Source organism: Comamonas sp. GW821-FHT11H03 (genome assembly GCF_058807955.1).
In genome coordinates this window covers 56,486-275,148 of sequence record NZ_JBXARF010000004.1, presented here as the reverse complement: position 1 = coordinate 275,148, position 218,663 = coordinate 56,486, and the positions used below count along the sequence as shown (strand labels likewise).

Annotated in this window: 223 protein-coding genes, 3 tRNA genes and 5 pseudogenes (2 of these 231 running past the window's edge); 115 read left to right on the top strand and 116 right to left on the bottom strand. The window is 60.5% G+C overall.

Annotation, left to right across the window (positions count from 1 at the left end; all coding sequences use genetic code 11):
- The 3 genes in view from AC1RTQ_RS11770 to AC1RTQ_RS11760 are tightly spaced (at most 52 nt apart) and all read left to right on the top strand, a layout consistent with a single transcriptional unit that may run on beyond the window.
- On the top strand, positions 1-731 hold the 3' end of the coding sequence (locus AC1RTQ_RS11770) for a leucyl aminopeptidase (RefSeq protein WP_492875902.1). Its footprint begins 814 nt before the window's first position; only the last 731 of its 1,545 coding nucleotides appear in the window; its start codon lies beyond the left edge, outside the window; its stop codon occupies positions 729-731.
- Between the two features lie 52 nt (positions 732-783).
- On the top strand, positions 784-1,215 hold the full coding sequence (locus AC1RTQ_RS11765) for a DNA polymerase III subunit chi (protein ID WP_302090243.1): 432 nt from the start codon (positions 784-786) through the stop codon (positions 1,213-1,215).
- A gap of 3 nt (positions 1,216-1,218) precedes the next feature.
- Positions 1,219-2,025, top strand: a complete 807-nt coding sequence (locus AC1RTQ_RS11760) for a hypothetical protein (RefSeq protein WP_492875899.1) — start codon at positions 1,219-1,221, stop codon at positions 2,023-2,025.
- Positions 2,026-2,042: 17 nt separating this feature from the next.
- On the opposite strand, the gene AC1RTQ_RS11755 is transcribed toward AC1RTQ_RS11760, so the two are convergent.
- Positions 2,043-3,062: a D-2-hydroxyacid dehydrogenase family protein gene (locus AC1RTQ_RS11755; protein WP_302090245.1), complete on the bottom strand. Its 1,020-nt coding sequence runs from the start codon at positions 3,060-3,062 to the stop codon at positions 2,043-2,045.
- Between the two features lie 935 nt (positions 3,063-3,997).
- On the opposite strand from AC1RTQ_RS11755, the gene AC1RTQ_RS11750 reads away from it, so the two are divergent.
- Positions 3,998-5,164: a GGDEF domain-containing protein gene (locus AC1RTQ_RS11750; RefSeq protein WP_492875897.1), complete on the top strand. Its 1,167-nt coding sequence runs from the start codon at positions 3,998-4,000 to the stop codon at positions 5,162-5,164.
- Between the two features lie 14 nt (positions 5,165-5,178).
- Here AC1RTQ_RS11750 and AC1RTQ_RS11745 read toward each other — a convergent pair whose 3' ends face one another.
- Both AC1RTQ_RS11745 and AC1RTQ_RS11740 read right to left on the bottom strand, forming a co-directional pair.
- Positions 5,179-5,958, bottom strand: coding sequence for a YoaK family protein (locus AC1RTQ_RS11745; RefSeq protein WP_087082417.1), 780 nt, complete (start codon positions 5,956-5,958; stop codon positions 5,179-5,181).
- A gap of 162 nt (positions 5,959-6,120) precedes the next feature.
- Positions 6,121-7,338 carry a GGDEF domain-containing protein gene (locus AC1RTQ_RS11740; protein ID WP_492875894.1) on the bottom strand — a complete coding sequence of 406 codons (1,218 nt, stop codon included), beginning with the start codon at positions 7,336-7,338 and terminating at the stop codon, positions 6,121-6,123.
- A 320-nt stretch (positions 7,339-7,658) separates the two neighbouring features.
- On the opposite strand from AC1RTQ_RS11740, the gene AC1RTQ_RS11735 reads away from it, so the two are divergent.
- Positions 7,659-7,904 carry a putative hemolysin gene (locus tag AC1RTQ_RS11735; protein ID WP_304352195.1) on the top strand — a complete coding sequence of 82 codons (246 nt, stop codon included), beginning with the start codon at positions 7,659-7,661 and terminating at the stop codon, positions 7,902-7,904.
- Positions 7,905-8,474: 570 nt separating this feature from the next.
- Positions 8,475-8,855, top strand: a complete 381-nt coding sequence (locus AC1RTQ_RS11730) for a cupin domain-containing protein (protein WP_492875892.1) — start codon at positions 8,475-8,477, stop codon at positions 8,853-8,855.
- Positions 8,856-9,122: 267 nt separating this feature from the next.
- Here the strand turns inward: AC1RTQ_RS11730 and AC1RTQ_RS11725 are convergent, their stop codons facing one another.
- The 3 genes from AC1RTQ_RS11725 to AC1RTQ_RS11715 all read right to left on the bottom strand — a co-directional run bounded on the left by AC1RTQ_RS11725 (position 9,123) and on the right by AC1RTQ_RS11715 (position 10,685).
- A complete protein-coding gene (locus AC1RTQ_RS11725) occupies positions 9,123-9,317 on the bottom strand; it encodes a hypothetical protein (RefSeq protein ID WP_012838825.1) in 195 nt (64 codons plus the stop codon).
- A 249-nt stretch (positions 9,318-9,566) separates the two neighbouring features.
- Complete coding sequence (locus AC1RTQ_RS11720) at positions 9,567-9,815, bottom strand: hypothetical protein (RefSeq protein WP_492875890.1); 249 nt, start codon at positions 9,813-9,815, stop codon at positions 9,567-9,569.
- Positions 9,816-10,337: 522 nt separating this feature from the next.
- On the bottom strand, positions 10,338-10,685 hold the full coding sequence (locus AC1RTQ_RS11715) for a PRC-barrel domain-containing protein (RefSeq protein ID WP_492875888.1): 348 nt from the start codon (positions 10,683-10,685) through the stop codon (positions 10,338-10,340).
- Here AC1RTQ_RS11715 and AC1RTQ_RS11710 point away from each other — a divergent pair.
- Positions 10,670-11,089: a hypothetical protein gene (locus tag AC1RTQ_RS11710; RefSeq protein ID WP_492875886.1), complete on the top strand. Its 420-nt coding sequence runs from the start codon at positions 10,670-10,672 to the stop codon at positions 11,087-11,089. The genes AC1RTQ_RS11715 and AC1RTQ_RS11710 overlap by 16 nt on opposite strands.
- 376 nt (positions 11,090-11,465) lie before the next feature.
- Here the strand turns inward: AC1RTQ_RS11710 and AC1RTQ_RS11705 are convergent, their stop codons facing one another.
- From AC1RTQ_RS11705 to AC1RTQ_RS11675, 7 genes are all read right to left on the bottom strand, one after another.
- On the bottom strand, positions 11,466-12,326 hold the full coding sequence (locus AC1RTQ_RS11705) for a hypothetical protein (protein WP_492875884.1): 861 nt from the start codon (positions 12,324-12,326) through the stop codon (positions 11,466-11,468).
- A 358-nt stretch (positions 12,327-12,684) separates the two neighbouring features.
- Positions 12,685-13,446 carry a porin family protein gene (locus AC1RTQ_RS11700; RefSeq protein WP_492875883.1) on the bottom strand — a complete coding sequence of 254 codons (762 nt, stop codon included), beginning with the start codon at positions 13,444-13,446 and terminating at the stop codon, positions 12,685-12,687.
- 9 nt (positions 13,447-13,455) lie between these two features.
- Positions 13,456-14,934 (bottom strand): metal-dependent hydrolase family protein, encoded by a 1,479-nt coding sequence (locus AC1RTQ_RS11695; protein WP_492875881.1) that lies wholly within the window; start codon positions 14,932-14,934, stop codon positions 13,456-13,458.
- A gap of 195 nt (positions 14,935-15,129) precedes the next feature.
- On the bottom strand, positions 15,130-15,576 hold the full coding sequence (locus tag AC1RTQ_RS11690) for a universal stress protein (protein WP_492875879.1): 447 nt from the start codon (positions 15,574-15,576) through the stop codon (positions 15,130-15,132).
- Positions 15,577-16,217: 641 nt separating this feature from the next.
- The gene (locus AC1RTQ_RS11685; protein WP_003053984.1) at positions 16,218-16,859 is read right to left on the bottom strand and encodes an FABP family protein; all 642 of its coding nucleotides are present in this window, start codon (positions 16,857-16,859) and stop codon (positions 16,218-16,220) included.
- 84 nt (positions 16,860-16,943) lie between these two features.
- Positions 16,944-17,348 (bottom strand): DNA breaking-rejoining protein, encoded by a 405-nt coding sequence (locus tag AC1RTQ_RS11680; RefSeq protein WP_492875877.1) that lies wholly within the window; start codon positions 17,346-17,348, stop codon positions 16,944-16,946.
- Between the two features lie 94 nt (positions 17,349-17,442).
- Positions 17,443-17,751 (bottom strand): hypothetical protein, encoded by a 309-nt coding sequence (locus AC1RTQ_RS11675; RefSeq protein ID WP_003053988.1) that lies wholly within the window; start codon positions 17,749-17,751, stop codon positions 17,443-17,445.
- A 702-nt stretch (positions 17,752-18,453) separates the two neighbouring features.
- Between AC1RTQ_RS11675 and AC1RTQ_RS11670 the strand changes: the two genes are divergently transcribed.
- Positions 18,454-18,837, top strand: a complete 384-nt coding sequence (locus tag AC1RTQ_RS11670; protein ID WP_492875875.1) for a hypothetical protein — start codon at positions 18,454-18,456, stop codon at positions 18,835-18,837.
- A 306-nt stretch (positions 18,838-19,143) separates the two neighbouring features.
- Here the strand turns inward: AC1RTQ_RS11670 and AC1RTQ_RS11665 are convergent, their stop codons facing one another.
- The 4 genes from AC1RTQ_RS11665 to lexA form a co-directional block, all read right to left on the bottom strand.
- The gene (locus AC1RTQ_RS11665) at positions 19,144-19,605 is read right to left on the bottom strand and encodes a universal stress protein (RefSeq protein WP_492875873.1); all 462 of its coding nucleotides are present in this window, start codon (positions 19,603-19,605) and stop codon (positions 19,144-19,146) included.
- A gap of 144 nt (positions 19,606-19,749) precedes the next feature.
- Positions 19,750-19,995, bottom strand: coding sequence for a hypothetical protein (locus AC1RTQ_RS11660; protein WP_492875871.1), 246 nt, complete (start codon positions 19,993-19,995; stop codon positions 19,750-19,752).
- 430 nt (positions 19,996-20,425) lie between these two features.
- Positions 20,426-20,848 (bottom strand): hypothetical protein, encoded by a 423-nt coding sequence (locus AC1RTQ_RS11655; RefSeq protein ID WP_492875870.1) that lies wholly within the window; start codon positions 20,846-20,848, stop codon positions 20,426-20,428.
- 169 nt (positions 20,849-21,017) lie between these two features.
- The gene (gene lexA, locus AC1RTQ_RS11650; protein ID WP_492875869.1) at positions 21,018-21,689 is read right to left on the bottom strand and encodes a transcriptional repressor LexA; all 672 of its coding nucleotides are present in this window, start codon (positions 21,687-21,689) and stop codon (positions 21,018-21,020) included.
- Positions 21,690-21,771: 82 nt separating this feature from the next.
- On the opposite strand from lexA, the gene AC1RTQ_RS11645 reads away from it, so the two are divergent.
- Positions 21,772-22,755: an asparaginase gene (locus tag AC1RTQ_RS11645; RefSeq protein ID WP_492875867.1), complete on the top strand. Its 984-nt coding sequence runs from the start codon at positions 21,772-21,774 to the stop codon at positions 22,753-22,755.
- Positions 22,756-23,047: 292 nt separating this feature from the next.
- On the opposite strand, the gene adk is transcribed toward AC1RTQ_RS11645, so the two are convergent.
- The 6 genes from adk to AC1RTQ_RS11615 all read right to left on the bottom strand — a co-directional run bounded on the left by adk (position 23,048) and on the right by AC1RTQ_RS11615 (position 28,837).
- Positions 23,048-23,704, bottom strand: a complete 657-nt coding sequence (gene adk / locus AC1RTQ_RS11640) for an adenylate kinase (protein WP_003054002.1) — start codon at positions 23,702-23,704, stop codon at positions 23,048-23,050.
- 390 nt (positions 23,705-24,094) lie between these two features.
- On the bottom strand, positions 24,095-24,871 hold the full coding sequence (kdsB, locus tag AC1RTQ_RS11635; RefSeq protein ID WP_302090266.1) for a 3-deoxy-manno-octulosonate cytidylyltransferase: 777 nt from the start codon (positions 24,869-24,871) through the stop codon (positions 24,095-24,097).
- Positions 24,872-24,874: 3 nt separating this feature from the next.
- On the bottom strand, positions 24,875-25,066 hold the full coding sequence (locus AC1RTQ_RS11630; RefSeq protein ID WP_003054006.1) for a Trm112 family protein: 192 nt from the start codon (positions 25,064-25,066) through the stop codon (positions 24,875-24,877).
- Between the two features lie 96 nt (positions 25,067-25,162).
- A complete protein-coding gene (gene lpxK / locus AC1RTQ_RS11625) occupies positions 25,163-26,206 on the bottom strand; it encodes a tetraacyldisaccharide 4'-kinase (RefSeq protein WP_492875863.1) in 1,044 nt (347 codons plus the stop codon).
- Between the two features lie 95 nt (positions 26,207-26,301).
- On the bottom strand, positions 26,302-27,711 hold the full coding sequence (locus AC1RTQ_RS11620) for a GntP family permease (protein WP_492875861.1): 1,410 nt from the start codon (positions 27,709-27,711) through the stop codon (positions 26,302-26,304).
- Positions 27,712-27,934: 223 nt separating this feature from the next.
- Positions 27,935-28,837 (bottom strand): LysR substrate-binding domain-containing protein, encoded by a 903-nt coding sequence (locus tag AC1RTQ_RS11615; RefSeq protein WP_492875859.1) that lies wholly within the window; start codon positions 28,835-28,837, stop codon positions 27,935-27,937.
- A 391-nt stretch (positions 28,838-29,228) separates the two neighbouring features.
- Here AC1RTQ_RS11615 and dkgB point away from each other — a divergent pair, with 391 nt between their 5' ends.
- A complete protein-coding gene (dkgB, locus tag AC1RTQ_RS11610; RefSeq protein WP_492875857.1) occupies positions 29,229-30,035 on the top strand; it encodes a 2,5-didehydrogluconate reductase DkgB in 807 nt (268 codons plus the stop codon).
- A 21-nt stretch (positions 30,036-30,056) separates the two neighbouring features.
- Here dkgB and AC1RTQ_RS11605 read toward each other — a convergent pair whose 3' ends face one another.
- A complete protein-coding gene (locus AC1RTQ_RS11605) occupies positions 30,057-30,896 on the bottom strand; it encodes a CHAD domain-containing protein (RefSeq protein WP_492875855.1) in 840 nt (279 codons plus the stop codon).
- A 210-nt stretch (positions 30,897-31,106) separates the two neighbouring features.
- On the opposite strand from AC1RTQ_RS11605, the gene AC1RTQ_RS11600 reads away from it, so the two are divergent.
- Together AC1RTQ_RS11600 and AC1RTQ_RS11595 are read left to right on the top strand one after the other, a co-directional pair.
- On the top strand, positions 31,107-31,421 hold the full coding sequence (locus AC1RTQ_RS11600) for a hypothetical protein (RefSeq protein WP_492875853.1): 315 nt from the start codon (positions 31,107-31,109) through the stop codon (positions 31,419-31,421).
- Between the two features lie 52 nt (positions 31,422-31,473).
- Positions 31,474-31,923, top strand: coding sequence for an SRPBCC family protein (locus AC1RTQ_RS11595; RefSeq protein ID WP_492875851.1), 450 nt, complete (start codon positions 31,474-31,476; stop codon positions 31,921-31,923).
- 338 nt (positions 31,924-32,261) lie between these two features.
- Here the strand turns inward: AC1RTQ_RS11595 and AC1RTQ_RS11590 are convergent, their stop codons facing one another.
- The 4 genes from AC1RTQ_RS11590 to AC1RTQ_RS11575 are packed head-to-tail and all read right to left on the bottom strand — an operon-like array spanning position 32,262 to position 33,978.
- Positions 32,262-32,525 carry an FAD-binding protein gene (locus tag AC1RTQ_RS11590; RefSeq protein WP_492875849.1) on the bottom strand — a complete coding sequence of 88 codons (264 nt, stop codon included), beginning with the start codon at positions 32,523-32,525 and terminating at the stop codon, positions 32,262-32,264.
- A 44-nt stretch (positions 32,526-32,569) separates the two neighbouring features.
- Positions 32,570-33,382: an IS3 family transposase gene (locus AC1RTQ_RS11585; RefSeq protein WP_492875847.1), complete on the bottom strand. Its 813-nt coding sequence runs from the start codon at positions 33,380-33,382 to the stop codon at positions 32,570-32,572.
- Positions 33,383-33,387: 5 nt separating this feature from the next.
- Positions 33,388-33,702 carry a DUF1153 domain-containing protein gene (locus tag AC1RTQ_RS11580; RefSeq protein ID WP_043373207.1) on the bottom strand — a complete coding sequence of 105 codons (315 nt, stop codon included), beginning with the start codon at positions 33,700-33,702 and terminating at the stop codon, positions 33,388-33,390.
- A 45-nt stretch (positions 33,703-33,747) separates the two neighbouring features.
- Positions 33,748-33,978, bottom strand: a complete 231-nt coding sequence (locus AC1RTQ_RS11575) for a hypothetical protein (RefSeq protein ID WP_492875845.1) — start codon at positions 33,976-33,978, stop codon at positions 33,748-33,750.
- 297 nt (positions 33,979-34,275) lie between these two features.
- Between AC1RTQ_RS11575 and AC1RTQ_RS11570 the strand changes: the two genes are divergently transcribed.
- Positions 34,276-34,650 carry a hypothetical protein gene (locus AC1RTQ_RS11570; RefSeq protein ID WP_492875843.1) on the top strand — a complete coding sequence of 125 codons (375 nt, stop codon included), beginning with the start codon at positions 34,276-34,278 and terminating at the stop codon, positions 34,648-34,650.
- 123 nt (positions 34,651-34,773) lie between these two features.
- Here the strand turns inward: AC1RTQ_RS11570 and AC1RTQ_RS11565 are convergent, their stop codons facing one another.
- Positions 34,774-35,268, bottom strand: a complete 495-nt coding sequence (locus tag AC1RTQ_RS11565; protein WP_492875841.1) for a hypothetical protein — start codon at positions 35,266-35,268, stop codon at positions 34,774-34,776.
- Positions 35,269-35,521: 253 nt separating this feature from the next.
- Between AC1RTQ_RS11565 and AC1RTQ_RS11560 the strand changes: the two genes are divergently transcribed.
- The gene (locus AC1RTQ_RS11560) at positions 35,522-35,764 is read left to right on the top strand and encodes a hypothetical protein (protein ID WP_492875839.1); all 243 of its coding nucleotides are present in this window, start codon (positions 35,522-35,524) and stop codon (positions 35,762-35,764) included.
- A gap of 35 nt (positions 35,765-35,799) precedes the next feature.
- Here AC1RTQ_RS11560 and AC1RTQ_RS11555 read toward each other — a convergent pair whose 3' ends face one another.
- The 8 genes from AC1RTQ_RS11555 to AC1RTQ_RS11520 form a co-directional block, all read right to left on the bottom strand.
- Positions 35,800-36,687, bottom strand: a complete 888-nt coding sequence (locus tag AC1RTQ_RS11555; RefSeq protein ID WP_492875837.1) for a SphA family protein — start codon at positions 36,685-36,687, stop codon at positions 35,800-35,802.
- An 82-nt stretch (positions 36,688-36,769) separates the two neighbouring features.
- Complete coding sequence (dmpG, locus tag AC1RTQ_RS11550; RefSeq protein ID WP_492875835.1) at positions 36,770-37,801, bottom strand: 4-hydroxy-2-oxovalerate aldolase; 1,032 nt, start codon at positions 37,799-37,801, stop codon at positions 36,770-36,772.
- Between the two features lie 14 nt (positions 37,802-37,815).
- Complete coding sequence (locus tag AC1RTQ_RS11545; protein ID WP_492875833.1) at positions 37,816-38,766, bottom strand: acetaldehyde dehydrogenase (acetylating); 951 nt, start codon at positions 38,764-38,766, stop codon at positions 37,816-37,818.
- A 25-nt stretch (positions 38,767-38,791) separates the two neighbouring features.
- Positions 38,792-39,583, bottom strand: a complete 792-nt coding sequence (locus AC1RTQ_RS11540) for a 2-keto-4-pentenoate hydratase (protein WP_492875831.1) — start codon at positions 39,581-39,583, stop codon at positions 38,792-38,794.
- A gap of 115 nt (positions 39,584-39,698) precedes the next feature.
- On the bottom strand, positions 39,699-40,649 hold the full coding sequence (locus AC1RTQ_RS11535; protein ID WP_492875829.1) for an MBL fold metallo-hydrolase: 951 nt from the start codon (positions 40,647-40,649) through the stop codon (positions 39,699-39,701).
- 78 nt (positions 40,650-40,727) lie between these two features.
- Positions 40,728-41,573 (bottom strand): alpha/beta fold hydrolase, encoded by an 846-nt coding sequence (locus AC1RTQ_RS11530; protein ID WP_492875827.1) that lies wholly within the window; start codon positions 41,571-41,573, stop codon positions 40,728-40,730.
- Between the two features lie 45 nt (positions 41,574-41,618).
- On the bottom strand, positions 41,619-42,521 hold the full coding sequence (locus AC1RTQ_RS11525; RefSeq protein WP_492875825.1) for a VOC family protein: 903 nt from the start codon (positions 42,519-42,521) through the stop codon (positions 41,619-41,621).
- A gap of 30 nt (positions 42,522-42,551) precedes the next feature.
- A complete protein-coding gene (locus AC1RTQ_RS11520) occupies positions 42,552-44,099 on the bottom strand; it encodes a bifunctional 3-(3-hydroxy-phenyl)propionate/3-hydroxycinnamic acid hydroxylase (protein ID WP_492875823.1) in 1,548 nt (515 codons plus the stop codon).
- A 275-nt stretch (positions 44,100-44,374) separates the two neighbouring features.
- On the opposite strand from AC1RTQ_RS11520, the gene AC1RTQ_RS11515 reads away from it, so the two are divergent.
- Positions 44,375-45,019, top strand: coding sequence for a TetR/AcrR family transcriptional regulator (locus AC1RTQ_RS11515; protein WP_492875821.1), 645 nt, complete (start codon positions 44,375-44,377; stop codon positions 45,017-45,019).
- Positions 45,020-45,515: 496 nt separating this feature from the next.
- Here the strand turns inward: AC1RTQ_RS11515 and AC1RTQ_RS11510 are convergent.
- Positions 45,516-45,592, bottom strand: a tRNA-Val gene (locus AC1RTQ_RS11510).
- 176 nt (positions 45,593-45,768) lie between these two features.
- Here AC1RTQ_RS11510 and AC1RTQ_RS11505 point away from each other — a divergent pair.
- Positions 45,769-46,689, top strand: coding sequence for a Dyp-type peroxidase (locus tag AC1RTQ_RS11505; protein WP_492875819.1), 921 nt, complete (start codon positions 45,769-45,771; stop codon positions 46,687-46,689).
- 82 nt (positions 46,690-46,771) lie between these two features.
- Here AC1RTQ_RS11505 and AC1RTQ_RS11500 read toward each other — a convergent pair whose 3' ends face one another.
- A complete protein-coding gene (locus AC1RTQ_RS11500) occupies positions 46,772-47,203 on the bottom strand; it encodes an ExbD/TolR family protein (protein ID WP_302090276.1) in 432 nt (143 codons plus the stop codon).
- Between the two features lie 19 nt (positions 47,204-47,222).
- Positions 47,223-47,855 carry a MotA/TolQ/ExbB proton channel family protein gene (locus AC1RTQ_RS11495; protein ID WP_302090277.1) on the bottom strand — a complete coding sequence of 211 codons (633 nt, stop codon included), beginning with the start codon at positions 47,853-47,855 and terminating at the stop codon, positions 47,223-47,225.
- Between the two features lie 441 nt (positions 47,856-48,296).
- Between AC1RTQ_RS11495 and xseA the strand changes: the two genes are divergently transcribed.
- The 3 genes from xseA (at position 48,297) to AC1RTQ_RS11480 (ending at position 51,011) form a co-directional block, all read left to right on the top strand.
- Positions 48,297-49,643 (top strand): exodeoxyribonuclease VII large subunit, encoded by a 1,347-nt coding sequence (xseA, locus tag AC1RTQ_RS11490; RefSeq protein WP_492875816.1) that lies wholly within the window; start codon positions 48,297-48,299, stop codon positions 49,641-49,643.
- 323 nt (positions 49,644-49,966) lie between these two features.
- Complete coding sequence (locus tag AC1RTQ_RS11485) at positions 49,967-50,554, top strand: superoxide dismutase (protein WP_302090279.1); 588 nt, start codon at positions 49,967-49,969, stop codon at positions 50,552-50,554.
- 292 nt (positions 50,555-50,846) lie between these two features.
- On the top strand, positions 50,847-51,011 hold the full coding sequence (locus AC1RTQ_RS11480; protein ID WP_492875814.1) for a hypothetical protein: 165 nt from the start codon (positions 50,847-50,849) through the stop codon (positions 51,009-51,011).
- A gap of 199 nt (positions 51,012-51,210) precedes the next feature.
- Here AC1RTQ_RS11480 and AC1RTQ_RS11475 read toward each other — a convergent pair whose 3' ends face one another.
- The 4 genes and pseudogenes from AC1RTQ_RS11475 to AC1RTQ_RS11460 all read right to left on the bottom strand — a co-directional run bounded on the left by AC1RTQ_RS11475 (position 51,211) and on the right by AC1RTQ_RS11460 (position 58,147).
- Positions 51,211-51,780 (bottom strand): SMI1/KNR4 family protein, encoded by a 570-nt coding sequence (locus tag AC1RTQ_RS11475; RefSeq protein ID WP_492875812.1) that lies wholly within the window; start codon positions 51,778-51,780, stop codon positions 51,211-51,213.
- Between the two features lie 624 nt (positions 51,781-52,404).
- Positions 52,405-55,782 carry an EAL domain-containing protein gene (locus AC1RTQ_RS11470; protein WP_492875810.1) on the bottom strand — a complete coding sequence of 1,126 codons (3,378 nt, stop codon included), beginning with the start codon at positions 55,780-55,782 and terminating at the stop codon, positions 52,405-52,407.
- A 554-nt stretch (positions 55,783-56,336) separates the two neighbouring features.
- Positions 56,337-57,410: pseudogene (locus AC1RTQ_RS11465) on the bottom strand (IS3 family transposase).
- A 449-nt stretch (positions 57,411-57,859) separates the two neighbouring features.
- Positions 57,860-58,147, bottom strand: coding sequence for an H-NS histone family protein (locus AC1RTQ_RS11460; protein ID WP_492875808.1), 288 nt, complete (start codon positions 58,145-58,147; stop codon positions 57,860-57,862).
- A gap of 364 nt (positions 58,148-58,511) precedes the next feature.
- On the opposite strand from AC1RTQ_RS11460, the gene AC1RTQ_RS11455 reads away from it, so the two are divergent.
- From AC1RTQ_RS11455 to arsH, 9 genes and pseudogenes are all read left to right on the top strand, one after another.
- A complete protein-coding gene (locus AC1RTQ_RS11455; protein ID WP_492875806.1) occupies positions 58,512-58,994 on the top strand; it encodes a GNAT family N-acetyltransferase in 483 nt (160 codons plus the stop codon).
- Between the two features lie 488 nt (positions 58,995-59,482).
- Positions 59,483-59,944, top strand: a complete 462-nt coding sequence (locus AC1RTQ_RS11450) for a hypothetical protein (RefSeq protein WP_492875804.1) — start codon at positions 59,483-59,485, stop codon at positions 59,942-59,944.
- A gap of 221 nt (positions 59,945-60,165) precedes the next feature.
- Positions 60,166-60,392, top strand: a pseudogene (locus AC1RTQ_RS11445) (transposase); the annotation flags it as partial.
- A 511-nt stretch (positions 60,393-60,903) separates the two neighbouring features.
- On the top strand, positions 60,904-61,380 hold the full coding sequence (locus AC1RTQ_RS11440) for a RidA family protein (RefSeq protein ID WP_492875802.1): 477 nt from the start codon (positions 60,904-60,906) through the stop codon (positions 61,378-61,380).
- A gap of 720 nt (positions 61,381-62,100) precedes the next feature.
- Positions 62,101-62,424 carry an ArsR/SmtB family transcription factor gene (locus AC1RTQ_RS11435; RefSeq protein ID WP_492875800.1) on the top strand — a complete coding sequence of 108 codons (324 nt, stop codon included), beginning with the start codon at positions 62,101-62,103 and terminating at the stop codon, positions 62,422-62,424.
- Positions 62,425-62,470: 46 nt separating this feature from the next.
- Positions 62,471-62,977: an arsenate reductase ArsC gene (locus tag AC1RTQ_RS11430; RefSeq protein WP_492876129.1), complete on the top strand. Its 507-nt coding sequence runs from the start codon at positions 62,471-62,473 to the stop codon at positions 62,975-62,977.
- Between the two features lie 123 nt (positions 62,978-63,100).
- Positions 63,101-64,390: an arsenic transporter gene (locus tag AC1RTQ_RS11425; protein WP_492875799.1), complete on the top strand. Its 1,290-nt coding sequence runs from the start codon at positions 63,101-63,103 to the stop codon at positions 64,388-64,390.
- Between the two features lie 25 nt (positions 64,391-64,415).
- Positions 64,416-64,847 carry an arsenate reductase (glutaredoxin) gene (arsC, locus tag AC1RTQ_RS11420; RefSeq protein WP_492875797.1) on the top strand — a complete coding sequence of 144 codons (432 nt, stop codon included), beginning with the start codon at positions 64,416-64,418 and terminating at the stop codon, positions 64,845-64,847.
- Complete coding sequence (arsH, locus tag AC1RTQ_RS11415; protein WP_492875796.1) at positions 64,834-65,550, top strand: arsenical resistance protein ArsH; 717 nt, start codon at positions 64,834-64,836, stop codon at positions 65,548-65,550. The genes arsC and arsH overlap by 14 nt, the downstream gene beginning before the upstream one ends.
- A gap of 928 nt (positions 65,551-66,478) precedes the next feature.
- Here arsH and AC1RTQ_RS11410 read toward each other — a convergent pair.
- Positions 66,479-66,619, bottom strand: a pseudogene (locus AC1RTQ_RS11410) (IS5/IS1182 family transposase); the annotation flags it as partial.
- A gap of 322 nt (positions 66,620-66,941) precedes the next feature.
- Between AC1RTQ_RS11410 and AC1RTQ_RS11405 the strand changes: the two are divergent.
- Positions 66,942-68,105, top strand: a complete 1,164-nt coding sequence (locus tag AC1RTQ_RS11405) for a hypothetical protein (RefSeq protein WP_492875794.1) — start codon at positions 66,942-66,944, stop codon at positions 68,103-68,105.
- 10 nt (positions 68,106-68,115) lie between these two features.
- On the opposite strand, the pseudogene AC1RTQ_RS11400 reads toward AC1RTQ_RS11405, so the two are convergent.
- From AC1RTQ_RS11400 to AC1RTQ_RS11385, 4 genes and pseudogenes are all read right to left on the bottom strand, one after another.
- Positions 68,116-68,653 (bottom strand): annotated as a pseudogene (locus AC1RTQ_RS11400) (IS110 family RNA-guided transposase); the annotation flags it as partial.
- Positions 68,614-68,757, bottom strand: a complete 144-nt coding sequence (locus AC1RTQ_RS11395; RefSeq protein ID WP_492875793.1) for a hypothetical protein — start codon at positions 68,755-68,757, stop codon at positions 68,614-68,616. The pseudogene AC1RTQ_RS11400 and the gene AC1RTQ_RS11395, both read right to left, overlap by 40 nt.
- Before the next feature lie 86 nt (positions 68,758-68,843).
- Positions 68,844-69,062: pseudogene (locus AC1RTQ_RS11390) on the bottom strand (transposase); the annotation flags it as partial.
- Positions 69,063-69,347: 285 nt separating this feature from the next.
- On the bottom strand, positions 69,348-69,767 hold the full coding sequence (locus tag AC1RTQ_RS11385; protein WP_492875791.1) for a hypothetical protein: 420 nt from the start codon (positions 69,765-69,767) through the stop codon (positions 69,348-69,350).
- Positions 69,768-70,629: 862 nt separating this feature from the next.
- Between AC1RTQ_RS11385 and AC1RTQ_RS11380 the strand changes: the two genes are divergently transcribed.
- Entirely contained in the window at positions 70,630-71,967 is a 1,338-nt protein-coding gene (locus AC1RTQ_RS11380) for an ApeA N-terminal domain 1-containing protein (RefSeq protein ID WP_492875789.1), read from the top strand.
- A gap of 179 nt (positions 71,968-72,146) precedes the next feature.
- Here the strand turns inward: AC1RTQ_RS11380 and AC1RTQ_RS11375 are convergent, their stop codons facing one another.
- The 15 genes from AC1RTQ_RS11375 to AC1RTQ_RS11305 all read right to left on the bottom strand — a co-directional run bounded on the left by AC1RTQ_RS11375 (position 72,147) and on the right by AC1RTQ_RS11305 (position 80,747).
- Positions 72,147-72,563, bottom strand: a complete 417-nt coding sequence (locus tag AC1RTQ_RS11375) for a Mor transcription activator family protein (protein ID WP_492875787.1) — start codon at positions 72,561-72,563, stop codon at positions 72,147-72,149.
- Between the two features lies 1 nt (position 72,564).
- Positions 72,565-72,810: a hypothetical protein gene (locus tag AC1RTQ_RS11370; RefSeq protein WP_492875785.1), complete on the bottom strand. Its 246-nt coding sequence runs from the start codon at positions 72,808-72,810 to the stop codon at positions 72,565-72,567.
- Positions 72,811-72,830: 20 nt separating this feature from the next.
- Positions 72,831-73,298, bottom strand: coding sequence for a regulatory protein GemA (locus AC1RTQ_RS11365; RefSeq protein WP_492875783.1), 468 nt, complete (start codon positions 73,296-73,298; stop codon positions 72,831-72,833).
- Positions 73,295-73,669 (bottom strand): hypothetical protein, encoded by a 375-nt coding sequence (locus AC1RTQ_RS11360; protein WP_492875781.1) that lies wholly within the window; start codon positions 73,667-73,669, stop codon positions 73,295-73,297. The genes AC1RTQ_RS11365 and AC1RTQ_RS11360 overlap by 4 nt, the downstream gene beginning before the upstream one ends.
- Positions 73,670-73,826: 157 nt before the next feature.
- Complete coding sequence (locus AC1RTQ_RS11355) at positions 73,827-74,663, bottom strand: hypothetical protein (protein ID WP_492875779.1); 837 nt, start codon at positions 74,661-74,663, stop codon at positions 73,827-73,829.
- A gap of 9 nt (positions 74,664-74,672) precedes the next feature.
- Positions 74,673-74,894: a hypothetical protein gene (locus AC1RTQ_RS11350; protein ID WP_492875777.1), complete on the bottom strand. Its 222-nt coding sequence runs from the start codon at positions 74,892-74,894 to the stop codon at positions 74,673-74,675.
- A 2-nt stretch (positions 74,895-74,896) separates the two neighbouring features.
- Positions 74,897-75,418: a host-nuclease inhibitor Gam family protein gene (locus AC1RTQ_RS11345; protein ID WP_492875775.1), complete on the bottom strand. Its 522-nt coding sequence runs from the start codon at positions 75,416-75,418 to the stop codon at positions 74,897-74,899.
- A 66-nt stretch (positions 75,419-75,484) separates the two neighbouring features.
- Positions 75,485-75,760, bottom strand: a complete 276-nt coding sequence (locus tag AC1RTQ_RS11340) for a hypothetical protein (RefSeq protein WP_492875773.1) — start codon at positions 75,758-75,760, stop codon at positions 75,485-75,487.
- Positions 75,751-75,957 carry a hypothetical protein gene (locus tag AC1RTQ_RS11335; protein ID WP_492875771.1) on the bottom strand — a complete coding sequence of 69 codons (207 nt, stop codon included), beginning with the start codon at positions 75,955-75,957 and terminating at the stop codon, positions 75,751-75,753. The genes AC1RTQ_RS11340 and AC1RTQ_RS11335 overlap by 10 nt, the downstream gene beginning before the upstream one ends.
- Positions 75,950-76,195, bottom strand: coding sequence for a hypothetical protein (locus AC1RTQ_RS11330; RefSeq protein WP_492875770.1), 246 nt, complete (start codon positions 76,193-76,195; stop codon positions 75,950-75,952). Before AC1RTQ_RS11330 ends, AC1RTQ_RS11335 begins: the two co-directional genes overlap by 8 nt.
- On the bottom strand, positions 76,179-76,640 hold the full coding sequence (locus AC1RTQ_RS11325) for a hypothetical protein (protein WP_275052897.1): 462 nt from the start codon (positions 76,638-76,640) through the stop codon (positions 76,179-76,181). Before AC1RTQ_RS11325 ends, AC1RTQ_RS11330 begins: the two co-directional genes overlap by 17 nt.
- Entirely contained in the window at positions 76,637-77,230 is a 594-nt protein-coding gene (locus tag AC1RTQ_RS11320; RefSeq protein ID WP_492875768.1) for a hypothetical protein, read from the bottom strand. Before AC1RTQ_RS11320 ends, AC1RTQ_RS11325 begins: the two co-directional genes overlap by 4 nt.
- A complete protein-coding gene (locus AC1RTQ_RS11315; protein WP_492875766.1) occupies positions 77,227-77,925 on the bottom strand; it encodes an AAA family ATPase in 699 nt (232 codons plus the stop codon). Before AC1RTQ_RS11315 ends, AC1RTQ_RS11320 begins: the two co-directional genes overlap by 4 nt.
- Positions 77,926-78,028: 103 nt before the next feature.
- Positions 78,029-80,221, bottom strand: coding sequence for a transposase (locus tag AC1RTQ_RS11310; RefSeq protein ID WP_492875764.1), 2,193 nt, complete (start codon positions 80,219-80,221; stop codon positions 78,029-78,031).
- Between the two features lie 289 nt (positions 80,222-80,510).
- The gene (locus tag AC1RTQ_RS11305; RefSeq protein WP_492875762.1) at positions 80,511-80,747 is read right to left on the bottom strand and encodes a helix-turn-helix domain-containing protein; all 237 of its coding nucleotides are present in this window, start codon (positions 80,745-80,747) and stop codon (positions 80,511-80,513) included.
- A gap of 39 nt (positions 80,748-80,786) precedes the next feature.
- Between AC1RTQ_RS11305 and AC1RTQ_RS11300 the strand changes: the two genes are divergently transcribed.
- The 27 genes from AC1RTQ_RS11300 (at position 80,787) to AC1RTQ_RS11170 (ending at position 106,903) form a co-directional block, all read left to right on the top strand.
- Positions 80,787-81,509 (top strand): S24 family peptidase, encoded by a 723-nt coding sequence (locus tag AC1RTQ_RS11300; protein ID WP_492875760.1) that lies wholly within the window; start codon positions 80,787-80,789, stop codon positions 81,507-81,509.
- Positions 81,510-81,664: 155 nt separating this feature from the next.
- Complete coding sequence (locus AC1RTQ_RS11295) at positions 81,665-83,086, top strand: SIR2 family protein (RefSeq protein ID WP_492875758.1); 1,422 nt, start codon at positions 81,665-81,667, stop codon at positions 83,084-83,086.
- A gap of 133 nt (positions 83,087-83,219) precedes the next feature.
- Complete coding sequence (locus tag AC1RTQ_RS11290; RefSeq protein ID WP_492875756.1) at positions 83,220-83,864, top strand: lysozyme; 645 nt, start codon at positions 83,220-83,222, stop codon at positions 83,862-83,864.
- Complete coding sequence (locus AC1RTQ_RS11285) at positions 83,861-84,388, top strand: hypothetical protein (protein ID WP_492875754.1); 528 nt, start codon at positions 83,861-83,863, stop codon at positions 84,386-84,388. The genes AC1RTQ_RS11290 and AC1RTQ_RS11285 overlap by 4 nt, the downstream gene beginning before the upstream one ends.
- A 25-nt stretch (positions 84,389-84,413) precedes the next feature.
- Positions 84,414-84,686, top strand: a complete 273-nt coding sequence (locus tag AC1RTQ_RS11280; RefSeq protein ID WP_057092523.1) for a hypothetical protein — start codon at positions 84,414-84,416, stop codon at positions 84,684-84,686.
- On the top strand, positions 84,686-85,183 hold the full coding sequence (locus AC1RTQ_RS11275) for a DUF1804 family protein (RefSeq protein ID WP_148748004.1): 498 nt from the start codon (positions 84,686-84,688) through the stop codon (positions 85,181-85,183). The genes AC1RTQ_RS11280 and AC1RTQ_RS11275 overlap by 1 nt, the downstream gene beginning before the upstream one ends.
- A 2-nt stretch (positions 85,184-85,185) precedes the next feature.
- On the top strand, positions 85,186-86,856 hold the full coding sequence (terL, locus tag AC1RTQ_RS11270; RefSeq protein WP_492875751.1) for a phage terminase large subunit: 1,671 nt from the start codon (positions 85,186-85,188) through the stop codon (positions 86,854-86,856).
- Between the two features lie 3 nt (positions 86,857-86,859).
- Complete coding sequence (locus AC1RTQ_RS11265; RefSeq protein WP_492875749.1) at positions 86,860-87,039, top strand: hypothetical protein; 180 nt, start codon at positions 86,860-86,862, stop codon at positions 87,037-87,039.
- Between the two features lie 87 nt (positions 87,040-87,126).
- Positions 87,127-88,524: a phage portal protein gene (locus tag AC1RTQ_RS11260; protein WP_492875747.1), complete on the top strand. Its 1,398-nt coding sequence runs from the start codon at positions 87,127-87,129 to the stop codon at positions 88,522-88,524.
- A 2-nt stretch (positions 88,525-88,526) separates the two neighbouring features.
- Positions 88,527-89,483, top strand: coding sequence for a hypothetical protein (locus AC1RTQ_RS11255; protein ID WP_492875746.1), 957 nt, complete (start codon positions 88,527-88,529; stop codon positions 89,481-89,483).
- A gap of 167 nt (positions 89,484-89,650) precedes the next feature.
- On the top strand, positions 89,651-90,640 hold the full coding sequence (locus tag AC1RTQ_RS11250; RefSeq protein WP_492875744.1) for a hypothetical protein: 990 nt from the start codon (positions 89,651-89,653) through the stop codon (positions 90,638-90,640).
- 109 nt (positions 90,641-90,749) lie between these two features.
- The gene (locus AC1RTQ_RS11245; RefSeq protein ID WP_492875742.1) at positions 90,750-90,965 is read left to right on the top strand and encodes a hypothetical protein; all 216 of its coding nucleotides are present in this window, start codon (positions 90,750-90,752) and stop codon (positions 90,963-90,965) included.
- A gap of 3 nt (positions 90,966-90,968) precedes the next feature.
- Positions 90,969-93,302 (top strand): phage major capsid protein, encoded by a 2,334-nt coding sequence (locus AC1RTQ_RS11240; protein WP_492875740.1) that lies wholly within the window; start codon positions 90,969-90,971, stop codon positions 93,300-93,302.
- Between the two features lie 135 nt (positions 93,303-93,437).
- Positions 93,438-94,115 (top strand): hypothetical protein, encoded by a 678-nt coding sequence (locus AC1RTQ_RS11235; protein ID WP_492875738.1) that lies wholly within the window; start codon positions 93,438-93,440, stop codon positions 94,113-94,115.
- The gene (locus AC1RTQ_RS11230) at positions 94,112-94,615 is read left to right on the top strand and encodes a hypothetical protein (protein WP_492875736.1); all 504 of its coding nucleotides are present in this window, start codon (positions 94,112-94,114) and stop codon (positions 94,613-94,615) included. The genes AC1RTQ_RS11235 and AC1RTQ_RS11230 overlap by 4 nt, the downstream gene beginning before the upstream one ends.
- A complete protein-coding gene (locus tag AC1RTQ_RS11225) occupies positions 94,612-95,091 on the top strand; it encodes a hypothetical protein (RefSeq protein ID WP_492875734.1) in 480 nt (159 codons plus the stop codon). Before AC1RTQ_RS11230 ends, AC1RTQ_RS11225 begins: the two co-directional genes overlap by 4 nt.
- A complete protein-coding gene (locus AC1RTQ_RS11220) occupies positions 95,088-95,294 on the top strand; it encodes a hypothetical protein (RefSeq protein ID WP_492875732.1) in 207 nt (68 codons plus the stop codon). Before AC1RTQ_RS11225 ends, AC1RTQ_RS11220 begins: the two co-directional genes overlap by 4 nt.
- A gap of 29 nt (positions 95,295-95,323) precedes the next feature.
- Positions 95,324-96,256, top strand: coding sequence for a phage tail tube protein (locus tag AC1RTQ_RS11215; protein WP_492875730.1), 933 nt, complete (start codon positions 95,324-95,326; stop codon positions 96,254-96,256).
- A 35-nt stretch (positions 96,257-96,291) separates the two neighbouring features.
- Positions 96,292-96,714: a hypothetical protein gene (locus AC1RTQ_RS11210; protein ID WP_492875728.1), complete on the top strand. Its 423-nt coding sequence runs from the start codon at positions 96,292-96,294 to the stop codon at positions 96,712-96,714.
- Between the two features lie 8 nt (positions 96,715-96,722).
- On the top strand, positions 96,723-97,037 hold the full coding sequence (locus AC1RTQ_RS11205) for a DUF1799 domain-containing protein (RefSeq protein WP_492876127.1): 315 nt from the start codon (positions 96,723-96,725) through the stop codon (positions 97,035-97,037).
- Positions 97,038-97,206: 169 nt separating this feature from the next.
- Entirely contained in the window at positions 97,207-102,939 is a 5,733-nt protein-coding gene (locus AC1RTQ_RS11200) for a hypothetical protein (protein ID WP_492875726.1), read from the top strand.
- The gene (locus AC1RTQ_RS11195) at positions 102,936-103,838 is read left to right on the top strand and encodes a hypothetical protein (RefSeq protein ID WP_492875724.1); all 903 of its coding nucleotides are present in this window, start codon (positions 102,936-102,938) and stop codon (positions 103,836-103,838) included. The genes AC1RTQ_RS11200 and AC1RTQ_RS11195 overlap by 4 nt, the downstream gene beginning before the upstream one ends.
- The gene (locus AC1RTQ_RS11190) at positions 103,838-104,641 is read left to right on the top strand and encodes a hypothetical protein (protein ID WP_492875722.1); all 804 of its coding nucleotides are present in this window, start codon (positions 103,838-103,840) and stop codon (positions 104,639-104,641) included. Before AC1RTQ_RS11195 ends, AC1RTQ_RS11190 begins: the two co-directional genes overlap by 1 nt.
- Positions 104,638-105,414: a hypothetical protein gene (locus AC1RTQ_RS11185; protein WP_492875720.1), complete on the top strand. Its 777-nt coding sequence runs from the start codon at positions 104,638-104,640 to the stop codon at positions 105,412-105,414. Before AC1RTQ_RS11190 ends, AC1RTQ_RS11185 begins: the two co-directional genes overlap by 4 nt.
- 12 nt (positions 105,415-105,426) lie before the next feature.
- Positions 105,427-105,945: a hypothetical protein gene (locus AC1RTQ_RS11180; RefSeq protein WP_492875718.1), complete on the top strand. Its 519-nt coding sequence runs from the start codon at positions 105,427-105,429 to the stop codon at positions 105,943-105,945.
- A gap of 12 nt (positions 105,946-105,957) precedes the next feature.
- Positions 105,958-106,191: a Com family DNA-binding transcriptional regulator gene (locus AC1RTQ_RS11175; RefSeq protein ID WP_492875716.1), complete on the top strand. Its 234-nt coding sequence runs from the start codon at positions 105,958-105,960 to the stop codon at positions 106,189-106,191.
- Positions 106,112-106,903 carry a DNA adenine methylase gene (locus AC1RTQ_RS11170; RefSeq protein ID WP_492875714.1) on the top strand — a complete coding sequence of 264 codons (792 nt, stop codon included), beginning with the start codon at positions 106,112-106,114 and terminating at the stop codon, positions 106,901-106,903. The genes AC1RTQ_RS11175 and AC1RTQ_RS11170 overlap by 80 nt, the downstream gene beginning before the upstream one ends.
- A gap of 108 nt (positions 106,904-107,011) precedes the next feature.
- Here AC1RTQ_RS11170 and AC1RTQ_RS11165 read toward each other — a convergent pair whose 3' ends face one another.
- Positions 107,012-107,866 (bottom strand): DUF2971 domain-containing protein, encoded by an 855-nt coding sequence (locus AC1RTQ_RS11165; protein WP_492875712.1) that lies wholly within the window; start codon positions 107,864-107,866, stop codon positions 107,012-107,014.
- Between the two features lie 955 nt (positions 107,867-108,821).
- On the opposite strand from AC1RTQ_RS11165, the gene AC1RTQ_RS11160 reads away from it, so the two are divergent.
- Both AC1RTQ_RS11160 and AC1RTQ_RS11155 read left to right on the top strand, forming a co-directional pair.
- Positions 108,822-111,053: an NADP-dependent isocitrate dehydrogenase gene (locus AC1RTQ_RS11160; RefSeq protein ID WP_304351540.1), complete on the top strand. Its 2,232-nt coding sequence runs from the start codon at positions 108,822-108,824 to the stop codon at positions 111,051-111,053.
- A 191-nt stretch (positions 111,054-111,244) separates the two neighbouring features.
- Complete coding sequence (locus AC1RTQ_RS11155) at positions 111,245-111,535, top strand: CPCC family cysteine-rich protein (protein WP_302090307.1); 291 nt, start codon at positions 111,245-111,247, stop codon at positions 111,533-111,535.
- Here AC1RTQ_RS11155 and AC1RTQ_RS11150 read toward each other — a convergent pair.
- From AC1RTQ_RS11150 to AC1RTQ_RS11140, 3 genes are all read right to left on the bottom strand, one after another.
- Positions 111,515-112,075 carry a hypothetical protein gene (locus tag AC1RTQ_RS11150; RefSeq protein WP_492875710.1) on the bottom strand — a complete coding sequence of 187 codons (561 nt, stop codon included), beginning with the start codon at positions 112,073-112,075 and terminating at the stop codon, positions 111,515-111,517. The genes AC1RTQ_RS11155 and AC1RTQ_RS11150 overlap by 21 nt on opposite strands.
- Positions 112,076-112,099: 24 nt before the next feature.
- Entirely contained in the window at positions 112,100-112,609 is a 510-nt protein-coding gene (locus AC1RTQ_RS11145) for a DUF192 domain-containing protein (RefSeq protein WP_304351542.1), read from the bottom strand.
- A gap of 185 nt (positions 112,610-112,794) precedes the next feature.
- Positions 112,795-113,064, bottom strand: coding sequence for a hypothetical protein (locus AC1RTQ_RS11140; RefSeq protein WP_326999161.1), 270 nt, complete (start codon positions 113,062-113,064; stop codon positions 112,795-112,797).
- A gap of 229 nt (positions 113,065-113,293) precedes the next feature.
- Between AC1RTQ_RS11140 and icd the strand changes: the two genes are divergently transcribed.
- Together icd and AC1RTQ_RS11130 are read left to right on the top strand one after the other, a co-directional pair.
- Entirely contained in the window at positions 113,294-114,556 is a 1,263-nt protein-coding gene (gene icd / locus AC1RTQ_RS11135) for an NADP-dependent isocitrate dehydrogenase (protein WP_304351544.1), read from the top strand.
- Between the two features lie 203 nt (positions 114,557-114,759).
- Positions 114,760-117,147, top strand: a complete 2,388-nt coding sequence (locus tag AC1RTQ_RS11130) for a membrane-bound PQQ-dependent dehydrogenase, glucose/quinate/shikimate family (protein ID WP_492875707.1) — start codon at positions 114,760-114,762, stop codon at positions 117,145-117,147.
- Between the two features lie 174 nt (positions 117,148-117,321).
- Here AC1RTQ_RS11130 and AC1RTQ_RS11125 read toward each other — a convergent pair whose 3' ends face one another.
- Entirely contained in the window at positions 117,322-118,092 is a 771-nt protein-coding gene (locus AC1RTQ_RS11125; RefSeq protein WP_492875705.1) for a DsbA family protein, read from the bottom strand.
- Positions 118,093-118,237: 145 nt separating this feature from the next.
- On the opposite strand from AC1RTQ_RS11125, the gene AC1RTQ_RS11120 reads away from it, so the two are divergent.
- The 3 genes from AC1RTQ_RS11120 to mnmH all read left to right on the top strand — a co-directional run bounded on the left by AC1RTQ_RS11120 (position 118,238) and on the right by mnmH (position 121,838).
- The gene (locus AC1RTQ_RS11120) at positions 118,238-118,780 is read left to right on the top strand and encodes a retropepsin-like aspartic protease family protein (RefSeq protein ID WP_302090314.1); all 543 of its coding nucleotides are present in this window, start codon (positions 118,238-118,240) and stop codon (positions 118,778-118,780) included.
- Between the two features lie 253 nt (positions 118,781-119,033).
- Positions 119,034-120,389 carry an alanine/glycine:cation symporter family protein gene (locus tag AC1RTQ_RS11115; protein ID WP_302090315.1) on the top strand — a complete coding sequence of 452 codons (1,356 nt, stop codon included), beginning with the start codon at positions 119,034-119,036 and terminating at the stop codon, positions 120,387-120,389.
- 393 nt (positions 120,390-120,782) lie between these two features.
- The gene (gene mnmH, locus AC1RTQ_RS11110) at positions 120,783-121,838 is read left to right on the top strand and encodes a tRNA 2-selenouridine(34) synthase MnmH (protein WP_492875702.1); all 1,056 of its coding nucleotides are present in this window, start codon (positions 120,783-120,785) and stop codon (positions 121,836-121,838) included.
- A 39-nt stretch (positions 121,839-121,877) separates the two neighbouring features.
- Here the strand turns inward: mnmH and AC1RTQ_RS11105 are convergent, their stop codons facing one another.
- Both AC1RTQ_RS11105 and AC1RTQ_RS11100 read right to left on the bottom strand, forming a co-directional pair.
- Positions 121,878-122,405 (bottom strand): GNAT family N-acetyltransferase, encoded by a 528-nt coding sequence (locus tag AC1RTQ_RS11105; RefSeq protein WP_492875700.1) that lies wholly within the window; start codon positions 122,403-122,405, stop codon positions 121,878-121,880.
- 9 nt (positions 122,406-122,414) lie between these two features.
- Positions 122,415-123,032 (bottom strand): LysE family translocator, encoded by a 618-nt coding sequence (locus AC1RTQ_RS11100; protein WP_291604148.1) that lies wholly within the window; start codon positions 123,030-123,032, stop codon positions 122,415-122,417.
- A 134-nt stretch (positions 123,033-123,166) separates the two neighbouring features.
- Between AC1RTQ_RS11100 and AC1RTQ_RS11095 the strand changes: the two genes are divergently transcribed.
- Together AC1RTQ_RS11095 and AC1RTQ_RS11090 are read left to right on the top strand one after the other, a co-directional pair.
- The gene (locus AC1RTQ_RS11095; RefSeq protein WP_492875698.1) at positions 123,167-124,654 is read left to right on the top strand and encodes an aminotransferase-like domain-containing protein; all 1,488 of its coding nucleotides are present in this window, start codon (positions 123,167-123,169) and stop codon (positions 124,652-124,654) included.
- A gap of 101 nt (positions 124,655-124,755) precedes the next feature.
- Entirely contained in the window at positions 124,756-125,547 is a 792-nt protein-coding gene (locus AC1RTQ_RS11090) for a hypothetical protein (RefSeq protein WP_492875696.1), read from the top strand.
- A 7-nt stretch (positions 125,548-125,554) separates the two neighbouring features.
- On the opposite strand, the gene AC1RTQ_RS11085 is transcribed toward AC1RTQ_RS11090, so the two are convergent.
- A complete protein-coding gene (locus tag AC1RTQ_RS11085) occupies positions 125,555-125,890 on the bottom strand; it encodes a cupin domain-containing protein (RefSeq protein WP_291604154.1) in 336 nt (111 codons plus the stop codon).
- A 464-nt stretch (positions 125,891-126,354) separates the two neighbouring features.
- On the opposite strand from AC1RTQ_RS11085, the gene AC1RTQ_RS11080 reads away from it, so the two are divergent.
- The 5 genes from AC1RTQ_RS11080 (at position 126,355) to AC1RTQ_RS11060 (ending at position 132,105) form a co-directional block, all read left to right on the top strand.
- A complete protein-coding gene (locus AC1RTQ_RS11080; protein ID WP_492875694.1) occupies positions 126,355-127,341 on the top strand; it encodes a Bug family tripartite tricarboxylate transporter substrate binding protein in 987 nt (328 codons plus the stop codon).
- Between the two features lies 1 nt (position 127,342).
- Positions 127,343-128,665, top strand: a complete 1,323-nt coding sequence (locus tag AC1RTQ_RS11075) for a CaiB/BaiF CoA transferase family protein (protein ID WP_492875692.1) — start codon at positions 127,343-127,345, stop codon at positions 128,663-128,665.
- Positions 128,650-129,042 carry a cupin domain-containing protein gene (locus AC1RTQ_RS11070; protein ID WP_492875690.1) on the top strand — a complete coding sequence of 131 codons (393 nt, stop codon included), beginning with the start codon at positions 128,650-128,652 and terminating at the stop codon, positions 129,040-129,042. Before AC1RTQ_RS11075 ends, AC1RTQ_RS11070 begins: the two co-directional genes overlap by 16 nt.
- A gap of 83 nt (positions 129,043-129,125) precedes the next feature.
- Positions 129,126-130,289, top strand: coding sequence for an acyl-CoA dehydrogenase family protein (locus AC1RTQ_RS11065; RefSeq protein ID WP_492875688.1), 1,164 nt, complete (start codon positions 129,126-129,128; stop codon positions 130,287-130,289).
- An 898-nt stretch (positions 130,290-131,187) separates the two neighbouring features.
- The gene (locus tag AC1RTQ_RS11060; protein ID WP_492875686.1) at positions 131,188-132,105 is read left to right on the top strand and encodes a LysR family transcriptional regulator; all 918 of its coding nucleotides are present in this window, start codon (positions 131,188-131,190) and stop codon (positions 132,103-132,105) included.
- Here AC1RTQ_RS11060 and AC1RTQ_RS11055 read toward each other — a convergent pair.
- From AC1RTQ_RS11055 to AC1RTQ_RS10980, 16 genes are all read right to left on the bottom strand, one after another.
- Positions 132,088-132,597: a PH domain-containing protein gene (locus AC1RTQ_RS11055; protein WP_492875684.1), complete on the bottom strand. Its 510-nt coding sequence runs from the start codon at positions 132,595-132,597 to the stop codon at positions 132,088-132,090. The two genes, AC1RTQ_RS11060 and AC1RTQ_RS11055, sit on opposite strands and share 18 nt — an antisense overlap.
- 9 nt (positions 132,598-132,606) lie before the next feature.
- Positions 132,607-134,127, bottom strand: coding sequence for an L-piperidine-6-carboxylate dehydrogenase (gene amaB / locus AC1RTQ_RS11050; protein ID WP_492875682.1), 1,521 nt, complete (start codon positions 134,125-134,127; stop codon positions 132,607-132,609).
- 34 nt (positions 134,128-134,161) lie between these two features.
- Positions 134,162-135,250 (bottom strand): saccharopine dehydrogenase family protein, encoded by a 1,089-nt coding sequence (locus AC1RTQ_RS11045; protein WP_492875680.1) that lies wholly within the window; start codon positions 135,248-135,250, stop codon positions 134,162-134,164.
- Between the two features lie 207 nt (positions 135,251-135,457).
- Positions 135,458-135,790 carry a cupin domain-containing protein gene (locus tag AC1RTQ_RS11040; protein ID WP_492875678.1) on the bottom strand — a complete coding sequence of 111 codons (333 nt, stop codon included), beginning with the start codon at positions 135,788-135,790 and terminating at the stop codon, positions 135,458-135,460.
- A 4-nt stretch (positions 135,791-135,794) separates the two neighbouring features.
- Entirely contained in the window at positions 135,795-136,691 is an 897-nt protein-coding gene (gene mmsB, locus AC1RTQ_RS11035) for a 3-hydroxyisobutyrate dehydrogenase (protein ID WP_291604173.1), read from the bottom strand.
- Between the two features lie 71 nt (positions 136,692-136,762).
- On the bottom strand, positions 136,763-137,182 hold the full coding sequence (locus AC1RTQ_RS11030) for a DUF488 domain-containing protein (RefSeq protein ID WP_492875676.1): 420 nt from the start codon (positions 137,180-137,182) through the stop codon (positions 136,763-136,765).
- Between the two features lie 18 nt (positions 137,183-137,200).
- A complete protein-coding gene (locus AC1RTQ_RS11025; RefSeq protein ID WP_492875674.1) occupies positions 137,201-137,704 on the bottom strand; it encodes a TfoX/Sxy family protein in 504 nt (167 codons plus the stop codon).
- A gap of 31 nt (positions 137,705-137,735) precedes the next feature.
- Positions 137,736-138,902 (bottom strand): acyl-CoA dehydrogenase family protein, encoded by a 1,167-nt coding sequence (locus tag AC1RTQ_RS11020; RefSeq protein ID WP_492875672.1) that lies wholly within the window; start codon positions 138,900-138,902, stop codon positions 137,736-137,738.
- A gap of 54 nt (positions 138,903-138,956) precedes the next feature.
- Complete coding sequence (locus AC1RTQ_RS11015; RefSeq protein ID WP_492876125.1) at positions 138,957-139,424, bottom strand: lysozyme inhibitor LprI family protein; 468 nt, start codon at positions 139,422-139,424, stop codon at positions 138,957-138,959.
- Between the two features lie 20 nt (positions 139,425-139,444).
- Entirely contained in the window at positions 139,445-139,918 is a 474-nt protein-coding gene (locus AC1RTQ_RS11010; RefSeq protein ID WP_492875670.1) for a lysozyme inhibitor LprI family protein, read from the bottom strand.
- An 82-nt stretch (positions 139,919-140,000) separates the two neighbouring features.
- On the bottom strand, positions 140,001-141,524 hold the full coding sequence (locus AC1RTQ_RS11005; RefSeq protein ID WP_302090331.1) for a CoA-acylating methylmalonate-semialdehyde dehydrogenase: 1,524 nt from the start codon (positions 141,522-141,524) through the stop codon (positions 140,001-140,003).
- 213 nt (positions 141,525-141,737) lie between these two features.
- The gene (locus AC1RTQ_RS11000; RefSeq protein WP_492875668.1) at positions 141,738-142,406 is read right to left on the bottom strand and encodes a hypothetical protein; all 669 of its coding nucleotides are present in this window, start codon (positions 142,404-142,406) and stop codon (positions 141,738-141,740) included.
- 382 nt (positions 142,407-142,788) lie between these two features.
- The gene (locus AC1RTQ_RS10995; RefSeq protein ID WP_492876123.1) at positions 142,789-143,763 is read right to left on the bottom strand and encodes a Bug family tripartite tricarboxylate transporter substrate binding protein; all 975 of its coding nucleotides are present in this window, start codon (positions 143,761-143,763) and stop codon (positions 142,789-142,791) included.
- Between the two features lie 136 nt (positions 143,764-143,899).
- Positions 143,900-144,544 (bottom strand): maleylacetoacetate isomerase, encoded by a 645-nt coding sequence (gene maiA / locus AC1RTQ_RS10990; protein ID WP_492875666.1) that lies wholly within the window; start codon positions 144,542-144,544, stop codon positions 143,900-143,902.
- Between the two features lie 12 nt (positions 144,545-144,556).
- Complete coding sequence (locus tag AC1RTQ_RS10985; RefSeq protein WP_492875664.1) at positions 144,557-145,276, bottom strand: fumarylacetoacetate hydrolase family protein; 720 nt, start codon at positions 145,274-145,276, stop codon at positions 144,557-144,559.
- A gap of 179 nt (positions 145,277-145,455) precedes the next feature.
- On the bottom strand, positions 145,456-146,583 hold the full coding sequence (locus AC1RTQ_RS10980) for a cupin domain-containing protein (RefSeq protein ID WP_492875660.1): 1,128 nt from the start codon (positions 146,581-146,583) through the stop codon (positions 145,456-145,458).
- Between the two features lie 272 nt (positions 146,584-146,855).
- Here AC1RTQ_RS10980 and AC1RTQ_RS10975 point away from each other — a divergent pair, with 272 nt between their 5' ends.
- Positions 146,856-147,404, top strand: a complete 549-nt coding sequence (locus tag AC1RTQ_RS10975; protein ID WP_034368336.1) for a MarR family winged helix-turn-helix transcriptional regulator — start codon at positions 146,856-146,858, stop codon at positions 147,402-147,404.
- Between the two features lie 31 nt (positions 147,405-147,435).
- On the top strand, positions 147,436-148,338 hold the full coding sequence (locus AC1RTQ_RS10970) for a LysR family transcriptional regulator (protein ID WP_492875658.1): 903 nt from the start codon (positions 147,436-147,438) through the stop codon (positions 148,336-148,338).
- Here the strand turns inward: AC1RTQ_RS10970 and AC1RTQ_RS10965 are convergent.
- Entirely contained in the window at positions 148,333-148,581 is a 249-nt protein-coding gene (locus AC1RTQ_RS10965) for a hypothetical protein (protein WP_492875656.1), read from the bottom strand. The two genes, AC1RTQ_RS10970 and AC1RTQ_RS10965, sit on opposite strands and share 6 nt — an antisense overlap.
- A gap of 126 nt (positions 148,582-148,707) precedes the next feature.
- Between AC1RTQ_RS10965 and AC1RTQ_RS10960 the strand changes: the two genes are divergently transcribed.
- From AC1RTQ_RS10960 to AC1RTQ_RS10950, 3 genes are all read left to right on the top strand, one after another.
- Positions 148,708-149,028, top strand: a complete 321-nt coding sequence (locus tag AC1RTQ_RS10960) for a heavy metal-binding domain-containing protein (RefSeq protein WP_291604199.1) — start codon at positions 148,708-148,710, stop codon at positions 149,026-149,028.
- 125 nt (positions 149,029-149,153) lie between these two features.
- Positions 149,154-149,230, top strand: a tRNA-Gln gene (locus AC1RTQ_RS10955).
- Between the two features lie 767 nt (positions 149,231-149,997).
- On the top strand, positions 149,998-150,465 hold the full coding sequence (locus AC1RTQ_RS10950; RefSeq protein WP_003054128.1) for an Lrp/AsnC family transcriptional regulator: 468 nt from the start codon (positions 149,998-150,000) through the stop codon (positions 150,463-150,465).
- Positions 150,466-150,586: 121 nt separating this feature from the next.
- Here AC1RTQ_RS10950 and selD read toward each other — a convergent pair whose 3' ends face one another.
- Positions 150,587-151,663: a selenide, water dikinase SelD gene (gene selD / locus AC1RTQ_RS10945; protein ID WP_492875653.1), complete on the bottom strand. Its 1,077-nt coding sequence runs from the start codon at positions 151,661-151,663 to the stop codon at positions 150,587-150,589.
- 291 nt (positions 151,664-151,954) lie between these two features.
- Between selD and AC1RTQ_RS10940 the strand changes: the two genes are divergently transcribed.
- The 9 genes from AC1RTQ_RS10940 (at position 151,955) to AC1RTQ_RS10900 (ending at position 160,538) form a co-directional block, all read left to right on the top strand.
- Positions 151,955-152,455: a hypothetical protein gene (locus tag AC1RTQ_RS10940; RefSeq protein ID WP_302090347.1), complete on the top strand. Its 501-nt coding sequence runs from the start codon at positions 151,955-151,957 to the stop codon at positions 152,453-152,455.
- Between the two features lie 389 nt (positions 152,456-152,844).
- Positions 152,845-153,537, top strand: a complete 693-nt coding sequence (locus AC1RTQ_RS10935) for a substrate-binding domain-containing protein (protein ID WP_492875651.1) — start codon at positions 152,845-152,847, stop codon at positions 153,535-153,537.
- Positions 153,538-153,698: 161 nt separating this feature from the next.
- Positions 153,699-155,096 (top strand): MFS transporter, encoded by a 1,398-nt coding sequence (locus tag AC1RTQ_RS10930; protein ID WP_492875649.1) that lies wholly within the window; start codon positions 153,699-153,701, stop codon positions 155,094-155,096.
- 40 nt (positions 155,097-155,136) lie between these two features.
- A complete protein-coding gene (locus AC1RTQ_RS10925; RefSeq protein ID WP_291604242.1) occupies positions 155,137-156,165 on the top strand; it encodes an amidohydrolase family protein in 1,029 nt (342 codons plus the stop codon).
- A 132-nt stretch (positions 156,166-156,297) separates the two neighbouring features.
- Positions 156,298-156,981, top strand: coding sequence for a 4-carboxy-4-hydroxy-2-oxoadipate aldolase/oxaloacetate decarboxylase (gene ligK / locus AC1RTQ_RS10920; protein ID WP_003075867.1), 684 nt, complete (start codon positions 156,298-156,300; stop codon positions 156,979-156,981).
- Between the two features lie 178 nt (positions 156,982-157,159).
- On the top strand, positions 157,160-158,077 hold the full coding sequence (locus AC1RTQ_RS10915; RefSeq protein WP_492875647.1) for an amidohydrolase family protein: 918 nt from the start codon (positions 157,160-157,162) through the stop codon (positions 158,075-158,077).
- An 81-nt stretch (positions 158,078-158,158) separates the two neighbouring features.
- The gene (gene ligA / locus AC1RTQ_RS10910) at positions 158,159-158,617 is read left to right on the top strand and encodes a protocatechuate 4,5-dioxygenase subunit alpha (protein ID WP_492875646.1); all 459 of its coding nucleotides are present in this window, start codon (positions 158,159-158,161) and stop codon (positions 158,615-158,617) included.
- A 3-nt stretch (positions 158,618-158,620) separates the two neighbouring features.
- Positions 158,621-159,490 carry a class III extradiol dioxygenase subunit beta gene (locus tag AC1RTQ_RS10905; protein WP_003075873.1) on the top strand — a complete coding sequence of 290 codons (870 nt, stop codon included), beginning with the start codon at positions 158,621-158,623 and terminating at the stop codon, positions 159,488-159,490.
- Between the two features lie 88 nt (positions 159,491-159,578).
- Positions 159,579-160,538 (top strand): Gfo/Idh/MocA family oxidoreductase, encoded by a 960-nt coding sequence (locus AC1RTQ_RS10900; protein WP_291604248.1) that lies wholly within the window; start codon positions 159,579-159,581, stop codon positions 160,536-160,538.
- Between the two features lie 172 nt (positions 160,539-160,710).
- Here AC1RTQ_RS10900 and AC1RTQ_RS10895 read toward each other — a convergent pair whose 3' ends face one another.
- Positions 160,711-161,718 (bottom strand): AraC family transcriptional regulator, encoded by a 1,008-nt coding sequence (locus tag AC1RTQ_RS10895; RefSeq protein WP_492875643.1) that lies wholly within the window; start codon positions 161,716-161,718, stop codon positions 160,711-160,713.
- 230 nt (positions 161,719-161,948) lie between these two features.
- On the opposite strand from AC1RTQ_RS10895, the gene AC1RTQ_RS10890 reads away from it, so the two are divergent.
- From AC1RTQ_RS10890 to AC1RTQ_RS10880, 3 genes are all read left to right on the top strand, one after another.
- Positions 161,949-163,409 carry a flavin-containing monooxygenase gene (locus AC1RTQ_RS10890; RefSeq protein WP_492875641.1) on the top strand — a complete coding sequence of 487 codons (1,461 nt, stop codon included), beginning with the start codon at positions 161,949-161,951 and terminating at the stop codon, positions 163,407-163,409.
- A 53-nt stretch (positions 163,410-163,462) separates the two neighbouring features.
- Positions 163,463-164,410, top strand: coding sequence for an alpha/beta hydrolase (locus AC1RTQ_RS10885; protein ID WP_492875639.1), 948 nt, complete (start codon positions 163,463-163,465; stop codon positions 164,408-164,410).
- A gap of 443 nt (positions 164,411-164,853) precedes the next feature.
- The gene (locus AC1RTQ_RS10880) at positions 164,854-165,876 is read left to right on the top strand and encodes an aldo/keto reductase (protein WP_492875637.1); all 1,023 of its coding nucleotides are present in this window, start codon (positions 164,854-164,856) and stop codon (positions 165,874-165,876) included.
- A 188-nt stretch (positions 165,877-166,064) separates the two neighbouring features.
- Here AC1RTQ_RS10880 and AC1RTQ_RS10875 read toward each other — a convergent pair whose 3' ends face one another.
- Positions 166,065-166,958, bottom strand: a complete 894-nt coding sequence (locus AC1RTQ_RS10875) for a CoA transferase (RefSeq protein WP_492875635.1) — start codon at positions 166,956-166,958, stop codon at positions 166,065-166,067.
- 287 nt (positions 166,959-167,245) lie between these two features.
- On the opposite strand from AC1RTQ_RS10875, the gene ygiD reads away from it, so the two are divergent.
- On the top strand, positions 167,246-168,172 hold the full coding sequence (gene ygiD / locus AC1RTQ_RS10870; protein ID WP_492876121.1) for a 4,5-DOPA-extradiol-dioxygenase: 927 nt from the start codon (positions 167,246-167,248) through the stop codon (positions 168,170-168,172).
- 189 nt (positions 168,173-168,361) lie between these two features.
- Here ygiD and AC1RTQ_RS10865 read toward each other — a convergent pair whose 3' ends face one another.
- A complete protein-coding gene (locus AC1RTQ_RS10865) occupies positions 168,362-169,558 on the bottom strand; it encodes an amino acid aminotransferase (RefSeq protein ID WP_034368685.1) in 1,197 nt (398 codons plus the stop codon).
- 174 nt (positions 169,559-169,732) lie between these two features.
- Here AC1RTQ_RS10865 and uvrB point away from each other — a divergent pair, with 174 nt between their 5' ends.
- The 10 genes from uvrB (at position 169,733) to AC1RTQ_RS10815 (ending at position 178,673) form a co-directional block, all read left to right on the top strand.
- On the top strand, positions 169,733-171,799 hold the full coding sequence (uvrB, locus tag AC1RTQ_RS10860; RefSeq protein ID WP_492875633.1) for an excinuclease ABC subunit UvrB: 2,067 nt from the start codon (positions 169,733-169,735) through the stop codon (positions 171,797-171,799).
- 228 nt (positions 171,800-172,027) lie between these two features.
- Entirely contained in the window at positions 172,028-172,564 is a 537-nt protein-coding gene (iscR, locus tag AC1RTQ_RS10855; protein WP_003054211.1) for a Fe-S cluster assembly transcriptional regulator IscR, read from the top strand.
- A gap of 173 nt (positions 172,565-172,737) precedes the next feature.
- Positions 172,738-173,958 carry an IscS subfamily cysteine desulfurase gene (locus AC1RTQ_RS10850; protein WP_029158470.1) on the top strand — a complete coding sequence of 407 codons (1,221 nt, stop codon included), beginning with the start codon at positions 172,738-172,740 and terminating at the stop codon, positions 173,956-173,958.
- A gap of 34 nt (positions 173,959-173,992) precedes the next feature.
- Positions 173,993-174,388, top strand: a complete 396-nt coding sequence (gene iscU / locus AC1RTQ_RS10845) for a Fe-S cluster assembly scaffold IscU (RefSeq protein ID WP_003054213.1) — start codon at positions 173,993-173,995, stop codon at positions 174,386-174,388.
- Positions 174,389-174,392: 4 nt separating this feature from the next.
- On the top strand, positions 174,393-174,716 hold the full coding sequence (iscA, locus tag AC1RTQ_RS10840) for an iron-sulfur cluster assembly protein IscA (RefSeq protein ID WP_003054214.1): 324 nt from the start codon (positions 174,393-174,395) through the stop codon (positions 174,714-174,716).
- Between the two features lie 153 nt (positions 174,717-174,869).
- Positions 174,870-175,388, top strand: a complete 519-nt coding sequence (gene hscB, locus AC1RTQ_RS10835) for a Fe-S protein assembly co-chaperone HscB (protein WP_492875629.1) — start codon at positions 174,870-174,872, stop codon at positions 175,386-175,388.
- Positions 175,389-175,482: 94 nt separating this feature from the next.
- Entirely contained in the window at positions 175,483-177,342 is a 1,860-nt protein-coding gene (gene hscA / locus AC1RTQ_RS10830) for a Fe-S protein assembly chaperone HscA (protein WP_492875627.1), read from the top strand.
- A 15-nt stretch (positions 177,343-177,357) separates the two neighbouring features.
- Entirely contained in the window at positions 177,358-177,696 is a 339-nt protein-coding gene (gene fdx, locus AC1RTQ_RS10825; RefSeq protein ID WP_003054218.1) for an ISC system 2Fe-2S type ferredoxin, read from the top strand.
- Between the two features lie 154 nt (positions 177,697-177,850).
- A complete protein-coding gene (dnaQ, locus tag AC1RTQ_RS10820; RefSeq protein WP_302090358.1) occupies positions 177,851-178,582 on the top strand; it encodes a DNA polymerase III subunit epsilon in 732 nt (243 codons plus the stop codon).
- 16 nt (positions 178,583-178,598) lie between these two features.
- Positions 178,599-178,673 (top strand) — tRNA-Val (locus AC1RTQ_RS10815).
- A 223-nt stretch (positions 178,674-178,896) separates the two neighbouring features.
- On the opposite strand, the gene AC1RTQ_RS10810 is transcribed toward AC1RTQ_RS10815, so the two are convergent.
- The 7 genes from AC1RTQ_RS10810 to AC1RTQ_RS10780 are packed head-to-tail and all read right to left on the bottom strand — an operon-like array spanning position 178,897 to position 185,503.
- The gene (locus tag AC1RTQ_RS10810) at positions 178,897-179,688 is read right to left on the bottom strand and encodes an SDR family NAD(P)-dependent oxidoreductase (RefSeq protein WP_492875624.1); all 792 of its coding nucleotides are present in this window, start codon (positions 179,686-179,688) and stop codon (positions 178,897-178,899) included.
- A gap of 5 nt (positions 179,689-179,693) precedes the next feature.
- Entirely contained in the window at positions 179,694-180,254 is a 561-nt protein-coding gene (locus tag AC1RTQ_RS10805) for a DUF3833 domain-containing protein (RefSeq protein ID WP_492875622.1), read from the bottom strand.
- Positions 180,251-181,540, bottom strand: coding sequence for an MFS transporter (locus AC1RTQ_RS10800; protein WP_492875620.1), 1,290 nt, complete (start codon positions 181,538-181,540; stop codon positions 180,251-180,253). Before AC1RTQ_RS10800 ends, AC1RTQ_RS10805 begins: the two co-directional genes overlap by 4 nt.
- Positions 181,541-181,558: 18 nt before the next feature.
- The gene (locus AC1RTQ_RS10795) at positions 181,559-182,149 is read right to left on the bottom strand and encodes a hypothetical protein (protein ID WP_492875618.1); all 591 of its coding nucleotides are present in this window, start codon (positions 182,147-182,149) and stop codon (positions 181,559-181,561) included.
- Positions 182,146-183,420, bottom strand: coding sequence for a class I SAM-dependent methyltransferase (locus AC1RTQ_RS10790; protein ID WP_492875616.1), 1,275 nt, complete (start codon positions 183,418-183,420; stop codon positions 182,146-182,148). Before AC1RTQ_RS10790 ends, AC1RTQ_RS10795 begins: the two co-directional genes overlap by 4 nt.
- On the bottom strand, positions 183,417-184,169 hold the full coding sequence (locus AC1RTQ_RS10785; RefSeq protein ID WP_492875614.1) for a DUF1365 domain-containing protein: 753 nt from the start codon (positions 184,167-184,169) through the stop codon (positions 183,417-183,419). Before AC1RTQ_RS10785 ends, AC1RTQ_RS10790 begins: the two co-directional genes overlap by 4 nt.
- Positions 184,166-185,503 (bottom strand): NAD(P)/FAD-dependent oxidoreductase, encoded by a 1,338-nt coding sequence (locus AC1RTQ_RS10780; protein WP_492875612.1) that lies wholly within the window; start codon positions 185,501-185,503, stop codon positions 184,166-184,168. The genes AC1RTQ_RS10785 and AC1RTQ_RS10780 overlap by 4 nt, the downstream gene beginning before the upstream one ends.
- Before the next feature lie 140 nt (positions 185,504-185,643).
- On the opposite strand from AC1RTQ_RS10780, the gene AC1RTQ_RS10775 reads away from it, so the two are divergent.
- Positions 185,644-186,282 carry a TetR/AcrR family transcriptional regulator gene (locus AC1RTQ_RS10775; RefSeq protein WP_492875610.1) on the top strand — a complete coding sequence of 213 codons (639 nt, stop codon included), beginning with the start codon at positions 185,644-185,646 and terminating at the stop codon, positions 186,280-186,282.
- A gap of 82 nt (positions 186,283-186,364) precedes the next feature.
- Here AC1RTQ_RS10775 and AC1RTQ_RS10770 read toward each other — a convergent pair whose 3' ends face one another.
- The 5 genes from AC1RTQ_RS10770 to msrB form a co-directional block, all read right to left on the bottom strand.
- Positions 186,365-187,054 (bottom strand): glutathione S-transferase family protein, encoded by a 690-nt coding sequence (locus AC1RTQ_RS10770; RefSeq protein ID WP_492875608.1) that lies wholly within the window; start codon positions 187,052-187,054, stop codon positions 186,365-186,367.
- Entirely contained in the window at positions 187,032-187,526 is a 495-nt protein-coding gene (locus AC1RTQ_RS10765; protein ID WP_492875606.1) for a nuclear transport factor 2 family protein, read from the bottom strand. The genes AC1RTQ_RS10770 and AC1RTQ_RS10765 overlap by 23 nt, the downstream gene beginning before the upstream one ends.
- Positions 187,527-187,622: 96 nt before the next feature.
- Positions 187,623-188,372 (bottom strand): peptide-methionine (S)-S-oxide reductase MsrA, encoded by a 750-nt coding sequence (gene msrA, locus AC1RTQ_RS10760; RefSeq protein ID WP_492875604.1) that lies wholly within the window; start codon positions 188,370-188,372, stop codon positions 187,623-187,625.
- Positions 188,369-190,201 (bottom strand): cytochrome c biogenesis protein DipZ, encoded by a 1,833-nt coding sequence (locus tag AC1RTQ_RS10755; protein WP_492875602.1) that lies wholly within the window; start codon positions 190,199-190,201, stop codon positions 188,369-188,371. The genes msrA and AC1RTQ_RS10755 overlap by 4 nt, the downstream gene beginning before the upstream one ends.
- A 13-nt stretch (positions 190,202-190,214) precedes the next feature.
- Positions 190,215-190,706 carry a peptide-methionine (R)-S-oxide reductase MsrB gene (gene msrB / locus AC1RTQ_RS10750; RefSeq protein WP_492875600.1) on the bottom strand — a complete coding sequence of 164 codons (492 nt, stop codon included), beginning with the start codon at positions 190,704-190,706 and terminating at the stop codon, positions 190,215-190,217.
- Between the two features lie 173 nt (positions 190,707-190,879).
- Between msrB and AC1RTQ_RS10745 the strand changes: the two genes are divergently transcribed.
- From AC1RTQ_RS10745 to AC1RTQ_RS10735, 3 genes are all read left to right on the top strand, one after another.
- Positions 190,880-191,596: a response regulator transcription factor gene (locus tag AC1RTQ_RS10745; RefSeq protein ID WP_301445582.1), complete on the top strand. Its 717-nt coding sequence runs from the start codon at positions 190,880-190,882 to the stop codon at positions 191,594-191,596.
- Entirely contained in the window at positions 191,593-193,062 is a 1,470-nt protein-coding gene (locus tag AC1RTQ_RS10740; protein WP_492875598.1) for a sensor histidine kinase, read from the top strand. The genes AC1RTQ_RS10745 and AC1RTQ_RS10740 overlap by 4 nt, the downstream gene beginning before the upstream one ends.
- Before the next feature lie 611 nt (positions 193,063-193,673).
- Positions 193,674-194,129 carry an Lrp/AsnC family transcriptional regulator gene (locus AC1RTQ_RS10735; protein ID WP_003054244.1) on the top strand — a complete coding sequence of 152 codons (456 nt, stop codon included), beginning with the start codon at positions 193,674-193,676 and terminating at the stop codon, positions 194,127-194,129.
- Between the two features lie 195 nt (positions 194,130-194,324).
- Here the strand turns inward: AC1RTQ_RS10735 and phnE are convergent, their stop codons facing one another.
- The 4 genes from phnE to AC1RTQ_RS10715 form a co-directional block, all read right to left on the bottom strand.
- Positions 194,325-195,899 (bottom strand): phosphonate ABC transporter, permease protein PhnE, encoded by a 1,575-nt coding sequence (gene phnE / locus AC1RTQ_RS10730; RefSeq protein WP_492875595.1) that lies wholly within the window; start codon positions 195,897-195,899, stop codon positions 194,325-194,327.
- Positions 195,890-196,732, bottom strand: coding sequence for a phosphonate ABC transporter ATP-binding protein (locus AC1RTQ_RS10725; RefSeq protein WP_291604305.1), 843 nt, complete (start codon positions 196,730-196,732; stop codon positions 195,890-195,892). The genes phnE and AC1RTQ_RS10725 overlap by 10 nt, the downstream gene beginning before the upstream one ends.
- 74 nt (positions 196,733-196,806) lie before the next feature.
- On the bottom strand, positions 196,807-197,685 hold the full coding sequence (locus AC1RTQ_RS10720) for a putative selenate ABC transporter substrate-binding protein (RefSeq protein ID WP_492875593.1): 879 nt from the start codon (positions 197,683-197,685) through the stop codon (positions 196,807-196,809).
- Positions 197,686-197,909: 224 nt separating this feature from the next.
- A complete protein-coding gene (locus tag AC1RTQ_RS10715; protein WP_492875591.1) occupies positions 197,910-199,886 on the bottom strand; it encodes a choice-of-anchor I family protein in 1,977 nt (658 codons plus the stop codon).
- Between the two features lie 531 nt (positions 199,887-200,417).
- Between AC1RTQ_RS10715 and AC1RTQ_RS10710 the strand changes: the two genes are divergently transcribed.
- Positions 200,418-201,254 (top strand): RNA ligase family protein, encoded by an 837-nt coding sequence (locus AC1RTQ_RS10710; RefSeq protein ID WP_492875589.1) that lies wholly within the window; start codon positions 200,418-200,420, stop codon positions 201,252-201,254.
- Positions 201,255-201,327: 73 nt separating this feature from the next.
- The gene (locus AC1RTQ_RS10705; protein WP_409817441.1) at positions 201,328-202,473 is read left to right on the top strand and encodes an AAA family ATPase; all 1,146 of its coding nucleotides are present in this window, start codon (positions 201,328-201,330) and stop codon (positions 202,471-202,473) included.
- A gap of 63 nt (positions 202,474-202,536) precedes the next feature.
- Here the strand turns inward: AC1RTQ_RS10705 and AC1RTQ_RS10700 are convergent, their stop codons facing one another.
- The 5 genes from AC1RTQ_RS10700 to AC1RTQ_RS10680 form a co-directional block, all read right to left on the bottom strand.
- Complete coding sequence (locus tag AC1RTQ_RS10700) at positions 202,537-203,775, bottom strand: cyanate transporter (protein WP_492875587.1); 1,239 nt, start codon at positions 203,773-203,775, stop codon at positions 202,537-202,539.
- 66 nt (positions 203,776-203,841) lie between these two features.
- Positions 203,842-204,282 (bottom strand): nucleoside deaminase, encoded by a 441-nt coding sequence (locus AC1RTQ_RS10695; protein WP_492876119.1) that lies wholly within the window; start codon positions 204,280-204,282, stop codon positions 203,842-203,844.
- A gap of 175 nt (positions 204,283-204,457) precedes the next feature.
- A complete protein-coding gene (locus tag AC1RTQ_RS10690) occupies positions 204,458-205,459 on the bottom strand; it encodes an alpha/beta hydrolase fold domain-containing protein (protein ID WP_492875585.1) in 1,002 nt (333 codons plus the stop codon).
- Positions 205,456-206,412: a class I SAM-dependent methyltransferase gene (locus AC1RTQ_RS10685; RefSeq protein WP_492875583.1), complete on the bottom strand. Its 957-nt coding sequence runs from the start codon at positions 206,410-206,412 to the stop codon at positions 205,456-205,458. The genes AC1RTQ_RS10690 and AC1RTQ_RS10685 overlap by 4 nt, the downstream gene beginning before the upstream one ends.
- Before the next feature lie 104 nt (positions 206,413-206,516).
- Positions 206,517-207,335 carry a transcriptional regulator, PaaX family protein gene (locus AC1RTQ_RS10680; RefSeq protein ID WP_492875581.1) on the bottom strand — a complete coding sequence of 273 codons (819 nt, stop codon included), beginning with the start codon at positions 207,333-207,335 and terminating at the stop codon, positions 206,517-206,519.
- 106 nt (positions 207,336-207,441) lie between these two features.
- Here AC1RTQ_RS10680 and AC1RTQ_RS10675 point away from each other — a divergent pair, with 106 nt between their 5' ends.
- Complete coding sequence (locus AC1RTQ_RS10675; RefSeq protein ID WP_492875579.1) at positions 207,442-208,224, top strand: crotonase/enoyl-CoA hydratase family protein; 783 nt, start codon at positions 207,442-207,444, stop codon at positions 208,222-208,224.
- 33 nt (positions 208,225-208,257) lie between these two features.
- Complete coding sequence (locus tag AC1RTQ_RS10670; RefSeq protein ID WP_492875577.1) at positions 208,258-209,820, top strand: class I adenylate-forming enzyme family protein; 1,563 nt, start codon at positions 208,258-208,260, stop codon at positions 209,818-209,820.
- On the opposite strand, the gene AC1RTQ_RS10665 is transcribed toward AC1RTQ_RS10670, so the two are convergent.
- Positions 209,814-210,119, bottom strand: a complete 306-nt coding sequence (locus tag AC1RTQ_RS10665; RefSeq protein ID WP_034368605.1) for a hypothetical protein — start codon at positions 210,117-210,119, stop codon at positions 209,814-209,816. The genes AC1RTQ_RS10670 and AC1RTQ_RS10665 overlap by 7 nt on opposite strands.
- 115 nt (positions 210,120-210,234) lie before the next feature.
- On the opposite strand from AC1RTQ_RS10665, the gene AC1RTQ_RS10660 reads away from it, so the two are divergent.
- From AC1RTQ_RS10660 to AC1RTQ_RS10640, 5 genes are all read left to right on the top strand, one after another.
- Positions 210,235-210,951: a methylated-DNA--[protein]-cysteine S-methyltransferase gene (locus tag AC1RTQ_RS10660; protein ID WP_492875575.1), complete on the top strand. Its 717-nt coding sequence runs from the start codon at positions 210,235-210,237 to the stop codon at positions 210,949-210,951.
- A gap of 270 nt (positions 210,952-211,221) precedes the next feature.
- The gene (locus AC1RTQ_RS10655) at positions 211,222-212,013 is read left to right on the top strand and encodes an SDR family oxidoreductase (RefSeq protein WP_034368600.1); all 792 of its coding nucleotides are present in this window, start codon (positions 211,222-211,224) and stop codon (positions 212,011-212,013) included.
- Between the two features lie 126 nt (positions 212,014-212,139).
- Positions 212,140-212,562: a PaaI family thioesterase gene (locus AC1RTQ_RS10650; protein ID WP_053283987.1), complete on the top strand. Its 423-nt coding sequence runs from the start codon at positions 212,140-212,142 to the stop codon at positions 212,560-212,562.
- Between the two features lie 132 nt (positions 212,563-212,694).
- Positions 212,695-213,711 carry an NADP-dependent oxidoreductase gene (locus AC1RTQ_RS10645; RefSeq protein WP_291604947.1) on the top strand — a complete coding sequence of 339 codons (1,017 nt, stop codon included), beginning with the start codon at positions 212,695-212,697 and terminating at the stop codon, positions 213,709-213,711.
- Positions 213,712-213,898: 187 nt separating this feature from the next.
- Complete coding sequence (locus AC1RTQ_RS10640; protein ID WP_492875572.1) at positions 213,899-214,804, top strand: SDR family oxidoreductase; 906 nt, start codon at positions 213,899-213,901, stop codon at positions 214,802-214,804.
- A 46-nt stretch (positions 214,805-214,850) separates the two neighbouring features.
- Here the strand turns inward: AC1RTQ_RS10640 and AC1RTQ_RS10635 are convergent, their stop codons facing one another.
- Positions 214,851-215,408: an Lcl C-terminal domain-containing protein gene (locus AC1RTQ_RS10635; protein WP_302090388.1), complete on the bottom strand. Its 558-nt coding sequence runs from the start codon at positions 215,406-215,408 to the stop codon at positions 214,851-214,853.
- A 246-nt stretch (positions 215,409-215,654) separates the two neighbouring features.
- Here AC1RTQ_RS10635 and AC1RTQ_RS10630 point away from each other — a divergent pair, with 246 nt between their 5' ends.
- From AC1RTQ_RS10630 to AC1RTQ_RS10620, 3 genes are all read left to right on the top strand, one after another.
- The gene (locus tag AC1RTQ_RS10630) at positions 215,655-216,863 is read left to right on the top strand and encodes a multidrug effflux MFS transporter (protein ID WP_492875570.1); all 1,209 of its coding nucleotides are present in this window, start codon (positions 215,655-215,657) and stop codon (positions 216,861-216,863) included.
- Complete coding sequence (locus tag AC1RTQ_RS10625; RefSeq protein ID WP_492875568.1) at positions 216,856-218,301, top strand: MFS transporter; 1,446 nt, start codon at positions 216,856-216,858, stop codon at positions 218,299-218,301. Before AC1RTQ_RS10630 ends, AC1RTQ_RS10625 begins: the two co-directional genes overlap by 8 nt.
- 289 nt (positions 218,302-218,590) lie before the next feature.
- Positions 218,591-218,663, top strand: the 5' portion of a protein-coding gene (locus tag AC1RTQ_RS10620; protein ID WP_492875566.1) for an efflux RND transporter periplasmic adaptor subunit. The gene runs 1,226 nt beyond the window's last position; 73 of the gene's 1,299 nt are visible here — the first part of the coding sequence; the start codon lies at positions 218,591-218,593; the stop codon falls past the right edge of the window.

Here is a 218,663-nt window from a genome sequence, read left to right as displayed (position 1 = left end):
TGGACGAGATGAAGTTCGACATGGGCGGCGCTGCCAGCGTGCTGGGCGTGTTCCAGGCGCTGGCCAAGCTGCAGCCGGCCATCAATGTCGTAGGCCTGATCCCCGCATGCGAGAACATGCCCGACGGTGCAGCCGTCAAGCCCGGCGATGTGGTGACCAGCATGAGCGGCCAGACCATCGAGATCCTCAACACGGACGCAGAAGGCCGCCTGGTGCTGTGCGATGTGCTGCATTACGCAGCGCGCTTCAAGCCCTCTGCGCTGGTCGATATGGCCACGCTGACTGGCGCTTGCGTCATAGCTCTGGGCGGTTTGCGCAGCGGCCTGTTCTCGAGCAGCGACGAGCTGGCAGCCGCGTTGCAGACCGCTGGCGATATGGCGCTCGATCCTTGCTGGCGCATGCCTCTGGACGAGGAGTACGCCGATGGCCTCAAGAGCAATTTTGCGGACATGGGCAACGTGGCAGGGCGCGCCGCAGGTGCGGTGACGGCTGCCAAGTTCCTGCAGAAATTCGTGGGCGATATTCCCTGGGCGCATCTGGATATCGCCGGTACTGCCTGGAAGAGCGGTGCCGCCAAGGGTGCCACCGGTCGCCCCGTGGGTCTGCTGGTGCAATATCTGCTGGGCCAGCAAGGCAAGGCAGCCGCTGCACCCGCGACGGCCAAGACCTCTGCGTCGCGCAAGCCTGCGGCCTCGCGCCGCACGCGCGTGACAGCCAAGGCTTCGACTTAAGGAAAGCCGGCAGGAGCAGCCCGGTTTCGGACTGCTGCTGCCGCCAACAGCTGTGACAGAAATTGCCTTTCATTTCAACGCACCGGACAAGCTGGGCTATGTGTGTCGCTTCGCGCGCAAGGCTTTGCGTCATGGTGCGCGCATCGTGGTTCTGGGAGATGGCGCTGCGCTGAGCCGGCTTTCGCCCCGTTTGTGGAGCGTCTCGGCCACGGATTTTCTGGCCCATGCTTTCGAGTCGGATGGAGCACAGATGCTTGCTGCTTCTCCCGTCATCCTGGCCGAACACCTGCAGGACTTGCCCCATTGCGATGTGCTGGTCAATCTCACGCCGCAGGTGCCCTCGGGGTTTGAGCGCTTCGAGCGTGTGGTGGAAATCGTTTCTTCCGGCGATGAGATGGATCGCCAGGATGCGCGTGCCCGCTGGCGCGACTATGCAGCGCGTGGTTTTTCCATTGTCCGGCACGATCTGAATCTCAAGGGCTAGGTCATGAACTCCTCATCCAAAGTTCCGCCACGCTTCGTCCCTACGCTGACCGAGGTGGTCCAGTCCGAAGCTGCCGCGCCCGAAGATGCGGCAGACAGCGCTCAGTCGGCGCAGCCGGAGCAGTCTCAGGCAGTTGCACAGCAGGTGCTAGGCCCGCAGACGCTGGGAGACAGCGTTGTCCCTCTGGCGCGGCCGTCGTTTCATACCTCATGGCTGGCGGATGGTCTCTACGGCCGAGGCCGGCCTGCAGGTATTCCGCATCAGCTGCCCCCCTTGCCGGAATCCTTGCCGCCGCAGCAGTCATTTGCGCAAAGCATGGCTGCGGAGGCGGAGGAAGCAAGAGCGGCCGTGCAGGTGGAGCCTGAGCCTGAGTCGGCAACTGCCGAGCTCGTGGAAGCATTTGCGCTGGCAGACCAAGCGGAGCAGCCATCCATTACGGATGCCGGCCAAGCCCAGGATGAAGAGCTTCAGCCCGGGCCTGAGCCCTTCCATGAGGAAGCCGCCGAGCCGCTCGTCCAGGCACAGGATGTGGTGCAGGCCGTTGAACCCGACCCGGTCTTCGAGGCAGCCGGCCTGCAGCAGGCGCTGGATGCACACGGTGCCGTGGTGACCGAAGAATATCTGGTCCACCGGCTGATGCAGCGGGTCGATCTGGTTCTGGAGCACAAGCTCAAGGAAGCAATAGCTCAGGTTGTGGAAGCACAGACCCGATCCATGGTGCTTCGCCTGCGTGAAGAGGTGGAGACCGTGGTGCGCCAATCGGTCTACGAGGCCGTGGAGGCCGAGCTGGCGCTGCAAGCCCGGCAGTAGTTGCCGAGCTGTGGCGGTTAGCGGTTCAAACGCAGTGGGCCGCTGAAAACTTCAGGATTCAGGATGTTGCTTGGCTGGCCGTTGGCAAAGTTCACCACGTTCTCGAACGCCGCACGGAAATACAGCTCATAGCTGTCCTGCTCCACGTAGCCGATATGGGGCGTGCAGATGCAGTTCTCCAGACGGAGCAGGGCATGGCCTTGCAAGATCGGCTCGCTTTCGAATACATCGATCGCGGCCAGTCCCGGGCGGCCACGGTTCAGGGCACAGAGCAGTGCTTCGGGCTCCACCAGTTCGGCGCGCGAGGTATTGACGAACAGGGCGGTCGGTTTCATTCGTGCCAGCTCCTGTGCCGTCACAATGCCGCGCGTCGCGTCGTTCAGACGCAGATGCAGCGACAGCACATCGCATTGTTCAAAAAAAGCTTCTTTGGACGGGGCACTCAGATAGCCATCGGCCTCGGCCTTGTGACGCGAGGCCTCGCTGCCCCAAACACAGACCTGCATGCCAAAGGCCTTGCCATAGCCCGCCACCAGCTGCCCGATGCGGCCGTAGCCCCAGATACCCAGAATGCGTCCGCGCAGCACGCTGCCCAGTCCGAAGTTGGGCGGCATGGAGGCTGCCTTGAGTCCGGACTGCTGCCATGCACCATGCTTGAGATTGGAGATGTACTGCGGCAGACGGCGCATGGCCGACATGATCAGCGACCAGGTCAGTTCTGCCGGAGCAATGGGAGAGCCCACGCCCTCTGCAACCGCCACGCCACGTTCGGTGCAGGCCTGCACATCGATATGGGCGCCAGCCTTGCCCGTCTGGGCAATCAGCTTGAGCCTGGGCAGTTTATCGAGCAGCTGCCGCGAGATCTGGGTGCGTTCGCGAATCAGGACGATGACATCCGCGTCGCGCAGTCGAACCGAGAGCTGACCCACGCCCTTGATGGTGTTGGTATAGACCTTTGCGTTGAAGGCATCGAGCAGCTTGGCGCAATCGAGCTTGCGAACCGCGTCTTGGTAATCGTCCAGGATAACGATGTTCACCACTGGAATCCTTAAATAAGTGGCTGAGTTTATTGAATGAAATTCAATGCGATCAAAGGCTTAGGATTGCTTCTGTGAAAACTAACGCCAAATCGACGCCACCAGATTCTCTATGCGCACCCTACACACTCCAGAGCTTAGCGTAGGTTTGGCGCAGGTGTTGAAAGCTACGCAGGCCCAAGGAATTTGCAGGTGTCTTGATGCCCATGCCGCAAAAGCTCTGTTCGATGAGAATCCTATTGTGATTCATGGTTGTCCCGGGTTGCGACTGGAGGCTGTTGCGTCAGCTAAAAATTGGGGTTGTAGGTATAAGTACTAGGTAGGCGGGCGTATGCGACAGGCCAAGTTCGGCACTTGGCCGAGTACCTGTTTCACTGATGTATCCCAAACCCTCCAGAGCAGGTGGGGGAAGCAGATGCTGTGTGACTGCGCAGAGGCTTTTTGGGCGCCGGTGTTTTCTGGCGACTGCAATCGAGACAACGGGTGCTTGCTCACCCATGCGTCAAGATCGCCAGCCAGCGTTCCGCACTGATTTTCCGAGGCTGGGGCAGGTTGTCTGTTTTGCCGTTCAAGGCGCTCAAAGGTCTTCCAGAACAGGTCCATCAGTTGAGCAGCGACTTCTTTGGCGATGATTCTGGGAGGTATTGCCTGGGAGGTGCATCTTTGATTCAGTCATAAAAAAGCCCGCTCAAAGACGGGGCCGGGGGCGAGTGCTAAGGGTGAGGGCGGCTGCGAGTTGCTGCTTCTTGACGGACTCGTGACGATCCAGGGAAACCAATGTGTTTCGGAGGAGATTTGCAGGGTTCTCGGCACAATTGCTAACATTCAGGTGCTTATCAGTCCACTTAGCAAATGGACTCCACCTTCTGGGTCTCAGAGCATGGGTCACCACAATTGCGTTGCCGCGTGAACGAGCTTTTTTGATCCGCCAATTCATGCCTAGCAATTTGCAGCTCTACTTGTTGGTCGCGCCAGTATGCATAACTGCATTGGGCGCACTCATGGCTTTTTGCTGGCTTGCACAGCGTCGTTCCGTGTTTTTGCTATCGACAGCTTGTGGGTTGACGCTTACGGGGCTTGCCTTGGGGTGGCAATGCCTGACACCTCACGGACAGCTGGTTCGGTGGGCTGTTTACACCGGCCCCATCTATCTGTTTGGTGCTTGGCTCTGTACCTGGGGCGTCGCTCAGAAATTTGCCGTCTCCTCATATCCCAAGGTCTCGGCCCTGGTATCGATCATCGTGGTTGCTGCTCTTTACGAGTACAGCATCGTGCAGGACAACATTGCAGCGCGCGTGCTCTGGCTGAACACGGGGCTTGGCATCATTCATTTCATACCGTTTCCTGCCATCGCGCTGAAAAAAGTCAGACGTGACGGGCTGGAGAAGCTGCTCTACCGGTCATACGGGGCCTTTGCGATCTATACAGTGCTCAGGCCCATCATGGTGCTGGTCCTTGGATTCACTGAGCTCCAGGACATGCTCAGCTCCATTTACTGGCTGGTCACCATGCTGGGCTCGCTATTGTTCAGCCTGGTGTTCTCGGGCCTCATGCTCATCGTGTCGATGAGGGATGCAATGGCCACACTCAGAGACGAGCGCAATCACGACATGCTCACTGGCGTGTTGAATCGTCGTGGCTTCTGGGAGTTTGCAGACCCGCTGGTCAGGGATCGAAAAGCGCAGCCGATTTCCATCGTGGTGGCGGATCTGGATCACTTCAAGCGGGTCAACGACAGTTGGGGGCACGAGTATGGCGACGGAGTACTCAAGGCCGTCGCGGAGGTCGTACAGGCAAGTGTCCGTGGTAGCGACCTGGTGGCTCGCTTTGGAGGCGAAGAATTCGTGCTGCTGTTGACCCATGCCGACATTGAGACTGCACAACGTGTGGCGCAGCGTATTCGTGCAGGTGCGGTCGAGATCATTGCGCCATTGCCCGATGGCCAGCGTGTGACCTTGAGCATGGGTATCGTGGTCAACACATTCGGCAGTGATCTGCGCGAAGCCGTAATGCGCGCTGATCAGCAACTCTACAAGGCCAAGGAGCTCGGGCGCGATCAGGTCGTCGTGCATGGAGCCGGGGGCGTTGCGGCAGCGGCGTGAGATGCCGGATCCACTCAGCTCTTCTTGCTAAACAGTGACGGCCGCTCGGCGGACTGCGCTGCGTCGCGCATAAATGGCGGTACGGACAGTACAAGCAAAAGAGCGGCCAGTGGAACCACGCAGATGAAGCCAATATGCTTGAAGCCCAGTGCACCGGTAATGCCGCCCAGCACAAACATCAAGATCAGCCCTGCGGACACCTTCATACGGCGCCAGTCATGCCGAACCAGGGGCGATAGTTGCAGGCCGGCGTTGGCGTGGCGCTTCCAGAAAAACATCTTGCCCAGTTCCATGCCCAGATCCGTGAAATTGCCGGTCATGTGCGTGGTGCGAGTGCTGCCGCCGGACGTCTTGGAGCCCACGGCATTCTGCAAACCCATCATGAAGGACAGCAGCAGCACGGTCAGCGGCACTGCGAAGGGGGTGTTCCAGGTCAAGGTGACTGTGCCCATCAGGCCGAAGGCAATCAGCATGACGGCCTCCAGCATCAGCGGCAGGGCATAGACGCTGTACAGGTGGCGTTTGCGTCCCCAATTCACCAGCAACGCGCAGACGGCCGCGCCAGTTGTAAAGGCGATGATGGCACCAAGCGCATTCAGCAGCAGCTTGGCGTTCTCAAGCACCAGGCCGTCAGCCAGTTGAGAGGCGAAGCCCGTCATGTGCGAGGTATACATCCGCAGCACAAGAAAGCCGCCAGCGTTGACCGCGCCCGCGTTAAAGGCCAGCAGCAGACCCAGGGCGATATTGGTGGACGGCGTGCGATGCCGATTGGTGAGATGGCGAAGTCTGCGCATCAAAGATTCCACTGACAAAAGTGCACCCATGACGGGGTACATCAATGCTGACAAATTGGTTTGCCAGCGACCATGCAGGAACCATTGTGGGCCAACTTGGATACGTGAGCTGCCTGGTGCGTGATGGCATTGGTCAGCGCATTGGTCAGCGATTTCACCGGCTCACATCGACAAGGCCATGGGGTGGTCTGCCGGTACGGTGTGTTCAAAGCTGATGTCCGGGTAAGAGCGGCCTTCCACATGAACGCGGTCTCGGCCAGCATTTTTGGCGCTGTACAGCAACTGGTCGGCTTGTCTCAGTGCACCTTCAAGCTGCTCCGCATTGCTGATTGAAGTGATGCCAAAGCTCAGTGTCAGGGCTGGCCCGTTCGGCAATACCTCCTGGTCATTTCTCAACTCCAGTCCAATGCGCTTGGCGACTTGCTCGGCTCCTTGCAAATCGATCTTGGTCAGCAGAACCATAAACTCTTCACCGCCGAAGCGCGCAACCAGATCATTGCTGCGCACATTGTGCTGCATCGCTGCGGCGACAAGCTGCAAGACCTCGTCACCTTTGTCATGCCCCCAGTTGTCGTTGATGCGTTTGAAGTGATCAATATCGCTGGCCAGAAGCGCCATGGGATACAGGCGCTGGTCGGTCAGGCGATGCTGTGCGGCTTCCCTGAATGCGCGGCGATTCAGTATCTGGGTCAAAGCATCCAGGTCGCGTTCAGTGCGCAGTTGACGGACTGTGTCCCTGATGGTGACTGCACAGACTAAAACCGTGAAGAGCAAGGCAAAAAGCAAAATACTCATCAGCGTTGTCAGCCAATAGGTTGAGTTGGCATCCATGGCATCGCCGAGACCATTGTGCGCGAAAGTCGCGACCAGCGTTGGGCGCAGCATGGTAAAGACTGCATAAGACAGATAGGACCACAGCAAAGTCCTATCCAGCCAATCGTTGGTGAGGCCTCGTTTGAGAACTGCTGGCACTGGCAGCAAGAGCATCAGTGCTACGCCTAAACCGAATGTGTGCAGCCGACCCACCGGGTTCTGTGCCACGTTGGCGAAGTAGTAGAGCGAGGCCAGCGTTGCGGCACACAGGGCAAGGGCTGCAAGCGGATATGTGGGCACACGCCGACGCTCTGAAAAGCTCTTGGAAAAACACCAAGCTCCCGCCAGAAACAGTGCGTTGACGAGAACCACATAGTGATTGAGGACTTCAAACTTCAGCACGCTGCGAATGCTGATGGACATTGCTGTTAGCAGGAAAGCGGCGCACAGCCAGAGCAGAAAGCGTTGCTTGGGCTGGGTCACCCAGCACACTCCCAGCAGGCCGGCCAAGAAGAGCAGGGACAGAGATGGCATCAACACAAAGATGTGGTCGTTGCTCGTATGCATACACAGCCCTTCTGCTAGTGATCACCAACAGACAGGCCAGACTGGCCATATCTCTAGTCAAATCTAAATGCCAAGGCGGCCATTAATGTGTCAGCCGCTCATCTACCGGATCAGAAATTAACAACTTCTTGCGATTTCTGACAGTTCACTTTTCCTTTTTTTGGAGGTGAAATAACTAAAAGTGACATTGGCTGACAGAGTGCCGCCAGCATCGTCGGTGCCAACCCTTGGTCCCTATGGATGAAGGAAACGAGGGATTGATGCAAATCAGGAGTTTGGGCGGCTCAATTGAAAAAGGCGGCATTTGCTACATTGAGTCCATGAAAAAAGCACTTGGAACCACCAGCGCAGTACTTTCTGCGCTTGCCATCAGCGGTTGCGCCCAGCCTCAGCCCGCTGCGCCTGTGATCGGCATGGCCAACCCAGCATCGGTGTACTGCGCCAAGCTGGGCGGCAAGACCCGCATCGAGAAGACAACTGCCGCAGAGCGCGGCATATGCGTGCTGCCCAACGGCATGGAAATCGACGAGTGGGAGCTATTCCGCCGCGACCACCCTGCAAAGTAATCGAGCCGTAGTCTTCACATTGGGGGCTCAAGTGCCAGCAGGTGCCTGGTGCGCGGTGGATGACGCGGCATGTCCCTCCCTGAGGTCAAGGGGCGGCGTGACCCATCGCGTCTGCGTGAATAGAAAACAAACAAATCCACACTGCGCAGGCTGGGTGGGCGGGATCTGGACAGTTCAGCCCGCTTGACCAATTTGTAAGGCATTGGCTGTGCCCAAAACAGTCAGCACCGCGCCGTCTTGGGTCTGCGCAAAGAAGTCATGCCGTTCTTGGTGCAGCTGCATTCGATCTGCTTGCTGTATGCAAATCTGAAAAATGTGTGCGAACTTGTGGCGCTTTAGATGGGTCGCGTTGGCCCCCTGTATGTCAAAGCATGCTTTTTGCTGTCATCAGTGGATAGGGCGGCGCAGGCGGTGCCGTGCCGCATGCAGCAATTGGTAACTGATAAGCGCTCCTGGCAATGCCATGCGAATGACGTAGTGATAAGTTTTTTCATCTGTCCTTCGGCTCACCAGCTATACCTGAAGAATTCCTTGGGGGCTCGAGGTGCAGCTCTTATGAAGGAGAAAATCATGGCCACTCCAGTCAGCGTTGAGAAGCTAGAAGTCAAATCGCACAGCGAGCCCGATGAACTGCGCACACCTAGCAAAACTCGCGTGGAGCTCGTAAAGCTTCAGGGCTACACGATTGGGCGGTTCAACTTTGAGCCCGGATGGCGCTGGTCCGAATGCATCAAGCCCGTGGTGAAGACCGACTACTGCCAACTCTCGCATGTGGGGCACGTCGTTTCGGGAAAGCTCACCGTTCAAATGCAGGATGGCTCTCAGAAAACGCTCAGCGCAGGGCAGTCCTACGCCATCCCACCCGGTCATGACGCCTGGGTCGAGGGGAATGAACCCTTTGTCGGCCTTGAGGTGCTAAGTGCAGAGGTCTACGCAAAACCTTCCGAATAATGCTCGTGCAAGTGCTTGCGGGTGCTTGTCTGCTTGGAGGGCGCTTCCGAGCTTCTGAATTGGTGATCCCGTTGCGCTTGCCCTATCTGCATTTGAAAGTGTGCTGCTAGTGATGGCATCGTCTGGATTGAACTAGCTGTCTTGCTTTCAATAGCCGTCGGCAGTGTGCTGCGCTGACTGCGTCGGCTGTTGCGGTGCTGCAGCTATTGGCACACGGTGTCGATGGGACATGGGCTGTTCACGGGGAAATGGGGGCGTAGCGGCAGATCAGGGCTTTTCGCGCAGGCACTGGACGGTGTGGGCGTCCAGCCATTCGGCGTGCATGCCCGGGCAGGCGAATTCGTCGCGCACGGATTTGGTAAGTGCGGTGGGTTCATCCGCTTGGGCGTTGGGGGTGGCAAGCCACAGTACGCCCATGAAGATGGCGGCGACGAGGATCAGGGATTCGATGATCTTTTCCATGATATTTCTCCGGTCTGGCGCTTGTCAGGAAAACGCCTGTAGCTATCAAAATCGATGAGGTTGACCGTTTACAGCGGCCAGGCTTGTGGGGTGGAGGCAATGACGACGGCCACGCCGATGAGGCAAAAGATCCCCAGCAGGGTGAGGCCCCATTGCGCGGCGGTCAGTAGCCTTGTTCCAAGGCCGGGGCGATCAAAAGCAGGACTGTGAGGAGCAGCGCGAGCGCGACGGTGGGGATGTGTGGCCATTTCACAGGCCTCCCTTCTCGCGCAGGCGCTGCACGAGGTCTTCATCAACGGGTTGAGGAACGGTGCTATACAGCATGGAGTCTCCTTTTGGCGAGAAGCGGGCCCGCTGAATGGGCGGGGGCAGATAAAAAAGGCCAGCGCTCTTGAGAGCAGGCGAAATCAACAAAGGTATGGAGTGAATGCGCTTCGCGCTCTGGCGCAGCAAGCTGTTGCTTTGAATTTTACTGTTATTTTTATCAGTGCTGTTCATTTGTACAGTAGTTTAAATTTGCCCTGTATAACGCGTCAACAGACCTCGACCCCATGTGTTGCGTGGCTGCACTGAATGCCCGCTGGCAAAGAAAAAGCCCACCGGCGTTGGCGGGTGGGCTTGCGTGTAAAGGCCGATGCCTTGCGGCGTGCCTGGGGAAGCGGAGGGAGGGTAGAGATCCTCAGGCTCGGCAGAAAGCGATGGGTAACGTCACCATCTGGTGTGACCGCTCAGAGTGCAGCTCACAGCTTGTGCACTACGGTATTGGCAAAGCGTATTTCAGGCCTCGATTTTGAGCAATACCTTGTACCAGGAGCAATCACACCAGATGGCCCCGCTTGACCCTGCGGGGAGAGGTCGCGCTTAAGGCCCGCGGGGCCAGGAGGCTACATTTGAAAATCTCCGCGAAAAAAAAGCCGACCGTGAGGTGGGCTGAACTTCGACTGGTTGGCGGCCGGCATTGACCGGCCTGCGGTTCTTCTTGAGTATGGGCACTAGCGCATGTCTGGCTGCGTGCGGAGGTTAGACAAAGGGCACGCCGTAGTGGTCATAGACCCGGCGGCCGTAGTCGTTGGTGTACTCGGGCAAGGTGCCTCCCTTGTAGTGAGGGGCGTTTTCAAGCCGCTCCCTGGTAACAGAGACCACGTACCCACCTTGGCTGGGTTCGTATTTGAGGCTATCCCAGGGTAGTGGGTAGAGATCTGAGCCTATGCCCAGGAAACCGCCAAACTGCATCACTGCATATCGAATCTTGCCGGTGAGCTTGTCGATCATCAGTGAGTCGATAGCTCCCAGCTTGTCGCCGTTGGGGTTGTAGACGTTGGTGCCGTTGACACGATCTGATGAGATGACAGGTGAGCTTAATTGCATTCCTGCTCCTTTCTTTGCGTGGTACAGAACAACGCTGGCAAGGTGGGCCAGCGCTGAGGCGCTCTCTTTCACTGCTGAGGCGTTTTGTGCTGCTGCCCTGGCTGCTGTTGCTGAGCAGGGTTCTTCTGCTGTCCTGGGGTTTGCTGTTGCTGCTGGCCGGGCTGACTGGTGCTCTGGCCTGGTTGGCGTTGCCCAGGGTTTTGCTGCTGCTGTTGCTGCTTGTCCTGTTGGCTGGGGCGGTGCTGCTGGTTCGCTTGTTGCGTCATGTCCTTCACTCCTTCAGGTTGGTGACCAGCAAACCGGGTTGGCTTGCTGTGGGTGCATGGTCGCCGAGTCATGGAAAACCCTTCTGTAGGAGAACGTGGCGCAACGCTGAATTTTGTGAGTTCACGGCCATTACGTAGCATTTGGTTTACGTTTGAGGCGGAACTCTCGATATTCCTCACAGTATTCATCAGGACACGCAGCAGGATGTGGTGGGCTCCGGGCCCATTCAGGGTTGCGGTTTCTGCCGCCCTGATGCAAGTCGAGCCAACCGCAGCACCCTGAATCGGGTCCACCGGCTGGTCTCATGCTTTGGTGAAGGGCGCTGCCGTGATTGCAGTCAGCCTTGCCGCTTTGCCCTTGTCCGTATTCGACAGGCCCCATTGGCTTTTCCCAGCGCTAGCCGTTTTGATAGCCTGCGGCGTTTGATGGATAGGCGCTGCAGGCCTATTTGATCCAGATTCCTGGGTGCGGAGAAAAGCCCCCGCAGTTACTGGTTGGCTGGGGTTTTTCTGTTCAGGCCAGGCAGTTCAGGTCGTAACCCACCATGAAGAGTGAAGCTTCCATGGCGCGCATTTGATCGGGCTGGCCTGAAAACAGGCTGGGGGCCTTGCGCAGGGTCTCGGCCATTACCCAGGCCAGTCGCACCTTGGCGCTGGCCCAGCGCTGGGGTGTGCTTTGGCTGGTGTAGCGCAGGGTGCCCGGCGACGGTGGCAGGTCAAAGAGGCAAGCCAGTTTGTGCTGGGGCTTCTGGCTGCCGCCTGCCAGCGGGAAGCTCAGCGTATCGGGCAGGTGGGGCGTGCTGCTGCTACGGCGCCAGAACTCCACCAGAGCAGCCGCTGCGGCGCTGACCCGTGAGTCATAGATGGGCAAGCCTTCGGCCGAATAAAGGGCGTGCACCTTGGTGAGCATGGAGTTCATGAGCCGCACGGTCGGAAAGCCGGCGCGCAGGCTGGCCGAGCCCAGCGCCATTTCCTGGTGGGTCTGGGCAATGTAGTGGCTGATGTTCGTGCCAAGGCCCACAAGAAAGGGCCGCGCGCCTTCTTTGGGGTTGCGCTCGCCGCTCCAGTCCAGCACATCGCTACAGGCGGCCAGGGTGGCTGCCGCATCGTCGGCCTGCACGGCAGCGCGCAGTTTGGCAGAAAGAGCGCTTGTCTTGATGCACGACTCGGCCCAGTCGCCCGTTGCCAGGCCGGTCGCTCGCCAGCGGTAGTGGCGAGGTACCAGATCGGCAAAACGGGTGGTGGCTGTCAAACCCTTGGGTACGTAGCTGGAAGAGCGAATGTTCAACTGAATCTGTCGCTGGGGGAGTATGGCTGCAAGCCAGTCGGTAAAGCCAATGACTTCGGGCTGTTGCAGAAATTCGGTGCGATTCATTGACGCCTCGTGGCCTGTCGGATTTCTTGTTTTGCTCAGTTGGTGCGGCTTTGACGTTGTCGCCCGGCGCGGGCGCTTGACGGAGCAAAGAAAGGCAGACTGCAGCAATGAGTGCGCACGCCCCTGGCTGCTCTGTGGTGATGTTTCGAGCGCGTTTTCAGGTTCTGCTCCCTCGGTGGTTGAGGAGACTCCATGCGCCGAAACTGAGCGAGATCGTGCACTAGGTAATCCAGCGCTATCGAGGGCCTGGCGCAGCCCGGTTCGCCCGCAGCGATTGCCATCGCATATGCCGTCGCTGCATGTGGCATTACAGACCGCTGGTCTGACGGGCTGGGTATTGTCTATCCGCTGGTGGTGATCAGAACCTGAACGTCGCTCCGACGATCGGGCCGCTCTGGCTGAAGTCCAGTCGCTTGCCATTGTCACGGTAGTCCACGCTCAGGTGGCGGTAGCCTATGGACACAAAAATGTTTTCCTTGACCTGGTAGTTCACCGAACCGTGCACCTGCCAGGTGAACTTCGAACCCACATCCAGCCCGCCCATATCGGCATACAGCAAGCCGGACCAGCGCGGCGCAATGTCGTAGCGCCAGCGTGCGGCGACCACGGGGTCGACGAACGAGGTGTTGGACTGCGCCGAACCCACCCCTGGCACATTCACTTCGGCCTTGATCTGCCACAGGCGCAGGCCCGCCATCAGGTCGAAGCTCGACTGGGGGCTCAGCATCCAGTTGTGCCCGCCGGTCATCGTCAGCGAGGTCTGACGAATCTTGGCATTGGCACTCAGGCCCAGGGGCAGGGCGGCCTGGTCCGATGTAGCTGCGTAGCTGAAGTCGCCCTGCAGCACATATTGCCCCTTGCGCGCCGTGCCGTTCACAAAGGCTGCAGCGTCCAGATTCTCCAGAATGTCCGAGAACGACTTGTTCATGTTGACGGTGGGCGCGCCCCTGAATGGGCGGACGCTGCCGTCCAGCCCCGTCATCCATACATAGGGCGTGAGCTGATAGCGCCATGCATCGGCCGCCGCCTTGTCCTGCGCCCAGGCCTGCGTGCCTGCCAGCAGGCCCACGGTCAGCGCCGCCGCTGCCATGCCCGCAGTGGTGTTGATGTGCTGCGTCATTTGTCTTCCTTACAGCGTGTTCTTGTGTACCTTGCCGTCCTTCATGATCAGGCGCAGGTTCTGTTCCGGGTTGCTCAGGAAGTCCAGATTCACCGTCGGGTCGCCATCGGCCACCAGAAGATCGGCAAATGCGCCAGGGGCGATACGTCCCAGCGGCTGGGGGTAGGGGTTGCGCTCGCCCGACAGGGCCAGGAGCTCGCCGTTGGTGCCCGTGGCCTGCTTCAGCAGCGTCATTGGGTCATAAAAGCGCGTCAGCTTGGCCAGTTGCTTGCCTTGTGTGACAGTGCCCTTGGGGCTGAACAGAATGTCCGTGCCCCAGCCCGTCTTGATGCCGTACTTCTGCGCCATCTCATAGGCGCGCACTGTGCCCTGGGCCACGCGCAACTGGCTCTCGCGGCGCACTGCATCGGTGTAGGGGTTGGCGTCCTCGTCCTGCAGAAACGGCTGCAGACTCCACCACACGCCCTCGTCGCGCATCATGCGCACGCTTTCCTCGTCGGCCAACTGGCCGTGTTCAATGCTCTTCACGCCCGCCTTGATGGCCCGTTTGATGCCTTTGGGCGTGTAAACATGCGACATCACATAGGTGTTCCAGTCTGCGGCGGCTTCCACGCCGGCGCGCAGCTCCTTCTCGGTGAACTGGGTGCTGTCCAGCGGGTCGTACAGCGATGCCACGCCGCCGCCTGCCAGTATCTTGATTTGCGATGCCCCCAGCATCAACTGCTCGCGCACGCGGCGCAGCACCTCGGCCTCGCCGTCCGCAATCATGGCCACGCCGGTTTGCTCCACCATGCTCAGCGGCTCGTTCGCTGCACGCGGAATATCGCTGCGAAGGCGGAAGTCGCCATGGCCCGAGGTCTGAGAAATCATTGCCCCGCTCGGATAGATGCGCGGGCCCGGGACCATACCCTCGTCGATCGCGCGCTTGAGCGCAAAGGCGGGGCCGCCCGCATCGCGCACCGCAGTGAAGCCGCGCATCAGCGTGCGCTGCGCCTCTTGTGCGGCGCAGATGTACAGATAGCCCAGATCTGCCGTCATGGCCGTCATTTGCGGCACGGCCGCCAGCATGGTGTGCCAGTGCGTATCGATCATGCCCGGCATCACCAGCTTGCCCTGGCAGTCGATCACTTGCGCACCTTCTACCTTCTCGCCGGCAGAGGGTAGGGCGGCAATCAGCTTGCCCTGGATCAGCACCTGCACGCCTTGGCGCACCGACTTGCCCGTACCGTCAAACAGGCGCAGATTGGTCAGCAACACGGGGCGGTCGGCCTGCTTAGGCGTGCCGCCGGCACCGGGCTCGGCCGCATGCAGGCCCACAAACGGAGCCATCGTCGCTGCCACGCCACCCACAAACATGCGGCGCGACATATCGCTCATCACCCGCTCATGCAGCAACTGGCACACCACGCTGCCGCAGGTGCAGGCTCTGGGGCGAATCGGGCCGGTCTGCCACGTCAGGCCGGCATCGGTTGCGATTGCGTGACTCATCTGCTTTTCCCTTTTTTCAAAATGAACAAGAGACGCCGCTGCCGGCGTGACAAATGGAACCAAAGGCTCACAATTTGATGCACCGATGCTACACGACGATCGGCCATGAAAAAGCGCCCCACCGCACGAGGGCGATGGGGCGTTGTTTGCAGTATGAGAGCGGCCGGGAAGTGGCTGCGCTGCAGTCGATCAGGCTTAAACCGGGCGATGCACCAGAACCGGAATGCTGCTGTTGACCAGTACGCGCTGGGTCTCGCTGCCCAGCAAAATGCCGGCAATGCCCTTGCGGCCGTGTGATGCCATGCAGATCAGATCGCAGTTACCCTCCTGCGCCTGCTTGATGATGGCCTGATTGATGGAGATATTCGTTACCCGCACCGTCTGGCAGGCCACGCCCTCGGTTTTGGCAATGCCCAGGGCAGTTTGCAACACCTGATCTGCTTCCTTCTGGGCGCTCTTGTCGAACTCTGCAGAGTTGTAGGCGATCAGCGCCTCGGCTCCGTAAATCATGGCTGCGTAATCCGGCATCACATACAGCGCCGTCACCTGTGCGCCTTGTTCCTTGGCCAGTTGTATGCCCGCGCGCAGCGCGGCCTCAGAAAGTTTCGAGCCGTCCGTAGGAATCAAAATGTGCTTGAACATATCCAGCCTCCTTGCGCATAAGTGCGCGTCTTGTTGCCAAATCAATTCGACCGATCACTGAACTCATACTCACACTCCAGGGCTGCTAATGCAACATCTTGAAATGAGTATTCAGACGGTTTATTGATGGAAATCAAATTTATGAAGGCGCGGGTAAAAGCCGCCTCAAGCCCTTATCCATAAAGCGTTAGAAGCTATCAAAAGCAGACTATCCGAACGTCATGCGCAGCATGCCCTGCGGCTGTTGCCGGCTGGCAGGCTGTCGAAGGAGGCCGGTATCAGGTCGGTCTCAATCGACTGTGCATGGCGCGGGTGGGCGGCCGTAATCCAGGCTCAGTAGGTGGCCGCTGTGCTGTCATTTGTCGGCATCGCCCTGTATGAAAGTCTTGAACGCAGTGCGGTGCAGCCTTCGCGACCAGATTGAAGGCTAGCGCCATGTGCCGAATGCCGACAGCTTGCTGCGAATGGCCTCCATGCGTTGAAAGGCATCTACATAGGCCAGTTTGCAGGCCAGCGCCTTCTTGCCCCTAGGTCCATGACCAGCAGCGTAAGGCCATCGCGGACGATGCGGTAATCGGGGAGTGTGCGCCCTGTGGAGCCAGTGAATTCGGCCGTGGCGTCGAGTCCCTTGAGAGCGCCAATCAGATTTCAACTGCGGCCCTTGCCGTTGGGTTGGGCGTGGGCTCGCCAATCTTGTGCAAGGTGTTGCGGTCGGTATGGGCAAAAGGCTCGCTCTGACCGGGGATGGTCAACGTGGTTTCCTGCTCGTACGACCAGGTGCCGTCTGAGTGCTTGGTGACGGTGATGGTATAGGCGTCGGTTCTGAAGGCGTGCTCCAGAAACGGGTTGCTGGAGATGCCGTTGACGGTGGAGCCGCGCTCGGCCCTGAGGGTGAAGCTGGTGGCATCGGCCGTGGTCTTGCCCGTGGCCATGGCGGTCTGCCCGCGCGGGATGGTCAGGGTCTGGATGATGTTGCCGGTGGCAGGCTCCCACAGCCAGTAACCGACCTGGTCGTGAAAGGTTTCCACGTCGTCGGGCTTGACGATGCGCGTGTGGTAGCGCAGGCCATAGAAGAGCTGTGGGCCGTTGGTTTGCGCATCGATGGGCTGGCACTCCATGTGCTCGATAAAGGCCTGCTTTTCGGGCCCGTCAGCCTTGGGATTGATGTCCAGGCCGCGCTTGCCGGTCCAGACGCCGGCCATGCCGGTGAGGGGGCCGAGGTTGGCCAGGGTATTCACATCGGGCGTAGGCTCGGTGTAGATGTCTTTGGGAAAGTTTTCCATATCGTGTAACGGGCTTTCACGTTGAATCTGTTAGAGCCAGTTTACAAGCCACGGACTGAGGTGTTCTTGTTGGCAGTCAAGCCGTCAGGTGCTTTCTTCGGTGGTGAGCGTAAAGCGTGCGCTTTCGCCGCGCAGGGCTGCTTCACGCGTGAGGAAGATAAGCACGCGGTAGCTGGCACCACGCTCGATGCGGAAGGTGCAGATGTTGTTGTTGGCAGAGCCTTGGCATAGAGGCTGGGCAGTGCCGTCCTTGAAGACGGTCATCTGGCTGGACGGGTTGTTGGTATTGAGCGTGACGGTCATGCGCTGGAAGGGCCGCGTCTCGAGCCCGTATTGCACGATGCCGTTGCCCGTGATCTGGCCGCTGTAGGAGTTGGTGTAGCCGCCCGGGGTTGTAAAGGCGGCCTGTGCCATGGAGCTGCTGCTGAGATGTAGCGTTATGAGACTGAGCAGGGCAGCAGTTGCAAGCATCGGTTGGAAGCGGGTCATGCAACTCTCCTGAATGTGTTGACAGGATGGCGCTCCTGGCGCAGCGGCGGGTGTCTATGTCGACAGCCGGGCCTTCATCCCCCACCGCCGCGCCCTAGCGGCAGGAAACATTGCGCCAACTGAATTTGCCGTCGTTGAAGAACTCTGTCCATACCGACATGATGGGAGCCTGACGGTAAGAGAACGTAATCTGGTTGGGTATCTTTGGCCCTAGTGCGGCAGGCTGTCCATCCTTGTCGAAGACCTTGACGATGTAGAGCGTGACGCCTCCGTCCTCGTCTGTGTGCAGGACTACACGGTAGTCCTTGGTGAAGAGATCCCAGTCGAATTGCTTGGTCACATACGTGTGCAGACGAACAAAAGCGCGGTTCGCGTTCTTGGCGGCAGGATTAACTTTTCTCATGACGACACTCCCTGTTGCTCAACGGCTTGCCGCAGGACCTGCGAGCTGACATTTCATTGCATTTGACTGATGTTGTATCAAGCGGATGTAAGAAAGTATGTAGGCACTTACAGATCTCGCTAATGGATAGAACAGATCTGATGTGTGAGCTTCTTTGAAGCGCAGAGGAGGTGCTTTGCCGGTGCAGCTGTCATCTTTTCTTGATGAAGTGGCCGTGCTAAGTAACTGAGTGAAAAGATAGATTTTTTTAATGAAATCTATCTTGAGCTGGCATGGGTTTGAGCGTAAAAGTTGCCTGATGATGACAATTTTTAGAGGCAGAGCATTGAATGTCAGGATGTCGATGCTTGAGTCCTGAGTCATTGAAAGGATGGCTGAATTCCAGCAAGCAAGTCATCGGTAGGCACTCCCGAAATACTTGGCAAAGCGGTGGCTGAACAGCTGGAAAGCGTCCGAAAGCCGGCTTATCCAATCCTTGAGATATGTCACCGTGCAGGCTCAGGGTTCACCGTGGCTCTGGCCATTCTCACTTTGCCAGTTGTCTCTCAGGTCATCCATCAAACAGTGTTAAACCCTGAACCTGTTGGTGATGTAGATTTTGTTTCTGCTGCACTTTTCGGTAAATTGGGCGTAGGAAAATTCTGATTTTGATGTGCAAGTGGCTTTCTGGCCCGATGCCCTACTGAATTACAAAAAGAGCCCATGTCCCACCACCTGCAATACACTTTTGCCTCCCGTCTGGATGCCTGGATCAGACATATGAAGCTGGCCAAGCCTTGCCATACGCAGCAGATGGCTTATGAGTTGGTGATCGACAGCTGGGTGCAAACCAATGCAGAGCTTGGTGCCTCGCCGGAATTTTTGAAGGCCTTGCGTCGGCGTCGACTGTGCGAGGAGCATGGCTGGCGGGGGGTGAACACGAGCGTTGCACACTGGGATCTGGATGATGCACACACTGTGCGGATCTATCTGCACGAAGACGGCTCCATCGTAGTGCAGCAAATGGACTCGGAGAATCTCCAGATTCTGTTCACCTTGCCTGGGTACCGTGAGCGATTGGGAGAAGTATCGGAGCGATGTGCGTAGCAGCCAAAAAAATGCCCGCGCAAGGCGGGCAAGTTTTGGGGTCCTCTCGATCCGGTTCTGCAGCTCACACAGTCAATGCATTTGAATAGTTGGCAGAGGCGTTACTTTGGCCTCAATCGCCGTTTATCGCTCTTGCACTGTTGCTGACGCGTTTGAACGGTTGACAGGTTGCCCCATCGGGTGAGGCCAGCAACTCCTGACTGGCTGGCCTGCATTTTGTAGCCATGACCTGCACGTCGCTTGAGCCCATCTTGTATCGAGGCAAGCGTGCGACGTGCAGGACTGCTATTCGATATTTCTGGCTCCTTAATGTTTGCCGGTGGAGGCGGGCCGGTGTACCAGCACCGGGACATGGCTGTGCGTCAGAACGCGCTGGGTTTCGCTGCCCAGCAAAATTCCGCCGATACCTTTGCGACCGTGTGAAGCCATGCAAATCAGGTCACATTGCAATTCCTGCGCCTGTTGAACAATAGCTTGGTAAACAGAGGCGTGGGTGACTCGCACAAAGTTGCAGGGTACGCCTTCAGGCCTGGCAATCTGGTCAACGAACTGCAAAGCCGCATCTGCATCGCTGTTGGCACTTCGCTCGAACTCTGCGCTGTTGTAAGTCAACAGCGCGTCTGCGCCGTAGATGATGGCGCGGTAATCGGGCATGACATAAAGGCTAGTCACCTTGGCGCCTTGTTCACGTGCAAGTAGAACGCCAGCACGCACCGCAGCCTCTGACAGTTTGGTGCCATCGGTGGGAATGAGCAGGTGCTTGAACATGTTCAGCCTCCTGATGCCGGAAGATGTGCCTGAGAGTCAATCTATTCCAATATTTCGAGCCGCGCAATGCCTAGTTCTTGCAAGCAGCAGAGTTGTAGACAGGAGGTAAGACTCTGTAACGATGGGCGGTCGTGTCGAGTGGTCTCATTCCTCGGGCGAGGGAGGAATGCGATTGAGGATTTCGCCAGTGGCCTCTATCTCGAATTGCTGTGGATTGAGCCAGTTGACCTCTTGGTGATCGGCAGTTTCAAAGTAAATGGCAGATGGGCGTATGGAGATGCCATGCGGCATGTCGACCTCATCAAAACTCTGATAGACCAGAATCAGGCGCAGGCCTCCATTGGCGTCTTTGGCCTGTATGTGCTGCAAGAGCTTGCGGTAGGCACTCATAAGACGCCCTCGTTGACATGTGTATATGAATGTTTCCACTGTCGAAGAGGTGCCGCAATACCCTGATCCGGGTATCCGTTCTAACGGATATTCGCGCCTGACAAGGAGTTCTTAAGGCTGCGAGGCTTGTGCGAAATGCGTTCCACGGACAGGCCCAGGCAGAACGTCAGCAAAAAATTTACATGGCGATCCAGATCGTTCGGCGCAAATGCAGAGGGCCTGCTCTGACGATATCGAATTTTTCGCCTGTGCACTGTTGACAGAATTGTCTGGCGCCGTATCTGCCGGCCGATGGGTCAAGAGCGTTGAGATGGCTTTCTGCTGGATGCATATGGAAGCTATGTTGCATCGCCTGCAGGCCTATCGCAGTTCGGGCTCGGGCTGCATGCTTGAGCTGCATAAGTGCAGGCAGTCAAACCTCACTGTGCTTTCAGATTTGCGGGGCTGTTTGCTCATGGAGTGCCATACGCTCCAGCGCGGCGCAGACATCGGCCATGCGTCCGCAGATCAGCAGGCATTCGGGCTGCTTGCGCGGTTCTCGCTGCACGATTTTGAGAAGTCGCGGAGAAGCAGTTTGCGTCGACTCATCGGTTACCAGCGATTGCAGCTCTGGGGGCGCTGCAAAGGCCTGAGGATAAAGCGTATTGCTGCCTGGACGACTGCGGCCGCGGTTGGCGCGCATGACAGGAATGCTGATCTGCTTCGCCTTTGGACGATTGGTAGTGAACGATACGGGTTGTGCAGCGGCTTTGCTTGCGTCATCGGAGCTGAAGTTCGGGTTGAGCGACAGCGTGGCAGGCAGACTCTTCAGAGTCAGGCGTGTCAAAGTCTGCAGTGATGTGGCGAATCCCATTTGGCAACTCCTTTTGATGACCTTGCGGCATGGATAGGGGCAGGATTGCATTCTTGAGGCAAAGCTCCGCCCAGGGCGAAGCTCAACGGCTTCGCGCCTACCGCCTGGGCTTGAGAGGGAAAGAGGCTCAGTGCCTGCGCTGCATAGACGAAGGGACGCCGTCTGCCCGTTACATGAACATGCTGTTGCGGATAAGGCCTACGGCCAGGCCTTCGATGGCGAATGGCTCTTCAGGATCGACGTGAATGATCTTGTAGTCGGGGTTCTCGGGCAGCAGCTCGATGCCCTGAGGCGTGCGCTTGAAGCGCTTGACGGTGACGTCATCACCGAGGCGGGCCACCACAATCTGGCCGTTGCGCGCTTCATGCGTAGCCTGTACCGCCAGCAGGTCACCGTCCATGATGCCCGCGTCACGCATGGACATGCCACGCACTTTGAGCAGGTAATCGGGCTTGGCGGCAAACAGGCTGGGCTCGACTGAATAGCTCTGATCGATATGTTCCTGGGCCAGAATGGGCGAGCCGGCAGCGACGCGGCCGACCAGGGGAAGCACCAGCGGGGCCAGAGCCGCGAGCGGCAGCGCAAAGCTGGCACCGCGTGCCGCATTGATGGTGCGCACGGTATCGGCGCGCAGGCGAATGCCGCGCGATGTGCCGCTGACCAGATCGATGACGCCCTTGCGGGCCAGTGCCTGCAAATGCTCTTCTGCGGCATTGGCCGACTTGAAGCCAAAGGTACTGGCAATCTCGGCCCGGGTCGGGGGCGCACCCGTGCGAGCGATGGTGGACTGGATGAGGTCCAGAATCTGCTGCTGGCGGGGAGTGAGCTTGGGGTGGTCCATGGGCATTCCTTGATCGATCAATGATGAACACTGTGTGTTCATCCAGTACCTGTATTTTTAATCAGTTTGAAGAGGACTGCAAGTGGAACGTGACAAAAATATCTTCATCCTGGGCACCGGTGGCACGATTGCCGGTGTTGCAGAGCAGGCTGGCGCCAGTGTGGGCTACCGTGCGGCCGAACTGGGTGTGGTCCAACTGCTGCAGGCTGTGCCGGACCTGGAGCGCGTTGCTTCTGCATCTTTGCAGGCGGAGCAACTGGCGCAGCTGGACAGCAAGGATATGGATCACGCAACCTGGCATGCACTCGCGCTGCGCTGTGCAGAGCTGCTCGCGCGTGATGATGTGAGCGGCATTGTCATCACCCACGGCACGGACACCCTGGAGGAAACCGCCTGGTTTCTGCAATGTGTCCTGCGCCCGACTAAGCCCGTGGTGTTGACCTGCGCCATGCGCCCGGCCACAGCCATTTCGGCAGACGGCCCGGGCAATCTGCGTGATGCCGTGGCCTGTGCGGCCGATACGCAGGCTGCTGGCCGCGGTGTGCTTGCCGTGGTGGCGGGCCGGGTGTTCAGCGCGCGCCAGGTGCGCAAGGTGCATCCCTACCGTGTGGATGCCTTTGATGGCAGCGGCGCCGGTCCGCAGGGTTGGGTGGAAGAGGGGCGGCTGCGCTGGGCAACGGGCGGACTGCCCATGGCTGCTTCGGCTGGCTCGCCTGAGATCGCTTTACCGCCCGCAGCTCAATGGCCCCAGGTGGAGTTGTTGCACAGCCATGCCGGCTGCAACAGTGCCGTGGCGCTGGCGGTAATGCAGGCCTGGCATGCGCAAGGCGTGCGTGCCGTGGTGGTGGTGGGAACGGGCAATGGCACCGTCCATCAGGCATTGGGGCCAGCCCTGGACTGGGCGCAGGCGCAGGGCATGACTTTGCGTATCACAACCCGGTGCGAGGAGGGGCAGGTGGTGCAGGCTCAGGGTGCACGGGATAGCCGCGTGAGCAGTCTGCCTGCGGCCAAGACCAGAATCAGCCTGATGCTGGAGCTGATGGGCTGGCCCCACACATTGGTTTGATGCTATTATTTTAATAGCTTGCTTCCCTTGTGATACGGTGAATCTATGATGTTATTTGTCTAAGACCTAATGAGAATAAGCGCAGGTAGCTATGAATATTGATGGAGGCAACTCCACCTCGGTGCAGCTTGCCGCATCGGACGGATGCCGCATCGGACGGATGCCGGCCGAATGGCCAGGAGCTTGAGGTTCGAGAACAAAAAAGGCCGGTGAAGACACCGGCCTTTTTGCGCGCAGAAATGCCCTACCGCGAAAAGTCGGTAAGGCTCGCATGCGCGAGTGATCAGGGCGATCAGGAGGCCAGAGCGGCCAGAGCGCGTTCGGTGATCTCTTCCACGCTGCCTGTGCCGCTAATGGCGCGGTACTTGGGGGCCGCTGCCGCATCGGCCTTGGCCCAGTTGCTGTAGTAGTCCACCAGAGGACGGGTCTGGTTGCTGTAGACGTCCAGGCGCTTCTTGACGGTTTCTTCTTTGTCGTCTTCGCGCTGCACCAGGTCTTCACCGGTCACATCGTCCTTGCCTTCCACCTTGGGAGGATTGAACTTGACGTGGTAGGTGCGGCCCGAGGCGGGGTGGCTGCGGCGGCCGCTCATGCGTTCGATGATGGCGTCAAAGGGCACATCGATTTCCAGCACATAGTCCAGCTTCACGCCGGCAGCCTTCATGGCGTCGGCCTGGGGGATGGTGCGGGGGAAGCCGTCAAACAGGAAACCCTTGGCGCAGTCGGGCTGAGCAATGCGTTCCTTGACCAGGTTGATGATCAGATCGTCGCTGACCAACTGGCCGGCGTCCATCACGGCCTTGGCTTGCAGACCCAGAGGGGTGCCAGCCTTGACGGCGGCGCGCAGCATGTCGCCCGTGGAGATTTGAGGGATACCGTACTTTTGGCAAATAAAGGCCGCCTGAGTGCCTTTGCCTGCGCCGGGTGCACCCAACAAAATCAGTTTCATGGAAATCCTTGAGGAGAGTAGAAATTCTTGTTGGCCCAGGCGGACGGGTGGTCGTCCGTAGTCCCCGGGCAGTATTTTTTCGCGGGCAAGGATAGCATGCACAAGACCAACACAGGCTTACACAATTCAGTCAAGGCTGTCACAAGTGCGGCCAATCGAGGGCATGTATCCGCTGCAAACGCGATTGCTGTAGTTGTAATCCAGGTGCCCAAGCCGTTACATATGCTATTCGGACTATGCGGAAAGTATAGCGATCAGCGCTTTCCTGGACTGGCCTGGGGCCCTTTGGGATGGCTCTGGCCGACGGGGCTGCTGCCGGCTGGATGGGTGAGCAGCCCTGGATGAAGACGGCCTGCGCACCGGTGTCGCCAAAGTGCGCAGGTCTTTTTCTCAAACAGCAAAAACAGCGCGCACGCGCTCAAGGTCTTCGGGCGTGTCCACGCCGGCACCCGGTGCATCGGGCGTGATATGCACGGCAATGCGGTGGCCGTGCCAGAGGGCGCGCAACTGCTCCAGCTGCTCCATGGCTTCGGTCGGCGCGGGTGCCAGTTGTGGGAACTCGCGCAGAAAACCTGCCTTGTAGCTGTAGATGCCAATATGGCGCAGCGGTGTGAAACCTGTGTGACCGGCCTGGGGGGCCGCCGTCTGCCACCAGGCTTCATCGCCGTGGTCGCGCGAGAAAGGGATGGGCGCGCGGCTGAAATAGCTGGCCAGACCCTTTGCGTCACAGACCACCTTCACCACATTCGGGTTGCGGTAATCCGTCAGGCTGTCAATAGGATGGGCTGCCGTGCCCATGCTGGCTTCGGGGCGGGCCAGCAGCAGTTGTGCCACGGCCTCGATGAGCTTGGGGTCGATCAGCGGCTCGTCGCCCTGCACATTGACGACCACATCGTCGCCGGACAGGCCCAGTTGCTCACAGGCTTCGGCCAGGCGGTCGCTGCCGCTGGGATGATCCTTGCGCGTCAGGATGGCCTGGACGTCATGCCGGGCGCAGGCCGCGACAATGCTTTCGTCGTCGGCCGCCACCACGCAACGGGCTGCACCGGCCAGAGCCGCGCGCTGGGCCACACGCACCACCATCGGCAAGCCGGCAATATCGGCCAGCGGCTTGCCGGGCAGACGGGTCGAGGACAGGCGGGCCGGGATCAGTACCGTATAGCTCATGGGTTATTGCTTTTCTTCTTCCAGCTCGTCGTCGGACAGGGTGCGGGCTTCGTTTTCCAGCAGCACCGGGATGCCGTCGCGCACGGGATAGGCCAGACGCGCGCTGTGGCTGATCAGCTCCTGATGCTCGCGGTCAAAGCGCAGCGGGCCCTTGGTGACGGGGCAGACCAGCAGTTCGAGAAGTTTGGCGTCCATGGAGTATTCCTGCAAAACGGGATGAGGGCGCCGGCAGTGAGCTGGCGCTGCAAAAAGAGGTGATCAAACGCTGTTGATCCATAGGCCCAATGATAGTCAGCCTGGCTTGTCACCGCGGCGAATATTGGCGTTGGCCTTGGCCAGCTGCGCATCCAGCAGCTCCCAGAAGGCCTGTGGCAGCTGCAGCTCAAGGGGCACGGCCCAGGCCTCAGGATGGCTGCGCCAGAGCTTGACGGCATCTTTTTCGGTGCAAATCAAGGGTTTGTCGTTTTCCAGCTTGCGCGAGAAGCTCTCGAAATCATAGTGATCGGGCAGGGCCTGGGTTGCCGCCGCAGTGATGCCCTGCGCGGCCAGCATGGCAAAAAAGGACTCGGGGCGTGCCACGGCGGCCACGGCCTCCGGGCTCTGAGCGGCCAGGCTGCGCAGCGGGATGCTCTGACCATGGCCGTTGTAGGCGGTCTCGGCCAAGCTGCGCTGCAGCGCGAACGCCGGGGACGTGCCCAGCGGCCTGGGCGGCTGGCCGGCATGCAGTGTGGCCGTCACCGGGCGAGGCCAGGGCTCGCGCAGCGGGCCTGCGGGCAGCAAAAAGCCGTTGCCGACTCCTTCATCATTGAAGACGCACAACTCCACATCGCGTGCCAGGGCCAGATGTTGCAGGCCGTCGTCGCTCACGATCACATCGACCTGCGGGTAGCGCTGGCGCAGCGCTTGCGCCGCCTGCAGACGTCTGGAGGCAACAAAGACCGGCACGCCGGTGCTGCGCGCCAGCAGGGCGGGTTCGTCGCCGACTTCGCTGGCGGGGCTGTCGGGCAGGGCCTCGCGGCAATCCTGCCCGCTCTCTATCCTGCGGCCATAGCCGCGCGAGATGATGGCCGGCTGCCAGCCTCTGGCCTTGAGGTGGGCCACCACGGCCTGAGTCACGGGGGTCTTGCCCGCGCCGCCTGCAATCACATTGCCAACGACGATGACTGGCACACCGGTGCTTTGCTGGCGGCTGCGCATGCGCCGTGCATTCCAGGCCTGCAGCACTCCATAGACCAGCGATAGCGGCCACAGCAGCCAGGCGCCCGCTCCACGCTGGCGCCAGAGGGCGCGCAAGCCATGTTGCGAGGAGGATGCTTGGACGGTGTTTTGAGGCATAGGGGTTCGGATCATACGGGCGCGGCCGCAGTTCCCGCCGCCAACCGGCCTGCGCAATGCGCAAATACCTGGGCCCTGATCCCGGGAGCTTGGGATCAAAAGCTGCCAAACAGGCTGCCCAGCGCCACGATGACGGCAAGGGCAGCGACGGCGGGGGCTATGGCCACCATGGCAATGTCCAGATAGGACTGGCGATGCGTGAGCCCGCAGATGCCCAGCAGGGTGATGACGGCGCCGTTGTGCGGCAAAGTGTCCAGTCCGCCCGTGGCGACGGCCGTGACGCGGTGTAGCAGCTGAGGCGACAGGCCTGCAGCCTCGCCCATCTGCAGCCAGGTGCTGCCCAGGGTCTGCAGGGCGATACTCATGCCGCCCGAGGCCGAGCCGGTGATGCCTGCCAGAATATTGATGGCGATCGACATCGAGATCAGCGGGTTGTCCGGGTAGATGTTCAGCACCGCATCGCGTATCAGCGTGAAGCCTGCCAGCGAGGCGATGACCGCACCATAACCGACCTGGGAGGCTGTGTTCAGCAGCGGCAGGGCCGAGGCGCTGGCACCTTCGTCGAGCAGTTGCTTGAGCTGTGGCAGGCGGCTCCACCACATGGCGACCAGCAGGCAGATTGCCGCGGTCAGGGCCGCAATCACGGCCCAGATGCCGCGCAGTGCCTCGATGCTGGTGGCGCCGAAACGGGCTTCGGCCAGATAGCGCGTGTCCAGTCCCGGAAGCACATGCACCGATAAAAGATAGTTCAGAGCGATCACCACGGCAACAGGCAGCAAGGCCTTGCCCAGCTCCAGATGGCTGGGGGTGGCCTCTGCCGCTGGAGCAAGTTTGTCTGCCGGCTGCTGTGCTTCATCCCCGGCGGTAAAGCCTTCGCCTCTGGCGCGCGCTTGCGCGCTGCGCCAGTGCAGCCACCACAGCCCGAGCATCAGCATCACGGCTGCGGCGATCAGGCCCAGCCCCGGCGCGGCGAATGGCGTGGTGCCGAAATAGGGCATGGGAATCGCGTTCTGGATGGCCGGCGTGCCGGGCAGCGCCGTCATGGTGAAGGTGAAGGCTCCCAGCGCAATCGTGGCCGGCATGAGGCGGCGCGGGATGTCGGCACGCCTAAAAAGCGCCAGGGCGATGGGATATACCGCAAAGGCCACGACAAACAAGGAAACGCCGCCGTAGGTGAGAACGGCACAGGCCAGCACCACGGCGAGTATGGCGCGCCGCTCGCCCAGTGCTGCCGCAATGCCCTGGGCAATGATGTGAGCCGCACCCGAAGCTTCCATGAGCTTGCCGAAGACCGCGCCCAGCAAGAACAGCGGAAAGTAGGCGATGACAAAGCCGCCAAGGCTGACCATGAAGATCTGGGTGTAGCTGGCCAGCATCAGCCACGGTGCACTGACGGCTACGGCCAGCAGGGCTGTCAGTGGCGCCAGCAGCAGCACGCTGACGCCGCGATAGGCCAAAGTGATGAGTAGACCGAGTGAAAGAACGATGCCCAAAATGCTGATCACATGCACCTCCCTAAGCAAACCGTTTAGTTACGGCGTTCAAGTAAAAGCAGCGCAGTCTGTGCCGTGCCGGCAGGAGCCAGCCGCGGAAGCTCGATTCTGCCGTCCTGCCATGGCGTGCTCTGCTGCGGCGATATAGCTCTCGTCGAGAGCTGCTGCGCAGCAGGCCCATTGCGCAGCTTCATCGCGACACAGGTGTGACAGCCGCCGGGCCGGCTCGCGCCGCTCAGGTCTCGAAGGGGCGGCTGCCCAGCGTTTCCACCACATGGTCCACAAAGCAGGTGATGCGCGCCGCCAGCGCGGTGTTTCGATAGTAGACCGCATTGATGGGCTGACAGATATCCAGCGTCTGCTTGCCGAACAGCGGCACCAGACTACCTTGCTCGCGGTCTGCGCGCGTCATGAAGTCCGACAGGCAGACGATGCCCAGGCCGGCCAGCGCCATCTGTCTGAGCGTCTCGCCGCTGGAGGAGGCAATGTCCGGGCGAATGCGCACGGCGTTGCCGTCGGCGTCGCGCAGCGGCCAGTCGTTGAGCGACTCGGGCTGGGTAAAGCCCAGCAGGCTGTGCTGGGCGAGCTGGGTCGCATTGACCGGTGTGCCATGGCGCTTGAGATAGGCAGGGCTGGCCAGCACGCGTATGCGGCTGATGCCCACCGGGCGGGCATGCAGCGTGGAGTCCTTGAGCACGCCGATGCGAAATGCCACATCGGTGCGCCTCTCGAGCAGGTCGATGATGCCTTCGTTGGAGTTCAGCTCGAGCTCGACTTCGGGATAGCGCGAGCGAAATCCCGCGATCAGCGGCACCAGCACATGCAGCATGAAGGGGGTGGCCGCATCGACACGCAATCTTCCCGCCGGCCGCATGCGTCGCGCTGCCATCAGCTCCTCCGCTTCGTCGACCGATGCAAGAATGGCGCGGGCATGCTGCAAAAAAGTGGCGCCTTCCTCGGTGAGTTGCAGGCGCCTGGTGGTGCGGCGCAGCAGCGTGGTCTGCAGCTTTTCTTCCAGACGCCCCAGCGTACGGCTGGTGGCTGAAATCGTCAGGCCCAGCAGCTCCGAAGCGGCTGTGATGGTGCCCGTGTCCACGACGGCCACAAAGGCCTGCAATTCGTCGAGCGTCGTCTTCATTGTTGAATTCAGTTCAAGAAAATCGAGGGAATACCAAAGCCTGATCTGCAAATATCAACCGAGTGCTCGGCCCTGGGAACTCGTCTGTGGCGCTGTTCACCCTGGGCGCCGGCGCATTGCCGATGGCGTGCAAGCCCGCATTCCTGCGGCGGGCATGACAGGCATGTCTGGTGGGACGCGTGTTGCCATCAAAGGTGATGGAGATCAGTCACTGCTGGCGCAAGATTCGAGTTTTTATATTTGATTTTATTTCAAAAGAATTTATGAAATACAGGGCTTAATCTACAAATATGAGTTGGGCAAACTTCAGGCGTCGGGAAGGCTGCTTCGGAGTGCAGACATGCAAGCTGCGGACCGGCTGCCGCCTTCAATCTCATTCAGGAGTTAATTCATGAACCATATTCCTTCCTTCGGCGTCGGTACCTTCCGCCTCTCCGGTCAGACCGTGATCGATTCGGTGCGCAATGCACTCGATGTGGGCTACCGCGCAGTCGACACGGCGCAGATCTATGGCAACGAAGCCGAAGTCGGCCAGGCCATTGCCGACAGCGGTGTGGCGCGCAGCGATCTGTTTGTCACAACCAAGATCTGGACCGACAATTACAGCCGCGCCAAGCTGATCCCCAGCCTGCAGGACAGCCTCAGGAAACTGCGCAGCGACTATGTGGACCTGACCCTGATCCACTGGCCCGCACCCGGCAACGGCGTGGACCTGTCCGAGTACATGGACGCGCTGGCCCAGGCCAAGGCCAGGGGTCTGACCCGTCAGATCGGCATTTCCAACTTCAATGTCGAGCTGACCCGCCAGGCCATCGCCGCCGTGGGCCAGGGCGAGATTGCCACCAACCAGATCGAACTTAGCCCCTATCTGCAAGGCCGCAAGCTGACGGCCTTCCTCAAGGAGCAGGGCATTCAGGTCACTTCCTACATGACCCTGGCCTACGGCAAGGTGCTCAAGGACCCGGTGCTGGCGCAGATTGCGGGCAAGCACCAGGCCACGGTGGCGCAGGTGGCACTGGCCTGGGCGCTGCAGCTGGGTTATGCGGTGATCCCGTCATCCACCAAGCGCGAGAACCTGGCCAGCAATCTGCTGGCGCGCGACCTCAGGCTGGATGCCGAAGACATGGCGCTGATCGCGGCGCTGGAGCGCAACGGCCGCGAAGTCAGCCCCGAAGGTCTGGCTCCTGTGTGGGACTGAGAACGGCGCCGTCATGAGCGTTTAAGCCTGCTTGAGTGTCTGATCCTTGCGCAGCAAGCAGGAGAGGGCGTTCAAGCGGTGTTTGCGTTTTTTTCTGAGCCAGCGTCTTATTTCTTTCGCCTGATCTGGAGACGGGATCAGGCACGGGTTCTGCCTGAGCAGGCTTTCGCTGACAGCAAAGTCATTCAACTCGCCAAGCGGCTGCTGGATTTTCTGGAGTCGCTTGAGCAGGCTGCGATGGTCTGCGGGCAGCAGGGGCCCGAACAGTTCCAGCAGATAACGTGTTTTCTTGCCGGCTTTTCTGACATCGTGAAAGGCTTCAAGGTCTGGCTTGCCGGCGGTGATCGCCCGCTTGGTGCGTCGGCGTAGCTGTTTCGCTGCTTGTGCAACCCGGGCCTGTGCAAGAGCTCGCAGTCGCGGCTGGCCGGACCCAGGGCCCAAGCTTGCTGAAGCTTGCGCCAGAGCTTCCTGCAAGCATGTCTGTACGTGAGGGGGCGAAAGTATTTCCCGGCCAGCCTGCAGAGCGGATTCGCGGGCGGCCGATAGGGCCGCAATGTCGGCCGCGCTGCATTTGTCGTTTCGCCTTAGCAGCTCGATCAGAATGTCGTAATCGCGGGCCATGCCTGCAGCGCAGGCAATCGATTTCAGGCTGCTGCGCTGCAGTGCGTACTTTCTCGCCTCCATCAGAGGCCGGTAAAACCACCACAGCGTCAGCAGGCTACGCAATGTGACGCGCAACTGATGGATGCCCTCGACGGCGGGTGCCTGGGCTATCAGCCGTGCCTGTTCGACTGCCGAGTCGACAAGCGGGGATGCAATAGCTGAAAACGCCACTATGGCGTCTGGTTTGCCTTTGCCCATACGAACTCCCGGGGCCGTTGTCATGAGGCTGCGACAGGCGGCGGCGCGCAATGTGGTGCGGCATACGCCAGTGTTCGCCATAGTGTGCCATTTTCCGTGCTCCAGGCCGTATGGGCTCGTTCCTGAATTCTGGCAGTTGCGCGTCCAGATTGGTAGCGGCTCGGGTTGCGTAGAGTCTGAAGATCAGGCTGTGGCAGATGGGCGACGAACATGAGCCAAGCTCAAAGCCGGCTTTTCACAGAGCTCATCCGGCCCGGCCTGGCCCTACTCGGCATTGAACAAGTCCTTTTTGACAATATCTGCGGCAATGGATGCAAGCTTCGCCCCAGGGTCGACGGCGCAGGCGGCCATGCAGCATCGACGACGATCTCGTCATCGCACGCCATGGACAGCCATCTGTTTAAAGTCGGCGAATCATTCAAGGGGTTTGTTGGGTGCCGAGCCGCAGCGGCTTGTCCGTTGGATATCCGTGGCGGCGTTGCGCCGAAGAGGCGATTGATGAATGCGTCCATGAAAGCCTGGTAGCCAGCCGCAGCGATGAGGACTAAGCTAGATGCCCCTATCTCAGGAGTCTCGCATGCCACAGACCATTCGACTGCATCGTGTGATCAAGGCCCCGCCCGAGCGGGTCTACCGGGCCTTCACGACCCCCGAGGCCATGGTCAAGTGGCTGCCGCCTCATGGTTTCGCGGCGCAGGTGCATGAATTTGACGCCCGTGTGGGCGGTCGCTACCGCATGAGCTTCATCAATTTTTCCGCCAACAGTCGAAACAGCTTTGGCGGCGAGTTTCTCGAGCTGGTGCCGAACCAGCGCATACGCCATACCGACCGCTTCGAGGACCCGAATCTGCCGGGCGAGATGATCACCACCGTGGAACTGAAAGCCGTGTTTTGCGGCACCGAGCTGCATGTGGTGCAGGAGGGCGTTCCCGACATGATTCCCGAGGGAGCCTGCTATCTGGGCTGGCAGGAGTCGCTGCAGCTGCTTGCCCTCCTCGTGGAGCCGACCATCCCTGACGGAGCGTAAAGCCGCGCAGAGGGCGACCCGAGGTCAATGCATGGCGTGCTCCATGCTGCGGTGATGCAAGAGAGAAGCAGACACAAAAAAGCCCGCTTTGCAGCGGGCTGTCTTGCTTGCAAGCTCTGGTTTAGCTTGCGATGTTTGGTAGGCGCGATTGGACTCGAACCAACGACCCCCACCATGTCAAGGTCGAGAAACTCACATAAAACGGTAAAATTACGGAAATTTTTATTAATTTCTCATTATTTACTCTCCACCACGAATTCTCTTTGGTTTTCTCTGGTATAGATATGTTTTTCGTAATTATTCCGTATATACCCTTTCATTTCTATTAATTAACTTTCTCATTGAGAAATATGTTTTGCGGCCAAAAATGCAAATGTCATGGCCGGACCGAGAGTTGAACCTGGTCCAGGATAAGCAGGAAGTATTGCAGCAGCACAATTTCCCACCGCATATAGACCTTCAATTATTTCTCCATTTGTGTTTTTAATGCATGCATTTTCATCTATATCTAATCCGCCATTTGTACCAAACTCTCCAAAATATATTTTTATCGCATAATAAGGAGCTTTAGAAATTTTAGACAAACAGGGATTAGGTTTCACAGATGGGTCTGCATAGTGTATTGACCCAGCAGAACCTGCACAGGTCAGGCCGCTAATGCGAATGCCTCAGCGGGTGTTCTCATGTTCAGCGCCTGGTGCGGGCGCCGGTGGTTGTAAAAGTGGATCCAGTCCCCGATCAGCCGGCTGGCATGCTGCAGCGATTCGAAGCGATGCCGATGCACGCATTGCTCCTTGAGCGTACGGATCACCCTCTCGACCAAGCCGTTCTGCTCGGGGCTGTGTGGTGTGATGAATTCCTGACACAGGCCATAGCTTCTGACCAGGGCCGTGAAGCTGCGGCTGGTGAAGACCAGCCCATTGTCCGAGCGCAGTAGGAACGGAGCTGGCACGCGCCCGAGCGTCCCGAACCGTGCGATCAGCGCCTGCTCCAGTGCTGACTCCGCCGTCTTGGATCTCCCGCTGCGCGACAGGTGCCAGCCCAGCAGTTCCCGGCTATGGCAATCGATCACTAGGGCCATCGTGGTCCAGCCATCACGCCCGGCCCAGACCCGGCACATATCCGTGGCCCAGCGCTCGTTGGGCGCCTTGGCCACCGAGGGCAGCGACTGGATCCGGGGCCTGAAGCCCACCGGGCGCTTGCGCACCTGCCAGCCCTTGAGCTGGAAGATGCGCTGCACCGTGTTCTTGTTGAACCCCAGCAGGTGCGCCACGGTTCGGTACCCGAAGGACGGGTTCTCCTCGATCATGGCCTTGATCGGGGCCACGAAGTGCTCCTGCAGCGTGGGTGCAGCCTTCACCGGCCGGTAGTACACGCTGCGCCGCGGCACCTCGAACCACCGGCACAGCTTGCTGATCGAGGCGGTGATGCCGTCGGCCTGCAGTCCCTGGCGGATCATCTCGATCACTTCTCGTCCTCGCCCAGCAGGGACTGCAATTTTTTTCTTGCGCGCAACTCCAGCATCGCCTCGCCGTAGGCCTCCTGCAACTCCTTCAGTTGGCGCTCGTACTGCTCGCGCACATCCTGCGGGTTGGCCTTCAGCGCATTCTCCATGCCCTTGCGGCCATCTTCCACCCAGCCCTCGATCTCCGACGGCGGCAGGTCATAGGTTCGACTGGCCTCCGACACGCTGGTCTTGCCCTGGATGATCTCCAGGATCAGTGCCGTCTTGCGCTTTGCGGTCCAGCGTTTGATCTCTTCTTCCATCAATGTGCTCATGGTGTCTTCCTCTCGACGGTAACACCTGAGCAGGTTTTCAGTGGGTCAATACATGTATTCCAAGAAGACCAGCGCGCGCCGGTTAGCAACGCGGATCTCTTCGTCCAGACGCTCCAGGTATTCTTCGATCCGGTCGAGCTCGTAGAGGCGCTGCAGGTCGCGCTGGAATGCGGCTTGGCCCTTTCTGTCGTCCCCGCTGCAGAGACGGTTCACATACCAGTCCAACAAGCGGCTACGTTGCTCTGGCTGAGTGTCGATGTCTGTGACAGCGTCCATGCAAGCATTGACGCGGGAGACAGCCCAATGACGGGTTTCAGGTGTGCGGCGGACAACGACCATCAAGTGCAGGCAGATAGGTCGCTGGATCTCTGCTGTCACGTCGAGCGAACAGGAGCTTGCGACCCATAGCTGAAGTTGACCTGCAGCCAACAGAAGGGCCTTAGCCTGCTGGAGCCCTTCATAATCAAGACCTAACCATCACTGGGATCACAACGCTCACGATGGGAAAAGTTCTCCTTGGACTAACGTTCCGCACGGTGGCTTGTCGCCTGTCAAGAAATGAGTAGTAGCACCATGCATATTGGACTCGCAGACTTTGCAGAGCCTACTTTGCTGATACTTGGAGATTCAGTATCGCTGAACTGGCTTGCGGATTGCATTGAGGCGCGACAGTCAATCGATCTAGCGACATCGTCCTTCGTCAAACTGGTGAATGTGGGTTTGATGATTGTGTCCTCCGATGATGAGGGGAGTCTCAGTCGAAGTGATGTGCTGTTTGAGTGGAAGGTTTCGTCGTCGGAGGCGCAGCAATTCGCTGATCAATTGCGAGCGCTAGCAGCTGGTGACAAGCCGGGACATACGTACTTGGATTCCAAGGCAAATAGTGCGGGCGTGGAAGTCATTGCTTCAAAAGGCGAATACAGCGCAAATCCTGTCCTAACTTCCTGAGAAAAGCCATCTGACTTGACCGACTGCAACCACCCTGAAGCTATCGTTCGGAGATGCTCTGCGGCTGTCTGCTTCTGGCCGATCTGGGGCCGTCGCTTACCGATCCCCTGCAGCCATTGAAGCTCATCCTTTAGCAACTGTGCATCCACAACAGTCTTTTAGTTGTGCGCCGAACATCCTGTTTCCGAGAAAACCTCGATCAAGAAGCCCTAACTGACCAGCGATCTTTTGCCGGAGGCGCTCTGCGCTCTTGTTTTCCCCGTCTGTAGGGAAAGAGAAGAACGAAGGGGCAACATTTGCAGGCTCAAATAGAGCAAGCAGCAATGCCTCGCCCCCGGTCTTAGTGAGCAGTTCTACGCGGTTGACGGGACTCTTCCCTTGCAGGATGTATGACTGAACTGAGCCAAAAATCTCTAGAGGATAGGAGCACTGCTTTGGCTTAAAGAAGGCTGAGACTCTCGAAATGGTCACTTGACCACTAGATGCATCTAACGTGACTTGTCGCCGGCTTGCTATCAACTTATTCCAGAAAAGTAACAAGCCGGCTCCAGCAAAAACGACCGCCATGATGAGGTTTTCGGTATGCAAGAATCCCAGCAATAAGCCAAATACTGCCATACCCCAACACATATAGACGGTTAGGAAAGAGGGGTGACTCTTGACAGTAATGAGAGTTTGCAAGGGCATATTGCTGGACAAAATAAAGTTGTCTATTCTGAACAGTGTATGACTGCTTCTGGCTGGCAGCACCAGTTCGTGGACCTCACCGACCGCCGACCTGTCCAACTTGGCTCGCGTTCGGGGGTGTCTGCTTCCTGGCGCATACGTGTGGTCACACTATCGGCCAGAAGCAGCCGTTCGCGAAGGCTGCTTGGCCGACTGCTTAAAGCTAACAGCTGTCGGCCAGTTCCTTTACGCCAATGTCTCCAGCTGGGACGTCAATCAGATGGAAGCCGAATTTCTGTTTTTGGCCGATCTAAGACGGTCGCTGATCGACCAGATGAAGACGGTCAGCTTGCAGCTAAGTTCAGCGGTGCCATTGGGCGTCCGCTTGGATGATCTGTTCGGCCCCACTTTGGCGTCGAGTGTGCAAGTTTGCGTTGCGACGATGTGAGTGCAGGCCGAGAGTATCCTTGCTGGGGCGCTGGGTCAAATAGGCAATGCTGCCCTAAGCCATAGCGCATTGCCTTGAGCGCTATTTTTCATGTTCTTTTCGAACTGCCATTTGGCCGTTAGAAACCAACCGCGCCCACTGTCATATTTGATGCTCGGTCCGATGGCCATCCCACTGGTTTTGCTGTTGGGCAACTCAACTCCCATTTGCTTATCCAGTTGGGTCTGCTTTCGGTAATAGCCGCCCAAACCAAGTACCCAGCCATTTCCCAGCCCCCATCCAGCTGCATAGTCCAGGTGGAATTCTTGCCCTGACCGGTAATCAGTCGCCTTGTTCACGCGGTTGATGAGGTATCCCATGCGGAGGTCACCGTTGAAGCCTTGGTTGTTGAGATATGAAACAGCCAGAACTGGCTCCAAGGCAGAGTAGTTTCTGCCCAGGTTTGCAAGATCTCCATTCCGATAGCTTCCGGTGGGAAGCGTGACGTCCAGCCCAAGGATTGTGTGCAGGTTGGTCCCATGGTGATGACCCACGCCAAGGCCCATCGTGATATCACCGAGCCCGCTTTTCTTTTGAGACTGGCCGCCCATCTTGGCTTCAACCTCCACCAGCGGCGCAAGCATGTGCGCCACGAGATCACCGCCCAGTACCGAAACTCCTGGAACCCAGATGACACGAGGCGTGATCGCTGTGGCTCGAACCTTGAATCCAGGAATGTCTATCTGCTTTCCGGAGAAATCATTGAGCCGGTTGGCTTCGTAATGGTTCACGAAGGCGATCCCGTAGAGGCCTGGTGGGGGAAGCGCTCCCGCAACAAAGTTCTCCGCCCCGTTGGGGTAGACAGATCCTCCCCCTTCAGCAGCGTGCGCACTCGCTGCTGCAAAGACAGAAGCGCAGATCAGAAGGTGAATTGCTTTATCCATGATGTCTCCTTTTAGAACGTGATTCGTTCTTTCTTGTGTGGATAGGTGGTTAATGCGGTGGCCAGCAGGAAGGGCGCGGAAATCAGCTTGCTGTTGTTTGGCGTGTTCTGAGCAAGTCCAGGGCGACGTCGACAATCATGTCTTCCTGACCTCCGACCATGCGGCGCTTGCCCAGCTCGACCAGGATGTCCACGGCCTTGAGTCCGTATTTGGCGGCAGCCACTTCAGCGTGACGCAGGAACGAGCTGTAAACGCCTGCGTAGCCCAGTGCCAGCGTCTCGCGGTCCACGCGTACCGGACGGTCCTGCAGCGGGCGCACGATGTCGTCGGCCGCATCCATGAGCTTGTACAGATCGGTGCCGTGGTTCCAGCCCAGGCGCTCTGCGGCTGCGATGAACACTTCCAGCGGAGCATTGCCGGCGCCCGCGCCCATGCCGGCCAGGCTGGCATCCACGCGGTCGCAGCCTTCTTCCACGGCCACGATGGAGTTGGCCACGCCCAGGCTCAGGTTGTGGTGGGCGTGCATGCCGGTCTGGGTTTCGGGCTTCAGAATGTCCTTGAAGGCCCTGAAGCGCTCCCGCACATCATTCATGCCCAGGGCGCCGCCGGAGTCCACCACATAGCAGCAGGTGGCTCCATAACTTTCCATGAGTTTGGCCTGTTCGGCCAGGGCCTTGGGCGAGGTCATGTGGCTCATCATCAGAAAGCCCACGGCCTCCATGCCCAGCTGGCGGGCGTACTCGATGTGCTGGCGGGACACGTCGGCTTCGGTGCAGTGGGTGGCTACCCGTACCACGCGGACTCCGGCTTCGTAGGCAGCCTTGAGGTCGTGGACGGTGCCAATGCCCGGCAGCAGCAAGGTGGTGATCTTGGCGTGCTTGACCACGCTGGCCACGGCCTCAATCCATTCGAGATCGGTGTGGGCACCAAAGCCATAGTTGAAGCTGGAGCCTTGCAGGCCGTCGCCGTGGGCGACCTCGATCGAATCGACCCGGGCCTCATCCAGTGCCTGGGCAATCTGCCTGGCCTGCTCCACGCTGTACTGGTGACGAATGGCGTGGCTGCCGTCGCGCAGGGTCACGTCGGAGATGTAGATTTTCTTGGTTGGCGTCATGGTGTGTCGTCTCCTCAGGCGGCCACGGCAAGCGTCGCCAGCATGCGCTCGGCCATATGTTCTGCAGTGCGCAGTCCGGCGCTGGTCATGATGTCGAGGTTGCCGGCATAAGCGGGCAGATAGTGGGCCGCGCCCTCGACTTCCAGAAAGATCGCGGTTTTCAGGCCCGTGAGGGCATGGCCCACGCCGGGGATGCGGATCGGGGTGTCGATACGGTCGAACTGCACCTTCTGCTTCAGGCGGTAGCCCGGCACATAGGACTGCACGGCAGCGGCCATCTGCTCCACCGATGCGGCAATGGCGGCCTCGTCGGCCAGCTCGCTCAGGGTGTAGACCGTGTCGCGCATGATCAGGGGCGGCTCGGCCGGGTTCATGATGATGATGGCCTTGCCCTTGGTGGCACCGCCCACGACTTCGATCGCCTTGGACGTGGTCTCGGTGAACTCGTCGATATTGGCGCGGGTGCCGGGGCCGGCACTCTTGCTGGCGATCGAGGCAATGATTTCGCCGTAGTGCACCTTGGCCACACGAGAGACGGCGGCCACCATGGGGATGGTGGCCTGGCCGCCGCAGGTGACCATGTTCACATTCGGCGCGTCCAGATGCATGTCGCCGTTGACCACGGGAATGCAGTACGGGCCGATGGCCGCCGGCGTCAGGTCGATCATGCGGATGCCGGGCTTGAGGCTGCGCAAAAAGGCGTCGTTCTTCACATGTGCGCCGGCGCTGGTGGCATCGAACACAAAGTCGATCTCTGCGAACCCGGGCATGCGCGTGAGGCCTTCCACGCCCTCGTGGGTGGTGGCCACGCCCATGCGGGAGGCGCGGGCCAGGCCGTCGGAGTGGGGGTCGATGCCGACCATGGCGCCCATCTCGATGTTTTTGCCATGGCGCAGGATCTTGATCATCAGATCCGTGCCGATATTGCCGCTGCCGATGATGGCGGCCTTGAGTTTCTTGCTCATGGGGGTCCTTGTAGGAGAGGGATCGTCAGGCCAGGCGGCAGCCGACGCTGCCCAGGCTGCCCAGATGTGCCTGGACCAAGTCGCCGTTGCTGAGAGCTACCATGGGTCCCAAGGCACCGGACAGAATGAGTTGGCCAGCGCGCAGGGGATGGCCGCGCTCGGCCATGGTGCAGGCCAGCCAGTAGGCTGCGCGCAGAGGGTGGCCCAGGCAGGCGGCGCCTGTGCCGACCGAAACGGTCCTGCCGTTGATGCTCATCTGCATGCCAAGGGCCGAGGTGTCCAGTGCGCCGATGCTGACAGGCTGTTCGCCCAGCACATAGAGACCCGAAGATGCGTTATCAGCCACGGTATCCACCAGGGTGATCTTCCAGTCCTGAATCACGCTGTCCACGATCTCCAGCGCTGGCAAGGCATAAGCCAGGGCGTTGACGAACTCGGCCCAGGAGGTCGCATGGCTGCCTAAATCCTTGCCGACGACAAAGGCAACCTCGGCCTCCACCTTTGGCTGGATGAGTCGACTCATGGGAATGGTGTCTCCATTCAGGTATTCCATGTCGTCGAACAGAACACCGAAGTCGGGCTTATCCACCCCCAACTGCTGTTGTACTGCTTTGCTGGTGAGTCCAACCTTGAGGCCTACGATGCGACGGGCAGGATCTTCCAAGCGATCCAGTGTATTGAGTTGAGCTATCTGGTAGGCAGCGTTGAGCCCGGAGATGCCAAAGGTTTCCGATACCCTCGCGATCGGGCAGCGGGAGCTGCGAGCCTCTCGTATGGCCAAGGCAGCAGCATGAAGGTTTGTTGATGGGGCAGTCATAGGGGGGGCTGTGATTGGGGAAGAAACAAGGCTCTTTGCCTAAGGTCGCAGTCGGCCGACCACACCACAGACCTGGTGCAGCCGGTGGTGAAGTGCTGTTTGCTCTTGGGGACCTCTATTCGAAGACCATGAGATCGCGTGCCACTTCGACAGGTCCACTGAAGTGCTTGCGAACGCCGTCGGTGTATCGCGAATCAGGCTCATCGCCGCCGGGGACCAGATGTGTCAGGATGACTTTCTTGACGCCTGCGGCCTTGGCGAGCAAGCCGATGTCTTCCGGTACGGTGTGCTCCTCGGTCATGTGGCGCATCATGCCGTCAGCTACTGCATCGGGGACATGCTGTCGTCGCATCATTTCGCTTGTCAGTGGCAGGTCTATAACCTCATGCACCAGCAGGTCGGCATCCTTGGCGAAGGCAATCAGCGCTGGACATTGGCCTGTGTCGCCGCTGAATACGATGGTCTTGTCGGGCGTCTGGATGCGCAACGCATAGGAACGATCCTGGTCAGCGCGTTTGGCGTCGGCAGCTGGGTCTATCTTGTAGTGACAGTTCTCCTGGGCCGTAACGCTGATCAAGTCATCCTTGAAGACGAGGCCATTGCCCTGGATGTCATGTGCATGAAATGCTTTTTCAGGAGGGAGTTTTCCGCTCTTGGAGTCTGCCTGGCGGATGCGGGCATTGACTGAGAAATACTGAAGAAAGCCATTCATCGTGGACTTGGCACTCGGCGCGTAGACATCGACAGGCCATATTCCCAGGTCCCACTGCACGCCCAGCAGGGAGCCCCAGCCGGCATTGTGATCGTCATGGTCGTGGGTGATGAAGATCTGCCTGACCTTGCGCAGATCTATGCCTGCTGCATACAGTTGTCGCAGGACACCGTCACCCGCATCAATGACATATACCTTGTTGCCCACCATCAGTGCATTGGCAGGCTGCGACCGAGTGGTGGATGGCAGGGGGCCGCCCTGGGTGCCAAGGGTCACAAGTCGCGTCTGCGCAGATGTTTCGCCAGCCCAGGCGGCCACCAGCAAGCTCGCACACAGAAGAGTCTTCAGTTTCATGCTGTTCTCCATTTTTGGAATTTCTGCATGCAGCGGGCCTGTTCCGATTCACGCGGCGGAGCAGGCCTATGCAAGTGCTTAGTTGCTGGCGATGAAGTCTGCAACCAGGCGGTTGAATTCCTCGGCGTGTTCGATCATTGCCCAGTGGCCGCATCGGTTGAGCAGTACCAGTCGACTGTTGGGGATGCAGGCGAGCAGAAACAGAGAGCTCTCATAAGAGACCACACGGTCGTCGCGACCGTGAACCAGCAGCGTGGGGATCTGGATCTGCGGCAGTTTGGAGCGGTCCACCCACTTAGGCAGCGGTGCACCCTGGGGCAGTCCAGCGACGTAGTTCTTCAGATGTTCCGGGCGGGCCAGCGCCGCATCGGAGCGCGCTTTCGTCAATTCGGGGGTGGCAAAGCGCGCTTTGTCGAAAGTCATGATTTCAACCAGACGGCGCATGTTCTCTGGTGTCGCGTCCTGGTAAGCCTGGATCAGAACCTTCAGACCTTCGGAGGGGCCGTCGCCGGCTCCGAACAGCGAAGGCATCTTGCCCACGGGAGGGCCCATGGTGACGAGGTGGCTGATGCGCTCCGGATACTCGGTGGCCAGACGCAGAGAAGTCTGGCCACCCATGGAGTTGCCGACAAAGGCCGCCTTCTCGATACCGAGGGCATCCATGAACTGGATGACTGCATCCACATGATCGAGACGGTCCACCGTGCACGCATCGGACAGGCCCCAGCCAGGCATATCGACCGCGAGCACGCGGAACTGGCGTGCCAGCGCTTCAATGTTGCCGGAGAAGTTGCTCCAACCGGTGGCGCCCGGACCGCTGCCATGCAACAGGATGACGGGGTGACCTTCACCGGCTTCGTAATATTGCAGGTTCCAGTCGCGAGTTTTGACGGTTCGGCTGGTGCTGGCTTGCGTGATAGACATTGGTATCTCCTTGAGACGTTGGGGTAAACGAAATGAAGTCGAGGCTCAGGCTTGCAGCAACTCGGCTACAGCCTTGGGGTGGCGGTGTCCCCAGCTACTGAGGTGATCCAGGTGCTGGACCTGCCAGGTCTGCTCATCAATGACCAAGCCACCCCAGCCGAACTCCACGTTGAAGCCCGAAGGGGTACGGACATAGAAGCTGAACATCTGATCGTTGGGGTGCATGCCTAGCGTCATCTCGAACTGCCTTCGGTCGTCCATGCAGCGGTCATAGGCATGACCCACGTCATCCATTGAGGACACTTCGACCATGAAGTGGTGAATGCGCTTGGGAAACGGCATATTTGCCAGGGCCAAGGTGTGATGGCGACCATTGCAGTGCATGAAAGCCACGCTGGCAATGAAGTTGGGAGCCAACTTCTCATCGATCACGTCGGTCAGTTTGAAACCGAGTAGCCCATACCAGTCCATCAACTGCTGGCGATCCATGCCGCGCTCCATAAGTACCTGATGGCCCGCGCCGCCGAAGCCTGTCACAAAGCTGGATTTCAGCGCTTTGGAAACGAACGGTGTGCTTGCGGTTGCGAATCCCGTGACCAGCTCCACACGATTCCCGAGTGGGTCCGCCGTTACAAAGATGCGCTGAACCTGCCGCTGCTTCGCCAGTAGTTCGTCGCCTTGCCGTACTTGGTGGCCGGCGGCTTGTAGCCGCGAAACGATGGCATCGAGGTCTGCATCGCTGTCGCATTCAAAACCGGTGAGCGATAGATCGTCTGCGGGGCCCTTCTGTATCAACCATCGATAGACTTTGTCATCCATGCGCAATTGCAGGGAGTCAGAGCTCCTGGAGCCCAGCTGCATCCCCAGCAGGTCGACGCCGAAGCGCTCCCAGTCGGCGAGGTCACTGGCCTCAATGCCCACATAGGCAAGTTGATTCACGCTACTCATTTGAGTCTCCTTACAGAACTACGGGAGGTGTCAGGCGGGCACAGCGAGGCCACTGGTATCGGCTGCCGCTACGAACTTGTCGGGGCGTATTGCGATGGCTTTGACTCCGTAGCGCTGTAGCCAAGGCAGTAGCACGTTGTCGAGATCCACCAGCTCATCAGAACCGTGCGTGTAAGCGGTTTTGGGGCGCACCGTGAGGTAGCGAGCATTGAGCGCGTCCCAGCCTGCTTTTTCTTCTGGGGTCAGCAAGTCAGCTGGATTCGTATCGATGCCCAACAAGACAAAGCCGTCGCCCAGCAGAGCGTCGAGGCGAGCCATCTTTCCGAAGGTGTCTCCCGCGATGGGCTGAGGAATCATTCGGCCGACGATGCTGGCATCGCCCGTGACGCCACGTATCCATCCGGCCTCCAGTGCAGGCGGTGCGATCAGTGGTGGCTCGTAGGGCGTGACTGTCTCGGTGGGCACCGCATGGAGGGCTTCGATCTCCTCGGCACTAGCCTCCTGCTTGATTACCCGTCCCAGAGCTACGGCCAGATTGGTGTAGAAGACCGCATTGGGGCGGCGTTCCGTTTCATAGGTGTCGAGCCAACTCTCGGACAACTCACCCTTGATGACGCGAGCCATCTTCCAACCAAGATTAAAAGCATCACGCATGCCTGTCTGCATGCCAGCGCCTGCCCATGGGGGCATTAAGTGAGCGGCATCACCGGCCAGGAAGACACGATCCTTGCGCCACGTGTCGGCCATACGTACATGGTGTTTGTAGAACGCGTGCTGGTGAATCTCGACATCGTCTTCCGTAACGCCCAAGGCATTGAGCAGTGGCCAGACCTCTGCGCTGGATGGGTAGTCGGCCGGTGTCTCGCCTGGCGTGAGAGGAATTTCCCAGCGGTGATTGCCAGCCGAGAGCGCGATATCAACCACAGGGCGGTTTTTGTCAGACCAGAAAGTCAGAAAATCACGATCAGGCCACCAGCGCTTGACGCGGCAGTCGATGACCACCCACGTCACGTCATTGGTGTCACCCAACAGATCTATCCCGAGCATCCCACGGCAAGGGCTGGAGCCCCCGTCGGCGGCAATCGCGTAGCGTGCCCGCACGGAACTCAGCTTGCCAGTTGCTTTGTCATGGCTGGTCAGCGTCACGCCGTCAGCGTCTTGCTCGATAGCGATGACTTCAGCGCCGTACCGGACCTGTAGGCGCTCCCCGTAGGCATCACCGCAGCGGCGCAGTTCAGCCTCCATGGTGGGTTGGTAGATGTTGTAGAAGCGCGGCTTGCGACCCAAGGTGCTCGGTGGGTGCTCCACTCGCATGATTTCCGTGCCGTCATAAGTGATCCAGCGAAGCGCGCGCTGTGGATCTATGACTTTCTCGATGCGCTCATCAATTCCCAGGTCCTGGAAGATACGCATCGTCCAATCGTTGACCGTCACAGCACGGGCTCGTTGATAGATGTCTTGCTCACGCTCCAGCGCAATCACAGATACGCCTTTGTTGGCGAGGGTTAGCGCGCCGATCAGCCCTGTCGGGCCATAGCCGACGATGGCAACGTCTGCGTCGTAGGTCTTGGTGGTCATTTAGCTTGTCTCCTGAGTTCGCAACCGTTGGTGCCAGTCATGACGCTCAGATCAAGCATGCTTTGACATGGATTAGATTGGACCAATCGGTACAAAACAAGAATGTACCGATTGGTCCATAATCTGTGATCAGCAAGAACCCTTAAGGGTTTTGACGTATGCGTTTAATGTGCATACTTATTAATTGTTCGCACGTTCTGAGAGGGGGCAGGTGTATACATGGCAAATGCTTCTAGGTGATGCATGTGAAGCTGCCAGGCACATACACTGCACATATGGAAGAGAGCAAAAACAATGGAAATCGACGGGGGCAACGTTCGCGTCAGGAGATACTTGATGCAGCAGCCAAAGTGATGGCTACACGTGGCTATGCAGGCACATCCATGTCCGCACTAGTGCAGGAAAGCGGCATTCCCAAGAGCGCGATCTATCACCATTTCGAGTCAAAGGCAGGTCTGCTGTCCGAAGTGATGGCGCGTGGCGCGAGGGAGTTCTTCGCTGCGATGCGCGATGCTCATCAGCCACCCCCGGAAGGTGGAACGCCACGTGAGCGACTTGGTTGGTACTTGCACAAGACTGGTGAAGTCTTTGTGCATCGAGAGGACTTTCTTCGTCTGCTGCTGCTGCTGGTTATGAGCAGCGAGGCCACAGATGCTCCCGAAGCAATGCAAACGATCGCCGAGATCCGTAAAGAGGGTCTCGACTACATGCGACACATGATTCGGATGTCCTTTAACGACAAGGGCGAGAAGGTCGCTGATGAGTTGGCGAATGCATTGGCATTCTTCGGTGTCGCAGGCTTCGACGGTGCATTCGTGGGTATGCAATCGGGTGATGGCCGAGCGATGTCGCAATACATGGCCCAGCTCACTGATGCGATGGTGGCTCTCGGTGAAGCTCAGACTTGTGTTCGGTGTTGAGTCACAGGCTAACCGACATGCAAACTTGCGGCCAAACTTCGTCCAGATTGCCTAGTGTCGAGTGACCACTCCCGCCCAGAGCAGACACTGGCTAGTGTTCTTACGAACGACCGAATTGGGTCGGCAGCACCCGTTCGCAGTTGACGAAAGCTGCCGCTCAGGTTGTCTGGCGCACTGCGACACAGCCAGTTGCCGGTTTGAGGCGCATAGCGGACGTCTGGGCTGATAGCAGGTCAACGTCTGGTATCGGCAGCAGCAGTCACAGGCTTACCAAATCTCAGTGGCTGCAACCAGCCTATAGCTGTCCATCGATTGGGAAGTAGGTGTGAAAAACGATGGAGAAACGTTGCACAAAGAGCACATGTTTGTGCTTAAAAGTATCCGATTGCGTGCCGTTTTCCGTGAACGGTTTTCATATTTTTTTAACAGTACAAACAAAAATGCCCGCTTGTTAGCGGGCACTTCTGCTGCAAGCTCTGGTTTAGCTTGCGATGTTTGGTAGGCGCGATTGGACTCGAACCAACGACCCCCACCATGTCAAGGTGGTGCTCTAACCAGCTGAGCTACGCGCCTGTCGTCGATGGGATGAATTCTAGCAGTGGAAAAATGGTGGTTTGGGCAAAGTCGCGACTTTTTTGCGTTGGAGGCCCATTTTTTTCCGATCCGCCACCCGGGCCTGGGCTTGGCGGGGTGCCGCTGATTCGCTACTAAACTTTGATGTGTGTTCCATCAATTGAATCGGCAACCCCATGACAAAAGCACAAGCAGGCATTCTGGCGTCTCTTCCTGAGCAGGGGCGTTATGTTTTTTTCACCCTGGCCGGTACAGGTGCAGATCTGCAGAACAGTCTGAAGCAATTGCAGACCAGTGTTGACGGTCAGCAGGTCGTAGCGGGCCTGGGCATGCAGGTGCTGCAGCAACTGGACAAGAAACTGCCGTTGATGCGCGAGTTCCCGCACCTCAAGGGCCCACAGTTCAAAGCACCCAGCACACCTTATGCGCTGTGCCTGTGGCTGCGCGGCGATCAGCGCGGTGAGCTGATCGCCCTGACGACCAAGCTGACCAATTTGCTGGCACCGGGCTTCAAGCTCGATCACATCGTGGATGCCTTTGTGCACCAGCGCTCGGACAACGGCCATGGCCGCGACCTGACCGGCTATGAAGACGGCACCGAGAACCCCGATGACGATGAGGCCGTGGTCGCCGGCATTGCTGCAGAGCTGGGGGCAGGTCTGGACGGCTGCAGCTACTGGGCCTTGCAGCAGTGGGAACATGACTACTCGGCTTTTGGCTGCATGAGCACCACGGAGCAGGACCATGCCGTGGGTCGCCGTCGCAGCGACAACGAGGAGCTGGACGATGCCCCTGAGTCGGCCCATGTCAAGCGCACGGCGCAGGAGAGCTTTGAGCCGGAAGCCTTTGTGGTGCGACGCTCCATGCCCTGGTGGAGCGTCAGCCCGCAGGGCAGTGATCGCAGCGGTTTGATGTTCTCTGCCTTTGGTTGCAGCTTTGACGCTTTCGAGGCTCAAATGCGTCGCATGCTGGGCATGGATGACGGCATCAGCGATGGACTGTTCCACTTTTCCAAGCCGTTGACAGGATGCTATTTCTGGTGCCCGCCGGTTCGCGGCGGCAAGCTCGATCTGACGGTGCTGGGTCTCCAGGCCTGAGAAATGGCCGGGCAAAGAAAAACGGGCCGTCTGGCCCGTTTTTCATGTGGCGTCATCACCAAAAGGCAATGACGAGGGCCTCCTAGTTGGCCTTGCCTGCGCTGGCCGAGGTCTGGGTGGCAAACGTGATTTGCGACAGTCCCGCGTGGCGGGCCGCTTCCATGACGGTCACCACCGACTGGTGCGGGGAGTTGGCATCGGCACTGATGATGACCACGCTGTCATTGCCCGCTGTTGCCGCACCGGACAGGGCGGCTGCAACAGAGGAGACGCTGCGGTCATCCACGCCTTGCTTGTTGACGGAGTAACGACCGTCGGCAGAGACGCCGACGATGATTTCCTTGGGGCGGTCGCGTTGCTGCTCGGCGTCTGCCACGGGCAGGGTCAGCTGCAGCTCGGTGAACTTGCTGTAAGTGGTGGAGAGCATCAAAAAGATCAGCACCACCAGCAGCACGTCGATGAAGGCGATCAGATTGATCTCGGGCTCATCGCGGTGACGAGGACGGAAGTTCATGGTGGATGTGTTCCGCTTCTTACTTGGCAGGCTTGAGGCGGCCCAGATGGCGCACGAACTGCTCGGACGCCAGTTCCATGCCCAGCAGATAGCCGTCCACACGGGCGCGGAAATAGCGCCAGAAGATCAGCGACGGGATGGCCACCATCAGGCCGAACGCCGTGTTGTAGAGCGCAATCGAGATGCCATGGGCGAGCTGGGCGGGGTTACCGGCGCCGGAGCTGGCTCCGGGCTGGGAGCCGAAAATCTCGATCATGCCGATCACCGTGCCCAGAAGGCCCAGCAGCGGCGCCGCCGAGGCGATGGTGGCTAGGGCGCTCAGATACTTTTCCAGCTTGTGGGCGGCGGCGCGGCCCGCGCCTTCCATGGCCGAGCGCAGCTCTTCTTCGCTGCTTTCGGGATGTGCCTGGCGGGTGCGAAGACCAGTGGCCAGAACCTCCCCCAATACTGAGCTTTGGGCCAGTTGCTGGGTGGTTTCGGCACTGGGCAGGTTCTTGGTGGAGACCGAAATCGCTTCATTGAGCAGATTGGTCGGCGCGACCTTGCTGGCTTTCAGCGAGGCAAAGCGCTCAAAAATCAGGGCCAGGGCCAGAATCGAGCAGGCAATCAAAGGCCAGATAGGCCATCCTGCGGCTTGTATGATCGACAGCAACGTTGCTCTCCCTCGTCGTTCAGAAATTGCAACCGATGATTATGACCCACTGCCGTGCCGCCGCGACCCGTTTTTACAGGCCTCATGCAGCCGGCATGACTCAGCGCAGCACGATCGCGAGGCAGCGCTTGAAGCGAATGGAGCTTGGAGCGGCAGAGCAGGCCCAAAGAGCTTGCGTTTCTTTTCGAATGCTTTCGCGTATAGCACAGAAATCTGTGGATAACTTTGTGATCTAGTTGCTGTGCCGGGAAGTTATCTGCTTCGCTCTAAAGGCTTGTTACGAGTTTGACACCTGTGTGAAGCTTTATAAGTTGTTTTAAATCAATAAGATAGATGATGTTCTTCATGTGCTGTTTAGGATTTTTCTGGCTTTGTCGCCGACAAGGCTGGACGCCGACATCTGTGGAGAATCCGGCACGCGTAAGACCTCGCTGACACCGCATGAATTCACTGTTTGAACGTCCAAACCCAGCAGCCACGCCGCATGTGTGGGAAATTGGCGCGCTATGCCACGCCATTGGCGATGCCTTGCAGGCGCGCTTCAATCCGGTGGCGGTGCGGGGCGAGCTCAGCGGCTTTTCGCGCGCTGCCAGCGGGCATTGCTATTTCAACCTCAAGGACGCGAGCGGGCAGATTCGCTGCGCCATGTTCCGTCGTGCGGCCGAGCAGGTTGGTTTCTCGCCGCGTGATGGCGAGCTGGTCGAAGTCAGAGGGCGTCTAGGCGTCTACGAGCAGCGTGGCGATCTGCAACTGGTGGTGGAGAGCATGCAGCGAGCCGGGCAGGGGGCCTTGTTCGAGCAGTTTCTTCGCCTCAAGGCCCAGCTGGAGTCCGAGGGCCTGTTCGACTCTGCGCGCAAGCGATCGCTGCCACCCTTGCCACGCGGCATCGGCCTGGTCACGTCCTTGGGGGCGGCCGCCTTGCACGATGTGGTGACGGCGCTGCGCCGCCGCGTGCCGCATATTCCGGTGGTAATTGTTCCCGCCCTGGTACAGGGGCTCCAGGCGCCGCAATCGCTTGTGCAGGCGCTATTGAAACTGTATCGCCTGGCGCAAGAGGGGCAAGAGGAAAGTGGCGATTTGCGTGGTGATTCCGCACGGCAGCCGGTGATTGACACCATCTTGCTGGTGCGCGGTGGTGGCTCGCTGGAAGACCTGTGGGCCTTCAACGACGAACAGCTGGCGCGCACCATTGTCCAAAGCCCGGTGCCGCTGATCAGCGGCGTGGGTCACGAAACCGACTTCACCATTGCCGATTTTTGCGCCGACCTGCGTGCGCCTACGCCCACGGCTGCGGCCGAGCTGGTTGCCCAGCCGCGCGAGGTCTGGCTGGGGGCTCTGGGTCTGATGCAGGACCGTCTGGACAATGCCGTGCAGCGTGTGCTGGATCGCCAAGCCCAACGCCTGGATATCGCGGCCCAGCGCCTGGGCCGGCCCAGCGAGCAGCTGGCGCGCAACCAGCTGCAGCTCAGCCGTCAGGCGCAGCGCCTGCGTCATGCCATGCTCTTGAAACTACAGCGGCTTGCGCAGAACCAGCAAGCGCTACAGGTCAATCTTCCCAATATCTTCCAGCGCAATCTGGAGCAGCAAAAGCAAGCGCTTGATCGCATCGACCTGCGCTTGCAGTTGCTGGACCCGCGCCTGGTGCTGCAGCGCGGCTATGCCTTGCTGACGGATGAGCAGGGAAGGGCTGTGACCCAGGTCCGGCAGGCCGTGCCGGGAGCGGCGCTGAAGGCTCAGTTGTCGGATGGGGCGGTGGATGTGGTGGTCACTCAGCCGCGTTTGCTTTGATGCTCGCTAGCCACAAGCTGGCCGCAAAACACCCGCATGCTAACCGGGGTCTTCATCAGAACTCTTTTGCAATCAGCGCAGGCAATGCAGCGGGGGCAGTATCCATGCGCTGTAAGCCGTGAGCGAATGCTTTTGAGTGCATGCGCAATAGTCCTGATGAGTGGCGCGCAGCCCCTCAGTTCTTTCTACAATGGTCCGGTTAGTGCAATACTTGACGTCTGTAGTACAGCAATGTGCTAGCCGCCCCGGTCGGCACAGCGGCCACCGCTCAGACGCCTTGGCACTGGACGGCCCCAAAAATTTCAACCACGAGGAAAACCATCATGGAACGCACTCTGCCCCCCCTGCCATACGCTATCGACGCACTGGCTCCGTTCGGTTACAGCCAGGAAACCCTGGAATTCCACCATGGCAAGCACCATAACGCCTATGTGGTGAACCTGAACAACCTGCAAAAGGGCACCGAATTCGAAAACATGGATCTGGAGGAAGTCGTCAAGAAGTCTTCCGGCGGCATCTACAACAACGCTGCCCAGATCTGGAACCACACTTTCTTCTGGAACTGCATGACCCCCAACGGCGGAGCAGAACCCTCCGGCGCTCTGGCTGATGCCATCAACAAGAAGTGGGGCTCCTACGCCGAGTTCAAGAAGGCTTTCGTGGCTTCCGCTGCCGGCAACTTCGGTTCCGGCTGGACCTGGCTGGTGAAGAAGGCAGACGGTTCCGTGGACATCGTCAACATGGGTGCTGCCGGCACCCCCCTGACCACCGCTGACAAGGCGCTGCTGACCGTGGACGTGTGGGAACACGCTTACTACATCGACTACCGCAACCTGCGTCCCAAGTTTGTCGAAACCTTCCTGGAAAAGCTGGTGAACTGGAAGTTCGCCGAAGCCAACTTCGCTGCCTGATCACGGCAATACGGCATCAGGTCTGCAGCTGCACGGCTCGGACCTGATCGTTGGCAAAAAACCTCCGCAAGGAGGTTTTTTTATGCCTGTCTGCTAGGAATGAGGATTTTTTAGGTCTTTAGTTTTGATTGAGAAAGCGCAGGCGGCTATGTTTTTTGATGGCCTGTTGATGCATGGGAGGCATTGGCATGGAGGCGCGTGAGAGCCTGAACAGTCAGGCGGCTTCCGGGCGAGTGGAGGCAGGCGCTCGCATGCCCGTGTACTTTCTCTGTCATGGCGCCGGCCCAGGGCCGTGTTGCTGATCTCCGCCCATTGGGAAGAGGCGGTTTTCACCGCGCAGAGTGCCGCCCAACCTGGCATGCTGTATGACTACGGCGGCTTTCCGCCGCACACCTGTAACCTGGATTACCGTGCGCCCGGCTCGCCTGAGCTGGCAGGCCGGGTGAACGCTGCATAACACCTGGCCGTGGGCCGTGCGCTGGCTCTGTTGTGTGACGAGGGAGTTCTCATCAGAGGAGCATCTGCTGCCGTTGATGGGGATGGTTGGGGGGACGAGCAAGACCAGGCCCGCCGCGTTGACTTTGAAGAGACCGTTATGGGCTCGGCAACGCTGTCCAGCTACTGCCTTGAGGCCGGGGCGTAGCCAGGAGCTCCGCTTACTCCTGCTCGTCCAGCGGTCCATTCAAAAATTCTTCCCTGTCATCGTCAATCGAGTCAGCGGCCGCTTGAAGATAGGCTGAGAAGCTGGGGGCAATCCAGCAGATCTGGTCGGGGTCGTGCACATAGGCAATGATCTGGCCGCGCTGTCCTTCAGGACCGGGATGATGATCGGCCATTAGCACGATGTCGCCATAGAAGCTGGCAAACGGCTGCCAGCCGGTGTGCCACCAGCGTCCGCTCAGACGAGGGTCCTGGGATGCGGGGCCGGCCAGATCCCACATGCGCTGGGCCCGATTTTCCATGCGCAGTGCCAGGGCGATGGCCTGCGGTGGCGTGAGAAGGTCCAGTGCATCCACAAAGCCTGGCCGCTGAAACAGGGGCTGGGTGCTGTCGGCGCTGCTGCCAGCAGTCAGGCGCCAGAACGCGGCCAGATCGGTATCCAGAGGCCCCAGCGAGGCTGCCAAAGCGGCCAGACCCTGTTCGCTGGCCGGTGGCATGGGGTGAAAGCTTAGCTGGAATGCGGCATACACAGCCTGCAAATGCGCAAGATATTGGTCAGGTGTCATGGCGGCAGGCGCAGTACTCCGAGGTAAGTGAGTTGGACAGCGAAGTCGGGCTGGCAGCGGGTGTTGGGCAGGGACTGTTTGGATACACAGCGTGGCTCTTTGGATTCTCGGTGTAGTAAATCCGCAGTCTTTGCTTCATACCAGCACTCCTTGCGCCAGAGGCAGCCATGGTGTTGCTTTGGCCTGTTGAATCACAGACGATAGCGATCAGCATAGCGCTACTGGTGCACTCAATTTTTTGCGTGGTGCCAATTTGAAGCGCTTCTTGTGTGCTTGAACTTCAGTCAGAGGTCGGAAGCTATGAGGCCTAGTTCCGACCTTTGAATGTCAATTCAATCAAAGAGATGCCTGGCGCTTATAGATTCAAGAAATTTCAATCTCGTATGAAGTCGGATGTGAGAATGTATTCAGCTCTGAAGGTACGAAGTGCAGGGATAAACGAATAAGGCTGGCACCGTCGAATTATTTGACTCGCTGCAGGAATTAGTTGCCCGCTGTCGTCATTGGATTTTTCAGCATGAAGTTCCAGGCGTATCTATGCAATTCATGAGTTTATTTTTTTAAAAATAAATCAATGTTGAAGTATCTATTTTTTTTGCAAGGTGCGTGATTTCATGTAAATGGCTATCCCGAAAAGGATGATCTATCCCTTAATTGGCATTTTGTGAAATCTTCGGCCCATTGCTGGAAATCTCCGGAAGGCATAGGTTTGGCGATGTAGTAGCCTTGTGCAATATCACAGCCGAGATCTTTGAGTAGGTCCCAGTGCTCTTTGGTCTCCACGCCTTCGGCAACTGTCTTCCGTCCGAGATCATGCACGAGATCAATGGTGGAGCGCACAATCGTGGCCGAATCCCGGTCGCGATGCATTGCAGAAACGAATGACTGGTCTATCTTGATGTAATCTACTGGTAGTTTTTGTAGATAACTTAATGAGGAGTACCCTGTTCCGAAATCATCCACATAAAGAGGAATCCCTGCATCGCGCATCTCACTCAGTGCTCGTAGAGCATATTCAGCATGTTCCATTACGGTACTTTCCGTAATCTCAATCTCCAATAATCCGGTTGACACAGAGCGCTCCGAATGCCATTGGCGATACTTGGCGAAAAGCTGTTCATCTCTAAAGTTTCGCGCGGAGAGATTGATTGCAACAGGAACAGCACAACCTTTTGCCTGCCAGCTCTGCAGCAGATCAAGGGCTGCGACAATGACCCATTCCGTCAAAGGCTTGATCAAGCCTGTTTGCTCAGCCAAGTCGATAAACAATCCGGGAGGAATTAATCCTTTTAGCGGATGCATCCATCGTACCAAGGCCTCTGCTCCACAGATTTTCCCGGAGGAAAAATCAACTTTTGGCTGCAAAAATAGTCGCAGCTGGTTGCCTGCAATTGCTCGCCGCAGCTCCCCTGCCATGGTCAAGCGTCCTGCTTGATTTTTCTGACGCGACGGGTCGAATACGCACTGACTCAATCCGCGGGCCTTGGCTTGATGGGTGGCCTTTCCCATTTGACGCAATAGTTCATCGGCGGTTGTGCCGTGTTCGGGAAATAAAGCAATGCCAGCTCTTGCGCTGACATCCAATTCAATATCTGCGATCGGGAAAGGGCGGGAGATGTTTTTTTCCAACTCTTCGGCCAAGGCTACGGCAGACTCTCTATCCAGAGTGGGCGCCAATACTGCAAATTCATCTCCGCGTAAACGCGCGATATGTGCAGAATCAGGAATGCCTTGCCTTAGGCGCTCTCCGAAGTCTCTAAGAATCTGGTCCCCATTAGAGAAACCTAGCACCTCGTTGATTTCTCGAAGGCGTTCAATATTGAATTGCAAAGCCGCGATTGGTTCTGAAAGTGGAGAGCTTCCCTCAATTTTCGCAGTCAGAATTTCCCTGAATTCAATCGAATTGGGTAGTCCAGTCAAGGGATCATGGCGCAGCATATGATTCATCTCTGCTTGCACACGTTGTTGTTCTAAACGTGTACGCAGAATGGAAATCCCAAAAGCTAGATCGTCCGCTGACTCAGTCAGCAATGCGATTTCATCTTCGCCGAACGCGTTTGGTTCGGTGTCATAAATGGAGAGTGCGCCAATGACTTTGCCCTCAACCAATAAAGGGCAAGATACGCCTGATTTCAGGTCACCAAGCTTGTCGTGCCATCGAGCATGGTTGGAGTCCATGCGCATGTCGCGGACAAATTGAACCTTGCCGCTGCGAATTGCGCTAGATGTCAGACTTTGGCCTAGCTCCGTATCGGCTGCCATGAGTCCTAGGCTGCGAAGTGCTTCTATACCACCTGGATAATTGCACTCTGCCATCGGGTGTAGTTGTTGATTTGGCTCGTGGCCCGAATACCACACGGCAGCCATGCCATAGCCTCCTGCAGCCACGATGGCTCGGCACATGTTTTCAAGCAGACTCTGTTCTTCGCTGGCACGTAGCATGGTGCGATTGCCGGCGCTCAGAGTTCGCAGTCCGCGGCCAATGTGCTCTAACTCATGCACTCGTTGTTCAAGTTCACCATTGAGCGTCTGGATACGTTCTTCGTAGTGCTTGCGCTCGGTAATATCTGTGCCCAATACGTAATAGCCAGCAACCGTTCCATTGGCTTGGTGTTTGGGAACATACTGAATGGTTTGCCAAACTCCTGGAAAGGGCTGCCAATCATATGTTTGGGGCTCTCCTGCGAGAACCTTGCTGATCAAATCAATGGCAACAACATAGCGTTCCTCTCCAAGGATTTTTCTTACCGACTCACCTGTGATGTCTTCGCGGTCAGGTGCAAAGCACTGACGATACTGAGTGTTGACGTATTCGTAGTGCTGTTGCGCATTGACGTAGGCAATGAGCGCCGGAACGGCGCTGATGACGTTGTGCAGATGGCTTTGAATCTCATGCCATTGCAAAGTGCGTTGGTGCACGTCGGCTTCAAGTGACGCGTTTTGCTCACGGATGATCCGTTGTGCCTTTCGTTCCAGAGTCACGTCCCGAAAGACTAGTACAGCACCTCGTAGTTGGCCTTTGGAATCGCGGATGGGGGCGGCGCTATCAGAGATGGGGCGTTCGGTACCATCTCTGGCAATGATTGAGGTGTAATCGGCAAGTACCTGCACTTGCCCGGTGGCTAGCACCGATGCCACAGGAATGTGAGCAGGCTCGCGGGTCTGCTCATGGATGATATTGAATACTTCCCCGATAGAGCGGCCTTGAGCTTCGTTAATACTCCAGCCTGTGAGCTGTTCGGCCACTGAATTCATGCGGGTGATTCGCCCTTCAGTGTCTGTTGCGAGTACTGCATCGCCGATCGAGTGCAAGGTAGTCACAAGGCTTTCTTCATTGTCAGCCAGAGCACGCTGACTGGCTTGTGTTTCCCGCAATTGTCGTCTTATCAGAAGATAGGAGCAGCCCAACAGCAAGATAAGTGCTACAGCGACCAATGCTCCAGCCATCACCAGTTTATGACGCGCTTGTTTGTGCTCGGCCTCTTCCAGGGCGAGCCGCAGGCGCGCCTCGGTATCCATCTCGCTCAGCAATTCATAGGTGCGCAAACGCGTGGATGCAAGCGTAGTTGCGGCAGCAAATGCATTTGCTGCCTTCTGGCCTTGGGTATTGCGCAATTTTTCAATTTGGCGTGCAGCAGCCATGCGCTGGTCGATGACTTTGCGCAGCTCTGTCCAGCGACGTTGTTGATCTGGATTGTCGATCGTTAGCTGCCGTATTTTTTCCAGCGCAAGCTCTCGCTCGGCCATCGCTGCATTTCGCTCGGCAATATGCTCAGCATTACCTGTCAGACGGAAATTCTGACTGGTTAGTTCAGATTGGAAAGAGTAGCCTCTGACGCGATCTATATTGTTGAGCAACTGGTGTGCATGTGTCACCATTTGGGCGGCTTTGGCCGCATCACTTGCGACTTCCCACGTCGATAGTGCCATCGCGATCACTACCAGCGCGGCTGCTCCAAATGCAGTGACAACCTTGGATTCGAAACTAGACCTCCGCACCATAGAACGCGCTCCTACGCTAGATGCTGGCCGCTACAAGCCATTTTTCACTTGTCGCGGGCCTAGGCTGACATCACCATCCATGCAAGGGCTCCAGACACTCCATATGGGAGGAGTGTGCAGGGTCTCGTTAGCATGCAAACTGAGGGATACAAGCTCAAATATACAAACAATATGCGCTTTGTTTCATTTGTTGTCATTGGTTTACATTGCGGAGGGCTCGAAATTTGCGAGATTCTGTGTGTGTCGGCTGGTCTTGAAGCGTCCGTTTGCTAGTTCTGCATGGCAATGTGATTTCAGTCGCCAGCAGATAAATAGCGTTCTTTTTCAGCATCATTGATACGATCAAGACGCATTACACAATGCGCTGGGTTCAAGTCGCTGTGAGTCTTTGCAGCTGAGCCTCAACAAGAACTCGCTTTTTTCTTTTGAATTCTTGAGCGATATCAGCTTGGAGAACGTTATAAAAATGCCCAACTTTGAATGAAAACTGGGCATTTTTTAGGAGTGGTGCGACGTCCCTCGCTTCCAGTAGCACAAGGCGTTGGAGTCCGGGGTTAATTTAGGCGGTTTTGCATCAGCCTCTGGGCATAGGCAGCGGACGTCAGTCCGCCAAGTGATCTCTTGGGCCGCTCTTCGTTGTATTCCCGGCGCCAGGCCTCAACAATTACCCGGGCATGCGCCAGACTGGTGAACCAATGTTCGTTCAAGCATTCATCCCTAAAGCGTCCGTTGAATGATTCGATGTAGGCGTTCTGGTCGGGCTTGCCCAGTTCGATCAGAAACAGCTGAACACCTCGGTCATGAGCCCAGGTCAGCATGGCGCGCCCGCAGAGCTCCTTGTCGTTGTCGGTTCTGATCGCTTTGGGCAGTCCCCTGGTGTCGACAAGTTGCTCCAGAATGCGCACCAGTTGATTGCCACCCAAGGCCCGGTCCGGCACGATGAGGCGTCATCCATGACCGTCAGGTTTTTGATGCTGCGTCCTTCTGCTGTGCGCTCAAAGACAAAGTCCATGGACACACTTGGTTGGCCGCTGTGGGACGTACCAAGGGATGGCGCTCCGATAGCGGGATCTTCTTGCATCTGCGTTTTTTGACCTGAACACCGGCTTGGGCATACAAACGATCCACGCGCTTGTGATTCACGATCTCTCCGGCCTGGCGCAGCTTCAGGTAGATCATGCCGGCGCCGTAGCGGCGATGACGCTGCGCCAGAGCGATGATCTTTTCTGTCAAAGCACAGTTGTGGTCGCAGACGGGTTCGTAGCGCAGGGCGCTGGCGCTCATGCCGATGACACGCAGCGAACGACGCTCGCTCAGTCCCCGGCTGACCATGTGATGCACCAACTCGCGCCGTGCAGGTGCGCCCACCACTTGTTTCTCAAGGCTTCTTTCGTCACCTCGTTCTCCAGCATGGACTCGGCCAGTAGCCGTTTGAGTCATCCGTTTTCGGTTTCCAGCTCCTTCAGACGTTTGGCATCGGACGCACTCATGCCGCCAAACTTGCTGCGCCAAAGGTAATCGCTGGCTTCGGAGAAACCGTGCCGTCGGCACAGCTCAGCCACCGACAAGCCCGAGTCTGCTTCCCGAAGGAAGCCAATGATCTGTTCTTTCGTAAATCTCTTCTTCATGTCCAATCTCCTGCTGCATGGAATTGGACTCCAGCTCACCTGCTACTCAATTCCGGGGGGACATCGGCGGGAGTGAGATGGCTCACGGCATCGTACGCTCAACCTCTGTCAGCTGGGCTGCTCCCAAGCTGCGTCAGACGTAGGAGGTCGAAACCCATGCCTAACCTCTACAAGCAGTTCATGGATCTGCAGTCGCCCAAGCCTTTGTTGGTGGGCTCGGTGGCTTTTGTGATCAGCAGCGTAGCTTCGGTTGAGCTGCCAGGCGGTGGCCGCCTGCAGGCACGAGGCCCGACCCAAGTTGGACAGCGCGTGTTTGTGAGTGACGGAGCGATCGAGGGGGGAGGCTCCGAGCCTCACCTATTTAGAGGCGGAGGTGTAGAAGCAAATCCGAGAGAGGAGATGATTGCGAAAAATAAAAGTGGCCTTAGAGGCCACTTCTACTTGCCAGGTTAGATCTCAAACTTGGAACGGTCTTGATCCTTGATCCAGTTCGGAGGCTTCCCCCGGCCAGTCCATGTTTGGCCCGTCACAGGATCACGATATTTAGGGGCGACAGAGCCAGCCTCGCGCTTTTGCTTTGCAGAGCGGAAGATATCGTCTTGCGTAAGACCGAAGGCCTCGACCAAGTCTCTGATTTTTTGCACTGCGCCAGCGACTTCTGCCTTTCGAGCGGCAGCAATTTGCTGCTCAAGAGCTTCGCGTTGCGCCAACAAGTCCTTGTAAGAATGTGTACTCATCTAAAAGAGGTCCTATGTAAGTTTTGAACCAGCACCAAGGGGATGTACCCATACATGAGATACGTCGTTTATGCAGTTGGTTCACTTTCAATCGAAAGTGGCCGCGCACATTGTGTCTCAACTTGATGCGCGGCAATTCCGAAAAACATGAGGCGATGCAAAAAAGTAGGCTGAGCCCAAGTTTCAAGCTGTTTGGAAAGGGTGTCATCTGGCTCGAGCGCTGTCCTGCCAGAAAGGAAAGAGGGCAGCCGGTATGGGCTTATAGCTGGGTCTGAAGGGCGCACCTAAGGTGAGCGAACAGGCGGTGTTATCGCCTCCGATGTGTTTTCCTCTTCATCCATGGAAATCCAGATACAGTCAATGCATGACTCTGGAATTCAAGCGCCTTACCGAAGTTGGTTTGGCTGAAATCATTGCGCTCAACAACAATCCCGAAGTGCTACGCCAAATGCCCCTGGGCAGCGCAGATTTCGATGAAGTCAAAGCCAAGGATTGGGTTAGCCACAAAGATGCCCAGTGGGCGAAATATGGCTATGGGCCTTGGGCATTTCTTATAGATCAGGAGTTTGCAGGCTGGGGAGGGCTGCAGGACGAAGCAGGTGATGCTGACTTGGCCTTGGTGCTGCACCCCAAATATTGGGGAAGTGGCAAAACCATCTATCAGGAAATTATCAATCGTGCTTTCACCAGCATGGGCTTGAGTTCCATCACTATTCTGCTTCCGCCCTCAAGAAAAAGAATTAGAGGGATTTTCAGGCTGGGATTTAAGGAAGATGGCGAGTTTGATGTTGATGGCGTTCAATTTCTGCGCTTTCGCCTCTACGCCCCCGGTAGTTCCGAGGGCTAGGAAGTCGTGTCGGCCAGCAATCGACCCGTTGCTGTCGTCCGTACCTAGTCAACCGATGTCCGGTGTGCAGCGGTTACTGCGGCTATAGCCGCAGGGCAAACTACTGGTCACCGGCTCATTGCGGTCATTCAGAGCGCCAAGACAGTTGCTTCTCCAATGACTGTTTTCAGGTCAGTAGCGGTCCCCTCGATATCAGGCTGTTCTCGGGGATGTCGGAAGCATGCTATTTGGGGGGATTTCCATGCGGCCTATCAGAACTTCGAGGAAAAAGAGCGCGGCTCCATCGAAAAAGGCAAGTACGCGGACCTGGCCATTCTCTCGGACGGCTTGCTGAGCATGGACAAGCACGCCATCAAGAACATCTAGGTGCTGGAACCATTGTGGAGGGCCAAAGCGTCTTCAAGTGCTGAAGAACAAATCCGCGAACAGACCAGCAGGCTGCAGCACATGCGATAGGCTTCACTGCCTGCTGTTTTTACGGACTGTTCATGCTCTCACTGCGAAGCCCATACACGATTGCCAAGGAACTATTTGACGCCGCCGACCTTGCGCAGTTGCAGCCAGACCGCCGCTGGCCTGCGCGGGAGATCTCTGGCGACTGCGTGTTTCTCGATGCCCGGCAGGCCTTGAGCGAGCTGCGGGGCCGCGACGCGCCGCTGGCGAGACTGGGGCAGGACTGGCGGGTGTTCGCCGTTTCCGGCACGGGCGATGCTTGGCTGGTGTCGCTGGACGGGCAGCAGCGCATCGGCTTTCTCGATCACGATCAGGGGCCCGAAGCGGTCGCTCAACCCATGGCCTTGAACTTCGGCCAATGGCTGCAGCTGGCCGACCTGATGGGCCAGTGGGAAGCAATGGATGATGATCTTGATGACGAAGCAGTCGCGCAGCTGAGTCGCCTGATGGAGCAGATCAGCCACGGGCTGAGTCGGCGCTATCCTTACGCTTTTTGATTCATTTCCGGCCCCGGCGCTTGATTAACAAACGCATTAAGCTATCTATAGCAAATTATCGACATCCCATCATCGGACCTGGATGACGCAAACTCAGCCCGACCCGCACTAGCTGACCTTGCCCCTAGAAAATGGAGTTTTTGGCCTTGTTCAAAATATCGACAAGGAGCTAAGAAATGACAGCCAGGAAAGTGCGAGCATAGTACACGCAGGAATTCAAGCTGGAGGCGGTGCGCCAAGTCCGAGGCGGGCAATCACAGCAGAAGGTTGCGCAAGCTTTGGGCATTCCCAAGGCCAGTCTGGGTAGCTGGGTACGACAGGTCAATCAGGGCCAGTTGTTGGCTGGAGTTGCTGATGCAGAGTGACTCCTGAGCAGATGGAGATCAGTCGCTTGCGGGCCGAGGTCGTATGCCTAAAGATGGAGCGTGACATCGCAAAAAAGCGGCGGCGTACTCCGCACAGGATGGAGGCTGTCTCTCAAGGGGCGGCCTCGCCAGTTTGCAACTTGCATGAGTCGCCGTCCGGTCGTGGGGTGCCCAGCGGCTCATCTACTGGCCGGTTTGAGAGGTGCAGCGAACATCCGGTCAGATTAATGAGCAATGTCCGGTATCGGCATCAGCCGTCACTGAGATGTCAAAGTTGACCGATCGTAATCAGCCTGGACCGGCTGCTCGCAGCCATGCGCCGGACGACCGCTTCTGGACGACTAGCGACGGCCTGCACCCGTTGAATGCCTATCCTAAACCGGACGCTCAAGGCGCAGCTCCGAAGGTCAGCTTTGCGGTGCTGTACTCAACAATAGCTAGGCCCGGCTTCGGCCAACAGCGGTTGTAGTAGCAAGAGAGTGAAGCTCTGCCAAACAGGTAACTGCTTCGGGTGTATCTTGTTCGCTTGGGCAACCAAAGTACGGACGCTCATCTAAACTGCCACGACTTCACTCATTGAGGTTAAACCGTTTTATGACCGAATCCAGGGAAGCTAACTTTGCTTCAGTAGAAGCTGATCTCTCATACAGTTTTGGAGGCGAGATCAAAATTGGGGGGAATTACGTTTCTGTAATTCGACATGACAATCAGGTGTTTATCAGCGGCCAGATTCCACGCGTTGGGAATGAAGTGGTGGTCACAGGCAGGGTCGGTGCAGATGTATCGGTAGCGGATGCACAGCGTGCGGCTAAGGTTTGCGTCATGCGTGCATTGGCATTGCTGCGGCAAGAACTTGGATCACTTGATAGGGTTCGTCGCATTTTGCGAATCACCGTTTTTGTCCAATGTTCGCAAGACTTTAGCCTCCAAAGCGAAGTTGCAGATGGGGCGTCGGAAGTTCTTTATGCGGTACTTGGTAATGCTGGTGTTCACACACGCACATCTGTTGGGGTCTATCAACTCCCCAAAAATGCAGCTGTAGAAATTGACTTGATTGCTGCAGTTGAATAGCTTTCAAGTTCTCTGCCAATTACCTCAGTGAGGCCGGAACCCACTGGCTGCAATGGGTTGTGTATTCCTGCCGCTCCTGTAGCCTGAAAAGTCCACTGGTTGATACATCCATCGCCAGAGTTGGATCTGGCTGTTGGCGACAAAACAGCACATACGGGCCGCTGAACGCTTGCCAATTTGTCAGTCTTGGTGCCAAAGATCGCGCAATTTGTGCCAAAGGCCGCGCAACGCAACACTAAAGTGGGGGAGTGCTTGTTTTGGCATAGATGATGGCCGCTGAAAATTTTGGGTTCGCTAATGTTGACAAGGACTTACGAGCGATTTCTGGCGGCTGAGGTGGTGCGCCCACTTTGGCACCAAATGGTCTTCTTGGGCGTATCAAGCGGCCCAAATGGGCGATACGTGGGACGTGCCTGTACAAGCAGCTGTCAGGTCTTTTCTTTACTTCATGCAGGTTGCGACCGGTGGCCAGCTGTCTAAAGCATCTGTACCTCAGCGCTTTAAGTTGGGCGCTCGGAAGTTGGGCGGTGCTCAGGGCCCAAGTTCACATTTCTCTGTTTATTCAATAGGTTGGAGGTCCCCGATCAAACTCAGGGGAGCACGCCCAACTTGCATCAACTTGGGCGTGCATTCGGCGTTGCCTGATGACCTCGCAATGACACCTGAGACGTCCTCGTGGTCATTAAAGCAATAATTCAACAGTTGATGTATTATTAAATAATGCAAGAAGCAAACGTCATCCGCTCACTCTCCGCTTTAGCCCATGAGGCCCGATTGCGCGTATTTCGCGCCCTTGTGGTGGCCGGTCCCGAGGGCCTGACACCTAGTGCCTTGGCTGAGCAGCTCGGCATCGCGCCGAACGCGCTGTCGTTTCATTTGAAAGAGCTTTTTCATGCCGACCTGGTCAGCCAGGAGCGGCAGGGCCGAAATGTGCTCTATCGCGCGGCCTTCCCCGTGATGAACGATCTGTTGGCATATCTCACCGAGAACTGCTGCCAGGGCGCGGTTTGTATCGATGACGCTGCTGCGTCATGCCAGTGCTAAGCGTCGCTGCGACCTTTTTCTATCCCTAAGTCCGCTGCTCATAACCATGCCTGACAACAAAGCTCCCCTGAACGTCCTGTTCCTGTGCACTCACAACTCTGCACGCAGCATCTTGGCCGAGGCCTTGCTCAACGATATGGGTCAAGGCCGTTTTAAAGCCTATTCGGCGGGCAGCAGCCCCCGGGAGAATCAGCAACCCAATCCGCTTGGGCTGCAAGTGCTGCAAAAGGCCGGCGTCTCTGTGGATGGTTTGCGCAGCAAGAGCTGGGATGAATTTGCCGCGCTTGGCGCGCCTCACATGGATTTGATCATCACCGTGTGCGACAACGCCGCTGGTGAAGTTTGTCCGTTCTGGCCTGGTCATCCCGCCACAGCGCATTGGGGCTACGCTGACCCTTCGGAAGGCGAAGCCTCTGACGAAGCAAAGTTGGAAGCCTTCCGGCAGACGATGCACATGATTCATCGCCGCCTGGAGCTATTGGTGAACCTCCCGGCGCACAAGCTGGAGCAGGCTGTGTTGCAGTCCACGGCACGTGAACTCTCTTCGCACTGAAGACCGATAGTTCAATTGCGATCCAGATACCGAGTCTGGATTGCAGCCCCAGGCTTCTCTGACGTCCTCGCGCTGTGGGCGGCATTGATGCTGACTCATAGCTTTTTCTAGGACCTATACGTCATGTTGACGGCCATCCTGATTTTCATCTTCACTCTGACGCTGGTTATCTGGCAGCCGCGTGGCCTTGGCATTGGCTGGAGCGCCTCTATTGGGGCCGGTATCGCGCTGCTGCTGGGAGTCGTGCACTTAGCTGATATTCCAGTGGTCTGGCATATCGTCTGGAATGCCACGGCGACCTTTGTCGCCGTCATCATCATCAGCCTTTTGCTGGATGAGGCCGGTTTCTTCGAGTGGGCTGCATTGCACTTTGCCCGCTGGGGTGGCGGCAGCGGAGTCAAGCTGTTTGCTTTTATCGTGCTTCTAGGTGCCGCCGTTTCGGCCCTGTTTGCCAATGACGGAGCCGCGCTGATTCTCACGCCCATCGTGATGGCCATGCTGGTGGCGCTGGGCTTTTCTCCGGCAGCCACGCTGGCGTTTGTCATGGCTGCCGGTTTTATTGCCGACACTGCAAGCCTGCCGCTGATCGTCTCCAATCTGGTGAATATCGTCTCCGCTGACTTTTTCAAGATCGGCTTCAACGACTACGCATCGGTGATGGTGCCGGTCAACATCGCCTCGGTCCTGGCCAGCCTCGGTGTGCTGCTGCTGTTTTTCCGCCGCGATATTCCTGCCACCTACGACGTGGCCCAACTCAAACAGCCGTCGGCTGCGATCAAAGACCGGGCCACGTTCCGGGCCGGCTGGGTCGTGCTGGTCTTGCTTCTGATTGGCTTTTTTGTTCTCGAACCTCTGGGCGTGCCCGTCAGTGCCGTGGCGACCGTGGGTGCCGCAATCTTGCTGGCTGTAGCGGCTCGTGGCCATGTCATCAGCACCAGGAAGGTACTCCATGGTGCTCCTTGGCAGATCGTGGTGTTCTCGCTGGGAATGTACCTGGTGGTCTATGGGCTGCGCAACGCGGGCCTCACGGATTACATCGCCGTGTTGCTGAATCAGTTTGCAGCCGGTGGTGTGTGGACCGCATCGCTGGGCACAGGTGTGCTGTCTGCGGTCCTCTCTTCCATCATGAACAACATGCCCACGGTGTTGATTGGCGCTTTATCCATCGATGCATCGACAGCCAGCGGAGCGGTCAAAGAGGCCATGGTGTACGCCAATGTGATTGGCTGCGACCTGGGTCCCAAGATCACGCCTATTGGCAGTCTGGCCACGCTTCTCTGGCTGCATGTGCTCGGCAAGAAAGGTACAACGATTGGCTGGGGCTACTACTTCAGAGTCGGTGCGGTACTGACCATGCCCGTGCTGCTTGTCACCCTTACTGCCCTGGCCTTGCGGCTCAGCGCGGCGTTATGAATCTTTGCAACGGAAATCTTGCGCTATGAGCGACATCACGATTTACCACAACCCTGCTTGCGGTACCTCTCGCAATGTTCTGGCCCTGATCCGCAACAGCGGGGAAGAGCCCATGATCATTGAATACCTCAAGACGCCTCCTGATCGCGCCACCCTGGTGGGCCTGATCCAAGCCATGGGCATGCCAGTGCGCGATGTGTTGCGTCAAAAAGGTACGCCCTATGACGAGCTTGGCTTGGGCGAGCCCAAATGGACAGACGAGCAATTGATTGATTTCATGCTCCAGCATCCCATTTTGATCAACCGTCCCATTGTGGTCACCCCTCTGGGAACCCGCTTGTGTCGTCCCTCGGAAGCCGTGCTGGACATCCTCCCGCAGCCGCAACAGGCCGCCTTTTCCAAGGAGGACGGGGAAGCCGTTATTGACTCGAAAGGAAACCGAATTGGCAAGCTCTGATCTACCGAACCTCGACGAACAAGTCTTTGAAAAACCCAGCCTGGAAGGCCTTTTGCCCGCACAGCGTGCGACGCACGCGCTGCGCATTCTGCTGCTGTATGGCTCGGTTCGTGACCGCTCCTATAGCCGCCTGTTGACCGAAGAAGCCGCGCGCCTGCTGCGCAAGATGGGGGCCGAGACCAGGATCTTCGATCCGCGTGACCTGCCGCAGCCCGATGGTGCCCCTGACGATCACCCAAAGGTCAAGGAACTGCGTGAGCTGGCTGTGTGGGCCGAGGGTATGGTCTGGACGTCCCCTGAGCGTCATGGTGCGATGAGCAGCATCCTCAAAGCGCAGATAGACTGGATTCCTTTGTCCGCTGGTGCCGTGCGACCGACGCAAGGCAAGACACTGGCGGTGATGCAAGTCTCTGGCGGCTCGCAGTCGTTCAATGCGGTCAATCAGATGCGTGTGCTAGGTCGCTGGATGCGCATGATCACTATCCCGAATCAGTCGTCCGTTGCCAGGGCATTTGCCGAGTTCGATGAGGCTGGCCGGATGAAGCCCTCTTCGTATTACGAGAGGGTGGTGGACGTGATGGAAGAGCTGGTCAAGTTCACGCTGCTGACGCGAGACTGTTCGGACTACCTGGTGGATCGCTATAGCGAGCGCCATGAAAGTGCTGAAGAACTGTCCAAACGGGTCAACCAACGCAGCATTTAAGCGATTCACATTGCAAGTGGTGGAGTGATCGTTTTGGCACCGGAGGGAGGCATCGGAAAAAATTGGGTTCGCTAATGTTGGCGCGGGGTTACGGTCGATTTGAGCCTCTGTGACCATTGCGGCAGATTTGGCACCGAATGGGCAGACCATAGGCAGAAAATGGCCAGAGCGGGCTATTCATGAGCCAGGATGGGCAGATGACCGGAAGGGATGGTTTCCCTTTTGCCATAAGGATTTATGGAGGGTTGGTAGTCGCTATTGGGGGGGTAGAGCCTGCAGCTGAGGTTGGGCGCTGGAAGGTTGGGCGTAGCGTGACGTCCAACCTATGGAATACAGCAAAAAATCAAGCACTTAGCGAATTGCCAACCAGGTAAGCAAAACGCCCAACCTTATGCAAGGTCGGGCGTCTTTAAGGAGGGGGCGGGGCGGCTTTAAAACAGTACGCGCTGCCTCCGGTTGGGCGGTGTTGTAACCCCGCGCGCAGCCGTGATGCGGGCATTGCACGCCGCCTACAGAGTGCGCTCTACAGGCGGCAACTGGAAATGAGACAAGCCGTCTATTGCTCAGCTAGATTTAAAATTTGTGCCAAAGGCAGCGCAGCTTGACTGTCGCAACACGACCCATTGCAGTCGTTCAACTGAAAGAGAGATCACTGATTATGCGAGGCGGTACAAGGCCAGAGGGTGAGTGATACCGCCGTCGCCGTACGTACTGATCACTTGCGATTGGGGCCGACAGCCCATTTTTTTAAGGTGACTTCGTCTGAAGCGATTGGCAGTATCGCCGCCAATTTAGGCGGCACCATTTTGAAAAGAAATCACAGCATCCTGTAGCAAGAACAGCAACACCGCAGAGGATTTTCTGACCTCTGAAGCAAGCGCTGCAAAGTCGCTTCCAAATGCATACTCACTTGTAGCGACCGCCACAAGCGGTCAACGAAGCGAGCACAGATGATTGCTGCCGCCAATTTGAGTAAGGCGAGATGTAGGTCCAGGCGTCTCTCAAAGCGAGCGTGCAGCTTTCGAAAGCCTACAAACCCACCGTGGGCTTGCTCCACGACCCAGCGATGAGAGTTCGTTTGACGTGGCTTTCCATAAGAGTTAGAAACAGCAGAACTTTGAAATCTGAGCATTCCAGTCATGACAGATTTTTTAGAATTTTGGTCACACCTTTTCAGGTGTATTTCCATAAATTCAGTATGTGTAATATAGTTGTAAATAGCTTCGAGGAGGCCTTACATGGTTTTACTCCGTGCAGCGGAGTAAAAAATAGAATGTTTCTAACGATGCCGTAAGAAGTCGTGCAAGGTTTTTGAAAATCAACACCTAATTTCAATGAAGTGATGATTTTTATTGTTTGCATATTTATAGACATAAAATTAGAGGTAAATTATGTTTTCTAAAAATATAGATCGACGTACTGCCGGTTTGGGTATTTTAGGGTTGCTGGTTGGATGTGGTGGAGGTGGAGGATCTACTGAAGAGATCACGACTCCAGAAAATCCTGTTCCGGTGGAGCCGGTAGAGATAGTCAAAATCCCGAGGGTTGCACGTTACACGGAAGTGGAGATGCAAACAGAATTAACAGGCACCTCTTATTTAGGGAATTCATATATTAATTTCAATGAATTTTTTGAGATTCTTAAAGAAAATGGGAACGGAGGCTTTGAGTTTTTGAGGATGCTTGACGGTTACAGTTCATATTATTATGTTGAGGAAATGGCTATATTTTTCAGGAATGAAAAATTTCCAAAGAATAAATATGATTATGTCAGATCTCCCGCGAATAATTCAAAAGAAGATAAAATTTATCAATTGAATGAGTATGGTGCATCGGGTTATCGATCTATAGGGAGTTTTGTAACATATTTCACTAGTACTGAATCTGGGCGTGATCATGAAGAAGAGATGTTTTTTGTTAAGGATGTTCTATATCCGGAAATATATGACTATCAGTATAGGGTTATAGGAGATAACTCTCCTGCCATGGTTGCTAAAGATATTGTTTCCTACCTTGGACAGATGGGTGCTGATGGCTATCGCTTGGTATCTGGCGAGAATCTGGAGTTGTGTTGTCTCAAGGATGGATCCTCTGCAAAATATAGCTACGTAGCAATACCACGATATAGAAATGGCATAGATAATATGGAAAATATTGTGAGGGAGATGGCTAGAGAGAATTATCAATACGAATTCAAAATAGATGTAGGATTCGGTAAATTTTATAATCCTCAAGATTCAGTTATTTTTTTCTCGAAAACTTCTTTGCAAGAAGATGCTTTGGAAGTTGATTTTTTCCAAATTTTAAAAATGCGCGAAATGGAAAATTCAAATCCTTCGCTGGTAGAGGATTTAACGTATAAATTGAATTCGATGCTGGATAAAATGCGTTCTTTGGTTGATAATGGATATATTCCACATACGCGTTTTCTTTATCGTAATCCAGGGTTTTATTTGAATCAAGAAAATTGTATTGCATATAAAAATTCAAAGAATATTAGCCTGGATCAAGATCCATTCTCCACACGGAGACTTTTAACAAGAAAAAATAGGTAACTCAGCTTCTTCAGTGCGCGCCCTGCCAAGCTTGCGCATTCCACGCTTGCCCTTTGGCAAGCACGGCCCAGATGGTCCTGGCCAGCTTGTTGGCAACTGCCGCAACCACTACGTTGTAGGGCCTGCGTTTGAGCAACGCTTGCAGCCACGGCCATGCGGACGCCTCGTGGCTTTTAAGCACAACAGATCTCGCCGCGTGCATCAACAGCGTTCGCAGATATGCGTCCCCACGTTTGCTGATGCCCATTTGCCGCACTCGGCCACCTGTGCCGCTTTGGCGTGGCACCAATCCGACCCACGCTGAGAACTCTCTCGCGTCTTTGAACGCCTGGGCATTGCCCATGCTGGCAACAACTGCGGTCGCGGTGAGCAGGCCAATGCCCGGTATCTGAGCAACGCTCTGGCAGTGCGGGGACTCACGCAGTTGCTGGGCAAGCCTGTGTTCGAATCTGATTGATATCCTGGCTCAGTTGGGCAATGCGGCGCACTTGCTCGTTCAGACTCTCCATCAACATCGCTGGCAGGCGTTGGGCTGCATCGGCAAGCGCGCCCGCTTGAGTTGCAGCCGTTCTATGCTGCCCGTATCGTGCTCCACCCAGTGCAACTGGAACACCTTCTTGGCAGTGTCAACCGCAATAACGGTATGGTCCATGACAGTCTCCTGTGCAGTAAGACTTCACACCTTGGCCCTGATTGGTGCAGAGCACAAGCCTCTCGGGAGGGAGGCTTCCATACCATCTAACACAACCGGTCAACGAAGCATGCACAGATAATTGCTGCCGCCAATTTGAGTAAGGCGAGATGTATGTCCTGTCGCCTCTCAAAGCGAACGCGCAGCTTTCCCAAGCCTGAAAACCAACCATGGGCTCGCTCCACGACCCAGCGATACTTGCCCAGTTTCTCGCTGCTTTCAACACCACGTCTTGCGATGCGGCTGAGGATTCCTCGCTTAGTAATGATGAGTTAGATCATCGCAAGCTACAGCTTCTATATGCAAAGCCTGCTGTTCTTGGGTGTCTGCTCCTGGCCGATTCTGTTGAAAAACTCGAAAGCTGTTGAGCATCCTACGTCGGTCGGAAAATCGACCTCTCAGATCGCTCTAGGAGCGGCGATCTCACATGTGGGAAGGGGTAAGGCACCCCCAAAAACATGATTCAAGGAGGTGCTAGGGAGTTTTTCAACAGAATCGGCCGGTAGGCGACCTTCTCAGAACAACCCTTTGCAGTCACTCAAGGAGCTACGTCAGCGAGTTTTCAAGCTTCGGAAGCATTCAAAACAGAGAGATACAAGCAACGCTGATGCAGCACCTGCCGCAGTCATGCTTAAACCAACCTCGTCAAGCTCTCCAGTGCTTATTGGCACAAGGCTTGCAACTATGAGTCCTGTTAGGCCGGTTGTACCAACAATGATAAGAAAAGACCAATTTCGATGTCCCCCCACGAGGTAGCAGGCACTAGCTGCCGCCGCTGGCAAGAGTCCTAAAAAATAGCTGTTAATTACGTAAATACTTAACAATTTCTGGGCACCACGCCATGCTTGTGGGTCGAATGCTCCACTCATAAGCAAATCGATTCCCAAGGTTAAAAACCAAAAAACAATTGCACCCAGTGGCGGGCCTAAAACTAGAAATGTTGGAACAACGGCAAAGCCATTGGCGCGCATAAAAATGAAAATTTCAGAGTTGTTTCGTTGACATCCTATAGGATGTGACGTTCTATATAAAAAATAGCACATTGATGACTGCTTTTGGTTGTGGATTCAACCGATAGATGCAACACATTGCATGATTCATGCTGCAGCAGCTACTGCGTAGGTGTGACAGTGGGTGGCGCTGGCGAGCGCACTGTCACGGTGGTCTTTAAAAAAAAGCGAAAGCCCCTTGAGAGGGGCTTTTGTTTGGGCTAGTGTGTGCCAAAGGCAGCGCAAGTTTGAGTGGGGGAGTGATCGCTTTGGCACTGAGGGGGGGGCGATAGAAGTGTTGGGTTTCCCAATGTTGGCGCGGGGTTACGGCTGATTCTGGGCTCCAGAGGCTTTGCGACTCGTTTGGCACGAAATGGGCAATCTAAGGGGAGAAAACAGGCAGAACGGTCGATTCCTGGGCTTGTATAGTTCGCTGGGCATAAAGCCCGAATCCTTTGCTACGCAAGGCTCAACGCTTACTTTGCGCTCTGATGAACGCTTGGGAGCCCTGCTCTAAGGTTGGAAGTTTCGAGGTTGGAAGCTATGGCGGCTTCTAACCTTGGTGGTACTATAAAAATCAAGTAGATAGCGGCAATTTCCCTATGGGGCTCAGACATCCGACCTAGCGCAAGGTCGGAAGCACATAACCTCCGTGGAATGCATACTCATGTTTTTCATGACACGTTAGCCGGTGTTCACTGAAAAATTCAATTCTGCGTCATGATGGACTAAGACAGCTCTAAATGAGACGCTCGTCAAGCTGACGTAGGGACTAGACACGTAGAATTTGGTATTCAAATCCGCATAAATGCGCTGAACTGAATAATTAAAGAGGGATGATATTGTGGCAAAAATAGATTCAAATCTTCTGATTGATCAAGAATGGACTGGTACATTCTTTCCTCCAGGCTTCCCAGATAAATCATTCGCTGGTAAATTGAGTTACTCGCCAACTGACGGGCTCCATCTGGAATTTGCTTTTCCAATGGATTTGGATTATCAAGATTTATTTTGTGATTTTCTACTTGGTCATACATCTAAGGGGGAGCCATTGACACTGGTAGGGAGATTTAGTTGTGAAAGCCATGGGTTCACCATGAAAAATGGATTGGCTTACTGGCAATCTTCGGGGCATCCCTTCCGCTACGTTATTTTTGGCCATCATTTTGATGAAAAAGTCACGTTCGATAGCTTTGAATTCGATATTTCTGGAACTCAAGAGTTCTTTGTGTCCAAAGGTTCGAAAAATAGAATTCCATTCAAAAAATGTGATATTGTGAATGCAGAGTCAAGCGTTGGGAATTTTAAGGTTTCACATCTAGGAAGTTTTGAATTTGCGGGCGATGATATTAGAGCCCATTTTCACTCGGATGATAATGATGCCTTGAATAAATTGCAGGAGATTTATAAGGAATTTCGTGCAAATAATCCTGGTTTTAATCCGTATATAAAAAAATCGCTGGATTACATCTTGCGTTTTATTCCGCCGGAAGAGTTGAGCATTGCAGATGCCTATAGTGAGATTAAATCTGTTGCGGATTTATTCTCCATGCTGACATTTGAACCTGCGAGGGTTGCTAAATTTCTCGCTATTGCCAGGGATGAGAAAGAAAAACCAGTTTCTATGGTGATATTTCCTTTTTCTGTATGTAATAAAGATGTGCTAAAGCATGCTCAATTAGAAAGGAATCACTACAATCTTCCTCTAAATAATAATGATGTTAATCTGGAAGAAATCATACCGAATTGGATTGATCAAAAGGATCAATACTCAACAACTGCTTCATTTTTACAAAATAAGGTTGGTGTTTTTTCTGATAATTCTATCTATGGGAATATAGTGCTTTCAATTACTCAGCTCGAAGGCATTTCTGTAAAGGAGGAAGCTGAATACAAGAAGCGGTTTGAGTATGGTGTGCTAAAGTACTCCAGTGATAATCTGCTTCAGTTGCTGATTACTTTACTCCAGTGCACAAAATTAAATATTGGAGAGAATATTTCTGATTTAAGAAATGATATAGCACACGTTGGCCGTCCAAAAAAAATACTACATAAAATCGAAATGAGAAATTTGCTTCGAATTTTAATTTCGCTACAAGCAGTGGTGATTGGTTATGCTTTGGAAAATCTTGGGCTTGAGTCAAAGGCACGTGAGAAGTATCAAGATTCTGTGATTTTTTAGCTTTTCAATGAATACAGGGTGAACTGATTAATTTTAAAGAAATTGTGTGATGTAAATATTTTTGATACTAATTTAAAAATAATTTTGAATTATTGGATTTTACTGATTTTAAATATTTTACAGATAGAAAAAGCCCAATCTAGATAAAGGTCGGGCTTTTCAATTGGTACTAGGCAGTTTTAGAAGAGTGCTCGCTGTCTTCGATCGGGTGGTGCTGTCACTCCCAGCGTGGCCACAATTCGCACCACCTGTCCCTCTGTGAGGCCATATTCGGCAGCAATCTCACGAGCCGTTTTGTTTGTCGCATAGGCCGCTGCAATTCGTGCATTGCGCACTGCCTGAAGGGCTCTCTCGGCCTTGGGCAGCTGGAAGTGTGGAAGACGGCCATATTCACTTGCCAGTTTTAACAGTGCTTCTATGCCGATCACTTTGGCATAGGGGTGGTCGGGTGTGACCCTTTCCGGCGTCGGAAAATATACCCGTAGCCCACCCCAGCGTTGTACGAGTGCCATGGTGGCCCGCAGGCCGATCAGGCGCTCAAAGTCCCGCAGCAGCGGCGGCAGGAGATCTATGGGGACTGAAATTGTATCGGTCATTTCACCCCTGACTTTCGAGATCCTGGAGGCGCTTGGTGATTTGGACAAGCTCGGTGCGACCTTCCTGAACTTCTTCCCACAAACGGTCGAACACATATTTCACATGCGGCTGGCGTTGTGTCATGCGCTGAATGGTTGACTCCATCCGTGCAATCGCATGAATGACTTTGGCGCCTGTTAAAGGCGTAATCGGTGTAACGGATGCAGTAACAGTACCTGCGCCTACTGAATGATTGGCGGTATTCATAAGGAACTCTCTTAATTGTTTTATGGACGGTTTTGAGCAGTTTTCGCGCGATCCAGCATTGACTTCAGAGCTTCAATCACTTTGGATGCCTGCGCAGTGGGGAGAAACTTCACATCGGAAATCGCGGTGCTTGTGGTGCGGGCAATAAAAGCAAGCAGTGCAGCGTCGCTACCATCACGCAGACCTCCGGCTTCGCCGAGCTTTTTCCAGAGCCACTTGATTTTTTCTGGCTGGCCGAATGGTTTGAATGCCCTGGCTTTGGGCGTAAAACCGAGCTTGGCCATATGCGCGAGCACCTTGGCGCGGCCTGCGGCATCCAGATCCGCAGCGCTTGATTGGCCTGTCTGGTTATGAAGGTGAAAACGGTAGTCGTCCTCGCTCCAGCCCAAGGCAGTGCGGCCCTGGTGAATATGGCCCAGTTCGCGTCGCCGTTGAGCTGCATCGTTGACTGGGGATGTATAGGCGCGGAATCGGCGTTGGCTTGTCATGCTTTAACTGCCTTCCAAGTCCCCATGCCTCTCCAGGGATGGCCCGCATTCCCGTGCAGAACCTTGTCTGCGTCGCTGGTTTTTGAAGCCGACACCGTCTCTGCATCACCAGGCTGTGATGGATTTTTGGCGGGGATCGCCTTATAAGGTCGCTCCTGCACGCTTTCCTGGCCTTCGATAAAAGGCAGGGTGAGTGCACCCTTCAAGACCTTTGCATGCTCCACTTCCACCTTGGCGGTATTTACGATGAGTTGAGCCGTTTCATTGATCAGCTTGGAACGGTCCAGATCAACGTCTTGCTTAGGATTGGAAAGAGATTCCAGCTGATTAAAAAGAATCTCGCGGAGTTTTTCGATGTTGCGGACTGTCATGTCGAACCTCCTTTCGGCTTTAAAAATTGGTTCTCTTCTCGTGTGACGGCGCGATGTTCAATCTGTGACCTGATAGATTCCACGACCGTGCAGGTGCTTGCCAAAATGGCTTTCTTGCGCTCGTCACTCAGTTCATGCTTATTCGCGTGAACGGTGATCAGGAGTTGGCGCAGCCTTGCTTTGGCTTCGTCGATGCTGGCTTTAACGACTTCATCAGCTGACGCTGCAAGAGAAATAGCTCTTTGAGCTCCGGGCAGATTTCTTGTCCGGATATACGGGCTGTCAGTTGCTGCGCCGTGAGCGGCTGCATGTTGTCCGGTGTTCGCGGCATGTATGGATTGACCACCACGAGAATCATTCCCTTGGGCAGCGGGCCATTCTTCTGCTCCCACTCGATCACATCCACACGCTTGTAATCGCGGTGTTGATTGCCCGTGTTGGAGATCTTGCGAAGCAGCAACCCCTTGGAGTTCCGACGCTCCCCTCCAATAGGAATCGGCTTCGTTTCCTTGGAAATTTTCAGTCTGTACGCCCGCATGTGCAGCGCGTTCACCGATCTCTTTAGCTGCTGCGCCAGAACCCCGCTGGGCATCGTCTTGTAATGATCCCGAATCAGCTGGTCGTCTGTGGTGGTCCATTGCGTACACGATTGAATTCCTTGGCGGTTTCGTGGTGTTGTTGGATCGGGCTTTTTCAAACCAAGGCGTTTGATCCGGCCCTTGACGTTGAAAACGTGCAAGCCCAGTTGCGTAGCGATTTGCCGAGCGGTGTACTCCGCGTACAAGTTTTGAATGAGCTGGTCTGTATCGGGCGTCCAGTTGATATTTGCTTTACGCGTTGCGTTCATCCCCAGCGATGCCGCTTTTTGAGCGACAGCTGCGCAAGTTCGGCCAAGCTTCTGAGCGATGGAAGCTGTGCTTGACGTTCCATATAGAGCGCGCAGACTCGTAATCTCCACTGCACTCCATGTCACGCCCCGTCCTTTCTGATTCATGAGGGCTCCTTAAACGTCAGTGGGGCCAATGGGCCGCTTCACAGAACAGACCAAGCAGTGCCCGTTGTCCAGGTCGATGTGCAAAGTGCTGTCATCCAGGCAATTGAAGCCAATGACCTTGCGCAGAGTGAAGTCCACGATCTGCTGGATCTGTTCTTTATTGAGCGTTGCCGCGCCATCGCACGAGGCGACGGAGCGCGCAACGTCAGAAATCGTCGCGTTGCGCACCATGTTTAAACCTCCGCCTTGGCTTCAAACGGTTGCACGATGAAGTCCTCGACACCCGTGACGATCTTGATACCGGCAATGCCGCGCACGGCATCGGTTTCGTTGAGGATGGCTTCCTTGTTGATCTCGGGCTTGTTGCGCACAAAACGGGTCAGACCCATGCGTTCCAGCGTCTCCATCACCGCCTCCGCACCGCGGATAGAAACGCTGGGTGGGCGTTGACGCCAGGACACGGAGCCGGTGACAAAGTTGGCGGTTTTGCCCAGCTTGTCGTCTATGCCGCACAGCTCTACTCGATGGGCTTCGCACCAAGCCTGGACGCCTTCCTGCATAGCCTTGATGCGGGCGGCAGTGGCTTCGAGATGAGGCTGGTGCTCCTGGGTAATCTCCGCAATAGCGTCATTCATATCGCCTCGACGGCGTTCAAACTCGCGCTGAAGGTCGCCCAGCAGGCGGATCATGTCTGCGCAGTCGTTCTTGCTTTGGGGGACGTTGTTTTGCGCTTGGGCTTTGATTCTTGTTGCCATGGTTGTCTTTTGTTAGCAGTTAGTGACTGAATACGAGGACCGGGATGGATTTCTGTTCTTCTGCGTTCATGGTCGCGAGGCCTTTCTTCCTGTGATTTGTTGAATGCGTTGGCGGATTTCTTGGGGTGGTGGTGCAGCCTGTCGGGTGCGTTCCTCAAGGTCGATCAAGGCCGGGTCGACGTAGCCACGTCTGGCGCAGCGTTTGGTGATCTGGTTGCGCAGCAGGTCGAGTGCAGCGAGTACCAATCCAGAGGACAGCGTGCGCCCTTGCTGCACCGCGTATAGCTCTGCCGCCAGCGCTTGAGCCTGCGGGTTTGGCTGCGGTGCTTGACTCATGGCCATACCCCGCGCATCTCGACATATCCATGGATGGCGGCGATGAAGAAGCTCAAAGCCATCAGCAGCACAAAAATGAAGAACGTCAGAGCCAGCTTTTCTTGGAGGGGCAGGCCAAGCTGCTCCTGATGCGGCAAAGGCAAGCGCACGTAATTGAGAGATTCCTGAGCGACCACGCTGGCTTTATTGAGTGGTTTAGGCATGGTGTTGGCCTCCTTTGAGAAGTTGAGAGAGACGTTCGCGGTGCATATGGGTGAAGTCGGAGTAGTCGTCTGCCGCGCAGGCGATGGCATAGCGGCGGTCGATGCTGTAAGCGCGCATCAGCCTCCTGGCGCGGCGTTTGATCCAGCCCAGGGGAGGGCGGTGGTAGTCGGCCTCGGTCATGGGCAGCGCAAGGCCAATCACCAAGGGCAGGCAGCCGTCTTTAACGAGGTGATGCATGGCTGACCTCCTGGATAGGGGTGATGGGGATGACCTTGCGGCCACCTCTGATCTGCAGTGCGCGAGGCACGGGTGGAGCGCTGGCCTCCCGGTGGCTGCATTGGCGGCAGGCTTGCCAGTGCTGCATGTCGCGGGGGCTGGATGTGGGTGCATCACGGTGGGCAAAGGCGCGGCATTGCTCTGCGGTGATGACCTGGTCATCGCCACTAGCCTCCGCTGTGAGGTGTGGGCAGGTGTAGCGACCAAAGGTGTGGATCACCTTCTCAGCGATGCGATCCGTCTTGGCCGTGCCGTTTCCGTAGCAACCACTCGCATTGAGCACCTGGCTCAGGGCAGCTGCGCTGATGCCGAGCTGGCGAGCGATGCGTGCTCGCACGGACTCTGGGCGCTGCGCACGCTCGAGGAGAATTGCGAACCAAGGCTCTGTCATGTAGCCGGGCTTCATGCAATCACCTTCCTGGCCTTTGCCAGCACAGGTGCTTGAGGTCCGATGTCACGTTTGAGGACGTAGCGCAATGCACCATTGACCCGCTTCTTGCTGACCTCTACCGCATCGGGGCAGGCCTCGCTCCAAGCCCTGAGCAGGCGACCGATGACAGCCTGTAAATAGACCGTGTTGTCGCCGGCATTGGCCAGTACCGACACTGCGTCGACGCTGGTCAGAACATTGCGGATGCGCAAGAGATTCCACAGGCGAGCAGAGATCTGATCAGCGACCGTGAGCTTGTTGGGGCGCATCATCGCGGGCTTGCATTTGCCTTCCGCCAGCGACGCATACAGAGCTGCTTTACAGGTCTGGACGCCTGCAGGGGTCAGCTCCCAGGCAAATCGTTGGGTAGGGCAGGGAACAGCCAGCCTGCGCTGCTCCAGCAGCTTGCAGGCCCTGCGAGCGTCCTTACCCTCTGTCAGTTCGGGCACGATCTTCTGCAGCTCGGCCACTGTGAAGGGCTGCGCTGCATGGGCGGTATAGCGACCCAGAGCGATCAGGGTGGCAGGCATGAACCAGCCGTAAGGCTTCACCGAGGCGGTCGTCATGGCCTGACCCCTTTGCGGCCCAGCGGCTTGCCGTTGAACTCAGGGCACATGGGCAAGCCCTTGATTTGCTCCAGCGTGACCTTGGTCCAGCCGTTGGCATCTGCCCAGGCCTCAAGGTTGGCAATGGCGTTGAGCAGCAGCCGCATGCGGCCTTCCGCTTGGGCCAGCATCTCGGGCAGGACCTCGTCGGCAATCTCGACTTCAGCCTTGGCTGCGACCGTGGCCTTGACGTCTGCGAGCGATATCGGTTGCAGCTCCACCACCTTGGCCACCCGGCTGGCGATGTGGCCGAAGCGCGCCACCTTCATGGGGAAGTGCTCCATGCCGACCAGAAAGCACATGGTGCCGGTCAGATCGGTGATGTCGCGGATCAACTCCAGCAGGCTGGCAGTGGTGCCCACCAGGAAGTCGGCCTCGTCGATGATCACAGGGACCATCTCGACCGCCAGCTTGCCTATGATGCGCGACTGCACCTCGGTGTTGCGTCCGGTCTTGGCCAGGCCCATGCGCTCGGCCAGCTCATCGAGCATGGCGCGCTTGGTCCAGGTGCTCTTGGCGCGCACAAACACCCAGCCGCTATCGGCTGCCCAGCGCTCGGTCAGCTCGGACTTGCCAATGCCATAACGGCCCTGGACCAGCACCAGGCTTGCCTCGCGAGCACCGCGCTTTTCCACCAGCTTCTGGGCTTCGGACAAGCGCTTAAAGTTTTCAGTTTTGACAAAGCCTCGTTTCACAGTACATTTCTCCTGCTCGTATTTCTCAAAAAATCTCTGGCACGCTCTGTGACGGTTGCCGCCGTCACAGAGCACTCTTCAAACCGGGCTCATTGCCCGCGTCGTTCCATCCCAATCCCCGCCCCTCGTAGTAATCGCGTAGATCTGCATAGCTCTCCGATGCCGTGTAGTTGCGCAGCCATTTGCCGTCTGCTTCTGTCCATTGGTCTTGGTTGCGCATGAGCCACTCGTAGCGCTCGCTCGGTCCGTTGAAGAAAGGCCTGCTAGTAGCTGCTTGCGCAGCCACTTCCGTGGAGGGAGAGTTGATGGCGGAGACAGGTGTCTCCACGAAGGAGGGCACCGTGACAAACGGGGTGCTGGGCTCCGGCAGGGAAAGGGGTGTGGTGTCCAAGGCTGGACCCAGCTCGCGCAGGGCGGTGTCGATCTGCAGCTCGCGGCGCTTGACGGCCTGGGCGACGCGTTTTTCGCGAGCCATCTGAATGACGGGCTTGGGGAAGTAGTCGATGCGGTTGGCATCCCATTGGGCCTCGCAGACGAACTCACCGCCCAGCGTGTAAATCAACACATAGTTCGGGTTGTGAATGTCGTAGCGCACGCTGACTTCGCGGCCATCGATATCGCGGCGCATCAGGTCAGGTGCTTGGTAGAGCTGATTGAAGAACTGGACCTGACCGCGCTTGGCGGTGCGGATCACGCTGGGCATGAACAAGGTGCGCAGCTCCAGCTCCGAAGGCTTCTCCTGCAGAGCAGGGTCAAAGCAGGCGTCGAATGCTTCCATGGGCGTCGGGTGCTTGCCGTCTGTGCGCTTGGGCAGACCACGATGGCGGTGCTGCGTGTTGTATTCGTGGACCATCACTTCGATGCCGTCCACGAACTGCTTCCAGGTCGGAGCCTTGGGAGTGAGCGCGATGACCTCTCCGGTCTGCTCCGAGCGCTTGATGGCGCGCTGTTCCTTGGCCAGGACTGCTGCCACCTTGCGGAAGGTGCCTGCATCCACGTCGCTGCCCTGAAAGCTCCCGAACTTGCGCGCAGCGTTGATGGCGTGGGTCTGCCAGCTGCGCTCAATGATTCCGTGCCCTTGCGGCTTGCCCGGTAGGCCAAGGCGGTGATCGATGCCAAGGCGTGCACAGATGCCGTCGATCGGGCAATCCATAGCTTTGGCGGTTTCTCCCGCACCGTTGTCGCCATAGAGAATGGCAGGGATGCCGTACTGACCAACTGCGTGGCGCAGGGCATCGCCCACCGCAATCACGTTCTCGGAAAGATTGACAGACCAGCCCACGATCAGGCGAGTGGCGGCATCCAGCACCACCGTCAACTCTGGCGCGAATGGGGCACCATGGTCCGGGTGGCGAACCTTGGCTTTAAAGGTGTGTCCGTCGATCACAAACACATCGGCAAAAGCCAGCATGGATGTGTCGCGGCGCTTAAACGGCAGCCTGGTGTCGCGCTGTGCGCCGGTATGGCGAGACTTGATCAGGGCAACGCTGGCCTCGGCAGATTGGCCCAGCTTGTCCAGCACGCGCCGGGCACGGTGATACAGCTTGCGCCATTCATCGAAGTCGCGACCCAGCATGCGGGTGACTTCTTTGGCTGCGCCGCTCAGCTTGCGAAAGCGGTGATCCTTGCTATGGAATAGGCCAAGCACTGCAGCGACATCGTCATCAACTTGCGGTGCCGATTCAGACTGGGGAGCAGCGGGCAAGAGTCCAAACCAGCCGTTGCTGCGATGCATGCCCACCCAGCGCTCCAGCGAGCGGGCGCTGACCTCGCCACCGCGAGCGCGTTGGTTCGCTTGACGTGCAATGTTCTGAGCTTCGGCTCCAGCTTCGCCTGTGATGATGCGTGCGGCCAGCAACTGGCATGCTCGGCGCAGGCCATGCAGGGGCACCAACTCAAGCACCAGGTTGACCAAGCGCACGCGGGCGTCGGCCACATCTTTCTCTGCTTGGCTGGGCACACGGCTGATGGTGCTGGGGACTGAAGCGGTGGGGGTAGGCGGCAAAAAGCTGCGAACAGGAGGCGTGTCCGCCACTTCAAGCGCCCTCGCGCCAGCGGCCTGAATCGTTCGGGCAGTTATGGCAGCGCGGGTCTCTTCAGGAAGAGCAGAGCAGTCGTATTCCATGCCTCCACCACCCTGACGACCAGGACGTGGGCGATGTTGAATGCTCAAGCGGGTCAACTTGTCACGCGTTGCTCGCTCAGACATGACAAAGCAGGGCAGGCCCGCGATCTCTCGGGCTGTTAGCCAAGTCATTTGCGGTGCTCCTGCTTGCGGGCAACGCGCAGCGCTTGAGCTGTGGGTTGTGAAATGAGGCCTAGTACTGCACGAACCTCAGCAACTTTGCCGGCCATTCGTTCTGGCCGGTAGATTGGGCGCAACGCTGTGCAAACGGCGTTGTATGAAAGCTGATATCGGCTTGCGAAGCCCTGGAGCGAGCCGTAGTGCTCTTGAATGTATTTGCGAGCACTGATCTCTCCCCACGGATTCCGTCCACAGGCGAGTACGACCAGATGCCCGTCGCTAGTTAGCTTGAGGCGAGGTTTCATTTCTGCACCTCGCGTTTCAACTTGTTCATGCGATGTGGTTCGTATTGACCGGGCCAGATGTGGTTGACGGGCTGCTCAATCAGATGGGCAATGGCGTCTGCAACACGTCGCGAAGTTGAGCGACCATGAATGACATTGCTAACGGTCATGCGTGAAAGACTCAACTGATCGGCCATCGCAGCTGGTGTCGTTCCCCGCATACGGATCTCAGCTTTAATTTGTTCTGGATGCATTTGCTGCTACGCTATTGGTTCAAAAGGAAACGTTTCAAGTTGAACCGTATTCTTGGTTCAAAACGAAACGCAGTCAATAGCTATATGCAAAAAAATCCTCAAAGCACCCTGTTGCCATCGGTAGATGAAGTCGTTGCTCGCATTGCAGATGCGTTGGGGCCAGGGTGGATGGCCTTGATGGAGGTTCAACCTGAAACGGTCAGGACTTGGCGCAAGCGGGGTGAAGTACCTGTGAAGCAGCTACTTAGAGCTGCAAGGCACTCAGGTCGTACGGTTGAGCACTTCAGTGCACAGGCTGGTGCGGAAAGTCGAGCAGGGTCGATACAGGGCTATCAAGATGATGGTGAGTTCACTCAGATCGAAGTGCTGGACGCTTGCATGAGTGCTGGAAATGGAGCGACCAATGGCGATCAGGAAGTTCTGGGACGTCTAGCCTTCCGCACCTCTTGGCTCCGATCTAAAGGGCTGAATCGTAATAACGCAAAGATTGTCAGAGTGCGTGGCAACTCAATGTCCGATCGCATCAATGATGGCGATATTCTGCTGGTTGACACTTCGATCAATGCTTTGGCGCACGATGGCGTTTATGTGATTGAGCTCGAAGGCGAAGACTACGTAAAGTTGCTGCAGCGGGACTTCAGTACAGGTGGGGTAAGAGTGATCAGCTATAACCCGGACTACCCGGTTCAGACCCTTGAGGGAGAGTCAGCCAACCGGTTGCGCATCACTGGCCGTGTTGTTTGGCATGGTGGAGAAATATGAGCTTAAGCCGTCTGATAGCTGCTTCAATTCAATAGAACGTTAGCAGCAGTACTCAGTTCCTACACATTGCGGCACGGAGTGAAGTTGGGTGATGGATTCACCCATGGGCGGGCTGCTAGAGTTGCTATGTTCATCAAATAGAAAAAGGGGGGGGAATGACTAACTATGCTCAGTACCAAGAAGAGGTCAGGGCAGATGTCGTAGAGACATTGCAGGGACTACAGTGCCAGCCAATCTTGTTCATTGGCAGCGGTTTTGCTAGGCGGTATGCGAAGGGGCCTAATTGGGAAGCATTGTTAACCCTATTAGCTGATGCCTGCCCTCGAATTGATCGTGATTTTGCATATTTCAAGCAGAAATATGATAACGATTTAACAAAGGTGGGATCATTATTTGCAAATGAGTATTTTGAATGGGCTTGGAGCAAAGAGGGGAAGGAGAATTTCCCAGCAGAGCTTTTTGCAACAAATGTTCCGCGAGACGCTTATATAAAATATAAGGCTTCTGAATTACTCAATGGGTTAAATCTTGAAGGGATCGCCAAGCCTTTACAGGATGAAATTGATGTTTTAAAGAAACTTGGGCCCCATGCAATTATCACAACAAACTATGATGCGCTTATCGAGGGGCTTTTTCCTCATTATGAGGTTATAGTTGGGCAGAGTGTATTTCGCCAATCATCACTAGTCGCTGGTGAAATTTTTAAAATTCATGGTTCCGTCAGTGAGCCTAACTCGATTGTTCTCACTAGCGAAGACTATGACGTATTTAATCGCGATAAAAAATATCTTAGCGCTAAGCTGCTAACTTATTTTGCTGAGCACCCACTATTGTTTATAGGCTACAGCGCTACTGATCAAAATATAAAGAATATTCTCTATGACATGAGCAGGATGTTCACACCTACATCTGCTTTAATACCGAACATTTATATTCTTCAGTGGGATGATGCCGTTGATGCTACAACGCTACCAGCTAAGGAGCATGTCCTTGAGGTCGGCGATGGCATCAGTGTCCGTATTAAGAGTATTACTGCTAGTGACTTTGGGTGGGTCTATGAAGCATTCGGTGCGGGCGGCACAATGGAGAGAGTTAACCTCAAAGCATTGAGGGCGCTCGCCAACAGGATGCATCACCTAATTCGTACGGATATACCCACTAAAAATGTTCAAGTGAACTATGAAGCGCTAGAGCATGCCATTTCGAATGAGGAGACATTCGGTAGGCTATTTGGTGTTACGAATATTGGTGATCCCGGCGCGGCTAACGCTCAGCACCCATACACTGCAACCCAGCTTGCAGAGCAGCTTGGATTGAGCCATTGGTATCATGTTAACGAGCTGATAGAACAGGTAAAGTCTGATACAGGTTTCAATATGAAGTCATTTGATAATCTCTATCATGTCGAGATTAAGACTGGGAAAGCCGCTGCAAGTAGGACTCGAAAATACTCAGATGCTGCTGCAGCTTTGCTGAAGAAAGTGCTTGTTGGCCATGACTATGAGATTCCTAAAGCTATTCTTTCTGCGCAACCGAAGCCCAAGATTGCACCTTTATCTGCAGTAAAGATGGCATAGTGGTATGAAAGATTATGGGCTTCAGTCGTGAAAAATGCGTCTGGCGTGATAACGTAATAGCCCACTTCACCTCATTTCAGGCCAGCATTTGCGGGCCTTTTTTGTTTGAGCGTGCCCCACGAAAGTCGAGGGCATGGCAAACACACTCTCCCTCGGTAAAACAGTTTTGCGCTTTGGCATCCCACTCGTGCTGGGTGGTGGTGCTTATGTCACCTATATCTCGGGCTACGAGGACGGTCCTGCCAGGCGCGATGGCAGGCCGCAATTCAAGAATGTGGTCTATGCAGATGTGCTGGCTGCAGGCCTGCCCACGGCCTGCCTGGGGCTGACCAAGGCTGCTAGCCCGGTGCCCGTGGTTCTGGGCGATTACTGGTCCGATGAGCAATGCATGACCGTGGGTAGTCAGGTGCTGGCCAAGGGGCAGGCCAAGGTGCTGGACTGCATCAAGGTGCCGGTGACCCAGCCCGTTCTGGATGCCTTCTCTAGCCATGGTCATAACAACGGCGAGCCATCGACCTGTGCCAGCCGCGCCATGGGTTTGCTCAATACCCAGCGCTATGAAGAGGCCTGTGATGCCTTGGCCCATGCGTCGGGCGGCACGCCTGTCTGGAGCTACACCAAGACCGGCAGGCGCAATGCCAAGGGCGAATGGGAATACCGCTTTGTGCAGGGCCTCTACAACCGCCGTTTAAAAGAGCGCTCCGATTGTCTGCAGGGCGTGGCTTTGCTCCGCGCGAACTACGACTTTGCAACCGGCACCTGGAAGGCGCAGCCATGAAGCGCTTTCTGGAGTCCATCGCCCCAGGGCTGCTGGCGCTGGCTTTGCTGTTGTGCCTAGTGCTTGGCCTTGGCATGCAGCACTTCAGAACCAAGGCCCAAGTTGCTACTTCCGAGTTAAAGCAGCTGCAGGACGGCGTTGTCACCCAGAACCGTACCGCCGAGGCGGAGCTGGAGCGACTGACGGCCGAGCGCAATGCCGCCCAGGCCAGGCTGGATCAGCAATACCAACAGCAGGAAAAAACCGATGCCCTGGCAGTCCAAGAAATCGCTCGCCTTGCTGGTGAGCTTGAGCAGCACCCTGTACGGGTGCGCATCGTCTCCCAGCCCGCAGCCAGTGGGGCAGGTGGTTGTCGCTCCGCAGGTGAGCAAGCCGCCAGCACCGACTCTGGTGCTGCAGACGCAGCCTCGGCCTACGGGCTACTTCCAGCAGCAAATTCTGCGCGCCTTGCAGGAGTGATCCAGGAGATCGAAACCCTTAATGCGGCCTATGCGTCCTGTCGGTCGCAACTGCTGCACCCATAACTCGCCACAAAAACACAGAGGAACCATGTCACTCGAAAAAGACGAACTGATGCTGCTGGGAAAGATCGACGGCAAGCTCGACGGCATTACCGCGCATCTCAATCGCCAGGACCAACGCATTCAAGAGCTGGATGAACGCGTGGATCAGCGCCTCAACTCCATTGATACACGGCTGCGCGAAGTCGAGAAGAAGGCTGCGGTCGCGGGCGCGGTGTCAGGCGGTGCCGTGGCAGTCGGCACGGCTTTAATCGTCGAAGGTATCAAGACCTATTTTCGGGGCGGGGGCCTGGGGAACTAATGGCGCACGGCAAAGAAAAACGTACCCAGCTGCGTGGCCTGTATGTGTTTCAGCGCATGGCCATGGAAGCCGCTTGCAAGAAGCTCGGCGTGCCGCGCAGCACCGGCAACCGCTGGAAGCAGGAGGCGGCAGAGCAGGGCGATGACTGGGAGACCGCCCGAGCTGCCGTGGCCATGGGCGATGAGAACTTCAAGAACCTCTCGGCCAAGCTGCTGGAGGACTACCTCATTCAGCACCAGGCCACCATGGATCTGCTACGCGAGGCCAAGGACATGGGGCCGCGCGATCGCGCCGAGACCTTGGCCAGCATGAGCGACAGCTTCAACAAGACCATGTCCAGCTTCAAGCGCCTCAATCCTGAGCTGAACCGCCAGGCGGTGCAGCTGGACATCCTTCAACGCTTTGCCGCATTTGCCCAGCAGCGCTATCCGCAGCACTTGGCCGCTCTGGTCGAGATGTTGGAGCCGTTTGGCGAAGAGCTGGCCAAGGTGAAATAGCCATGGCCAAGAACAGCAAGGATTTTCTGGCGGGGCTGACGGCGCTGGCCGATGACCTGCGCAAACAGATCGACGCCAACCTGGATGGCTGGGACACCAATCCTGCCGCCATTGCCGAGCGCCGCCGCAAGGTCTGCGATCCGGTCAACGGCTATGAATATTGGGACCGCAACTATTTTCCTCACTATGGGCGGGCCGAGCCTAGCGAGCTGCATAAGTACCTCTACAAGCGCTTGCCTGAGATAGTGAACACTGCGGCGGGTCAGCGCGACGCCATTGCGGCCCCGCGTGGTGAAGCCAAGTCCACCAAGATCAGCATGAGCTTTGTGTCCTGGTGCCTGGTCACCGGGGCCAAGTGGTACGCCATCATCGTGATGGACGCCTTTGAGCAGGCTGCAGAAATGCTGGAGGCCATCAAGGCAGAGCTGGAGGCCAACCCGCGCATTGCCAACGACTTTCCTGAAGCCTGCGGGCAGGGCCGTGTCTGGCGGGCCGGTGTGATCGTGACGGCCAATGGTCGCAAGGTCGAAGCATTCGGCTCCAGCAAGAAGATCCGGGGCCGCCGCCACGGCGCGCACCGCCCGGATCTGGCGATTTGCGACGACATCGAGAACGACGAGAACGTCAACACCCCGGCCCAGCGCGACAAGCTGCAGGCTTTTGTGACCAAGAGCGTGCTGTCGCTGGGACCGCCCGACGACTCCATGGACGCCATCCTGGTCGGCACCGTGCTGCACTACGACAGCGTGCTGGCCCGCTTTCTCAAGAACCCGCTGTGGAATCGCAAGGTCTTTAAAGCCATCATCCAGTGGCCTGAGCGCATGGACCTGTGGGAGCAGTTTGAAGGCTTTTTGCTCAATGCCGAAACGCCCCAGGAGGGCGAGGCCGCAGCCATGGCTCTATATAGAGAGCACCAAGCGGAGATGGACAAGGGCAGCAAAGTCTCCTGGCCAGCGCTGCGCCCCTTGGTCAAGCTGATGATCCGCCGCGCCCGTGAAGGGCACTCGGCCTTTGACTCCGAACAGCAAAACGATCCGACCGCCGGGGAAGATGCGCCGTTTGCCAACTCCATCCGCTTCTGGGTCAACCGCCTGGCAGAGTGGGTGTTCTACGGCGCATGCGACCCCAGTCTGGGCAAGGCGGGCAATAGCCGCGACCCCAGCGCCATCGGCATCGGTGGCTACAACCGCGAGACCGGCATCATGGATGTGGTCGAGGCTGCCATCCGCAAGCGCGTGCCCGATCGCATCATCAGCGACGTCATCGAGATGCAGCGCGAGTACTGCTGCATTGTCTGGGGCTTCGAATCCGTGCAGTTCCAGGAATTCCTGCGCACCGAACTGGTCAAGCGCAGCGCCCAGCAGGGCATCCCGGTACCAGCTCGTCCGCTCTTGCCCATCAGCGACAAGCTGCTGCGCATCGAAAGCCTCCAGCCTCATATGCATAACGGCCTGATCCGTGTGCACAGCAGCCAGACCACGCTGATAGACCAGTTCAGGCATTTTCCTAAGGCCGACCACGACGACGGCCCCGACATGGTCCAGATGCTTTACATGCTGGCCGTCACGGGCGGCATCGCAGCAGCCACTCAGGGCGGCAACCACCATCAGGCCCAGACCGCCCGCGAGCGCTACGCACGCCAGGCCGCACGAATGTTTAGAAAGAGCAGGTGACCAATGACTGAAGATAAAGCAACGCTGCTATTGATCAAGGGCACGATTGCGGACCTGCCCGAGGCCGACCGCGAGGGGATCGAGCAGGCAGCGGCCAAGCTGCGCGAGATCGTCGCTTTGCATAACGAGCATGGCCTGATGGCCTGCGCTCTGGTCGGCGCAGAAATGCAGTTGGAGGGTTGAGGCATGTCGTGGACTCAACGATTTAAAAGTGCTTTGGGCATGGGCCAGACAGCTGCGACAGAAGCACCCGCGCCACCAGCTCAACCCATGCGTGAGGCTGCCAGTGTTCAGGGCGATAGCGATGAAGGCTGGCGCAGGCTCAGCGGCGGTCTGGAAGCCATGAACGACCGCGATCTGGCACCCATGGCCCAGGATCGCATGCAGAAGTTGGCCGAATATCTGTGGCAGAGCAATCTGCTGGCCAACCGCCTGACAGAGCTGCCACTTGCTTATTTGCTGGCCGAGGGCGTGTCTTTGCAGTGCAAGGATGAAGAGCACCAGGCGCAGCTCAACAAGTTCTGGTCCGATCCCATCAACAACTGGCCGCTCAAGCTGCAGGGCCGCGTGCGTGCCCTGGGCCTGCTGGGCGAGCAATGCTATATCGCCAATGTGCGCGATGGCGACGGCTTTGTGCGCCTGGGCTACCTGGACCCACGCCAGATCGCCACGGTGGTCAACGACCCCGGCAACCCCGAGCAGGCCATTGGCGTGATCACCAAGCGTGACAACCGGGGCAAGCAGCACAAGTACAAGGTCATCGTCCTGGGCGAGGATTCGGACCTGTTCAGCGAGAACACCTGCCGCATCCGTGCCGAAGAATTTACAGATGGTGAATGTCTGCTCTATCAGCTCAACAAGTTTCCCAATGGCAGCCGTGGCCGCTCGGACCTGCTGGGCCAGATGGACTGGCTAGATGCCTACGACGAGTTCCTTTTCAATGAGCTGGACCGCATTGGCTATCTGCGCTCCTTTGTCTGGGATGTGGAACTCAAGGGTGCAGACGACGCCAGGGTCAAGGAATATGAAAAAACCTTTACCCCACCTGGACCCAACAGCACCTTTGTCCATAACGACAGCGTATCCCTGACGGCCAAGAGCCCCACGCTACAAGCTGCGGATACCAGTGAAAGCGCCCGCCTGCTGCGCAATCATGTGCTGGGCGGCAGCACCACGCCTGAGCACTGGTTTGGCGGCGGCGGTGACGTGAACCGCGCTGCAGCCTCGGAAATGGGCGAGCCAACCTTCAAGATGTACAGCATGCGCCAGTCGTTCCTGAAAATCATGCTGGAGGAAATCGGACGCTTTGTGCTGCTTTGCAATGCACGCACCCATGGCGTCACACCAGAGTGGTCGGAGGATGAATGGCAGGTGACGGCGGTCTTCCCCGAGCTGCTCAATCGAGATATCACCAAGTTTGCCAGCGCGATGCAGACGCTGGTCTCGGCAGTTGTGCAAATGATTGAGGCCGGGTTGATGACGGAAGAGACGGCGCTCAAGATCGTCGCTGACGTGGCTCAGCGCTTTGGCCAGGACTTTGATGCCAAGACCGAGCTGGAGGCCGCCCGCAAGGAAGCGGGTGGACGCAAGGCTAAGAGAGATGCCGCAGACCTGTTCACCAATCTGCCTGCTGACCTGGCTGCGGCGCGGGCGGAGGTGGCAGTCTAGCCATGCTCAAGAGCAAGAAGGGTGCAGAACAGGCAGGCCAGAAGCCCGACAAGGCGTTTGAAGCTGAGTTGGCCTTGCGCTTGCGCGAACGCGCCAGGCTGCTGCTGGCCGGTGAAACCCAGGCGCTGCAGCTGCTCAGTGATGCCCGCAACCAGATCCTGGTCACGCTGGCAGGGCTGCCCGCCGACTGGCAGCAGTGGCAGCTCTCCCGGCTATTGGGGCAGATTGAGGATGTCCTTTCCGGGGCAACCAGTCACGCTGGGGCTTTGTTTGAGCTGCGCATGCAGGATGCCTGGAATATGGGCGAGGACTTCATCGACAAACCCCTGGCCACCATTGGTCACAACGTGGAGTTGCGCCTGGCCCAGCTTGATGTGGGCGTGCTTAAACAGATGAAGGCCTTTGGCTCGCTGCGGCTCAAGGATGTTGGCAGCGAAGCGGCCCGCAAGATCGGGCAGCAGCTGGGCCAGGTCACCATTGGAGCGCAGAAGCCGTTTCAGGCCATTCAGTCTGTGCAAAAGATTCTGGGTGCCGATTCGCCCAGGCGGGCCGCGACCATCGTGCGCACTGAAGTCAGCCGCGCCTTTGCGGTGGCATCGAATGAGCGCCTGGTGCAGGCCGAGCCGCTTGTGCCAGGTCTGGGCAAACAGTGGCGACGCAGCGGCAAGGTCCACAGCCGCTGGAACCACGACATCATCGACGGCCAAGTCGTGGAAGCCAGCAAGCCCTTCAAGGTGCCGAATCCTGGCGGTGGCATTGACCTGATGCGGTGCCCACATGATCCAAAGGCCCCCGTCGAGCAGATTATTCACTGCGGGTGTATTTCAATACCGTGGATGAAGGGTTGGAAGGTGATGACGCCAGGGGCCAAGCCATTCACAGAGCGCGAGCTGCAACTCGATGGGCGAAAGGCGGCGCTCGATCAGGATGCGAAGCGGGCGGGAAGGAGGACGGAGTGATTAGATGGGGGTAGGCGGCTTTAAAAACTGATCTGCTAGGCGCAGATACCCGAAATTAGAAAAAATGCGCTGTGCGCTTGTTTAAAGTTGGTTTAAACGTGTTGACATTGCAGATGGCTGCTGTCAAATCCGGAAATTTAACTTTTAACGTAACCACCTTAGGAAAAATGACCATCTACAACCAAGAAGCGCAGAAAAATCTCAAAGAGCAACTGGCATATGAGGTTGCTCTATTGGAGCAGGTGTATGGTCTCTTTCACCGACAAACGGCGATGGGTACTCCAGACGATGCCGTGGTTCACTATCGTGGAGCCGAGCCTAAGGTTTTTCGCTATGCCTCTTTCTCGGTGGATATGTGGGACTGGCGTCCTGGTTTCTTGAGACATGGAAGCCCATTGATATTTAATGTTGTTGTCAAGCTGGCGGACTGTTTAGTCGAATGGATTCTTAAAAAAAATACGCCTCCTCTAAAGAAAACGAATCAGTATCGCGAGAAGCTTGAACAGTTGAAACGGACTGATGTGGCTGTGAAGATGCCGCCGCTTTTCCAGGAACTTTCGTGGCTACACGATGTATTTTTCGCTCTGTATAAAAATCTGTATGAGTACAGAAACACGGTTACGCACCGCTGGCAGTTCTCCGTTGATGAGCAAGGAGGCTTGCAAATCGCCCATAGGGATGCAACTGAAAAAATGCTGGAGCTGAGTCCTGAGAAGCTTCTAAGTTTGGCAGACTTTATGGTGCGTGTAGTGCGCCTTCTTACTGCAGAGTGGACGTTGGACAAGCTGCATGAGCGGCATATCAGGCATCTTGCTGACAAATTATCCGATCTTCATGGGCTGCGGAAATTTGATCAAAAGCCTGCGGTACTAATGGATATCAGCTACGTAGTTCCATGGGAAGGGGAGGCTGACGTTGTCACCTTAGAAAATTGGTTGAAGAAAAACAGCACGGAGCATTACGACACGATCATCAGCATGCTTTTTATTGCGTCAGCTGGTCCTGATGGTGAGCGTGAGTGCTATAGCCTCACTGACACTCAATTTTTTGAGCTACCTGCAATTTTTACGATGTCGGATGTTGCAAAGATTGCCAACCATTGCGAGTTCCCCGCACGAGTTGAAGACTCTCTTTCAAAATTAGAGACATCCAACTAAATCTCTTAATAGGGCCAGCATTCGCGGGCCTTATTAATTTGTGCCCCTCTAGGCACAGTCACTCCATCGCAATGCCGCGCCCTGCGGCTTCTCTTCGATGGAGTGTTCAATGTCCGAATCCGAGACCCAACAAAACCAGCTGACGGCAGCCGAAGCCGCCAAGCGCGTGCAGCGCACTGTCTTTGAGCCCGCAGAAGGCAAGGGCAAGCCTCGCGAAAAGCGCGTTCCCGTGGCCGCTGAAGAAGTGCTGTCCTTCAAGGATTACGGCACCCATGTAGTGGTGGTCACCCGCGACGGCCAGAAGCTGACTGGCTCTGCCAAGTAAGCCATGCCAAAGCTCATCCCTTTGGGTACTGGCTTTGACCGCCTGACTGAGGCCGTCACTTCCGAGTACGGGCAACTGATTGAGCTGGTGCGCCAGGCTGTGCGCGACAAGCTGCGTCTGACGGCCAATGGCGATTACTACGTGGATGTGCGCGGCATCTGGGCCGACCGCGTGGTGGTGCAGTTCAAGGGCCGCATGTACAGCTACGGCTACACCATTGGTGCGGACAACACCGTGGGCTTGGCTGATGCAGTCGAGGTCGTGGCCGAGTTCCAGCCTGTGACGGCGGCCCAGACTGCTGCTGTACGCGAGTCTTTGGAAGATGCCGCCTTCCGCGAAGCCCAGGACGGCACGATTGAAGTCACGTTGATCCGCTCGGGCCGCAGCGGCAATCGCAACTATTACCCCGACCAGGCCCTGCGCGAAGCGGCCCCCATGTTCGAGGGCGTGCGCGTCTTCGCCAAATCCGACGCCGATCACAGCGCTGGCAAGGGCAAGGACGTGCGCAACCTCGTCGGCGGCATTTACAGCGTGCGCTTTGTCGAGGGCAAGACGCCTGATAGCGGCAGCCTGGTCGGAACCTTTAAAGCCATCGACCCTAGTGATGCGACGGTCACCAAGATGGTGGGCTCCGTCAAGCGTGGCATGCAGGGCCTGCTGGGCTTGTCCATTGACGCCGATGCCCGCACTCGCCAGCGCCGCAATGGCAGCGAAACCCTGCGCGAAGCTGTCAAGTTCACCAAGGTGCACTCGGTGGACCTGATTGTCGAGCCAGGCGCGGGCGGCGGCCTGGACCGCCTCACCGAAGCCGCAGCCGACCCCAGTACCTCTCCCCCTGAATCTCAACAAGGAAGTCAAACCATGCCTTTGTGGAAGCAACGCATGTTGGAGGCCATCAAGGCCAAGAACCCGGCCAAGCATGCCGCCATCAATCTGGACACGATCACCGACGACGAGGTGGTCAATCTGCACGAGGCCGTCTGTGGTCCCCTGGTGCCAGAGCCTGGCACGCAGCGCGTGACGGAGGCTCAGGGCGATGAGGCACCGCTGACCCGTGCCGACCTGCAGGTGTTTGAACTGCGTGGTGCCGCCCGCGAGCGCATCAATGCGGCAAGGCTGCCCCAGGCCGCAAAAGATCGTCTGCAGTCGCAGATTGCCTCGGCCTCTGCTGACCGACTCACCGAAGCGGCGGTGGGCGACCTGATCAAGGCCGAGGGCGACTACATCGCCCGTATGACCGAATCCGGCACCGTGCGCGTGCCTGCTTTTGGCGAAGGCTCCATCGTGATGGGCGACCGCAGCCTGACCATGCGCGACATGCTGGATGCCTTCTGGGACCCTGCGCACAAGGATCATGGCCGTGTGCAGTCCTTCAAGGAGTGCTATGTCGAGATGACGGGCGACCGCCTGGTTTCGGGTCGTCTGCGTGAATGCGACCAGTCCCGTCTGGTGGAGTCTCTGGGCAGCTCTTCCCTGGCCGAAGTCCTAGGCGACAGCGTCACCCGCCGCATGCTGGCCGAGTACCGTGCCGCCGTGGACTTTGACGGCTGGCGTCAGCTGGTCAATGTGGTGCCGGTCAATGACTTTCGTATGCAGCACCGCACCCGTTGGGGCGGCTATGGCGATCTGCCGGTGGTGGCCGAGGGAGCGGACTATCAGCCGCTGGCCAGCCCCACCGATGAGGAAGCCGCCTATGGTGTGACCAAGCGCGGCGGCACGGAAGACGTGACGCTGGAGATGATCAAGAACGACGATGTGGGCGTGATCCGCCGCATTCCGACCAAGCTGTCCCGCGCCGCCAAGCGCACGCTGGCCAAGTTCGTGTTTGACTTCCTGCGCAGCAATGCGGCGATTTACGACAGCAAGGCGCTGTTCCACGTCGATCACAACAACCTGTTTACAGCGGCCCTGGACAAGACATCGCTGTCGGCGCACCGCCTGGCCATGCTCAAGCAGACCGAGCTGAGCAGCAACGATCGCATCGGCATCACGCCCACGCGTCTGGTGGTGCCCGCCGATCTGCAGGAGGCCGCTGTGGATCTGTTCAAGCTATCCACCAATAACGAGAAGACGTTCATCCAGTCGCTGACCATGAACATCATCCCGGTCTGGTATTGGATGGACGCCAACGACTGGTGCACCGCCGCCGACCCCGCTGACATTCCCGGCATCGAAATGGGCTTCCTGGATGGCAAGCAGGAGCCCGAGCTGTTCGTGCAGGACTCGCCCACCGTGGGCTCCATGTTCTCCGCCGACAAGCTGACCTACAAGCTGCGCCACATCTACGGCGGCGCAGTCTGTGACTACCGCGCCTTCACCAAGGCGGTGGTTGCCTAACGCGGCTTGAGTCTGCCTGACCCGTCCCCACAAGGGGCGGGTTTGCAAAGCCCCCTGGTACGCCCCGGCCTGACCCGGAGTCTTTGCAAACCCCCGTCGATGTGTTCACCCCTTCTTTCAATATGAGGAGCCACCGTGGCGCTTGAAGATTTTCAGGAACTGGTCAAGGACCTGGTCCCCGATCAGGACGACGTGATCACCGCTGAAGTGCGCGACCGTGCCATTGAGCAGGCGCGCTTGCGCTACAGCGAAGACATGCCGCGCCTGGAACTGGAAGAAGTGACCTGGCCCGAGACGGGCGTCTTTGGTCCGGTGCCTGCGGGCTGGACGGGCGGCTCGGCGGTTCAAGCGGTGGAATTCCCCGTGGGCAGGCACCCCGCCGCCTTGGTGTTTGCGGACGCTTACCGCACGGCCACTGGCTGGGGCCTGGAGTGCGAGCAGGCATTGCCAGGCGGAGCCCTGGTGCGCGTGAGCTACCAGTTGCCCCATGCGCTGGACGCCAGCGCCGACAGCATTCCCATGCGCCATCGCCTGACGGTGGCGTCCTTTGCTGCCCATCTGCTGTGCCAGCAACTGGCCACACGCTTTGCGGGTGACCGCGAGACCTCGATGGGCTCCGACATCTCCCGCACCGAGAGCCGCTCGCGCAACTATGCGGCCCGTGCCAAGGACTATCGCGCTGCCTATTTTGCAGGCATCGGGCAATTGGATCCGGCCAATCAGCGCGCGGTCGCGGGCTCTGCCGTTTCTGCGGTCGTGAGTTGGCCCCGTCGCAACCCCCGTCACAGCCTGGTGCAGCGAGGTGGACTATGAGCCGCCTGCATTTGAGCTTTTCCGGGCTGGACGCGCTCACCCGAGGCCTGGCCCAAGCGCCCGATGTGACCCGCCGGGAGCTGCTGGCCACGATGACCCAGGGCACCTTGCTGATCGAGCGCGAAGCCAAGGAGCGTATGCCCAAACATACGGGCACCACCGCCGCCAGCATTGTCAGCGATGCGTTTTCCTCGGCGCTCGGCGTCATCGGCACGGTGGGCAGCTCCCAGCCATCGGCCACGTTTGTCGAGCTAGGCACCAAACCGCATAGGCCGCCCGTGGCCGCACTGGAGCCTTGGGTGAAGGCGGTGCTGGGCGTGCGTGATCCCAAGAAGATCAAGAGCGTGGCCTTTCTGGTCGCCCGAAAGATCGCTCGCAAGGGCACCAAGGCCCAGCGCCCCTTTGGCGAAGCTGTTGCCGCGACCGAGGGCCAGGTGATGCGCATGTTTGAAGACTGCGCGGGCCGGGTGGCAGGCCATCTGGCAGGAGGCGGGCAATGAGCACTTTGCAGCAGCACCGTGCCGCCATCGTCTCGGTCCTGGCATCGGTGCCCGAGATTGGGCATGTCCACGACCGCGAGCGCTTTGCCGAGGGCAACGACAAGTTCAAGCAGCTCTATCTCTACACGCCTGCGGCTGGGCCGCAGCAGATCCGGGGCTGGTGGCTTCGCCGCAGTGCCACGGCAGAACGCAGTCCGAATCTGCGCCGCACGATCAACGTCCATACCTGGGAGGTACGCGGCTATCTGTCGTTTCGGGATGCCGACGCCACCGAGCTGGAACTTGATGGCCTGGTCGAGCAGTTCCGCTCCCTGGTGCGGGCCGACCCCACCTTGGGCGGAGTCTGCCAGCCGGGGCCAGTCGGTGGGGAGTCCGAGGCCGATGGCGTCCAAGTTGTGGACGCGGGGCCGGTCCATTTTGCGGGAGTGCTGTGCCACTCCGTGGTTTTGCAACTGAAAACGTGGAGTTACCAATGACCAACCGAAAGGCAGCTGATGCCACGGAAAAAACCCAAACCGCCGCCGATGGCTCTGGCGCAGGAGATCAATCTGCCCTGGTTCCTGCCCAGGCGCCGGAGAAAGCCGACGCCCGGGACGAGCACCACGGCAAGGGCGGGCGCTACCAGCGCAATGCCGATGGCAGCCGCACGCTGATCGAGTGCACCCAGCGCAAGGCCTGAGCCCTCATCTTTAAATAGGAGTGACTGCAATGTCCGAAGCGATTTTTGTCAATCAGACCGTGATCCTGGCCAAGGTCGAGGCCACCAAGGGCATGGATGCGATGCCCACTAGTGCGGCCAATGCCATTCTGGTCAGCGATGTGACCTTCACGCCCCTGGAGGGCGATGAGGTCGAGCGCAACAATATCCGTCCGCATTTTGGCGATGGCGGCAGCACCATGGTCACCCAGTACGCCAAGCTGGCGTTCTCGGTCGAGGCAGCGGGTGTGGCAGCGGCAGGCGAACTGCCTGGCTACGAGCCGCTGCTGCGTGCTGCCGGTGCCAACGTGACGGTGGCTGCGGGCGTAGACGTGCGCTTTGCGCCTGTCACCGAAGGCCACGAGAGCGTGACCATCTATGTGTCGGTGGGGCGCAACCGCCAAAAAATGACGGCGGCCATGATGAACGTCAAGCTGAGCGGCGATGCCAAGACCATCCCCAAGTTCCAGTTTGAAGTGACGGGCACCTACCAGGCTGCAACCGATGAAGCCCTGCCTGCGGCAACGTATCCCCAGTTCCAGGACCCCTTCGGCGTCAACAAGGCCAACACCACTTTGACATTGCACGGCGTGCCGGTTGCGGCCAGCGCTTTCAGCTTCGACTTTGGCAACACGGTGATCAAGCGCGACCTGATCAATGTCGACTCCGTGGAAATCACGGGTCGCAAGAGCGTGGGCAGCGTGACCTTCGACAACACCAAAGTGTCGGAAAAGAACTGGGTGGAACTGGCCCGAACCTCGGCCCGTGGCCCGCTGGCCCTCAAGCACGGTCCTGGCCTGACCAATGTGATCGAGCTGAAGGCTCCCAACGTACAGCTGGGCAAACCCAGTTTCGGTGAATCGGACGGCGTCCAGCAAATCACCATTCCCCTGCGTTATGTGCCTCTCGCCGGAAACGACGAGTGGGAAATCATCGTCCGCTAATTGAGTTTGATTTTTTGCTTTAGGAGAAAAACAAAATGGCCGTAGTAATCGCCAATACCCAGATTAAGCCCATCGTTGAATGCCCGGCAACGCTGTTTATTCCCATCGATGGCGGCAAATTCGCCAAGCACGAATTTACGGTGCAGTTTCACCGCCTCAAGAAAGAGGAGCGCGACGAGCTGCAAAAGAATTATGTCAGCGGTGATGTCAAAACCCCGGAGCTGCTCGACAAGGTCGTGGCCGGTTGGGGCGGCATGCTGGATGAACAAGGCCAGCCCGTTCCCTATAGCCACGCGGAGCGCATAGCGACCGAAGCTGTGTGGTCAGGCGTGGAAGAGGCCATGGCGGTTTCCTGGTTTGACCACTTCTTTGTCCACCAGCGGGCTGCAGCAGAAAAAAACTCCAAGGCGCCGTCCGGCATTACTTCGGGCTCGACGGCGCCAGTCGCCACGTCGTAAATGACGAGCTGCGTGCGGACTGCGCTTTACTGAATGTCGATATTGATCGGCTGCTACCAAAAGCCAGACAAAAAGCAGCCCCCACCAATTACGAACTATGGCCCGAGCATGTGCGGGCCTGGGACGTATATCTGGGCTGCAGCACGCAGTGGGTCAAAACCTCGGTCGGCCTAGGAGGCGTTATCTGGGATGGGCTCAATTATCCCGGCGTGGAAGTCGTAATGCGGCGCTACCGGGTTCCGGCAGATCAGGAAGAGGAAGTGTTTCTCCAACTGCAGGTGCTGGAAAGCGAGACGCTCCGGATTCGCAATAAGGCGCGTTGATGCCGCGCCCCGTTTATCTGGCTACCAGGCAATACAGGAACCAGGCCGGAAGGCCAACAGCCCATAGCGCAACCCACCACCCCATCACGTATGGGGTGGATGCGGTAAAGGCCAGACCGGCCAAAAACAGAGCCAGAAATTTAAACATACGCCCAGGACTTTAAACGATATGAGCGCGGTGCGGCAAATCGGTATCAAGATGACGGTGGATGCCCAGTCGGTCACGACTGAGCTGCCGCGCATTGGCCGTGAGTTTGACAATATGGGCAGTCGCGCCGAGCAGGGCGCGGAGCGTGCAACGCGCAGCCTGGCTCGGGTCAATATGTCCGTGCGCGATATTGTGCAGGGTGCGGCTGGACTGCATATTGTCGGCTCTGCCATTAGCGCGATTACCGAAGCCATTACATCGTTGCCGCGCAATGCCTTCAATTTCTCCAAAGAATTAGAAGTCAGCCAGGTCGGCATGGCGGGCATCCTGGGCAGCATGACGGCCATCAATGGCCACCAGACCGATTACAACCAGGCGCTGAAGATCTCCAGCGAGTACATCCGCAAGCTCAATGACGATGCATTGCGTACGGCTGCCAGCAGCCAGGAGCTGACCAGCGTGTTCCAGGCGCTGCTAGCCCCTGGCCTGAGCGCCAAGATGACGCTGGAGGAAGTCCGCCAGCTCACGGTGGTGGGCACCAATGCCGTTAAATCCATTGGCCTGTCTGGTGCCCAGGTGGTTCAGGAGCTGCGCGACCTGGTCGCGGGCGGGATTACGACAGCGGGCTCGCAACTGGCGACAGCGCTGGGCCTCAAAGATTCGGACATCGCGGCGGCCAAGGCTTCCAGCGAGGGCCTGTTCAAGTTCCTGATGGATCGCCTGCAGGGCTTCAAGGCCTCCAGCGAGGCCTTTAACGACACGCTCAAGGGCAAGCTCGACAGCTTGAAAGAGGGCGCTATCCGTGTGGCATCGGAGGGCATGGACCCTCTGATTCAGGCCACCAAGACAGCTCTGGGCGATGTCTCCAAGCTGTTCGTGACGTTTGACGAAAACAAGAACGCCACGCTGAATCCGGCCCTGGTCAACGACCTCAAGAGCTTTTCTCAGGGGCTGGCAGATGCTGCCGCCATGGGCCGCGCCGGTATCTCCGTCATCTGGGAGCACCGCTCGGCTGTCACCGCCCTGGCCACGGCCTATGGCGCGGTGAAGCTGGCCGCTTTCGTGGGTGAGATGGGCAATGCCATCTCCGCCAAGCGGGAAGCGGCGCAGGCATCGCGCCTGCTGGCGGCACAGGAGGCTGCCGAGGCTTCGGGCAACGCGCAAGTGGTCACTTCGTCGCGGGCCAAAATTGCTGCCTACCTGGCAGAGCTGGACGCCAATGCCGCCCGCGCTCGGGCCGAGGTGGTCACGCAGGCCGCGCAGCTGGCGACTCTGCAGACCACACAAGAGGCCATCGTCGTGGCACGGGCCGAAGTGGTCGCCAAGATGAATGCGACACGCGCCACCATGGCCCAGGCCGAGGCGCAGATTGCTGCCGCTCGTGCCGCAGGCGCGCAGAGCATGGCGCTGGCCCTGGTGCGCGAGGGCACGCAGGCGCTGACGGCGGCGCAGGCCCAGAATGCGGCCCTGATGACCGAGCTGGCCACGCTGGGCAGGCAGCAGGCGAGCGTGCAAGCCTCCATTGCGGCGGCCACCACGGCGCAGACCGCTGCGCAAAATGCAGCCACGGCGGCGACGGGCAGGCTGACGGCTGCTCAGAATGCCGCATCCTTGTCCGGGCGGGCGTTCGGGGTCGTGATGGGGGCGCTGGGCGGCCCGGTGGGGATCGCTATTGCGGCGCTCACCGTGCTGATCGGCAAACTGGTGGAGGCGCGATGGGAGGCGGAAAAGACTGCCAAGGTCGGCCAGTCCAAGGAGCGTGTTGATGCGGCATTGGCCAAAGGTGGCCAGGCGGAAGAGCGTGATATTGCCCGTCTGCGGGGGCATCTCGACAGCCTGAAAGAAAAGCGCGACGAGCTGCTGCTGGACCAGAAAGGCGGCGGTCTGCTGGATTTCTTCTTTGGCAACGACTATCAGGTCGGCGTCGACTCCAAGCTGCGCGCCACGGATGCTGAAATCAAGGCCGTTACCGGCTCGCTGAATGCTGCAGAAAAAGCCACGGCGGCCGCGTCCGGCGCGACCGGCCAGCTCAGCCTCACGGTATCGGGCGCGGAGCAGGCCTGGCGCAAGTCCATCGACGGGGTCAAGACGGCCACGGCCATCCAGCAGGAATACAACGACAAGCTCTCCGCGTCGAAGAAGAATTTTGCGGAATTCGAGAAGCTCTCCAAGGCATCGCCCGACTTCGATTCCGCGAAGTTCAAGGCCAAGCAGGCCGAGCAGGCCCAGGCCGAAAAGGCTCTGGCCGACGAGCGCGACAAGCAGATCAAGGGATTGAGCGGCGGTGCCGCCGCCGCACGAACGCAGGGCATCAATGCGGAGATCGCCGCCACCAAGCACGGCTACAAGCTGCTTGCGGCCCAGATGGCGGACAGCCTGGCCGAGGTCGAATCCCTGCACAAACGCGGCGTGATCGGCGATGCCGATGCGCTGGAGCGCCGCACGACACTGCAACTGGCCGACATCGACGCCCAGCGGGCATCGCTGGAAAGCGAATTGGCGCTGCTCAAGGGCCGCAAGGACTCTGCCAAGAAGCAGGCCGATGTGGTGGGCGAGCTGGCCGAGCTGGCGCAAAAGCGCGTCAACATCGAAGCTGCGGCCGTGCGCCAGCAGCAGGAGATGGACGACCAGGCGGCCGACTCCCTGCAAAAGCGTATCGACGGCTACCAGGAAGCCGCTCGCCAGGCGCAGCAAAACCTGTATACCGCGCAGCTGGACCAAAAAGAGATCGGCAAGACGGGGGCAGCGCTGGGCGCGCTGCGTCAGGCCCGTGTCGAAGAGATGGCCGCCGCCCTGGAGCGCCAGGCCGTCACCATGGACAGCATCGACCTGTCCGGCCAAGCCAGCGCCGCGCTGCGTGCCCAGGCTCAGGCCCAGCGCGACCTGGCCAAGACCCAGGGCTATAACGAGTCAGCCAGGATGGTGGCCGACTACACGCGCAGCATCAAGGAAGCCAATGCGGCCGTACAGTTTGAGCAGTCGCTCGCGGTCATGTCGCAGCGCGACCGCGAGATTGCGCTGGAGCAGTACCGCATCGCCATCGACCTCAAGCACAGGCTCGAAGAGATCGACGCTAAGAACCCTGGCGACGCCGCAGCCGCTGCGCGCCTGAAAGCCGATGCGGAGGCTGCAGCCGCCGAGGCATCAGCAGGTGCGGCCGCACGTGTGCGCGTCCGGGAGATGACGCGCTCGGTGGAGCAGATGGACGACATCTTCCGCAAGGGCTTTGCGGACATGCTCAACCAGGGGGAGGGCGCATGGAACGCCTTCAATAAGAGCCTGCTCACGTCCTTTAAAACCTCCGTCGCTGACGAACTTTATAAAGCGTTCGCGCAGCCCTTCATCGTCCCCGTCATCGCCAGCGTGCAGAGCCTGATTGGTTCTATCAGCGGCTCTATCGGCGGCAATGTCGGCGGCTTGCTCGGTTCCAGCTCCAATCTGCTGGGGATGGCCAGCAATGCGTCCAGTCTTTACTCCCTGGCCACGGGCAATAGCTTGCTCAACACGGCGGCAGGCTGGCTGGGCCTGGGCGGTGGCACAGCTGCTGCAACGGGCCTGGCTGCCAGCCTGGGCTCTGGCATCGCACTGGCGGGCACTTCGGCGGGTTTGGGCATGACGGCAGGTGTTGGCACTGGCCTGGGCCTGGTCGGCGGAGGTGGACTGGGCTTAACGGCTGGCAGTGCTGGAGCCAGTGCCATCGGCGCGGGCCTGGGCACCAGCGCGGCAGCGGGCGGCGCTGCGGCGGGTGGCTTGTCCGGTGCACTGGCCGCTGTTCCAGGCTGGGGGTGGGCGGCGATGGGAGCGCTGGCGTTGCTCGGCGGAGGCGGCCTTTTCGGCCACAAGAGCACGCAAGAATATGGTGGAGCCGCCATGTACAGTGCCGCTGCTGGAGCTCAAACAAGCACGGCGCACGGCGCATTCGGTACCGGCTTCGGCGGTGTTGCTTCGAACGATCAGATTCTTGCGAATGTCGGCGGAATCGCTAAGTCCATCGTTGGCGCTCTGGACGCCACGGCCAAATCATTTGGCAAGACCGTTGGCTACGAAGCCGCAGCCGGCTTTGCCTCCGACTTTGGCGACGATGCGACCTGGGGCGGCCTGCGCATTGCTCTAGGCGGCAAGGACATTGTCAACTGGGACGAGACGCGCACCTCCAAGTGGGCGCCCAAGGAGTTTGCCAGCGGCGAGGAAGGTTACAAGCAGTACCTGAATGCTGTGGCCGCCGATGTGAAAGTCGCCATGCAGAGCATGGACCTGCCGGCGTGGGCCAACCAGATCCTGGATGCAGCCAACGATCTCGACAGCATCAGCGCAGCGCTGCAGCGCATCGGTGCGCAAAAGGCCTTGTTTGATTCCTGGGGCCAGTCCATGGAGATGTTCAAGGACATCTCTGGCGAACTGCAGACCCGGCTGCTGACCGCTTCTGGCAGTATCGAAGCGCTGTCCACCAATGTGGGCGCGTTCTATCAGGGCTTCTATTCTGAGCCCGAGCGCATGGCCGCTGTGCAGCGGCAGATGAGAGAGTCGCTGTCGGGCCTTGGCATCGGCATCGACCCGGCCATGGGCGAGCTGGCCAAGCAACAGTTCAAGGCCACGGTCGAAGCGGCCATGCAGGGCGGCCAGGCGGAGCTGGCGGCGCAACTGATGGCCATGAGCCAGACCTTCCTGACCGCTGCCGACTATGCGCAGAAAGCGGCCGACGACTCCGTCAAGCGGCTCAACGAGATCATGGGTCAGCAGCATATGCTGTACGCGGATCTCGCCGAGGCCGAGGGCGACTACGCCACGGCCGCACAGCGCCGCTACTGGATTGAGACGGCCGGGATGAATCAGGCCGAGCAGGCCGCATACGACTACATTGCGGCGATTCGCCAGCAGGTGTCTGCGGCCAAGACCATGAAGCAGCTCTCTGACAGCCAGTGGTCGCTGGAAAACGAGCTGTTGACCGCTCAGGGCAACAATTCCGAAGTGGCCAGGCGCCAGCGCGAGCGAGATCTCGCGGAAATGACCAAGGGACTGGACGCGGAGCAGACCGCCAAGATCGCAGCGGCCTACGACTACAACGTCGCGCTGCGTGCCCAGGTCGAGGCGCAGCGGGCGGCCAACGAAGCCGCCGCCGCTCAGGCGCAGGCCGCACAGCAGTCTGCCGAGGCAGCGCGCACCGCTTTAAAGGAGTGGCAGTCCACGACAGACGGCATTTTTAACGAAGTGCGCCGCATCCGTGGGCTGGATGCTGGCAATGCCGCCCAGTCGCTGACTGCGGCGCAGACCGAGTTCGCCATTGCCCAGGCCCAGGCCCGAGCGGGCGACCAGGACGCCGCCAAGCGCCTGCCCGAGCTGAGCCGGGCGATGCTGGCCCTGGCCGAAGGCTCTGCAACCTCTCTGATCGAGCTGCGCCGCATCCAGGGGCAGGCGGCCGCCTCGCTGTCCAACACAGGGGTTCTGCTGGCCAGCCAGCATGGCCTGCAACTGCCCGATGGCTATGTGCCCAACAACATGCTCGCAGTGCCTGGCGGCGGGGTTGCAACGCCTGCAGCGCCGAGCATGAACCAGGTACTGGTGTCCGTAGCGCCTGCCACTACCGATCCGCGCATGGTGGATCTGCTCACGCGCATGCTCGACACGCTTGACGACATCGAGCACGGGACTCGTTCGTCGGCCGTGGACCTGGCGGGCATTGGCAAGTACTGGCAGCGGGTGCTCAACCCCTCCCGCAGCGCGCTTCGCACCGACCCCTTGACGTCCACCCCATGAAAATCCTGATCCCAATCCCCATCACGGATGAAACCCTGGTCTCCACCACGGTGCCAGCGGATACGCGCCCAGCGTTTCAGCCTGGCCATGTCTACGTAAAGGCGGACGTTTGCATCTATGGCCACAGGGTCTACGAGCGCTATGACGCGGGATCTGGCACCAAGGTGCCCCCCGAAGACGGCAACAACTGGCTGGACCTGGGGCCGACCAAAGACCGGGCCGCGTTTGACGATGTCATCGGCACCGTCAGCAGCGGCGCATCTCCCATGACCTTTGTGTTCCAGCCTGGCGGCGTCGGCGGCGTGGGCCTGATCGGGGCGGAAGGCCGGGACGTGCATGTCACCCTGACCGACCGCGAAGGCCCAGGAGCGCTCACCGTGTTTGACGAGACCGTCAGCCTGGACGCCACGCCGATCTTCACGGTCTACGACTGGTTTTTTGCCGACTATGAGCCCCTGCAGGACCTGGTCGTGACCGGCATTCCGGAGCACTACCGCTCGGGGCTACTGACCGTCACCATCACCGCAACCGCAGGCGAGGCCTCCGTGGGCGTGTGCAAGCCCTGCCGCGTCCTTGAGGTGGGGGACACCCAGTGGGGCGGCAAGGTCGGGATTCTGGATTTTGGCCAGAAGAAGCGCGACCGCTGGGGCAACTACTCCTATGAGGAAGGCGAGTTCGCAAAGATCGGATCGCTGGAGACCGTGCTGCCCAAAGAGCGCTTTGCGGCGGTCTACCGCGCCCTGGCCAGGGTGCGTGGCAAGCCCGTTTTTATCGTCGGCGGCGACGAGGTGCCGGGGTACGAACCCCTCACTGCCTACGCTGTTTACAAGGATTTCAGCATCGCGGTGCCCTACCGCAAGGAAGTGGTGTGCTCGCTTGAATATGAAGGAATGACCTAATGCCTATCGGACCTCTGCCTTTTCTTGACCGAACGGCCCCCACCTTCCGCACGGATGTGGACCGCTTCTTTCTGACCGACCTGCCGGCCTGGAGCGCCCAGCTCGCGGGTGTCGAGGCGAACATCAACGCCAAAGAGCACAGCTCCATGCAGTACGCGCAGTCGGCCGGTGAGGCTGCTGGCATGGCGTGGGATAGCGAGCATGCTGCCGATCAGCATCGCGCGTCTGCAGCGCTCCACGACGCATCGGCCCAGGCTGCGGCCGTGGCCGCCCAGAACGGCGCGGGTCTGCCCGAGGTCGTGGAAGGGGCAGTGCTCAAGGGCCAGGCCGGCGGCGGGGTCAAGTTTGAAAAGCTCTCGCCTGCGGATATGGGCCTGGACAAGGTCGACAACACGTCCGACGCCCAGAAGCCCGTCAGCGCACCCCAGGCCGCTGCGCTGCTGCCCAAGGACGGCGGGGTCGCCACGCGCCTGGGCGCGCCGTTCAAGGACCTGGGCGATGCAGCAGCTGGAGCGAACGTCATCATCGACGCAGCAGTGGCCACGGTGTTCCGCGTGAAGGCACTGGGCAATCTCTCGCTCAGTTTTACCAACGTGCCCCTCAATGTCTCCTTCAGCATGGAGCTGCTCTGCGTGAATTTTGGTGGGCGAACCATGTCCTGGCCCCCCGGCAAATGGGTCAAGACTGACGGCAGCCAGGTTCCTGCCGTGGGGAATTCCGGCGTGACCTGGCAGACGGCTGGAGAGGACCGGGTGATGGTCATGTTCGATGGCGGGCAGATCACCTACAAGGTGATGCGATGAGGTTGCGTCACCGCGCTTATTTTGGCTCGGCCGCTTGGCCGTTTGTCGTGACGATCAGCAGCCTGGTCACCTACGTTGATATCCGGGCCCGTGCGGTCACAGCCGGCTGGGATCAGGTCACTCCGCTGGCAGCGGAGGTCATTGTGACGGGCACGGGCACTCTGGCGGCCGGATCGAGCAGCTATGGGTACTACGCCGGCTCCAATTTTCCGCAAGGCTCGACGCTCAAGCTGACCGTGCAGCCAGGCGGCCGTGTCCTGGGGGCGGGCGGCATCGGCGGCATGGGCTCCGGTGCCGGTCTCGCCATTGCAGGCGGTACGGGCGGCACCGCCATCTATACCCGCTGGCCGCTGACCATCGACAACCTCGGCACGACGGCCGGTGGTGGCGGTGGGGGCGGCGGCGGTGGTGGAACGTACTCCGGCAACTCGCGTGCTGGTGGCGGCGGCGGTGGTGGTGGTGCAGGCAGCAATGTCGGTAGCGGCAACTCTGGCGGAACACCTACGGGCGGCTTTACCAACGTTCCTGGTTACGCCGGCAGCAGCGGTACAGAGACCGCTGGAGGTAATGGCGGTGGGCGTCTGGTGATCGGCGACGGCGCCATCGGCTTCGAGGGCGGCCAAGGCGGCGCGTTGGGCCTGGCTGGCGGGGCCGGTGCCAGTGGCGGCAACGTCAGCGGCGCATCCGGTGGTCTGGCCGGGGCCTACATCGACGGCGCGTCCTACGCAACGTGGACCAATACGGGCACGCGACTCGGGCGAGCCATCAACTAATCAGAGGAAACAATGCAAATCCAACTGACCCAAACGGGCGAGGTGATCTCGCTGACCGAGTTTTACGAGCGCCATCCTCACGTGCAGCTACCGCAGCCACCGACCAGCGAAGCCTTGGCCGAGTTCGATGCGGAGCTGGTGCCGGAAGAGCCCGGCCGACCCGAATACCCCCAGTTCGAAGGCAATGCCAAGCTGGACCTGTTCACCCAGGCCGAGCAGCTCGCGGTGGTCACCGACACGATGACCGATCCGGTCGTCAAACTGCTCTATGACCGGCTCCTGGGGGCCAAGTACTGGTCCTATGAGGACCCGGAAACCGAGTACGGGCTGTCGGTGCTGCTGAGCAAGGGCCTGATTACCCCGGAGCGCAAGGCCGAGATCGTCGCTGCGATGCAGCCTCGGAAAGACGGGCGACTTGGCCAGGTGCGTCAACACTTGGCCAAGCCCCCAACCTGCAGAGTGTGCCTGCAAGCCAGGCGAAGACCCGCCACTCTCGAGAGCCCGGCAAGTCTATCGCCTTTCAACCCTTGAAACAGGCTTGCAATGAATGAAATTCGATGCGGCAACTGCCGTCGCAAACTGGCCGAAGGCGAATACATCCGACTGGTCATTAAGTGCCCCCGCTGCGGGGCCTTCAATCAGCTGAGCGCCCAGAGCGCCCCCAGAGAGCCCCAGCGAGGGCCTGAAGCTGAAACCCATGACAAACCCCATCATCCCCTGGATCGGCGGCAAGCGCCGTCTGGTCGATCTACTCCTGAAGCGGTTCCCAGCCCATAGCTGCTACGTGGAGGTCTTTGCCGGTGGCGCGGCCGTCTACTTTGCCCGCCACCCGGCCGACGTCGAAGTGCTCAACGATGTCAATGGCGACCTGGTGAATCTCTACAGGGTGGTGACCCACCACCTGGAGGAGTTTGTGCGCCAGTTCAAATGGGCGCTGACCAGTCGCCAGGTCTTTAAATGGCTCCAGGACACCCGGCCCGAGACATTGACCGACATCCAGCGCGCGGCCCGGTTCTTTTATCTGCAGCAGCAGAGCTTCGGCGGCAAGGTCTCCGGCCAGACCTTTGGCACGGCGACCACGGCCCCGGCCATCAATCTGCTGCGCATCGAGGAGAACCTCTCGGCCGCGCATCTGCGCCTGGCATCAGGAACCTATGTGGAGCAGCTGGATTGGGCCGCTTGCATCGACCGCTACGACCGCGCCCATACGCTCTTCTATATGGACCCGCCGTATTGGGAAACCGAGGGCTATGGCGTGCCATTCCCTTGGGAGCAATACGAACGGATGGCCCAGAAACTCAAGACGATCAAGGGCAAGGCCGTCATCAGCATTAACGACCATCCAGCCATTCGGGAGTGCTTTAAAGACTTTGAAATGGAGGCGCTCAAGCTGGACTACACCGTCGGCGGTGGCGCGAACCGGGTAGAGCGGGGCGAGCTGGTGATTTACAGCTGGGCCAGAAGTGAGGAGCCAGCGGGGCTCTTTTAGATTGGAAATGGCCGACTGGTGTCGGCCATTAATGATCATCGGTAAGGAAGGTGCACAAACCGCACGCTTGTACTTCGACTAGATAGACTTCACCGAATCTAGCGTGATTTACGCCGGAACCATCTGAAAGCTCATTGGCTTAACGTTAACGAATGGCTCCTTATGCTCAAAGCTAATCTGCGCAAGCTCCACTTTGGGGTAGAGCTTGTGTAGCAGCATCATGATCTGGCCCCATTCTGGAAAGTCTGTACGTACGAAAAAGACTCGTTTAAGGATGTCTTGCATGATTGGAATGGGACCGTGCTTCGGGGACAGCATTCGTATTTCTGCTTCATGCTCCCAATCAGCATGCTTCATGGATACAGCTCGACTTATGCTTCGAATTCCCAAAAATCTTCGAAATGGTTCACTTAGAGAAAATTCTTGGAGTTGTGGAATATCCCAATCAGGATGATCTTGCGCAAGTTCAAACAGCGATTGACGCAGATCTTCGGCGCGATTGTGGACTCTTGACTCTCGCGTGTACTGAACGCTGCTATGGTAGAGCTGAAATTTCCCTAGGATTTCATCCGGCCATTCCAACTCAAAGCACACTCCTTTTGAGTTGTCGCAATAGTAGGCCCACATAGGCTGATTATCGGGGCGCGTTGCTGTTGAGAAGATACCAACACGTTGAGCCGCCTCGTAAAAGCGTTGGTTTTCACGAGCAACAACGTGGTCTAACTCTTTTGACGCAGTAGTGTCGAATTGGTGGTTGCCTTGCAGACCTTTTGTCAACGCTAGTTCATTGAGCGAGCTGCTCACGGTTTTCATGAAGTCCAAGGGCTCTGCTAGGTCAAACTTCGCTTCTAGAGAGTCATTTAGCTCCGCAGGTGAAGCGAAATATACAGTACCTTCAGATAAGCATCGAAGAGCGGCGGCACCTGACCTGTACTTGTAGTTGGTATTAAGCGTTGTGAGCATGTAGTTCCTCAAAGTGATTGAGATGGATAACATAATTTATCCTGCAGAACTTACAGGATACCCTGGGCACGGCTTTCTTTTAGGAGCGTAAGGAGTGGCTTATCGTCTAAGTTCTTATTCGACGTACAGTGCAGATATTTGTGAATAAAAATTCTGTGAGATTCAGCAGGCGTGCCCTAACTGTCGGGTCCCGGATGATTGGCTGCTTAAAAACAAGCGATCGTTGCTCCATTGCCGTGAGGTGCTGCAGGTAGTTCTGGCAACATGGCAAGCGTCTGCAAAGGAGCGGCCATGTTGATTGCCTTGCACAAGAACGCCACGACCACACCTGCCACATGCCTGGCATTGCAGCAGGCCAGTGGCACTCACCGGGAGCTTGCCCAGCAAATATGGCATCGGCGTGGAGATCGTGCGCAAATGGCGCCACCGCAGCACTTTCATGCAGCAGAAGCTACTGCATAGGTGCGATACCGCACGGCGCTGGCGAGAGCTCTGTCGCGGTGGTCTGTAAAAAAAAGTGAAAGTCCCTTGAGAGGGGCTTTTGTTTGGGCTAGTGTGTGCCAAAGGCAGCGCAAATTTGCGCCAAAGCTCGCGCAAATTTGCGCCAAAGGCGGCGCAACGCAACTTTTGCGCCAAAGGCGGCGCAACGCAACTCAAAGGCGGCGCAACGCAACTGATGCGTCGCTAAGTGAATGCCTCAGTGCGACATTTTTACATGGCAGAAAACCAGGGAAAAAAGCCTGTTTCCCTATGAAAACACCTTGCGAAAGTTGAGCTAAATCCTTGAGTCTTGTACAAGACTTGAAAAAATCGGCCCGGTTGCGCGTAGAATTTTGTATTGTGGGAACGCATTGCATCAAGAAAGTGTCGTCCCGCTGTGTCAGGCCCCATTGCGCAAGCCCGGGATGCAGGCCCAAGGCACCTTTCCCCCTTTTTTCACAACCTGAGACAAGAGATGAGTACGCAGCAACCCACCATCATCTACACCTTGACTGACGAGGCTCCCCGCCTGGCCACCAGCGCATTCCTGCCCGTGATCCGTGCTTTCGCAGCACCGGCCGGCATCAATGTGGAGACCAGCGATATCTCGCTGGCAGGCCGTATCTTGGGCGAGTTCCCCGACTTTTTGACCGAAGCCCAACGCGCTCCGAACAATCTGGCTGAACTGGGCAAGCTGACGCTGACGCCTGAAGCCAACATCATCAAGCTGCCCAATATCTCCGCATCCGTGGGCCAGCTGCAAGACGCGATCAAGGAATTGCAGGGCAAGGGCTATGCCATCCCCGACTATCCTGAAACCGCCACGACCGATGCCGAAAAGGACATCAAGGCACGCTACAACAGGTGCATCGGCTCTGCCGTGAACCCTGTGCTGCGCGAAGGCAACTCGGATCGCCGCGCGCCTGCTGCGGTCAAGAACTACGCCAAGAAGCACCCCCATTCCATGGGTGAGTGGAAGCAGTGGTCGCAAACCCATGTGTCGCACATGGAAGAGGGCGACTTCTACCACGGCGAAAAGTCCATGACGCTGGACAAGGCCCGCGAAGTGAAGATGGTGCTGGAGGCCAAGTCCGGCAACAGCATCGTTCTGAAGGACAAGGTCAAGCTGCAGGCTGCAGAAGTGATCGATTCCATGTTCATGAGCAAGAAGGCCTTGTGCGCTTTCTATGAAAAGGAAATCGAAGACTGCCGCGAGTCGGGCATCTTGTTCTCGCTGCACGTGAAGGCCACCATGATGAAGGTGTCCCACCCCATCGTGTTCGGTCACTGCGTGAAGATTTTCTACAAGGAAGCCTTCGAAAAGCACGGCAAGCTGTTTGATCAGCTGGGCGTGAACGTGAACAACGGCATGGCCAATCTGTACGAGAAGATTGAGACCCTGCCTGCTTCGCAGCGCGAAGAAATCATCCGTGACCTGCACAAGTGCCAGGAGCACCGTCCGCGTCTGGCCATGGTCGATTCCGCCAAGGGCATCACCAACTTCCACTCGCCCAATGACGTGATCGTGGATGCTTCCATGCCCGCCATGATCCGCGTGGGCGGCAAGATGTGGGCCGCTGACGGCAAGCCTTACGACTGCAAGGCCGTGATGCCTGAGTCCACCTTTGCCCGTATCTATCAGGAAGTGATCAACTTCTGCAAATGGCACGGCAACTTCGACCCCAAGACCATGGGCACCGTGCCCAACGTGGGTCTGATGGCGCAAAAGGCCGAAGAGTACGGCTCGCACGACAAGACGTTCGAGATCGCCGAAGACGGCGTGGCCAACATCGTGGACATCGCCACCGGCGAAGTGCTGCTGAGCCAGAACGTGGAAGCTGGCGACATCTGGCGCATGTGCCAGGTCAAGGATGCTCCTATCCGCGACTGGGTGAAGCTGGCTGTGACCCGTGCCCGCAACTCCGGCATGCCTGCCGTGTTCTGGCTGGACCCCTATCGTCCCCACGAAGCCGAGCTGATCAAGAAGGTGCAGACCTACTTGAAGGAATACGACACCAACGGCCTGGAAATCCACATCCTCTCGCAAGTGCGCGCCATGCGCTACACGCTGGAGCGCGTGGCCCGCGGTCTGGACACGATCTCGGTGACCGGCAACATTCTGCGTGACTACCTGACCGACCTGTTCCCGATTCTGGAACTGGGTACCTCGGCCAAGATGCTGTCCATCGTGCCTCTGATGGCGGGTGGCGGCATGTACGAAACCGGTGCTGGTGGCTCCGCTCCCAAGCATGTGCAGCAGCTGGTGGAAGAAAACCACCTGCGCTGGGACTCGCTGGGTGAATTCCTGGCCCTGGCCGTCTCGTTCGAAGACTTGGGGCTAAAGGAAAACAATGCCCGCGCCAAGCTGCTGGCCAAGACTCTGGACGAAGCCACCGGCAAGCTGCTGGACGAAGACAAGTCGCCTTCGCGCCGCACCGGCGAGCTGGATAACCGTGGCTCACAGTTCTACATCGCTCTGTACTGGGCCCAGGCGCTGGCTGCTCAGACCGAAGATGCAGAACTGGCGGCCAAGTTCGCCACTCTGGCTAAAACTCTGGCCGAGAACGAAGCCAAGATCGTGGCCGAGATGAAGGAAGTGCAAGGCAAGGCTGCCGATATCGGCGGCTACTACATGCCCGACGTGGCCAAGCTGGACGCCGTGATGCGCCCCAGCGCCACCTTCAACGCCGCCATCGCGTCGGTGTAAGCCAGCTTGCCTCGCAGAGCGGGTTGCCCCGCCTGCGTGCAGGCAGTGCCCCCTAAAAAGCCGGAGGACCCGAAATGGTCTCCGGCTTTTTTTGTGCTGGGCCTCAGTAGTTGCTATATGAATAGAAGCTGCCTGTGCATGATGTATAAGCACTGCAGCTTGATTTGATTCGAATTTATGAAAGGCGCTCCATGCCGCTGTACCAGTGCCCGTGCTGCGACTACTTCTCGCTCGATGACCGTGGCGAGTACAGCATCTGCAGCGTCTGCTTCTGGGAAGACAGTGGCTGGGATGTGGACTGCCCGGATGAATACTCCGGCCCCAACCATATGACGCTGCGCGAAGGCCGGCGCAACTTTCAGCGCTTTGGCGCCTGCGATTACCGAATGCGCAAGAGCGTGCTCCCACCGGCAGCGCGCAACCGCTATCGGCATGGACCGCGCGTTCTGAGTCAAGTGGCATCAATCCGCGTGGGGCGGTGATTGCCGAGCCTCGTCAACCCAGCGCAGAAATCGTACGCCTGGATGCTGGTGCAGCAGCGGATAGCGTTGGCGGTGGTAGCAGTCCCAGTAACTGGTGGCCTGCTGCTTGCAGATGATCACAAAGCCAGGGTTCTCGGCCGCAAAACGACCGTAGCTGCGTGGCGATAGCCTATGGGTCTGGGCGGTCAGATGCTCGGCAATTTCCAGCACATACTCGCCAGCGGCGCGCACCACAAACGGCAGCACCCAGTCGCAGTCATGCGCCAGCAACTGGCGCAGACAGGCTTCGCGCACATGGCCGTTGGCGTGGCGACTGCCCAGGCACAGGGCCAGTTGCTGTGTGGGGCCGCTGCTTTGTTCAATGCATTGCTGCAGCGCGCGTTCGTCGTAGTACACGCGGTAGGGCGCATGCAGCAATTCGCCATTGATGCTGATCGTGAAGCCGGGGCAGGGCTCGAATGCCTGCGACTTGCCCAGTTTCTGCAGCAGCGCAGCGGCGGTATCGCTCAGCGCTTGCGGAAACTGGGGCCGGTAGAGCATGAAGGGGGCTGATTCTGGCGGCGCTTAGCGATTGAAGGGCGCGCCGCCCAGCTTGGTGCCTGCCTTGATGCCGCGCTTGGCAAACCAGCCCTGGTTCATCTCCAGCACATAGCGCACGGGCTTGGCCGAGCAGTGAGAGTCTTCGCTCATGGGCTTCATGTCTGCCAGATTGACGATGGTGCCGTCATCGGCCACGAAGGCCGCTGTCAGGGGCAGGATGGTGTTGCGCATCCAGAAGCACTGCACGCCGGGTACTTCGAAGACAAAGAGCATGCCTTCTTGCTGCGGCATCTCCTTGCGGAACATGAGACCGATCTCGCGCTGCTGCGGCGTGACGGCCAGTTGGGTGTCGATGCGGTACATGCCGGCCGTCAGGTCGATGCGGCGCAGATTCATCTGGGGCTGACCTTGATCGCCGGCCATTGCCGGTGCGGTGCCCAGCAGTCCGAACAGGGCCGCTGCGGCCAGCAACATGGTGCGCGCACGCCAGCCGCATTGGCGTGAGTCAGAGGTCTGGCTGGAGAAGTTCTTCATAAGCCTTGCATGCCAAAAAAGAGTCGAAAGCCGACAGCCTAAGGCATTGGGGCTGAATGTCGGCTGAAACCCGCATGCCACAAACCACAAAGCCCGCAGAAATCTGAATTCTGCGGGCTTTTCGAGCTTGTCGGCAGCGGGTGCGACACCTCAGGGTCCCGTGCCGGTGCGGCCTTTAGCGCTCGTCAGGCAGCGGGCTTGGCAGCTTTCTTGGTGCTGTGCTTGGCGTGCGACTTGGCAGGCTTGTGCATGGACTTGGCATGCTTGGCTGCGGGGGCCGGTGCTGCAGCGGGCGCCGCAGCGGGGGCGGCAGGTGCTGCTGCGGCCGGCATGGCCGCAGGTGCGGTGGCTGCGGCTGGGGCAGCAGGGGTGGCAGGTTTCGCAGGCGCAGCGGCTTGAGCGAATGCGCCAGCGGCGAACGTACCGGCAATCAGGACAGCGAGTAGTTTTTTCATGTGTGCCAATTTCCTCAAGATGCGGCAATGCCTGGTTTCAGGGCTTGTTCAGCGCAGGCCATCTGCGCCTCACAGTCTTTCAACGGCCTTGCTGTGCCGGCGTTGACAGGTATTTACAGGTAGTTTCTTAGAATTTGTGCGGTGTAGTGATGTCAGAATTCGGTCATATGCAAAATGCACCAGCAAGGTGCGCCGCCGCACACCATCAAGGACTAGGAGATTCCAGAGCATGAGCGCTTCCCAGCACATCCAGGTACCGTCGCAGGGCGAGAAAATCACCGTCAATGCGGACAAGACGCTGAACGTTCCCGATCAGCCCATCATTCCGTTCATTGAGGGCGATGGTGTCGGTGTTGATGTGACGCCGGTGATGCGCAAGGTGGCTGACGCTGCCGTTGCCAAGGTCTACGGCGGGCAGCGCAAGATTGCCTGGATGGAGGTGTATGCGGGTGAGAAAGCCACGCGCATCTACGGCCCCGATGTCTGGCTGCCCGAGGAAACCGTGGCTGCCGTGCGCGACTATGCCGTGTCCATCAAGGGCCCGCTGACCACGCCCGTGGGCGGCGGCATCCGCTCGCTGAACGTGGCACTGCGCCAGGAGCTGGACCTGTATGTCTGCCTGCGTCCCGTGCAGTACTTCAAGGGCGTGCCTTCGCCGCTCAAGGAGCCCGAGAAGACAAATATGGTGATCTTCCGCGAGAACTCGGAGGACATCTACGCGGGCATCGAATACGCGGCCGGCAGCGAGAAGGCGAAAAAGCTCATCGACTTCCTGGCCAAGGAATTGGGCGCCAACAAGATCCGCTTTCCCGAAACCTCGGGCATCGGCATCAAGCCCGTCTCGCGCGAGGGCACTGAGCGCCTGGTGCGCAAGGCCATCCAGTACGCCATCGACAACAACAAGCCCAGCGTGACCCTGGTTCATAAGGGCAACATCATGAAGTACACGGAAGGTGCCTTCCGTGACTGGGGCTACGCGCTGGCGCAGCGCGAGTTCGCCGCCGAGCTGATCGACGGCGGCCCCTGGTGCCGCATCAAGCACCCGAAGACGGGCAAGGACATCATCATCAAGGACTCGATCACCGACGCCTTCTTGCAGCAGATTCTGATGCGCCCGGCCGAGTATTCGGTGGTGGCCACCCTCAACCTCAATGGCGACTACATCTCGGATGCGCTGGCCGCGCAGGTGGGCGGCATCGGCATTGCTCCCGGTGCCAATCTGTCGGAGAGCATTGCCTGCTTCGAAGCCACCCACGGCACGGCGCCGCGCTATGCGGGCAAGGATTATGTGAACCCCGGCTCCATGATTCTCTGCGCCGAGATGATGCTGCGTCATATGGGCTGGCGCGAGGCAGCGGATCTGATCGTCGAGTCGCTGGAAAAAGCCATCCAGAGCAAGCATGTGACCTACGACTTCGCCCGCCTGATGGACGGAGCGACCCAGGTGTCCTGCTCGGGCTTCGGGGATGTGGTGATCTCGATGATGGACTGAGCTGTGCGGTCTGCCCGGCAGCTTGCAGCAGCTGCCGGCACTGTGATCTCAGCGGCCGCACCGTCTCCACGGTGCGGTTTTTTTATGCCTGCGGCCTGGCGCTTGTAGTCCTGGGGCTGGCGTGCAAAGCCTCGAAAGTATGTCGATGTGTATCGGCTTTAAAGCGTGCAATACACAAATGGCAATTAATTTCAGGTGAGGCTATGGCTCCTTCCTCCAATGACGGGCGCTGGTACTGGCTTGCAGTGGCGTTTCTGATGCTGCTGATGGGTTTGTTCATGACCATCGGCGGCGGTGTGCTGCTGGGCAAGGGGGGCAGTTGGTACTTTGTGCTGATGGGGCTGGCGCTGCTGACATCGGCAGCACTCCTGTTGGCGCGGCGCAGGGCCGGAGCCCATGTCTATGCGCTGGCCTTTGTGCTGACCCTGGTATGGGCCTGGTGGGATGCGGGCTGGGAGTTCTGGCCGCTGGTCTCGCGCCTGATGGTGTTTGCCGTGCTGGGCCTGCTGGTGGCCCTGGGCTATGCACAGCTTGAGGCGGGCAAGCTGGTCATGAACGACTACGGACGTCTGGGGGCCGCAGCGTCGGTGGTGGTGCTGGGCCTGGGCATCGTCGCGACGGCCGTCAGTGCCTTCTCGCCCAAGGGCGTGATGGCCCCCGAGGTCACCGAGGTGCCCTCGGTCAGCTCCATGGAGCTCAAGCCTTCGGACTGGACGGATTGGGGGCAAGGTCCCGCAGGTCAGCGTTTTGCGGCCCTTGAGCAGATCAGCCGCAACAATATCGACAAGCTGGCCGTGGCCTGGACGGCCCGCACCGGCGATGTGCCGCAGAGCACGGGCTCGGGTGCCGAGGACCAGAACACGCCGCAGCAGATCGGGGACCGCCTGTATGTCTGCACGGCCTACGGCAAGGTGCTGGCGCTGGATGTGGACACGGGCGAGGAGAAATGGAAATTCGACCCCGAAGCCAAGTCGCCCAACTGGCAGCGCTGCAGAGGTCTGGGTTACTTTGATGGCAACGAGGCCGCAATCAAGGCCTCGGGCGCACTCGGCAAGCCCGCAGAGGTTGCGCCCGGCTGCAGGCGCCGGTTGTTTGTGCCCACCATCGATGCGCGCCTGGTGGCGCTGGACCCCGACTCCGGCAAGCCATGCACCGACTTCGGCAAGGACGGTGTGCTGGATCTGACCCAGGGCATGGGCGAGGTCAAGGAGGGCTGGTATCAGCAGACCTCGGCGCCGCTGGTGGCCGAGAACCTGGTGATCGTGGGCGGCCGCGTGGCCGACAATTTCTCGACCGACGAGCCCTCGGGCGTGGTGCGTGCCTTTGATGTGCACAGCGGCAAGCTGGTCTGGGCCTGGGACCCGGGCAATCCTGACATCACCGGGCAGCCGCCGCAGGGCCAGACCTATACGCGCAACTCGCCCAATGTCTGGGGCGGCATGTCCTATGACGCCAGATTGGGGCTTGCCTATCTGGGTACGGGCAATGCGACGCCGGACTTCTATGCGGCCCAGCGCACTGCGCAGATGGAGAAGAACAGCTCCGCCATCGTGGCCATGGATATCAGGACCGGCAAGCCGCGCTGGCTCTACCAGACCGTGCACCACGATCTGTGGGACTTCGACATCCCGTCCCAGCCCGCTTTGGTCGATGTGCCCAATGCCCAGGGCGGGGTGGACCCCGCACTGCTGCAGGTGACCAAGCAGGGCATGATCTTCATGCTCAACCGCGAGAGTGGCGAGCCTCTGGCAGAGGTGCAGGAGCTGCCCGTGCCGCAAGGCCATGTGCCCGGCGAGCGCTATGCGCCCACCCAGCCGCATTCCACTGGCATGCCCAATATCGGCAACCAGACCCTCAAGGAGTCCGATATGTGGGGGGCCACGCCCTTCGATCAGCTGCTGTGCCGCATTGCCTTCAAGGACATGCAGCATCAAGGCGTGTTCACGCCGCCAGGCATGGGGCCGACGCTGCAGTTTCCGGGCTCGCTGGGCGGCATGAACTGGGGCAGCGTCTCCGTAGACCCGATCAGCCAGACCATGTTCGTCAACGATATGCGCCTGGGGCTGGCGAACTACATGATTGCGCGCGCCGATATGAAGCCCGGCGCCAGCGGCATCGAGATGGGGGCCGTGCCCCAGGAGGGCACGCCGTTCGGCGCCATGCGTCAGCGCTTTCTGTCGCCGCTGGGCATTCCCTGCCAGAAGCCGCCCTTCGGCACCATGACGGCGGTGGATCTGAAATCGCGCCAGATCAAATGGCAGGTGCCTGTGGGCACGGTGCGTGACACCGGTCCTCTGGGCATTCCCCTGTGGCTGCCAATTCCCATCGGCATGCCCACGCTGGGCCCCTCCATGGTCACCAAGTCGGGGCTGCTGTTCTTCGCAGGGACTCAGGACTTTTATCTGCGCGCCTTCGACAGCGCCAACGGCAAGGAGATCTGGCGCTCGCGCCTGCCCGTGGGCAGCCAGGGCGGGCCGATGAGCTATGTCTCGCCCAGAACCGGCAGGCAGTATGTGGTGATCACCGCCGGCGGTGCGCGCCAGTCGCCCAAGCGCGGCGACTATGTGATCGCCTATGCACTGCCGCAGTAGCGACAGGGTGTGCAGCCGCCGGCAACGGGGCAGCAATGCGGCAGCGAGATTCTAAAATGATAGCTGATTGCGCTTGATATATAAGGAACTTAGATTGAATAGTGTCTGAGTTCTTTTATTATCAAGCGCTGCAGGCTATGAATAAAATAGTGGCTGCCGCGCAGACCATGCCACTCAGCGCGGTGGCAGCTCGCAGCCGTCGGGGCCGCAGCTGGGGTCGCCACTGGTGTCAGTGTCGCCGGCCTGCTGCTGGTTGAGCTCGGCAATCTGCTCGGCCCAGGCGGCCAGCTGCTGCTTCCAGCCGTCGACATCGCCCAGCCATTCGCCGATCTCGACGCGCTGAACGGCGCGCTGGCCGGCCTGCTCGGGGTGGTCGAACTCCAGCGCCAGGGTGGGGAAGCCCTGGCCCTGCACCATGCCCAGCCATTGGCGGCTGTCGGCAATATGCTGCTCGGTGGCCGCACCGCTTTGCTCGGCGTAGGCCGCGTCATAGGCTGCGCTGTCCAGGCCGATGCCGGCCGCCAGCTCACGCAGCACGGCGGGCTCGCTGATGCGGCGGCCTTCCACGTAATGGGCTTTTTGCTCGGCAGCCAGCATCTCCAGGCCCTTGCCGGCCAGCGCTTGGGCGGCCAGCAGGGCCGTGGTCGGGGGCTCGGAGTCCAGCGGCGCGCCGATGTCATTGAGCAGACCGTTGAGATAGGCATCGCCAAAAGGCTGGCCCGTCATCTCGGCAATGCGCTGGTCGCTGGGCATGACTTTGTCACGCCAGTCCGCAGTGATGGTGCGCGTGTGGGCTCCGGTCAGCATGCCGCCGGCATGCCATTGAACCTCGATGCCGGGCACTTCGCGCGCAGCCTTGACCAGCGGGGCGGCGGCATAGCACCAGCCGCACAGGGGATCAAAAATATAGTGCAGCACCAGAGCGGGCAGCTGGGATGTGTTCATGGTTGGGCGACCAGCAAGGTCGGTGGATTTTGCAAACAAGCTTCAATGTAAGCGCTGCCGGGGGCGCCATGGCGCAACGCGGGCGAAGACCTTGGCGCCGGTCTTGGCAAAATGGCTGCATTGTCCTTCGCTACCTTGCCTGCCCATGCGCCTGAATGTCACGCCGCCGCCCCAGCCCTCGCCAGAGTCCGAGCCCTCCCCGCAATCCGTGGCACGGCGCAGCACAGTGCTGTTTCTGCTGTTCTGGCTGGTGGTCATGGCCGTGATGTATCTGGCCATGCAGCATTTTCTCAAGCCGGCCCAGGCCAAGGTCATGGCTGACGGCACGGTGCGCATAGAGCGGGGCCTGGATGGGCATTTCCGCGTCAAGGGCTATGTCAACGACCAGCCCGTCACCTTTTTGGTCGATACCGGGGCCACCTCGGTCAGCGTGACCGATGCGCTGGCCGAGCGTGCCGGCCTGGAGGGAGGCGAGAAAGTGCGTTTTCGCACGGCCAACGGCGAACGTGATGGCCGCATCGTCACCGCCGACGAGGTCCGCATCGCCAGCGTGCGTGTGCGCGATGTGCGCGTGGGCACGGGCTATACGGGCGACGATAGCGACGACGCCTTGCTGGGCCAGAACTTTCTGCGCTTCTTCGATGTGCAGATGAGCGGCGATGAAATGCTGCTGCGCCCGCGCAAGTGAGTGCAGCCAAGACACTGGCCGTGATTTTGCGCACTTGAGCGAGTCATCGGCCGCAGCAGCCCAAAAGCGATCGCAGACTGGATTAAAGTAGGGCGCTTTGCCAACCGGCAAACAGGAATAGTGCACTGTGCGTGGGCCTCACACGGGCCTCTTGCGGTTGCTGCACTTGCCGCTCATGGGTGAAAGACATGTTCCGGGACTGTTGCCATTCAATGGACCGCAGGCGAAAGCTGGCTGCGGCAGACGACACTCAATGGACTGGTTAACCCAACTCTTCAAAGCCCTCAACGACATTGTCTGGGGCGTTCCCATGATCGTGCTGATTCTCGGCACGGGCTTTTATCTGCAGATCCGCCTGGGCTTCATGCCGCTGCGCAACATCGTGCGCGGCTTTCGCATGATCTGGCGCAGCCGCCGTCCCGGCGACAAGGCCGATGGCGACATCACTCCCTATGCCGCGCTGATGACGGCACTGTCGGCCACCGTGGGCACGGGCAATATTGCCGGTGTGGCCACGGCCATTGCCGTGGGCGGCCCGGGTGCACTGTTCTGGATGTGGATGACGGCGTTGCTGGGCATGGCCACCAAGTATGGCGAGGTGGTGCTGGCGGTGAAGTACCGCGAGAAAAACGACCACGGCCAGTGGGTGGGCGGCCCGATGTACGCCATCAAGAACGGCCTGGGCAGCAAGTGGAAATGGCTGGGTACGCTGTTTGCCATCTTTGGCGGTCTGGCCGGTTTCGGCATCGGCTCCATGGTGCAGTCCAACGGTATTGCATCGGCCATGCACACGGCTTTCGGTCTGGAGAACTGGATCACGGGCCTGGGCCTGGCCGTGCTTACCGGCGCAGTGGTGCTGGGGGGCATCACCCGCATCGGCGCCGTGGCCGAAAAGCTGGTGCCTGCCATGTGCGTGACCTATGTGATCTGCGTGCTCTATGTGCTGGGTGTGTACTTCGACCGCATTCCGGCTGCGTTTGCACTGATCTTCGAGCAGGCCTTCAACCCCACGGCGGCCACGGGTGGCTTTTTGGGCTCCACGGTGCTGATGGCCATTCGCATGGGCGTGGCGCGCGGCATTTTTTCCAACGAAGCGGGCCTGGGCACGGCCGGCATCGCCCAGGCAGCTGGCGCCACGCGCGACCCCGTTTTTTCGGGGCTGGTGGGCATGATGGGTACTTTCATCGACACCATCATCGTCTGCACCATGACCGGGCTGGCCATCGTGGTCAGCGGCGTCTGGAACTCTGGCGCTACCGGGGCCGTGCTGTCCACCCAGAGCTTTGAGGCCGCCATGCCCGGCGTGGGCAAATATGTGCTGGCCGTTTCGCTGTCGGTATTTGCCTTCACCACGATTCTGGGCTGGGCCTATTACGGTGAAAAATGCTGGACCTATCTGGTGGGCACCGTCTGTGAAAAGCCCTTCCGCATCTTCTGGACCATCAGCGCCTTTGTGGGTGCGGTGGCCACGCTGGACTTTGCCTGGCTGGTCGCCGATACGCTGAATGCGCTGATGGCGATTCCCAATCTGATCTCGCTGCTGCTGCTCTCGCCCGTGATCGTGCAGCTCACGCGCGAATACTTTGCGCGCCAGGATAATCAGGCCTGATTATTTCGCCAGCTTCAGGCACTTGACGCATCAGTGCTTGAGCTTGAGCTGACCTCACCTCACCTCACACAGGGCGCAGTTGTGCAAGCAGCTGCGCCCTGTGCTGTTTTGGGGCGGTGGCTGAAGCAGTCCCGCATATCTGCGAAAATACGCCCCACACAGGGAATGACTGTTGCGGGCAATCTTGCTGCAGCCGTTGTGCGTATCGAGGCTCGATCCACGCCCTTGCTTCGTGGCCTGCCGGGCTTCATCTTGAGATGAGACTGCAGGTTTTTCATGTTGCCGAGCCTCAGGTCGAATCGCCGCGTTGTCGCGATTCCCGCTTTGCGCCCGACCACACGCCATTGCCCGGCAGCCATGCAGGCCGTCAGGCGCAGCCATGGATAGTCTGCCGTGTCCCACCGCCAGCCCGTTCGCGTTCCCGAACGTCACCAGTTTGATGCCTTGATCGATGCCCGCTCGCCCGCCGAGTTTGAGCTTGACCATATCCCCGGCTCCATCAACTGTCCTGTACTGAGCAATGCCGAGCGCGCCGAGATCGGCACCATCTACAAGCAGGTCAGCCCTTTTGAGGCCAAGCGTCTGGGGGCGGCCTATGTGTCGGCCAATCTGGCACGCCATCTGCGCGAAACCTTTGCCGACAAGCCTGCCAACTGGAAGCCTCTGGTCTATTGCTGGCGCGGCGGCCTGCGCAGCGGCTCCATGGTGACCTGGCTGCGTCTGGTCGGCTGGGATGCACAGCAGCTGGCCGGCGGCTACAAGGCGTTTCGCGGTCATGTGATTGCGCAGCTTGAAAGCCTGGTGCCGCAGCTGCAGATGCGCGTGCTGTGCGGCGCCACCGGCTCTGCCAAGACCCGCGTGCTGCATGCGCTGGCCCAAAGCGGCGAGCAGGTGCTGGACCTGGAGGGCTATGCCAGCCACAAGGGCTCCTTGCTGGGCGGCCTGCCCGGCATCGAGCAACCCAGCCAGAAACGTTTCGAGACCCTGATTGCCGAGCAGCTGGAGAGTTTCGATCTCTCGCGTCCCGTCTATCTGGAAGGCGAGAGCGCCAAGATCGGCCGCGTCGGCCTGCCGCTGGTACTGGTGCAGCATCTGCACAAGGCTCCGGTCATCGAGGTGCGTGCAACGGCGGCCGCACGCCTTTCCTATCTGCTGCGCGACTATGCCTACCTGGGCGACGATCCCGAAGTGCTGGCCACCAAGCTGGGCTGGCTCAAGGAGCTGCAGGGCAAGGAGACCGTGAGCCGCTGGCAGCAATGGGCACGGGAAGGGGAGCTGCCTGCGCTGTTCGAAGAGCTGATGCTCAGGCACTACGACCCGCACTACGAGCGCTCCCAGTCGAATCACTTCGAGCAATGGCCCCGGCGCCAGGTTCTGGAGACAGACCAGCTATCGGATGAGGCCATCGCCGCTCTGGCGCAGCAGATCATTGCGATGCAGGCGCGCTGAGTTAGGCCGCCTATTCACTGCGAGCGGCTTGAGCAAGCCTCAGGGGCTGGCCAGAGGCCGGCCCAGCTCCTGCACCATCAGCACTTCGTCAAAGTACTCGCCGCCCACATAGAGGGCCGCCGGCTCCAGCCCGTAGGCGCGAAAGCCCGCTTGTTCGTACAGGCGCAGCGCCTTGTCGTTCCCGGCATTGCAGCCCAGCATCAGCTGGCGCAGCTTCAGCACTCTGCCGTGGGCCACCGCTGTCTCCAGCAGAGCGCAGGCCAGGCCATGGCCTCGGGCCGGTGCAGCCACGTACATGGCAAAGAGATGGCCTTTGTGCGCGGTCTTCTCACCCTGCTCGCGATACAGGCCCAGGCTGGCGCAGAGTCTGTCGTCTGCGTCAAAGCCTCCCCACATGGCCTGACCCTGGGTGCCGCTGAAGCGGCTCAGCAGTTGCGTATCGCCGAGTGCCTGCTCGGTTGCGGGCGTGGCACCGAAGGCGGCGGGGCATTCTGTCAGGGCCTGCAGGCGCAGGGCGCGATAACTGCAAAGGTCGGACTCGGTCAGCTGGCGTATGTCATATTGCATGGGCCGAGTTTAGACATGCTCGGCAAAAATGGGCACCAGCGACAGCAGCAGCAAACCGGCCATCACGCCGTTGAACATGCGCAGGGCCTGTGGAGTGCGCAGTGCGCGCCCCACGGTGCTGCCGAACAGGGTCCAGACGCTGATGCTGGGGTAGTTGACCAGGCCCAGCACCAGGGCCGACAGCATCAGGTTGACGAAAAAACCTTCGCGCGGCGTGTAGGTCGCGACCACGCCCACGGCCATGATCCAGGCCTTGGGGTTGACCCACTGGAAGGCAGCTGCCTGCCAGAAGCTGAACGGACGGCTGCCCGACTGGCCCTGGTCCACGCCGCCGGCACGGGCGATCTTCCATGCCAGCCAGATCAGATAGGCTGCGCCCACATATTTGAGCAGGGTGTAGATGCGTGGCTCGGCCTCGAACAGTTGGCCCAGGCCCGCGCCGATCAGCAGCACCATGATGACCACGCCCAGACAGATGCCCAGCATATGCGGCACGCTGCGGCGGTAGCCGAAAGTGGCCCCCGAGGCCGTCAGCATCACATTGTTGGGGCCGGGCGTGACGGAGCTGACAAAGGCAAACATGGCCAGAGGCAGGATGAAGGCAGAGGATTCAGGCAGAAATGACATGGCAAACCTTGGGGCTGCATAAGCGTTGTGCCTCTATACTAAAAGCTTGAATCAGTACACTATCAGTACACTTTTGCAGGCCAGTTCATGAGCTGGCCTGCTCTAATTGACCTGACACTTTGAGAGAGCACTTCATGCTGGATGCACAGATCGACGGCGGGACAGCGACTGCGGCAGCCTTGCCTGTGGCCGCTACGGCATCCCTGGGCTGGCAGCCCATGCGCTCCAGCGCGGCAGGCCTGGTGGAGCAGTTGGTCGAGCATTTCGGCGGGCTGATCCGCAATCATGGCCTGCGTGTGGGCGTGCGCCTGCCTTCGGTGCGGGCGTTGGCGCAAAGCGCAGGTGTCAGCCGCGACACCGTGGTCCAGGCCTACGACAAGCTGGCTGCCCAGGGTCTGGTGCAATCGCGGCGCGGCAGCGGTTTTTATGTGGCGGCCCAGCGCCGCGTGATGGAGCCTGCCGCCGTGGCTGCCGCCTCGGCGCAGCCGGCGGACTTCGACACCGCTTATCTGCTGCGCGGCATTTTTCGCGATGACAGCGCGGGCACCGGGGGCGCAGGTTGCCTGCCTTCGAGCTGGATGGATCAAGGCCTGATCACAGGCGCCATGCGCGCCATTACCCGTAACAATGCGCGGGCCGAGCAGAGCTTTCTCAGCTATGGCCATCCACAGGGTTTTCTGCCATTGCGCCTGCAGATAGCCTCGAATCTGCAGGCCCAGGAGGTGCCGGCCCACCCCGAGGCCAACCTCATGACGGTGGGTGGCGTGACCCATGGCCTGGACCTGGTCGTGCGCTGTTTTCTCAAGCCCGGCGATACCGTGCTGGTCGAGGACCCGGCCTGGTTTCTGATCTTCGGGCGGCTCAAGTACATGGGCGTGAACGTCGTCGGCGTGCCGCGCCTGCCCGGCGGGCCCGATGTGGTGGCTCTGGCATCGCTGGCCCAGAGCCACAAGCCCAAGCTCTTCATCCTCAACACGGCGGTGCACAACCCCACGGGGCTGAGCCTGTCTGCCGGTGTGGCCCATGAGGTGCTGCGTATTGCCGAGCGCCATGATTTCCTGCTGGTCGAGGATGACACCTATGCCGAATTCCTGGGCGCGATGCCGCTGCGACTGGCGGCCATGGACAGATTGCAGCGCGTGATTCTGGTGGGGGGCTACTCCAAGACCTTGTCGGGCGGCCTGCGCGTGGGCTATATCGCGGCCAAACCCGAGTATGTGCACCGCCTGACCGACATGAAGCTGCTGGCGGGCCTGACCTCTTCGCTGCCGGCGGAGCAGATCGTGCACCATATTCTGGCCGACGGTTCCTTTCGCAAGCATGTGGACCGGCTGCGCGAGCGGGTGGACCGTGCGCGTGGGCGCTGTCTGCGCAAGCTCGAAGCGCTGGACTGCCATGCGGAGTACGAACCCGTGGCCGGCACTTTTGCCTGGGTCGACTGCGGCGTGGATACCGAGGTGCTGGCGCGTCAGGCGGCGCTGAGCAATCTGCTGCTGGCGCCGGGCCTGCTGTTTTCGCCGCAGCAGGCAACCAGCAGCAAGCTGCGCGTGCCCGTGGCGATGGCCGACCATACCGAGCCATGGAAGGTGCTGGAGCAGATCCTCAGGCAGCTGCGCCAGTAGCGTCCTGAGCAGTGTGCGGGCCCGGGCTTTGTTCACGATTGATAACAATCGCGCGCCTGTGGCGTGACTGACGCAGCAGCATCTGCTGTTATGTTTGTAGCATGACAGCAGCACGAGCTTTGCCCCATGCCGCCGCAGGCCACTGCACGCGCGATCCTCTGCGCGGTGGCTCGCGCACGGGGCGGTGGTTGCTGTCCGGGATGGTGCTGTGCGCTCTGGCCGCTTGTTCCAGCGCCCCCACGAATCATGGCGAAGTGAAGGGCGAGGACTTTCACTCGCGCGAGCTGCTTCAGTCCGACAGCAACCGCATGGCGACGCTGGCCATGAAGGAAAATCTGGAGAGCCTGTTTCTCATCATGGACAAGCTCTACCGCCGCAACCCCGTCGAATGGAAAAAAACCGCCTCCAGCCGCGAAGCGGCCATGACCTATGTGCGTATTGCTGTCATGGAGCGCCAGCCCTGGCGTGAGCTGCAGGACAAGCGTGACGTGGCGGCGTTGTCCCTGGCCTTGCAGCCGGAGTTCGCAGGGGATCGGGTCGCGGCGTTCGTCCATGCTGCAGCCGATATGCTGATCACCGCGCATGGCGGGCGAACCAGCTTCACGCTGATCGACGGACTGGACCCGCAGCATATCTTCAATGCAGCGCGTAATCTGGAAATTGCCAACTGGATTCTCAACTCCCGCAAAGCGCCCGATGGAAAGCCCTTGCTGCTATCGAATCAGATAGCGCAGGAGGGGCGCAATCTGAGCTTCGAGCGCGAGATGGGAAAGATCATCGGCCGGCTGGATCTGGTGGCGGATTACACCACCGAGCGCTACCGGCGCTCCGTCATCGGCTATGCGCAGGGACTGCTTGCCGGCCCATTCATGCAGTTTTTGCCCGTTCGGTAGAAACTCTTCAGGCGTCACAGAGCACGATGGTGGCAATCGCGGACGAATCTTCCATGGCACGCACGGCATGGGGCATATTGGCTGGCAGATGCATGAGTTGCTTGGGGCCCAGTTCATGCACGGTCTGGCCGATGAGAACTTCGAGTCGACCCTCTAGGCATTGCAGGCTGACGCTGCCAGGCACGCGATGCGGCGGCAGCGACTGTCCCGAGCGCAGCACGACGCGAATGACTTCCAGATCTTCCGCCTTGAAGAGCACGCTCGAGTGAGCGGCAGAAAGCCTGGCTCCGTAAGGAGCGACATCCAGAGCTTGGTGGGTGGGCGTGGAGTGGATATGGTCCATGACAGCACCTGAGCGAAAGCGGTAATAAGGCATTCTCCCCCGAGTGGAGCCCAAGTTCAATCACCGTTTTGTGACAGTGCTGTAGGGCATCAGGCCTTATCACCTTGTTTCGTTGCTCATCAGCGCTGTTTGGCGCGTATCGCCGAGGCCCGGGCTCGACTGGCAGCTGTCATGCCAAGAGCCATAGATTCTCGGCAGGCATGGGGCTGAAGCCCGCTGTCGCGAACTCTGCAGCCTAGCGTTTCAGCAGGATCGAATGACGCAGGTACAAATCCGGTTCATTTCGCTGTGCAGAGGGGGAGGCGAAGCGCCGTGCGCAGCGGCTGGGAATGTCTAGCTGGACTTAATGATTTGCAAATCGAATCATTCATGCGGTTTAAACAATTGGACTTGAATTATTGAACGCTTCAGCATGCAGTGCAGGCATCGGATACAGGTGCCGCAGCCTGAACAAGGAGACAAGCATGAACAAGCGATTTTTACTGCGCGCCTGTGCGAGCGCAGGCCTGGCAGCCACCATGAGCATGGGCCTTGCGGGGACGGTGCTGGCTCAGGAGAGCTATCCCGCTGCCCCCATCACGCTGGTGGTTCCGTTTGCTGCGGGCAGCGGCACCGATGCGGTGGCACGCGTGGTGGCCAACAAGCTGGGTGAGCGACTCAAGCAGCCCGTGGTGGTGGACAACCGGGCCGGGGCCAATGCCCAGATTGCGGCCGCGCACGTGGTCAAGGCCAAGCCGGATGGCTATACGCTTTTCATGACCACCAATACCTCGCATTCGGCCAATCCCTGGCTGGTCAAGGGGCTCAAGTACGACCCCGTCAAGGACTTCACGCCCGTGGCACGCGTGGGCGAGCTGCCGTTTGCGCTGGTGGTTCATCCCTCGGTGCCGGCCAAGACCGTGGCCGAGCTGATTGCCTATGCCAAGTCGCATCCGGACAAGCTCTCCTACGGCACGCCCAACAGCACCTCGCTGGTGGCCTCGGAAACCTTCAAATACATCACAGGTACGCAGATCACCGGTGTGCCCTACAAGTCAAGCCCGCAGGCGCTGACCGATGTGATGGGCAACCAGATCCAGATGTATGTGGCCGATCTGGGCTCGGCCTGGGGCACGCTCAAGACCGAGCGCGTGCGCACCCTGGCCGTGACTGCGGCCAAGGGCTCGCAGCTGCTGCCCCATGTGCCGGCCATCGGCAAGACGCTGCCGGGCTTCGACATCACCTCGTGGAACGGCATCTTCGGCCCGGCCGGCATGCCCAAGGCCATAGCCGAGCGCATCAACAGCGAGCTGCAGCTCATCCTCAAGGACAAGGCCGTGCAGGAGCAACTGGCCCAGGTCGGCTTCGAAGTCTGGCCCACGGCCACGCCCGACGAGTTCGCGATCTATGTGAAGGAGCAGCTCGCCAAATGGGGGCAACTGGTCAAGCAGGCCGGTATCGAGGCGCAGTGAGATGACGAGCATGCACAGCGATAGCCGCCAGGCGGCGGGTCATACAGCAGGCCACACAGCAGGCCCGTCAGCGGGTACTTCAGCCGGCCCCTTGGCCGGCGTCAGGATCGTGGACATGACCTCGGTGATCATGGGGCCGTTTGCCACGCAGATTCTGGCCGCCCTGGGCGCCGATGTGATCAAGGTGGAGTCGCCCGAGGGCGACAACATGCGCCATGTAGGCCCCATGCGCAACCCCGGCATGGGCCCCATTTTTCTGCAGGCCAACCAGGGCAAGCGCTCCGTGGTGCTGGATCTCAAGCAGGCGGCCGCGCGCCAGGCGCTGCTGCAGCTGCTGGCCGAGGCCGACGTCTTCATCAGCAATGTACGGCCCCAGGCCATGGCCAGACTGGGTCTGGACTGGCAGACACTGGAGCAGAGCCATCCGCGCCTGATCCATGTGAGCTGCTGCGGCTTCGATCAGGCCGGCCCCTATGCGGCCAAGCCGGCCTACGACGACCTGATCCAGGGGGCGACCGGCGTGCCCTGGCTGGCCCAGCAGTACGGCGGCGGCGAGCCCTCCTATGCGCCCATGACGCTGGGCGACCGGGTCACCGGCCTGCATGCGGTCTATGCGGTCACGGCTGCGCTGTATGCGCGCGAGAAGAGCGGCCTGGGCCAGGCGGTGGTCGTGCCCATGTTCGAGGCCATGACGCAGTTCATCCTGGGCGATCACATGGCCGGGCTGAGCTTTGAGCCTCCGCTGGGCGATGCCGGCTATGCGCGGCTGCTGACGCGCCATCGCAAGCCCTACCGCACCAGCGACGGCCATCTGTGCGTGCTGATCTACAACGACAAGCACTGGCACAGCTTCTTCCAGGCCATAGGCCAGGGCGAGCGCATGCGCGAGCCCATGTTCGCCACCCACGGCCAGCGCGCAGCGAATATCGATGCGGTCTATGCCGAGGTGGCAAGCCTGATGCGCGAGCGCAGCACGGCCGAGTGGCGTGCGCTGCTCGATGCGGCCGACGTGCCGAATATGCCCATGGCCTCGCCCGAGGACTTGCTGGCCGACCCCCACCATGCGGCCACGGGCTTTGTGCGCGAGATCGAGCATCCCAGCGAGGGGCGGCTGCGCACCACGGCCAATCCCACGCAGTGGAGCGCCACGCCCCCGGGCCGCGAGGCCAGCGCTGCGCCGCAACTGGGCCAGCACACGCTGCAGGTGCTGCGCGAAGCAGGCCTTGGCGAGGCGCAGATCGCCGCACTGCAGGCCAGCAGTGGCTGCATGCAGGCTTCATCATCCAACGACCAAAGAGAGACAGAGACATGCCCCGCTATCTGATCCGCGAGCAGGACGTACAGGGCTACAGCCCCGCCAACCACCATGGCACAGTGAACCGGCGCCTGGTCAGTCAGGCCAATGTCGGTGCCCAGCACATGGAGTTGGTGCTCGGAACGCTGGACAAAGGCGGCGGTGCGCTGCCGCACGCCCACCCGGGCATGGAGCAGGCCTGCTATCTGCTGGACGGCACGGCCGAGGTGGAGGTGCAAAGCCAGGGCCAGACCGAGCGCTTTGCCATGCAGGCGGGCGATACCTGCTTTTTCCCCGAGGACTGCATGCATGTGTTTCGCGTCACCAGCGACACCCCCGTGCGTCTGCTGGTCTTCTACAGCCCACCCTATGGCGAGAGTCCGGCGCGCGTGCGCCGACCTGAGTGATTAAAAACAATAGCTGATAGCGCTTGTCAGACGGGCGTTTGAGGCGGATTTCATTGAAATTCAACTGATAGAGAGAAGCCGCCATGGATTTTTTATGGAGCGCTGAGCAGGAACAGATCCGGGACGCCGTGCAGCGCGCCTGCGCGCCTTTCGACGATGACTACTGGTTGAACAAGGACAGGGATGGCGGCTTTCCGCACGACTTCCACCAGGCCCTGGCCGAAGCCGGCTGGCTGGGCATTGCCATGCCCGAGGAATTCGGCGGCGCGGGTCTTGGCATCACCGAAGCGGCGCTGATGATGCACACCATATCGGCCACGGGTGCGGGCCTGTCGGGCGCTTCGGCCGTGCACATGAATATCTTCGGCCTGCATCCGGCCGTGGTCTTCGGCACCGACGAGCAAAGACAGCGCTGGCTGCCGCCGCTGATCGCGGGTCGGGACAAGGCCTGCTTCGGCGTGACCGAGCCCAATGCCGGACTCAACACCCTCAAGCTGCAGACGCGTGCCATGCGCGACGGCGATGTCTATGTGGTGCATGGGCAGAAGGTCTTCATCTCCACGGCCCAGGTGGCCAACAAGATATTGCTGCTGGCTCGCACCAGGCCCGTGGAGGAGTGCCAGGGCACCGAGGGCCTGTCGCTGTTCTATACCGATCTGGACCGCAGCTGCATCGCCGTGACCGAGATCGAGAAGATGGGGCGCAAATGCGTGGACACCAACCAGCTCTTCATCGACGGTCTGCGCATCCCGGTGCAGGACCGCATCGGCGAGGAGGGCAAGGGCTTCACGTACATCTTGCACGGCCTCAACCCCGAGCGCATCCTGATCGCGGCCGAAGCCGTGGGCCTGGGCCGTGCGGCCCTGGCGCGCGCCACCCAGTATGCGAACGAGCGCGTGGTCTTCGATCGGCCCATTGGCCAGAACCAGGGCGTGCAGCACCCGCTGGCCCAGGCCTGGATGGGGCTGGAGGCTGCACACCTGATGGTGCAGAAGGCCGCCTTCCTCTATGACAAGGGCCTGCCCTGCGGCGCCGAGGCCAATGCCGCCAAGTACCTGGCCGCCGAAGCCTGCGCCAAGGCCTGCGAGACCGCCATCTTCACGCACGGCGGCATGGGCTATGCCAAGGAATTCCATGTGGAGCGCTATATGCGCGAGTCCTGGATTCCGCGCCTGGCACCCGTGAGCCCGCAGCTCATCATGTGCTTTATTGCCGAGAAGGTGCTGGGCCTGCCCAAGTCGTATTGACCTGTGAAGCGAGTGGATGGCTTGCTTGATCGGTTTGCAGAGGGCGGGCCGAGGCGAAATTTCGGCGTATCCGGCCAGGCTTCTGTCGCTTGCAGTGATCGGGTTAGAGGCTGATTTGGCTTGAATTTCTGCTTCAGCAACATGCCTGTTTTTTTAGACAGAGGGCGGGTCTCGGCCCGCCAGCCGACTTACTTTCTTCCGCCGGTGTGCCGGACCACCAGAAAGTAAGCAAAGAGCCGGCCCCTGCTGCCCCCGTCCCGCCGGCTGCGCCTGCGGGCAACGTGGGCACAAGGGGCAGCACCGGATGCGGATACCAGATAGCTTCTTTATGATTTTGATAGCTGCTATCGACTTCTGGATAAGCGTTTGAGGCTGATTTCGTCACAACTCTTGCAGGCCGCCCGCACCCACCCGTGTGTCTGCGCCTGCGGCACGCGGTTCGGGCGGCGGGCAACGCTGCCACAGGACAGCGTTGCATCGTGAACTGACTTGCCGCCGTCTGTCTGAGCGAAGCGGCGTGCCGCGCAGCGAGTTGGGCGGCAGAGCAGCCTGAATGGCGTGACGCAGGTTTGCCCGCAGCGAAGCGCAGGGACGCAGATGGTCGGGTTGCGCTCTTTGCTTACTTTCTGGCAACAGAAAGTGAGTCGCCCGCCGGGGCGAAATCCCGGCGTGGCCGTCAAGGCCTCTGTTGCAAGCGACAAAGCGATGCTGTTTTGATAGCTTCTTGCGCTTTCTGTGATTGGGCTAGATGCTTATTTGGCATGTGGTTTTTGTTGCAATGGCTTGACGGCGGAAGAGGGAGGTCGAAGCAAATGAACGGCTGGGTTTGCTGCCAGCCGGGCGCGAACTCCCGGTGTCTTGCGGCATGGGGTATGGTCTTGGCCAAACTTTGCGGAACATGATGAAAACCCATTTGCTGCGTTACTTTGTGGTTCTGGCCGAAGAGCTGCACTTCGGCCGGGCCGCACAGCGCTTGTGCATCACTCAGCCGCCGCTGAGCATGGCGCTCAAGACGCTGGAGCAGGATCTGGGCACGGTGCTCATGGAGCGCGACGCCAAGAACGTCAGGCTCACGCCTGCCGGTGAAGCCTTTTTGCATGAGGCGCGCAAGGTGCTGGCTCAGCTTCAGCATGCGGCGGAGGTGGTGCGCGGCGTGGCGCAGGGCCTGCAGGGGCGGCTGGACATAGGCATCACGGGGTCCATGGTCTACCGGCAGGTGCCTGGGTTCTGTCGGGCCTTTCGCGCCGAGCGCCCGCTGGTCGAGCTGTGCCTGCACGAGATGTCAACGCGCGATCAGCTGCAGGCCATTGCCAGGGGACAGATCGACTGCGGCTTTCTCAACATCGGAGTGCCGCAGGACGATATACGCACGCTGTCCATAGGTGAGGAGGCTTTTGTCTGCTGCCTGCCCAGCGATCATGCGCTGGCCGAGCGCGGCGAAATCGATCTGCGCGAACTGGCCCAGGACACTTTTGTCATGTTCGCTCGCGAGGTGGCCCCGGCCAATTACGACAACGTCATCGCCTGTCTGCAGCAGGCCGGCATCCATCCGCATACCCGCCATGCCGCGCGCCAGTGGCTGACCGTCATGGCACTGGTCTCGGCCGGTCAGGGCGTGGCCCTGGTGCCGGCCTGCATGCAGACCGTGGGCATGAACGGCGTGAGCTTTGCGGCGCTGCGCGGCAGCCGGGTGAGCACGCCGGCCGTGCTGGCCTGGCGGTCACAGGGCATGCCGGCCGTGCTCGAAGCCTTTGTGGCCAGCGTGCAGAGCCTGGTGCAGGCCGCACCGCCAGGGCTTTCAACCGATATCCACTGAGCGATGCATCTGCTGCACGTCGCTGGCAAAGTCCTGCGGCGAGGCCGGAGAGACCACAACGGTGCGGCCTGCAAAACGCAGCACCACGGTGTGGTGCTGGTCCGTGACAAAGGCCCTGTAGCTGCCCAGGGCCTTGCTGCGGAAAAGTCCGCTGAAGGAATACAGGCCGCCATTGCCCCAGAGGCGGATGCTGCCGCGCATGGCATCGGGCACGGGCTGTACGGATTGCAAAGGGGCTTTTGCGCCCCAGGGCAGGCGGGTGCACCACAGCAGGCGCCGCACCAGCAGCGCGTCGGCCGTGATCACATAGCCGCGCACCGTGAACAGCGCACAGATACCCAGTAGCACCGCTGGCAGCAAGGCTGGCCCATGCAGCCTGGGGTTGCCGCTCAGAGCGAAGCCCGTTGAGATGCCCAGGCACAGCAGGCTGCCCAGCGAGGAAATCCACATCAACGAACGGCTCCATGGGGCCCGGTGTTCTTTGGCAGTCATGTCCGTGCCTCAGCCGAATTGAATGCCCTGGGCCAGCGGCAGCTCGCGCGAGTAGTTGATGGTGTTGGTCGTGCGGCGCATGTATTGCTTCCAGGCGTCGGAGCCGCTTTCGCGGTCGCCGCCGGTTTCCTTCTCGCCGCCAAAGGCGCCGCCGATCTCGGCACCGCTGGGCCCGATATTGACATTGGCCATGCCGCAGTCCGAGCCGGCCGCGCTCAAGAACAGCTCCACCTCGCGCAGGTCGTTGGAGAAAATGCAGGAGGACAGGCCCTGGGGCACATCGTTGTTGAGCGCAATGGCCTGCTCCAGCTCGTCGTAGCTCAGCACATAGAGCAGCGGGGCAAAGGTCTCGTGGCGCACGATGCCGGTCTGGGCCGGCATGTCCACAATGGCCGGCGCCACGTAGAAGCCCTGCGGAAACTGCTGCTCCAGCTGGCGCTGGCCGCCCGTGAGCAAATGGCCGCCGTCCTTTTGAGCCTGACTCAGCGAGTGCTGCAGCGCCTCGAACGATGCCTCGTTGATCAGCGGGCCGACCAGGGTATCCGGCTGCAGCGGGTTGCCGATGCGCAGGCTGCGGTAAGCCGGCAGCAGCCTGTCCAGCAGCGGCTGCTTGACATCGCGGTGCACGATCAGGCGTCGCAGCGAGGTGCAGCGCTGGCCGGCCGTGCCCACGGCGCTGAAGACAATGGCGCGCACGGCCAGATCCAGATCGGCAGCGGGCGTGACCACCATGGCGTTGTTTCCGCCCAGCTCCAGAATGCGCTTGCCAAAGCGCGCCGCCACCTTGGGGCCCACGGTGCGGCCCATGCGGCTTGACCCCGTGGCCGATACCAGCGCAATTCGGGGGCTGTCCACCAGGGCCTCGGCGACAGCCGCGCCGCCCAGCACGATCTGCGCCAGACCTGCCGGTGCCCGGTCGCCAAACCGGGCAATGGCGCGCTCCAGCGCCTTGAAGGTGACCAGGCCCGATAGCGGTGCCTTGTCGGAGGGCTTGAAGATCACCGGGTTGCCGCAGACCAGGGCAATTGCCGCGTTCCAGGCAAACACGGCGCTGGGAAAGTTGAAGGCCGTGATGACGGCCACCGGCCCCAACGGGTGGAACTGCTCCATGATGCGGTGGCCGGGACGCTCGGAAACAATGGTCTTGCCATGCAGCTGGCGCGACAGGCCCAGCGCGAATTCGCAGATGTCCACGCCTTCCTGCACCTCTCCCAGGCCTTCCTGCACGATCTTGCCGACCTCGCAGGAAATCACATGGCCTATATCGCTCTTGGCGCGGCGCAGCTCCTCGCCCCATAGCCGGACCAGCTCGCCGCGCACCGGGGCAGGCACCAGGCGCCATTGCCTGAACGCCTCGACGGCATGGTCAATGACATGCGCCACCTGGGCGCCGGGCAGGGCGGCCAGGCTGGCCAGTTCCGTGCCGTCGATGGGCGAGCGCACGCTGATGTCCTTGCCCTCAAGGGCCTGCAGTGCAATGCCGCAGCGGCTCAGCACGGTGTGGAAGTCGGCAGCGGCGATGGCAGTCATGGCATTCTCTCCTGAGTGGTGTGAGATACAGGCCTCAGCCTAGCAGGCCTTCGAAGTAGGGGGCCACGTGGGTGCCCGAGAGTGCGGCCAGCGTGCACTGCTCCTGGCGCACAAAGCCCTTCTGCGGCAGCTGGCCCGAGGCGAACAGCTCCACGGCGGCCAGCATGCCGGCCGAGGTCGTCAGCTCTATGGCCGTGCGCTGCCTGCCGCGCAGCACCGCGCCGAAGATGCGGGCGCTGCGCGTCAGCTGCTCAAGCCGCCCGGCGCGCATGCCGCTGGCCATGGCGGCAATCACCACCATGTCTTCGCGGCTGTGGGGCACTGCGCCTTCGAGCACCTGGCGCAGCAGATCGCGCCGCTCGATCAGGCGCAGGCCATGCAGCAGCAAATGCATGGCATCGCGGTGGCCGGGGTGGCGTATGGTCTTGTAGTTGAGGTTGCGCACGCGGCCCTGCAGCGTCTCGCACAGCGTGCCCAGACCGCCCGAGGTGTTGAAGGCCTCGAAGTTCTCGCCGTCCAGAATCAGCTGCTCGACCCCCTCCAGCGGCGGCACCAGCATGGGCTGGCCGTTGACGATGGTGTTGCAGGGCTTGCAGTACTCGTTGATGACGCCGTCCACGCTCCAGGTGAAGTGATAGCGCAGCGCATTTGTCGCATGGCGTGTGAGCGCGCCCACGCGCAGCTGCAGATCGAGCAGCTCGTCGAACTGCTGGGCCAGATGCCCGCCCAGCATGCCGATCAGGCCCGGAGCCAGTCCGCATTGCGGCATCAGCACCGAGCGCGCCTGCGCCGCCATCTCCTGTATGGCGCGCATGGCCGCCACATCCTCGGTCAGATCGAAGTAGTGCACGCCCAGCCGCGCCGCAGCCCTGGCCACGCGCTCGGCACAGAAGAAAGGCAGGGCATTGATGACGACAGAGTGCTGCTGCAGCGCGCGGGTCAGTGCCGCATCGTCTTCTATGTCCAGCTGAAGGGGGCGGATCTGCGGGTCGCTGCCGGGCGGGGGCTGCATATCGGCCAGCGTGACGGTGGCTTCATGCAGCTCGGCAGCCATGTCGGCGATCGTTGAGCCGATCTTGCCGGCGCCGAGGATGAGAATGTTCTGTCCAGTCAGCTTCATCATGGAGAACTCCTTGAGAGCAACGCAGCGATCACTTCCTCTGGGGCCATCTTAAACACAGGGCGGCGATTTGCACCACCGTGGCAAGCGTCAGCAGGAGTCGATTTGCGTGGGCAGACAAGGAGTCTTCAGCGGGGGCAGTCCGCTTCAGAAAGAATAGCTGTCAGCGCTTGTGCAATAAGCAGCTGACAGCCTGACCGGATCTGCTGTTTAGTGGCTGTGCAGCACGATGGTGATCAGGGCCGAGGAGTCGAGTTCGGCCTCGACCTCATGCATGGTTTGGGCGGGCAGAAACAGCAACTGCCCCGCGCTCAATGTCTGGCGGCTTGCGCCCTGGATGACGGCGAGCTGCCCCTGCAGACATTGAATCGTCAGTTCGCCCTGCACCTGATGCGCAGGCAGGCGCTTGCCTGCCATCAACACCAGACGGATCACTTCCAGAGTGTCGGACTTGAATAGTGCCGCGGTCTTCTGGTTTCCCAGCGAAGTGCCGTAGGGCTGCACTTCGACGGGAACCCCGGGTTGGGCGTGGGGCAGGGCCATGGCCTCAGACCTTTTTCTGCAGCATCTTGATGATGCTGGAAAAGTCTTCGCCGCCATGGCCGGACAGGCTGTGCGCCGCATAGATGGAGCGCGCCATGCCGCCCAGCGGCGTGCTGGCGCGGTTGGCGGTGGCGTTGTCCTGTGCCAGGCCCAGATCCTTGAGCATGAGATCCGTGCCGAAGCCGCCTGCATAGCCCTTGCTGGCCGGTGCGTTCTCATGCACGCCGGGGAAGGGGTTGTATTTCTCCAGTGCCCAGTTGCCGCCGGAGCTGCGACGCATGATTTCGGACAGCACCTTGGGGTCCAGACCGTTGGCCACGCCCAGGGCGATTGCTTCGCTGGTGCCCACCATCAAAATGCCCAGCAGCATGTTGTTGCAGATCTTGGCCGTCTGGCCCGCGCCCACGCCGCCGGCGTGGAAGATATTGGCCCCCATTTTTTCGAGCAATGGCTGGGCGCGTGCCAGCTGCGCGTCGCTGCCGCCCACCATGAAGGTCAGCGTACCGGCAATGGCACCTCCGGTGCCGCCCGAAACCGGGGCGTCGATGAAGTCGATGCCCGCTGCCTGCGCTGCCTTGGCCACCTTCTGGCTGGTGGCCGCGGCGATGGTGGAGCTGTCGATGACCAGCGTGCCCTTGGCGATGTGCGCGAGCAGACCGGCCGCACCGTCGCGGCCCAGGAACAGGCTCTCGACGTGCTGGCTGGCGGGCAGCATGGTGATGACGACTTCGGCGCCTTGCACGGCTTCCTGGGCACTGGAGGCTGCCTGGGCCCCTGCGGAAGCGACCTTGGCGATGGCCTCCTGGCTCAGGTCAAAGGCTTTGACACTGTGGCCGGCCTTGGCCAGATTGACGGCCATGGGGGCACCCATATTGCCCAGACCGATAAAAGCGATTTGCATGTCTGTCTCCTTGCTGTTATTGAATCGATAGCGCCTGGCGCTTTATCCATAAGCGATTGGTTGGTTTTCGCTTAATTTTTGAGAATGGCACCCTTGTCAGCGAGCAGGCTGCGCAAGATGCTGCGGTGGCAATGCGCCTCGTCGTCGCAGTAGCAGCCCAGAGAAAAGGCGCAGCTGTGCGACAAGGCTGCGAGCAGTCCCAGGGTGCGATCGGCGGCGGGCTCGGCCAGTTGCTTGCGGAACTGCTTTTCAAACTGCTTCCAGAGCTTGTCGGCCTGTGCCTGCTGGCCGGCCGTGCGCAGCTTGATGGCCTCCAGGGCCTGCTGCATCAGCTCCACCTCGGGCGAAAGCTCGGGATACCAGCAGTCGTAGTAGTTGCGACTTGCGAACTCGGCCTTGGGCACGCCGCGCGGCGGTCTGCGCACCGTACCTATGCGCAGGCCCTCGTCGGGGACGCGTTCGCTGCCTAGCTGGACTATGCGTATGGCCATGAGGTCAGTCCTTTGTCCTTATTCGCTGTCAAAAATAGGGTGCTTTACGGGAGCGTCGGCATCAGCCGGTTTCGAGGCTGCCCTGGTGCGCCTGCGCCCGCTGCTGGTGCCTTGAGCTGCAGGGCTTTCTCCATCGGCGGGCTTCTTGCTGACGGTCTTGCTATCGGCCTTGCGTTTTGGCGTGGCTTTTGCCAGCGGGTTGAAGGCCAGGGCCTCGCTGATCCAGTACAGCCATTGATCGCGCCTGGCATAGGCCGTGGGGCCGACGAGAAAGTAGCCGTCCATCAGTCCGCGCGAAGACAGCGGGCGCACGCCCGGCATCTCCGCGATCAGCGCATGACTGGCCGGCGGCAGGCGCACCAGCAGCTCGTCGTTTTCCACGCCCAGGCACATCTTGCCGTTGACCATGAACACATGGCAGCCGAACATGGTTTTCTCTTCCACGGCTGTGCAACCCTGCAGTGCATCGCGCACGGCATCTATGAGCTGCAGGGTTTCAGGGGCGATGGGCTTGGCGGGCATGACAATCCTTGCGTTGGGTGATGGCAGCAGCTTAGCGAATGACCTCCGGTGCATCGCCCTCCAGCATGCGCCTGGCAATGATGACGCGCATAATTTCGTTCGTCCCTTCCAGAATCTGGTGCACGCGGGCGTCGCGCATCAGGCGCTCCAGCGGGTACTCGCGGATGTAGCCATAGCCGCCATGCAGCTGCAGGGCCTCGTTGCAGACCATGAAGCCGGCATCGGTGGCAAAGCGTTTGGCCATGGCGCAATAGGTCGAGGCATCACGCGCACCGGCGTCCAATTTGGAGGCTGCCAGGCGCACCATCTGGCGTGCCGCGACCAGCTCGGTCGCCATGTCGGCGAGCTTGAACTGCAGGGCCTGGAAGCTCGCGATGGCCTTGCCGAACTGCTTGCGCTCCTGCATGTACTGCTGGGCCTGGGTCAGCGCGCCCTGGGCAGCGCCCACCGAGCAGGTGGCGATATTGATGCGCCCGCCGTCCAGGCCCTTCATGGCGATCTTGAAGCCTTCGCCCTCTCGGCCCAGCAGGTTGTGTGCGGGAATGCGCACATTGTCGAAGCTGATGACGCGCGTGGGCTGGCTGTTCCAGCCCATCTTCTCTTCCTTTTTGCCATAGCTCACGCCAGCCGCGTCGGCCGGCACGACAAAGGCCGAAATGCCCGAAGCCCCGGAGCCGGCATCTCCGGTTCTTGCCATCAGCACCAGCACATCGGTGCTGCCCGCGCCGCTGATGAAGGCTTTGCTGCCGTTGACGATGTACTCGTTGCCCACCAGTTCGGCCCGGGTCTTGAGCGAGGCCGCGTCCGAACCCGCGCCGGGCTCCGTCAGGCAGTAGCTGGCCAGCTTGCTGCCGCTGGTGAGCTGCTCGCCCCATTCGGCGCGCACGGCATCGGTGGCCCAGGTGCCCAGCATCCAGGTCGCCATATTGTGGATGGTGATGAAGGCCGTGGTCGATGGATCGACGGCCGCCATTTCTTCGAAGACCAGCGTGGCATCGAGTCGCGGCAGGGCCAGGCCGCCGATGCTTTCCGGAGCATAGAGACCGCAGAAGCCCAGCTCGCCTGCCTTGGCAATGGCCTCGCGCGGGAAGATGTGCTCGCGGTCCCACTCGGCCGCATGCGGCGCCAGCTCGGCCTGCGCAAAAGCACGGGCGGTATCGGCAAAAGCGCGTTGATCTTCGCTGAGTTCAAAGTCCATTTCATGTCTCCTTTTTTGTTTTACTCGTCTTTTGGTCCCTGACGGCTTTGCCGTTCAGTCCGGCGGCCCTTGGTGCAGCCAGCGTTTGAGCACCGCATCGCGGGCCGTGATCTGCTGCACCAGACAGCCGTGGTAGCGGCTGGGCCAGTCGGGCTGCGCTTCAAAAGCCTTCGTGGCCTGCTTGCACTGGGTAATGCGCTGGCGGCTCCATTCGCCTTGCTCCTTGCGCAGGGCGGGTCGCTCATGGGCCGATAGCGCACGCATCACATCGCCGTAGAGAATCTGGTGGTCGGTGTCGGCTTGTTGGAAGTCCTTGATGGCGCAGGCATTGGTCTGGGCCGTGGTGCCGCCGGGCACGCAGTCGGCTCCGGCCTGGGCCAGGGCGGGCTGGCTCAAGCTTGCTGCAATAAGAAGAGCCGCAAGCGATTTGGTGTCAATGGTTGCAGGGCGCGGCTGCCTGATTTTCTGAATGCGGATCGTCATGCCCGCATCATCGCAGCCCGGGCTGGCCTGCTGGAGCAAGTGATATGGGTTTGCCCGATTCATGGCTGCTTTTCACCCTGTGCGTTTTTTGCCAGCGGATACCACTGGTTCTTGAAGACCTTGACCCGGCTCAAAGCCATGCCGATGCGGCAAGCAGCCATGTCTTCGGCTTCATGGACATAGCCATTGGGCTGGCAGCGCCGGTCGCGCTGCTGTGTCCAGTCGTCCTGCTCGGTCTGCAGGGCCTGGGCGCTGGCCTGCGGCAGCTGGCGCTGCAGGTACAGGTAGAGCACCTGCATGCCCCGTTCTATGACCTGGGCCTGTTGCTCAAGGCAGGCAAGAGACAGTGGCTGATCTGCGGGGCAGTGCAACGGGGCCGGTTCGCTTTCCTGGGCCGAGGCTACGGGCAGATGGGCAATCAGCAGGCTGGCGGCTGCCAGAGCGCACAGACGGGCCAGCCGCCGTGCGGGGCTGTGAGAGGTATTTGCGGCCGGGCGCAGGAGGGAGGAGCGTGACAATTCTTGAGCGTACATGCCTGCCATCATCGGCAACGCCGCACAGCGCAGCCCGGGCCTGGCAAGAGGCTGGGCTGCACTGTCGGGTTTCATGGCCGGCTTACTTGAGGCTGATGGTGGTGTTCACGCCGTGGCTGGTGGTGCTGTCGTCGAACCAGCGTGCCGTGATGGTCTTGGTCTGGGTGTAGAACATGACCACCTGCTTGCCGTAGGGGCCCAGGTCGCCCAGCTTGGAGGCACGGCTGCCCGTGAACGAGAACAGCGGCACGGGCACGGGGATAGGCACATTGATGCCGACCTGGCCCACATCGATCTCTTCCTGGAACTTGCGCGCGGCCGCACCCGATTGGGTGAAGATGGCCGTGCCGTTGCCATTGGGGTTGGCGTTGATGAACTCGATGGCCTGATCGATGTCCTCGGCAGCGACCAGACACAGCACGGGGCCGAAGACTTCCTGCTCGTAGATGCTCATGCCGGGCTTGACGCCGCTGAAGATGGTGGGGCCGACAAAATTGCCCTTGGCATAGCCGGCTACCTCGGGTTTGCGGCCGTCCAGCTCCAGCGTGGCGCCGTCGGCCAGACCGCGCTCGATCAGGCCTTCGACACGCGACAGGGCCGCGCAGCTCACCAGAGGGCCGACATCGGTGCCGGGCTCGGTGCCGCCACTGACCTTGAGTGTCTTGGACTTGGCCACCAGATCGGGAATCCAGTTACGGGCTTCTCCCACCAGAACGGCGACCGAGACCGCCATGCAACGCTGGCCGGCCGCACCGAAGGCGGCGCCCAGCAAGGCGTTGAGCGACTGCTCCTTGTTGGCGTCGGGCATGACGATGGCGTGGTTCTTGGCGCCCATCATGCATTGCACGCGCTTGCCGTTGAGGCTGGCGCGGTTGTAGACATGGGTGCCAACCTTGGTCGAGCCCACAAAGCTGATGGCCTTGATATCGGGGTGGTCGCAGATGGCGTTGACCACGTCTTCGCCGCCGTGGATGACGTTGAGCACGCCAGGGGGCACGCCGGCTTCCAGTGCCAGCTCGGCCAGACGCATGGTGACCATGGGGTCCTGCTCGGAAGGCTTGAGGATGAAGGTATTGCCCGTGGCGATCGCCATGGGGAACATCCACAGCGGGATCATGGCCGGGAAGTTGAAGGGCGTGATGCCTGCACACACGCCCAGCGGCTGGTTCAGCGTATAGGTATCGACACCGTTGGCCACATTGTTGGCCAGCTCGCCCAGTTGCAGATTGCCGATGCTGGCCGCATGTTCCACGACTTCCAGGCCGCGGAAGACATCGCCTTCGGCGTCGGGCAGGGTCTTGCCCTGTTCGGCCGTCAGCAGGGCGGCCAGCTCCTTCATGTTCTCGCGAATCAGCTGCTGCAGCTTCAGAAAGATGCGGGCGCGTGCGCCGATGGGCGTCTTTTTCCAGGTCTTGAACGCTTGCTTGGCATTGGCCACGGCGGCGTTGACCTCGTCGGGCGTGGCGAACGGAACGCGCGCCAGCACTTCCTGCGTGGCAGGGTTGACCACATCGCGCCACTGGGTGGTTTTGGATTCGACCATCTGCCCGTTGATAAGCAGCTTGACCGTGGGCGCCAGAACCTTGGCGGAAGTCGGTGCGTTCATGAGGTGTCTCCGTTGGTGAATTCGTTCCTCATGGTATGTGTGCGGATTTGCCGTAGCAATAGCAAACACTGCACATAGGGTGTGCAAATGTGCACAAGTGGATGCTATGTCTGTCAGCTCTTGCAGCTATTGGCTGCCGGGCATGGCTGCAGTACCTGCGGCGGCAAAATGCAAAAGGGCCCACTCGGGCCCTTTTGCAGTTCTCAGGTGCTCTTAGAGCTCGCTGAACATCTCGTCAAAGGCTTCGCTCGCGAAGTCGTTGCGCCAGGCCTTGTCCTTGTCCTTGGGCACCATGCCCAGAGACAGCGTACCTTCGTAGCTGTGGTTGGCGGGGGCCGAGTAGGCGGCTTGCAGCTTCTTGAGTTCGCCCTGCACCTGATCCAGGCTGAGCTTGTTGCGCACCATGCGTTGAATGCCCGCAGCCCAGGTCTCGGGGGTCTTGACCAGCTGGCAGGTGAACTTCACCTCGGTATTGAGCACGCCATTCTTTTCGAGCTTGGGCTTGGTGGCCGATACGGTCTTGCACTGCGATTGCTGACGCGCCTTTTGCACCGTGCTCATCAGGCTTTCCACGGGCGCACGCAGGGTGTCGCGCTGTGCCTCGGGGAACAGGGGCAGGGCCACGTTGGCGATTTCGCGAGGGAAGTCCTTGTCGGCTTGCTTGAGTTCGGCGGCATTGGCGTAGTCCGCGCTGCGGCCCGAGCGCAGGCGGTCCGGGCGCAGATAGTCATTGAGCTGGCTGATGGCCTGCTCGTCGTGATTGACCAGAGTGCGGATATACAGCTCGGCAGCAGCAATGGGCGAGGGCGGCTCGGCTGCCTGCGAAGCTGCGGCCAGGGGAAGCAGCAAAAAGGCGATGGCTGTCTTGAAGGAATTGTTCATCTTTTTATAACGATTTGGAGGGGCTGAATCGCGTGGAGTCACGCGAAATCAGCATGGAGCCCTGGCAGACAGACGGTGCTGCGGCTTGGGCGGGAAGCTGCCGCACAGCCCTGGCGCTTATCAGCAGGGGCTCATGGCATGCGGGCGTTCTGGAGGTGGGATGGAAATCCGGAGAAACGCCTCGCAATAAGTGTAACCCCGGGTTGAGGTCGTTTTTGCACGCCTTGGGAGCTCTGCCGTTTTTGTGCAGCGCCTCTTGATCCGGAGCGCAGACAGGGGCGTTGCATCAATGAAAAAACCCCGTGCAGGCTGTGCTGACGGGGCTTTGCCGGTTGCAGGCGCATGCCTGTGCCGTGATCTGTTTGACGGCCGAAGGCGGCTCTCAATCGAGGCTGATCTGGGCTTTTTCAATCAGCAGCTTGTATTGCTCGGACTTCTTCCTGGCAAATTGCTGCATCTCGGGCACGGTGAAGCTCATGGGCTGGAAGGCGAAGGTGGAGAACTTCTCCTTGACCTGTGGGTCCTGGAGCACGGCCACCACATCACTGCGGATCTTGTCGCGCACAGCCGCGTCCACTCCCTTGGGGCTGAGCAGGGAGACAAAGGAGTTCACATCCAGCTCGGCGGGGCCGCCCGCTTCGGCAACCGTGGGCACGTCAGGCATTTGCGCGATGCGCCTGGGTGCAGCCACGGCCAGATAGCGGATCTTGCCGCTTTTGTAGATGCCCTGGCTGGAGGGCAGGCTGGCAAAGCTCCAGGTCGGGTCGCCGTTGGCAACCGAGGTGAACAGCTGGCTGACCTCGCGATAAGGCACATGGGTCATCTTGCTGCCTGTCAGATAGTCCAGCCATTCGCCGCCCAGGTGGCCGGGACTGCCCACGCCCCAGGAGCCATAGCTGATCTTGCCGGGCTCGGCCTTGGCGGACTTGATCAGGTCACCCATGCTCTTCCAGGGCGAATTCGTGGGTACGGCCACAAAGAAGGGCGTCAGGAACAGCGGGGCCACGGGGTCGAAGTGGCTCAGCGTGTTGAAGTTCTTGTTCTTGTAGAGATAGGGCAGGGCGGAGATATGTTCGCTGTCCAGTTGCAGCAGGGTATAGCCGTCGGGCTTGGCGCGGCGCGCGTACTCGATGGCGACAAAGCCACCGCCGCCGGGGCGGTTGTCCACGGTCACGCCCTGTTTCCAGCGCTGGGCCAGCTTTTCGCCCACGATGCGCAGCACGGCATCGGGGCCGCTGCCCACGGCAAAGGCCGTGACCACGGTCACGGCTCGGTTGGGATAGCTGGCCGCATCGCCCTGGGCCAGCGCAGGCCCGGCTGCGGCCAGCAGAGCGGCTGCGGCAACTATGGTCTTGATAGCTGTTTGGGTATGTGTGGATTGGCTTTGGGGCTGATTTTGCTCGTATTTCACAGTTTGTCTCCGGTGGATATTTTTAGAGACTGCAGAGCGTTGGTGGGCAGCCGGGCCAGGGCGCGGCTGCAGGGGGAAAGATCTATTGCGGGGCGTCGGGCTGGGCCAGAGGTGCTGCCTGCGCAAAGGCGGGCAGGGCGCTGCAAGCCGCATCGACGGCGCTGATCAGCGGCCAGCGGGCGAGATCCACACCAAAGCGGCGTGCGCTCTCGACCTGCGGAATCAGATAGACATCGGCCAGGCCCGGGGCCTTGCCAAAGCAGAAGCTGCCGCGTGTGTTGTCCTTCGCCAGCAAGGCCTCGATGGCATCAAAGCCGGCGGTGATCCAGGTGGCGCACCAGGCGTTGATGGCGGCCTCGTCGGCTCCGAACTGCTGGCGCAGGGTTTGCAGGATGCGGCGGTTGTTGATGGGGTGCACATCACAGCCCACGATGGCCGCCATGGCGCGCACATGGGCGCGTGCCTCGGGGTCGGTCGGCAGCAGGGCAGGCGTGGGGTAGCGCTCTTCCAGCCATTCGATGATGGCCGGCGACTGGATCAGCGTCTCTCCGCTGTCCAGCGTCAGCGCGGGCACCAGGCCTTGCGGGTTGATGCGCTTGAACGGCGCTTCGGCCTGTTCGTCCACGCGCAGATCGACGGGGAGGTAGTCGGGCGTGAGTCCCTTGAGATTGAGGGCGATGCGCAGACGGTGCGAGGTGCCGCTGCGAAAGAAACTGTAGAGCTTCATGGTCTGCGCGCCTTACCCGGGTTGGCCCACGCTCAAGGCAATCTCGCCCACGCTTGCCACGCGGCCTGTGATCTGGTCGCCGGGCAGCACGGCGCCCACGCCCTCGGGCGTGCCCGTGTAGATCAGATCGCCGGGTTGCAGGTGATAGAACAGGGACAGGTCGGCAATGATTTCGCGGATGTTCCAGATCAGCTTGTTCACATCGGACTGCTGCTTGAGCTCGCCGTTGACGCTCAGCTCGATGAGGCCGGACTCGATCACCTTGCCGGCCATGGGCACGATTTCGCTGGCGACGGAGGACTGCTCCACATCCTTGCCCAGATCCCAGGGGCGGCCCTTGTCACGTGCCACCAGTTGCAGATCGCGGCGCGTCATGTCGAGGCCGCAGGCATAGCCGTAGATGTGCTCATGGGCCTGGTCTGCAGGAATGCGAAAGCCCGGTTTGCCGATGGCCACGACCAGCTCCATCTCGAAGTGGTAGTTGGCGGTTTCGGGCGGATACGCCACGCAGGCACCCGATTCGGTCAGCGTCTGCGGGGCCTTGGTGAAATAGAAGGGGCGTTCGACGCTTTTGTCCACGGGGCGGCCCATCTCCACCGCGTGGGCGTGGTAGTTGCGGCCCACAAAGAACAGGCGATTGACGGGCAGGCGCTGCTCGCTGCCGCGCACAGGCAGAGATTGGACAGGGGCGGGGGGCCAGAGGTAGTTGTCTTCGTGTTTGGCTTGGGGCATGTGTGATTCCTGATTGGTATCGGTGATTGATATCGCTGATTGGTATCGGTGACTAAGTGCTTGAAAAGACACGTTCTATCGGTGAGACAGCCAGCAAGGACCTGGCCGGCCGCGCCGCCCCGCAGCAAAGGCTGTCGTCCCCCAAGGGGGCGACGGGTACGGGGAAGACGCGAAGCGCCTCAGGGGGTTTCTGATCTGTACGCGTGGACGGCTTCGAAAATCGGCGTATCGGCAAAGCGAAACAGGTCCAGCTGCGGCTGCTCGGCATCGCATTGCGCGCTGAACAGCTGCCAGGAAGGCACGACAAACATGTCGCCGCGCCGCACCTGCCATTGGCGCTCGCCCACGGTCACCGTGCCCTGGCCGTCAAAGACCTGGAAGACGGCAGAGCCCACTTCGCGCTTGGGCCGGGTGCTGGCGCCGCAGGTCACGCGGTGCATTTCGCAGCGAATGGTGGGCAGTACATCGCGGCCATTGCAGGGATTGGTGTAGCGCACGGCGGCATGGCCGGGGCTGACCGTGGCGGCGCAGCCTTCGGCTTCCAGCGCCAGTTGCTCGGTCAGCGCGCGGTCGGTGTCCACCCAGCGATAGGCCAGCAAAGGCGTGACCGGGCTGTCCTGCAGATGGGCGACGGGGCGCAGCCCGGGGTGGCCCCAGAGGCGCTCGGAGCGCGAGAACTCGGGCGTGACGCGTTCGTGCGGCTCCAGATGCAGGCGGCCATGCTCGAAGAACTGGGATTCGGTGGTGTAGGCAAATGGAATATCCAGCCCGTCTATCCAGGCCATGGGCTGGCTGGCCGCATTGTGGTGCGCGTGCCAGTTCCAGCCGCCCTGGGGCAGAAAATCGCCGCGTGACATGCGGATCGAGTCGCCGTTGACCACGGTCCACACGCCTTCGCCTTCGACCACAAAGCGGAAGGCATGCTGGGTGTGACGGTGCTCGGGCGCATCTTCGCCGGGCATCAGGTACTGGATGGCAGCCCACAGCGTGGGCGTGGCAAAAGGGCGCCCGCCCAGCGACGGATTGGCCAGGGCAATCGCGCGGCGCTCGCCGCCCCGGCCCACGGGGACGATGCGACCGGCTTCATCTGCGAGTTTGAGCAGATTGTCCCAGCGCCACAGATGCGCGGCGGCCTGGCTTTTGGGGTGGGCAGGCATCAGGCCGCCGATCTCTGTCCACAGCGGCACCAGCATTTCCTGCTCGAAGCCTTGGTATAGCTGCTCCAGCGCAGCGGTGGGTTCGGGTTGGCCGGGGGCTTCGATGGCCGTGAGCTTGACCGGTGAGGGCTGGGCTTGCACAAGGCTCATGGTTTGTCTCTTTCTTTGGTATCTGCTGGGCAGTGCGTTGCTGCCTTGCGTCTGGTTCTGACGGCCTTGCGATGGGCCAGGAGAGGCTGTGAATCAAATAAACAGCACACTGATGATTAGCATAATGTTGATCTGTGTCAGCGTTGATTGGGTTAAACCCGGTGGCAGGCTTAGCGCGAATCGGGGCGGCACTCGTGCGAATATCGGGGTCTTTCAGTCATGGCCCTTCAACTGCCGCGCGGCAGGGCAGGCCTGGCGTCGGCTCTCAAGACATGCAATACCAACCCGCAGAACTAGAAAACTATCCCGGCTATCACATCCGCAGGCTGCAGCAGATCGCCGTGGCCGTGTTCATGGAAGAAACCGAGGAATTTGGCGTGACGCCCGTGCAGTACGCAGCCCTGTCGGCTGTGCTGCGTCAGCCGGGCATCGACCAGCGCACGCTGGCGCGCAATATCGGCTTTGACACCTCCACCATAGGCAGCGTGATCGACCGCCTGGAAGCACGCGGCCTGATGGCGCGCAACGCCAGCCCAGCGGACCGACGCGTGCGTTTGCTGAGCCTGACCGAAGAGGGGCGCGATCTGCTGGTCGCTGCCGAGCCTTCGGTGCTGCGTGCCCAGCGCCGCATGCTGGAGCCTCTTGCCGATGACAAGCGGGCGCAGTTCATGGAAATGCTGTCGCTGCTGATTCACGAGAACGACGAGTTCGCGCGTGCCCCGAGCGCCGTGGCCCAGCGCAGTGCCGAGCGCAAGCGCAGTGCGGCCGTCAAGGCGGTCAAGGGCCTCACGGGCAAGCTGCAGGGCAGCGAGAACGACTGATCCACTGAACCACGAACCGCAAGGAAAGACATTGGACTGGGACCATCTGCGTTTTTTTGGTGAGCTGGCGCGCAGCGGAAGCATGGCCGCTGCTGCGCGGCGCATGGGTGTCGAGCACACCACGGTATCGCGGCGCATCCAGGCGCTGGAAAAGCAGCTGGGCGCTGTACTGTTCGCGCGCGACGGCGGGCAGTGGCGGCTGACCGAGGCCGGGCGGCAGCTGCAGGAAGTGACCAACACCATGCAAAGCGCGGTGGACGGGCTGGAGCGAGGCCCGCTGGCGCATGCCGCCACCGCCGAGGGGCTGGCCGGGCTGGTGCGGGTGGGGGCGACCGAAGGCTTTGGCACGCAGATGCTGGCCTCCGAGCTCGCCAGGCTCACGCTGCGCTACCCGCTGCTCAGCGTCGACCTGCTGGCGCTGCCGCGCATGCTCCATCTGTCCAGCCGCGAGGCCGATATCGTCATCTCGCTGGAGCGGCCCAAGCGTGGCTCGGTTGTCGTCACCAAGCTGACCGACTACCGGCTCTATCTGTACGGTCAGCGTGAATATCTGGCGCGAAAGCCCTTGGTGGCCAGAACCGAGGATCTGCGCCATCACAGCTTTGTGCACTATGTGGATGATCTGCTGTTCACGCGCGAGCTGCAGTTGCTGGATACCTTGCACCGGCCTGAGCGTTTTGCGCTGCGCAGCACCAGCATCACCGCTCAATACGAGGCCGTGCGTGCCGGCGCCGGTCTGGCTGTGCTGCCGGCCTTTGTGGCCGACAAGGACCCGATACTGAGTCGCGTGCTGCCCGAGCAGGCGTGCTTTACGCGCACCTTCTGGATGAGTATGCCCGTGGAGTCGCGCCAGATTCCCCGCATAGCCACGACCTGGAGCTTTCTGCGCGATGCCGTGCAAGGCATGCACAAGCTGCTATTGCCGGATTCATGATTTTTGATGGCTCTCGATTGGATGCTGGAAATCAATGCGAGAGAGATGCAGGCCGGCATTGCCTGATTGACGCTTCGCTGGCGAAGCAGAGCTGCCTTGGGCGTTGACGGTTGCAGTCTGATTGCCTTTGCCTTTGCCTTTGCCTTGATCCCGGTTTGTGGCGTTGATTAAGCCTACCGCAAGCATTGGCTGGTATTGGCTGGCCTGGATCGTTGGCAGCCATGACGCGCTGTCTGCACGCATATACTGGGCCGAGCGGATTGCTCCGATTTTGCTGCTGGGCTCTCCTGCATCTGCGGCATGAGGAGCGCTCTGGACAGTGCATATGGGTGTCGATCCCGGTTTGCCGTTTTTTTTTGAAAGCCCAACATGATCGTCACAACCACTCCCTCCATCGAAGGCAAGCGCATCACCCGTTATTGCGGCGTGGTGGCGGGCGAGGCCATTCTGGGTGCCAATGTGTTCAAGGACTTCTTTGCCGGTATCCGTGACATCGTGGGCGGGCGCTCTGGAACCTACGAACGCGAGCTGCAAAGAGCGCGTGAAATTGCCCTCAAGGAACTGGAGCAGCGCGCTGCCGAGGCGGGAGCCAATGCAGTGGTCGGGGTGGACCTTGATTTTGAGGTGCTGGGCCAGGGCAATGGCATGCTCATGGTCTCGGCCAGCGGCACGGCAGTCGTCGTGCAATAAGGCAGCTCAGCGACGGAGCTGGCTTGACGCTAGGAAAGCGGTAAACCTATTCCATGTGCAATTGCACATTTTTGGGCTACTTCGAAATTTGTAGCGAAAAGTCGTTGTAGAATTCGTTCCATCGTAGGGGAGTCGCCAAGCTGGTTAAGGCACTGGATTTTGATTCCAGCATGCGAAGGTTCGAATCCTTCCTCCCCTGCCAAAAAATCAAAACCCTGCTCATTGCAATGAGCAGGGTTTTTTGTTTGCAGAGATTGGCACGCGTGCAAGCGCGCCCGAAGCTTTCAGTCATGCGCGATTGGGGCGCTCAGGTTGCGCTATCGCGCAGCCAGTCTTGCTCTACAGCACAAGGCGCAGTTGTCGGTGATTGGAGTCCGCTTGCAGTCTGGCGGGCTCAGGCATTGCCGAAAGCGGCGCACCGGGCCAAATGATCCCCTAGGGTAAGTACTTACATTTCACAGATATTTGCGTCAAACCAGCCAAACTTACCGAGTGTTTTCGCCGTATCGTCGGTGGCATCGATGAGCGCGGGAAAACAACCATTAGACTCCTCGCTCTTTTGTGTCGCTGTTCCTCGGCGAGCGCACTTGGGTCCTTGTGAACGAGCTTGACCGCCCGCCCACAACAGAGATCTGGCTTTGGCCGGAGTCACCCTGAAGTACCGCAGTGCGCCCTTGCCATGGTCACAAGCGCAGGCAAGTGCAGATATGTTGAATATCTTGCCGGGTTGAAACAAATGTGTGCAGATTAGCCATCTGAAAAGACAAGCCACTATCAGGCTGGGTTAGCTGACACAATAATTGGCTGTTGGGTGTAGCTGAGGTCCGCTCCACGCGCTCGTCTGAGGGCGAGCAGCAACAGAAGTCGCTCGGCGCAATGCATGGCTGCAGGTGATGGCAGAGAGTTCTTGGGGTTTGTGTTTAACGCAGCGTTTGCGTAAGTGCTCGGCAAGATTTGGATAGACAAGGTATGGAATATCGACTGGATGAAACGGACCGCCAGCTGCTGCGCCTGCTGCAGACCAATGCGCGAGCCTCGACCGCGCACTTGGCTCGGCAGATGAATCTGGCTCGGACCACGGTGGTCGCTCGCATCGCCAAGCTGGAGCATGAGGGCGTGATCGCCGGCTATGGCGTTCGCCTTGGCTCGCGCATGGAGCAGTCTGCCGTGCGCGCCTACTGCGGTATCCGTGTTCAGCCCAAGACGGCAACTTCGGTGATGCAGGCGCTCAACCGCTTCACCGAGGTGGAAGAGGTGTCGGCTGTCAGCGGACAGTACGACTACATGGTGTTTGTGCGCTGCGAGAGCAATGAGAAACTGGATGCGCTGCTCGACCGTATCGGCCTGATCGACGGCATCCAGCAGACCTATACCTCGGTGGTGCTGAGCCGCAAGATCGACCGCCGCACCACCGCCGAGGTCGTGGGCGAGGCTTAGACGCCCTGAGTCACGACATGGCGCTCACATGCAAAACGCCCGGTTTGCGCCGGGCGTTTTGCATTCTGTTTGAGAAGCAGGGCAGAGCAGGGCTGCGCTCCTTCTCGACTGCCTGACGTGCTCAGTCCACAAAGACCTTGGGCGTGCCCGTTTCCATGCGGCCAACCACTGCAGCATCGCCAAAGCCGCTGTCGGCAAAGACCTTGAGTACCTGCTGGACAGCATCTGCCGCGCAGGAAACCAGCAGGCCGCCAGAGGTCTGAGGGTCGGTCAGCAGCGCTTTCTGGGCGTCTGTCACGGTGGATGCCAACTGGACGTGCTCGCCATAGGAGGCCCAGTTGCGCCCCGATGCACCCGTGAAAATGCCTTGCTCTGCAAGCGCCTGAACACCGGGCAGCACGGGCAGCTTGGCGCTTTCAATGCGTGCACTGAGCTGGGCACCACGGGCCAGTTCCAGGCCGTGGCCCAGCAGGCCAAAACCGGTCACATCGGTCAGCGCGTGCACGCCGCCAAGCTTGGCAAGCTCGGCACCGGGGCGGTTGAGCTTGGTGGTGGCATCCACCATGGCACGGTAGCCTGCATCATCGAGCAGATTCTTCTTGAGCGCGGCCGAGAGAATGCCCACGCCCAGGGGCTTGCCCAGAATCAGCACATCGCCGTCCTTGGCATCGGCATTGCGTTTCATCTGCTTGGGGTTGACGATGCCGATGCCGACCAGACCGTAAATGGGCTCGACCGAATCAATCGAGTGGCCGCCCGCCAGTGGAATGCCTGCATCGCGGCAGACCGATTCGCCGCCTTCCAGAATCTTGGCAATCACATCGTGCGGCAGCACATTGATGGGCATGCCCACGATGGCCAGCGCCATCAGCGGCGTGCCGCCCATGGCGTAGATATCGGACAGCGCGTTGGTGGCGGCAATACGGCCAAAGTCATAGGGGTCGTCGACGATGGGCATGAAAAAGTCCGTCGTCGCCACAATGGCCTGCTCGTCATTGATCCTGTAGACGGCCGCGTCGTCTGCGGTCTCTGTGCCTACCAGCAGGTCGGGGAAAAACTGCTTGGGCAGATTGCTTTTGGCCAGCAGCTCCGACAGCACGCCGGGTGCGATCTTGCAGCCACAGCCGCCGCCGTGGGACAGAGAGGTCAGGCGCGGGGTTATGGGGGAGGAAGTACTAGTGGATGTGGTGGAGTTCATGGCTATAGGTTAACTTGCAGTCACCGCAGTGCTGCACTGCTCTTCCCGAGTTAGGGCTAGAGCGGAGGTGTTTTGAAATCCCTGCTAGGCAGGAATCCATTATCGGCCTCGATAAACAAGCACGGGCTGCTGTGTGTGTGCTGGCGATGGCTGGTCTGGATTTGGGTGATCCAGCTTTGCTGTCGATTCTGGTCAGCCGAAAGCAGCCCTGATGCGTTAAGGACTTAAGCGTTTCCGGGTTGAAGCGCGATCTCGCCGGCCCACGGTGATCTTTATCGAGCATGGAGACATATGTCCAATCGCACTTCACTCATCCGCAGCCTGGCAGCCTTGGCGCTGATTTGCGCAGCGGGTGCCGCCCAGGCACAGGCCTATATCAGCGGCTCCATCTCAGGGCAGCTGGCTCCTGGGGTTTACGGTCAGGTCAATATCGGTAATGCACCGCCGCAGCTGCTGTATGCCCAGCCGATGTGGGGCGGCCCGGTAGTGCCGCAGGTGCAGCCCATCTATATGTGGGTGCCGCCTGGTCATTCACGCAACTGGCGCCGCTACTGCGGCCGCTACCATGCCTGCGGCCAGCCGGTCTATTTCCTGCGCAACCCGCCCCCTCATTGGCGTGCCGCCCCGCCGCGCCAGCACTACGAGCGACGCGACTGGCATGAAGACCGCCGGGACCATGGGCGCTGGGATAGAGATGATCGCCGCGATCGACGTGACTGGGACAGGCATGATCGCGATGACCGGGGACGCGGTCATGGTCACGGGCGTGGGCATGGACGCCATGATGACTGAATTAGGGGTTAACCACTAAATCTACTGTTGCTTATGCACAGCAATGAAGGCTGGATGCTATTGAAAAAATAGCATTCAGCCTTTTCTCTTTATCGGCTTTGTGCTTTCTTTGTAGGTATTTATACGTGATATGAGCAAGCACTTTGCTATGCCTTTGTGGCATAGCTGCTAGCGGAGGGCTTGCCTAGTGGGACGGCGCAGGGCTGCCGACAATAGTTTCATTCGTTTTGACTAGATGGTTGCCCTGATGCAAGCCCTCTCGAGTGTCCCGTCCTGCCGGTGCAGCCTGCCCGCAGTGTGGCGGGAGTGGCTCGAAAGGCCTCAATGGCCGGGACGCGGCATTCGGGATTGCGGGGCAGCCATGGCATCTACTTCAGGAGTCTTTCGGCATGAGCGCAGCACTCAAAGGCATTTCTTCCATGGCAACCCGCCAGGTCCTCGCGGATTTGGCTGCAGCCTGGCAGGAGCAGGGCGGCGAGCCGGTGCAGGTCGAATCCGTGGGTGGTGTGGATGCCGCGCAGCGTGTGCAGTCCGGCGCAGAGGCCTTCGATGTGGTCTTCCTGGCCTCCAACGCCATCGACAAGCTGCAGGCCGCCGGCCGAGTGGTTGAGGGCAGCAAGGTGGATCTGGTGCTTTCCAGCACCGCCGTGGCCGTGCCTGCCGCCGCATCTCAGCCCGATATCGGCTCGGAAGAGGCCGTGCGCGCTGCCGTGCTGGCCGCGCCCAGTATTGGCTACTCCACCGGCCCCAGCGGCGTGGCGCTGCAAAAGCTGTTCGAGCGCTGGGGCATTGCCGACGAGATCCAGTCCCGCATCGTGCAGGCCCGGCCCGGCGTTCCCGTGGGCTCCATGATTGCTTCGGGGGAAGTGGCGCTGGGCTTTCAGCAGCTCAGCGAGCTGATCCATGTCGAAGGCATCCGCATCGTGGGCGGCCTGCCCGCCGCGATTGCCATCGACACCGTGTTTTCGGCCGGCGTTGTGACGGGCTCGGCCCATGCGGATGCCGTGCAGCGTTTGCTGGCCTTCATGGCTTCACCCGAGGCCGCCGCAGCCAAGCGCCGCCAGGGCATGGAGCCCGCTTGAATTGATTCGTGTCCAGGCGGGGGCCTGGCACTGACACCCCATCCAGCAAAAGGGCAGTCATAGCCCTTTCGTGACGGACGTACCAGATGCCTTTGAGGCTTTGGCGCCAGCCGCGAGACAGGAGATAGAGGCGACAAAGAGAGGCAACTGAGATTCCAAATATGACTTCGCAAACTAGCAAACAGAACACCGACCCGGCGGTCGTCAACGTGCAGACCGTCCTCAACGAGAGCCCGTTTTCAGGCTTTCAGTGGGGGATTTTCTTCCTCTGTTTTTTGATTGTTCTGCTCGATGGTTTTGATACCGCAGCCATCGGCTTCATCGCACCTTCGCTGCTTGGCGAATGGGGCATCGACAAGTCCCATCTGGGCCCGGTGCTGAGTGCGGCCCTGTTCGGCCTGGCGTTTGGCGCTCTGGGCGCGGGCCCGCTGGCGGACCGCGTGGGCCGCAAGACCGTGCTGATCATCGCTGCGGTGGTGATGGGCGGTGCATCGATTGCCTCCGGCCTGGTGCACGACCTGCAGGCCCTGACCATCTGGCGCTTCATCACCGGCCTGGGTCTTGGCGCCGCCATGCCCAATGCCATCACGCTGATGAACGAATACTGCCCCGACCGCAAGCGTTCCTTCATCACCAACTGCATGTTCTGCGGCTTCCCCATCGGCTCGGCCTTCGGCGGCTTTATCGCGGCCTGGATGATTCCGCATTTCGGCTGGCGCAGCCTGCTGATCCTGGGCGGCGTGGTGCCTTTGATCCTGGCCGTGCTGATGATCGTGATGCTGCCCGAGTCGGTGCGCTTCATGGTGCTCAAGAACTACTCGGCAGATCGCGTGCGCAAGGTGATGGTGCGCATCGCTGTCGGCACGCGCAATGCTGCGCGCTTCGTGCTGAACGACGGCGGCGAGGCAGCCTCCCAGGCACAGCAGGGCCCCCAGGGCCTGCGTCTGGTGTTCTCGCAGAAATATCTGGTCGGCACGCTGGCCCTGTGGGTGACGTATTTCATGGGCCTGGTGATCGTCTATGGCCTGGTCAACTGGATGCCTGTGCTGTTCAAGGAAGCGGGCGTGCCCGCCAGCCAGGCGGCCGTGATTGCCGCGCTGTTCCAGCTCGGCGGCGTGGGCGCGATCTTTGTCGGTTTGCTGATGGACCGCTGGAATGCCAATCTGATCATTGCGACGGGCTACTTCCTGACCAGCCTGGGCGTGGCCTTCATCGGCCAGGTGCTTGGCGGCGGCGTGGGCATGCTGGTGGCTTCGGTCTTCATTGCCGGTTTGCTGATGAATGCGGCACAGTCGTCCATGCAGGCGCTGGCTGCCGAGTACTACCCCACGGAATGCCGTGCCAGCGGCGTGTCCTGGATGCTGGGCATCGGCCGCTTTGGCGGCATTGCCGGCTCCTTCCTGGTGGCCGAGCTGTCGCGTCGTCACCTGGAGCTGCCGCAGGTCTTTATGGTGGTCGCCATTCCTGGCGTCATCGCCGCGCTGGCGCTGCTGGTCAAGAATCGCTATGCCGGCGGCGCACGGCGCACCTCCATGCTGGGCCTGGGCGGCGCGCACTGAACTTTTTTGATAGACGAATTATTTTGAACGGAGCTTGAAGATGATCATTGACGTACACGGTCACTACACCACGGCGCCAGCGGCCCTGGGCGCATGGCGCGATCTGCAGATCGCCGGCCTCAAGGACCCGAGCAAGACCCCGTCGGTGGCCGATCTGAAGATCAGCGACGATGAAATCCGCGAGACTATCGAAACCAACCAGCTGCGCCTGATGAAGGAGCGTGGGTCCGATCTGACCATCTTCAGCCCCCGTGCCTCGTTCATGGCGCACCACATCGGTGACTTCCAGACCTCCAGCACCTGGGCCGCCATCTGCAACGAGCTGTGCTTTCGCGTCAGCGAGCTGTTCCCCGATCACTTCATCCCTGCAGCCATGCTGCCCCAGTCGCCCGGCGTGGACCCTGCAACCTGCATTCCTGAGCTGGTCAAGTGCGTGGAGCAGTACGGCAATGTGGGCCTGAACCTGAACCCCGATCCCTCGGGCGGCCACTGGACTTCGCCCCCGCTGTCCGACAAGAGCTGGTACCCCATCTACGAAAAGATGGTGGAGTACGACATCCCGGCGATGATCCACGTCTCTACCAGCTGCAACAGCTGCTTCCACACCACGGGCAGCCACTATCTGAATGCCGACACTACGGCCTTCATGCAGTGCCTGACTTCGGATCTGTTCAAGGACTTCCCGACCCTGAAGTTCCTGATCCCCCATGGCGGCGGCGCCGTGCCTTACCACTGGGGCCGTTTCCGCGGTCTGGCGCAGGAGATGAAGAAGCCGCTGCTGGAAGAGCATTTGCTGGGCAACATCTACTTCGACACCTGTGTCTACCACCAGCCCGGCATCAATCTGCTGACGGAAGTGATTCCCACCAAGAACATTCTGTTCGCCAGCGAAATGATCGGCGCCGTGCGCGGCATCGATCCGCAGACCGGTCACTACTACGACGACACCAAGCGCTACATCGAAGCCACGCAGAACCTGACGGCCGATGAGAAGCACGCGGTCTACGAGGGCAATGCCCGCCGCGTGTTCACGCGCCTGGACAAGGCGCTCAAGGCCAAGGGTCTGTAACTTCTCAAAAAAGAGAGCTGCTACCGTAGGTAATGAAACGTTTTCAATATGAAAACTATTCAAATTTGATACATAGCATGCGATAGCAGCTCACTTTTTGATTCAATCACGTCAAAGCTAAGAGGTATTTCCATGTACGAACTGGGAGTTGTCTACCGCAATATCCAGCGCGCCGACCGCGCTGCTGCTGACGGCCTGGCCGCCCTGGGCTCTGCCACCGTGCACGAGGCCATGGGCCGCGTCGGTCTGCTCAAGCCCTATATGCGCCCCATCTATGCCGGCAAGCAGGTCTCGGGCACCGCCGTCACGGTGCTGCTGCAGCCCGGCGACAACTGGATGATGCATGTGGCTGCCGAGCAGATTCAGCCCGGCGACATCGTGGTTGCGGCCGTCACCGCCGAGTGCTCCGACGGCTACTTCGGCGACCTGCTGGCCACCAGCTTTCAGGCGCGCGGCGCACGCGCGCTGATCATCGATGCAGGCGTGCGCGACGTGAAGACGCTGCAGGAGATGGACTTCCCCGTGTGGAGCAAAGCCATCTCTTCCAAGGGCACGATCAAGGCCACCCTGGGCTCGGTCAACATCCCCATCGTCTGCGCCGGCATGCTGGTCACGCCCGGTGACGTGATCGTGGCCGACGACGACGGCGTGGTCTGCGTGCCCGCCGCGCGTGCCGTGGAAGTGCTGGCCGCTGCCCAGAAGCGCGAGAGCTTCGAAGGCGAAAAGCGCGCCAAGCTGGCCTCGGGCGTCCTGGGCCTGGATATGTACAAGATGCGCGAGCCCCTGGAAAAGGCTGGCCTGAAATATATTGATTAACACCCCCTGAGTCGCTTCGCCTAGGCGGCCCCGCGCCTTCCCCCTCTCTCGCTTTGCTTCGCAATGTGGAGGGGGACGATGCCCTTGCTGCGAGGCGGCTCTTGCTTGGCATCTGTGAGTGGTGCGGCGCCAGTATTGGCGGCTATGACCCACTCACAGACCATCGAGGAAAAGACAAATGAGCCAATTTGAAAAGACCCCCGGCTGGCTGGACTGGTATGCCAACCCCAGCAAGCCCCAGTTCAAGCTGCCCGCAGGCGCTGTGGATGCACATTGCCATGTGTTCGGCCCCGGCAACGAGTTCCCCTTCGCCCCCGAGCGCAAGTACACCCCTTGCGATGCGAGCAAGGCCCAGCTGTATGCGCTGCGCGACCACCTGGGTTTTGCGCGCAATGTGGTGGTGCAGGCCACCTGCCACGGTGCGGACAACCGCGCCATGGTCGATGCCTGCAAGTCCTCGGGCGGCAAGGCCCGTGGCGTGGCCACCGTCAAGCGCTCCATCAGCGATGCCGAGCTGCAGGAGTTGCATGACGCCGGCGTGCGCGGCGTGCGCTTCAACTTCGTCAAGCGTCTGGTGGACTTCACGCCCAAGGACGAGCTGATGGAGATCGCCGGCCGCATCGCCAAGCTGGGCTGGCATGTGGTGATCTATTTCGAAGCCGTGGATCTGCCCGAGCTGTGGGACTTCTTCACCGCGCTGCCCACCACCGTGGTGGTCGACCACATGGGCCGCCCCGACGTCAGCAAGGGCGTGGACAGCGAAGAGTTCGCCCTGTTCCTGAAGTTCATGCGCGAGCACCAGAACGTGTGGAGCAAGGTGTCCTGTCCCGAGCGCCTTTCCGTCACCGGCCCCAAGGCGCTTCATGGTGAGCAGAACGCCTACCGCGATGTGGTGCCGTTCGCGCGCCGCGTGGTCGAGGAGTTCCCCGATCGCGTGCTCTGGGGCACCGACTGGCCGCACCCCAACCTGAAGGACCACATGCCCGACGACGGCTTGCTGGTGGACTTCATTCCTCATATCGCTCCCACCGCGCAGCTGCAGCAAAAGCTGCTGGTAGACAACCCCATGCGTCTGTACTGGCCCGAAGAGGTCTGACGGAGTTCCGGCGACACATACACCCGGAAACAGGCCGCAGCCTTGTCGCATGGGCTGCGCCATCCGTAACGAGGAGAATTTATGGCTTTGGAAAAACCGTATCTGGACGTGCCCGGCACCATCATTTTCGATGCCGAGCAGTCCCGCAGGGGCTACTGGCTCAACCAGTTCTGCATGAGCCTGATGAAGGCCGAGAACCGTGAGCGCTTCCGCGCCAACGAGCGTGCCTATCTCGACGAGTGGGCGATGACCGAGGAGCAAAAGCAGGCCGTGCTGGCGCGCGACCTTAACTGGTGCATGCGCACCGGCGGCAATATCTACTTCCTGGCCAAGATCGGCGCCACCGACGGCAAGAGCTTCCAGCAGATGGCGGGCTCCATGACCGGCATGACCGAAGAAGAGTACCGCGCCATGATGATGGGCGGCGGCCGCTCTGCCGAAGGCAATCGCTACGTGGGCGAGGACGGTGATGCGCAGGCACACCATCAACCACAAGGAAGTGCTCGCAGTGCAGGCAACCAGAACAAGGAAGGCAACTAAGACATGGCACGCATCACCGCATCCGTTTTCACCTCGCATGTGCCTGCCATCGGCGCTGCCATGGACATGGGCAAGACCCAGGAAGCCTACTGGGCGCCTCTGTTCAAGGGCTATGACTTCTCGCGCCAGTGGATGAAGGACAACAAGCCCGACGTGGTCTTCCTGGTCTACAACGACCACGCCACGGCCTTCAGCCTGGACTGCATCCCGACCTTTGCCATCGGTACGGCTGCCGAGTTCCAGCCCGCCGACGAAGGCTGGGGCCCGCGTCCCGTGCCCAAGGTGGTCGGCCATCCCGATCTGGCCAGCCATATTGCCCAGTCCGTGATCCAGCAGGACTTCGACCTGACCATCGTCAACAAGATGGACGTGGACCACGGCCTCACGGTGCCGCTGTCGCTGATGTGCGGCGAGCAGGACCCCAAGACCGGCTCCTGGCCCTGCCCGGTGATCCCCTTCGCCGTGAACGTGGTGCAGTACCCAGTGCCCACCGGCCAGCGCTGCTTCAATCTGGGCCGCGCCATCCGCAAGGCCGTGGAGAGCTACGACCAGGACATCAACGTGCATATCTGGGGCACGGGCGGCATGAGCCACCAGTTGCAGGGCGCGCGCGCGGGCCTGATCAACAAGGAGTGGGACAACCAGTTCCTGGACCTGCTGATCGAGAACCCCCACGGTCTGGCGCAGATGCCGCACATCGACTATGTGCGCGAAGCCGGCTCGGAAGGCATCGAGCTGGTGATGTGGCTGATCGCGCGCGGCGCCATGTCCGATGTGGACGGCCCCGCACCGCTGCCCAAGGTGGCGCACCGCTTCTACCATGTGCCCGCATCGAACACCGCAGTGGGCCATCTGATCCTTGAGAATCAGTGAGCGTTTGACCACGTTCGCTGCTTCGCCTATTCACTGCCCCCTGCGGGGGGCTTCGCCTCCTTGAGGCGGCTCTACGGAGATCCCAATCATGAGCAAGACCATCAAAGTAGCGCTGGCTGGCGCGGGTGCCTTCGGCATCAAGCACCTGGACGGCATCAAGAATATCGACGGCGTGGAAGTCGTCTCCCTGGTCGGTCGCCGCTTTGACCAGACCAAGGAAGTGGCCGACAAATACGGCATCCAGCATGTGGCGACCGATCTGGCCGAAAGCCTGGCACTGCCCGAAGTCGATGCCGTGATCCTGTGCACGCCCACACAGATGCACGCCGAGCAGGCCATCGCCTGCATGAAGGCCGGCAAGCATGTGCAGGTCGAGATTCCGCTGGCCGACACACTGAAGGATGCGCAGGAAGTGGCCGAGCTGCAAAAGCAGACCGGCCTGGTGGCCATGGTGGGCCATACCCGCCGCTTCAACCCCAGCCACCAGTGGGTGCACAAGAAGATCGAAGCCGGTGAGTTCAACATCCAGCAGATGGATGTGCAAACCTACTTCTTCCGCCGCACCAATATGAATGCGCTGGGTCAGGCCCGCAGCTGGACCGACCACCTGCTGTGGCACCATGCCGCCCACACCGTGGACCTGTTCGCCTACCAGGCCGGCAGCCCCATCGTCAAGGCCAACGCCGTGCAAGGCCCCATCCACAAGGATCTGGGCATCGCCATGGACATGAGCATCCAGCTCAAGGCCGCCAACGGCGCGATCTGCACGCTGAGCCTGTCGTTCAACAACGATGGCCCTCTGGGCACTTTCTTCCGCTACATCGGCGACACCGGCACCTATCTGGCCCGCTACGACGACCTGTACACCGGCAAGGACGAGAAGATTGACGTGTCCCAGGTCGACGTGTCCATGAACGGCATCGAGCTGCAGGACCGCGAATTCTTCGCCGCCATCCGTGAAGGCCGCGAACCCAACTCCAGCGTGCAGCAGGTCTTCAACTGCTACAAGGTCCTGCACGACCTGGAGCAGCAACTGAACGCGGATTGATCAGCGCGGACTGATCAGCGCGGATTGATTGCCTGGCGCATCTCCGCACGCAAGCCCCCCAGCCTGTGGCTGCGGGGGCTTGTTTCATTGCGCAAAGTCTCTGTCGCTGCGCGTGGAGATCGTAGTCTCATTCTTGTGTGGCCGAATCCAGGCCCTATACCCTATACCGAGGCTATCCCTCCCAGGAACCATGGCGCAGTTGACGGGGAGATTGGCCGAACCAGCGCTGGCAGGCTCGGGTGAGCACGGCCTGGTCTGAATACCCCAGCAGTTGCGCGATATGGCCCAGACTCAGCTCGGGCTGCGCCAGCAATTGGGCCACCCAGGTCTTGCGCGCGCTATCGCGCAGTTCTTCGAAGGCTGCGCCTTCCGCTTGCAGGCGTCGCTGCAGGGTGCGCGGGTGCTGGCTCAGGGCGCGTGCCGCCGACGGCAGGTCGGCCATGCCCATGCGAACCAGATTGGCCAGCGCGCTGCGCACCTGGTCCGTCACGCTGGTATCCCTGCCAGGCGCGGCTCCCAACAAGAATCGTTCGACAAACTGCTGCAGCAGCCGGTTGTGGCGAGGCATGGGCTGACGCCAGGCCAGCGGGTCGATGGCAATGCCGTCAAAGCTGGAGCCAAAGCGCGGCAACTGGCCCAGATGCCGCCGGTATTGCGCGCTGCTGCCCACGGGGGCATGGCGCAGATGGATGGCCGCGGGGCGCAGGGTGCCTTCGGACAGCACATGGATCAGGCGGAACATGTAGGCCACGCAGATTTCCGTGCCCTGGGGCATGGGGGCGTGGGAGGACAGGCGTGACAGCACTTCCACGCATTCCAGCCTCTCGTCAGGCGCCATGAAGGTTCTGTAGCTCAGGGTGGGGTTGTGGAAGTGGACGTACTTTCCGCCCTGCATCATGCCCTCGCGCACGGTGGGCGCGGACTGTATGACCAGGCCCAGCAGGCCCAGGGTTTCGACACCTTGCTGCGCGCACAGGCGCAGCCCGAAATCGTGCACGCCCAGCACACGGGCGGCTTCCTCTATGACCAGGGCCACGGCGTGGCTGGGCAGATAGCGCTCGGGGTCGGGCAGATCGTGCGGCACCAGGCCGCAGGCGCGCAGGATGGCGGCGGGGTCACCACCGTGCGCGCGCACCAGGTCTTCAAAGCCCGCAAGCGAGGCGGCGCGGACACTGGTCATGACGGCGGAATCAGCGTGTTTGGCAGGCATCGGGGTATGTACTGCATGTCGTGCAACATCAAAATCCTGTCGCGCAAACACAAGTTTTGCCAGAGGGCTAGACCTAGCATGGCTGCGTGACAGACACGATTGACGCAAGTCGGGCCCAGGCGGGAGCTTCACCTCAAGGCCGCGATCCCTGCTCATTCCTGTCGGCTCACGCCCTCGCAGACCAGCAGGAGACACCCGGTATGGCACAGCATTTCGACTTTCTCATCATCGGCGCCGGTATTTCCGGCATTGGTGCGGCCCGTCATCTGCGCGAGCAGTTCGCGGACCGCAGCCTCGCCATCCTCGAAGCCATGGACGGCTTCGGCGGCACCTGGTGGACGCACCGCTACCCGGGTGCGCGCTCGGACAGCGACCTGTTCACCTATGGCTATGGCTTCAAGCCCTGGACGGGCAATGCCATCGCCACGGCAGACGAGATTCGCCACTACCTGGCCGAGACCATTGAGGAAAGCGATCTGGCCCCGCTGATCCGCTACGGCCACAAGGTGCAATCGGCCCGCTGGTCCTGCGAAGACAGGCGCTGGACGCTGGAAGTCACCCGCAGCGGCTCGGCCGAGGTGCAGACCTTCACCACGGGTTTCCTCTGGGTCTGCGCGGGCTATTACGACCACGGCCGGGGCTATACGCCCGAGTGGCCGACGCTCAAGGACTTCAAGGGGCAGGTCATTCACCCGCAGCACTGGCCGCAGGAGCTGGATTACACGGGCAAGCGCATCGTTGTCATAGGCTCGGGTGCCACGGCGGCCACGCTGATCCCCAGCCTGGCGCCGGATGCGGGCCATGTGACCATGCTGCAGCGCTCGCCCACCTTTTTCCTGCCCACATCCGAGCATCCGCTGGTGCCGCTGCTCAAGCCTTTGGACCTGCCCGAGGACTGGTACCACGAGATCATGCGCCGTGCCTTCATCGCGCGCACTGACGAGATCGTGCAAACCTCCAGGCAGCACCCCGAAGCGATGCGCGCCTTCCTGCTTGGCGAGATCCGTCCCCACCTGCCCGAGGGCTTGGACATCGACAAGCACTTCAACCCCGGCTACCGCCCCTGGCAGCAGCGCATTGCCGTGGTGCCCAACGGCGACTTCTTCCAGGCCATGCGCGAGGGCAAGGCCTCGGTGGTGACGGACACCATAGAGAACTTCGACGCCAGCGGCATCGAGCTGACCGGCGGCGGGCATCTGGACGCCGACATCATCGTTACTGCCACGGGCTTCAATCTCAAGCTGTTCGGCGGCATTGCGTTCAGCGTGGATGGCGCGCCGGTGGATTTTCGCGAGCGCATCTCCTACCGGGGCGTGATGATCGAGGGCATGCCCAATATGGCCTATACCCAGGGCTACTTCCGCTCCAGCTGGACGCTGCGCTGCGACCTGGTGTGCGACTGGGTGTGCCGCCTGCTTGCCCATATGCACGAGCAAGGCCATGCCGAGGTGCGGCCTATCGTGGCTGCAGCCGATGCCGGCATGCAGCGCCAGTCATGGATAGAGGCCGACAACTTCAACGCCGGCTATGTGCTGCGTGCGCAGGATGCCATGTTCGGCCAGGGCGACCGCCAGCCCTGGAGGCACGACTTGGAGTATGCCGAAGAGCGCGTGGTTCTGAGCGCCGCATCGCTGCAAGACGATGCCTTGGCCTATCGCTAGGTCCGCCCCCGTATCCGTTCCCTCAATCTTTATAACGACAGGAGACTTCCACCATGGCTCTCGATCCACATCTGGCCGGCGTCCTGCAGCAACTGGCCGCTGCCAACAGGAAAACCACCGCTGAAGGCACGCCCGAAGAAGGCCGTGCCGGCTATCTGGCGCTGACCCGTGGCTCGCTCACACCCGAGCAGATCGTGCCCGTGGCCAGCGTTCAGGACATCACCGTGCCCGGCGGTGCGGGCCCTGTGGCCGCGCGCATCTATCGGCCCGAAGGCGCTGGGCCTTTTCCCACCGTGGCCTATTTCCACGGCGGAGGCTATGTCATCGGCAACCTGGACACGCATGAGAATATGTGCCGCGAGATCTGCCGTGGCGCGCAGGCCGTGGTGGTGTCGGTGGACTACCGGCTTGCCCCCGAGCATCCCTTCCCCGCAGGCATAGAGGATGCCGTGGCTGCCGCCCAATGGGTGGTCGCCCATGCGCATGAGCTGGGGGGCAGCGCCACCGTGGCCGTGGCGGGCGACAGCGCGGGCGGCAATTTCTGCGCCGTGGTGACGCAGCAGCTGCGCGATGCGGGCATTGCCCTGGCTGCGCAATTCCTCATCTACCCCGCGGTAGACCACGCCGCCGCCGAGTACGCCAGCGCCGAGCAGAACGCCAAGGGCTATTTCCTGGAAGCCGAGACCATGGCCTGGTTCTACAACCATTACGCCGGCGGCTACGCCGATGCGCTGGACCCGCGCCTGGCACCGCTGCAGGCCCAAAGCCTGGCCAACCTGCCGCCTGCCGTGATCGTGAATGCCGAGTTCGATCCGCTGCGCGATCAGGGCGCGGCCTATGCCCAGGCGCTGCGTGCGGCGGGCGGCCAGGCCGAGCTGATTGAAGGCGCGGGCATGATCCACGGCTTCTTCGACATGGGCCGCTGGTCGCCGGGCGCGCAGGCCATCATCACGCACAGCATCGAGCGCTTTGCTGCGCTGCTCGAAACAAGAGCCCGCTGAGTAAATCAACAGGACATCGTGGGCATGAAGACTTGCTTGATGAGCAACGAGTCTCAGCCGGCCTGATCGGGGCGAGACCCGGCCTCTGTCTCTGGCGGCAAGGCAATGTTTTTTTTGATAGCTGCTTGCGATTTCTGCAATTGGGTTTGAGGTCAATTTCGTCATAACTCTTGCAGGCCACCCGCACCCCCGTGACGCAGGTTTGCCCATAGCGAAGCGCAGGGACGCGGACGGTCGGGGACGCCTGGTCTGAAAGCGTTCTTTGCTGACTTCCCGGTGGTCCGGCATATCGGCGTGTCAGAAAGCAAGTCGCCTGCCGGGGCGAAACCCGGGCTCTGTCGCTGGCGACAAGGCAGAGCTGGAATAATATTGCTCCAGCTTGTATAGCGGCCTGCGTCCGCGCTTGGTTCGGTTGAAGGCCTCTGGATGCATAAGGAAAGTTAATGGAAAACCGCAAAATCGGCCCATTCAGCGTCGCCAATGTCGCGCTGGGCTGCATGAACTTCTGCCATGCCTACGGCAACCCCGTCTCTGCCGAGCAGTCGCACGCCGTGCTGCATGCGGCTCTGGATGCGGGTGTGACGCTGTTCGACACCGCTGCTCTGTATGGCTTTGGCGCCAGCGAATCGCTGATCGGCCCCGTGCTCAAGCCCCATCGCAACCACATCACCCTGGCCAGCAAATGCGGCATGGCCGGCGTGCGCGGCGAAGACGGCGTGATGCGCCGCGTCATCGACGGTCGTCCCAGAACCCTGCGCCAGAACTGCGAAGACAGCCTCAAGCGCCTGGGCACCGATGTGATCGATCTCTACTATCTGCATCGCTGGGACAAGAACGTGCCCATCGAGGAGTCGGTGGGCGAGATGGCGCGCCTGAAGGAAGAGGGCAAGGTTCGCGCTCTGGGCCTGTCGGAAGTGGGGGCCGATGCGCTGCGCCGCGCGCACAAGGAGCACCCGATTGCTGCGCTGCAAAGCGAATATTCGCTGTGGTCGCGCAATGCAGAGCTGGGCACGCTCGCCGCCTGCAAGGAGCTGGGCATTGCCTATGTGGCCTTCAGCCCCATGGGACGCGCCTTCTTCAGCGGCAAGCTGCAGCAGGTGGACAACCTGGTCAAGGGCGATATCCGCGCCACCATGCCGCGCTTTGCCGGCGAGGCCTATGCGCAGAATCTGCGCCTGCTGGCGCCCATGCAGGCCGTGGCGGAAAAAGCCGGCTGCACGCTGGCCGAGCTGGCCATCGCCTGGGTGCTGCACCAGGGCGAGCATGTGATCGCCTTGCCCGGCACCACCAGCGTGGAGCATCTGCACGAAGACATTCGCGGTGGCCGCGTCCACCTGGGCGCCGAGCTGCTGGCCGAGCTCGATGACATCTTCAAGCCCGAAGCCATTGCCGGCGACCGCTATGCTCTGCAAGGCCAGGGCGAGGTCGATACCGAGAAATACGCGTTTGAAAAGCGCCCAGGCTAGTGCCTTTGCGGACGCCCGGTCAGGGACGCCCGGTCAGGGGCGGTCTGCGGCGTTGCCTCGCCGGCCGCGCGAATCCTCGCGATAGCACCACTATTGCTGCGGTATCGCGCGCGGGGGGCCGCCCCCTGGCATCCCTCCCGCGAAGGCCCTGGCGCGAAGGGGGGAGCGTAAACAGGTTCTGGTTTGCTTCAGGTTTGGGGCAGGGCGTGCAGTGGAATGTCCCTGTCCCGGGCCAGCTGCATCAGCTCAGCGCAGCTGCGGGCGGCCAGAAACCGGGCCACGCCCTGATGGATCTCGGGCTTGCGCATATCGGTGGGATGGCTGAGGGGCAGGTCTGCCGCTTCGCACAGGCGCTGGGCAAAGTGCGGCTCCAGCGCGGCCACGGCCACGATGCCGTCGGCACAGGGGTAGATGCGGTAGCCCGCATGGGCGCCGCCGACATCGCCCGTGGGCTGGGTCAGGCCCCAGTGCCAGGGCAGGGCCAGCCATTGCGCGGCCTGGGCCAGACCGACCTCGCGCACTATGCCGCGCCCGCTGCGGCTGCTCACCAGCACGGCCTGGAGCACGGCCTCGCTGGCCATCAGCGCCCCCGCCATATCGGCAAACAGGCTGGGGGGCAGGGCGGTGCTGTGCACGAGGCCCGCTTCGGCCTGATAGGTGAGGTCATGGCCGGGAACATCGGCCAGCTCGCCCGCACTGCCGACCACGCGCACCAGCGACAGACCGGGGTAGCGCTGCTGCAGGGCCTCCCAGCCCAGGCCCAGCTTGCTCAGGGCCGAGGGCCGGAACGAGGTCAGCAGCACATCGGTTTGCGCCAGTTGCGCGTGCAGGCTGGCCTGGCCTTCGGCGGTCTTGAGATCGGCCTGCAGGGTTTGCACCTTGTCATGCATCTGCGCGTAGGCGTCGGGGCAGTACAGGCCCATGGGGTCGGCGCTGCGGCCTGCGCCGGCGGGCACAGGCTCGAGCTTGCGGCAATCGGCTCCCATGCCGGCGCAGCGCCACAGGGCGGCGGGGCCGGGCAGGTTCAGAGCCAGGCTGAGTATGCGAATTCCTTGCAGGGGCTGAATGGCGGTGCTGGGCATGGGTGGGAGTATTCCTTGTCTGGACTTGTGCAAGCCAGGGTGGCATCAGGATGGCTTGCTTGAGGCGAAGCCCTTGCCTGAGCCTGTTTGGCGTGAGTCGTGCTTGTTCAACTGCTTGTGCAACTGATGTTGTAGTGCAAGCCGGCCCCTGACCCTGGCACTTTCAGGACAGTCTGTTGCGGTGGCGGTGCTTTCAGGCGCTGTTGCGCTGTGGCAAGCTTGCCCCATCTGTATAAAAGCGCCCATGGGGGCGCATTCGATTGACCGAGATGCGTAGACGTACGCTTTTGTCCCTGGGCGCAGCCTCCGTGTTGGCCGCCGCCGGGGGCTGGAAGGCTTTTTCCATGAACTCCACTTCTTCTTCCCTGTTGCCCGAGCAGTTGCTGCAGCAGCTCAAGCCTTCGCCGCGCATGCCGGTGATGTTTCTCGGCCACGGCAGCCCCATGAATGTGATCGAGGACACGCACTGGCGCCAGAGCTGGAAGGCCCTGGGCCAGGAGCTGACGGCCAAGGGCATTGCGCCGCAGCTGATTCTCTGCGTCTCGGCCCACTGGCTGACCGAGTCCGACTGGGCGCTGACCGGCATGGCCCAGCCGCGCACGATTCATGACTTCGGCGGCTTTCCGCAAGAGCTGTTCGATCAGCAATATCCGGCCCCCGGCGCGCCCGAGGTGGCCAGGCAGCTGGCGGCCGAGCTGCATTCGCCGCTGGACGGATCGGCCTTGCTGCTGGACCAGAAATGGGGCTTTGATCATGGCACCTGGTCGGTGCTGCTGCCCATGTTCCCCGAGGCCCGTATTCCCGTCATGCAGCTGAGCATGCCCTATGGTCTGGCGCCCGAAAAGCATTTCGAGATGGGCCGCCAGCTGCGCGCGCTGCGCGAGCGCGGCGTGCTGATCGTGGGCAGCGGCAATATCGTGCACAACCTGCGCGCCATGCAGCGCGGTGCCAGCGACAACCAGGCCTATGACTGGACGATCCAGTTCGACACCGAAGTGCAGCAGCGCCTGGACAGCGGCAATCTGGCCGATCTGAGCACCTTCCTGGACTGGGGTCCGCAGGCCCGTCTGGCCCATCCCACGCACGACCACTATCTGCCCCTGCTGTATGCGGCAGGGGCCGTGCAGGAGGGCGAAGCGCCGCGCGTGTTCAACACGGCCTACCAGTATGCGGCGCTGTCCATGCGCTCGGCCATCTGGGGATTGAATGCCTGATATGATTTTGATAGCTTGATGCGATTGTTTTAAAAGGTTTTCAGATACTTTTATATCTAAAAACGATATGGGTAAAGCGCTAGCAGCTATCAAATATTGATCGGGCACCGAAGCGGCCATAAAAAAAGAGCAAGGGACTAAAAGTCCGTTGCTCTTTTGCTTTCAGGGACCAGGCCCTGAATCGCGCGCTTAGATCACGGCAGCGATGGCCTTGCAGACATAGTCGATGTTCTTGCTGTTGAGCGCAGCCACGCACATGCGGCCGGTGTCGGTGCCGTAGACGCCGAACTCGGAGCGCAGGCGCACCATCTGGTCCTTGGACAGGCCGGAGTACGAGAACATGCCGATCTGGGTGGTGATGAAGGACATGTCTTGCTGCACGCCGGCAGCCTTCAGGCCGTCGACCAGCTTCTGGCGCATGGCCTTGATGCGCACGCGCATCTCGCCCAGCTCCTTCTCCCACAGAGCGTGCAGCTCGGGGTTGTTCAGCACCGCTGCCACCACGGCGCCGCCATGGGTGGGAGGGTTGGAGTAGTTGGTGCGGATGACGATCTTCAGCTGCGACAGCACGCGAGCAGCCTCGTCCTTGTCGGCAGCCACCACGGACAGGGCGCCCACGCGCTCGCCATACAGGCTGAAGCTCTTGGAGAAGGAGGTCGACACAAAGATGTCCAGGCCGGCGGCCACGAACTTGCCGATCACGGCGCCGTCTTCGGCGATGCCGTGGCCGAAGCCCTGGTAGGCCATGTCCAGGAAGGGGATCAGGCCCTTGGCCTTGACGACGGCAATCACTTCATCCCACTGAGCGGCAGTGATGTCGTAGCCGGTGGGGTTGTGGCAGCAGGCGTGCAGCACGACCACGGTGCCGGCGGCGGCAGCGTTCAGGTCGGCCAGCATGCCGGCGAAGTCGATGGAGCGGGTCGCTGCATCGTAGTAAGCGTAGGAGCCGACTTCAAAACCTGCGTTGGTGAAGATGGCCTTGTGGTTTTCCCAGCTGGGGTTGGAGATCAGGACCTTGGCGTTGGGGTTGAGCTTCTTGAGGAAGTCGGCTCCGATCTTCAGGCCGCCGGTGCCGCCGATGGCTTGCACGGTGGCCACGCGGCCGGACTTGACCACGTCGGACTCTGCGCCAAACACCAGGGCCTTGACGCCGTTGTCATAGGCGGCGATACCGTCGATGGGCAGATAGCCGCGGGCGGTGGGCTTTTCCATCATGGCCTTCTCGGCGGCCTGCACGCACTCCAGCAGGGGCAGCTTGCCGTTGTCGTCGAAGTACACGCCCACGCCCAGGTTCACTTTGTTGGGGTTGGAGTCAGCGTTGAATTGCTCGTTCAGACCCAGGATGGGGTCGCGGGGGGCCATTTCGACGGCGGTAAACAGAGACATGAAAAAATCCTTGAGGGATGGAAATAAGTCAGGTCACCCCCAGCTACTGCTCCGAGCGCGTTAGACGGGCAGGGCATTGCCTGGTGCTCGAAAAAACGCATCAGCCTAGGTTAGGCTTGAGGGTTGGGCTGCCATTCTACTCGCGCTTACCCTATGCGTCATGGACATGAGATCATGCAAGAACAAAATATGACTGCCGAGCCGCAAGGCCGTTTCGTGCAATACCCGGACTCGCCGTTCGAGCTGTTCCAGCCCTATCCACCGGCGGGCGATCAGCCTGTGGCCATCGAAAAACTGGTCGAAGGCGTCAATGACGGCGAGTCCTTCCAGACGCTGCTGGGCGTGACGGGCTCGGGCAAGACCTTCACCATGGCCAACGTGATCGCGCGTCTGGGCAAGCCGGCCATCGTGTTTGCGCCCAACAAGACGCTGGCGGCACAGCTGTACTCGGAGTTCAGGGAGTTTTTCCCGAAAAACGCGGTCGAATACTTCGTCAGCTACTACGACTACTACCAGCCCGAAGCCTATGTGCCCCAGCGTGACCTGTTCATCGAAAAGGACAGCGCCATCAACGAGCACATCGAGCAGATGCGGCTGTCCTGCACCAAAAGCATCATGGAGCGGCGCGATGTGGTGATCGTGGCCACCGTCTCGGCCATCTACGGCATTGGCGAGCCCGAGAGCTACCACCGCATGATCATGACGCTGCGCGCGGGCGACACGCTCAACCAGCGTGACGCGATTGCGCAGCTGATCCGCATGCAGTACCAGCGCAACGACCAGGACTTCTCGCGCGGCACCTTCCGCGTGCGAGGCGACACCATCGACGTGTTTCCGGCCGAGCACTCGGAGCTGGCCGTGCGCATCGAGCTGTTCGACGACGAGGTGGAGAGCCTGCAACTGTTCGATCCGCTCACGGGCCGGGTGCGCCAGAACATCCCGCGCTTCACCATCTATCCCAGCAGCCACTATGTGACGCCGCGCGACAAGGTGCTGGCGGCCGTGGAGACCATCAAGGAAGAGCTGGCCGAGCGCCTCAAGCAACTGGTGGGCATGGGCAAGCTGGTGGAGGCGCAGCGCCTTGAGCAGCGCACGCGTTTCGATCTGGAAATGCTCAGTGAAGTGGGGCACTGCAAGGGCATCGAGAACTACACCCGCCATCTCTCGGCCTCCAAGCCCGGCGATCCGCCCAGCACGCTGACCGACTATCTGCCGCGTGACTCCATCATGTTCCTGGACGAGAGCCATCAGATGATCGGCCAGCTCAACGCCATGTACAACGGCGACCGGGCGCGCAAGACCACGCTGGTGGAATATGGCTTTCGCCTGCCTTCGGCGCTGGACAACCGTCCGCTCAAGTTCGAGGAGTTCGAGCAGCGCATGCGCCAGGTGGTCTTCGTCTCGGCCACGCCCGCCGAATACGAAAAAACCCATGCCGGGCAGGTGGTCGAGCAGGTGGTGCGTCCCACGGGCCTGCTCGACCCCGAGATCGAAGTGCGGCCGGCCATTCACCAGGTCGACGATGTGCTGCAGGAAATCCGCCAGCGCGCGCAGCTGCAGGAGCGCGTGCTCATCACCACGCTGACCAAGCGCATGGCCGAGCAACTGACCGAATACCTGACCGACAACGGCGTGAAGGTGCGCTATCTGCACTCCGACGTGGATACGGTCGAGCGCGTGGAAATCATCCGCGACCTGCGTCTGGGCGCCTTCGATGTGCTGGTCGGCATCAACCTGCTGCGCGAAGGCCTGGATATTCCCGAGGTCTCGCTGGTGGCGATTCTGGATGCCGACAAGGAAGGCTTTCTGCGTGCCGAGCGCAGCCTGATCCAGACCATCGGTCGCGCGGCACGCAACGTCAACGGCAAGGCGATCCTGTACGCAGACCGCATTACCGAGTCCATGAAGAAAGCCATCGGCGAAACCGAAAGACGCCGCGAAAAACAGATGGCTTTCAACGAAGCCAACGGAATTGTGCCCAAACAGATTGTCAAGAGGGTGAAAGACCTGATTGATGGCGTCTACAGCGAAAAGAGCGGCAAAGAGGCCGAACGCCTGCAAGAGCAGGCCCTACAACAGGCACGTGTCGAGGATATGTCGGAGAAAGACATTGCCAGGGAGATCAAGCGTCTGGAGAAGCAAATGCTCGAGCACGCCAGGAACCTGGAATTCGAGCAGGCAGCGCGTGTGCGGGACCAGCTTTCGCTGCTCAAGCAGCAATTGTTCGGTGCGGCACCGTAGGCATATTTCTTCGCAACTCTCAGGGTTATTACGTGAGTGCACGCTGTTACCCGACAAAATTGATGGGGAATGTGATATACTCGCGTCAAACACTCAACAACAAACTTCCCTCACAGAAGGGCTCTGAACCTAATCACAGGACGGAGTAAGGGCGGAGACTGTGCTCGTCTAGGTACTGTGACCAGACGGGCGTTTCTGTAACGAACAATCCTGACTGAAGGAGCTCGTATGCGTCTTACGACCAAAGGCCGCTTTGCGGTCACCGCGATGATCGACCTGGCACTGCGCCAGAACAATGGCCCTGTAACGCTGGCTGCCATCAGCCAGCGTCAGCAGATTTCGCTGTCCTATCTGGAACAGTTGTTTGGCAAGCTGCGTCGCCACGAACTGGTGGAATCCACCCGTGGCCCCGGCGGCGGCTACACCCTGGCCCGAAAGGCGACAGACATCACCGTGGCCGACATCATCGTCTCGGTGGATGAACCCATCGATGCGACCCAGTGCGGTGGCAAGGAAAACTGTCTGGGCGAAGCCGGCCGCTGCATGACCCATGAACTGTGGGCCGCACTGAACCAGCGCATGGTGGAATTCCTGGACTCCGTCACTCTGCAAAAGCTGGTGGACGAGCAACTGGCCAAGGGCATCCAGATCGAGGACAAGCCCGTGGTCCGCCGCGCCATCTCCACAGCACCCGTGGTCAAGCCCATCCGTGTGAACGCACCGAACTCGGTGTTCGCCCTGGGTAACGCCTTCGCGAAATCCTGATCCGGGGCCGCTTGAGCAGTGCTCGGGCGGCAACCAGATCGGCATGAAGCCCGACTCCGATAGTCAGGGCCTGGATGCATGCATGGCTGTGCGGCATGTTTCTTCGCCCTGATGGCACCACAAGGTGCATCGATTCCTCACGATTTGTCAGCCAAAAACAAGACGAGCCAGTCATGGACATGACCCCGCACTTTCCCATTTATCTCGACTACGGTGCAACCACTCCGGTGGATCCCCGCGTGGCGGACGCCATGATTCCCTGGCTGCGTGAACATTTTGGCAATGCCGCATCGCGCAGCCATGCCTGGGGCTGGGAAGCCGAAGAAGCCGTCGAGAAGGCCCGCAAGCAGGTAGCTGATCTGATCGGCGCCGACCCGCGCGAAATCGTCTGGACCAGCGGTGCAACCGAGTCCGACAACCTGGCCATCAAGGGTGCAGCGCATTTCTACCAAGGCAAGGGCAAGCACCTGATCACCGTGAAGACCGAGCACAAGGCTGTGCTGGACACCATGCGTGAGCTGGAGCGCCAGGGCTTTGAAGTCAGCTATCTGGACGTGCAGGAAAATGGTCTGCTGGATATCGAGGTGTTCAAGGCGGCGATCCGCCCCGACACCATCCTCGCCAGCGTGATGGCCGTGAACAACGAGATCGGTGTGGTTCAGGACCTGAACACCATCGGCGCTCTGTGCCGCGAAAAGGGCATCATCTTCCACGTCGACGCGGCTCAGGCTTCGGGCAAGATGGATCTGGACATGCAGACCATGCCCATCGACCTGATGAGCCTGGCTTCGCACAAGACCTACGGCCCCAAGGGCATCGGTGCGCTGTACGTGCGCCGCAAGCCACGCGTGCGCCTGGAAGCTCAGATGCACGGCGGCGGTCATGAGCGCGGCATGCGTTCGGGCACGCTGGCAACCCACCAGATCGTGGGCATGGGCGAGGCCTTCCGCATCGCCAAGGAAGAGATGGCCAAGGATATGGCGCACGCCCGTGCACTGCGCCAGCGCCTGCTCGACGGTCTGAAGGATCTGGAGCAGGTGTTCGTGAACGGCGATATGGACAACGGTGTTCCCCATTACCTGAACATGAGCTTCAACTTCGTCGAAGGCGAGTCGCTGATCATGGGTATCAAGGGCCTGGCCGTGTCCTCGGGCTCCGCTTGCACATCCGCCAGCCTGGAGCCCAGCTATGTGCTGCGTGCCCTGGGCCGCAGCGACGAGCTGGCGCACAGCTCTTTGCGCATGACCTTTGGTCGCTTCACGACGGAAGAAGAAATTGACTACGCGATCAAGTCGATCCGCGAAAACGTGCTGAAGCTGCGCGAGCTGAGCCCGCTGTGGGAGATGTACAAAGACGGCATCGACCTCAGCACTATTCAATGGGCTGCACACTAAGCACAGATTACAAAGAGTTCAAGAGGTAGACACCATGGCTTACTCCGAAAAAGTGGTTGACCACTACGAAAACCCCCGCAACGTTGGCTCGTTCGACAAGAGCGATGACTCCGTGGGCACGGGTATGGTGGGCGCGCCCGCCTGTGGCGACGTGATGAAGCTGCAGATCAAGGTCAATCCCGCCACCGGCGTGATCGAAGATGCACGCTTCAAGACCTATGGCTGCGGCTCTGCCATCGCCTCGTCTTCGCTGGTGACCGAATGGGTCAAGGGCAAGACGCTGGACGAGGCTGCGGCCCTGAAGAACAGCCAGATTGCTGAAGAGCTGGCGCTGCCGCCGGTCAAGGTTCACTGCTCCATCCTGGCTGAAGACGCCATCAAGGCTGCTGTGAACGACTACCGCGCAAAGCGCACGGCAACGGAAGCCTGAGGCCATGGCCATCTCAATGACCGAGGCGGCTGCCCGTCATGTGAACCGCTATCTTTCACGTCGCGGCAAGGGCATTGGCGTGCGCCTCGGCGTGAAAACCACCGGCTGTTCCGGTCTGGCTTACAAGCTGGAGTATGTGGACGAGGTCCAGCCCGATGACGTGGTGTTTGAAGACCATGGCATCAAGGTGCTGATCGACCCCAAGAGCCTGGCCTATATCGACGGCACGGAACTGGACTTTGTCCGCGAAGGCCTGAACGAAGGCTTCAAGTTCCACAACCCCAACGAGCGTGATCGCTGCGGTTGTGGTGAGAGCTTTAGAATCTGACTCCCCCCTGAGCCGCTTTGCGGCTTCCCCCAGAAGGGGACGACACCTTCGCCGCAAGGCGGCTTTTGCTCGGTGTCTCTGGCCTCTGGTCAGCTCCCTGGTTTTGAGTGAAGGAAGCCGCCTCAGCTTTGCTGCAGGCGGTTTTTTAATGCCATGAATCTGCAATCTGACGACTTTGAATTGTTTGGCCTGCCGCGGCAGTTTGCGCAGGAGCGCAGCCAGATCGATGCACGCTGGAAAGAGCTGCAGCGCGAAGCGCACCCCGACCGTTTTGCCGCTCAGGGCGCTGCCGCGCAGCGCGTGGCCATGCAATGGTCGGTGCGCATCAACGAGGCCTATCAGCGCCTCAAGGATCCGCTCAAGCGCGCCGCCTATCTGTGCGAGCTGACAGGTGCACCGGTGCGCGCCGAAGACAATACGGCCATGCCTGCGGCATTCCTGATGCAGCAGATGGAGTGGCGCGAAGCGCTGGAGGATGCAGCCAGCGAGCAGGAACTCAATGCCCTGGAGGCCGAGATGCTGGCCGCCAAGAAGCAGATGCTTGGCGAATGCGCGCGTCTGCTTGACGAGGCTGGCGATGCCGCAGCTGCCGTGCAGCAGGTGAGAGCCCTCATGTTTGTTGCGCGATTTGCGCAAGATGTGGATCGCCGTCGCGATCAACTGGGACAATAAGACCCAGAGCAACGCTTTGCGCCCTTGGTGCTTGGCGTATCCATCTTGAGCGGGCCAGCCACGCTGGCCTCAGACGTTTCAAAAGAAGAATTTCATGGCGCTTTTGCAGATTTCCGAGCCCGGTCAATCCCCCGATCCCCATCAGCGACGCATTGCCGTGGGTATCGACCTGGGCACCACGCACTCTCTGGTCGCCGCCGTGCGCAATGGCGTGGCCGAATGCCTGCCTGACGATCAGGGGCGTGTGCTGCTGCCTTCGGTAGTGCGCTACATGGAAATGGGCCGCCGCCAGATTGGCTTCGATGCCAAGGCAGCGCAGGCTCAGGACGCCGTCAACACCATCAGCTCGGCCAAGCGCTTCATGGGGCGCAGCCTGGCCGATCTCGAGTCGCCCGAAAAGCTGCCTTATCGCTTCAGTGCCGGGGACAGCAGCGTGATCTCCATCGAGACCGTGGACGGTGCCAAGACGCCCGTGGAAATCAGCGCCGAAATTCTGGCGACCCTGCGTTTTCGCGCCGAAGACACGTTTGACGACGAGCTCTATGGCGCCGTCATTACCGTGCCCGCGTATTTTGACGATGCCCAGCGCCAGGCCACCAAGGATGCGGCCAAGCTGGCCGGTATCAATTTGCTTCGCCTGATCAACGAACCCACGGCGGCAGCCATTGCCTATGGCCTGGACAATGCGGCAGAGGGCGTCTACGCCGTCTACGATCTGGGCGGCGGCACCTTCGATATCTCGGTGCTGCGTCTTGCACAGGGCGTGTTCGAAGTGATCGCAACCGGCGGCGACTCGGCCCTGGGCGGCGACGACTACGATGACGCGCTGGCGGCCTGGGTGGCGGAAAAGACCGGCACGCAGCTGGAGTCGGCGGCAGACAAGACCGCCTGGCGTATTGCCGCGCGCAATTGCAAGCAGGCCCTGACTGAATCAGAAGTTGTAGCGTTTACCGCTGATGTTTCCTCGGGTTCAGTGTCTTTTGATGTCAAGCGTGAGGATTTCATTGCGCTGACTGCTCACTTAACCAGTAAGAGCCTTGCGGCCGTGCGCCACGCGCTCAAGGATGCAGACCTGAGCCGCGACGAGGTGCAGGGCGTGGTCATGGTTGGCGGCTCCACCCGCATGCCCCAGATTCGCCAGGCCGTGGCCGACTTCTTCGGCAGCGAGCCGCTGACCAATCTCAATCCCGACGAAGTGGTGGCGCTGGGCGCTGCCATTCAGGCCAATCAGCTGGCCGGCAACAATACTGCCGGCGATTTGCTGCTGCTGGATGTGATCCCGCTGTCGCTGGGTGTGGAAACCATGGGCGGCCTGTCTGAGCGCATCATCACGCGCAACGAGACCATTCCCACGGCCCGCGCACAGGACTTCACGACCTACAAGGATGGCCAGACTGCTTTGGCCATTCACGTGGTGCAAGGCGAGCGTGACCTGGTGGCGGACTGTCGCAGCCTGGCGCGTTTCGAGCTGCGCGGCATTCCGCCCATGGCCGCTGGTGCGGCGCGCATCCGCGTGACCTTCACGGTCGATGCCGACGGCCTGCTGTCCGTCAGTGCCAAGGAGCAGACCAGCGGCGTCGAAGCGCATATCAACGTCAAGCCTTCGTACGGCCTCTCCGACGACCAGATCGCCCAGATGCTGCAGGACGGCTTTGCCACGGCACAGGAAGACATGAAGGCCCGCGCCCTGGTCGAGGCCCGCGTGGATGCCGATCGCATGCTGCTGGCCACACAGAGCGCGCTGGACGTGGATGGCGATGTGCTCAGCGCCGAGCAGCGCGACAGCATCGACGGCCTGATGGAAGCGTTGCGCGCGGCCGTCGCCAGCGATGATCCTGCCGTCGTGGAAGGCGCGACGCAGGCCCTGGCCAAGGGAACCGAGTCGTTTGCGGCCGAACGCATGAATCGCAGCATCCAGCAGGCGCTGGCCGGCAAGAGTGTCAACACCATTTAATTCATAAACAGAACAATGCCCATCATCAAAATTCTTCCTCACGCCGAGTACTGCCCCAACGGAACAGAAATCGAAGCTCCCGTCGGCACTTCGATCTGCGAAGCCATGCTGGACAACGGCATCAATATCGAGCATGCCTGCGACATGAGCTGCGCCTGCACGACCTGTCATGTCATCGTCAAGGAGGGCTTCAACTCCCTGAACGAGGCCGAGGAAGAGGAAGAAGACCTGCTGGACAAGGCCTGGGGCCTGCAGCCTCAGTCGCGCCTGTCCTGCCAGGCCATTCTGGCGCGCGAGAATGTGACGGTGGAGATCCCCAAGTACTCCATCAATCACGCCAAGGAAAATCACTGACCCCCTGAGCGGCTTTGCCGCTTCCCCCTCTCTCTTCGGGAGGGGGGCGACAGCCTCGCTGCGCGGCGGCGCTTGCTTGCTGTCTCTGGTGTGGTCGACGCCAGTTTTTGAAAATAGGGCGATGTGAGCGCCACAGTTAACGGAGAGAAATTGAATGTCGCGCCAAATTGTTCTGGATACGGAAACCACCGGTCTGTCGGCCATTGATGGCGATCGTCTGATCGAGCTGGGCTGCGTGGAGCTGGTAAACCGAAAGCTCACCGGCAACAATCTGCATCTGTACTTCAATGCGGGTCGCGACAGCCACCCCGATGCCCTGCGCGTGCACGGCATCACGACCGAGTTCCTCAAGGACAAGCCGCGCTTTGAGGAAAAGATCGACGAGATCTGGGAGTATCTGCAAGGCGCAGAACTCATCATCCACAATGCACCGTTCGACCTGGGCTTTCTGAACAACGAGCTCAAGCTGGCCAAGCGTCCGCCGCTCAAGCAGTGCGTGGGGGGCGTCATTGACACTCTGGTCATGGCCAAGGAGATGTATCCGGGCAAGCGCAACTCGCTGGACTCGCTGTGTGATCGTCTGGGTGTCGACAACTCCAACCGTACGCTGCACGGCGCCTTGCTCGATGCGGAGTTGCTGGCGGATGTCTACATCAATCTGACGCGCGGGCAAGATGCCTTGCTCATGACAGAGGAGCCTGCAGATGCCCCGGCGGCCGGGACGATGATTGTTGCCTCGGTGGACCTGAGCAGCTTCAAGCTGCCGGTGCTGCGAGCCAACGAGCAGGAGCAGGCGGCCCACGACGAGGTGCTCAAGCAGATGGATAAATCCAGCGGTGGCAAGACCGCTTGGCGAAACTTTGAAAATGTGAGCGCCAATCCCTGATACAATAACGCTTATCGGGTGATTAGCTCAGCGGTAGAGCACTGCCTTCACACGGCAGGGGTCACATGTTCGATCCATGTATCACCCACCAGATATCAAACCCTCTTGAGTCAATGATTCAAGAGGGTTTTTTGCTTTTGGGAATGCGTATCGCATTCGTCCCGTTGATGCATGCCGAGCTGCTCCATACCTGCGGTGTTCGGGCTCGTGCGCGAGCCGTTGGGAACGGGCGGGCGCCGTGTGCTCAAGAGCATGGCTGCGTGGCAGAGCGTCTGCTCGGCATCGGCATCGGCAGCTTGCGCAGGGTCAGGCCGTCAGTTGCCGGTGATGCGGCGCACGGCCGCGAAATACCAGGCATCGGGCAGGCAGCGCAGCAGACGCATCCAGCGTGTGAAGCGGCGTGGAAAATTCATCTCGAAGCGTCCCTGGGCCCAGCCTTGCAGCATATGCTGGGCAGCCTCGTCGGCGTCGATCAGTGCCGGCATGCTGAAGCGGTTCTGCGCTGTCAGCGGCGTATCGACAAAGCCGGGGTTGATGATGGATACACCCAGGCCCCGGTCGTGCAGATCCAGATAGAGGTTTTCGGCGAGGTTGTTGAGTGCCGCCTTGGTCGGGCCGTAGGCCAGGGACATCGGCAGCCCGCGATAGCCGGCCACCGAACCGACCAGTGCCAGATGGCCTTGCCCAGCGGCCAGCAGCATCGGAAGCACGGCATCGAGCAAATGCAGGGCGCCGCCATAGTTCACGGCCAGGTGTTGCTGCATCTCGGACAGGTCGAACTCAGTGGCGCGCTGGGGCTTGTAGCGGCCTGCACAATAGAGAATCAGGTCGGGAGCCTTGCCGCAATGAACCTGCACCGCCCGGGCTGCTGCAGTCAGGGCTGCGGCGTCGGTCACGTCCAGCGGCAGGGCCAGGCAGCCGTCGTGGCTGTGCACGAAGTCCTGCAAGGCATCGCCTTGGCGCGCAGAAACGATTACTCGGGCTCCTTGTTTGTGCAGTGCGTCGGCCGTGGCGCGGCCTATGCCCGACGAGGCTCCCAGAATCCAGGCCGAGCGACCCTGCCAGTCGCGCAGTGGCGGGTTCAGCCGTGCACAGAGCAGCGACATGATCATCACTCCTTGACGATGGCAAGTGTCACATCGCCCAGGTGCAGGCCCAGCTTGCTCATGGCGGTGCGGTTGATCAGGGTGCGTCCGTCGATCAGGTACATCCAGTCATCCATGCTGACATTCCAGACTCTTCCATTCATGGGCAGAGCGAGCACATAGCTCCAGTGGATGGCATTGCCCGCGCTCTGGCCCTGGGCTTCTCCCACCACGTCGTCGGCGCGGCCGCTGTAGCGCCCGTCGCCCAGGTGGCGCAGATGCCAGATGCGCTGCTGCGTGCTGCCGTCGCTGTAGACGAAGTGCTCGTCCAGCGTGCCCTCGTCGCCCTTCCAGCTGCCTGTCATGCGCACTGTGAAGCGCTTGACCACCTTGCCCGAGCGGTCCGTGAACATGCCGTGCGCGGTCAGTGGTCCGTTGAAATACTGGCGCAGGTCCAGTTGCGGCTGCTCCCTGGCATAGTCCTGCACGGAAGGCCCGGCGCAGCCCGCAAGACTCAGTGCCAAGGCCGCGCCCAGGCAGGCGCGCCGCAGTGGCGAAAACAAGGTGGGTCGGATGATGTGGCTCATGTGTGCCTCCAGGAAGAATGCAGACGCTCGGCGCGCCAGAGCAGGGCCGCTGCTGCGAGCTTGAGCAGGCAAGGCAGGCCGCCATAGGCCCAAGCCAGCGCCTGCAGCCCAGCAGACTCGCTGGTACCGCTGCGGTAGCCGGCTGCCGACAGCAGGGGCAGGGCCAGACCCGCAGCCAGGGCCAGATTGAGCTTGGTGGCGCAGGTCCACCAGCCCAGGTAGCGGCCTTCGCTGCGGCCGCCTGCGCCGGATTCGTGTATCACGCCCGTCAGCAATGCGCCCGGCAGGGCCAGATCCGCGCCAAGGGCCAGCCCGCTGGCCAGGCAGATCACGGCAAAAGCCATGCCGTCGCCTTCGCCCAGCCAGGGTGTGAAGCCAAAGGCCAGCACGCTGGCCAGCATGCCGGCCCGCCAGCTGGGTGCCAGACCCCAGCGTGAAACGGCCTTCACCCATAGCGGCAGGCCCAGTGCCGCAGCACCGAAAAAGCACAGCAGCAGCACCGGCTGCAGTTCCGAGGCCTGTAGCCGGTCTGCCACGAAGAAAGGAAGCAGGGTGGCGGGAATGGAGGCAGCCACCCCGTTGACCATGAAGATCGCCAGCAGCCGCCTGAAGCCTGCATTGGCCCATGGTGAGGGCGCAGGCCCGGTCACGGACTGCGGCGGCTGCTGTGGTGGAGCCGGGGTCTTGAGCCGCAACAGGCCGCTCAGGCCCAGTGCCAGACCCAGGGCGAGAAAGCCTGTGGTCGCATCCAGTCCCAGCCAGGCCGGCAGCATGCTGGCCAGCAGCACACCCGTCAGGCTGGCCCCCTCGCGCCAGGCCGTGACACGCGCACGCCAGGCGGGCTCACCGCCCCAGCGCGTGCCCCATGCCTGGTGAAGAATGGCGAGCACGCTATAGGCCAGCGTGCACACCAGCAGGCTGCAGGCAAGCCAGCCCAGCAGGCCCGCCGTGTCCTGAGAATCGAAAGGCGGATGCCATAGGGCACCGAAGCCTAGCGCCATCAGCAGGCTGGCCAGGGCTGCCGCACCTGCGGTGCAAACCACGCCCCGGTGCAGAAGCCGGTCGACCCAGCGGCCTATGGCTGGGTCGATCAGGGCATCGAAGGCCCTTGTGGCCAGTAGCACGGCGCCCAGTCCCGCCAGCGGAGCGCCCGCCACGCTGGCGTAGTGGTAGGGCAGGTTCACATACAGCGGCAGGGAGGCGAAGGCCAGCGGCGCGGCCAGCGCGCCATACGCCAGCCCTGTGCGCCAAGGCAGGAGGGGGGTGGGGGCCGTATGCGAAGTCATGAGGTGCTCCGCTGGCGCTTAGCCCAGGCCCAGCAGTGAGCTGCGCATGGCAGGGGCTGAAGTCTGAGGCGACAGCCAGATGCCGAAAAACAGGCGTGCATACTCAGCATCGCGCAGCTGCGCAGTCTGGCGGCCGTTGTGGAAAAAGCGCACTTCGCCCCGGCCGTCGTTCAGGCCCAGCAGCCGGTCCTGGGCCTGAACGTCGGGGAAGGCCTGTTTCATCAGCTCCAGCCATTGCCGGGCCTGCTCCTCGGTGAAGCTGCCCACTCTGCGCATTTCGGCGATGGAGCGCTCGGCAATGGCTGTGCCTTCGAGCTTGCGGTCATAGACCAGCTCCAGCGCAAACAGGTGCCGGGCGTAGTCTTCGGGAGGGAAGCCGGGGGCGGCCCACAGCCGTGCCTCGTAGACGCGCAGGCCGAAGAAGCGCAGCACGCTTTTGCCCACCAGGCGTCCGGCAGGCAGCATGCTGCGCAGTTCGGTGGGCAGATCTGCTGTCGGGGTCATGGCGTGGATCAGGTTGGACATGGCGGTCAGTGAAGGGGCAAGAACGCAGGCTGCGCCCCAGGCCAAGGCCTGGCGGCGGTGCGCACGGGGTTGAGGGGCAGTCATGGCAGGGGCCTGCGCAGCGTGAACTGGACGACATCGGTGTTGCCGGTGTCGAAGGCCGCCTCGCAATAGGCAAGGTAGAAGCGCCAGATGCGTACAAAGCGCTCGTCAAAGCCCAGGGAGTGCACGGCGTCGAGTTGGTGCTCGAAGGACTGGCGCCAGCGGCGCAGCGTTTCCGCATAGTCGCGGCCGAAGGCCAGATGCTGCTCGACCACTAGACCGGCACGCTGTGCTTCCTGCTCGAAGGCGGAAATGCTGGGCAGCAGTCCGCCCGGGAAGATGTACTGCTGTATGAAGTCGGTGGACCGCAGATAGCGCGCGAACAGGTCTTCGCGCAGCGTGATGGTCTGTATGCAGGCCAGGCCCCCGGGCTTGAGACAGTCGCGCAGTGTCTGGAAGTAGCCGCGCCAGTATTCGCGGCCCACGGCCTCGAACATCTCGATGGAGACGATGGCATCGAAGGGCTGGCCGGCATGCAGAGCAGGCAGGTCACGGTAGTCCTGGTAGCGCAGCTCCACGGCATCGGCCAGACCGGACTGCCGCATGCGCTGCTGCCCCCAGTTCAGTTGCTCGCGCGACAGCGTCACGCCCGTGACCCGGGCGCCGAAGTCGCGCGCTGCCGTCTCGGCCAGGCCACCCCAGCCGCAGCCGATCTCCAGCAGGCGCTGGCCGGGCTGCAGCCGTACTTCGTCCAGCGTGCGCCTGAGCTTGGCCTGCTGGGCTGCTTGCAGGTCGGCTTGTTGCAGCGACTCGCCCGTGCGGCCCTCGAACCAGGCCGCGCTGTAGCTCATGCCCGGGTCCAGCCACAGCTGGTAGAAGTCATTGCCCAGATCGTAATGGGCATGGATGTTTCTGGCGCTGCCGGCCCGCGTATTGCGCTGCAGCAGGTGACGCAGGCGGTAGCCCAGGCGGCCCCACCAGCTGCCGTAGATCAGGCTTTGCACATGGTCGCGGTTGGCCATGCACAGCCGCAGCAGCGCAGCCAGGTCGGGGCTGTCCCATTCGCCGGCGATATAGCCCTCGGCCAGACCGATATCGCCCGACTTCAGGGTGCGTTCCAGTGCCTGCCAGTCGTGCAGCACGCAATGTGCGTCAGCGAGGCCGGATGCCGAGCGCATCTGAGGCAGGTGCAGCAGGCGGCCGTCGGGCTGCTCCAGGTCCAGCTGTCCACGAGGCAGACGTTCGAGCAGGTTCAGCACCTGGCGTGCCCGCGCAGGCGTGCGGCGCGGCACTGCGGCAGGGCGGCTCAGCAAAGGGGCGGCAGTGGTGTTCATCGTGTGACAAAGCGCTCGGGCGCTGTGGGTTTGCCATGGAAAGGCAGGCGCTTGGCCCATAGGCGCAGCGCCTGCCAGTGGATACGGGCGATCACGCCCAGCGTCATCAAAGGAGTGCCGAAGAAGGCGCGGCGCACGGTGGTCCGGTCCAGCGGATGCAGTGTGCCGCCCACGCTGGTCTGCAGCAGCGGGCCGTTTTCGTCATGCAGGTCCACGCGCACCAGGGTGCGCTTGTCACTGCGCTCGAAGCGGAAGCGGTACTCGCCGCGCACTTCGCAGAACGGCGAGACATGGAATTGCTTGCGTGCCATCTGCTCGCGGCCCCAGGCCAGGTCCGGGCCGGCCAGCAGATAAGCATGACGCTCGCCAAAAGTGTTGTTGACTTCAGCCAGCACGGCGGCCAGCGAGCCATCGCTGCGGTGGGCATACCAGAAGCTCACGGGCTTGAACACATGGCCCAGCACGCGCGGAAAGGTGTGCAGCCAGACTTCGCCGTCGGCATCGTCAATGCCTTCGCTGTGCAGCAGTTGCTCGAACCAGGCCAGGGCGTCGGCTCCGCCCTCGCCGTGGTCGCTGTCGTGAAAGCTGATCCAGCCACGCCGGTTGCGCCGCAGCACGGCTTCCGGCTGCGTGCGCAAGCTGCGCAGTGGCAGCATGAGGAAGTAACCAGAGTATCGGAACGCATGTTCGACGGGCCGCAGGCGGCGATGCCAGACATGGCCGAAGCCGATGAGGGGGCGGGCGTTCATGCTGCCCCCCTGATGACAGGATTGACAGGCAGGCTGGGCAAGGCTTCCAGCAGAGCATCGGCCGCGTCCAGCCCCGAGCGCAGGCCGTCTTCGTGAAATCCGTAGCCGCACCAGGCGCCGCAAAACCAGGTCCTGCGCAGACCCTGCAGAGCACCCACCTGAGCCTGTGCCCTGATGGCCGCCAGGTCGAACACCGGGTGGCTGTACTCTATGCGTGCGTGAACCTTGCTGTCGTCGATGGGACGCACCGGGTTCAACGAGACCATCACGGGCTGCTGCCATGGCAGAGGCTGCAGGCGGTTGATCAGATAGTGCAGGCATACACCTGTCTGATCGCGCCCCGCATCGGCCGCGCGCTCGTAGTTCCAGGCTGCCCAGGCCGCCTTGCGGCTCGGCAGCACGCTGGCATCGGTGTGCAGCACGGCTTGGTTGGGCTGATAGCGTATGGCTGCCAGCACGCTGCGCTCCTGCGGCGTGGCATCGAGGCCCAGCAGGCGCAGGGCCTGGTCGCTGTGGCAGGCCAGCACCACGGCATCGAAGTGTTCCGTGCCATGCTCCATCTGCAGCAGCACGCCATGCGCCACGCGGCGCAGGCCCAGCACGGGCGCGTTCAGACGGGCCTCGTGGCCGCCATCTTGTTGCAGCGCGCTCAGCATGCGCCGAACATACTGGCGCGAGCCGCCGCGCACCGTGTGCCATTGCGGCCGGTTCGAGACCTGGATCAGGCCATGGTTGTGGCAAAAGCGAATCAGCGTAGCCACAGGAAAGCGCAGCATCTGGTCCGTTGGGCAGGACCAGATGCAACCCATCATGGGCAGCAGGTAGTCCTGCCGGAAGGCGGTGCCAAAGCCGTGCTCATCCAGAAAGACTTCGATGGAGCTGTGCAGGCCGGCTTCGTCGCCTTCCCGGGCGATGTGTGTGGCCAGACGATTGAAGCGCAGGATCTCGGTCAGCATCTTCAGAAAGCGGGGGCGCAGCAGATTGCTGCGCTGAGCGAAGACAGATCCCAGTGAACTGCCACTCCATTCAAGGCCCTCACGTCCATCGGCCTGCGGTACCTGCACCGAGAACGACATTTCGGCTGCCGCTGTAGGCACTTGCAGCTCTTCGAACAGTTGCGTCAAAAGCGGATAGGTGCGGTGATTGAAGACCAGAAAGCCTGTGTCCACCCCCTGGCTCACACCATCCAGCGTCATATCCACGGTGTTGGCATGGCCTCCGAAATGGCCACCGGCCTCCAGCAGCGTCACGCGATGTCCACCCGGAGTTTCGGCCAGCCGCCGCGCCGCTGCCAGACCCGCAACCCCTGACCCTATGACTGCAATGCGATACATGGGAATGCCTTTCCTGCTTTTGTCGCTAGTTTAGACCATAAAGGTCAAACTGTGAACTGATGAGTTCAAACTATAAACCAAACATTTCTACTTTGTACTATCTAGTACGAGGTATGGCCTATCAGGTCTAAAATACGCACATGACAAGCCGCTCCTCCATCAAACAGCAGATACAACGCGTGCGTGAGCAGGCCATCGTGGTAGCCGTCAACCGGCTGCTGGCCACCAAGGGCTATGACGCCATGACGGTGGATGAGGTCGCGGCCGAAGCCGGCATGGCCAAGGCCAGCCTCTACAAGCTGTTCACCTCCAAGGAGGAACTGGCGGGAGCCGCCATGGTCGGCGTGCTGGACCGTGCTCTGGCCTTCGTGGAGGGGCTGCGCGACGAGGCAAGCCAGGCGGCCGAGGCCGGTGCGCCCACGCGCCCGCTGGATCAGCTCAAGGCCGTGACGCGCTGGGCCATGCAGACGCAGCTGGAAGGTGAAATGCCTTCACTGCCGGCGCAGAACTCGAATCTCAGCGCCTCGTTGCAATCCAACGATGCCTACATGGACCGGCTGATTGCCCTGAGCAATCGGCTCAGCATCTGGATCACGGAAGCCCAGACCAGCGGCCAAATGCAGCCCGCGCTCCCCCCCGAATTGGTGCTGTATACGTTGTTCGCACGTGCCTGCGATCCCGTCGTGGCCCTGCTCAAGGAATCGGGCCAGTACACGCAGGCGCAGATCATCGACTGGGTGACGAGCACCACGTTTGACGGGCTGGCGGTGGCGCGCTGAGGAGCCAGCGCGGGCAGATACGCCAGCTCCTGGTGCTGCCCTGGCAACGGCTCGATCCGCTTGGCGGGAGTCTGTCGCTGCCTCAGGATTGCATGATGACTGGTCCGCCCTTGCTCAAGGCTCGTTGGTATGCAGCACGCTCATGCATGCGCTGGCGATAGGCGATCAGATGAGGCCAGGCGTTCTCGTTTTCGCTGCGGACCAGAGCCGCTTCAACGGCAAAGCTCATCTGGAAGTCGGCCATGCTCAAATGCTCGCCGGCAAACCAGCGATGCTCTGCCAAGTGACGCTCCATGAAGGCCAACGCTGTCTGTACATTGGGCGCAATGAGTTTTTGCTGCACCCGCTTGCATAGAGCGCGGGCGATGGGGCGCACGAAAAACGGCATGGGCTGGCGCGCGATGGTGTCGAAGACCAGTTTCATCACCAGCCAGTTCATCAGCGAACCCTCGGCATAGTGCATCCAGAAGCGGCACTCACGGTATTCTTTGGTGCCTTGCAGGGGCTCAAGGTGCGAAAGCTCGGAAGGCGGCTGATGGCCGTAGCGCTCAACCAGATATTCGATGATCGCGCCTGATTCGGCGACGACGATGCCAGCATCGCTGATCACCGGCGATTTGCCCAGCGGATGCACGCGCTTGAGCTCTGGCGGTGCCAGGCGAGTTCCGGGATCGCGCTGGTAGCAACGCAATTCGTAAGGAACACCGAGCTCCTCAAGCAACCAGAGTATGCGCTGCGAGCGCGAAGTTTCAAGGTGATGAACGGTGAGCATGGGGCGTTTTCCTGGAGGCGGAACCTGCTTTGCGCAGCCAGCGCATCAAGATTCCAAGCAAAGGCAGCTTTTCATAAAGTTCTTCAGCCGCATCCCAGTAATCACGATGCTGGCAGACAAGACCTTGTGCATCAAAGCGCAGCAGGCTGGCACCGCGAATGCATTGCTCGGAACCGGGGCGCCAGCGCTGCAGGCGAAAGCGAAATTCCCAGGCCAGAAAGGCCTGCCTCTCCTGTACCAGCCGCTCGGTGACGACAAAACGCGGCTCTTGCAGCGTGTCGAACATATGGGCGAAGATGCCGGCGATTGCGGTCACGCCGCGCACCTCGTTGAACGGATCCTTGAAGTGCGCATCGCTCGCGTAATAGCTGTCGAGTTGCTGCAAATGGTCAGGAGCCAGCTGTTCGTAGAGCTGGACGAGCCGCTCCACTGCGGCACCTGTATTGGTTGAGGAGGAGGGGCTTTGCTGCATGCATCAAATTGTAGGCAAACTGCTCTGCATCTCCCGTGGCGGGTGCGCCACGGCTGTCCTTCAGGCTAGGCTTGTCAGGCTTCCAGTGTCGGACTGCTACGGATGCGCTTTTTTGGTCAACACCGGATCGCTCCGGTAGCGGTCGGGGAAGAGGCGCTTGAGGTTGTTCACCTTGGGCAGATCATTGAAGACGATATAGGGGTGACGCGGGTTTTCGGTCATGAAGTCCTGGTGGTAGAGCTCGGCCGGATAGAAGCTGGCCTTGCCTTCGAGGCGGGTGACGATGGGCTTCGGATACAGGTGTGCCGCGTCAAGCTGCGCGACATAGGCCTGTGCCGTCTTGAGTTGCTCGGGACTGGTCGCGAAAATGGCCGACCGGTACTGCGTGCCGGTGTCAGGCCCCTGCCGGTTGAGCTGGGTGGGGTCATGGACGACCGAGAAAAATATCTGCAGCAGCGCTCCGTAGCTGACCTGGGACGGATCGAAGGTGACTTCGACCGATTCGGCATGGCCGGTGTTACCCCGGCTGACCAGCTCATAGGACGCGTTGGAGGCCGCGCCTCCGCTATAGCCCGAGACAGCACGTTGCACGCCTTTGACATGCTGGAAAACGCCCTGTACTCCCCAGAAGCAGCCGCCGGCAAAGATGGCACGTTGTGGGGATTGCCCTGCGGCTGGAAGATCCGCGGCTGGTGCAGGAATGCGAACTGCATCCTCGGCCGAGAAGGCGGTTGGCTGCCATAGCAGTCCGCTGCCCAGCAAAACGATGCTGCTTGCCATTGTCTTGAGCAGGCTACGTCGGTTCGAGACAGTCGCTGAGGTGAGGCTGGTGTTCATGATGGTCATCCGAAGGTGAAGGCATAGGCGGAAACGCCGCTGTCAAGGAATTCGATGCTGAAGGTGTGCTCGGCAACGGCACCAGACTGGCGCACCAGCTGATACAGCCGCTGTCCGGTAACGGTTCCGCTACCGTTGCTCGCCACGTCCACGCCGTGGGCATCGCCGGGCGGTTTGCCGTCGATGCTGACCTTGAAGCGCACGGGTTTTCCGTCTGGGCCGGGGCTCAGCACCAGATGCAGGTCACGCGCCTTGAAGCGGTAGACGATGCGGCCCGAAGCGCCGGTCAGCAAGGCACTTTCCGCCCCCACCATCCATTGACCGGCCAGTCCCCAGGTGTTCAGCCTGGGCTCTTGTGGCTCCAGATACGTGGTCGTTCTGTTGTGCACGGCTTTGGGAATAGAGGTGAAGTTCTCGGCGCGCTCATAGCCCAGATAGGTTTCGGGCGAGGCGACCTCATCCATGCTGGCGGCCAGCTGCACACCCCCCGCATCCACCTGCGTCAGGCCCATGGCCGAACGGGTGCTGCCTGCTTCCTTGAGAAGCTGCTGTATCACCCGTTCAGACTCTGCATAGCCGCCCTCGCCGAAGTGGTGGTGGCGTATGCGTCCCGTGGCATCGATGAAGTAGTGAGCAGGCCAGTACTGGTTGCGGAAGGCGCGCCAGATCGCATACTGGTTGTCCACGGCCACCGGATAGCTGATGCCCAGATCTTTCATGGCCTTGCTCACGTTGCCGATGTCGCGTTCAAAGGCGAACTCGGGAGCATGCACGCCGATCACGACCAGGCCCTGGTCGCGGTATTTTTCGGCCCAGGCCTTCACATAGGGCAGAGTGCGCAGACAGTTGATGCAGGAGTAGGTCCAGAAATCCACCAACACCACCTTGCCTCTCAGGTCCTGCTCGCCCAGAGGCTTGGAGTTGAGCCATTGGGTCGCACCGTCAAGGGGCGGCGCGATGCCCTCGTCGGGCAGGGCCTGGGCTGTGCTGGACGGCCCGCTCATGCGCATGGCCGCTCCCGCAGCCATCATGGCAGCCCCGTCAGCAGGTGCAAGGGATGGTGCCTGCATCATCGTGCCCGGGTTGCCACGCATGGCCAACTGGTCGTCGCTCTGCGGCTGGTTCAGGTGCTCGAGCAGTTGCTGCTCCAGGCCGCCGGTGGATGCCGTTGACAGTCGGGCCAGCACGCCGGTGTCGATTCCCAGTGCGATGGCTGCAACGCCTGCGAGCATGGCAGCCCCAAGGCCGCGTCGCAGCCATTCACCGGCACCCAGCGAGCGCTTGAGCGCGGCAAATACCCGGCCCCCCAGCAGCAAAGCCGCAGCCATGGAGGTCGCTGCCCCGGCGGCATAGGCCAGCAGCAGCAAGCTTGAAGTCGTGTTGGCGCCCTGCAAGGCGGCACCGGTCAGTATCAGTCCCAGGATGGGACCGGCGCATGGAGCCCACAGCAGCCCCGTCGCGACTCCCAGCAATACGGAGGAGGCCATCTTTGGTGTACCGTCTTGCTGCACCGACTCGGACAGGCGCAATCCGGCAGTCACCAATGGACGGGTCAGCCGCTGCGACAGATGCGGCAGCAACAGGGTCAGCCCGAAAACGGCCACCAGTGCCAGAGCCAGCCAGCGGCCATATTGATTGGCAGCCACCACCCAGCCGCCGCCTACGGCCGCGAGAGAGGCAACGACCGCAAAGGTCAGCGCCATGCCTGCCAGCAATGGCAGGCCGCTGCGCACAAAGGGCTGATTCGCGCGAGAGAACACGAAGGGCAGCACGGGCAGGATGCAGGGACTGACGATGGTCAGCACGCCGCCCAGATAGGCAAGGACGATCAGCAGCATGACCTGTTTCTCCTCAAGCGGGCTTGGGCGTGAAAGTCAGCGCAAGACCGTTCATGCAGTAGCGCAGGCCTGTCGGAGGCGGCCCGTCCTCGAAGACGTGGCCAAGGTGACCGCCGCAGCGTCGGCAGTGGGCCTCGATGCGCACCATGCCGTAGCTTCGATCCTTGCGGGTGGCGACGGCATTGTCCAGGGGCTTCCAGAAGCTCGGCCAGCCGGTACCGCTTTCGAACTTGGTGGTGGAGGCAAACAAGGGCAAGGAGCAGCCGGCGCAGGAAAAGATACCCGGGCGGTGCTCCTTGTTGAGCGGGCTGCTGCCCGGAGGCTCCGTGGCCTCCTGACGAAGCACGGCATATTGCTGGGGACTGAGCCGGGCACGCCATTGGGCGTCGGTGTAGCTGATTTCGAAGGACTCGGTCGCCGCCGTGGCGCGGCGGTTGAGCGTTGCGGCGCAGAGCGCGGCGGCGGAGGCTGCGGCGCCCAGCAGCATGTGGCGTCGGGTGGTCATGGCATCGGCTTTCAGGGTTCGATGGCTTCGAGCTTAGGAAGTGCGGGTCTCGAAGTCCTCACGCAAAGTTAAAAAAAACGTGATAACTCCCCGCCTGCAGTTTGAGCACAATGTGAAATCAGGCGGCACTGCGCCGCCGTGCTGCATCAACTGTCCCGGAGACCTGATTACCCATGACCATTGCCCGTCGCATTTTGCTGGTCGAGGACGACGCCCATATCGCCGATCTGCTTTCGCTTCACCTGCGCGATGAGGGGCTGGAGGTCGTGCATTGCGCCCGCGGTGACGACGGGCTGGCGCATCTGGAGCGCGGCGGCTGGGATGCGCTGGTACTGGATCTGATGCTGCCTGGCGTGGACGGTCTGGAGATCTGCAGACGTGCGCGCGCCATGACACGCTACACGCCGATCATCATCATCAGTGCCCGCTCCAGCGAGGTGCATCGCATTCTGGGACTGGAGATCGGCGCGGACGACTATCTGGCCAAGCCGTTTTCCGTGCTGGAACTCGTGGCACGGGTCAAGGCTTTGCTGCGCCGCGTCGACGCGCTGGCCCAGAGCGCGCGCCTGGAGTCAGGCAGCCTGTCGGTCAACGGGCTGGTCATGGATCCGGTCGCCAGGGATGCCAGTCTGAACGGACGCCATCTCGACCTCACACCCCGGGAATTCGATCTTCTGTATTTCTTTGCTCGCCAGTCGGGCAAGGTGTTTTCGCGCATGGACCTGCTCAACGCGGTCTGGGGCTATCAGCACGAGGGCTACGAGCACACCGTCAACACCCATATCAACCGGCTGCGTGCCAAGGTGGAGCTCAACCCTGCGCAGCCCACGCGAATTCTCACGGTCTGGGGACGCGGCTACAAGTTTGCCGAAGCTGGGGAGCGCGAATGAACCTCACCCTGACTCAGCGGCTGGCGATCGTGTTTGCCCTGCTGCTGCTGGTCTGCAGCGGCACTTCCGCCTGGCTGCAGCTTCGCTCCAACCGTATGCATGAACTGGAGGTGGTGCAGGCCTTGTCCCGCGACGTTGCCGAGAGCATTGCCCGCGATGCCCAGTTGACGGACGCGAACGGCTTGATGCCGAACGCGGTGCGCAATCTGTTCAACCAGCTGATGATGGTGAACCCGAGTGTCGAGGTCTACTTGCTGGAGCCCGATGGGCGCATTGCGGGTCATGCGGCTCCCGAAGGGCGTTTGCGCCGCGACCGGGTTGACCTGGAGCCGGTTCATCGATTTATCGATGGTCATATGCTGCCCATCCTGGGCGACGATCCGCGCAGCCGAGATGGCCGCAAGGTCTTCAGCGCAGCCCCCTTGAGCGTGAACGGCAGGGAGGTCGGCTTCATCTATGTGGTGTTGCTGGGCGAGGCCCATGATCTGCTTGCCGCCAGAGGTTCCGCAGACGCGGTGCTGAAGACCGCATTGCTGTCGATCGGCATGGTGGGACTGCTATGCCTGGCAGCCGGTCTTTTCGCCTTCACTTTGATCACACGCCCCTTGCGGCGACTGACCGAATCGGTGCGGCAGTTCGACATGCATGGCGTTCCACCTGAGGTGCCGGCGCGATCTTCGGAGGGGGCCGAGCACAGCCGCGACGAGATCGCCGTGCTGGACTCGGCCTATAGGCAGATGGTGCTGCGCATCAGCGAGCAATGGCAGGCTCTGAGGCAACAGGATCAGGAGCGACGGGAGTTGATCGCGAATGTTTCCCATGATCTGCGCACGCCGCTGTCGTCCTTGCATGGGTATCTGGAGACCTTGCTGCTCAAGGATGCAAGCCTGGAGCCCGCAGAGCGCAGGCGCTATCTGGGCATTGCGCTCGACCAAAGCCAAAGAGTGGGTGCGTTGTCCCAAAGCCTGTTCGAGCTGGCGAGGCTGGAGTATGGCTTTGTGCAGCCCGAGTTCGAATCGTTCTCGCTGCGGGATCTGGTGCAGGACGTTTTTCAGAAGTTCGAGCTTGCCGCGGAGTCGCGCCACATCTCCCTGCAGGCGGATCTGGCCCCGCAGTTGCCGGCGGTTCGTGCAGACCTGGGGATGATGGAGCGAGTCCTGAGCAACCTGCTCGACAACGCCTTGCGCTATACCCCTGAAGGTGGGTCGATCAGGGTAGGCATCCGAGGTGTGGGCCAGGAACTGGAGTTGACGGTCAGCGACACCGGCCCTGGCATTCCACCAGAGTTGCGCGATGGCCTGTTCAGGCGTCCGTTCACGGTCGGCGGCGCCCGCCGCGACGGAGGGCTTGGCTTGAGAATCGTGCACCAGATGCTGGAGCTGCACGGGGTCAAAATCCATCTGGTCGAGGGTGACGGCGGGGGCGCTGCGTTCCGGTTTTCTCTGCCACGTGCTCCAGATGCCTGATGCACAGCAAAGCTGCAGGCAGGCGTTTCCTGAGCCACGCAGGCTATCCCCGGCTGTCGGTATCGCCTTGAGTTCGGCCCCGCTGCGGGCTGTGTTGGGCGACTTGGCAATCGCCTGCACGCACTGGCCCGCTTTCTGCGCAAGGGCTGGGGCAATCAGGCTTCGGACATGAGCGAAAGCCAGGTCAGCAAGGTGCGCAAGCATGTGCAAGCCGTAGCTGCTATGCAGCGAGCCCAGTAAATAGCATGAACATCCGCCAGGTGTCTTGCGCACCAGGCGGAAGCCCGAAAGCCCGGCCCGATGGAAATCCGGCTGGGTTTTTTCATGCAGCCGCTCATGGCCCAGGCGATGGAGCCGTCCAAAAATCAACAGGCCGCATCACTGTGCTTGAGTGATGCGGCCTGTTGCGTGTGCGTGCTGCGGATCAACCAACCGGATGCTGACGGTAAACGGCGCGGTATGTTGAATGGTTTTGCTGCGTCGGTAAACGTGCTTCCATGGACTCAAGTGTGCATGTTGCGCTGCAGAAAATGTTGCTTCAAATTCTGTGAATACAGTGCTGCTACAGAAAAATTTTCTGTTTTTGATTATTTGGCGGTAAATTCACGAATATGGACACCTTGGATAAAAAGATTCTTGCTGCCTTGCAGGCCAATGCGCGCGCCAGCCTGCAGGACATTGGCGCGGCCGTGGGCCTGAGCGCATCGCCATGCTGGGCGCGCATCAAGAAGATGGAAGAGGCCGGCGTGATCGAGGGCTATACCGTGCGGCTGAACCCCCAGGCTTTGGGGCTGGCCGATTCGGTTCTGGTGATGGTCACGCTGGACAGCCATTCGGACAACACGCTGGAAAAGTTCGGCGAGGTGCTGGCCACCATTCCCGAAGTCGTGGAAGCGCATCTGGTATCGGGCGAGTACGACTATCTGTTGCGTATCGTCGTCAAGGACACGCGCGACTACGAGCGCCTGCTGCGCGAGAAGCTCTACAAGATCAAGGGCATACGCCACAGCCAGTCCAGCTTTGTGCTGCGCACGTTGAAGAAAGCTGACCTGCCTCTTGGGGTGTGAAGCGGCATCGATCTTCGCGGTGCGATCAGTCGCGGCGCGGAGCCGGTGTGCTGAAGTCATTCAGACTTCAGCTCTCATCGAACCTGGATGCAGGCTGGGCCGCTGCCAGCGCTGGCCCATCGGAGGCGGCTGCGTAGCGGATTGGCGGGGGAGCTGATGAAGCTGACGCGGAGCCGGGGGCACCGCGCAGCCGTCTCAACGCATGGCGCGGCGCAGGCCGGCGCTGCTCCAGTCCACGGCAATGCTCAGCAAGAGCATGGCCATGATCACGGTGCTGGCCTGGGCATAGTGGAACAGCGACAGCTCGAAGTACAGCAACTGGCCCAGCCCGCCAGCTCCCACAAAGCCCAGAATCGCCGCCATGCGGATATTCATTTCCCAGCGGTACAGCGTGTATGCCAGCAATTGCGGCGCTGCGCCTGGCAGGGTGCCGTAGCAAAATGCCAGCAGGCGATTGCTGCCGCTTAGCTTGAGGGCATTCGCGGGAGCTGCCGGGGTGTTCTGCAAGGCCTCGGCAAACAGGCGGCCCAGCACACCCGTGGTATGCAGGGCCAGGGCCAGGGCACCGGCAAACGGGCCCAGGCCCACGGCTAGCGCGGTGATCGTGGCCCAGACCAGCTCGGGCACGGACCGCAGCACGTTGAGCACCACATTCCAAGGCGCACGCCAGCGCGGCAGGGCCAGCAGCAGGCCCCCGATCGCAGCCAGCAAGGTGCCGACGATGGAGATGGCCAGAGTCTCCCAGATGCCTTGTAGCACCTTGAGCAGCCAGGGCTGGCTCAGATCAGGCGGGAAAAAGCCGCGTACAAAGTCGCCCATGCTGGCGGCCGCATCTGCCGTGAACAGCGCCGAGAAATCAATATCCAGAAGCCGCAGGCTGGCCCATAGCGCCGCGCAGGCAGCCAGCAGAAATGTGCCGGTTCGCCAGCCGAAGGGCAAGGCGCGCGCGGCAGGCGCGGTGTCGAGCGCGCGACGCAGCCACCAGGAGAGCAGATCGGCAGCTGCCACCAGCAGCATGAAGGCCAGCAAAATGCTGGCGGCTTCGCCGCCGTTGAGCATCTTCATGGCCTGGTCCATGAGCTGGCCCAGGCCTCCCGCACCGACAAAGCCCATGACCACCGAGGCGCGGACTGCGCATTCCCAGCGGTAGACGGTGTAGGAGGTCAGCTCCTTGGCGGCCTGGGGCAGCAGGCCATAGAGCAGGGCCTGGATACGGCCGGCACCGCAGGCGCGCAGGGCGCGGGCCGGCGCTGGATCGGTGGATTCGAGAATTTCGGCATAGACCTTGGCCAGCATGCCCCCATAGGTCAGGCCCAGGGCCAGCACGCCGGCTGCGGGGCCCAGGCCGAAGACACGCACAAATACCAGAGCCCACACCAGCTCGGGAATGCCGCGCAAGACGGTGAGCATGCTTCGGGCGATGGGGTTGAGTGTGACCCTCTCGCGTGCCGCGCCCGTGGACAGATAGGCCATGGGCACGGCAATCACAAAGGCCAGCGCCATGCCGGCCGTGGCGATGGCCAGGGTCTCCAGCGTGGCCTGAGCCAGGTAGGCCAGGAACTCCCCACTGGTTTCGGGCGGCAGAAATTGCGCGAGAAAGCTGCCTATGACCTTGAGATTGTCGGCATCGAACAGCGGCTTGAGCGAGAAGCCCGAGGTCTGCAGCATGGGCCAGAGCACGACCAGGGCCAGGATCAGCCCGCTCAGGCGGCCGCGAGCGGAGGGATCGCGGCTCGATGGCCGGGCTGGCTCGGCCATGTCTACCGGCATGCGTTCACCTGGATGGGAGTGGGCGCGGCGCTGGCGAGATCGCGCTGAGCCAGGCGGTTGTGCAGCGTGGGCAGATCGGCCGGGCAGCCATCGGCATGGGCATAGAGGGCTTGCAGCTGGGCATCGCTGACCTGCGCGGCCGGCAGGTCAAAAGCCAGGCGGCCATCGCGCACGCCGACGATGCGGGTGAAGTTGGCCAGCGCCAGATCGACGGCATGCAGGCTGGCCACCAGCGTGGCCTGGCGCGCGGCGGCTTCCCGCACCAGCAACTGCACCGTGGCCTGCGAGAGCGCGGGGTCCAGGGCCGAGACCGGCTCGTCGGCCAGAATCAGCTCGGCCTGCTGGTAGAGCACGCGGGCAATGCCCACACGCTGCAGCTGACCGCCCGAGAGCTGGTCGCAGCGTGCAAACAGCTTGTCGTCAAGCTGCACGCGGGCCAGGGCTTCGCGCGCGCCCGCAATGTCCTGCGGATAGGCCAGCGATGCCAGCGCCTTCCACATCGGCCACTGGCCCAGCTTGCCGGCCAGCACGGCCGTGACCACGCGCTGGCGCAGCGGAATGGGGGCGGCCTGGTGCACGGTGCCGATGCGGCTGCGCAGGGCCTTGATCTCGCGGGCGGCGGATTGCGCAGACGCGGCCCGGCCCAGCACCTGCAGGCGGCCTGCCGTGGGCAGATAGGCCGTTCCGATGGTGCTCAGCAGAGAAGTCTTGCCGGCGCCCGAGGGCCCGATGAGCGCAATGCTCTCGCCCTGTATGGCGGACAAGGAGATATGGGACAGGGCGGTAAAGCCGTTGCTGTGGGTTAGGCCCACATCGTCCAGCATGAAGCTCATGAGACGAATACTCTGAAAACAATAGCTGCCAACGCTTTATGCATAGGCGTTGGCAGTCAAAAAAGCTGAATTTTTTACTTCAGCAAACCGGCGGACTTGGCGGCGGCTTCAATGCCGTCGTAGTTCTTGGAGTCGGTGGCGATGAACTTGGAGGCGCGCTGCAGGTCCATGATGGCCTTGTGCTCTGGCTTGCTGGGGTCCAGTGCCAGGAAGGCAGCGGTCAGCTTCTTGACGATGGCCGGGTCCAGGTCGCCGCGCACCGTCCAGTTGTAGTCAAAGTAGGTGGGCGTCGTGGCGAACACGCGTACCTTGCTGGTGTCCACCTTCTTGGATTCGACCAGCTTGTCCCACACCGAGGTATTGAGCACGCCGGCCTCGGCCTTGCCTGCGGCCACAAAGGCCACGGTGGCGTCATGCGCGCCCGAGTAGGCCACGGTCTTGAAGTCTTTTTCGGGATTCAGGCCGTCCTGCTGCAGGAAGAAGCGCGGCATCAGGCTGCCCGAAGTGGATGAAGGGGCGCCGAAGGCAAAGGTCTTGCCCTTGAGGTCGGCCAGCGACTTGATGGCAGGGTCGGCCGTGATGAACTTGCTGGTGAAGACTGCATCCTCGGCTCGCTGCACGATAGGGATGGCCGTGCCATTGGTGCGGATCTTGGCCTGCACATAGGTGAAGCCGCCCAGCCAGGCCAGATCCAGCTTGCGGGTGGCCAGAGACTCGACCACGGCCGCGTAGTCGGAGACGGGGGTGAAGACCACCTTCATGCCGGTGGCTTGCGAGAGGTATTCGCCCAGGGGCTTGAACTTGCGCTGCAGCTCGGTCGGTGCTTCGTCAGGAATGGCCGAGACGCGCAGCACGGCGGGGGTGTCTGCATGCGCTGCGGACAGCAAGGAGGAGGCGAGAGCTGCCACGGCCAAGCCGCGCAGCGCCTGGCGGCGAGCGAAAGAGTGCGTCATTAAGTGCTCCGTTCAAAAAGCCACCGCCGTCCGGATACACGGCGGTTTAGTAGGTCGCAAGCGTTTGGCTTGCGGCGAATGGGAACCCATAGGCGGTACACCGACCGCTGGCGCTTATTGTTACGTAATTGAGAAACCCTGGGCGCAGTCTTTGCTTGATTTGAATAGCAAAAAGCCCCGTGGGGACGGGGCTTGGCATGAAAGCGACTGCTTGTCTGCAGGTTTCAATATTGCACATTGAGCTGGTAGATGGCCGTGGTGCCGCTGACCTCGTTGCCCACCATCAGTAGCGGCTTGCCGTTGGGCGACTTGGCTGCGGAAATGAAGTGCAGGCCTTCGGGGCCCAGATCACCCACATCGCTCAGAGCAGTGCCTGTCACCGGAGACTTGCTGTCAAAGCTGGCCGTCCAGTTCTCGCGAGTGTTCAGATAGTCGATCTGCTTGGGTGCCTTGGGATCGGTGATGTCGAACACCAGAATGCCGCCCATGCGTTCCAGGCCCACAAAGACAAAGGTCTTGGTGCCGATCTGGCCCACGGTCAGGCCTTCGGGCTCGGGACCCTTGGCGCTGCTGCGCGCATCGAGCCTGGCCGTTTCGTCATGACCGGTGTTGAAGTAGGTGGCGCAGGCAATGTCACGTTTGGCGCCCAGCTTGCATTCGGGGCTGGCGATGAATTTTTCGATGGCCGCGCCAGAGTCCCAGACCTGCTTGCCCTTGGCATCCCAGATGGAGATGGAGCGACCTCCATAGGCATAGAGCCTGTCATAGGTCAGATATCCCTTGCCGTCCTTGACGGGGTTGCCGCTGCTGTCTGTCTGGTAGCCCATGGTCCAGGTGACCTTGAGGCGGCCCAGTTTGTCGTCGTCGCGGCAGGTCTTGGGATCTGCGCCAACAGCGCCGCACCAGGCAAAGTTGGCGCCATTCAGATAGGCGCCACTGGCCAGCCTGGCCAGATGGGCGGGCAGGTCGTCGCCCGCACGGCGCAGAAAGCCGTCCTTGTGCACCAGATGCTTGATGCGCCACTCTTCCACAAAACCCTTGGTCATATCGCCTGCCGAAGCTGGGGTGCCGTTCGTCTTGTCGGCGGCCGTGCCGAAATAGCTCTTGTTGCCTTCACCCCAGGCGCGTGCATCGCCTTCGTTGGCCGTGACCAGATAGGTTGCCCCGTCGGCAGCCTTGTAGGCGGCGATGGAGTCAGGCTGGAACATGCCGAAGACGTTGGGGGCCTGGGTGATGTCGATGACCGGGCTCTTGCCGTCACTGTCGGCGAAGTCCAGCTCGTTGCCAATGGCGCCATGATCCTTGTAGCCCAGTGCCACCACATCGGTCACGGTGGCGCTGGCAATGTCCACAATCGCCAGCGCATTGTTTTCCTGCAGTGTCACCCAGGCCGTCTTGCCGTCGGGGGCCACGGCAATGTATTCGGGCTCCAGGTCGTTGGCCACTGCGGCCGTTCCCAGGCCGTCTGCGGTCGGGCCGAAGATGCGCACGCCCTTGGCCAGCAACTGGGCCTTCTGGCTGTTGAAGGCCTTGAAGTCGGCAGTGCGAGCCACAGGCTTGGCGGGCGCGCTCACGTCGATCACACTGATCGAGCCTTCGGGGTCCATCTGGTAGTCATCGCTGGGCTCGCCCTCGTTGGCGACCAGGATGGTCTTGCCGTCGGGGGTGAAGGTCAGCATATCGGGCAGGGCGCCCACGGGCACTTCGGCGATCACGCCGAGCTTGTCGGCGTCATAGATGACGACCATGCCCTTGTCCGTCTTGACCGATGCCAGCACGGCTGCAGCCACCAGGCCGCCATGCACGGCCACGCTGTTGATGGTGGCCCCCGCACCCAGCGATAGCTTGGTGGCGTCCAGGCTGGCGAGCATGCGCGGTGCGGCAGGGTTGCTCATGTCCAGCACATCCAGCGCACCTTTCTGGGCGTTGACCACAAAGCCACGCTTGGTGACGGGATCGAAGGCCGTAATTTCAGCGGCGCTCTGCAAGAAGATGCCCGACTGATAGCTGCCGATCTTTTCAAGCAGGAGCGAGACAGGCGTCTTCTCGGGTTCGGGAGCCGGTGCCGGGACTTCGGGGGCCGGAGCAGGCGCTGGGGTGGTACTGTTCGTGTTGTTGTCGTCACCACCGCAGGCGGCCAGGGCGGCGGCTGCGATCAGGGAAATCAGAAGAGGTTGGCGCAAGGCAAGTGCAGATGTCATTGAGAGTTTGGCAGGTGCAGGAAGAAAACTACGATTTGTAACCAGCCTGTGTTTCATCGCTGTGAAACCGATTCGTGGTCTTTGCACCACAGGCCGTGCAAACCGCTTGGCAGTTGCTATACCAAGCCAATAAACTCGCCAGCCTTTACCCCACTTGCGTTATCCGCTCTCATTTTCGAGGTGCACCATGTCCTGCCAGATTCGTTTGCGCTAAACGACTTCGCCACACGCTGATCTTTCAGGTGTGCGCTGCGGTATGGACTTATCGGCTCCTGAGGCGCCTGGCCCGGGTAGCCTGCCGCCCCGAAGGGGCATTTCTTCACGATGGGCAAGCCCTTGCCCGGCGTTTGCGATCGGGCTCGAGCCCCGGTCCCGCGCTTTTCCACTCTCTGAATCCCGGCCTGCCCTTTGCTCGGCGGCCAGGTGTTTTTGTCTTCGCCCGATGGTGGCGGCGAGTGCCGCTTTCGTTGTCCCTGGTTTGTCTGCCACGTCTTTTGGCGCGTGGCTTATTCCCTTTTTGGAAAGCACAACATGACTACTTCCCATTTATTCAATCTGGAGATTCTCAAATATCCGCGCACGCCGCATCTGCGTGGCTCGCGGCTGCAGGTCGGTGATCAGGCCGATGCCGTGTCCTATGAAGCCCTGGCCGGCCGCCATATCGTGGTCGAGGAAAAGCTCGACGGCGCCAATGCGGCGCTGAGCTTTGGCGCCGACGGCAGTTTGCTGCTGCAGTCGCGCGGCCACTATCTGCAAGCCGATCAGATGGGCGGGCGCGAGCGTCAGTTCAACGCCTACAAGCAATGGGCCCGAGCCCATGAAAGCGCGCTGATGGCGCTGCTGGACGATCGCTATGTGATGTATGGCGAATGGCTGTATGCCAAGCACTCGCTGTACTACGACGCGTTGCCGCACTGGTTTTGCGAGTTCGACATCTGGGACCGCTCGGCGCAGCAGTTTCTGGATACGCCGCAGCGTCATGCGCTGCTGGATGGTGCGCCCGTGGTGTCTGTGCCTGTGCTCTACGCCGGTATCGCACCGAGACGCATGCAGGATTTGCTGGCATTGCTGGCACCGTCCCTGGGGCGAAGCGGTCGCTGGAAGGCGGCGTTCGAGGATCAGGTGCAAAGGCAGAAGCTGGATTTGCCGCTGGCTTGGCGCCAGACCGACAGATCCGAACTTGCCGAAGGTCTGTATATCAAGGTCGAGGAGAACGGCCAGACCGTGGAGCGTTACAAGTTCGTGCGCTCCGACTTTGTGCAGGTGATCCTGGAATCGGGCTCGCACCACAGCGAGCGGCCCATCGTCGCCAACGGTCTGCGTGCAGGCGTCGATATCTTTGCCAGCAAGATTCAAAAAAGCTGGTGAGGCTTGTCCAACAAGCGCTGATAGCTATCAAAGCCGTGGCTTTCATGAAGAGGCTGCGGTGAAAGGAGAACTTATATGGAGTTGGAAACAGATCGCGGCCCTGGTGCCGCATTCCGCTCACGATTCGGTGGACTGGGCGGCCTGCCTGGACGCCTTCCCGCAACTGGAGCTGGCCAAGACCACGCCGCAAGACCCTGTCTACCATGCCGAAGGCGATGTCTGGACGCATACGCAGATGGTGGTGAGCGAACTGCTGCAGGATGGCGACTATGCGCGGCTCACCAACGAGGAGCACGAGACGGTCTTTCTGGCCGCGCTGCTGCACGATGTCGCCAAGTGCTCGACCACGCAGATCGCCGACGATGGCCGCATCTCGCAACCTGGCCACTCACGTCGGGGGGCGCTTGATGCGCGGCTCATGCTCTGGGAGGCTGGCACGCCCGTGGCCCTTCGCGAGGCGGTCTGCCGCCTGATTGCAGTGCATCAGGTGCCGTTCTTTGCCTTTGCCGATTCGCGCCGAGGCGTCTCGCCCGAGTTCATGGTCAGAGAGCTGTCCTGGCAGGTCGATCTGCATTTGCTGGTGCTACTGGCCCGTGCCGATATTCGCGGCCGCATCTGCCCCGATGTGGGCAATGTGCTGGTGAATATCGAGCTGTTCAGGGAGCTGGCGCTGGAAGAGGGCTGTTTGCGCAAGCCGCGCAGCTTTGCTTCGGCCGAGACGGCAGTGCGCTATTTCCGCGGTGCCGAGCTGCACCCGGACTACGCCTTGCACGAAGAGCCGGGCTCGCGCGTCATCGTCATGTGCGGTCTGCCAGCATCGGGCAAGAACCACTGGGTGGCGCAGCATCATCCGGGCTTGCCCGTGGTGTCGTTTGACGATGCGCGCGCCGAGCTGGGCTTGCGCCATGGCGAGAACGAGGGCGCTGCTGCCCACCGAGCCGTGGACAAGGCCAAGAGCCTGCTGCGCGCCAAGGCTGCCTTCGTCTGGAACGCCACGCACCTGTCCAGGCAGATGCGTGGCAAGACGCTGGAGCTGTGCCTGGCCTATGGCGCACAGGTGGAGTTGGTGCACCTGGAGGCGAGCAGGCCCACTTTGCTGGCGCGCAACAGCAAGCGCGACACCACGCTCGGCAATGCCGCATTGCTGGGCATGTTGCACAGATGGGAGGTGCCCTTGCCGACCGAGGCGCATGGGCTGCAACTGCTGGTCAATGAGTAGTTCAAGCCAAAACAAAAAGGGCCTGGAAATTTCCAGGCCCTTTTTTGTCGCAAGATGGCGGATTCATGGCCGCTGCATGGCTTGCGGGTAGCCCTGGGGATTGAAGCGTGTCACCAGCAGGCAGACCAGCGCTGCCACACCGGCCTGATAGAGCCAGCCGGCCGTCCAGTTGCCGCTGATCTGGTGCAGTTGCGCCATGACCAGAGGGGCCAGCGCAGCAAGGATGAAGCCGCCGCCCTGCATCAGCGAGTTCAGCGCGCCGGCCTGTGTGGGTGAAGGCAGATGGTCCAGCGCCACCAGCATGAAGAGCGAAAAGCAGCCTCCCAGACCCAGGCCCAGTACGATGGCATTGAGTGTGGGCATGGCGTCGGGCCAGAGCCCGAGGCCCGCAAAGCCGATGATCTGCAGCAGCAAGGCCAGCATGAGCCAGCGGCGACGGTCCAGGCTGCGGCGCGCGAGAGCGGGCATGGCCAGTGCCGATGCTGCCTGCGCAATTGACAGAATGGCCAGCAGCGAGCCGCTTTGTGTGGCCGTCCAGCCATGGGTTTGATAGAACGGAGCGAGCCAGGCAACGGTGGAGCCATAACCGCCGTTCATCAGGCCAAAGCTGATCAGCAGCAGCCAGGTGCGGCCACGGCGCAGCAGCCAGCCGGTGTCGCTGTCGCTGTTGGCCTGTACCAGGGGCGCGGAGGGCATAGGGGCAATGGGCTCTTGCATCAGGGTCAGCGCATACCAGGCCAGCGGCAATGCCAGCAGCACCGGAATGGCCCAGGTGGCCAGCGAAGCCTGCCAGCTCAGACCCAGCTGCATGGCCACGGGCGAGAGCTGGGCGCTGAGCGCGCCGCCGCCCATGAGTGCAGCCGAATACAGGCCCATCATGGGCGCCACGTTGTGGGGAGACTGGCGCTTGATGAGTCCCGGCAGAATGCTTTGCGCCAGCGCCACGCCCGCGCCGCACAGGCCGGCCGTGACGATCAGCAGACTGCCGGTGGCGGCACCTGCAGGCGTCAGGCGCAGGGCGCAGCCCAGCGCAATCAGCAGCAGCGATGCGCAGATGGCGGCGCGCGCGCCCCATCGTCTCAGGGCCGTGGGCGCCAGCCAGCCGCCAATGCCCATCAGCGCCATGGGTAGCAGCGTGAGCCAGGAAAAGCTGCGCAAATCCATGCCCGTGGCCTGCTGTATGGTCGGGGCCAAGGGGCCTGGAGCCGTCAGAAAAGGACGCAGATTGATGGTGACCAGTATCACCACGGACAGCCACAACAATGGCGGCACGCGGTGCGTTCGGGAAGATGTCGATGTCATGAAGCTCGGTGGCTGGCTGCGCTGCGGCGCGCCGGTGTGTTGTTATGGTTTTGGCGGCAACGAGGATCAGGCGGCGGGCCAGGCCTCATCCCCATAGAGCTGGGCCGCGCGGATGCCGGTGTCGATGCGGGTGATGGGCAGCGGCGGCGGCGTCAGCGACAGGCGCAGGCGCTGGTACGTGCTCTTGCTGGACAGACCATAGGGCGCGGCGTCTTGGTTGTCGAAGGCGAAGAACACCTGCTCGACACCATTCATGACCAGGGCTGCCAGGCACATGGGGCAGGGGTGGCCGCTGGCATAGATGGACAGGCCCGCCAGGCTGGGGTTGGCGCGCTGCTGCGTGCCCGAGCGTATGGCCTGCATTTCGGCATGGGTGCTGGGGTCGTGGCTGGCCATGATTTCGTTGACGCCGGTGGCAACGACTTCATTTCCTTGGGCGAGCACGGCGCCGAATGGACGGCCGCCGTTGAGGCGGTTGGCATGGGCCAGGTCCACGGCCAGGCGCATCAGTTGTTGTGGGGTGGCGGAAGTTGGGCTCATGACTATGAAAGATATGGCGGCGAGCGCCGCATGCTTGATGCATCAGCGTCGAGGTATTGCATTTGAAAGGGGCGGGGCGGCGCCCGGCGCCGTGCAGCGTACACCCGCAGGGCCATGCCGCTACCCGTCTGGAGAGCAAAGCTTATTTGCTCTGAGGGCGTTGGCGGCCTATTAGTTCCGCCCAGGCCGAGCAGGCAAGCTCGACCTGCTGGCGTGCCGCTGGGCTGGCAGCCAGCATGCGCGCAAAGCCGTGGACCATCGCCCGGGCGCGCAAAAGCTGCAGCGGTGCGCCCAGTGCCTGGGCCGCATGGGCAAAGGCTTCGGCCTCGTCGCGCAGAATATCGTGGCTGGCTGTCATCAAAAGTGTAGGCGGCAGATGGGCAATGGCTGCGCTGCAGCGGCCCGGCGTCAGCCATTGCGCGGCCTGGCCGTCGGGCCGGCCCAGTTCCTGCCAGTAGCGCTGCATGGCGGCGGGGGTGAGCCCGAAGCCTGTGGCAAAGCGGCGCATGCTCTCGTTGTCCTGATCGGGCTGCAGCGGCGGGTAGAGCAGCAGCAGGCCTGCGATGCGGGAGGCATCGGTGGCTTGCTGAATCTGGCGCACGGCCGCTGCCAGTGCCAGATGGGCGCCAGCGCTATCGCCTCCGAGCAGGACCTGCTCAGCCGCAAAAGGCAGCAGCCCGCGCATATCGCTCAGCCATTGCAGCACGGCCATCACATCGTCCAGCGGCGCGGGAAAGCGGCTCTCCGGCGTGCGACGGTAATGCACGGACAGCACGGTATGGCCAGTGAACTGGGTCAGATGCTCACACAGATCGTCATGGGTGTTGAGATCGCCCACCATCCAGCCGCCACCATGCAGCCAGACCAGTGTCCGGCCGCTGCCCGCGCCTTGTCGGCGATAGCTGCGCACGCAGATCTCGCGGCCCTCGGCCGCTACAAAATGCTCGGCCCTGGAAATGCCGGGCAGGGACGAGCGAATCAGCCCGGCCTGCAGCTCGCTGAGCAGGCGCCGGCGTTGCACATAGTCGAGCTGTGGGGTCGGCGTGTCCGCATCGAGCCGGGCAAAGCGCTTAAGCGTGGCTGCCAGAGCCGGGTCCAGGGGTTGTAGAGGCAGGCTGCGGCCCTGATCTGAGCCCTCGCTCATGGCTGCAGGGCCTCTGTCAGCGCAGGTGCGCGATAGACCATGACCTTGAGGCTTCGCTCCTCGTCCACATCGGCAAATACGGCCGGGTTGGCCAGGCGTTCCACGAACTGCAGCTGGGGAGCGATTTCCGCCATCTGCTCGCGCAGAAAGTCGGTGCCGAGTTCGGGTGCGTTCAGGCACAGCAGGACCTGGCCGCCCGGCACCAGCAGATCGGGCAGGCGGCGCATCAGGCGCGCATAGTCCTTGGTGGCGATGAAGCTGCCTTTCTGGTAGCTGGGCGGGTCCACGACGATCAGGTCGTACGGCCCGCTGCGGTTGATCTTGCCCCAGCTGCTGAAAATATCGTGAGCGGCAAAGCTGGCGCCGGCCTTGACGCCGTTGAGCTGATGGTTGTGCTGACCCGTGGCCAGAGCGCTCTTGCTCATGTCCATATTGAGAATCTGACCGGCACCGGCCAGCTTGGCCACGACCGAGAACGCGCAGGTGTAGGCAAACAGATTGAGCACCTTCATGCGCGCGGGCCGCTCATGGGCCAGCACCTGTCGGCGCACCCAGTCGCGGCCGGCGGCCATGTCGAGGAACAGGCCGTGGTTCTGCCCGCGCGAGATATGGACCAGATATTTGGCGCCGTTCTCGGTCACCACATGCGGCTCGGGCAACTCGCCGGCCATGATGCGGGTTTCGACCTTGCCGCCGCTTTCGCGGCTCTGGAAGGCCCAGGTCAGAGGCAGCCCGGCCGGGGCGATCTGCTGCCAGCGCTGCTCAAGTGCCTGACCGATCTGGCTCAGCTGGGCTTCCTCCATGAGGGCAAAGCTGGTCAGCACGATGACGGGTGCAAAGGCATCCAGCGAGATCTGCTCGCAGCCCGGATACCGACCGCCGCGGCCATGAAAGATGCGCTGGGCATCGGTAGGAAAAGGCATCTGGGCAATGGCGTCGAGCAGGGCTTGCATGGGGGGGCGCAGAACTAGCCCTGCAACCGAGGCAGGGCATCGCGAATTGGTGATGAAAAGGGCGCCAGTGTATGCAGTTAGCAGCGTCTTTGCGCGGCTTGCCATCAATTCTGGCTGGATTGCAGGATGGCATTGTGCATGTCGGCCCTGGACAGGGTCTGTTCCCCTTTCTGATCGAGCCATGCGGTCCAGAGCTCAATGGCACGTTGCTGGTAGCTTCGCAGCTCTTGCTCCAGACTCAGTCTGGAGTTCGATGGCATGAGCTCTTCCGGCAGCAAGGGGTCCCGCAGCAGGTGGGCTATGGCCGAGCGACCCAGCAGCAGCGATTCACGCACGGCGCTTGGCAGCGGCATGCCGTCCAGTCTCCGGTGGCTGCTGAAAATCACGCTGATCCAATGCTTGTGGGCTGCCTCCAGTGCCTGGGTGTTCCAGAGCTTGCGTGCCTGGGCCTCGTGCAGTGTGTCAAACCGATGAATCTGCATCAGGCAACTGCCTGACGCGATGCCCAGTGATTCCAGCTCGGCCTGGAACTCGGTGAACGGAATGCGCAGATTGTCAGGGCGTATATGCAGCTGAGGACCAAGCGTTGCAAAGCCGCGCAACCCCAGCGCGCGCTGATGACGGCGCCATAGGGATTTGTCCGCTTTGGAGGTGGATGCGTCCTGTAGCGCAAGCCACTGCCCATGCCAGGGCTGACGCAACTGCTCACGTCGGTGCCAGTTGTCCACGATATGGGCGAGATGAGAGCGCTGGAGCCGGGCCAGATACATACCGCGCTCGGGTCTTTCCACTTTGCCGGCCGATATCAGGCGACTCAGGCAGACGCGGACCGCATTTTCCCCAATGCCGAACAAGGCTGCAGCCTGGGTGATGGCAATGGCGGAGAGCGGAATGGCGCGTGCCACCAGCAGGTCCAGTATCAAGTCCGTAGCAGAAGGGCGTCTTGGTAGAACATTACATGATTTGTCCATGATGGAGAAATATTGAAAGCTTTACTAGCATGAGCGTCAAGACAAAAGGAGACAGCGCATGCGGTTTGTGCAATTCGAAATCAATGGTCCGGTCTGCACCATCACCATGAATCGGCCCGACAAGCGAAACGCTGTTCACCGGCCTATGGCCGAGGAGCTGCGCGACGCCTTTTTGCGCTTTGAGTGCGATGAGGCACTGCGTGTTGCAGTGCTGACCGGCAGCGGGGGGCATTTCTGTGCCGGTGCTGATCTGGCGGCGGTGGCAGAGCCCGGGTTGCGTAACGAGCTGGATTTCGAAGGCGGCGGAAGCGGCCCCATGGGGCCGACACGGCTTGAATTGAGCAAGCCGGTGATTGCGGCCATCAGCGGCTACGCGGTAGCCGGAGGGCTGGAGCTGGCGCTGATGGCCGATCTCCGCGTGGCTGACGAGTCCTCCGTGTTCGGAGTCTTCTGCCGCCGCTGGGGGGTGCCGTTGATTGATGGGGGAACGGTGCGCCTGCCGCGGATGGTGGGAATGGGCAGGGCGCTGGACATGATCTTGACCGGCCGGCCCGTCAAGGCCGAGGAAGCTCTTTCCATGGGGCTGGCGAACCGGCTTGTGCCTGCCGGGCAGGCTTTGGAGGCGGCAAGGGCGCTGGCGCAGCAACTGGCCGCATTTCCTCAGCAGTGCATGCGCGCCGATCGCGCTTCGGCCTACGCGCAATGGGACATGACTCTGGCCGATGCCCTGCGTAGCGAGGGGCGAAAAGGGGCTCCGGTGGTGGCTGCGGAGGGAGCTGACGGCGCTGCGCACTTCACCCGGGGCGAGGGACGTCATGGGCAGTTTGGCGGTGATCGCTGACAAGGCTTGAAACTGAAACAGGAGGAGATCACGATGACGAGCTATCAGTACGGCGGCATGCATGCCGGGCAGCCCACCTATATCGAACTCATACGACGCGGAGCACGCCAGCATGCGGATCGCATAGCCCTTGTGTTTGGAGAGGAAAGCCTCAGCTTTTCCGAGGTCGACGGGCTGAGCAGCCAAATCGCCCATGCCCTGTACTCACAGGGAATCAAGCAAAACGATCGCGTGGCATTGCTGATGAACAATGGCTTGCTCAGCGTACCGCTGGACTTCGCTTGCGCCAAGGCCGGACTCAATCGTGTGCCTCTGAATGCGCGCCTGTCTTTGGCTGAGCATGTACAGATGCTGCAGGAGACTGGCTGCATCCACCTGATCTTTGGGCAAGGTCTGGAGCAGCGTGCTGCACAAATCAAGGCAGAGCTGCCGGCGCTTTGCTGCCTGGGGCTTGGTGCGGCCATGCCGGGTGTCGTGGATCTTGGTGCACTGGCTAGCCGTCATCCCGCGCAAGGGCCGGACATCGAGGTGCAGCCCGATGACATCGTGCTGACTCTGTTCACCTCCGGAACCACCGGGGCCTTGAAGGCTGCCCAGCATACCCAGGCATCTTTTGCCAGCATCTGCCGCAATGTGCTGCTCAATCTGTTGCCGGCCACAGCGGATGACGCCATGCTGCATGCCGCCTCCTTGATTCACGCCAGTGGTGTGTTTGTGCTGCCGTTCTGGCTTCGAGGTGGGCGCACCGTCATTCTCCCGAGCTTTGAGCCGGGCCGGTTTCTGGAGGTGCTGCAGGCGCAGCGCATCACCGCCATCAACCTGGTGCCGACCATGCTGCAGATGTTGCTGGAACATCCGGATTTCACCAAAGTCAATGTCTCGGCACTCAAGTATGTGATCTATGGCGCTTCACCCATGCCGCGCAGCGTGCTGCAAAAGGCCATGGAGCATTGGGGAGCCCACCGCTTCTGGCAGTACTACGGGCAGACCGAGGTGCCTTTGTGTCTGGCGGTTCTGAGGCCCGAAGACCATACGCCGCAGCTCATGGGATCGGCCTGCGGTCAGCCCTGCTTGGATGTTGAGCTGCGCTTGCTGGACGAACAGGGGCGGGATGTGACGCCGGGCGAGCCGGGGGAGATCACCGTCAGGGCACCGTCGGCGGTGCGCGGCTACTACAACGCCCGGCAACTCAATGAGGAGACTTTTACCCCCGACGGCTGGGTGCGCACGCGAGACATGGGTCTGCTTGATGCTCAAGGTTTTCTGCATCTCAAGGATCGCAAGTCCGACATGATCATCACGGGCGGCTACAACGTCTACCCGCTGGAAGTCGAAAATGCCTTGCTCACACATCCCGCAGTACGCGAATGCGTGGTGGTAGGGCTGCCGCACGACAAATGGGTCGAAGTCGTGACTGCGGCGGTGGCCCTCAGGGACGGGGCGCAGGCCAGTGAGCAGGAGCTGGTTGCCCATGTGGCGACGCAGCTGGCTTCGTACAAAAAGCCACAGCAGGTGATTTTTGTACAGGAGATTGCAAAGACGGCGGTGGGCAAGCTCAACCGCCGTGCCATGCGCGAGCGGCTCAAGCCTCAGTAGGCTACCCGCCGCACATCGAAGAAACAGCTTTCGGTGCCGCCAATGCCTTGCAAAGCGGCTTCAGCTGCGGCGCGGGCGGCTTTCATCCAGCGCTGGAATGTGAGCTTGGCGTCGTCGGTGATCTCTTCTGGCGGGGTGTCCTCCAGGCCCTGCACCAGAGACAGGGCTTCGCCGACCTGTTCTTCCCCGCCCAGCTGGCGGGCCAGCACGCGGGCATAACGGGCCTCGGCCTGCTGGCGCTTGTCCTCGGGCAGCTCGGGGTAGTCGCACAGAGAGACGGTGAAATGGGCTTCTTGCATGTCCATATATCCACAGTGTTTTGACTGTGTAAATATACAGTAATTAACTGTTTTTGTATCCAGTCTTTTGAAAATTTTTGCGTGGGTCCAAAGACGGCGTTTGTAGACTGTGTGCATGAATCACGCTGCTTCGCTGCCATTTCCCGGCCATGCCTTGTTTGTCACGCGCATCGGTGCATGCGGGCTGGCCTGGAATGCCAGTGCCATCTGTGCCGTGCAGCTGCCCGAGGCCAGCTGGGGCGAAACCCGGGAGCGCATGCTGCTGGGCCTGTCCAAGCGCCATGCGCTGCAGCGCCAGCGCGGGCCTGCGGCCTATGGCGCCGTGACCTCCATCTCCGCTGTTCCGGGCTTTGCCGTGCAGGCCATGGCCGGGGTGCAGTGTCTGCTGGCTGGCGTGAACTCGCAAAGCGAGCAGGGCTGGGCGCAGCTCGGCGCAGAGGCTGCGGTGGTCGGCGTGCTGGGCGATATGCGGCAGGCCTTTGAGCATAGGCCGGGCGGCGTTCTGCCTGACCTGCAGAAGATTGCACTCGATGAATTTGCCGTCCCTGCATTTCACAGCCGGGTCTATGCTTTCACGCGCGCCCTGGCGCCGGGACGGACCAGCACCTATGGAGAAGTTGCCTCAGCGCTGGGCGAGCCCGGTGCGGCGCGCGCCGTGGGTCAGGCGCTGGGGGCCAATCCGTTTGCGCCGATTGTTCCCTGTCACAGGGTACTGGCCGCAGGGCGGTCGCCGGGCGGGTTTTCGGGCGGACAGGGCGCTTTGACCAAGCTGCGCATGCTGGAGCTGGAAGGCGGGGCCTGGGGCGGCACACAGTCGCTGTTTGCCGATTGAAAGCGCTTGACACGATTTTCACTGCTTCGGCACAACGCCTGGTCACAGCCTTTGTGCTGTCGGCAACTGCGTGCCCGCTCCCAAAGCCGTGACCTGCGGGTTCTGAAAACGACTGCCGCGATGGGCCTGCCACCTGCGGGACAGCGTCGACACGCAGGTGACAACACGGGGCCTAAGGCGCCCGCACAATTCATGCAGCTTTTGACGGGCAGGCCTTGCAAGGCGCTGCGGACCCGGTTTGAACCTTGATAACAAACAGGAGACATGAGAATGACACGTACGGTGCAGCAACTTTTCGATCTCTCGGGCAAGACGGCCCTGGTGACCGGCGGCTCGCGTGGCCTGGGTCTGCAGATGGCGCATGCGCTGGGCGAGGCAGGCGCGAAGATTTTGCTGAGCTCGCGCAAGGCCAAGGATCTGGAGGAGGCCGCAGCCGAGCTCAAGGCCGCAGGCATAGAAGCCGACTGGATTGCGGCCGACTGCTCGGACGAGGCCGACATCGCCCGTCTGGCCAAGGAGGCCGTGCAGCGCCTCGGCCATGTGGACATTCTGATCAACAATGCCGGAGCCAGCTGGGGCGCCCCGGCAGAGGACCACCCGACGGCGGCCTGGGACAAGGTGATGAACCTGAATGTGCGCGGCTATTTTCTGTTGAGCCAGCAGATTGCCCGCCTGTCCATGCTGGAGCGCAAGAGCGGCCGCATCATCAATCTGGCATCGATCGCCGGCCTGGGCGGCAATCCCACGGGCATGAAGACCATTGCCTACAACACCTCCAAGGGCGCGGTCATCAATTTCACACGCGCGCTGGCCGGCGAGTGGGGCGAGCATGGCATCACCGTCAACGCCATCTGCCCGGGCTTTTTCAAGACCAAGATGGCGGCCGTGCTGATCGAGACGCTGGGTGAGGACGAAATGCGCTCTCATGCCCCGCTGCGCCGCCTGGGTGACGATGAGGATCTCAAGGGCCTGACGCTGCTTTATGCCAGCGACGCCGGCAAGCACATCACCGGTCAGTGGATGGCGGTGGATGGCGGCGTGAGCGCTCTGGTCGGTGGTTGATAGTGGCGCATGAAGGGTGAGTCATGTTTTTTGTGCGGCGCAGCATTTTGAGGTTGTCCGCCGCGCTTACATTCACGGTTCAGCTGCTGCGGTCTGCGGCGCATCACTCTTCTGAAAGGTCTCGCGGTGTTGTCATTTGGTCCTGAAATTCCCTTTGTGCATGAGCTGGGCTTCACCCTCCACAAGATGGAGGACGGTGAGTCCGAGCTGCACTTCACACCGCGTCCCGAACATCTGAATTCCTTTGGCGTCACCCATGGCGGAGCCTCGATGACGCTGATGGACGTGACCATGGCCGTGGCTGCGCGCAGCGTGGATTTCGATCTGGGCGTGGTCACCATCGAGATGAAAACCTCGTTCATGCAGGCGGCCAACGGCCCGCTGGTGGGCAAGGGCGTGCTGCTGCATCGCACAGGCACCATGGCTTTTACCGAAGGCCGCATCTACGATGCACAGGGCCGACTCTGCGTACATGCCACGGGCACTTTCAAGTACATGAAGCGCAAGCCCAAGGCGGACGGCGAACTGCAGGCTCTGGCCACAGATTGAGATAGACAGGCTGCTACTGTTTTATGAGCTAGTAGCGCCCGTTTAGTATGTGTTTTAGGTAGAAAATGCTGTCAAAGTCTTTAAGGTAAGGCGCTGATAGCTATCAAATTGAAGTTCTAACAGGAGACAGATATGACGGTCAATCAGCAGATCCTTTTGGACAACCGCCCCCAGGGTGAGGCGGTGGAGAGCAATTTCAAGCTGGTGCAGTCGCCGCTGCCCACGGTGGGCGAGGGCCAGGTGCTGGTGCGCCACCACTATCTGAGCCTGGACCCCTATATGCGCGGCCGCATGAACGACTCCAAGAGCTATGCCCAGCCGCAGCCGTTGGGCGAAGTCATGCAGGGCGGCACGGTGGGCGAGATTATCGAGAGCCGCCACCCCAAGTTCAAGGCCGGCGACAAGGTGGTCGGCATGGGCGGTTGGCAGGAGTACTCGCTGCTCGATCCCAGCGTGCCCGGAGCGCTGCGCAAGGTCGACACCACCCATGTGCCGCTGTCCTACTACCTGGGTGCGGTGGGCATGCCGGGCGTGACGGCCTGGTACGGCCTGGTCAAGATCATCAACCCCAAGGCCGGTGAAACCGTGGTCGTCAGCGCCGCGACCGGTGCCGTGGGCAGCGCCTTTGTGGCGCTGGCCAAGGCGCGCGGCTGCCGCGTGGTGGGGATTGCGGGCGGGGCTGAGAAATGCCGTTACGCCGTGCATGAGCTGGGCTTTGACGCCTGCATCGACTACCGCGAGCACCCCGATGTCAAGACCATGGCCAAGGCCTTGAAGGACGCTTGCCCCAACGGCATCGACGGCTATTTCGAGAACGTGGGCGGCTATATCTTCGATGCCGTGCTGCTGCGCACCAATGCCTTTGCGCGTGTGGCCCTGTGCGGAATGATTGCCGGCTATGACGGCCAGCCCCTGCCGCTGGCCAACCCGGCGCTGCTGCTGGTCAATCGCATCAAACTCGAAGGCTTTATCGTCAGCGAGCACATGGAAGTCTGGGGCGAGGCCCTGACTGAGCTGGGCGGCCTGGTGGCTGCCGGCAAGCTCAAGCCGCGCGAGACGATTTCCCAAGGTCTGGCCTCGGCGCCCGGCGCGTTTCTGGGCCTGCTCAAGGGCAAGAACTTCGGCAAGCAGCTGGTAAAACTGATTTAACCCCCTGAGGCGCTTTGCCTGGGCGGCCCCGCGCCTTCCCCTAGCCGGGCCGCGCTAGTGAAGGGGGACAACATCCTCGCTGTGGGGCGGCGCGGCCGGCATAGGCCCTTGCTTGACGTTTCTCGTTGGGGCTGCGTCCATCTTCCGCATCGCGGGTGTATTCGTAGAAAAATATCCGGAGACAAGAATGATCACGAATTTCAAGGGAAAGACGGCAGTTTTGACGGGTGCGGGCTCTGGCTTCGGGCTGGAATGCGCGCGCATTGGAGCTGCCAGGGGCATGAATCTGGTGCTGGTCGATGTGCAGCAGGAGGCGCTGGACAAGGCCGAGGCCGAGCTCAAGGCCGCCGGAGTCAAGGTGCTGGCGCGCAGGGTCGATGTGTCGGATGCGGCCCAGATGGAGCGACTGGCTGCCGAAGTCAAGGAGACCTTTGGTGCGCCGCACTTTGTCTTCAACAACGCGGGCGTTGGCGCGGGCGGCCTGGTCTGGGAAAACACGGTGGCCGACTGGCAATGGGTGCTGGGCGTCAATGTCTGGGGCGTGATCCATGGCGTGCGCCTGTTCACGCCCATGATGCTGGAGGCCGCCAAGGCCGATCCCGCCTATGAAGGCCATATTGTCAACACCGCCAGCATGGCAGGTCTGCTGGCGCCGCCGAACATGGGTATCTACAACGTCAGCAAGCACGCGGTGGTGTCGCTGACCGAGACGCTGTACCAGGACCTGGCCCTGGTCTCGGACCAGGTCAGCGCCAGTCTGCTGTGCCCCTTCTTTGTGCCCACGGGCATAGGTCACAGCGAGCGCAACCGTCCCCAGGGCCTGGAGGCGCAGCCTTTGACGGCCAGCCAGAAGATAGGCCAGGCCATGACCGACAAGGCGGTGGGCTCGGGCAAGGTCACGGCAGCCGAGGTGGCGCAGAAGGTGTTCGATGCCATTGCCTCGGGCCAGTTCTATATCTACAGCCACCCGCAGGCCCTGGGCTCGGTGCAGGTGCGTCTGGAGGATGTGGTGCAGGGCCGCAACCCGACGGATCCGTTTGCGCACAAGCCCGAACTGGGCGAAAGCCTCAAGGCGGCGCTGCGCGCCGGCTGAGTGTGCGGGACTTGAAAAGGCCTTGCCGTAGCGGCAAGGCCTTTTTTCATGGTGCGCTTGAAGTCTGGGGGCCGAGCTCGGCCTCGGTGGCCGGGCGCACCAGGCGAAGCAGCAAGGCGTTGCCCTTGCCCATATCGGGCACCGCCTGCAGAGTCTCGGTGTTGACCGCCCAGGCCTGCTGGGCCGAGAGGCCGGAGAGGCTGCTGGATTTGTCCACCTGGGCGTAGTTATAGCTGTTCAGACGCTGGGCATTCACGGCGGCCGTGCCCGTCCAGTGCCAGTCGCGTGGCGCGTTGGGAAAGAGTTCGGGGTTCAGGCCCTGGGGCTTGCTGCTGCGGTCCAGCAGGCGCTTGAGCTCATTGACGCGTGGCAGGCGCCAGCGCAGGTTTTCGGCCTTGCTGCGTTCTGCGGCATGGCTCATGGCCTGCTTGTAGCTGAAGACCTCGGCGCTGCCGGCACAGGCTTTGCCATTCCAGCTCATGCCCTCGACGCAGCGCGGCCAGGCCAGCTTGGCACGGGTGTCTATCACCATGCTGGCGTCTGGCGAGAGCTGAAAGGCGGGCAAGGGCGCTGCCGTCTGGGCGCTGGCGGTGTGAGTCAGCATGCAGAGCGCGGCCAGAGCGGGCAGCGAGAGGGAAAAGAGTCGGTTGGAGGAACTTGCAGCAATCACGGCAGGATCAGGGAAGGTTCGCAGTAGCTCGATTGTGCGAGCTGCTGGCGCAATCGTTGCGCCGATGACTGGGTGGAAAGCAGCGCTATTGCTGGCGCTGTACTCTGAGCCTGCGCTGCTATGCATGAAAACAGCGCTCGTCCAGCAAATAAATCAAGTTACCACGACAATCAGGCCCCTATGCAAGCTTCTGTTTCCCTGCGTCTGGTGCTGATTTTGGGCCTGTTGTCGGCCATCGGTCCCTTTGCCATTGATATGTATTTGCCCGCGCTGCCGCAAATTGGCGCCAGCCTGGGTGCCGAAGTCGGCGCTGTTCAAGCCAGCCTGACGGCGTTTTTTCTCTCGATCGGCGTTGGTCAACTTCTTTACGGCCCGGTCTCCGACATGGTGGGCCGCAAGCCGCCGTTGTATTTTGGTCTGGCGGTATTTGCAATTGCCAGCGTGGGTTGCGCGCTGGCCCCCAATATCGAGATCCTGGTGGCTTTTCGCTTTATGCAGGGCCTGGGCGCTGCCGCTGGCATGGCCGTGCCGCGTGCCGTGGTGCGTGACTTGCATACCGGCCATGCCGCTGCGCGCATGATGTCGCTGCTGATGCTGGTCTTCAGCGTCTCGCCCATTCTGGCGCCGCTGGCTGGCAGTGGCGTGATTGCGGCGGCAGGCTGGCGTGCCGTGTTCTGGGTGGTTGCAGCCGCCGCCTTGCTGGGTTTGATTGCCACCTGGCGCGGTGTGGAAGAGACCCGCACGGCCGAGGCGCGGCTGGACAGCAGCCTTGGCGGCGCGCTCAAGGCCTATCTGAGCCTGCTGCGCGACTGGCATTACCTGGGTCTGGTGTTTATCGGTGGTTGCGCCATGGCGGGCTTTTTTGTCTATCTGGCAGGCTCGCCCTTTGTGCTGATCAACTATTACGGCCTGTCGTCCACGCAGTACAGCATGGCGTTTGCTTTTAATGCCATTGCCTTTATCGGGGCATCGCAGCTGACGGGGCGGCTAGGTCAGCGCTTTGGCCTGGTCAATGTGGTCAAGGCAGCGGCGTCGGCTTCGGGCTTCACCATGGCGGCCTTGCTGGCCTACTACCTCATGGGTGGCGAGCAACTGGCAGTGCTGATCGTGCTGTACTTCATCGCCAGTGCCTTCATGGGACTGGTGATTCCCACCACCTCGGTGCTGGCGCTGGAAGAGCATGGTGAGATTGCCGGTACGGCCTCGGCCCTGCTGGGCACGCTGCAGATGCTCAGCGGCGCGGCGGCCATGCAGATCGTGGGGCATTTTTCCAACGGCGAGCCCCTGCCGATGGTGGTGGGCATGGCAGCCGGAGCGCTGGTAGGCGTGGCGCTGACCTGGATAACGCTGGGCAAGTTGGCCGGTGCAAAGCGAGCCGCCCATGACTGAGCCCGCGAATGAAGCTGGGCTCAAAGCTCCTGCGGCTTATGACGGCCTGCCCGATGGCGCGCGTGGCCGCGCCATGTTGGTCATTATTCTGGGTCTCACCCTGTCGGTGCTGGACAGCAGCATCGTCAACCTGGCCTTGCCCGCCATTGCGCGCGAGCTGCAGGCCAGCTCGGCCCTGACGCTGTGGGTGGTCAACGCCTATCAGCTCGCCGGTCTGGTGCTGCTGCTGCCGCTGGCAGCGCTGGGTGAGCGCCTGGGTTACCGGCGCATCTATCTGCTGGGCATGACGGTGTTTGTCATTGCATCGGTGGCGGCCACGCTGGCCAGCTCGCTGGCCACTCTGATTGCGGCGCGCGTGTTTCAAGGCATGGGTGCGGCCGGCATCATGAGCGTGAATGCGGCGCTGGTGCGATTGACCTATCCGCGCGCCATGCTGGGACGCGGCATGGCCATCAACTCGCTGGTGGTGGCGACCTCGTCCATGGCCGGGCCTTCGGTGGCCGCTGCCATCTTGTCGGTCGCCAGCTGGCCCTGGCTGTTTGCCATCAATGTGCCGCTGGGCTTGATGACCTTGTGGATGGGGCGCAAGGCACTGCCGTCCAATCCCGTGGTGCGCAAGGATGGCGAGCCGATAGCGGCGCTTGACGTATTGCTCAATATCCTGATGTTCACTCTGCTTTTTCTGGGCGGTGAGCAATTGGGCGTGCGCATGGGGCAGGATCAGGGCGCTGCGGGCAGCTCGCTGATGGCTTCGGGCTGGTGGTTGCTGGGCGCCGGGCTGGTGGTCGGATATGTCTATCTGCGCCGCCAGTGGCACAAGGCGGCTCCTTTGTTTCCGGTCGATCTGCTGCGCATTCCCGTGTTCCGGCTGTCGATGTGCGGCTCGGTCTCTGCCTTTTGCGCGCAGATGCTGTCCTATCTGGCCCTGCCATTTCTGCTGCTGGAGGCGCGCGGTCTGTCACCCATGGAGGCAGGCATGCTGATCACGGCCTGGCCGCTGGCCACCGTGCTGACGGCGCCAGTGGCCGGGCGCCTGATCGGCAAGTATCCCGACGGACTGCTGGGCGGCATCGGCATGGCGATGTTTGCCTGCGGACTGTGGCTGCTGGCGGCCATGCCGGTCGATGTGGCGCACTGGGACATGGTCTGGCGCATGCTGCTGGCGGGCAGCGGCTTCGCGCTCTACCAGTCGCCCAACAATCACACCATCGTGACCTCGGCCCCCATGTCGCGCAGCGGTGCAGCGGGCGGTATGCTGAGTTCGGCCCGCATGACCGGGCAGACGCTGGGTGCCGTGGTGCTGGCCACCATCTTTGCCATCTCGGGCGGGCATGGCGGCAATGCCGAACTGCTGGCGCTGGCTGTGGCCGGCTGTTTTGCGGCGCTGGCCGGAGTTTTCAGCATCTTGCGTGTACGCACGGGCAAGCCGCAGCATTGATTTGGCAGCAAAAGCGGCTTCTGTACTGAAATTGATGGCGCTGCCGGCCATTGATTGCGGAGTGCGGCGGGGACCGGCTCTAGTCCGTTATGAGGTGGAGCCTTGTAGTCAAGGCTTTCTACAGTGACGCCACCAAGCCGATGGCGCAGCGTGTCTTGCATGCCTGTGTGACAGAAGAATGGCAAGTGGGTGATTGCTGGCATGTCATCGCGCTCTCGGCTGCTTTACATTTTATTAATATTGTCGGCGCACAATGTTGACAAGTTCCTTAGTTCAGACCGTTCCACGTATGAAGATTGACCAGCCCGCTTCGCCGAGACCGCGCCGAGAGGCGCATTTTTCTTGCCTCCCCGGGGCAGGCC

What these genes read in the sequence shown, in the direction of transcription:
- AC1RTQ_RS11760 (WP_492875899.1), top strand. Translation starts at nt 1,219, where the DNA reads ATGAACTCCTCATCCAAAGTTCCGCCACGCTTCGTCCCTACGCTGACC.
- AC1RTQ_RS11750 (WP_492875897.1), top strand. Translation starts at nt 3,998, where the DNA reads ATGCCTAGCAATTTGCAGCTCTACTTGTTGGTCGCGCCAGTATGCATA.
- AC1RTQ_RS11745 (WP_087082417.1), bottom strand. Translation starts at nt 5,958, where the DNA reads ATGCGCAGACTTCGCCATCTCACCAATCGGCATCGCACGCCGTCCACC.
- AC1RTQ_RS11740 (WP_492875894.1), bottom strand. Translation starts at nt 7,338, where the DNA reads ATGCATACGAGCAACGACCACATCTTTGTGTTGATGCCATCTCTGTCC.
- AC1RTQ_RS11735 (WP_304352195.1), top strand. Translation starts at nt 7,659, where the DNA reads ATGAAAAAAGCACTTGGAACCACCAGCGCAGTACTTTCTGCGCTTGCC.
- AC1RTQ_RS11730 (WP_492875892.1), top strand. Translation starts at nt 8,475, where the DNA reads ATGGCCACTCCAGTCAGCGTTGAGAAGCTAGAAGTCAAATCGCACAGC.
- AC1RTQ_RS11725 (WP_012838825.1), bottom strand. Translation starts at nt 9,317, where the DNA reads ATGGAAAAGATCATCGAATCCCTGATCCTCGTCGCCGCCATCTTCATG.
- AC1RTQ_RS11720 (WP_492875890.1), bottom strand. Translation starts at nt 9,815, where the DNA reads ATGAACAGCACTGATAAAAATAACAGTAAAATTCAAAGCAACAGCTTG.
- AC1RTQ_RS11715 (WP_492875888.1), bottom strand. Translation starts at nt 10,685, where the DNA reads ATGCAATTAAGCTCACCTGTCATCTCATCAGATCGTGTCAACGGCACC.
- AC1RTQ_RS11705 (WP_492875884.1), bottom strand. Translation starts at nt 12,326, where the DNA reads ATGAATCGCACCGAATTTCTGCAACAGCCCGAAGTCATTGGCTTTACC.
- AC1RTQ_RS11700 (WP_492875883.1), bottom strand. Translation starts at nt 13,446, where the DNA reads ATGACGCAGCACATCAACACCACTGCGGGCATGGCAGCGGCGGCGCTG.
- AC1RTQ_RS11695 (WP_492875881.1), bottom strand. Translation starts at nt 14,934, where the DNA reads ATGAGTCACGCAATCGCAACCGATGCCGGCCTGACGTGGCAGACCGGC.
- AC1RTQ_RS11690 (WP_492875879.1), bottom strand. Translation starts at nt 15,576, where the DNA reads ATGTTCAAGCACATTTTGATTCCTACGGACGGCTCGAAACTTTCTGAG.
- AC1RTQ_RS11685 (WP_003053984.1), bottom strand. Translation starts at nt 16,859, where the DNA reads ATGGAAAACTTTCCCAAAGACATCTACACCGAGCCTACGCCCGATGTG.
- AC1RTQ_RS11680 (WP_492875877.1), bottom strand. Translation starts at nt 17,348, where the DNA reads ATGACCCGCTTCCAACCGATGCTTGCAACTGCTGCCCTGCTCAGTCTC.
- AC1RTQ_RS11675 (WP_003053988.1), bottom strand. Translation starts at nt 17,751, where the DNA reads ATGAGAAAAGTTAATCCTGCCGCCAAGAACGCGAACCGCGCTTTTGTT.
- AC1RTQ_RS11670 (WP_492875875.1), top strand. Translation starts at nt 18,454, where the DNA reads ATGTCCCACCACCTGCAATACACTTTTGCCTCCCGTCTGGATGCCTGG.
- AC1RTQ_RS11665 (WP_492875873.1), bottom strand. Translation starts at nt 19,605, where the DNA reads ATGTTCAAGCACCTGCTCATTCCCACCGATGGCACCAAACTGTCAGAG.
- AC1RTQ_RS11660 (WP_492875871.1), bottom strand. Translation starts at nt 19,995, where the DNA reads ATGAGTGCCTACCGCAAGCTCTTGCAGCACATACAGGCCAAAGACGCC.
- AC1RTQ_RS11655 (WP_492875870.1), bottom strand. Translation starts at nt 20,848, where the DNA reads ATGGGATTCGCCACATCACTGCAGACTTTGACACGCCTGACTCTGAAG.
- lexA (WP_492875869.1), bottom strand. Translation starts at nt 21,689, where the DNA reads ATGGACCACCCCAAGCTCACTCCCCGCCAGCAGCAGATTCTGGACCTC.
- adk (WP_003054002.1), bottom strand. Translation starts at nt 23,704, where the DNA reads ATGAAACTGATTTTGTTGGGTGCACCCGGCGCAGGCAAAGGCACTCAG.
- kdsB (WP_302090266.1), bottom strand. Translation starts at nt 24,871, where the DNA reads ATGAGCTATACGGTACTGATCCCGGCCCGCCTGTCCTCGACCCGTCTG.
- AC1RTQ_RS11630 (WP_003054006.1), bottom strand. Translation starts at nt 25,066, where the DNA reads ATGGACGCCAAACTTCTCGAACTGCTGGTCTGCCCCGTCACCAAGGGC.
- lpxK (WP_492875863.1), bottom strand. Translation starts at nt 26,206, where the DNA reads ATGCCTCAAAACACCGTCCAAGCATCCTCCTCGCAACATGGCTTGCGC.
- AC1RTQ_RS11615 (WP_492875859.1), bottom strand. Translation starts at nt 28,837, where the DNA reads ATGAAGACGACGCTCGACGAATTGCAGGCCTTTGTGGCCGTCGTGGAC.
- dkgB (WP_492875857.1), top strand. Translation starts at nt 29,229, where the DNA reads ATGAACCATATTCCTTCCTTCGGCGTCGGTACCTTCCGCCTCTCCGGT.
- AC1RTQ_RS11605 (WP_492875855.1), bottom strand. Translation starts at nt 30,896, where the DNA reads ATGGGCAAAGGCAAACCAGACGCCATAGTGGCGTTTTCAGCTATTGCA.
- AC1RTQ_RS11600 (WP_492875853.1), top strand. Translation starts at nt 31,107, where the DNA reads ATGAGCCAAGCTCAAAGCCGGCTTTTCACAGAGCTCATCCGGCCCGGC.
- AC1RTQ_RS11595 (WP_492875851.1), top strand. Translation starts at nt 31,474, where the DNA reads ATGCCACAGACCATTCGACTGCATCGTGTGATCAAGGCCCCGCCCGAG.
- AC1RTQ_RS11585 (WP_492875847.1), bottom strand. Translation starts at nt 33,382, where the DNA reads ATGATCCGCCAGGGACTGCAGGCCGACGGCATCACCGCCTCGATCAGC.
- AC1RTQ_RS11580 (WP_043373207.1), bottom strand. Translation starts at nt 33,702, where the DNA reads ATGAGCACATTGATGGAAGAAGAGATCAAACGCTGGACCGCAAAGCGC.
- AC1RTQ_RS11575 (WP_492875845.1), bottom strand. Translation starts at nt 33,978, where the DNA reads ATGGACGCTGTCACAGACATCGACACTCAGCCAGAGCAACGTAGCCGC.
- AC1RTQ_RS11570 (WP_492875843.1), top strand. Translation starts at nt 34,276, where the DNA reads ATGCATATTGGACTCGCAGACTTTGCAGAGCCTACTTTGCTGATACTT.
- AC1RTQ_RS11565 (WP_492875841.1), bottom strand. Translation starts at nt 35,268, where the DNA reads ATGGCAGTATTTGGCTTATTGCTGGGATTCTTGCATACCGAAAACCTC.
- AC1RTQ_RS11555 (WP_492875837.1), bottom strand. Translation starts at nt 36,687, where the DNA reads ATGGATAAAGCAATTCACCTTCTGATCTGCGCTTCTGTCTTTGCAGCA.
- dmpG (WP_492875835.1), bottom strand. Translation starts at nt 37,801, where the DNA reads ATGACGCCAACCAAGAAAATCTACATCTCCGACGTGACCCTGCGCGAC.
- AC1RTQ_RS11545 (WP_492875833.1), bottom strand. Translation starts at nt 38,766, where the DNA reads ATGAGCAAGAAACTCAAGGCCGCCATCATCGGCAGCGGCAATATCGGC.
- AC1RTQ_RS11540 (WP_492875831.1), bottom strand. Translation starts at nt 39,583, where the DNA reads ATGACTGCCCCATCAACAAACCTTCATGCTGCTGCCTTGGCCATACGA.
- AC1RTQ_RS11535 (WP_492875829.1), bottom strand. Translation starts at nt 40,649, where the DNA reads ATGAAACTGAAGACTCTTCTGTGTGCGAGCTTGCTGGTGGCCGCCTGG.
- AC1RTQ_RS11530 (WP_492875827.1), bottom strand. Translation starts at nt 41,573, where the DNA reads ATGTCTATCACGCAAGCCAGCACCAGCCGAACCGTCAAAACTCGCGAC.
- AC1RTQ_RS11525 (WP_492875825.1), bottom strand. Translation starts at nt 42,521, where the DNA reads ATGAGTAGCGTGAATCAACTTGCCTATGTGGGCATTGAGGCCAGTGAC.
- AC1RTQ_RS11520 (WP_492875823.1), bottom strand. Translation starts at nt 44,099, where the DNA reads ATGACCACCAAGACCTACGACGCAGACGTTGCCATCGTCGGCTATGGC.
- AC1RTQ_RS11515 (WP_492875821.1), top strand. Translation starts at nt 44,375, where the DNA reads ATGGAAGAGAGCAAAAACAATGGAAATCGACGGGGGCAACGTTCGCGT.
- AC1RTQ_RS11505 (WP_492875819.1), top strand. Translation starts at nt 45,769, where the DNA reads ATGACAAAAGCACAAGCAGGCATTCTGGCGTCTCTTCCTGAGCAGGGG.
- AC1RTQ_RS11500 (WP_302090276.1), bottom strand. Translation starts at nt 47,203, where the DNA reads ATGAACTTCCGTCCTCGTCACCGCGATGAGCCCGAGATCAATCTGATC.
- xseA (WP_492875816.1), top strand. Translation starts at nt 48,297, where the DNA reads ATGAATTCACTGTTTGAACGTCCAAACCCAGCAGCCACGCCGCATGTG.
- AC1RTQ_RS11485 (WP_302090279.1), top strand. Translation starts at nt 49,967, where the DNA reads ATGGAACGCACTCTGCCCCCCCTGCCATACGCTATCGACGCACTGGCT.
- AC1RTQ_RS11475 (WP_492875812.1), bottom strand. Translation starts at nt 51,780, where the DNA reads ATGACACCTGACCAATATCTTGCGCATTTGCAGGCTGTGTATGCCGCA.
- AC1RTQ_RS11470 (WP_492875810.1), bottom strand. Translation starts at nt 55,782, where the DNA reads ATGGTGCGGAGGTCTAGTTTCGAATCCAAGGTTGTCACTGCATTTGGA.
- AC1RTQ_RS11460 (WP_492875808.1), bottom strand. Translation starts at nt 58,147, where the DNA reads ATGAGTACACATTCTTACAAGGACTTGTTGGCGCAACGCGAAGCTCTT.
- AC1RTQ_RS11455 (WP_492875806.1), top strand. Translation starts at nt 58,512, where the DNA reads ATGACTCTGGAATTCAAGCGCCTTACCGAAGTTGGTTTGGCTGAAATC.
- AC1RTQ_RS11450 (WP_492875804.1), top strand. Translation starts at nt 59,483, where the DNA reads ATGCTCTCACTGCGAAGCCCATACACGATTGCCAAGGAACTATTTGAC.
- AC1RTQ_RS11440 (WP_492875802.1), top strand. Translation starts at nt 60,904, where the DNA reads ATGACCGAATCCAGGGAAGCTAACTTTGCTTCAGTAGAAGCTGATCTC.
- AC1RTQ_RS11435 (WP_492875800.1), top strand. Translation starts at nt 62,101, where the DNA reads ATGCAAGAAGCAAACGTCATCCGCTCACTCTCCGCTTTAGCCCATGAG.
- AC1RTQ_RS11430 (WP_492876129.1), top strand. Translation starts at nt 62,471, where the DNA reads ATGCCTGACAACAAAGCTCCCCTGAACGTCCTGTTCCTGTGCACTCAC.
- AC1RTQ_RS11425 (WP_492875799.1), top strand. Translation starts at nt 63,101, where the DNA reads ATGTTGACGGCCATCCTGATTTTCATCTTCACTCTGACGCTGGTTATC.
- arsC (WP_492875797.1), top strand. Translation starts at nt 64,416, where the DNA reads ATGAGCGACATCACGATTTACCACAACCCTGCTTGCGGTACCTCTCGC.
- AC1RTQ_RS11405 (WP_492875794.1), top strand. Translation starts at nt 66,942, where the DNA reads ATGTTTTCTAAAAATATAGATCGACGTACTGCCGGTTTGGGTATTTTA.
- AC1RTQ_RS11395 (WP_492875793.1), bottom strand. Translation starts at nt 68,757, where the DNA reads ATGGACCATACCGTTATTGCGGTTGACACTGCCAAGAAGGTGTTCCAG.
- AC1RTQ_RS11385 (WP_492875791.1), bottom strand. Translation starts at nt 69,767, where the DNA reads ATGCGCGCCAATGGCTTTGCCGTTGTTCCAACATTTCTAGTTTTAGGC.
- AC1RTQ_RS11375 (WP_492875787.1), bottom strand. Translation starts at nt 72,563, where the DNA reads ATGACCGATACAATTTCAGTCCCCATAGATCTCCTGCCGCCGCTGCTG.
- AC1RTQ_RS11370 (WP_492875785.1), bottom strand. Translation starts at nt 72,810, where the DNA reads ATGAATACCGCCAATCATTCAGTAGGCGCAGGTACTGTTACTGCATCC.
- AC1RTQ_RS11365 (WP_492875783.1), bottom strand. Translation starts at nt 73,298, where the DNA reads ATGACAAGCCAACGCCGATTCCGCGCCTATACATCCCCAGTCAACGAT.
- AC1RTQ_RS11360 (WP_492875781.1), bottom strand. Translation starts at nt 73,669, where the DNA reads ATGACAGTCCGCAACATCGAAAAACTCCGCGAGATTCTTTTTAATCAG.
- AC1RTQ_RS11355 (WP_492875779.1), bottom strand. Translation starts at nt 74,663, where the DNA reads ATGAATCAGAAAGGACGGGGCGTGACATGGAGTGCAGTGGAGATTACG.
- AC1RTQ_RS11350 (WP_492875777.1), bottom strand. Translation starts at nt 74,894, where the DNA reads ATGGTGCGCAACGCGACGATTTCTGACGTTGCGCGCTCCGTCGCCTCG.
- AC1RTQ_RS11345 (WP_492875775.1), bottom strand. Translation starts at nt 75,418, where the DNA reads ATGGCAACAAGAATCAAAGCCCAAGCGCAAAACAACGTCCCCCAAAGC.
- AC1RTQ_RS11340 (WP_492875773.1), bottom strand. Translation starts at nt 75,760, where the DNA reads ATGGCCATGAGTCAAGCACCGCAGCCAAACCCGCAGGCTCAAGCGCTG.
- AC1RTQ_RS11335 (WP_492875771.1), bottom strand. Translation starts at nt 75,957, where the DNA reads ATGCCTAAACCACTCAATAAAGCCAGCGTGGTCGCTCAGGAATCTCTC.
- AC1RTQ_RS11330 (WP_492875770.1), bottom strand. Translation starts at nt 76,195, where the DNA reads ATGCATCACCTCGTTAAAGACGGCTGCCTGCCCTTGGTGATTGGCCTT.
- AC1RTQ_RS11325 (WP_275052897.1), bottom strand. Translation starts at nt 76,640, where the DNA reads ATGAAGCCCGGCTACATGACAGAGCCTTGGTTCGCAATTCTCCTCGAG.
- AC1RTQ_RS11320 (WP_492875768.1), bottom strand. Translation starts at nt 77,230, where the DNA reads ATGACGACCGCCTCGGTGAAGCCTTACGGCTGGTTCATGCCTGCCACC.
- AC1RTQ_RS11310 (WP_492875764.1), bottom strand. Translation starts at nt 80,221, where the DNA reads ATGACTTGGCTAACAGCCCGAGAGATCGCGGGCCTGCCCTGCTTTGTC.
- AC1RTQ_RS11305 (WP_492875762.1), bottom strand. Translation starts at nt 80,747, where the DNA reads ATGCATCCAGAACAAATTAAAGCTGAGATCCGTATGCGGGGAACGACA.
- AC1RTQ_RS11295 (WP_492875758.1), top strand. Translation starts at nt 81,665, where the DNA reads ATGACTAACTATGCTCAGTACCAAGAAGAGGTCAGGGCAGATGTCGTA.
- AC1RTQ_RS11290 (WP_492875756.1), top strand. Translation starts at nt 83,220, where the DNA reads ATGGCAAACACACTCTCCCTCGGTAAAACAGTTTTGCGCTTTGGCATC.
- AC1RTQ_RS11285 (WP_492875754.1), top strand. Translation starts at nt 83,861, where the DNA reads ATGAAGCGCTTTCTGGAGTCCATCGCCCCAGGGCTGCTGGCGCTGGCT.
- AC1RTQ_RS11280 (WP_057092523.1), top strand. Translation starts at nt 84,414, where the DNA reads ATGTCACTCGAAAAAGACGAACTGATGCTGCTGGGAAAGATCGACGGC.
- AC1RTQ_RS11275 (WP_148748004.1), top strand. Translation starts at nt 84,686, where the DNA reads ATGGCGCACGGCAAAGAAAAACGTACCCAGCTGCGTGGCCTGTATGTG.
- terL (WP_492875751.1), top strand. Translation starts at nt 85,186, where the DNA reads ATGGCCAAGAACAGCAAGGATTTTCTGGCGGGGCTGACGGCGCTGGCC.
- AC1RTQ_RS11265 (WP_492875749.1), top strand. Translation starts at nt 86,860, where the DNA reads ATGACTGAAGATAAAGCAACGCTGCTATTGATCAAGGGCACGATTGCG.
- AC1RTQ_RS11260 (WP_492875747.1), top strand. Translation starts at nt 87,127, where the DNA reads ATGCGTGAGGCTGCCAGTGTTCAGGGCGATAGCGATGAAGGCTGGCGC.
- AC1RTQ_RS11255 (WP_492875746.1), top strand. Translation starts at nt 88,527, where the DNA reads ATGCTCAAGAGCAAGAAGGGTGCAGAACAGGCAGGCCAGAAGCCCGAC.
- AC1RTQ_RS11250 (WP_492875744.1), top strand. Translation starts at nt 89,651, where the DNA reads ATGACCATCTACAACCAAGAAGCGCAGAAAAATCTCAAAGAGCAACTG.
- AC1RTQ_RS11245 (WP_492875742.1), top strand. Translation starts at nt 90,750, where the DNA reads ATGTCCGAATCCGAGACCCAACAAAACCAGCTGACGGCAGCCGAAGCC.
- AC1RTQ_RS11240 (WP_492875740.1), top strand. Translation starts at nt 90,969, where the DNA reads ATGCCAAAGCTCATCCCTTTGGGTACTGGCTTTGACCGCCTGACTGAG.
- AC1RTQ_RS11230 (WP_492875736.1), top strand. Translation starts at nt 94,112, where the DNA reads ATGAGCCGCCTGCATTTGAGCTTTTCCGGGCTGGACGCGCTCACCCGA.
- AC1RTQ_RS11225 (WP_492875734.1), top strand. Translation starts at nt 94,612, where the DNA reads ATGAGCACTTTGCAGCAGCACCGTGCCGCCATCGTCTCGGTCCTGGCA.
- AC1RTQ_RS11220 (WP_492875732.1), top strand. Translation starts at nt 95,088, where the DNA reads ATGACCAACCGAAAGGCAGCTGATGCCACGGAAAAAACCCAAACCGCC.
- AC1RTQ_RS11215 (WP_492875730.1), top strand. Translation starts at nt 95,324, where the DNA reads ATGTCCGAAGCGATTTTTGTCAATCAGACCGTGATCCTGGCCAAGGTC.
- AC1RTQ_RS11210 (WP_492875728.1), top strand. Translation starts at nt 96,292, where the DNA reads ATGGCCGTAGTAATCGCCAATACCCAGATTAAGCCCATCGTTGAATGC.
- AC1RTQ_RS11200 (WP_492875726.1), top strand. Translation starts at nt 97,207, where the DNA reads ATGAGCGCGGTGCGGCAAATCGGTATCAAGATGACGGTGGATGCCCAG.
- AC1RTQ_RS11195 (WP_492875724.1), top strand. Translation starts at nt 102,936, where the DNA reads ATGAAAATCCTGATCCCAATCCCCATCACGGATGAAACCCTGGTCTCC.
- AC1RTQ_RS11190 (WP_492875722.1), top strand. Translation starts at nt 103,838, where the DNA reads ATGCCTATCGGACCTCTGCCTTTTCTTGACCGAACGGCCCCCACCTTC.
- AC1RTQ_RS11185 (WP_492875720.1), top strand. Translation starts at nt 104,638, where the DNA reads ATGAGGTTGCGTCACCGCGCTTATTTTGGCTCGGCCGCTTGGCCGTTT.
- AC1RTQ_RS11180 (WP_492875718.1), top strand. Translation starts at nt 105,427, where the DNA reads ATGCAAATCCAACTGACCCAAACGGGCGAGGTGATCTCGCTGACCGAG.
- AC1RTQ_RS11175 (WP_492875716.1), top strand. Translation starts at nt 105,958, where the DNA reads ATGAATGAAATTCGATGCGGCAACTGCCGTCGCAAACTGGCCGAAGGC.
- AC1RTQ_RS11170 (WP_492875714.1), top strand. Translation starts at nt 106,112, where the DNA reads ATGACAAACCCCATCATCCCCTGGATCGGCGGCAAGCGCCGTCTGGTC.
- AC1RTQ_RS11165 (WP_492875712.1), bottom strand. Translation starts at nt 107,866, where the DNA reads ATGCTCACAACGCTTAATACCAACTACAAGTACAGGTCAGGTGCCGCC.
- AC1RTQ_RS11160 (WP_304351540.1), top strand. Translation starts at nt 108,822, where the DNA reads ATGAGTACGCAGCAACCCACCATCATCTACACCTTGACTGACGAGGCT.
- AC1RTQ_RS11155 (WP_302090307.1), top strand. Translation starts at nt 111,245, where the DNA reads ATGCCGCTGTACCAGTGCCCGTGCTGCGACTACTTCTCGCTCGATGAC.
- AC1RTQ_RS11150 (WP_492875710.1), bottom strand. Translation starts at nt 112,075, where the DNA reads ATGCTCTACCGGCCCCAGTTTCCGCAAGCGCTGAGCGATACCGCCGCT.
- AC1RTQ_RS11145 (WP_304351542.1), bottom strand. Translation starts at nt 112,609, where the DNA reads ATGAAGAACTTCTCCAGCCAGACCTCTGACTCACGCCAATGCGGCTGG.
- AC1RTQ_RS11140 (WP_326999161.1), bottom strand. Translation starts at nt 113,064, where the DNA reads ATGAAAAAACTACTCGCTGTCCTGATTGCCGGTACGTTCGCCGCTGGC.
- icd (WP_304351544.1), top strand. Translation starts at nt 113,294, where the DNA reads ATGAGCGCTTCCCAGCACATCCAGGTACCGTCGCAGGGCGAGAAAATC.
- AC1RTQ_RS11130 (WP_492875707.1), top strand. Translation starts at nt 114,760, where the DNA reads ATGGCTCCTTCCTCCAATGACGGGCGCTGGTACTGGCTTGCAGTGGCG.
- AC1RTQ_RS11125 (WP_492875705.1), bottom strand. Translation starts at nt 118,092, where the DNA reads ATGAACACATCCCAGCTGCCCGCTCTGGTGCTGCACTATATTTTTGAT.
- AC1RTQ_RS11120 (WP_302090314.1), top strand. Translation starts at nt 118,238, where the DNA reads ATGCGCCTGAATGTCACGCCGCCGCCCCAGCCCTCGCCAGAGTCCGAG.
- AC1RTQ_RS11115 (WP_302090315.1), top strand. Translation starts at nt 119,034, where the DNA reads ATGGACTGGTTAACCCAACTCTTCAAAGCCCTCAACGACATTGTCTGG.
- AC1RTQ_RS11105 (WP_492875700.1), bottom strand. Translation starts at nt 122,405, where the DNA reads ATGCAATATGACATACGCCAGCTGACCGAGTCCGACCTTTGCAGTTAT.
- AC1RTQ_RS11100 (WP_291604148.1), bottom strand. Translation starts at nt 123,032, where the DNA reads ATGTCATTTCTGCCTGAATCCTCTGCCTTCATCCTGCCTCTGGCCATG.
- AC1RTQ_RS11095 (WP_492875698.1), top strand. Translation starts at nt 123,167, where the DNA reads ATGCTGGATGCACAGATCGACGGCGGGACAGCGACTGCGGCAGCCTTG.
- AC1RTQ_RS11090 (WP_492875696.1), top strand. Translation starts at nt 124,756, where the DNA reads ATGACAGCAGCACGAGCTTTGCCCCATGCCGCCGCAGGCCACTGCACG.
- AC1RTQ_RS11085 (WP_291604154.1), bottom strand. Translation starts at nt 125,890, where the DNA reads ATGGACCATATCCACTCCACGCCCACCCACCAAGCTCTGGATGTCGCT.
- AC1RTQ_RS11080 (WP_492875694.1), top strand. Translation starts at nt 126,355, where the DNA reads ATGAACAAGCGATTTTTACTGCGCGCCTGTGCGAGCGCAGGCCTGGCA.
- AC1RTQ_RS11075 (WP_492875692.1), top strand. Translation starts at nt 127,343, where the DNA reads ATGACGAGCATGCACAGCGATAGCCGCCAGGCGGCGGGTCATACAGCA.
- AC1RTQ_RS11070 (WP_492875690.1), top strand. Translation starts at nt 128,650, where the DNA reads ATGCCCCGCTATCTGATCCGCGAGCAGGACGTACAGGGCTACAGCCCC.
- AC1RTQ_RS11065 (WP_492875688.1), top strand. Translation starts at nt 129,126, where the DNA reads ATGGATTTTTTATGGAGCGCTGAGCAGGAACAGATCCGGGACGCCGTG.
- AC1RTQ_RS11060 (WP_492875686.1), top strand. Translation starts at nt 131,188, where the DNA reads ATGATGAAAACCCATTTGCTGCGTTACTTTGTGGTTCTGGCCGAAGAG.
- AC1RTQ_RS11055 (WP_492875684.1), bottom strand. Translation starts at nt 132,597, where the DNA reads ATGACTGCCAAAGAACACCGGGCCCCATGGAGCCGTTCGTTGATGTGG.
- amaB (WP_492875682.1), bottom strand. Translation starts at nt 134,127, where the DNA reads ATGACTGCCATCGCCGCTGCCGACTTCCACACCGTGCTGAGCCGCTGC.
- AC1RTQ_RS11045 (WP_492875680.1), bottom strand. Translation starts at nt 135,250, where the DNA reads ATGATGAAGCTGACTGGACAGAACATTCTCATCCTCGGCGCCGGCAAG.
- AC1RTQ_RS11040 (WP_492875678.1), bottom strand. Translation starts at nt 135,790, where the DNA reads ATGGCCCTGCCCCACGCCCAACCCGGGGTTCCCGTCGAAGTGCAGCCC.
- mmsB (WP_291604173.1), bottom strand. Translation starts at nt 136,691, where the DNA reads ATGCAAATCGCTTTTATCGGTCTGGGCAATATGGGTGCCCCCATGGCC.
- AC1RTQ_RS11030 (WP_492875676.1), bottom strand. Translation starts at nt 137,182, where the DNA reads ATGGCCATACGCATAGTCCAGCTAGGCAGCGAACGCGTCCCCGACGAG.
- AC1RTQ_RS11025 (WP_492875674.1), bottom strand. Translation starts at nt 137,704, where the DNA reads ATGCCCGCCAAGCCCATCGCCCCTGAAACCCTGCAGCTCATAGATGCC.
- AC1RTQ_RS11020 (WP_492875672.1), bottom strand. Translation starts at nt 138,902, where the DNA reads ATGGACTTTGAACTCAGCGAAGATCAACGCGCTTTTGCCGATACCGCC.
- AC1RTQ_RS11010 (WP_492875670.1), bottom strand. Translation starts at nt 139,918, where the DNA reads ATGTACGCTCAAGAATTGTCACGCTCCTCCCTCCTGCGCCCGGCCGCA.
- AC1RTQ_RS11005 (WP_302090331.1), bottom strand. Translation starts at nt 141,524, where the DNA reads ATGAACGCACCGACTTCCGCCAAGGTTCTGGCGCCCACGGTCAAGCTG.
- AC1RTQ_RS11000 (WP_492875668.1), bottom strand. Translation starts at nt 142,406, where the DNA reads ATGAACAATTCCTTCAAGACAGCCATCGCCTTTTTGCTGCTTCCCCTG.
- maiA (WP_492875666.1), bottom strand. Translation starts at nt 144,544, where the DNA reads ATGAAGCTCTACAGTTTCTTTCGCAGCGGCACCTCGCACCGTCTGCGC.
- AC1RTQ_RS10985 (WP_492875664.1), bottom strand. Translation starts at nt 145,276, where the DNA reads ATGCCCCAAGCCAAACACGAAGACAACTACCTCTGGCCCCCCGCCCCT.
- AC1RTQ_RS10980 (WP_492875660.1), bottom strand. Translation starts at nt 146,583, where the DNA reads ATGAGCCTTGTGCAAGCCCAGCCCTCACCGGTCAAGCTCACGGCCATC.
- AC1RTQ_RS10975 (WP_034368336.1), top strand. Translation starts at nt 146,856, where the DNA reads ATGCAATACCAACCCGCAGAACTAGAAAACTATCCCGGCTATCACATC.
- AC1RTQ_RS10965 (WP_492875656.1), bottom strand. Translation starts at nt 148,581, where the DNA reads ATGCGTGCAGACAGCGCGTCATGGCTGCCAACGATCCAGGCCAGCCAA.
- AC1RTQ_RS10960 (WP_291604199.1), top strand. Translation starts at nt 148,708, where the DNA reads ATGATCGTCACAACCACTCCCTCCATCGAAGGCAAGCGCATCACCCGT.
- AC1RTQ_RS10950 (WP_003054128.1), top strand. Translation starts at nt 149,998, where the DNA reads ATGGAATATCGACTGGATGAAACGGACCGCCAGCTGCTGCGCCTGCTG.
- selD (WP_492875653.1), bottom strand. Translation starts at nt 151,663, where the DNA reads ATGAACTCCACCACATCCACTAGTACTTCCTCCCCCATAACCCCGCGC.
- AC1RTQ_RS10940 (WP_302090347.1), top strand. Translation starts at nt 151,955, where the DNA reads ATGTCCAATCGCACTTCACTCATCCGCAGCCTGGCAGCCTTGGCGCTG.
- AC1RTQ_RS10935 (WP_492875651.1), top strand. Translation starts at nt 152,845, where the DNA reads ATGAGCGCAGCACTCAAAGGCATTTCTTCCATGGCAACCCGCCAGGTC.
- AC1RTQ_RS10930 (WP_492875649.1), top strand. Translation starts at nt 153,699, where the DNA reads ATGACTTCGCAAACTAGCAAACAGAACACCGACCCGGCGGTCGTCAAC.
- AC1RTQ_RS10925 (WP_291604242.1), top strand. Translation starts at nt 155,137, where the DNA reads ATGATCATTGACGTACACGGTCACTACACCACGGCGCCAGCGGCCCTG.
- ligK (WP_003075867.1), top strand. Translation starts at nt 156,298, where the DNA reads ATGTACGAACTGGGAGTTGTCTACCGCAATATCCAGCGCGCCGACCGC.
- AC1RTQ_RS10915 (WP_492875647.1), top strand. Translation starts at nt 157,160, where the DNA reads ATGAGCCAATTTGAAAAGACCCCCGGCTGGCTGGACTGGTATGCCAAC.
- ligA (WP_492875646.1), top strand. Translation starts at nt 158,159, where the DNA reads ATGGCTTTGGAAAAACCGTATCTGGACGTGCCCGGCACCATCATTTTC.
- AC1RTQ_RS10905 (WP_003075873.1), top strand. Translation starts at nt 158,621, where the DNA reads ATGGCACGCATCACCGCATCCGTTTTCACCTCGCATGTGCCTGCCATC.
- AC1RTQ_RS10900 (WP_291604248.1), top strand. Translation starts at nt 159,579, where the DNA reads ATGAGCAAGACCATCAAAGTAGCGCTGGCTGGCGCGGGTGCCTTCGGC.
- AC1RTQ_RS10895 (WP_492875643.1), bottom strand. Translation starts at nt 161,718, where the DNA reads ATGACCAGTGTCCGCGCCGCCTCGCTTGCGGGCTTTGAAGACCTGGTG.
- AC1RTQ_RS10890 (WP_492875641.1), top strand. Translation starts at nt 161,949, where the DNA reads ATGGCACAGCATTTCGACTTTCTCATCATCGGCGCCGGTATTTCCGGC.
- AC1RTQ_RS10885 (WP_492875639.1), top strand. Translation starts at nt 163,463, where the DNA reads ATGGCTCTCGATCCACATCTGGCCGGCGTCCTGCAGCAACTGGCCGCT.
- AC1RTQ_RS10880 (WP_492875637.1), top strand. Translation starts at nt 164,854, where the DNA reads ATGGAAAACCGCAAAATCGGCCCATTCAGCGTCGCCAATGTCGCGCTG.
- AC1RTQ_RS10875 (WP_492875635.1), bottom strand. Translation starts at nt 166,958, where the DNA reads ATGCCCAGCACCGCCATTCAGCCCCTGCAAGGAATTCGCATACTCAGC.
- AC1RTQ_RS10865 (WP_034368685.1), bottom strand. Translation starts at nt 169,558, where the DNA reads ATGTCTCTGTTTACCGCCGTCGAAATGGCCCCCCGCGACCCCATCCTG.
- uvrB (WP_492875633.1), top strand. Translation starts at nt 169,733, where the DNA reads ATGCAAGAACAAAATATGACTGCCGAGCCGCAAGGCCGTTTCGTGCAA.
- iscR (WP_003054211.1), top strand. Translation starts at nt 172,028, where the DNA reads ATGCGTCTTACGACCAAAGGCCGCTTTGCGGTCACCGCGATGATCGAC.
- AC1RTQ_RS10850 (WP_029158470.1), top strand. Translation starts at nt 172,738, where the DNA reads ATGGACATGACCCCGCACTTTCCCATTTATCTCGACTACGGTGCAACC.
- iscU (WP_003054213.1), top strand. Translation starts at nt 173,993, where the DNA reads ATGGCTTACTCCGAAAAAGTGGTTGACCACTACGAAAACCCCCGCAAC.
- iscA (WP_003054214.1), top strand. Translation starts at nt 174,393, where the DNA reads ATGGCCATCTCAATGACCGAGGCGGCTGCCCGTCATGTGAACCGCTAT.
- hscB (WP_492875629.1), top strand. Translation starts at nt 174,870, where the DNA reads ATGAATCTGCAATCTGACGACTTTGAATTGTTTGGCCTGCCGCGGCAG.
- hscA (WP_492875627.1), top strand. Translation starts at nt 175,483, where the DNA reads ATGGCGCTTTTGCAGATTTCCGAGCCCGGTCAATCCCCCGATCCCCAT.
- fdx (WP_003054218.1), top strand. Translation starts at nt 177,358, where the DNA reads ATGCCCATCATCAAAATTCTTCCTCACGCCGAGTACTGCCCCAACGGA.
- dnaQ (WP_302090358.1), top strand. Translation starts at nt 177,851, where the DNA reads ATGTCGCGCCAAATTGTTCTGGATACGGAAACCACCGGTCTGTCGGCC.
- AC1RTQ_RS10810 (WP_492875624.1), bottom strand. Translation starts at nt 179,688, where the DNA reads ATGTCGCTGCTCTGTGCACGGCTGAACCCGCCACTGCGCGACTGGCAG.
- AC1RTQ_RS10805 (WP_492875622.1), bottom strand. Translation starts at nt 180,254, where the DNA reads ATGAGCCACATCATCCGACCCACCTTGTTTTCGCCACTGCGGCGCGCC.
- AC1RTQ_RS10800 (WP_492875620.1), bottom strand. Translation starts at nt 181,540, where the DNA reads ATGACTTCGCATACGGCCCCCACCCCCCTCCTGCCTTGGCGCACAGGG.
- AC1RTQ_RS10795 (WP_492875618.1), bottom strand. Translation starts at nt 182,149, where the DNA reads ATGACTGCCCCTCAACCCCGTGCGCACCGCCGCCAGGCCTTGGCCTGG.
- AC1RTQ_RS10790 (WP_492875616.1), bottom strand. Translation starts at nt 183,420, where the DNA reads ATGAACACCACTGCCGCCCCTTTGCTGAGCCGCCCTGCCGCAGTGCCG.
- AC1RTQ_RS10785 (WP_492875614.1), bottom strand. Translation starts at nt 184,169, where the DNA reads ATGAACGCCCGCCCCCTCATCGGCTTCGGCCATGTCTGGCATCGCCGC.
- AC1RTQ_RS10780 (WP_492875612.1), bottom strand. Translation starts at nt 185,503, where the DNA reads ATGTATCGCATTGCAGTCATAGGGTCAGGGGTTGCGGGTCTGGCAGCG.
- AC1RTQ_RS10775 (WP_492875610.1), top strand. Translation starts at nt 185,644, where the DNA reads ATGACAAGCCGCTCCTCCATCAAACAGCAGATACAACGCGTGCGTGAG.
- AC1RTQ_RS10770 (WP_492875608.1), bottom strand. Translation starts at nt 187,054, where the DNA reads ATGCTCACCGTTCATCACCTTGAAACTTCGCGCTCGCAGCGCATACTC.
- AC1RTQ_RS10765 (WP_492875606.1), bottom strand. Translation starts at nt 187,526, where the DNA reads ATGCAGCAAAGCCCCTCCTCCTCAACCAATACAGGTGCCGCAGTGGAG.
- msrA (WP_492875604.1), bottom strand. Translation starts at nt 188,372, where the DNA reads ATGACCATCATGAACACCAGCCTCACCTCAGCGACTGTCTCGAACCGA.
- AC1RTQ_RS10755 (WP_492875602.1), bottom strand. Translation starts at nt 190,201, where the DNA reads ATGCTGCTGATCGTCCTTGCCTATCTGGGCGGCGTGCTGACCATCGTC.
- msrB (WP_492875600.1), bottom strand. Translation starts at nt 190,706, where the DNA reads ATGACCACCCGACGCCACATGCTGCTGGGCGCCGCAGCCTCCGCCGCC.
- AC1RTQ_RS10745 (WP_301445582.1), top strand. Translation starts at nt 190,880, where the DNA reads ATGACCATTGCCCGTCGCATTTTGCTGGTCGAGGACGACGCCCATATC.
- AC1RTQ_RS10740 (WP_492875598.1), top strand. Translation starts at nt 191,593, where the DNA reads ATGAACCTCACCCTGACTCAGCGGCTGGCGATCGTGTTTGCCCTGCTG.
- AC1RTQ_RS10735 (WP_003054244.1), top strand. Translation starts at nt 193,674, where the DNA reads ATGGACACCTTGGATAAAAAGATTCTTGCTGCCTTGCAGGCCAATGCG.
- phnE (WP_492875595.1), bottom strand. Translation starts at nt 195,899, where the DNA reads ATGCCGGTAGACATGGCCGAGCCAGCCCGGCCATCGAGCCGCGATCCC.
- AC1RTQ_RS10725 (WP_291604305.1), bottom strand. Translation starts at nt 196,732, where the DNA reads ATGAGCTTCATGCTGGACGATGTGGGCCTAACCCACAGCAACGGCTTT.
- AC1RTQ_RS10720 (WP_492875593.1), bottom strand. Translation starts at nt 197,685, where the DNA reads ATGACGCACTCTTTCGCTCGCCGCCAGGCGCTGCGCGGCTTGGCCGTG.
- AC1RTQ_RS10715 (WP_492875591.1), bottom strand. Translation starts at nt 199,886, where the DNA reads ATGACATCTGCACTTGCCTTGCGCCAACCTCTTCTGATTTCCCTGATC.
- AC1RTQ_RS10710 (WP_492875589.1), top strand. Translation starts at nt 200,418, where the DNA reads ATGACTACTTCCCATTTATTCAATCTGGAGATTCTCAAATATCCGCGC.
- AC1RTQ_RS10700 (WP_492875587.1), bottom strand. Translation starts at nt 203,775, where the DNA reads ATGACATCGACATCTTCCCGAACGCACCGCGTGCCGCCATTGTTGTGG.
- AC1RTQ_RS10695 (WP_492876119.1), bottom strand. Translation starts at nt 204,282, where the DNA reads ATGCGCCTGGCCGTGGACCTGGCCCATGCCAACCGCCTCAACGGCGGC.
- AC1RTQ_RS10690 (WP_492875585.1), bottom strand. Translation starts at nt 205,459, where the DNA reads ATGAGCGAGGGCTCAGATCAGGGCCGCAGCCTGCCTCTACAACCCCTG.
- AC1RTQ_RS10685 (WP_492875583.1), bottom strand. Translation starts at nt 206,412, where the DNA reads ATGCAAGCCCTGCTCGACGCCATTGCCCAGATGCCTTTTCCTACCGAT.
- AC1RTQ_RS10675 (WP_492875579.1), top strand. Translation starts at nt 207,442, where the DNA reads ATGCGGTTTGTGCAATTCGAAATCAATGGTCCGGTCTGCACCATCACC.
- AC1RTQ_RS10670 (WP_492875577.1), top strand. Translation starts at nt 208,258, where the DNA reads ATGACGAGCTATCAGTACGGCGGCATGCATGCCGGGCAGCCCACCTAT.
- AC1RTQ_RS10665 (WP_034368605.1), bottom strand. Translation starts at nt 210,119, where the DNA reads ATGCAAGAAGCCCATTTCACCGTCTCTCTGTGCGACTACCCCGAGCTG.
- AC1RTQ_RS10660 (WP_492875575.1), top strand. Translation starts at nt 210,235, where the DNA reads ATGAATCACGCTGCTTCGCTGCCATTTCCCGGCCATGCCTTGTTTGTC.
- AC1RTQ_RS10655 (WP_034368600.1), top strand. Translation starts at nt 211,222, where the DNA reads ATGACACGTACGGTGCAGCAACTTTTCGATCTCTCGGGCAAGACGGCC.
- AC1RTQ_RS10645 (WP_291604947.1), top strand. Translation starts at nt 212,695, where the DNA reads ATGACGGTCAATCAGCAGATCCTTTTGGACAACCGCCCCCAGGGTGAG.
- AC1RTQ_RS10640 (WP_492875572.1), top strand. Translation starts at nt 213,899, where the DNA reads ATGATCACGAATTTCAAGGGAAAGACGGCAGTTTTGACGGGTGCGGGC.
- AC1RTQ_RS10635 (WP_302090388.1), bottom strand. Translation starts at nt 215,408, where the DNA reads ATGCTGACTCACACCGCCAGCGCCCAGACGGCAGCGCCCTTGCCCGCC.
- AC1RTQ_RS10630 (WP_492875570.1), top strand. Translation starts at nt 215,655, where the DNA reads ATGCAAGCTTCTGTTTCCCTGCGTCTGGTGCTGATTTTGGGCCTGTTG.
- AC1RTQ_RS10625 (WP_492875568.1), top strand. Translation starts at nt 216,856, where the DNA reads ATGACTGAGCCCGCGAATGAAGCTGGGCTCAAAGCTCCTGCGGCTTAT.